The organism is Novosphingobium profundi, from assembly GCF_020524485.1.
GTDB classification, from domain to species: Bacteria; Pseudomonadota; Alphaproteobacteria; order Sphingomonadales; family Sphingomonadaceae; genus Novosphingobium; species Novosphingobium profundi_A.
The window spans coordinates 230,687-457,556 of the sequence record NZ_JAIVLF010000003.1 but is presented as its reverse complement, the minus strand read 5'-3'; the positions used below and the strand labels follow the sequence as shown (position 1 = coordinate 457,556).

General features: G+C 65.2%; 215 protein-coding genes, 2 tRNA genes and 2 pseudogenes (1 of these 219 only partly in view). 102 read left to right on the top strand and 117 right to left on the bottom strand.

Annotated features, from left to right (window positions below):
* Positions 1-293: 293 nt before the first annotated feature.
* Together LC060_RS08350 and LC060_RS08345 are read left to right on the top strand one after the other, a co-directional pair.
* Entirely contained in the window at positions 294-686 is a 393-nt protein-coding gene (locus LC060_RS08350; RefSeq protein WP_226634432.1) for a YybH family protein, read from the top strand.
* Positions 687-831: 145 nt separating this feature from the next.
* A complete protein-coding gene (locus tag LC060_RS08345; RefSeq protein ID WP_226634430.1) occupies positions 832-1,233 on the top strand; it encodes a hypothetical protein in 402 nt (133 codons plus the stop codon).
* Positions 1,234-1,264: 31 nt separating this feature from the next.
* Here LC060_RS08345 and LC060_RS08340 read toward each other — a convergent pair whose 3' ends face one another.
* Positions 1,265-1,711, bottom strand: coding sequence for a hypothetical protein (locus LC060_RS08340; RefSeq protein ID WP_226634428.1), 447 nt, complete (start codon positions 1,709-1,711; stop codon positions 1,265-1,267).
* A gap of 186 nt (positions 1,712-1,897) precedes the next feature.
* A complete protein-coding gene (locus LC060_RS08335) occupies positions 1,898-2,179 on the bottom strand; it encodes a hypothetical protein (RefSeq protein ID WP_226634426.1) in 282 nt (93 codons plus the stop codon).
* 316 nt (positions 2,180-2,495) lie between these two features.
* Between LC060_RS08335 and LC060_RS08330 the strand changes: the two genes are divergently transcribed.
* Positions 2,496-2,939 carry a COG3650 family protein gene (locus tag LC060_RS08330; RefSeq protein ID WP_226634424.1) on the top strand — a complete coding sequence of 148 codons (444 nt, stop codon included), beginning with the start codon at positions 2,496-2,498 and terminating at the stop codon, positions 2,937-2,939.
* Here the strand turns inward: LC060_RS08330 and LC060_RS08325 are convergent.
* Both LC060_RS08325 and LC060_RS08320 read right to left on the bottom strand, forming a co-directional pair.
* Positions 2,921-3,208, bottom strand: a complete 288-nt coding sequence (locus tag LC060_RS08325; protein WP_226634423.1) for a hypothetical protein — start codon at positions 3,206-3,208, stop codon at positions 2,921-2,923. The two genes, LC060_RS08330 and LC060_RS08325, sit on opposite strands and share 19 nt — an antisense overlap.
* Positions 3,209-3,952: 744 nt before the next feature.
* On the bottom strand, positions 3,953-4,405 hold the full coding sequence (locus tag LC060_RS08320; RefSeq protein WP_226634421.1) for a cupin domain-containing protein: 453 nt from the start codon (positions 4,403-4,405) through the stop codon (positions 3,953-3,955).
* Positions 4,406-4,615: 210 nt separating this feature from the next.
* Between LC060_RS08320 and LC060_RS08315 the strand changes: the two genes are divergently transcribed.
* Positions 4,616-5,884, top strand: coding sequence for a dipeptidase (locus LC060_RS08315; RefSeq protein ID WP_226634420.1), 1,269 nt, complete (start codon positions 4,616-4,618; stop codon positions 5,882-5,884).
* 71 nt (positions 5,885-5,955) lie between these two features.
* Here LC060_RS08315 and LC060_RS08310 read toward each other — a convergent pair whose 3' ends face one another.
* The 6 genes from LC060_RS08310 to LC060_RS08285 all read right to left on the bottom strand — a co-directional run bounded on the left by LC060_RS08310 (position 5,956) and on the right by LC060_RS08285 (position 9,335).
* Positions 5,956-6,174: a DUF2945 domain-containing protein gene (locus LC060_RS08310; RefSeq protein WP_226634418.1), complete on the bottom strand. Its 219-nt coding sequence runs from the start codon at positions 6,172-6,174 to the stop codon at positions 5,956-5,958.
* Positions 6,175-6,179: 5 nt separating this feature from the next.
* Entirely contained in the window at positions 6,180-6,404 is a 225-nt protein-coding gene (locus tag LC060_RS08305; protein ID WP_226634417.1) for a hypothetical protein, read from the bottom strand.
* A 91-nt stretch (positions 6,405-6,495) separates the two neighbouring features.
* Entirely contained in the window at positions 6,496-7,332 is an 837-nt protein-coding gene (gene dapD, locus LC060_RS08300) for a 2,3,4,5-tetrahydropyridine-2,6-dicarboxylate N-succinyltransferase (protein ID WP_226634415.1), read from the bottom strand.
* 141 nt (positions 7,333-7,473) lie between these two features.
* On the bottom strand, positions 7,474-8,160 hold the full coding sequence (gene gmk, locus LC060_RS08295) for a guanylate kinase (protein WP_226634414.1): 687 nt from the start codon (positions 8,158-8,160) through the stop codon (positions 7,474-7,476).
* A gap of 100 nt (positions 8,161-8,260) precedes the next feature.
* Entirely contained in the window at positions 8,261-8,761 is a 501-nt protein-coding gene (locus tag LC060_RS08290; protein WP_226634412.1) for a hypothetical protein, read from the bottom strand.
* Positions 8,762-8,831: 70 nt separating this feature from the next.
* Positions 8,832-9,335 (bottom strand): SspB family protein, encoded by a 504-nt coding sequence (locus LC060_RS08285; protein WP_226634410.1) that lies wholly within the window; start codon positions 9,333-9,335, stop codon positions 8,832-8,834.
* A gap of 199 nt (positions 9,336-9,534) precedes the next feature.
* On the opposite strand from LC060_RS08285, the gene hisB reads away from it, so the two are divergent.
* The 14 genes from hisB to LC060_RS08215 all read left to right on the top strand — a co-directional run bounded on the left by hisB (position 9,535) and on the right by LC060_RS08215 (position 18,942).
* Entirely contained in the window at positions 9,535-10,137 is a 603-nt protein-coding gene (gene hisB, locus LC060_RS08280; protein ID WP_148628873.1) for an imidazoleglycerol-phosphate dehydratase HisB, read from the top strand.
* A complete protein-coding gene (gene hisH, locus LC060_RS08275) occupies positions 10,137-10,766 on the top strand; it encodes an imidazole glycerol phosphate synthase subunit HisH (protein ID WP_226634408.1) in 630 nt (209 codons plus the stop codon). The genes hisB and hisH overlap by 1 nt, the downstream gene beginning before the upstream one ends.
* A 1-nt stretch (position 10,767) precedes the next feature.
* A complete protein-coding gene (gene hisA, locus LC060_RS08270) occupies positions 10,768-11,496 on the top strand; it encodes a 1-(5-phosphoribosyl)-5-[(5-phosphoribosylamino)methylideneamino]imidazole-4-carboxamide isomerase (RefSeq protein ID WP_226634407.1) in 729 nt (242 codons plus the stop codon).
* Positions 11,497-11,500: 4 nt separating this feature from the next.
* Positions 11,501-12,292, top strand: a complete 792-nt coding sequence (hisF, locus tag LC060_RS08265) for an imidazole glycerol phosphate synthase subunit HisF (protein ID WP_226634405.1) — start codon at positions 11,501-11,503, stop codon at positions 12,290-12,292.
* 100 nt (positions 12,293-12,392) lie between these two features.
* Complete coding sequence (locus LC060_RS08260) at positions 12,393-12,605, top strand: PEP-CTERM sorting domain-containing protein (RefSeq protein WP_226634403.1); 213 nt, start codon at positions 12,393-12,395, stop codon at positions 12,603-12,605.
* Positions 12,606-12,662: 57 nt separating this feature from the next.
* Complete coding sequence (locus tag LC060_RS08255; protein WP_226634402.1) at positions 12,663-13,001, top strand: phosphoribosyl-ATP diphosphatase; 339 nt, start codon at positions 12,663-12,665, stop codon at positions 12,999-13,001.
* Positions 13,002-13,042: 41 nt separating this feature from the next.
* The gene (locus tag LC060_RS08250; RefSeq protein ID WP_213503596.1) at positions 13,043-13,420 is read left to right on the top strand and encodes a histidine triad nucleotide-binding protein; all 378 of its coding nucleotides are present in this window, start codon (positions 13,043-13,045) and stop codon (positions 13,418-13,420) included.
* Positions 13,421-13,581: 161 nt separating this feature from the next.
* On the top strand, positions 13,582-14,103 hold the full coding sequence (locus tag LC060_RS08245; protein ID WP_264191825.1) for a YbgC/FadM family acyl-CoA thioesterase: 522 nt from the start codon (positions 13,582-13,584) through the stop codon (positions 14,101-14,103).
* Positions 14,100-14,810: a protein TolQ gene (gene tolQ, locus LC060_RS08240; protein ID WP_226634399.1), complete on the top strand. Its 711-nt coding sequence runs from the start codon at positions 14,100-14,102 to the stop codon at positions 14,808-14,810. Before LC060_RS08245 ends, tolQ begins: the two co-directional genes overlap by 4 nt.
* A 1-nt stretch (position 14,811) precedes the next feature.
* Positions 14,812-15,267: an ExbD/TolR family protein gene (locus tag LC060_RS08235; RefSeq protein WP_039390994.1), complete on the top strand. Its 456-nt coding sequence runs from the start codon at positions 14,812-14,814 to the stop codon at positions 15,265-15,267.
* 16 nt (positions 15,268-15,283) lie between these two features.
* Positions 15,284-16,189: a TonB C-terminal domain-containing protein gene (locus LC060_RS08230; protein WP_226634397.1), complete on the top strand. Its 906-nt coding sequence runs from the start codon at positions 15,284-15,286 to the stop codon at positions 16,187-16,189.
* 2 nt (positions 16,190-16,191) lie between these two features.
* A complete protein-coding gene (gene tolB / locus LC060_RS08225) occupies positions 16,192-17,589 on the top strand; it encodes a Tol-Pal system beta propeller repeat protein TolB (RefSeq protein ID WP_226634396.1) in 1,398 nt (465 codons plus the stop codon).
* Positions 17,590-17,714: 125 nt separating this feature from the next.
* Positions 17,715-18,257, top strand: a complete 543-nt coding sequence (pal, locus tag LC060_RS08220) for a peptidoglycan-associated lipoprotein Pal (protein ID WP_205466728.1) — start codon at positions 17,715-17,717, stop codon at positions 18,255-18,257.
* Positions 18,258-18,408: 151 nt separating this feature from the next.
* Entirely contained in the window at positions 18,409-18,942 is a 534-nt protein-coding gene (locus LC060_RS08215; RefSeq protein ID WP_226634394.1) for a J domain-containing protein, read from the top strand.
* A gap of 151 nt (positions 18,943-19,093) precedes the next feature.
* Here LC060_RS08215 and LC060_RS08210 read toward each other — a convergent pair whose 3' ends face one another.
* The 4 genes from LC060_RS08210 to LC060_RS08195 all read right to left on the bottom strand — a co-directional run bounded on the left by LC060_RS08210 (position 19,094) and on the right by LC060_RS08195 (position 24,369).
* Positions 19,094-19,804 (bottom strand): HAD family hydrolase, encoded by a 711-nt coding sequence (locus LC060_RS08210; RefSeq protein WP_226634392.1) that lies wholly within the window; start codon positions 19,802-19,804, stop codon positions 19,094-19,096.
* A 68-nt stretch (positions 19,805-19,872) separates the two neighbouring features.
* On the bottom strand, positions 19,873-21,285 hold the full coding sequence (locus LC060_RS08205) for an SLC13 family permease (protein WP_226634391.1): 1,413 nt from the start codon (positions 21,283-21,285) through the stop codon (positions 19,873-19,875).
* Positions 21,286-21,392: 107 nt separating this feature from the next.
* Positions 21,393-22,775, bottom strand: coding sequence for a class II fumarate hydratase (fumC, locus tag LC060_RS08200; protein ID WP_226634389.1), 1,383 nt, complete (start codon positions 22,773-22,775; stop codon positions 21,393-21,395).
* Between the two features lie 283 nt (positions 22,776-23,058).
* Positions 23,059-24,369, bottom strand: coding sequence for an MFS transporter (locus LC060_RS08195; RefSeq protein WP_226634387.1), 1,311 nt, complete (start codon positions 24,367-24,369; stop codon positions 23,059-23,061).
* A 199-nt stretch (positions 24,370-24,568) separates the two neighbouring features.
* Between LC060_RS08195 and LC060_RS08190 the strand changes: the two genes are divergently transcribed.
* The 4 genes from LC060_RS08190 to LC060_RS08175 all read left to right on the top strand — a co-directional run bounded on the left by LC060_RS08190 (position 24,569) and on the right by LC060_RS08175 (position 31,693).
* Entirely contained in the window at positions 24,569-26,281 is a 1,713-nt protein-coding gene (locus LC060_RS08190) for a thiamine pyrophosphate-binding protein (protein ID WP_226634385.1), read from the top strand.
* 68 nt (positions 26,282-26,349) lie between these two features.
* On the top strand, positions 26,350-28,515 hold the full coding sequence (locus tag LC060_RS08185) for a TonB-dependent receptor (RefSeq protein WP_226634384.1): 2,166 nt from the start codon (positions 26,350-26,352) through the stop codon (positions 28,513-28,515).
* A 10-nt stretch (positions 28,516-28,525) separates the two neighbouring features.
* Positions 28,526-29,092, top strand: a complete 567-nt coding sequence (locus tag LC060_RS08180; protein WP_226634382.1) for a cysteine hydrolase family protein — start codon at positions 28,526-28,528, stop codon at positions 29,090-29,092.
* Between the two features lie 273 nt (positions 29,093-29,365).
* Positions 29,366-31,693, top strand: a complete 2,328-nt coding sequence (locus tag LC060_RS08175; protein WP_226634380.1) for a TonB-dependent receptor — start codon at positions 29,366-29,368, stop codon at positions 31,691-31,693.
* Between the two features lie 115 nt (positions 31,694-31,808).
* Here LC060_RS08175 and LC060_RS21025 read toward each other — a convergent pair whose 3' ends face one another.
* Together LC060_RS21025 and LC060_RS08165 are read right to left on the bottom strand one after the other, a co-directional pair.
* Positions 31,809-33,116, bottom strand: a complete 1,308-nt coding sequence (locus LC060_RS21025; RefSeq protein WP_226634378.1) for an SDR family NAD(P)-dependent oxidoreductase — start codon at positions 33,114-33,116, stop codon at positions 31,809-31,811.
* A complete protein-coding gene (locus LC060_RS08165) occupies positions 33,113-33,856 on the bottom strand; it encodes a cupin domain-containing protein (RefSeq protein ID WP_226634376.1) in 744 nt (247 codons plus the stop codon). Before LC060_RS08165 ends, LC060_RS21025 begins: the two co-directional genes overlap by 4 nt.
* 176 nt (positions 33,857-34,032) lie before the next feature.
* Between LC060_RS08165 and LC060_RS08160 the strand changes: the two genes are divergently transcribed.
* On the top strand, positions 34,033-34,764 hold the full coding sequence (locus LC060_RS08160; RefSeq protein ID WP_226634374.1) for a cupin domain-containing protein: 732 nt from the start codon (positions 34,033-34,035) through the stop codon (positions 34,762-34,764).
* Between the two features lie 70 nt (positions 34,765-34,834).
* Here the strand turns inward: LC060_RS08160 and LC060_RS08155 are convergent, their stop codons facing one another.
* On the bottom strand, positions 34,835-35,695 hold the full coding sequence (locus tag LC060_RS08155) for an isocitrate lyase/PEP mutase family protein (protein ID WP_039391032.1): 861 nt from the start codon (positions 35,693-35,695) through the stop codon (positions 34,835-34,837).
* Between the two features lie 199 nt (positions 35,696-35,894).
* On the opposite strand from LC060_RS08155, the gene LC060_RS08150 reads away from it, so the two are divergent.
* Complete coding sequence (locus tag LC060_RS08150; RefSeq protein ID WP_226634372.1) at positions 35,895-37,211, top strand: MFS transporter; 1,317 nt, start codon at positions 35,895-35,897, stop codon at positions 37,209-37,211.
* On the opposite strand, the gene LC060_RS08145 is transcribed toward LC060_RS08150, so the two are convergent.
* Positions 37,140-38,015 carry a helix-turn-helix domain-containing protein gene (locus tag LC060_RS08145; protein ID WP_226634370.1) on the bottom strand — a complete coding sequence of 292 codons (876 nt, stop codon included), beginning with the start codon at positions 38,013-38,015 and terminating at the stop codon, positions 37,140-37,142. The genes LC060_RS08150 and LC060_RS08145 overlap by 72 nt on opposite strands.
* Positions 38,016-38,274: 259 nt before the next feature.
* Here LC060_RS08145 and LC060_RS08140 point away from each other — a divergent pair, with 259 nt between their 5' ends.
* From LC060_RS08140 to LC060_RS08115, 6 genes are all read left to right on the top strand, one after another.
* Positions 38,275-39,468: an FAD-dependent oxidoreductase gene (locus LC060_RS08140; protein ID WP_264191786.1), complete on the top strand. Its 1,194-nt coding sequence runs from the start codon at positions 38,275-38,277 to the stop codon at positions 39,466-39,468.
* A complete protein-coding gene (locus tag LC060_RS08135) occupies positions 39,465-40,232 on the top strand; it encodes a cupin domain-containing protein (RefSeq protein ID WP_226634366.1) in 768 nt (255 codons plus the stop codon). The genes LC060_RS08140 and LC060_RS08135 overlap by 4 nt, the downstream gene beginning before the upstream one ends.
* A complete protein-coding gene (locus LC060_RS08130) occupies positions 40,229-41,257 on the top strand; it encodes a zinc-dependent alcohol dehydrogenase (RefSeq protein ID WP_226634364.1) in 1,029 nt (342 codons plus the stop codon). The genes LC060_RS08135 and LC060_RS08130 overlap by 4 nt, the downstream gene beginning before the upstream one ends.
* Positions 41,254-42,705 (top strand): 3-isopropylmalate dehydratase large subunit, encoded by a 1,452-nt coding sequence (leuC, locus tag LC060_RS08125; RefSeq protein WP_226634362.1) that lies wholly within the window; start codon positions 41,254-41,256, stop codon positions 42,703-42,705. Before LC060_RS08130 ends, leuC begins: the two co-directional genes overlap by 4 nt.
* On the top strand, positions 42,702-43,313 hold the full coding sequence (gene leuD, locus LC060_RS08120) for a 3-isopropylmalate dehydratase small subunit (RefSeq protein WP_226634360.1): 612 nt from the start codon (positions 42,702-42,704) through the stop codon (positions 43,311-43,313). The genes leuC and leuD overlap by 4 nt, the downstream gene beginning before the upstream one ends.
* Positions 43,314-43,694: 381 nt before the next feature.
* A complete protein-coding gene (locus LC060_RS08115) occupies positions 43,695-48,455 on the top strand; it encodes an NAD-glutamate dehydrogenase (protein WP_226635282.1) in 4,761 nt (1,586 codons plus the stop codon).
* A gap of 21 nt (positions 48,456-48,476) precedes the next feature.
* Here LC060_RS08115 and LC060_RS08110 read toward each other — a convergent pair whose 3' ends face one another.
* Both LC060_RS08110 and LC060_RS08105 read right to left on the bottom strand, forming a co-directional pair.
* The gene (locus LC060_RS08110) at positions 48,477-49,568 is read right to left on the bottom strand and encodes an AbrB family transcriptional regulator (RefSeq protein WP_226634358.1); all 1,092 of its coding nucleotides are present in this window, start codon (positions 49,566-49,568) and stop codon (positions 48,477-48,479) included.
* Positions 49,569-49,687: 119 nt separating this feature from the next.
* Entirely contained in the window at positions 49,688-50,149 is a 462-nt protein-coding gene (locus tag LC060_RS08105) for an Lrp/AsnC family transcriptional regulator (protein WP_226634356.1), read from the bottom strand.
* A 107-nt stretch (positions 50,150-50,256) separates the two neighbouring features.
* Between LC060_RS08105 and phhA the strand changes: the two genes are divergently transcribed.
* The 3 genes from phhA to LC060_RS08090 all read left to right on the top strand — a co-directional run bounded on the left by phhA (position 50,257) and on the right by LC060_RS08090 (position 52,898).
* Entirely contained in the window at positions 50,257-51,120 is an 864-nt protein-coding gene (gene phhA, locus LC060_RS08100; protein ID WP_226634355.1) for a phenylalanine 4-monooxygenase, read from the top strand.
* Complete coding sequence (gene hppD / locus LC060_RS08095; protein ID WP_226634353.1) at positions 51,117-52,226, top strand: 4-hydroxyphenylpyruvate dioxygenase; 1,110 nt, start codon at positions 51,117-51,119, stop codon at positions 52,224-52,226. Before phhA ends, hppD begins: the two co-directional genes overlap by 4 nt.
* 117 nt (positions 52,227-52,343) lie before the next feature.
* Positions 52,344-52,898 (top strand): VOC family protein, encoded by a 555-nt coding sequence (locus LC060_RS08090; protein WP_226634352.1) that lies wholly within the window; start codon positions 52,344-52,346, stop codon positions 52,896-52,898.
* A 262-nt stretch (positions 52,899-53,160) separates the two neighbouring features.
* Here LC060_RS08090 and LC060_RS08085 read toward each other — a convergent pair whose 3' ends face one another.
* The 3 genes from LC060_RS08085 to hflK all read right to left on the bottom strand — a co-directional run bounded on the left by LC060_RS08085 (position 53,161) and on the right by hflK (position 56,898).
* A complete protein-coding gene (locus LC060_RS08085; RefSeq protein ID WP_226634350.1) occupies positions 53,161-54,690 on the bottom strand; it encodes a Do family serine endopeptidase in 1,530 nt (509 codons plus the stop codon).
* 145 nt (positions 54,691-54,835) lie between these two features.
* Positions 54,836-55,681, bottom strand: coding sequence for a protease modulator HflC (gene hflC / locus LC060_RS08080; protein ID WP_226634349.1), 846 nt, complete (start codon positions 55,679-55,681; stop codon positions 54,836-54,838).
* On the bottom strand, positions 55,681-56,898 hold the full coding sequence (gene hflK / locus LC060_RS08075) for a protease modulator HflK (RefSeq protein WP_413465096.1): 1,218 nt from the start codon (positions 56,896-56,898) through the stop codon (positions 55,681-55,683). Before hflK ends, hflC begins: the two co-directional genes overlap by 1 nt.
* Positions 56,899-57,033: 135 nt before the next feature.
* Between hflK and LC060_RS08070 the strand changes: the two genes are divergently transcribed.
* The 4 genes from LC060_RS08070 (at position 57,034) to LC060_RS08055 (ending at position 62,388) form a co-directional block, all read left to right on the top strand.
* On the top strand, positions 57,034-58,050 hold the full coding sequence (locus tag LC060_RS08070) for an Mrp/NBP35 family ATP-binding protein (protein WP_226634347.1): 1,017 nt from the start codon (positions 57,034-57,036) through the stop codon (positions 58,048-58,050).
* Positions 58,050-60,320 carry a molybdopterin cofactor-binding domain-containing protein gene (locus LC060_RS08065; protein ID WP_226634346.1) on the top strand — a complete coding sequence of 757 codons (2,271 nt, stop codon included), beginning with the start codon at positions 58,050-58,052 and terminating at the stop codon, positions 60,318-60,320. Before LC060_RS08070 ends, LC060_RS08065 begins: the two co-directional genes overlap by 1 nt.
* Positions 60,320-61,330 carry a ferrochelatase gene (gene hemH / locus LC060_RS08060; RefSeq protein WP_226634344.1) on the top strand — a complete coding sequence of 337 codons (1,011 nt, stop codon included), beginning with the start codon at positions 60,320-60,322 and terminating at the stop codon, positions 61,328-61,330. The genes LC060_RS08065 and hemH overlap by 1 nt, the downstream gene beginning before the upstream one ends.
* Before the next feature lie 83 nt (positions 61,331-61,413).
* Entirely contained in the window at positions 61,414-62,388 is a 975-nt protein-coding gene (locus tag LC060_RS08055) for a MarR family transcriptional regulator (protein ID WP_226634342.1), read from the top strand.
* Between the two features lie 167 nt (positions 62,389-62,555).
* On the opposite strand, the gene LC060_RS08050 is transcribed toward LC060_RS08055, so the two are convergent.
* The 8 genes from LC060_RS08050 to cyoA all read right to left on the bottom strand — a co-directional run bounded on the left by LC060_RS08050 (position 62,556) and on the right by cyoA (position 70,325).
* Positions 62,556-62,993, bottom strand: coding sequence for a PilZ domain-containing protein (locus LC060_RS08050; protein WP_226634341.1), 438 nt, complete (start codon positions 62,991-62,993; stop codon positions 62,556-62,558).
* 396 nt (positions 62,994-63,389) lie between these two features.
* Positions 63,390-63,956, bottom strand: a complete 567-nt coding sequence (locus tag LC060_RS08045; RefSeq protein WP_226634339.1) for a response regulator transcription factor — start codon at positions 63,954-63,956, stop codon at positions 63,390-63,392.
* Entirely contained in the window at positions 63,953-65,278 is a 1,326-nt protein-coding gene (locus tag LC060_RS08040) for an ATP-binding protein (RefSeq protein WP_413465095.1), read from the bottom strand. Before LC060_RS08040 ends, LC060_RS08045 begins: the two co-directional genes overlap by 4 nt.
* Positions 65,248-65,985, bottom strand: a complete 738-nt coding sequence (locus LC060_RS08035) for an SURF1 family protein (protein WP_226634337.1) — start codon at positions 65,983-65,985, stop codon at positions 65,248-65,250. The genes LC060_RS08040 and LC060_RS08035 overlap by 31 nt, the downstream gene beginning before the upstream one ends.
* A gap of 17 nt (positions 65,986-66,002) precedes the next feature.
* Positions 66,003-66,383, bottom strand: a complete 381-nt coding sequence (gene cyoD / locus LC060_RS08030; protein WP_039391053.1) for a cytochrome o ubiquinol oxidase subunit IV — start codon at positions 66,381-66,383, stop codon at positions 66,003-66,005.
* Positions 66,383-67,018 carry a cytochrome o ubiquinol oxidase subunit III gene (cyoC, locus tag LC060_RS08025; RefSeq protein ID WP_148628997.1) on the bottom strand — a complete coding sequence of 212 codons (636 nt, stop codon included), beginning with the start codon at positions 67,016-67,018 and terminating at the stop codon, positions 66,383-66,385. The genes cyoD and cyoC overlap by 1 nt, the downstream gene beginning before the upstream one ends.
* A gap of 27 nt (positions 67,019-67,045) precedes the next feature.
* The gene (cyoB, locus tag LC060_RS08020; protein ID WP_226634335.1) at positions 67,046-69,055 is read right to left on the bottom strand and encodes a cytochrome o ubiquinol oxidase subunit I; all 2,010 of its coding nucleotides are present in this window, start codon (positions 69,053-69,055) and stop codon (positions 67,046-67,048) included.
* A gap of 4 nt (positions 69,056-69,059) precedes the next feature.
* Positions 69,060-70,325: a ubiquinol oxidase subunit II gene (gene cyoA / locus LC060_RS08015; protein WP_226634333.1), complete on the bottom strand. Its 1,266-nt coding sequence runs from the start codon at positions 70,323-70,325 to the stop codon at positions 69,060-69,062.
* A 192-nt stretch (positions 70,326-70,517) separates the two neighbouring features.
* Between cyoA and LC060_RS08010 the strand changes: the two genes are divergently transcribed.
* Complete coding sequence (locus LC060_RS08010) at positions 70,518-71,831, top strand: MFS transporter (RefSeq protein ID WP_226634331.1); 1,314 nt, start codon at positions 70,518-70,520, stop codon at positions 71,829-71,831.
* Positions 71,832-71,946: 115 nt separating this feature from the next.
* Here LC060_RS08010 and LC060_RS08005 read toward each other — a convergent pair whose 3' ends face one another.
* The 6 genes from LC060_RS08005 to LC060_RS07980 all read right to left on the bottom strand — a co-directional run bounded on the left by LC060_RS08005 (position 71,947) and on the right by LC060_RS07980 (position 76,353).
* On the bottom strand, positions 71,947-72,792 hold the full coding sequence (locus LC060_RS08005; protein WP_226634329.1) for a class III extradiol dioxygenase subunit beta: 846 nt from the start codon (positions 72,790-72,792) through the stop codon (positions 71,947-71,949).
* 21 nt (positions 72,793-72,813) lie between these two features.
* The gene (ligA, locus tag LC060_RS08000; RefSeq protein ID WP_148628824.1) at positions 72,814-73,224 is read right to left on the bottom strand and encodes a protocatechuate 4,5-dioxygenase subunit alpha; all 411 of its coding nucleotides are present in this window, start codon (positions 73,222-73,224) and stop codon (positions 72,814-72,816) included.
* Entirely contained in the window at positions 73,221-73,646 is a 426-nt protein-coding gene (locus LC060_RS07995; protein ID WP_226634328.1) for a dihydroneopterin aldolase, read from the bottom strand. Before LC060_RS07995 ends, ligA begins: the two co-directional genes overlap by 4 nt.
* Positions 73,643-74,512: a bifunctional 5,10-methylenetetrahydrofolate dehydrogenase/5,10-methenyltetrahydrofolate cyclohydrolase gene (locus LC060_RS07990; protein WP_226634326.1), complete on the bottom strand. Its 870-nt coding sequence runs from the start codon at positions 74,510-74,512 to the stop codon at positions 73,643-73,645. The genes LC060_RS07995 and LC060_RS07990 overlap by 4 nt, the downstream gene beginning before the upstream one ends.
* Positions 74,513-74,517: 5 nt before the next feature.
* Positions 74,518-75,375, bottom strand: coding sequence for a formyltetrahydrofolate deformylase (gene purU / locus LC060_RS07985; protein WP_226634323.1), 858 nt, complete (start codon positions 75,373-75,375; stop codon positions 74,518-74,520).
* Positions 75,376-75,483: 108 nt separating this feature from the next.
* Positions 75,484-76,353, bottom strand: a complete 870-nt coding sequence (locus LC060_RS07980) for a methylenetetrahydrofolate reductase (RefSeq protein WP_226634321.1) — start codon at positions 76,351-76,353, stop codon at positions 75,484-75,486.
* A 75-nt stretch (positions 76,354-76,428) separates the two neighbouring features.
* Between LC060_RS07980 and LC060_RS07975 the strand changes: the two genes are divergently transcribed.
* A complete protein-coding gene (locus LC060_RS07975; RefSeq protein ID WP_226634319.1) occupies positions 76,429-77,187 on the top strand; it encodes an alpha/beta fold hydrolase in 759 nt (252 codons plus the stop codon).
* Positions 77,188-77,240: 53 nt separating this feature from the next.
* Positions 77,241-78,650 (top strand): syringate O-demethylase, encoded by a 1,410-nt coding sequence (gene desA, locus LC060_RS07970; protein ID WP_226634317.1) that lies wholly within the window; start codon positions 77,241-77,243, stop codon positions 78,648-78,650.
* Between the two features lie 196 nt (positions 78,651-78,846).
* On the opposite strand, the gene LC060_RS07965 is transcribed toward desA, so the two are convergent.
* From LC060_RS07965 to LC060_RS07950, 4 genes are all read right to left on the bottom strand, one after another.
* Positions 78,847-79,158, bottom strand: a complete 312-nt coding sequence (locus tag LC060_RS07965; protein WP_226634315.1) for a GIY-YIG nuclease family protein — start codon at positions 79,156-79,158, stop codon at positions 78,847-78,849.
* Positions 79,159-79,428: 270 nt separating this feature from the next.
* Positions 79,429-80,184 carry an IclR family transcriptional regulator gene (locus LC060_RS07960; protein ID WP_226634313.1) on the bottom strand — a complete coding sequence of 252 codons (756 nt, stop codon included), beginning with the start codon at positions 80,182-80,184 and terminating at the stop codon, positions 79,429-79,431.
* 28 nt (positions 80,185-80,212) lie between these two features.
* Positions 80,213-80,614 carry a nuclear transport factor 2 family protein gene (locus LC060_RS07955; RefSeq protein ID WP_226634311.1) on the bottom strand — a complete coding sequence of 134 codons (402 nt, stop codon included), beginning with the start codon at positions 80,612-80,614 and terminating at the stop codon, positions 80,213-80,215.
* Entirely contained in the window at positions 80,611-81,753 is a 1,143-nt protein-coding gene (locus tag LC060_RS07950) for a cobalamin-independent methionine synthase II family protein (protein ID WP_226634309.1), read from the bottom strand. The genes LC060_RS07955 and LC060_RS07950 overlap by 4 nt, the downstream gene beginning before the upstream one ends.
* Before the next feature lie 137 nt (positions 81,754-81,890).
* Here LC060_RS07950 and LC060_RS07945 point away from each other — a divergent pair, with 137 nt between their 5' ends.
* Positions 81,891-83,012: an NAD(P)-dependent alcohol dehydrogenase gene (locus LC060_RS07945; RefSeq protein ID WP_226634307.1), complete on the top strand. Its 1,122-nt coding sequence runs from the start codon at positions 81,891-81,893 to the stop codon at positions 83,010-83,012.
* Positions 83,013-83,221: 209 nt separating this feature from the next.
* Here LC060_RS07945 and LC060_RS07940 read toward each other — a convergent pair whose 3' ends face one another.
* Complete coding sequence (locus LC060_RS07940; RefSeq protein WP_226634305.1) at positions 83,222-84,646, bottom strand: aldehyde dehydrogenase family protein; 1,425 nt, start codon at positions 84,644-84,646, stop codon at positions 83,222-83,224.
* Between the two features lie 140 nt (positions 84,647-84,786).
* Between LC060_RS07940 and LC060_RS07935 the strand changes: the two genes are divergently transcribed.
* On the top strand, positions 84,787-85,215 hold the full coding sequence (locus LC060_RS07935; protein WP_226634303.1) for a MarR family winged helix-turn-helix transcriptional regulator: 429 nt from the start codon (positions 84,787-84,789) through the stop codon (positions 85,213-85,215).
* A 149-nt stretch (positions 85,216-85,364) separates the two neighbouring features.
* The gene (locus LC060_RS07930; RefSeq protein ID WP_226634301.1) at positions 85,365-87,494 is read left to right on the top strand and encodes an acetate--CoA ligase family protein; all 2,130 of its coding nucleotides are present in this window, start codon (positions 85,365-85,367) and stop codon (positions 87,492-87,494) included.
* Between the two features lie 204 nt (positions 87,495-87,698).
* Here LC060_RS07930 and LC060_RS07925 read toward each other — a convergent pair whose 3' ends face one another.
* The 4 genes from LC060_RS07925 to LC060_RS07910 form a co-directional block, all read right to left on the bottom strand.
* Positions 87,699-88,541, bottom strand: a complete 843-nt coding sequence (locus LC060_RS07925) for a p-hydroxycinnamoyl CoA hydratase/lyase (protein WP_226634299.1) — start codon at positions 88,539-88,541, stop codon at positions 87,699-87,701.
* Positions 88,542-88,658: 117 nt separating this feature from the next.
* Positions 88,659-89,045 carry a VOC family protein gene (locus LC060_RS07920; RefSeq protein WP_226634292.1) on the bottom strand — a complete coding sequence of 129 codons (387 nt, stop codon included), beginning with the start codon at positions 89,043-89,045 and terminating at the stop codon, positions 88,659-88,661.
* Between the two features lie 30 nt (positions 89,046-89,075).
* On the bottom strand, positions 89,076-90,311 hold the full coding sequence (locus LC060_RS07915) for a multidrug effflux MFS transporter (protein ID WP_226634291.1): 1,236 nt from the start codon (positions 90,309-90,311) through the stop codon (positions 89,076-89,078).
* Between the two features lie 192 nt (positions 90,312-90,503).
* Positions 90,504-91,055 carry a MarR family winged helix-turn-helix transcriptional regulator gene (locus LC060_RS07910; RefSeq protein ID WP_226634289.1) on the bottom strand — a complete coding sequence of 184 codons (552 nt, stop codon included), beginning with the start codon at positions 91,053-91,055 and terminating at the stop codon, positions 90,504-90,506.
* An 87-nt stretch (positions 91,056-91,142) separates the two neighbouring features.
* On the opposite strand from LC060_RS07910, the gene LC060_RS07905 reads away from it, so the two are divergent.
* Complete coding sequence (locus LC060_RS07905) at positions 91,143-92,702, top strand: FAD-binding oxidoreductase (protein WP_226634287.1); 1,560 nt, start codon at positions 91,143-91,145, stop codon at positions 92,700-92,702.
* Here LC060_RS07905 and LC060_RS07900 read toward each other — a convergent pair.
* Entirely contained in the window at positions 92,690-94,153 is a 1,464-nt protein-coding gene (locus LC060_RS07900; RefSeq protein WP_226634285.1) for a S41 family peptidase, read from the bottom strand. The genes LC060_RS07905 and LC060_RS07900 overlap by 13 nt on opposite strands.
* A gap of 75 nt (positions 94,154-94,228) precedes the next feature.
* Positions 94,229-94,624, bottom strand: coding sequence for a nuclear transport factor 2 family protein (locus LC060_RS07895; RefSeq protein ID WP_226634283.1), 396 nt, complete (start codon positions 94,622-94,624; stop codon positions 94,229-94,231).
* A 112-nt stretch (positions 94,625-94,736) separates the two neighbouring features.
* On the opposite strand from LC060_RS07895, the gene LC060_RS07890 reads away from it, so the two are divergent.
* The 5 genes from LC060_RS07890 to LC060_RS07870 are packed head-to-tail and all read left to right on the top strand — an operon-like array spanning position 94,737 to position 97,388.
* A complete protein-coding gene (locus LC060_RS07890; protein WP_226634281.1) occupies positions 94,737-95,153 on the top strand; it encodes a nuclear transport factor 2 family protein in 417 nt (138 codons plus the stop codon).
* Between the two features lies 1 nt (position 95,154).
* Positions 95,155-95,916 (top strand): SDR family NAD(P)-dependent oxidoreductase, encoded by a 762-nt coding sequence (locus LC060_RS07885; protein ID WP_226634279.1) that lies wholly within the window; start codon positions 95,155-95,157, stop codon positions 95,914-95,916.
* Between the two features lie 7 nt (positions 95,917-95,923).
* Complete coding sequence (locus LC060_RS07880; protein ID WP_226634277.1) at positions 95,924-96,451, top strand: DUF3237 domain-containing protein; 528 nt, start codon at positions 95,924-95,926, stop codon at positions 96,449-96,451.
* 8 nt (positions 96,452-96,459) lie between these two features.
* Positions 96,460-96,885: a nuclear transport factor 2 family protein gene (locus LC060_RS07875; protein WP_226634275.1), complete on the top strand. Its 426-nt coding sequence runs from the start codon at positions 96,460-96,462 to the stop codon at positions 96,883-96,885.
* Positions 96,882-97,388 (top strand): nuclear transport factor 2 family protein, encoded by a 507-nt coding sequence (locus LC060_RS07870; RefSeq protein WP_226634273.1) that lies wholly within the window; start codon positions 96,882-96,884, stop codon positions 97,386-97,388. The genes LC060_RS07875 and LC060_RS07870 overlap by 4 nt, the downstream gene beginning before the upstream one ends.
* On the opposite strand, the gene LC060_RS07865 is transcribed toward LC060_RS07870, so the two are convergent.
* The 4 genes from LC060_RS07865 to LC060_RS07850 all read right to left on the bottom strand — a co-directional run bounded on the left by LC060_RS07865 (position 97,354) and on the right by LC060_RS07850 (position 101,321).
* A complete protein-coding gene (locus LC060_RS07865; RefSeq protein WP_226634271.1) occupies positions 97,354-98,340 on the bottom strand; it encodes a GGDEF domain-containing protein in 987 nt (328 codons plus the stop codon). The two genes, LC060_RS07870 and LC060_RS07865, sit on opposite strands and share 35 nt — an antisense overlap.
* A 137-nt stretch (positions 98,341-98,477) precedes the next feature.
* A complete protein-coding gene (locus LC060_RS07860) occupies positions 98,478-99,257 on the bottom strand; it encodes an SDR family NAD(P)-dependent oxidoreductase (RefSeq protein ID WP_226634262.1) in 780 nt (259 codons plus the stop codon).
* Between the two features lie 157 nt (positions 99,258-99,414).
* Positions 99,415-99,852, bottom strand: a complete 438-nt coding sequence (locus tag LC060_RS07855; protein ID WP_226634260.1) for a nuclear transport factor 2 family protein — start codon at positions 99,850-99,852, stop codon at positions 99,415-99,417.
* On the bottom strand, positions 99,849-101,321 hold the full coding sequence (locus LC060_RS07850) for an aldehyde dehydrogenase (RefSeq protein ID WP_226634258.1): 1,473 nt from the start codon (positions 101,319-101,321) through the stop codon (positions 99,849-99,851). The genes LC060_RS07855 and LC060_RS07850 overlap by 4 nt, the downstream gene beginning before the upstream one ends.
* Before the next feature lie 182 nt (positions 101,322-101,503).
* Here LC060_RS07850 and LC060_RS07845 point away from each other — a divergent pair, with 182 nt between their 5' ends.
* Genes LC060_RS07845 through LC060_RS07835 form a run of 3 tightly spaced genes read left to right on the top strand, consistent with a single transcriptional unit; the run spans position 101,504 to position 104,312 of the window.
* Positions 101,504-102,121: a nuclear transport factor 2 family protein gene (locus tag LC060_RS07845; protein ID WP_226634256.1), complete on the top strand. Its 618-nt coding sequence runs from the start codon at positions 101,504-101,506 to the stop codon at positions 102,119-102,121.
* Positions 102,118-103,020: a hypothetical protein gene (locus tag LC060_RS07840; RefSeq protein WP_226634254.1), complete on the top strand. Its 903-nt coding sequence runs from the start codon at positions 102,118-102,120 to the stop codon at positions 103,018-103,020. The genes LC060_RS07845 and LC060_RS07840 overlap by 4 nt, the downstream gene beginning before the upstream one ends.
* On the top strand, positions 103,017-104,312 hold the full coding sequence (locus LC060_RS07835) for an MFS transporter (RefSeq protein ID WP_226634252.1): 1,296 nt from the start codon (positions 103,017-103,019) through the stop codon (positions 104,310-104,312). Before LC060_RS07840 ends, LC060_RS07835 begins: the two co-directional genes overlap by 4 nt.
* Here LC060_RS07835 and LC060_RS07830 read toward each other — a convergent pair.
* The 6 genes from LC060_RS07830 to LC060_RS07805 form a co-directional block, all read right to left on the bottom strand.
* A complete protein-coding gene (locus LC060_RS07830; RefSeq protein WP_226634251.1) occupies positions 104,252-104,668 on the bottom strand; it encodes a hypothetical protein in 417 nt (138 codons plus the stop codon). The genes LC060_RS07835 and LC060_RS07830 overlap by 61 nt on opposite strands.
* A 49-nt stretch (positions 104,669-104,717) precedes the next feature.
* Entirely contained in the window at positions 104,718-107,102 is a 2,385-nt protein-coding gene (locus tag LC060_RS07825; RefSeq protein WP_226634249.1) for a TonB-dependent receptor, read from the bottom strand.
* A gap of 330 nt (positions 107,103-107,432) precedes the next feature.
* Positions 107,433-108,920, bottom strand: coding sequence for a carotenoid oxygenase family protein (locus tag LC060_RS07820; protein WP_226634247.1), 1,488 nt, complete (start codon positions 108,918-108,920; stop codon positions 107,433-107,435).
* Positions 108,921-109,005: 85 nt separating this feature from the next.
* On the bottom strand, positions 109,006-110,616 hold the full coding sequence (locus LC060_RS07815) for a GMC family oxidoreductase (RefSeq protein ID WP_226634246.1): 1,611 nt from the start codon (positions 110,614-110,616) through the stop codon (positions 109,006-109,008).
* Positions 110,617-110,633: 17 nt separating this feature from the next.
* Positions 110,634-112,835 carry a PQQ-dependent dehydrogenase, methanol/ethanol family gene (locus LC060_RS07810; RefSeq protein ID WP_226634244.1) on the bottom strand — a complete coding sequence of 734 codons (2,202 nt, stop codon included), beginning with the start codon at positions 112,833-112,835 and terminating at the stop codon, positions 110,634-110,636.
* Entirely contained in the window at positions 112,832-113,746 is a 915-nt protein-coding gene (locus tag LC060_RS07805; RefSeq protein WP_226634242.1) for an NAD(P)H-binding protein, read from the bottom strand. Before LC060_RS07805 ends, LC060_RS07810 begins: the two co-directional genes overlap by 4 nt.
* Before the next feature lie 146 nt (positions 113,747-113,892).
* Between LC060_RS07805 and LC060_RS07800 the strand changes: the two genes are divergently transcribed.
* Positions 113,893-114,390 carry a nuclear transport factor 2 family protein gene (locus LC060_RS07800; protein WP_226634240.1) on the top strand — a complete coding sequence of 166 codons (498 nt, stop codon included), beginning with the start codon at positions 113,893-113,895 and terminating at the stop codon, positions 114,388-114,390.
* 210 nt (positions 114,391-114,600) lie between these two features.
* On the opposite strand, the gene LC060_RS07795 is transcribed toward LC060_RS07800, so the two are convergent.
* From LC060_RS07795 to LC060_RS07780, 4 genes are all read right to left on the bottom strand, one after another.
* Positions 114,601-115,140: a hypothetical protein gene (locus LC060_RS07795; RefSeq protein WP_226634238.1), complete on the bottom strand. Its 540-nt coding sequence runs from the start codon at positions 115,138-115,140 to the stop codon at positions 114,601-114,603.
* Positions 115,137-115,583, bottom strand: a complete 447-nt coding sequence (locus LC060_RS07790) for a c-type cytochrome (RefSeq protein WP_226634236.1) — start codon at positions 115,581-115,583, stop codon at positions 115,137-115,139. Before LC060_RS07790 ends, LC060_RS07795 begins: the two co-directional genes overlap by 4 nt.
* On the bottom strand, positions 115,580-117,136 hold the full coding sequence (locus LC060_RS07785; protein ID WP_226634234.1) for an FAD-binding oxidoreductase: 1,557 nt from the start codon (positions 117,134-117,136) through the stop codon (positions 115,580-115,582). Before LC060_RS07785 ends, LC060_RS07790 begins: the two co-directional genes overlap by 4 nt.
* A gap of 131 nt (positions 117,137-117,267) precedes the next feature.
* A complete protein-coding gene (locus LC060_RS07780; RefSeq protein WP_226634232.1) occupies positions 117,268-117,753 on the bottom strand; it encodes a MarR family winged helix-turn-helix transcriptional regulator in 486 nt (161 codons plus the stop codon).
* A 189-nt stretch (positions 117,754-117,942) separates the two neighbouring features.
* Between LC060_RS07780 and ligM the strand changes: the two genes are divergently transcribed.
* The gene (gene ligM, locus LC060_RS07775) at positions 117,943-119,349 is read left to right on the top strand and encodes a vanillate/3-O-methylgallate O-demethylase (RefSeq protein WP_226634230.1); all 1,407 of its coding nucleotides are present in this window, start codon (positions 117,943-117,945) and stop codon (positions 119,347-119,349) included.
* Between the two features lie 86 nt (positions 119,350-119,435).
* Here the strand turns inward: ligM and LC060_RS07770 are convergent, their stop codons facing one another.
* Positions 119,436-120,029: a cation diffusion facilitator family transporter gene (locus tag LC060_RS07770; RefSeq protein ID WP_226634228.1), complete on the bottom strand. Its 594-nt coding sequence runs from the start codon at positions 120,027-120,029 to the stop codon at positions 119,436-119,438.
* A gap of 37 nt (positions 120,030-120,066) precedes the next feature.
* Positions 120,067-120,855 (bottom strand): CmcJ/NvfI family oxidoreductase, encoded by a 789-nt coding sequence (locus tag LC060_RS07765; RefSeq protein WP_226634226.1) that lies wholly within the window; start codon positions 120,853-120,855, stop codon positions 120,067-120,069.
* A gap of 243 nt (positions 120,856-121,098) precedes the next feature.
* On the opposite strand from LC060_RS07765, the gene LC060_RS07760 reads away from it, so the two are divergent.
* From LC060_RS07760 to LC060_RS07735, 6 genes are all read left to right on the top strand, one after another.
* Positions 121,099-123,489 carry a TonB-dependent receptor gene (locus tag LC060_RS07760; protein ID WP_226634225.1) on the top strand — a complete coding sequence of 797 codons (2,391 nt, stop codon included), beginning with the start codon at positions 121,099-121,101 and terminating at the stop codon, positions 123,487-123,489.
* A gap of 88 nt (positions 123,490-123,577) precedes the next feature.
* Entirely contained in the window at positions 123,578-124,345 is a 768-nt protein-coding gene (locus LC060_RS07755; RefSeq protein ID WP_213503393.1) for a glutathione S-transferase family protein, read from the top strand.
* Positions 124,345-125,142 (top strand): glutathione S-transferase family protein, encoded by a 798-nt coding sequence (locus LC060_RS07750; RefSeq protein ID WP_226634223.1) that lies wholly within the window; start codon positions 124,345-124,347, stop codon positions 125,140-125,142. The genes LC060_RS07755 and LC060_RS07750 overlap by 1 nt, the downstream gene beginning before the upstream one ends.
* A 190-nt stretch (positions 125,143-125,332) precedes the next feature.
* A complete protein-coding gene (locus tag LC060_RS07745; protein WP_226635276.1) occupies positions 125,333-127,510 on the top strand; it encodes a PQQ-dependent dehydrogenase, methanol/ethanol family in 2,178 nt (725 codons plus the stop codon).
* Positions 127,507-128,382 (top strand): amidohydrolase family protein, encoded by an 876-nt coding sequence (locus LC060_RS07740; RefSeq protein WP_226634221.1) that lies wholly within the window; start codon positions 127,507-127,509, stop codon positions 128,380-128,382. The genes LC060_RS07745 and LC060_RS07740 overlap by 4 nt, the downstream gene beginning before the upstream one ends.
* Before the next feature lie 21 nt (positions 128,383-128,403).
* Entirely contained in the window at positions 128,404-129,150 is a 747-nt protein-coding gene (locus LC060_RS07735) for an SDR family NAD(P)-dependent oxidoreductase (protein ID WP_226634219.1), read from the top strand.
* Positions 129,151-129,299: 149 nt separating this feature from the next.
* On the opposite strand, the gene LC060_RS07730 is transcribed toward LC060_RS07735, so the two are convergent.
* The 3 genes from LC060_RS07730 to LC060_RS07720 are packed head-to-tail and all read right to left on the bottom strand — an operon-like array spanning position 129,300 to position 131,581.
* A complete protein-coding gene (locus LC060_RS07730; protein WP_226634217.1) occupies positions 129,300-129,737 on the bottom strand; it encodes a VOC family protein in 438 nt (145 codons plus the stop codon).
* Positions 129,734-130,645 carry an SDR family oxidoreductase gene (locus LC060_RS07725; protein WP_226634214.1) on the bottom strand — a complete coding sequence of 304 codons (912 nt, stop codon included), beginning with the start codon at positions 130,643-130,645 and terminating at the stop codon, positions 129,734-129,736. The genes LC060_RS07730 and LC060_RS07725 overlap by 4 nt, the downstream gene beginning before the upstream one ends.
* 48 nt (positions 130,646-130,693) lie before the next feature.
* The gene (locus tag LC060_RS07720) at positions 130,694-131,581 is read right to left on the bottom strand and encodes a 3-keto-5-aminohexanoate cleavage protein (protein WP_226634212.1); all 888 of its coding nucleotides are present in this window, start codon (positions 131,579-131,581) and stop codon (positions 130,694-130,696) included.
* A 156-nt stretch (positions 131,582-131,737) separates the two neighbouring features.
* Here LC060_RS07720 and LC060_RS07715 point away from each other — a divergent pair, with 156 nt between their 5' ends.
* Positions 131,738-132,574, top strand: a complete 837-nt coding sequence (locus tag LC060_RS07715; RefSeq protein ID WP_226634210.1) for a helix-turn-helix transcriptional regulator — start codon at positions 131,738-131,740, stop codon at positions 132,572-132,574.
* On the opposite strand, the gene LC060_RS07710 is transcribed toward LC060_RS07715, so the two are convergent.
* From LC060_RS07710 to LC060_RS07695, 4 genes are all read right to left on the bottom strand, one after another.
* Complete coding sequence (locus tag LC060_RS07710) at positions 132,549-134,012, bottom strand: MFS transporter (RefSeq protein WP_226634208.1); 1,464 nt, start codon at positions 134,010-134,012, stop codon at positions 132,549-132,551. The two genes, LC060_RS07715 and LC060_RS07710, sit on opposite strands and share 26 nt — an antisense overlap.
* 54 nt (positions 134,013-134,066) lie before the next feature.
* Positions 134,067-134,936 (bottom strand): CmcJ/NvfI family oxidoreductase, encoded by an 870-nt coding sequence (locus tag LC060_RS07705; protein WP_226634201.1) that lies wholly within the window; start codon positions 134,934-134,936, stop codon positions 134,067-134,069.
* Between the two features lie 98 nt (positions 134,937-135,034).
* Positions 135,035-135,472: an acyl-CoA thioesterase gene (locus LC060_RS07700; RefSeq protein ID WP_226634199.1), complete on the bottom strand. Its 438-nt coding sequence runs from the start codon at positions 135,470-135,472 to the stop codon at positions 135,035-135,037.
* A 3-nt stretch (positions 135,473-135,475) separates the two neighbouring features.
* Complete coding sequence (locus LC060_RS07695) at positions 135,476-136,156, bottom strand: glutathione S-transferase family protein (RefSeq protein ID WP_226634196.1); 681 nt, start codon at positions 136,154-136,156, stop codon at positions 135,476-135,478.
* A gap of 267 nt (positions 136,157-136,423) precedes the next feature.
* Here LC060_RS07695 and LC060_RS07690 point away from each other — a divergent pair, with 267 nt between their 5' ends.
* Genes LC060_RS07690 through LC060_RS07675 form a run of 4 tightly spaced genes read left to right on the top strand, consistent with a single transcriptional unit; the run spans position 136,424 to position 140,374 of the window.
* The gene (locus tag LC060_RS07690; RefSeq protein WP_226634194.1) at positions 136,424-137,194 is read left to right on the top strand and encodes a glutathione S-transferase family protein; all 771 of its coding nucleotides are present in this window, start codon (positions 136,424-136,426) and stop codon (positions 137,192-137,194) included.
* Positions 137,195-137,204: 10 nt separating this feature from the next.
* A complete protein-coding gene (locus LC060_RS07685; protein WP_226634192.1) occupies positions 137,205-138,023 on the top strand; it encodes a beta-etherase in 819 nt (272 codons plus the stop codon).
* 12 nt (positions 138,024-138,035) lie between these two features.
* A complete protein-coding gene (locus LC060_RS07680; RefSeq protein WP_226634189.1) occupies positions 138,036-138,887 on the top strand; it encodes a glutathione S-transferase family protein in 852 nt (283 codons plus the stop codon).
* A gap of 50 nt (positions 138,888-138,937) precedes the next feature.
* On the top strand, positions 138,938-140,374 hold the full coding sequence (locus tag LC060_RS07675) for an aldehyde dehydrogenase family protein (protein ID WP_226634187.1): 1,437 nt from the start codon (positions 138,938-138,940) through the stop codon (positions 140,372-140,374).
* Between the two features lie 91 nt (positions 140,375-140,465).
* Here LC060_RS07675 and LC060_RS07670 read toward each other — a convergent pair whose 3' ends face one another.
* Complete coding sequence (locus LC060_RS07670) at positions 140,466-141,395, bottom strand: SDR family oxidoreductase (protein ID WP_226634185.1); 930 nt, start codon at positions 141,393-141,395, stop codon at positions 140,466-140,468.
* Between the two features lie 88 nt (positions 141,396-141,483).
* Here LC060_RS07670 and LC060_RS07665 point away from each other — a divergent pair, with 88 nt between their 5' ends.
* From LC060_RS07665 to LC060_RS07655, 3 genes are all read left to right on the top strand, one after another.
* Positions 141,484-142,197: a nuclear transport factor 2 family protein gene (locus LC060_RS07665; protein WP_226634183.1), complete on the top strand. Its 714-nt coding sequence runs from the start codon at positions 141,484-141,486 to the stop codon at positions 142,195-142,197.
* Between the two features lie 177 nt (positions 142,198-142,374).
* Positions 142,375-143,640, top strand: coding sequence for an MFS transporter (locus LC060_RS07660; protein WP_226635274.1), 1,266 nt, complete (start codon positions 142,375-142,377; stop codon positions 143,638-143,640).
* Between the two features lie 90 nt (positions 143,641-143,730).
* The gene (locus LC060_RS07655) at positions 143,731-145,437 is read left to right on the top strand and encodes an acyl-CoA dehydrogenase (protein WP_226634181.1); all 1,707 of its coding nucleotides are present in this window, start codon (positions 143,731-143,733) and stop codon (positions 145,435-145,437) included.
* A gap of 33 nt (positions 145,438-145,470) precedes the next feature.
* Here the strand turns inward: LC060_RS07655 and LC060_RS07650 are convergent, their stop codons facing one another.
* Positions 145,471-145,884, bottom strand: a complete 414-nt coding sequence (locus LC060_RS07650; RefSeq protein WP_226634179.1) for a MarR family winged helix-turn-helix transcriptional regulator — start codon at positions 145,882-145,884, stop codon at positions 145,471-145,473.
* Positions 145,885-146,059: 175 nt separating this feature from the next.
* Here LC060_RS07650 and LC060_RS07645 point away from each other — a divergent pair, with 175 nt between their 5' ends.
* The 3 genes and pseudogenes from LC060_RS07645 to LC060_RS21120 form a co-directional block, all read left to right on the top strand.
* Positions 146,060-147,529, top strand: coding sequence for a carotenoid oxygenase family protein (locus LC060_RS07645; protein ID WP_226634177.1), 1,470 nt, complete (start codon positions 146,060-146,062; stop codon positions 147,527-147,529).
* 384 nt (positions 147,530-147,913) lie between these two features.
* Positions 147,914-148,414: a hypothetical protein gene (locus tag LC060_RS07640; RefSeq protein WP_226634175.1), complete on the top strand. Its 501-nt coding sequence runs from the start codon at positions 147,914-147,916 to the stop codon at positions 148,412-148,414.
* 88 nt (positions 148,415-148,502) lie between these two features.
* Positions 148,503-148,602: pseudogene (locus tag LC060_RS21120) on the top strand (IS5/IS1182 family transposase); the annotation flags it as partial.
* 273 nt (positions 148,603-148,875) lie between these two features.
* Here the strand turns inward: LC060_RS21120 and LC060_RS07635 are convergent.
* From LC060_RS07635 to LC060_RS07615, 5 genes are all read right to left on the bottom strand, one after another.
* Entirely contained in the window at positions 148,876-150,522 is a 1,647-nt protein-coding gene (locus tag LC060_RS07635) for an MFS transporter (protein WP_226634174.1), read from the bottom strand.
* Positions 150,507-151,562, bottom strand: coding sequence for an amidohydrolase family protein (locus LC060_RS07630; RefSeq protein WP_226634172.1), 1,056 nt, complete (start codon positions 151,560-151,562; stop codon positions 150,507-150,509). The genes LC060_RS07635 and LC060_RS07630 overlap by 16 nt, the downstream gene beginning before the upstream one ends.
* Before the next feature lie 7 nt (positions 151,563-151,569).
* Positions 151,570-153,000, bottom strand: coding sequence for an NAD-dependent succinate-semialdehyde dehydrogenase (locus tag LC060_RS07625; protein WP_226634170.1), 1,431 nt, complete (start codon positions 152,998-153,000; stop codon positions 151,570-151,572).
* 118 nt (positions 153,001-153,118) lie between these two features.
* Positions 153,119-153,883 carry a nuclear transport factor 2 family protein gene (locus LC060_RS07620; protein WP_226634168.1) on the bottom strand — a complete coding sequence of 255 codons (765 nt, stop codon included), beginning with the start codon at positions 153,881-153,883 and terminating at the stop codon, positions 153,119-153,121.
* A 48-nt stretch (positions 153,884-153,931) separates the two neighbouring features.
* The gene (locus LC060_RS07615; protein ID WP_226634166.1) at positions 153,932-155,359 is read right to left on the bottom strand and encodes an MFS transporter; all 1,428 of its coding nucleotides are present in this window, start codon (positions 155,357-155,359) and stop codon (positions 153,932-153,934) included.
* A 157-nt stretch (positions 155,360-155,516) separates the two neighbouring features.
* Here LC060_RS07615 and LC060_RS07610 point away from each other — a divergent pair, with 157 nt between their 5' ends.
* The 6 genes from LC060_RS07610 (at position 155,517) to LC060_RS07585 (ending at position 162,143) form a co-directional block, all read left to right on the top strand.
* Positions 155,517-156,452 (top strand): SDR family NAD(P)-dependent oxidoreductase, encoded by a 936-nt coding sequence (locus tag LC060_RS07610; RefSeq protein ID WP_226634164.1) that lies wholly within the window; start codon positions 155,517-155,519, stop codon positions 156,450-156,452.
* Positions 156,453-156,462: 10 nt separating this feature from the next.
* Positions 156,463-157,362 carry an SDR family NAD(P)-dependent oxidoreductase gene (locus LC060_RS07605; RefSeq protein WP_226634163.1) on the top strand — a complete coding sequence of 300 codons (900 nt, stop codon included), beginning with the start codon at positions 156,463-156,465 and terminating at the stop codon, positions 157,360-157,362.
* 203 nt (positions 157,363-157,565) lie between these two features.
* On the top strand, positions 157,566-158,756 hold the full coding sequence (locus LC060_RS07600) for an acyl-CoA dehydrogenase family protein (RefSeq protein ID WP_226635272.1): 1,191 nt from the start codon (positions 157,566-157,568) through the stop codon (positions 158,754-158,756).
* Positions 158,753-159,823: a phosphotransferase gene (locus LC060_RS07595; protein WP_226635270.1), complete on the top strand. Its 1,071-nt coding sequence runs from the start codon at positions 158,753-158,755 to the stop codon at positions 159,821-159,823. Before LC060_RS07600 ends, LC060_RS07595 begins: the two co-directional genes overlap by 4 nt.
* Before the next feature lie 765 nt (positions 159,824-160,588).
* Entirely contained in the window at positions 160,589-161,149 is a 561-nt protein-coding gene (locus tag LC060_RS07590) for a TetR/AcrR family transcriptional regulator (RefSeq protein WP_226634161.1), read from the top strand.
* 4 nt (positions 161,150-161,153) lie between these two features.
* Positions 161,154-162,143, top strand: a complete 990-nt coding sequence (locus tag LC060_RS07585; RefSeq protein ID WP_226634160.1) for an MDR family oxidoreductase — start codon at positions 161,154-161,156, stop codon at positions 162,141-162,143.
* A 474-nt stretch (positions 162,144-162,617) separates the two neighbouring features.
* Here the strand turns inward: LC060_RS07585 and LC060_RS07580 are convergent, their stop codons facing one another.
* Together LC060_RS07580 and LC060_RS07575 are read right to left on the bottom strand one after the other, a co-directional pair.
* Entirely contained in the window at positions 162,618-163,838 is a 1,221-nt protein-coding gene (locus LC060_RS07580) for a carbohydrate porin (RefSeq protein WP_226634158.1), read from the bottom strand.
* A 49-nt stretch (positions 163,839-163,887) separates the two neighbouring features.
* Positions 163,888-165,612, bottom strand: coding sequence for an amidohydrolase (locus tag LC060_RS07575; protein ID WP_226634156.1), 1,725 nt, complete (start codon positions 165,610-165,612; stop codon positions 163,888-163,890).
* A 470-nt stretch (positions 165,613-166,082) separates the two neighbouring features.
* Between LC060_RS07575 and LC060_RS07570 the strand changes: the two genes are divergently transcribed.
* Positions 166,083-167,984, top strand: a complete 1,902-nt coding sequence (locus LC060_RS07570; protein WP_226634154.1) for an amidohydrolase — start codon at positions 166,083-166,085, stop codon at positions 167,982-167,984.
* A gap of 203 nt (positions 167,985-168,187) precedes the next feature.
* Here the strand turns inward: LC060_RS07570 and LC060_RS07565 are convergent, their stop codons facing one another.
* The 5 genes from LC060_RS07565 to LC060_RS07545 form a co-directional block, all read right to left on the bottom strand.
* Positions 168,188-168,757 (bottom strand): YdeI/OmpD-associated family protein, encoded by a 570-nt coding sequence (locus LC060_RS07565; RefSeq protein WP_226634152.1) that lies wholly within the window; start codon positions 168,755-168,757, stop codon positions 168,188-168,190.
* A gap of 3 nt (positions 168,758-168,760) precedes the next feature.
* Positions 168,761-169,468: a helix-turn-helix transcriptional regulator gene (locus LC060_RS07560; protein WP_226634149.1), complete on the bottom strand. Its 708-nt coding sequence runs from the start codon at positions 169,466-169,468 to the stop codon at positions 168,761-168,763.
* 39 nt (positions 169,469-169,507) lie between these two features.
* A complete protein-coding gene (locus LC060_RS07555; protein WP_226634147.1) occupies positions 169,508-169,924 on the bottom strand; it encodes a DUF1761 domain-containing protein in 417 nt (138 codons plus the stop codon).
* Positions 169,925-170,479: 555 nt separating this feature from the next.
* Positions 170,480-174,097, bottom strand: a complete 3,618-nt coding sequence (locus LC060_RS07550) for a hypothetical protein (protein WP_226634146.1) — start codon at positions 174,095-174,097, stop codon at positions 170,480-170,482.
* A gap of 1,065 nt (positions 174,098-175,162) precedes the next feature.
* Entirely contained in the window at positions 175,163-176,419 is a 1,257-nt protein-coding gene (locus tag LC060_RS07545; protein ID WP_226634144.1) for an IS701 family transposase, read from the bottom strand.
* 161 nt (positions 176,420-176,580) lie between these two features.
* On the opposite strand from LC060_RS07545, the pseudogene LC060_RS07540 reads away from it, so the two are divergent.
* A pseudogene (locus LC060_RS07540) lies at positions 176,581-177,362 on the top strand (IS5 family transposase).
* Between the two features lie 191 nt (positions 177,363-177,553).
* Here the strand turns inward: LC060_RS07540 and LC060_RS07535 are convergent.
* Together LC060_RS07535 and traA are read right to left on the bottom strand one after the other, a co-directional pair.
* Positions 177,554-178,255 (bottom strand): DUF6118 family protein, encoded by a 702-nt coding sequence (locus LC060_RS07535; protein WP_226634142.1) that lies wholly within the window; start codon positions 178,253-178,255, stop codon positions 177,554-177,556.
* Positions 178,256-178,264: 9 nt separating this feature from the next.
* Positions 178,265-181,114, bottom strand: coding sequence for a Ti-type conjugative transfer relaxase TraA (gene traA / locus LC060_RS07530; RefSeq protein ID WP_226634140.1), 2,850 nt, complete (start codon positions 181,112-181,114; stop codon positions 178,265-178,267).
* Positions 181,115-181,285: 171 nt separating this feature from the next.
* On the opposite strand from traA, the gene LC060_RS07525 reads away from it, so the two are divergent.
* From LC060_RS07525 to LC060_RS07515, 3 genes are all read left to right on the top strand, one after another.
* Positions 181,286-181,615, top strand: a complete 330-nt coding sequence (locus tag LC060_RS07525; RefSeq protein ID WP_226634138.1) for a conjugal transfer protein TraD — start codon at positions 181,286-181,288, stop codon at positions 181,613-181,615.
* Positions 181,596-181,877, top strand: coding sequence for a conjugal transfer protein TraD (locus tag LC060_RS07520; protein WP_226634137.1), 282 nt, complete (start codon positions 181,596-181,598; stop codon positions 181,875-181,877). Before LC060_RS07525 ends, LC060_RS07520 begins: the two co-directional genes overlap by 20 nt.
* Before the next feature lie 283 nt (positions 181,878-182,160).
* The gene (locus LC060_RS07515) at positions 182,161-182,736 is read left to right on the top strand and encodes a hypothetical protein (protein ID WP_226634135.1); all 576 of its coding nucleotides are present in this window, start codon (positions 182,161-182,163) and stop codon (positions 182,734-182,736) included.
* Positions 182,737-182,869: 133 nt separating this feature from the next.
* On the opposite strand, the gene LC060_RS07510 is transcribed toward LC060_RS07515, so the two are convergent.
* From LC060_RS07510 to LC060_RS07495, 4 genes are all read right to left on the bottom strand, one after another.
* Positions 182,870-183,142 (bottom strand): hypothetical protein, encoded by a 273-nt coding sequence (locus tag LC060_RS07510; RefSeq protein WP_226634134.1) that lies wholly within the window; start codon positions 183,140-183,142, stop codon positions 182,870-182,872.
* Between the two features lie 371 nt (positions 183,143-183,513).
* On the bottom strand, positions 183,514-183,729 hold the full coding sequence (locus tag LC060_RS07505) for a hypothetical protein (protein ID WP_226634132.1): 216 nt from the start codon (positions 183,727-183,729) through the stop codon (positions 183,514-183,516).
* Positions 183,730-183,731: 2 nt separating this feature from the next.
* On the bottom strand, positions 183,732-184,736 hold the full coding sequence (locus LC060_RS07500; protein ID WP_226634130.1) for an SDH family Clp fold serine proteinase: 1,005 nt from the start codon (positions 184,734-184,736) through the stop codon (positions 183,732-183,734).
* A 181-nt stretch (positions 184,737-184,917) separates the two neighbouring features.
* A tRNA-OTHER gene (locus LC060_RS07495) sits at positions 184,918-184,996 on the bottom strand.
* Positions 184,997-185,442: 446 nt separating this feature from the next.
* On the opposite strand from LC060_RS07495, the gene LC060_RS07490 reads away from it, so the two are divergent.
* Positions 185,443-185,658, top strand: coding sequence for a helix-turn-helix transcriptional regulator (locus tag LC060_RS07490; protein ID WP_413465102.1), 216 nt, complete (start codon positions 185,443-185,445; stop codon positions 185,656-185,658).
* Positions 185,659-185,718: 60 nt separating this feature from the next.
* Here LC060_RS07490 and LC060_RS07485 read toward each other — a convergent pair whose 3' ends face one another.
* From LC060_RS07485 to LC060_RS07465, 5 genes are all read right to left on the bottom strand, one after another.
* Positions 185,719-186,003, bottom strand: coding sequence for an RNA polymerase sigma factor (locus LC060_RS07485; RefSeq protein ID WP_226634128.1), 285 nt, complete (start codon positions 186,001-186,003; stop codon positions 185,719-185,721).
* Complete coding sequence (locus LC060_RS07480; protein WP_226634126.1) at positions 186,000-186,881, bottom strand: ArdC family protein; 882 nt, start codon at positions 186,879-186,881, stop codon at positions 186,000-186,002. Before LC060_RS07480 ends, LC060_RS07485 begins: the two co-directional genes overlap by 4 nt.
* Positions 186,882-187,312: 431 nt before the next feature.
* Complete coding sequence (locus LC060_RS07475) at positions 187,313-187,828, bottom strand: hypothetical protein (protein WP_226634120.1); 516 nt, start codon at positions 187,826-187,828, stop codon at positions 187,313-187,315.
* Positions 187,829-187,856: 28 nt separating this feature from the next.
* A complete protein-coding gene (locus tag LC060_RS07470) occupies positions 187,857-189,107 on the bottom strand; it encodes a tyrosine-type recombinase/integrase (protein WP_226634118.1) in 1,251 nt (416 codons plus the stop codon).
* A gap of 162 nt (positions 189,108-189,269) precedes the next feature.
* Positions 189,270-189,343 (bottom strand) — tRNA-Cys (locus LC060_RS07465).
* 224 nt (positions 189,344-189,567) lie between these two features.
* On the opposite strand from LC060_RS07465, the gene LC060_RS07460 reads away from it, so the two are divergent.
* Positions 189,568-190,089 (top strand): molybdenum cofactor guanylyltransferase, encoded by a 522-nt coding sequence (locus tag LC060_RS07460; RefSeq protein WP_226634116.1) that lies wholly within the window; start codon positions 189,568-189,570, stop codon positions 190,087-190,089.
* 91 nt (positions 190,090-190,180) lie between these two features.
* Here LC060_RS07460 and LC060_RS07455 read toward each other — a convergent pair whose 3' ends face one another.
* Together LC060_RS07455 and LC060_RS07450 are read right to left on the bottom strand one after the other, a co-directional pair.
* On the bottom strand, positions 190,181-190,945 hold the full coding sequence (locus tag LC060_RS07455) for a winged helix-turn-helix domain-containing protein (protein ID WP_226634114.1): 765 nt from the start codon (positions 190,943-190,945) through the stop codon (positions 190,181-190,183).
* 126 nt (positions 190,946-191,071) lie between these two features.
* A complete protein-coding gene (locus LC060_RS07450) occupies positions 191,072-192,274 on the bottom strand; it encodes an LL-diaminopimelate aminotransferase (protein WP_226634112.1) in 1,203 nt (400 codons plus the stop codon).
* A gap of 234 nt (positions 192,275-192,508) precedes the next feature.
* On the opposite strand from LC060_RS07450, the gene LC060_RS07445 reads away from it, so the two are divergent.
* Entirely contained in the window at positions 192,509-194,386 is a 1,878-nt protein-coding gene (locus LC060_RS07445) for a PHA/PHB synthase family protein (RefSeq protein WP_226634110.1), read from the top strand.
* Positions 194,387-194,571: 185 nt separating this feature from the next.
* Here the strand turns inward: LC060_RS07445 and LC060_RS07440 are convergent, their stop codons facing one another.
* Complete coding sequence (locus tag LC060_RS07440; RefSeq protein ID WP_226634108.1) at positions 194,572-195,117, bottom strand: hypothetical protein; 546 nt, start codon at positions 195,115-195,117, stop codon at positions 194,572-194,574.
* Here LC060_RS07440 and LC060_RS07435 point away from each other — a divergent pair.
* The 4 genes from LC060_RS07435 (at position 195,116) to lptG (ending at position 198,658) form a co-directional block, all read left to right on the top strand.
* Positions 195,116-195,547 (top strand): phasin family protein, encoded by a 432-nt coding sequence (locus LC060_RS07435; protein ID WP_226634106.1) that lies wholly within the window; start codon positions 195,116-195,118, stop codon positions 195,545-195,547. The two genes, LC060_RS07440 and LC060_RS07435, sit on opposite strands and share 2 nt — an antisense overlap.
* Before the next feature lie 134 nt (positions 195,548-195,681).
* Positions 195,682-196,068 carry an ATP-dependent Clp protease adapter ClpS gene (gene clpS, locus LC060_RS07430; protein WP_213503289.1) on the top strand — a complete coding sequence of 129 codons (387 nt, stop codon included), beginning with the start codon at positions 195,682-195,684 and terminating at the stop codon, positions 196,066-196,068.
* Between the two features lie 252 nt (positions 196,069-196,320).
* A complete protein-coding gene (gene lptF, locus LC060_RS07425; protein ID WP_226634104.1) occupies positions 196,321-197,559 on the top strand; it encodes an LPS export ABC transporter permease LptF in 1,239 nt (412 codons plus the stop codon).
* A gap of 1 nt (position 197,560) precedes the next feature.
* The gene (gene lptG / locus LC060_RS07420) at positions 197,561-198,658 is read left to right on the top strand and encodes an LPS export ABC transporter permease LptG (protein ID WP_226634103.1); all 1,098 of its coding nucleotides are present in this window, start codon (positions 197,561-197,563) and stop codon (positions 198,656-198,658) included.
* 185 nt (positions 198,659-198,843) lie between these two features.
* Here lptG and LC060_RS07415 read toward each other — a convergent pair whose 3' ends face one another.
* Positions 198,844-199,980, bottom strand: a complete 1,137-nt coding sequence (locus tag LC060_RS07415; RefSeq protein WP_226634101.1) for a fatty acid desaturase family protein — start codon at positions 199,978-199,980, stop codon at positions 198,844-198,846.
* Positions 199,981-200,156: 176 nt separating this feature from the next.
* Here LC060_RS07415 and LC060_RS07410 point away from each other — a divergent pair, with 176 nt between their 5' ends.
* Positions 200,157-201,323, top strand: coding sequence for an N-acetyltransferase (locus tag LC060_RS07410; protein ID WP_226634099.1), 1,167 nt, complete (start codon positions 200,157-200,159; stop codon positions 201,321-201,323).
* Between the two features lie 191 nt (positions 201,324-201,514).
* Positions 201,515-202,453 carry an HpcH/HpaI aldolase/citrate lyase family protein gene (locus tag LC060_RS07405; protein WP_226634097.1) on the top strand — a complete coding sequence of 313 codons (939 nt, stop codon included), beginning with the start codon at positions 201,515-201,517 and terminating at the stop codon, positions 202,451-202,453.
* Here the strand turns inward: LC060_RS07405 and LC060_RS07400 are convergent.
* Complete coding sequence (locus LC060_RS07400; protein ID WP_226634095.1) at positions 202,450-202,785, bottom strand: hypothetical protein; 336 nt, start codon at positions 202,783-202,785, stop codon at positions 202,450-202,452. The two genes, LC060_RS07405 and LC060_RS07400, sit on opposite strands and share 4 nt — an antisense overlap.
* Positions 202,782-203,465 carry a lipoyl(octanoyl) transferase LipB gene (gene lipB / locus LC060_RS07395; protein ID WP_226634093.1) on the bottom strand — a complete coding sequence of 228 codons (684 nt, stop codon included), beginning with the start codon at positions 203,463-203,465 and terminating at the stop codon, positions 202,782-202,784. The genes LC060_RS07400 and lipB overlap by 4 nt, the downstream gene beginning before the upstream one ends.
* 122 nt (positions 203,466-203,587) lie before the next feature.
* On the opposite strand from lipB, the gene LC060_RS07390 reads away from it, so the two are divergent.
* A complete protein-coding gene (locus LC060_RS07390) occupies positions 203,588-204,436 on the top strand; it encodes a lipoyltransferase (protein ID WP_226634087.1) in 849 nt (282 codons plus the stop codon).
* Between the two features lie 93 nt (positions 204,437-204,529).
* Here LC060_RS07390 and LC060_RS07385 read toward each other — a convergent pair whose 3' ends face one another.
* From LC060_RS07385 to LC060_RS07370, 4 genes are all read right to left on the bottom strand, one after another.
* A complete protein-coding gene (locus LC060_RS07385) occupies positions 204,530-205,162 on the bottom strand; it encodes a class I SAM-dependent methyltransferase (RefSeq protein ID WP_226634085.1) in 633 nt (210 codons plus the stop codon).
* A gap of 113 nt (positions 205,163-205,275) precedes the next feature.
* On the bottom strand, positions 205,276-205,620 hold the full coding sequence (gene arsC / locus LC060_RS07380) for an arsenate reductase (glutaredoxin) (RefSeq protein WP_226634078.1): 345 nt from the start codon (positions 205,618-205,620) through the stop codon (positions 205,276-205,278).
* Between the two features lie 10 nt (positions 205,621-205,630).
* Positions 205,631-206,227, bottom strand: a complete 597-nt coding sequence (locus LC060_RS07375; RefSeq protein WP_226634076.1) for a (2Fe-2S)-binding protein — start codon at positions 206,225-206,227, stop codon at positions 205,631-205,633.
* 48 nt (positions 206,228-206,275) lie between these two features.
* Complete coding sequence (locus LC060_RS07370; protein ID WP_226634074.1) at positions 206,276-208,327, bottom strand: TonB-dependent receptor plug domain-containing protein; 2,052 nt, start codon at positions 208,325-208,327, stop codon at positions 206,276-206,278.
* Positions 208,328-208,457: 130 nt separating this feature from the next.
* Here LC060_RS07370 and LC060_RS07365 point away from each other — a divergent pair, with 130 nt between their 5' ends.
* Entirely contained in the window at positions 208,458-209,027 is a 570-nt protein-coding gene (locus LC060_RS07365; protein WP_226634073.1) for a YqgE/AlgH family protein, read from the top strand.
* A gap of 3 nt (positions 209,028-209,030) precedes the next feature.
* Here LC060_RS07365 and LC060_RS07360 read toward each other — a convergent pair whose 3' ends face one another.
* The 5 genes from LC060_RS07360 to LC060_RS07340 form a co-directional block, all read right to left on the bottom strand.
* Complete coding sequence (locus tag LC060_RS07360) at positions 209,031-209,591, bottom strand: NTP transferase domain-containing protein (protein WP_226635266.1); 561 nt, start codon at positions 209,589-209,591, stop codon at positions 209,031-209,033.
* A 38-nt stretch (positions 209,592-209,629) separates the two neighbouring features.
* Complete coding sequence (locus LC060_RS07355; protein WP_226634071.1) at positions 209,630-210,652, bottom strand: XdhC family protein; 1,023 nt, start codon at positions 210,650-210,652, stop codon at positions 209,630-209,632.
* Positions 210,653-210,693: 41 nt separating this feature from the next.
* On the bottom strand, positions 210,694-211,308 hold the full coding sequence (locus tag LC060_RS07350) for a TetR/AcrR family transcriptional regulator (protein WP_226634066.1): 615 nt from the start codon (positions 211,306-211,308) through the stop codon (positions 210,694-210,696).
* Between the two features lie 149 nt (positions 211,309-211,457).
* A complete protein-coding gene (locus LC060_RS07345) occupies positions 211,458-212,096 on the bottom strand; it encodes a murein L,D-transpeptidase catalytic domain-containing protein (protein WP_148627369.1) in 639 nt (212 codons plus the stop codon).
* Between the two features lie 121 nt (positions 212,097-212,217).
* Entirely contained in the window at positions 212,218-213,477 is a 1,260-nt protein-coding gene (locus tag LC060_RS07340) for a polyhydroxyalkanoate depolymerase (RefSeq protein ID WP_226634064.1), read from the bottom strand.
* Positions 213,478-213,725: 248 nt separating this feature from the next.
* On the opposite strand from LC060_RS07340, the gene LC060_RS07335 reads away from it, so the two are divergent.
* The 8 genes from LC060_RS07335 (at position 213,726) to ribA (ending at position 222,896) form a co-directional block, all read left to right on the top strand.
* Positions 213,726-215,582: an ABC transporter transmembrane domain-containing protein gene (locus LC060_RS07335; RefSeq protein WP_226634063.1), complete on the top strand. Its 1,857-nt coding sequence runs from the start codon at positions 213,726-213,728 to the stop codon at positions 215,580-215,582.
* 117 nt (positions 215,583-215,699) lie between these two features.
* Positions 215,700-217,847, top strand: coding sequence for a M13 family metallopeptidase (locus LC060_RS07330; RefSeq protein WP_226634061.1), 2,148 nt, complete (start codon positions 215,700-215,702; stop codon positions 217,845-217,847).
* 89 nt (positions 217,848-217,936) lie between these two features.
* On the top strand, positions 217,937-218,749 hold the full coding sequence (locus LC060_RS07325) for an undecaprenyl-diphosphate phosphatase (protein ID WP_226634059.1): 813 nt from the start codon (positions 217,937-217,939) through the stop codon (positions 218,747-218,749).
* Positions 218,746-219,534: a polyphosphate kinase 2 gene (gene ppk2, locus LC060_RS07320; protein WP_226635264.1), complete on the top strand. Its 789-nt coding sequence runs from the start codon at positions 218,746-218,748 to the stop codon at positions 219,532-219,534. The genes LC060_RS07325 and ppk2 overlap by 4 nt, the downstream gene beginning before the upstream one ends.
* Before the next feature lie 144 nt (positions 219,535-219,678).
* A complete protein-coding gene (rpmG, locus tag LC060_RS07315) occupies positions 219,679-219,846 on the top strand; it encodes a 50S ribosomal protein L33 (protein WP_086490179.1) in 168 nt (55 codons plus the stop codon).
* A 43-nt stretch (positions 219,847-219,889) separates the two neighbouring features.
* Positions 219,890-220,567, top strand: coding sequence for a LolA family protein (locus LC060_RS07310; protein ID WP_226634058.1), 678 nt, complete (start codon positions 219,890-219,892; stop codon positions 220,565-220,567).
* 443 nt (positions 220,568-221,010) lie between these two features.
* Positions 221,011-221,799 carry an exodeoxyribonuclease III gene (gene xth, locus LC060_RS07305; RefSeq protein WP_226634056.1) on the top strand — a complete coding sequence of 263 codons (789 nt, stop codon included), beginning with the start codon at positions 221,011-221,013 and terminating at the stop codon, positions 221,797-221,799.
* Positions 221,800-221,834: 35 nt separating this feature from the next.
* Entirely contained in the window at positions 221,835-222,896 is a 1,062-nt protein-coding gene (ribA, locus tag LC060_RS07300) for a GTP cyclohydrolase II (protein ID WP_226634054.1), read from the top strand.
* A gap of 129 nt (positions 222,897-223,025) precedes the next feature.
* Here the strand turns inward: ribA and LC060_RS07295 are convergent, their stop codons facing one another.
* The 6 genes from LC060_RS07295 to LC060_RS07270 all read right to left on the bottom strand — a co-directional run bounded on the left by LC060_RS07295 (position 223,026) and on the right by LC060_RS07270 (position 226,480).
* The gene (locus tag LC060_RS07295; RefSeq protein WP_226634052.1) at positions 223,026-223,331 is read right to left on the bottom strand and encodes a hypothetical protein; all 306 of its coding nucleotides are present in this window, start codon (positions 223,329-223,331) and stop codon (positions 223,026-223,028) included.
* A 62-nt stretch (positions 223,332-223,393) separates the two neighbouring features.
* Positions 223,394-223,750 (bottom strand): hypothetical protein, encoded by a 357-nt coding sequence (locus tag LC060_RS07290; RefSeq protein WP_226634051.1) that lies wholly within the window; start codon positions 223,748-223,750, stop codon positions 223,394-223,396.
* 246 nt (positions 223,751-223,996) lie between these two features.
* A complete protein-coding gene (locus LC060_RS07285) occupies positions 223,997-224,947 on the bottom strand; it encodes a right-handed parallel beta-helix repeat-containing protein (protein WP_226634049.1) in 951 nt (316 codons plus the stop codon).
* 75 nt (positions 224,948-225,022) lie between these two features.
* A complete protein-coding gene (locus LC060_RS07280) occupies positions 225,023-225,340 on the bottom strand; it encodes a hypothetical protein (RefSeq protein WP_226634047.1) in 318 nt (105 codons plus the stop codon).
* Positions 225,337-225,564, bottom strand: a complete 228-nt coding sequence (locus LC060_RS07275; protein ID WP_226634045.1) for a toxin-antitoxin system HicB family antitoxin — start codon at positions 225,562-225,564, stop codon at positions 225,337-225,339. Before LC060_RS07275 ends, LC060_RS07280 begins: the two co-directional genes overlap by 4 nt.
* A 22-nt stretch (positions 225,565-225,586) precedes the next feature.
* The gene (locus LC060_RS07270) at positions 225,587-226,480 is read right to left on the bottom strand and encodes an SPFH domain-containing protein (RefSeq protein WP_226634043.1); all 894 of its coding nucleotides are present in this window, start codon (positions 226,478-226,480) and stop codon (positions 225,587-225,589) included.
* Between the two features lie 349 nt (positions 226,481-226,829).
* On the opposite strand from LC060_RS07270, the gene LC060_RS07265 reads away from it, so the two are divergent.
* Positions 226,830-226,870, top strand: partial view of a hypothetical protein gene (locus LC060_RS07265; protein WP_226634042.1) — the 5' portion only. Its footprint extends 133 nt past the window's final position; 41 of the gene's 174 nt are visible here — the first part of the coding sequence; it begins with the start codon at positions 226,830-226,832; its stop codon lies beyond the right edge, outside the window.

Genomic DNA, 226,870 nt, shown 5'->3' with positions numbered 1-226,870 from the left:
CCTCGTCGCATCGACAAAAAACGCCCTTCACGGTGCCCGCCTGCTGGATAGGGATCCCGCTGGCTGCCGGGCCCCTCTAGCACTCATGCGTCGGCTCGCAAGGGAAGAGGTCGGCGCGTTGTTGCAAATTGTTCACATGGTCAAATAGAATTTGATTGCAGCTGTTTAGCCAGGCTTTCGCAGCACGTTTCGCCGTGTGCCTGCTCGCTCGCCTCGCCGGTTTGGTTCCGCGGCAAAAGGGGCTAGATGCGCACGCAGACAGTCCCGGCCTGTGCAAGGAGAAAAGCGCCCCGATGACCGACCATTCCACCGAACTGGCCATCCGGGCCCGCCGTGCGGCGTTCAACACCGCGATTCGCGAAGGCGATGCCACGGCGATCGGGCCGATTCTTGCGCGCGACTGCGTGATGCTCACAGGCACCGACAGCGCGATCATTGCCGGGCGCATGGCGCAGGTGAAGGTGTGGAAGCGCGACTTCGCGAGCCCGGGGCGGATGGTCTACGCGCGCCTTCCCGATCGGATCGAGGTGTCCGCAATCGAGCCTATCGCCATGGAGTACGGAGCCTGGAAAGGGACCGTGGCTGGCGCCGAGGGGCCGGCGGCCTCGGGGAGTTACGTGGCGAAGTGGCGCGAGGGGACGGGAGGCTGGGTGATCGAGGCGGAAATCTTCCTTACCCTCGCTTAACGCTGTGGCGTAACCATCGATCTCCACGACATGCACCACTTGCGCAATGCCTCTCGGGAGATTGCGTAGTGGGAGGTTTACGCCTCGCAGGCGTTTCGATCCTATCCTGGCACAGAGGGAATTTACGCAAGGAGGAGACGCCGAGATGCTGAGCCGAAGTGGGGCATCCCCGACACTGGCACCGTGCTGGTATACGCGTCGCCACGTTCCGGCCGGAGCGCGAAGCCGCGATGCCGATGGGGTCGTGACCTGCACCTGCCGTCACTGCGGCCGCCGCATCCGCTCGCGCGACCGGGGTCAATGGGACCTGGCCGAAGGTGTTGATCTCGATGCCCTGCAGGAGCAGTCCCGGACCGGGCACTTTTGCGTGGTCGACACGCTCGATGGCATAGTAATCGCGCGCTATCCTATTGCGATGGACGCCGATGAGGCGTGGATCCGCACGAAGATGCAGGAGATCAGTGCCGAGTACGATGTCGCCGCATCCGGGGGCGAACTGCAGATCCGGATCGTGCCGGGGCGCCGCGAGTCTCGCTTTAAGCACTGATCCCGGAGCGCGTGGCCGGGGATGGCCGCGATCAGTTCAGCGCATTCTCGGCATCGCGGACCGCCTGGGCGGCCTCCTGCGCGCGGCGTGCGGCGTCATCGAGCGTAGGATTTATCGCCACCGAGCGGCTCTCTGATTGTTCGGAGCGGGGAGCCTGCGCGTAGGGCGCCGTCGGGGCTGCAGAGCCGTCCGCGGGCGACGGGAACAGCCAGTCCGGCAATGCGTGCGGACCTGCGGCATTCATCTCGTCATCGGGGGCATCTCCAGGCAGGCCTTTGGGGGCTTGGTAGATTTCGTGGGGGGCTGGCTCTGCATCAGGCAAGTCGGCGAGCGGCTCGCGGAGGCCGGGGGCCTGGCCGATGGTGGCCGGTTCGCCTGCGCCGTAGCGTTGCAGCGAGTGGCCAAGGTCGCTGCTGGCCAGCACACCACCAAGAAAGGCGAGGCCGGCAATCGCCAGGAACCAGCTCAGTACGCGCATTGCCCATCCATCTCGTGTCGTCTTCTGTGCGCCCGCATCCCGAGGGCGCCTTCGCGCTTCGCCATAGCCGTTTGGAGCCGGACGCACAAAGGGCGCCTTCCGTGGGGAAGGCGCCCTTCACGCGCTGGCTCTGCAGCGAACGGGGTTGGGAGAGAGGAGGAAAGGTCCCGTTCGCGCGGCCTGCGATCAGTTCGCGGCAGCGAGGACGTTGTCGTGCAGGACTTCGTCCTTGGTGAAGCTGACGTAACGGTTGTTGTACATGCCGGTCACGCGGTCACCCTTGACGTAGAGACGGAAGGGAACGCGGCCTTCGGCCTTGCCTTCGATGACCGTGATCTTGCCCTTCTGCTGCGAGGTGTAGGCGTAGTCGACACCCTCGTGCGAGAAGTTGCGGGCTTCGCTGGCCTGGGCCGCGGCGGGAAGAGCAACGGCGGCAACGGCAGCGGCGGTGAAAATCGTCTTGAACATGGCAAAATCCTTATGTGGTTGGGGTTGCAGGACTTGCCCTGGCACCTCTTGTCTTTGTTGCGATGCAGCATCCGCAGAATCGCCCTTGCGTGCAATGCAGATTTCGGAACCAAATCATGCAAAAAGTGCAACATTGCCCCTAAATCCATGAGATTTAGCGCGAAACGACACTCGAGCTTTCATAACTCCGATGGCTATGGCGCATTGATATTCGCCTATCGGATAAAAAATCACCCTCGAACCTTTTTGCACTTCGTGGCCGGAGCAGGCAGAGGGGGGCGCACGAACCTGGGTTGGAGGATCATCTGGAATGCGAATGCGTCGTGCGTATGTCGAACCTGTCTTCGTGAGCGGTCTTGCGGCACTGATTCTTGCAGGATGCCAGTCGAATTCCGAGTCGGTGCCCGGCGATGCTGATGATTCGCGTCCCTGGAGCACCATCGCGCCCGATGAGACCGTGCAGGCCAGCGGAACCGAACCGTTCTGGAGTGTGCGGGTGGAAAGCGGGCAGATGATCTACACCGCGCCCGATCTGCCGGAAGGACGCGAGATCGCGGTCACGCGCTTTGCGGGGCGCGGAGGACTGTCCTTCAGCGGGGAGCGGGGCGGAGAGGTCTGGACGCTGGCCATCACGCAAGGGGCGTGCAGCGATGGCATGTCGGACCGCAGCTATCCCTTCACGGCGACCCTGGCGAACGGTGCCACCACACGCCAGGGCTGCGCCTGGAGCGCGGCAAATCCTTATCGGGATGCGAGCTGAGCTGTCTCCACCGGCTCTGCCGGAATATCCATGGCCACGGCAGGGGTGATGCCGATAGGCGCCTCAACCTCGGCCCGCGCCGGGGTGAGGTCCTGCGGCCCCGGTTCCACATAGAAACTGGGGCTGTCGACCTGAAGCGGGGCATTGTACTTGTCGCGCCAGTCGGGGCCGATCGGCGCTTTCATTCGTGTGGGCATCACCGCGCCGGTCAGGCCGCCAAGAAGGAACGACGCCGACACGGCCAGAACCAGTGGCTTGGTATACGGCACGAAGTTTCTCCTTTGCCCCTTTCCGCGAATTCAATGCCGCAGGGGCAAGATGGTTCCACCACAGATCGCCGGCCCGATGTGCCACGCGCCTTGTTTGTGCAGGAGAAATAGCAGTACTTCCCGGTTCGGAAATCCTATTGCATTGCAAAATATCTGTTTTTTAATCGAAAATTGCGCAAACTACTTTTCTTCAGCGGCCGATTCTGCTAGACGATGTCTACGGGAAAAGAAGATGATCTCGCGGCAAAGTCGGGACGTCTTCGGGAAGAGGATGCGTGTCATGAAGCAATTTCTGGCAATGCTTAACGCGGGCCTGATCGTATACGCCCTGTCGATGACGGGACGTTCGGAGTCGCTTCTGGATCTGTAGAGTTCGGGCGCACTGTTCACCCCCTGTGCGCCCACCCTGACCCCCGAGCGGACGATCTGGCGCTTTCGCCGATACGGACCGTCTGGCCCACGTTGAGAACACGCCAATAGAAAAGGCGTGGGGCAGATGATCCGGGAGGAAGAGGCAGATCGTCTCGGGGATGTGAAGCTGGAGGAGAAGCTGCACGGCCTTGGGCTGTGCAGGCCGGTACGGACCCGACCACGAAGTCGGACCGACCACAACGAATGGACCTCGCCTTGAACTGACGAATGGCGAAGGAACACACGAACGGACACCGAGGGAGGGGAGACCGTGCAGGGCGCAAGCAGGCCCAAGACCTGCAGTGCCCTGCTATTTTTTTTGCCCGACTTCCGTCAGTCGCCCGGAGTCCACCCCGGCGCGGCCAGTTCGAACACCGAAAAATCGAACCCGGGGGTGACGATACAACTGACCAGCGTCCAGCCCGGCGCGCCGCGTGCGAGCGGCCAGGCCGCCTGCCAGTAGCCTTTGGGCACGCGCAGTTGCGGCGCCTCGCCATTGAGGATGTCGCCGCCCAGGATCTGCTGTCGTACCGGTCCGGCGTCGGTCTCGGACTGGGCCAGGGCGAGCGGGCTGCCCGCATGCCACAGCCAGATCTCGTCCGCATCGAGCACCCGGTGCCAGTGGGAGCGCTGGTGCGCTTCGAGCAGGAAATGGATAGCCGTCGCGCCCGGGCGCTCTCCGTCCGGGGCAGGTGCGCGCCAGGTTTCCTTGTACCAGCCGCCCTCAGGATGCGGAATTAGGCCAAGGCGGTCGATCAGGGCCGCGGGGCTTGGAGGCGCGAGCATGCAGTGTCCTTCGGGTGGGTGGCAGGGGAGACAGCGAAGGATCGCCGATGTGGGCGCCAAGGGCAACCGGGCGCGTGACGGTGGGCAAACGGACCGGGGCGCTGCGACTTTTTCTCGGGAATACCTTGGGTTCCGGTGAATTGGCTCTTGCGTGGGGCGGGGCGGCTGCGCCACCTTGGCCCTCTCCCAATTCCCACAAGGTGTTCCTCTATGTCCCGCCCTTCGCTGCTCGCCCTTGTTCTTGCCACCGCCATGGCGTGGCCGGTGAGCGGGCAGGCGGCGTCATCGCCCGCCGATGTCGCGGCCGCCGCGCTGCGCAACGCGCCGGTCTGGGACGGCCACAACGACGTGCCCGAGCAACTGCGCGAGCGGCGTCAGGACATCCTTGCCGGCTTCGACTTTGCCGACACGATGGACACGGCCGATCCGGAAAACGGCAAGGGGCCGATGCAGACCGACCTGGCGCGCCTTCGCGCGGGCAAGGTCGGGGCCCAGTTCTGGTCGGTCTACGTCTCGGCCATGCTGAACGAGCAGCAGGCGGTGCAGGCAACGCTGGAGCAGATCGACGTCATGAAGCGGATCATCGCCGCGCACCCGGAGGAGATGATGTACGCGACCAGCTCGGCCGAGGTTGAAGCCGCGCGCAAGGCGGGCAAGATCGCCTCGCTGATCGGCATGGAGGGTGGGCATTCGATCGGTTCGTCGCTGGGCGTCGTACGCCAGATGTACGAACTGGGCGCGCGCTACCTCACGCTGACGCACTTCAAGAACACCCCTTGGGCCGATAGCGCCACCGACGCCCCCGAGCATGACGGGATGACCGATTTCGGCAAGGATCTCGTGCGCGAGATGCAGCGCATCGGCATGCTGGTCGATCTCAGCCATGTTTCGCCCAAGACCATGGCCGATGCGCTCGACGTCGCGCGCGCGCCGGTGATCTTCAGTCACTCGGGCGCGCAAGGCGTGGACGGGCATCCGCGCAACGTGCCCGACGCGATCCTTGATCGGATCAAGACCAACGGCGGGATCGTGATGGTGAACTTCTACCCCAGCTACGTCAGCGAGGACCTGCGCCAGTGGCAGGCGAGCCGTCTGGGTGAGGCCGCGCGATTGAAGTCGCTCTATCCCAACGCGCCCGAGACGGCTGAGGCGGGCATGGAAAGCTGGATCTCGGCGCATCCCAAGCCGGTCGCAACTGTGGCGCAGATCGCCGATCACGTCGAATACATCGCCAAGCGCATTGGCACCGACTACATCGGCCTTGGCGGCGATTTCGACGGGGGATCGGTGGGGGTTGAAGGCATGCCCGACGTCTCGGCCTATCCCGCGCTTTTCACCGAACTGGCGCGGCGCGGCTTTGCGCAAGACGACCTGGAGAAGATCTCCAGCCGCAACATGATGCGCGTGCTGAAGGCCGCGGAGGCTTATGCAAAGGCGCATGCGGACGATCCCGCCATCGAATCGCCGACGGCGTTCTGAGCGGGCGCCAAAGCGGCGCCGGTTTTCCCGCATCTTTAGTGTCCGCTGTGATGCGGAAGGCGGGAAGGGTTTCAGGCTTTTTCCAGTTCCGAGGCGCTCTTGAGGACCTGCGCTCCGTCCTCCTGTTCGATCAGGTAGGCGGGGTTGTCGGCGCTGGCGTTGCGCACGATCTCGCTGCCCTTGATGGTGCGGGTGACGCGGCTCTCAAAGCGCTCGGTGACCGTGCCGGTTGCCGAGCCTTCACCCCAGTTCCAGCGCACGCAGGTGCCCTTGTCAAAGTCGGTGGCCATGGGATTCAGGCGGCCTCGTCAGGGGCCTGCATCACGCTCTCGGCATTGGCGCCCGAGGCGGAGGTTTCTTCTTCCTCGCCGGAGAGCAGCGCGCCGGTCATCCAGGCGAGCGAGAGGCCGATGATGGCAAGGGCGAGGCTGATGCCAAGGACGTAGCGCACGATATGGGGCGTGCTGCCGCCGCGGGCGGCGTCCTCGTCGATGTGCGTTTCGGTAGGGGGGCGTTCCATGTCGCATCCTTTCCGCAGATATTGTGCTTATCCGGAAAGGAACGCGACATGGCGCCGATACGTTCCTGCGTGGCTCGCAGGATTTACGCGATCAGTCGCGCAGGAGGTCGTTGATGCCGGTCTTCGAGCGGGTCTGCGCGTCGACGGTCTTCACGATCACCGCGCAGTAGAGCGAGGGGCCGGGGGTGCCATCGGGGAGCGGCTTGCCGGGCAGGGTGCCGGGCACGACGACCGAGTAGGGCGGCACGTAGCCGACGTGGACTTCGCCGGTTGCGCGGTTCACGATCTTGGTCGAGGCGCCGAGGTAGACACCCATCGAGAGCACGGCGCCTTCACCCACGCGTACGCCTTCGGCCACTTCCGAACGCGCGCCGATGAAGCAGTTGTCCTCGATGATGACAGGGCCTGCCTGGAGCGGTTCGAGCACGCCGCCGATGCCCACGCCACCCGAGATGTGGACGTTCTTGCCGATCTGCGCGCACGAGCCGACGGTGGCCCAGGTGTCGACCATGGTGCCTTCGTCCACGAAAGCGCCCAGGTTCGTGAACGAGGGCATCAAGACCACGCCCTTGGCGATGTGCGCGCTGCGGCGCACGACCGCGCCCGGAACCACGCGGATGCCCGCGTCCTTGAAATCGGCTTCGGTCCAGCCGGTGAACTTCAGAGGCACCTTGTCGAACGCGGGCGCGCCGGCCGAGCCGTATTCCATCGGTGCGTTGTCGTTCAGGCGGAACGAGAGGAGCACCGCCTTCTTGAGCCACTGGTTGACCTTCCAGCCGCCTTCGCCGTCGGGTTCGGCCACGCGCGCCTTGCCCGAATCGAGCAGGCCGAGCGCCTCGTCGACGATCTTGCGCACGTCCTCGCTGGCAGGGGTCACGTTGGCGCGGTCTTCGAAGGCGGCTTCGATCGCGGTTTCGATATCGGACATCTGGGGTGTCTCCGGGAAAAAGAGGGGTTGCAGGTACGTTTCGGCGCTGCGCCTATCGCGGCGGGGCGCGTTGAACAAGAAAAAGGATTGCGGTGGGGCTAAGCGTGTTCGAATATTTCGCCCGCCTCCGCCGCCAAGGGATCAGCCCAGTTCGTCGTCGGGTTCCATGAGGCCGCGCACGAAGCCGATGAGGCCGGTCTGGCGCGCGCGGCGCAGGCGTTCGGAAGCCAGGATCTGCTTAACCTTGGCAAAGCAGGCGTCGATGTCATCGTTGACCACGACATAATCGTAGCCGTCCCAGTGGCTGATTTCCGAGCGGGCGCGCTCCATGCGCGCGGCGATGACTTGGGCGCTGTCGGTGCCGCGCCCGGTCAGGCGGCGGCGCAGCTCCTCGATGCTGGGGGGCAGCAGGAAGACGCGCACGACGTCGCGTTCCAGCTTCTGGTAAAGCTGCTGGGTGCCCTGCCAGTCGATGTCGAAGATGTAGTCCTGCCCGGCCTTGAGTCCGGCCTTTACCTGCGCCTTGGGCGTGCCGTAGCTCTTGCCGAAGACGTGGGCCCATTCGAGGAACTCGCCATCCTCGGCCATGCGGTCGAACTGATCCTGGCTGACGAAGTGGTAGTCCTTGCCGTCGACCTCTCCCGGGCGCGGCGCGCGGGTGGTGCACGAGACCGAGTTGCGGATGTGCGGATCGCGTTCGAGCAGCATGCGCGAGATCGTCGTCTTGCCCGCGCCCGAGGGCGAGGAGAGGATCAGCATCAGGCCGCGCCGGTCGAGCGCGTTGCCTTCATCATGGGCGGAACGTGTGGAGGAGATGTCGCTGGGCATGCCTCCCGATGCCGCCAGACCTTGCGCAAATCAAGCGGAACCGGCCCGTAAACGGCGAAACCTCCACGGTTCGGGAACGTGCAGGCGGCAGTAGGCAGGCTTACTCTTCCGCGCCGTCCTTGGCCATTTCCGCGAGCTTGCCTGCGCCCGAGGCCGCGGCCTTGTGTTCTTTATGCCGGTCATACAAGGTCTTGGCGATGAGGCTGCCGCCCACCACCAGGGCGCCGGGGATCGAGCGCATGGCGACCTTGGCGATCGAGCGGTGCAGGAGGACCTGCGCCATCGAGCGGCCACGAAGGATCTGGCGGGCCTTGCGCGGCGCATAGGCACGGCCGAGTAGCGCGCGCTCCACCGCCTGACGCGCAATCATCGATGTGGCGCGCAGGGCGATGTCGGCAATAGCGAGGTTGGTCGCGGGGTTGGGGCTGGGCCCCAGAACGCGCGCGGCGGGCAACTTGGTGTCCGCGCGCTTGACGTAACGCAGGCCCGGGCTGAGGCCCGGGGTAACCTGCGCTTGCTGCGCATCGACGGGGAGAGGTGATGGACGATCCACTTCCACTGTCAGCGGAGCGATCGGTTCTGCCTCTTTCCTGCCTGCCATCGTGCGCGTTTCCATCCTATCGCGGCGTCCGGCGCCGCTTCACGAAGCGCAGTCGGCCCCACAGAGCCGATTACGGCTTCTTGCCGAAATCCACAGAGACGACGTTCGAGCCGTCTTCGCTGGGGGTAACGCGCGAGGCAATGTCGCGTTCCATCGGATCGTTCTCGGCCGGCAGCGTGTCGTCGAAGTCCTCGTCGCCTTCCATGGCCTGGAACTGGAGGCCGAAATCGACCGCCGGATCGACGAACGCGGTGATCGCCGAGAAGGGAATGTCGAGCTTGGAGGGCACCTGGTTGAAGCTCAGGCTGACCGTAAAGCTGTCGTCGCTGACGGCAAGATCCCAGAACTTGTTCTGCAGAACGATGGTCATCTCGTCCGGGAAGCGGGCCTTGAGTTCCGGGGGAATGGAAACTCCCGGGGCGCCCGTCTTGAACGTGATGTAGAAATGGTGATTGCCGGGCAGGACGCCATTGGTGGCTTCGACCTGGCCCAGCACGCGCCCCACGACGGCGCGCAGGGCTTCCTGCACGATTTCATCGTAAGGGATCAGGCTATCGGGTGGCGTATCGTTCATCGCGCTCTAGGTGCGCATCGTTGGGCTTGGGGTCAAGCCACAACGGACTCATTTTTGCACCATTTCGTGCGCGCGCGCGTCCAATATGCATATGGTAACAGCCATCAGGCCGCCGCCGGCCATACGGATGCAATCGGAAAGTGGGCGCGAACAACGCATGCGATTGATTCCCGCTCGCACAGGTTTATAGGCCCATTTCATGCGTACAGCCTCGATCACCCGCAAGACTCACGAGACCGACATCCATGTGGAGGTCAATCTCGACGGCACCGGTCATTACGATGTCACGACCGGCATCGGTTTTCTCGATCACATGATCGAGCAGTTCTCGCGCCATTCGCTGATCGACATCACCTGTCGCATCAAGGGCGATCTGCACGTCGACCAGCACCACACGACCGAGGACAGCGCCATCGCCATCGGCCAGGCCATCTCCGAGGCGCTGGGCGACAAGGCGGGCATCGGCCGTTACGGGGACGTCAATTCGCCGATGGACGAGGCGCTCAGCCGGGTCTCGCTCGATATCTCGGGCCGCCCCTACCTTGTCTGGAAGGCGGGCTTCACGCAGGACAAGCTGGGTGAATTCGACACCGAGATGGTCGAGCACTGGTTCCACTCGATCGCGCAGGCGGTCGGCATCACGCTCCACATCGAACTGCTCTACGGCACCAACAACCACCACATCTGCGAAGGCATCTTCAAGGGTTTCGCGCGCGCCATGCGCACCGCGGTCGAGCTGGATCCGCGCAAGGGCGGGGCGGTCCCTTCGACCAAGGGGATCCTCGGGGCCAAGTCGCTCTGATGGCCGAGAAGCTGGCCCTCATCGATTACGGCGCGGGCAACCTGCAATCGGTCGCCAATGCGCTGAAAGCCGCAGGTGCCGAGAAGGTCACGATCACGGCCGACCCGATGTTCGTGCGCACGGCCGACCGCATCGTGCTGCCGGGCGTGGGCGCGTTCAAGTCCTGCGCCGATGCGCTCTGGGCGATTCCCGGCATGGTCGATGCCCTGCACGAGCGGGTGCAGATCGGCGGGGCGCCGTTCCTGGGCATTTGCGTGGGCATGCAGCTGCTCGCCTCGCGCGGGCTCGAGTTCGGCACGACGCTCGGGCTCGACTGGATCGCGGGCGAGGTGCGCCGGATCGAGCGTGACGACCCGGCCATCAAGGTCCCGCACATGGGCTGGAACGATGTCGGCGTAGGCCGCCACGATCCCGCCCACGGCCTGATCGCGCCCGGTGAAGCCTACTTCCTGCACTCCTACCACTTCGTGCCCGATGAAGGCCACGCGATTGCCGCGATGACCGACCATGGCGGCGGCCTGGTTGCGGCAGTCGCGCAGGACAACGTCGTGGGCGTGCAGTTCCATCCCGAAAAGAGCCAGGCCTACGGCCTTGCCCTCCTGACCCGATTCCTCGACTGGAAGCCCTGACATGATCGTTTTTCCCGCCATCGACCTCAAGCAAGGCCAGGTCGTGCGTCTCGCCGAAGGCGATATGGCGCGCGCCACCGTTTACGGGGACAACCCGGCGGCCCAGGCCGCGCTTTTCGCCGAGGCCGGTTCGCAGTTCCTGCACGTCGTTGATCTCGACGGCTCGTTCGCGGGCAAGGCCGAGAACCGTGAGGCGGTCGAGGCCATTCTCGAGACCTTCGAGGGGCATGTGCAGCTGGGCGGCGGCATCCGCACCCCCGAGGCGGTCGCGGGCTGGTTCAACCTGGGCGTCAGCCGCGTCGTGATGGGCACCGCCGCGCTCAAGGACCCGCAGTTCGTCAAGGACATGGCGCGCGAATACCCGGGCGGCATTGTCGTCGCCGTCGACGCGCGCGATGGCATGGTCGCGACCGAGGGCTGGGCCGATGTCTCCGACGTTTCGGTCGTGGACCTTGCGCGCCGTTTCGAGGATGCGGGCGTCGCCTCGCTGCTTTTCACCGATATTGGCCGCGACGGCATGCTCAAGGGCTGCAATGTGCAGGCGACCGTGGATCTCGCGCGCCAGACTGACATGCCGGTGATCGCGAGCGGTGGCGTGAAGGGCCTCGACGATATCCGCATGCTCAAGCTGCACGAGAACGACGGCATCGAGGGCGTGATCACCGGCCGTGCGCTTTACGATGGGCGCCTCGATCTCGCCGCGGCCCTGCAGATGGCCGAAAGGGACTGAGCCCATGACCGTACGCGTCCGTGTCATTCCCTGCCTCGACGTGGCTGAGGGCCGCGTGGTCAAGGGCGTCAACTTCGTCGACCTCAAGGACGCAGGCGATCCGGTCGAGCAGGCGCGCGCCTATGATGCCGCCGGAGCCGACGAGTTGTGCTTCCTCGACATTTCGGCGAGCCATGAGGGGCGCGGTACGCTCCTCGACATCGTGCGCCGTACCGCCGAAGTGTGCTTCATGCCGCTGACCGTGGGTGGGGGCGTTCGCACCGCCGAGGACGCGCGCGCGCTGCTGCTGGCGGGCGCCGACAAGGTGGCGGTGAATTCGGCCGCTGTCGCCCGGCCCGAAGTCGTTTCAGACATTGCCGCGCGCTTTGGCGCGCAGTGCATCGTCGCCTCGGTCGATGCGCGCCGGGTGGACGATGGCACCGGTCCCAAGCGCTGGGAAATCTTTACCCACGGCGGGCGCCGCCCAACCGGGATCGACGCGCTGGAGCACGCTGCGAAGCTGGCAAGCCTGGGCGCGGGCGAACTGCTCGTCACCTCGATGGACGGCGATGGTACCAAGAAGGGCTATGACCTCGACCTGACCCGGGCGATTGCCGACAATGTGTCCGTCCCGGTCGTCGCAAGCGGGGGCGTGGGCAATCTCGATCATCTCGTCGAGGGTGTCACCAAGGGGCATGCGAGCGCGGTTCTGGCTGCCTCGATCTTCCACTTCGGCTCCCATTCGATTGCCGAGGCTCACGCGGCGCTGCGCGCGGCCGGGCTCCCGGCGCGGGGGCAGTCGCTTCACCACGGCTAAGGCGGGGCAGGGCCGCACCGCGCTGCTCGGGTCTGAATCGGTGTGGCTCATTCCAGGACAATTACGTATTCAGCCCTTGCGACAGGCCTCGCTTACGGGAATGGCCAAAGTCACCATGTTCGCCATTGGGGAGAGGGCGATGCTGTTCCAGGTCGTGTGCGTTGCCTTTGTCGGAGCTTTGCTTGGTGCGCTTCCGGCGCATGCGGCGGACGGCGTCAGTCTGCCGGAACCGAGCGGGCTTCTTCTGCTGGGTCTGGGCATCGCCGGGGTGGCGCTGGGGCGTCGCTTCTCGCGAGGCCGCAAGGGGGAGTGAGCCAGGCCCAAGAGCGGGCTTGACCGGCGCGGCCGCGCACCGCATGGCAGGCGCACCATGAGCGCACCCGATACACCATCCGATACCCTGGCCCGCCTTGAAGCCACCATCGCGCAGCGTCGCCAGGCCGACCCTTCGTCGAGCTATGTCGCCAAGCTCAATGCCAAGGGCCTCAAGAAGATCGCCCAGAAGGTCGGCGAAGAGGGCACCGAGACGGTGATCGCCGCGCTCGCCGAGGACGAGCCTGCGCTGGTGGGCGAGGCCGCCGATCTGATCTTCCACCTCATGGTCCTGCTCAACGCCAAGGGCGTGCCGTTTGCCGATGTCCTCGCCGAACTTGACCGCCGCGAGGGCGTGTCGGGCATCGCCGAGAAGGCCGCGCGCCCCAAGGACTGAGCCCCTTCACGCTTCACGTTCGTTCCACGCCGGAGACGTCCATGCCCATCGATCCCAAGCAGCCCTACGACGACGCCAACATCTTCGCCAAGATCCTGCGCGGCGAACTGCCCTGCGACAAGGTCTACGAGGACGAGGTTGCGCTCGCTTTCAACGACATCCGCCCGCAGGCACCCGTCCACGTGCTGGTGATCCCCAAGGGCGCCTATGTCTCGTGGGACGACTTTACCGCGAAGGCGGACGACGCCGAGATCGCGGCCTTCATGCGCGCGGTCGGCAACGTGACGCGCCAGTTGGAACTCGACACGCCGGGCTACCGTCTCATGGTCAACATGGGGCAGGCCGGCCACCAGGAAGTCCCGCATCTGCACGTCCACATCTTCGGCGGGCGTCAGTTCTTCCAGATGATCGCGGACTGACGCGTTCCACAGGGCGTGTCGGCCCGGCACGCATCGTCGCAGCAAGGGGGCGCCTGGCCGGACGCCGGAGCCCCTTTCAACCACAATCTGCCCTCCAGGCCGCGTGTGACACGCAGCTTCTCTTTGCAGGGCATCATGTGAGCGCTATTGCTCCGCGCACGATGACCAGCCCTCCTCCCCTGACTTCGCTTGCGCCCGTCAACGGCACCATCGTTCCTTCCGGCAACGAGGATACCAGCGGCTCGCACCACTATCCCTTGCGCGTCTACTACGACGACACCGATGCGGGCGGCGTGGTCTACCACGCCAACTACGTCGCCTGGTTCGAGCGCGCGCGTTCGGACCTGCTCGAGGTTCTGGGGATCGACCAGAGCGCGGCCCTGGAAGATGGCTCAGGGCTCTACACCGTGGCCGAAGTCCATGTGCGCTATCTCGCGCCCGCGCGGCTGGGCGATACCGTCATCATCGTCACCACCGCGCAGCAGGTCGGCAAGGTGCGCTGCACCCTGCACCAGACCGCCTGGCGCGGGGAAACCAAGCTGGCCGAAGGGGTTGTAAAGGTCGGGTTCATCGGCCGTGATGGACGACCGCGCCGTCAACCCGAGGCCTGGCAGCAGGCTTTTGCCACCTTCTCACCCGTTCATCCCATTACGCCCGCATCCGCTCCGGAAGGACACGAATGATCCTCGACCTGCTCGCCCCCACGCTCGATTTTGCCGGTGACAGCGACCGGCTCAACCCGGTGACACTGTTTCTCGATGCCGATATCGTCGTGCAGGCAATCATGCTGGGCCTGATCCTGGCCAGCGTCTGGGTCTGGACGATCATCATCACCTTCACCTTGCGCATCGGCCGCGTGAACCGGACTTGCGACGAGTACGAGGACGGCTTCTGGAAGGCGCAGAACTTCGAGGCCTTCCAGAAGGAGCGCCGCCGCGCCGATGTGCCGATGGGCAAGGTCGCAGGTTCGGGCTTGGCCGAATGGCGCCGCAACGCGCAGGTCCCCACGCTCGATGCCGAGGGCGCGCGCCAGCGTATCGCGCTCGCGCTGACCTCGTCTGTGGGTGAGGAGGCCGAGAACCTCTCCAACCGTCTGAACTTCCTGGCAACGGTCGGCTCGGTCGCGCCGTTCGTGGGGCTGTTCGGCACGGTCTGGGGCATCATGAACAGCTTCTTCCAGATCGGCCAGCAGCAGAATTCCTCGCTCGCCGTCGTCGCACCGGGCATTTCCGAGGCGCTCTTTGCGACCGCCATCGGCCTCTTTGCCGCCATCCCCGCGGTGATCGCCTACAACCGCTTTTCGCACCGCGTGAACATGGTCGAATCGCGCCTCCAGCGCTTTGCCGACAAGCTTCACGCAGCCCTCACCCGCCAGCTGGAGTCGCGCTGAGATGGCGATGGGCCTCAACGGCGGCGGAGGACGGCGCGGCCGGGGTGGGCGGTCTCGCGCGCCCATGGCCGAGATCAACGTGACCCCGCTGGTCGACGTCATGCTGGTGCTGCTCATCATCTTCATGGTGGCAGCCCCGCTTCTGAAGGCCGCTGTGCCGATCGAACTGCCGCAGAGCCGCGCCAAGGCGATGGCCGAGGAAACCCAGCAGATCACCATTACCCTGCGCCGCGACGGGGCGATCTTCTACGAGGACCAGCAACTGGCCGCAGGCGAACTGGGCGAGCGCCTGGCCTCGGTGCAGCCAGGCGCGGACGGCAAGATGCCGCTCGTCTCGCTGCGCGGGGACAAGGCGCTCGACTACGGGCGGGTCATGGGGGTCATGGGTGAACTCAACCGTGCTGGCTTCACCTCGATCTCGCTGGTGACGGACGTCAGCGGCGGTTCAGGAAGCTGACGTAGGTTCACGCGCCATGGCATCGCTTGCACTGCGAAAGGATGAAGGCGTTGGTCTCGTCGTGGCGGTTGTCCTCCACGCGGGGCTGCTCGCCGTGCTTCTGCTGCGCCCGGCGCCCGAGGAAATCGTGCCGCGCCCCGAACGCATCGAGGTCTCGATCAGCGACGAGGTGGGGATGACCTCGACCTCGCCCGATCCCTTCAGCCAGGCGGCGCCCGACATGGCGCCGACGCTGGGGGAACCGGCGCCTGAAGCGCTGCCCGAACCCGAGACACCGGCCGAGACGGCACCGGCCCCCGAACCCGAGGCGCAGCGTCCGACGCCGCCCGCGCCTGAACCCAAGCCTGCGCCCAAGCCTGCTCCCAAGGCGAAGCCCAAGCCGAAGTCAGAGCCCAAGCCGGAACCCAAGCCCAAGGCATCTTCGAGCCGCAAATCGAGCGCGATCGACGACATCGTCTCCAAGCCGAGTTCGAAGTCATCTTCCGCCTCCAGCAGCAAGGCCACGTCCGAGCCCAAGAAGGCGGGCGGCAGCAGGGTCAGCTCGAATTTCCTCGACGGGATCTCGGGCGGCACCTCGGAATCGGGGAGCGGGGCGCCTGCCGCCGCGATCGGCCCCAAGCAGGTCTCGGCGCTCGGCGCGGCGATCCGTCGCCAGCTCAAACCCCATTGGCAGGCCCCGCAAGGCGCCGATGCCGAATTGCTCGTGACCAAGGTGCGCTTCCGCCTGAAGCCCGACGGTACGCTGGACGGCGAGCCGCAGATTGTCGCCACCAGCGGCAAGACCGCGTCGAACGCGGCGCAGGTCTCGCGCCACCAGGAGCAGGCCATTCGCGCGGTCAAGCTGGCCGCGCCTTTCAATCTTCCCGACGACCTGTACGAAGGGTGGAAGGTCGTCACCACCAATTTTGACAGAAGGCTCTAGCCATGAAGACCCTTTCCGCTCTTGCTCTTGGCCTCCTGCTCTGCGCCTCGGGGCCGGCCCTGGCCCAGTCCTCGGGGACGTTCACGCCGGAAATCACCGCGCCCACCCAGGAGGAGGCGCAGCAGAGTGACGGCTTGGAAGTGACGGTCTCGGACGACAGCGACTGGCAGGATCTTGGCATCGCGATCACGACCTTCGCGACCGACGCCGACGTGCCCACGCAGACCACGGCGGGCACGACCGGGCAACTGGGCCACGCGATCTCGCAGGTCGTGGCGGGCGACCTCAAGAACAACGGTCTGTTCAAGCCCTCCGGGCCGGACGGCCTGCCGCGCCCGGCCTTCGGCGAAGTGAGCGCGCCCAACTACCGCCTGTGGTCGGGCAATGGCGCGGACATGCTGGTGCAGGGCTATGTCCATGCAGGCAATGACGGCACGCTGACGGTGGGGTGTTACCTCTATGACGTGGCGCTTGGTCAGCAGTTGGAGAAGGGCGGCTGGAAGGTCGCTCCCTCGGACTGGCGCCGGGCCGGGCACAAGTGCGCGGACATGGTCTACTCGCGTCTCTCGGGGGAGAGCCCGTTCTTCGATTCGCGCATTGCCTACATCGCCGAGACCGGCTCCAAGGACCACCGCATGAAGCGCCTCGCGGTCATGGATTCGGACGGGGCGAACCACCGCTACCTCACCAGCGGCCAGGCCATGGCGCTGACCCCGCGCTATTCGCCCGACTATTCGAAGATCCTCTATCTTTCGTACCTGAACGGCCAGCCCAGCGTCTACGCCTATGACCTGACGACCAATTCGCAGAAGCTGATCTTCCGCACCACCAACCCGACGATGGCGCCGCGCTGGTCGCCCGACGGCAAGTGGGTGCTCTTCTCGATGTCGCAGGGTGGGCGCACCGACATCTACCGCATCACCTCGGCCGGTGGTGGCACGCCGGAGCGCCTGACCAATGGTCCGGGCATCAACATCGGCGGCAGCTACTCGCCCGATGGCAGCAAGATCGTGTTCGAAAGCGACCGTTCGGGCTCGCAGCAGGTCTACGTGATGAACGCGGACGGTACCAACCAGAAGCGCATCAGCTTCTTCGGCGGCCGCTCGGCAACGCCCGAGTGGAGCCCGCGCGGCGATCTCATCGCCTTCACCCACATCGCGGGCAATCTGCGCGTGGCGGTGATGAGCCCTGCGGGCCGCAACATGCGCTATCTCACCGATTCGTGGCAGGACGAGGCCCCGACCTGGTCGCCCAACGGGCGCATCGTCCAGTTCTTCCGCACCCAGCGCGGTTCGGGCGAGGCGACCATCTGGCAGGTCGATCTCACCGGCCGCAACGAGCGCAAGCTGCCCACCCCGGTCGGCGCGTCCGACCCGGCCTGGGGGCCGATCCGCCGCTGAACCCTTTCTGTTCCCAGGGCGTTGTCTCCTTGCAAACGCAATCCGGTTGACAGCGCCCGGGATAAGATCCCACCACCTTCGTTCGCCGCCCGCTCATGGGCTGAGCACCACAGGAGACTGCCTTAATGCCTTCTTCCCTCTCGATGTCGCGAAACCTGAAGAGCGGTTCGACCCTGCTTCTCGTGGCAGGTGCGCTGGCGCTGTCCGCCTGCGCTTCGAAGGCGCCCAAGGAACTGCCGCCCGAACCCGGCCCGGCCCGCACCACCACGCAGCCCGATTCGGGTGAGGCGCTGGGCCCGCGTCCCGGCAGCCAGGCCGATTTCGCCGCGCAGATGATGGGCGATGACACCATCTACTTCGACACCGACAAGTACGACATCGACGCGATGGACCAGCAGGCGCTCGCCAAGCAGGCGCAGTGGCTGATGACCTACCCGGAAAAGCGCGCGACGATTGAAGGCCATGCGGACGAACGCGGCACGCGCGAGTACAACCTCGCGCTGGGTGAGCGCCGCGCGAACTCGGCCAAGAACTATCTGATCAGCCTGGGCGTTGCGGCGAGCCGCCTCACCACGCTCAGCTACGGTAAGGAGCGCCCGGTGGCGCTGGGCTCGAATGAGCAGGCCTGGGCGCAGAACCGCCGCGCGGTGACCGTCACCATCGACTGATCTGCCCAGCTTCGCGCAGGCGTCTTGAGAAGAGGCCCGCCCGGCCTTCGGCTTACGCCGGGGCAGGGCGGGCCTTTTTCGTGTCCGCCGCCCGGTGGCAGGGCCGCAAGAGACTTGCATCGCGCCCGCGAGAAGGCGTAACGGCTGGGGAATGGCCCGTGCAAAACGATCCGACAACTGGGGTTTCCCGCGCTGGGGCGGCTACGGCAGCTCGCGCGAGGCGACGCAGGTGCGCATCTGCGACCGTCACGGCTGCACCGAACGCGGCGACTGCCCCGCGCCCAAGAGCCCCAACAGCCCGGATCGCTGGTATTTCTGCCAGAAGCACGCGGCCGAATACAATTCGGGCTGGGACTACTTTGCCGGGCTCGACAAGGAAGAGGCCGAAAAGCGCGAGTCCGAGGAATGGACCGAGACCGCTGGCTACAAGGAATCGGCGCACTACGGCTGGGGAGGTTCGGGCGACGGGACGCGCAGCCGCGACGAATTGCGCGCGCTCGAAGTCCTCGGCCTCGATCCCGACGCGGAGTTTCAGGAGGTGCGCAAGGCCTGGCGCACCAAGGCCAAGGAAGTCCACCCGGACGTGAAACCGGGCGATGAAGACGCCGCCAAGGCTTTCCAGACCTACCAGCTCGCCTACGAGGTCCTGCGCGCGGCGGAAGAGCGGCGCGAGTGGCAGGGGTGAAGAGGTAGAAAGTAGAAGGGATTCTCCGGGGGCCATTGCCTTCGGGCTCCCCAAATTGTCGAGCTCATCTTATGCGCGCCGCCCTGGCGGGGAAAGGTGAGGCAGACATTTTGGGGTCAAGGGGCGATGGCCCTTTGTATCCTGTGCGTCCTCAAACTGAGAGAGCACCCGCGATCCAGTCGCCAACGGCGTGCAGATCGGGCAGTACGGCGTGTGCCAAATCGCGCGTCTCGGGTGTCGGCGTGAGGAGATCCGGGACGAGCAGGACGGTCATGCCCGCGCTTGCGCCTGCGCGCAGGCCGTTGGGCGAATCTTCCACGACCACGCAGCGCTGCGGATCGACGCCCAGGTTGCGGGCGCTGAGCAAGTAGGGCTCGGCATGGGGCTTGGGCTGCTCGACATCGTTGAGGGTGACGATGGAGGCGAACAGATCAAGGAAGCCTGCGACTTCGAGCTTCTCTTGCGCCAGCGGGCTGCGCGTCGAGGTGCACAGGCCTAGCGGCAGGCCAGTCTCGGTGAGAGCCTCGAGGAGTTCGCGCGCGCCCGGGCGTAACGGCAGGTCGGCGCGCCACAGGTCCTCGAACAGTTCGTCGGCATAGGCGTTGAAGGCAGCGATGTCCGCGTCTTCGCCCCACAGGCGCTGGAGGTGCAGGTCATTCACCTCGCGGTGGACGCCCACAAATTGGCGGTGGAGCTCCTCGGGCAGATCATGGCCGAGCGCGCGCGCGGCTTCGCGCTGGGCGCGGCGGTGCAGGCTCTCGGTGTCGAGCAGGGTGCCATCCATGTCGAAGATGATCGCCTCGGGCCGGAAGGGAGCTTCGGCCACGCGCGCGGGCGCTTCGGTCGGCGCGGAAAATGTCACGAGGGGCGTTCCTGTCTGTCGGGAAAGGGGGAGGGATGCCGGTGACTTAGGTATTGCGCCTGTGCCTTTCAACGCAGCAGCGCATGGACCAGCCAGACCACGGCGACGATCATCGGAGCGCCCGCGAGGTCGAGCCAGAAGCCGGCCTTGACCATGCTGGGAAGCGCGATCCGTCCCGTCGCCCAGGCAATCGCGTTGGGCCCCGTGCCCGAGGGCAGCATGAAGCCCCAGCTGGCCGCAAGCGCGGCAGGCATCGCGAGGAGCAGCGGATCGGCGCCCAGCGCGACGGTGAGGCTGGCCACGACCGGCATGATGCCGCTTGCCGTTGCGACGTTGCTGGCAAATTCGGTGATCAGGATCACCATCGCGGTGATGGCGAGGGCCACGAGGGGAAGCGGGACGGCCGAAAGCGGGAGGAGCGAACGCCCCAGCCAGTCGTCGAGCCCGGAGGCGCCCATCCCGGCGGCGAGGGCGAGCCCCCCGCCAAACATCATGATGACATCCCAAGGCGCGCGGTTGGCTTCCTCCCAGCTCAGGAGCGCACGGCCGGTGCCGTCGGGCAGGAGGAAGAGAAGCAGGCTGACCCCGATGGCGATGGTGCCATCGGTCAGCGCGCCTGCGGGCAGGAAGGGGCGCAGCAGCGGGCTCGTCATCCACAGCGTGAAGGCGAGGGCGACAAGCGGGAGGAGGCGGCGCTCGGCGCTCGACCATCGGGGCTCCACGGCAATTGCGCGCCGAGCCGCGCCAATGCGAAAGGCGCCGGTCGAGGCCCCTTGCACGCGCGCGATGATCCAGGCGGCCATGGGGATGCCCAGGATCACGGCGGGCACGCCGATGAGGCTCCAGGTCGCAAAGCTGATCTTCACCCCGATCATCGAATCAAGGAGGCCCACGGCAATCGCGTTGGTCGGCGATCCCACCAAGGTGCCCAGCCCGCCGATGGAGGCGGCAAAGGCAATCCCCATGGGCAGCGCGCCCGACAGGCCGCGCGTGTCCTCGCTACGCATGCCGCCCGCTTCCAGCACGGCCACGGCCATCGGCATCATGATGAGTGTGGTCGAGGTGTTCGAGATCGCCATGGAAAGGAGCGCGGCGGCAATCATGAAGGCCAGCAGCAGGCGCTGCGCCCCGCCCCCACTGCCAAGGCGGTCCAGGAGGGCGAGCGCGAGGCGCCGGTGCAATCCGGTGCGCTCGATGGCAAGCGCCAGGAAGGCTCCGCCCAGAATCAGGAACAGCGTAGGCGAGTAATAGGCCGAGGCGGTTTCGCCCGCGCTCATGATCCCGGCGAAGGGCAGCACCAGGAAGGGCAGGAGCGCGGTGGCGGTGAGCGGAATGGCCTGGGTCATCCACCAGGTCGCCATCCAGACGACGAGCCCCGCCACGATCCAGGGGGCTTGCCCCATGCCGCTGGGCGGCGGCGCGATGAGGACCGCGCCGAACAGCAGCGGTCCTGTGATGCGTCCGATTGTCCGGCTGTTCACCCTCGCCGCTCCCCTCTAGCCCCGCGTGCGGCCCTTTGTAGGCCTGTCACATGAGGCAGCAGCCTAGCCCCGAAGGGCGCCTCAAGGCGAGAGGGAATGCAGCCGGATCAGACCATCGTTTCGGGGCGCACCACGCGGTCGAATGTTTCGGCATCCACAAGATCGAGTTCGAGCGCGGCGGCGCGCAGGGTGAGGCCCTGTTCGTGCGCGTGCTTGGCGATCTTGGCGGCCTTGTCATAGCCGATCTCGGGCGCCAGCGCGGTCACCAGCATGAGCGAGTTGGAGACCAGTTCGGCGATACGTTCGCGGTTGGGCTCGATACCCTCCACGCAGCGGGTGGTGAAGCTTTCCATGCCCACGCTCAGCAGGTGGAGCGAGCGCATCACCGCCGCCCCGATCATGGGCTTGAAGACATTGAGTTCGAACGCGCCCTGCAGACCGCCGACGGTAATCGCCTGGTGGTTGCCGATGACCTGCGCGGCGACCATCGTCAGCATCTCGCATTGGGTGGGATTGACCTTGCCGGGCATGATCGAGCTGCCCGGCTCGTTGGCGGGCAGTTCGATCTCGCCCAGCCCCGAACGCGGGCCCGAGCCCAGCCAGCGGATATCGTTGGCGATCTTGGTAAGCGCGACGGCGAGCGTGTTGAGGCGGCCTGAAAACTCGACGAGGGTGTCGTGGCTCGCCAGCGCCTCGAATGGGTTGGGCGCGGCGTGGAAGGGAAGGCCGGTCAGCTCTGCAAGCTCGGCGGCAACGTCCTTGCCAAAGCCTTCGGGTGCGTTGAGGCCGGTGCCGACCGCAGTGCCGCCGATGGCGAGGCGGCACAGCCCGTGCTCGATCATCGGCAGGGTGCGGGTGCGGGCTAGGCGCAGCTGGGTATAGTAGCCGGAAAATTCCTGGCCCAGCGTGACCGGCGTCGCGTCCTGGAGGTGGGTGCGGCCGATCTTGACGATATCCGACCAGCGCTCCGCCTTGGCGAGGAGGGCTCCCTCCAGTGTCTCGAGCGCGGGGATCAGCGTGTCGTGTGCGGCGCGTGCGGCGGCGACATGCATGGCGGTGGGGAAGCTGTCGTTCGAGGACTGCCCCTTGTTGACGTGGTCGTTGGGGTGGACCGGGCTCTTGCCCCCGCGCGTGCCGGTCAGGATTTCGTTGGCGCGGCCCGCGATCACCTCGTTGACGTTCATGTTGGTCTGGGTGCCGCTGCCCGTCTGCCAGATGACGAGGGGGAACTGGTCGTCGAGCTTGCCCGCGACAACCTCGGTGGCGGCCTGTTCGATGGCCTCGGCGAGGGCGTCGTCGAGGCCATGGCGGCGGTTGACCCGGGCGGCAGCCTGCTTGACCAGCGCCATGGCGTGGACGATCGCGATGGGCATGCGCTCGGTTTCGCCAAAGGGGAAATTGGCAATGCTGCGCTGGGTCTGGGCGCCCCAGTAGGCGTCCTGCGGCACGGCGATTTCGCCGAGGCTGTCGCTTTCCATGCGGGTTTTCATGGGGATAGGCTCCTTGGTGGTGGCGCGGGTGGGGTTCCCTCAAGGTAGGGAGCCTTGGCGCGATTGCACGGGGGCCAAAAAAAGCCCCCGCGGCGCAAAGGCGCTGCAGGGGCTGAAAAGGTCGTCAGAGTCTGAGGGAATTTCAGAAACTGATGGTGGCCTACCGGCGGGTGTGATCGCTAACCAGTATAGCGCTCCAAAAAATCCGCACAGCGAACAAAAATCCGCGCTAACCCTTAATCGGACAGGCACTCGGGGTGCATCCGAGGCGGGGCGAAGCGGCTCAGGCTGTCCGGGGTTCTCCCGCCGGGTGGGCCGAGGCTTGGGACTGCGCAGCCTCGGGAGCCGAGCTGAACGAGGTCGGGTAGCGGCCGAGCGCGAAGGTGATCGCGACCGAGAACAGGAGCAGCGCGATCGAGAGGATGATCTCGGGCTGGTAGCTGCCAAACCGGTCGTACATTGCGCCGTAGAAGGCGGGCGCGAAGCCCGCGCCAAGCCCGAAGGCGGCGTACTGGATGCCGTAGAGCTCGCTGAAGTGCTTCTGGCCGAAATAGCGGGCGGTCATGTAGGCGACGAGATCGAACTCGGCACCGGCCACCAGGCCCAGCGTGACGACCGAGGCGACCATGACCGGCACGGTAAGTCCTGGATTGGCCAGCAGGACGAGCGCGAAGGTCGCCGGGATGACGAGCAGGGCGCAGACCAGCGGCGCCCAGATCCGGTCGAGCAGGAAGCCCGAGAGAATGCGGCCCGCCGTCACGCTGATCGCCAGCGCGGCAAGGGCGGAAGCGGCGGTGGAATTGTCCACGCCGCGGTCGAGCAGCAGCGGGAAGAGATTGGGCAGAAGGCCGCTGACGCCGAAGGCAAGGGCCATCGAGCCGACAGCCAGAACCCAGAAGCGATAGCCGCGCAGAGCCTGGCGAACGGGAATGCCGGTCTGGGGAAGGGCTTCGCTGGCGGTGCGGGCCCGCGCTTCGGGCAGGCGCAGCCAGGCAAAGAGGACCGGCAGTGCGATCACCAGCGGCAGGGCGGCCAGGAGCACGTACCCCCCGCGCCAGCCGAGAGCCTCGAGTGCGGCGTTGAGGAGGAAGGGGATCGCCGCACCCGTGGCGCCGGTCGAGGCGAGCGCAAGGCCCAGCGCCAGGCCACGCGACTGGGTGAACCAGGCGTTGATGACCTTGGCGTAGGTCATCGGCAGGGTGCCCAGCGAAATGACGGCGAGCACCGCCCAGGCGGCATAGAACGTCAGGAGCTGGCCGCCGATGAGCGCGATGAGCAGCTGCGCGAGGCCGAGGCCTGCCGTGGAGACGAGCGCGACCTTGCGCGGCCCCAGCCTATCAACCAGGCGCCCGACATAGGCGCCCAGGAAGACGAGCGCGATGGGCGCGAGCATGAGCGTGCCCAGGATGTCGGCGCGCGACCACCCGAATTCACCTTCGAGCGCGGTCGCCATGATGCCCGAGGTGTAGGGCGCGATGGGGGAGAGGCCCAGGCCCAGGCCAAAGGCGCAGGCGACCAGAGGGCGCCACCCTGCGCGGAATTCGGCGAGGCTGCCTGGCTGTGCGTCGGAGCTTTGGTGTTCCGCACTATTCATCGTTCAACTTCACCCTTGTCGGCCGTGTGTGAGCGGGGTGTCTCCCCGGGGGGCAGAGGTGGCGAGGCCACCGTTCGGCAGTCAGGGAGGCTACCTGAGCCACCCTGCGGGACGAGCCTGACCGGGCAAAACATCCGCGATCCGAACAAAGGTCTGTCCGAGGTTCGATCATTCCCGGGCTTTGCGGTCTCATGGAAGCATGACCAAGGACCTCTCCTCCACACCCCAAACGGACCAGACCTGCGCCCAATACCTGGCCCAGGGTATCTGCGAATCCGGCACCGAAACGGTGTTTGCCCTTGCCGGGGCGACTCATGCTCCGCTTCTGTTCGCGCTTGAGGAACGGGGCGTTTCCATTGTCGGTGGACGCCACGAAAGCGGGACCGTGGGCGGAGCCGATGGCTATGCCCGCCGCTCCGGGCGCACCGGCGTTGCGTTGATCGTCGCCGAGCAGGGGCTGGCCAACGCGATGACCGCGCTGATGACCGCCGCGCAGGCCGAAAGCCCGCTGGTCGTGATTGCGACGCGCTTTCCCGACAGCTGGGTCGAACCCTCCGTGCCTTATGCCGTCGACCGTCACGAGATGACTGCACCTTATCTCAAGTTCAGCCGCACGGTACCCTCACCCGACCGGCTGGGCGAGTATTTCCACGCGGCGATGAAGGCGGCCAATGAAGGCGTGCCCGGCCCGGCCCTGCTCGTGCTGCCGCTCGATTTCCTGACCCGTGAGACCACGAGCGCGCCGCGCGCGCCGGTCATGGTGCCTACGCTGCCCGGCGCGCAGGACGAACAGGTCGCAGCGATGGCGCAGATGCTGGCCGAGGCGCGCCGTCCGATCATCGTGACGGACAACCGGGCGGCCCTTTCGCCTTGCGGGGAGGCCTTGCAGGAGCTGGCGGGCATGGGTGTGCCGGTCCTGGGCAATGGCCTTGGGCGCGGGCTAGTTCCTGAGGTTGCGCCCACCGGCTATCCCTGGCCCTACGCGCAGCGCGCGGCGTGCGAGGCGGACCTGGTGCTGGTGGTCGGTGCGCGGATGAACATGTGGTTCGGCTATGGTCTGGCGCCGCGCTTCGCACCCGAGGCCCGCTTCATCCACCTCGACACCAGCGCCGAGGCCATCGGGCGCAATGTCCCTGTCGAACTCGCCGTACTTGCCGATCCGGCGCGCACGCTGACAGCGCTTGGCGAAAGATTGCAGGCGCAGGATTTCCGCCGCGATCCGGCCTGGATCGCGCAGGCCCTGGAGCCCCGCGCCACGTGCGTGGAGGGCCTGCTCGCCGACTATGGCGAGGACCTCCATCCCGCTTCCATCGGCGCCGCGCTCGACCGAGCCCTGCCGCGCGAGCGGATACTGGTCTGCGATGGCGCGGATTCAATGAACTTCACCCACGCCTGCATGCGGGTCCACACCCCGCGTTCCTACGCCGACCTGCTGCCCTTCGGCGCGATGGGAGCGGCCTTTCCGCTGGCTATCGGCATGGCGGCGGCCGAGGCCGAAGCCGCGCGCCGCGAAGCGCGCGATCCGGTGCCCGTCGCGCTTGTGACAGGCGATGGGTCGCTGGGCTTCTTCCTGGCCGAACTGGACACCGCGGCGCGCTCGGGTCTGCCGCTCCTCGTCCTTGTCTCGAACGACGGCAAGTGGGGCACCGAATACCACGGCCAGAAGCTGGCCTATGGGCGCGCGATCAACACCGACCTTGGCCAGTCCGACTACGCCGCGATTGCGCGCGCCTTCGGCGGACATGGAGAACGCGTGGAGACGAAGGGTGAGCTCGATGCCGCGCTCGCCGCGGCGCTGGCGCGCATGGGCCCAAGCCTCATCGACGTGCGCGTCGATCCGGAAGGCGGGCGCATCCGCAAGACCGAACCACTGCTGGGGATGGTCCTGTTCGAGGACATTCCTGGTCATTGAGTGGCCGGGGCACTGAGGACCCCACTTTCAGCACCACTATCAAGATAATAACTTCGGGGAAGAAAGACATGACCAAGGCTTCCAGATGGCTGCTGGCCGGAACGGCGATGCTGGCCGCATCGCCCGCGCTGGCACAGGAACAGGCCGCGCCGGCTGAAACGAGCGCGTATGGCAATGACATCGTGGTCACGGCCCAGCGCCGCGAAAGCTCGCTCCAGGAAACGCCGATCTCGGTGACGGCGCTTGGCGAACAGGCGCTACAGGATCTCCAGATCCAGCGCACGGCCGACCTGCAGCGCGTGACGCCCAGCCTCAGCGTGACGCAGGGCACCGTCGATCCCACCACGCTCACCATCTTCATGCGCGGCGCCGGGCAGAACGCGGGCACCTGGGTAGGCTACGAATCCGCAGTCGGCCTCTATATCGACGATCTCTACTTCGCGAGCTTGACGGGCGCGAACCTGGATCTGGCCGACCTGGAGCGCATCGAGGTCCTGCGCGGCCCCCAGGGCACGCTCTATGGCCGCAACACGCTGACGGGCGCGATCAAGTACGTGACCAAGAAGCCGGACGGCACCACGTTCGGCTCGCTCCAGGCCGAAGCGGGCGCCTACGACATGGTGCGCCTCAAGGGCACGGTCTCGACCGCGCTGTCGGACGACTGGGCCGTGCTTGCCAGCGGCAACTTCTACGACCGTGATGGTTATTTCAGCGCCCCGGCGCTGGATCGCGATGACTATGGCAAGGCGACCGAGTATGGCGGGCGCGTGGCGCTGGCCTATACGGGGGGCGGGCCCTTCGGGCTCAACGCCTCGGCCTTCTATTCGCGCGCGAAGAACGATGGATCGGTCGGCCTTGCCACCGACCCGGTGACGCTCGAGCCTGCGGCCTCCGATCCCTACACGTATGTCGGTCCGCTCGATGGCTACGGCGATGTCGAGACCTATGGCGGCGATCTCACGCTGAGCTACGATGTGGGTGGGGCGACGATCAAGTCGATCACCGGCGTCGTGCGCAACGAGCAGGACTTCCTGGCCGACACCACCGCCGGGCAGCCTACGAACACCGTCGATGGCCCCTATGCGCTGGGCTTCGACCGGCTGGAATCGGAAGCCGGGCGCACCCAGATCTCGCAGGAACTGCAGATCCTGGGCGATGCGATGGGCGACACGCTGCACTACATCGCCGGGCTCTACTACTTCCGCGAGAAGGGCCATCAGGGGCGGAGCGACTATCTCCTGAACCTCTATCAGCTGATGCCCCAGCTGGTCGACATGAAGACCACCAGCTACGCCGCCTATGGCCAGCTGACCTATGACCTGACGCCCACGCTCTCGGCGACGGCGGGCCTGCGCTATACGCACGAGACCAAGTCGGTCGAGGGATACCAGCAGAACAACCTGACGACCGTGCCCGAGGACCGGACCTACGGCGCCATCGACGCGACCCGCAAGGCCAAGTCCTGGACGCCCAAGTTCGGCCTCGACTGGCAGGCGACCCCGGATATCCTCGCCTATGCCAGCGTCTCGCGCGGCTTCCAGGCGGGCGGGTTCAACTACCTCGCGCTCGCCAATCCGACCAACTACGAGAACGGCTTCGACCCGCAGACCGTGTGGGCTTACGAAGTGGGTCTCAAGACCTCGTTCCTGGATGGGCGCGGACACCTCAACCTCGCCGCCTACCGCAACGATTTCAGCGATATCCAGACCAATGTGATCGTGGCGGGCTCCTCCCTGACGCAGAACGCGGGCACGGCGCGGGTGCAGGGCATCGAGGGTGAATTCTCCTATTCGCCGCTGCCGGGCTGGAACCTGTTTGCCTCGGGCTCCTACAACGACGACACGTACCGCGACATCGATCCCGCGAGTTCGGCTGCGTCGTCGGGCGCGACGCGCCTGCCCAACGTGCCGCACTGGCAGGGCAGTGCAGGCTTCTCGGGCCGGGTGCCCGACGAGAAGCTGGGCGACCTTCTGGTCGGGGCCGACTATTCCTATATGGGCGGCAAGTACCTTGGCGGCACCAACGCGCCGATCACCTATATGCCCGACTATGAACTCGTGAACGCCTACCTCGGCTGGGCACCGCCGGTTGACAGCGATATCGAGTTGCGCTTCTCGGTCGCCAACCTCCTCAAGGAAGACTACTACGTCTACGGCAACGTGCTGGGCGCCTACGGCATCCGCAGCCCCGGCGATCCGCGGACCTGGAAGGTTTCGGTGAGGTTCAGCTATTAAGGACGTCCACGTGAGCAAATATCTGATTCTGATCGACTTCATCAACGACCTGACCAGCCATGACCCGATGGCCGGTGAGCTGGCCCGCCGCAACGTGGTGGCCAATGCGGCCAGCGTTCTGGAGAAGGCGCGCAAGGCCGGTGTCGCGGTTGGGCACGTCAGGGTCGCGTTCAGCGCCCCCGACCTGCCCGAGGCGCCCGAGCGTTCGCCGCTCTTCGCCAACTTCAAGGGTTCGGGCGCGCTCCAGCTGGGTACGCCGGGTGTCGACTTCGTGCCCGCGCTTACCCCGGCCGAGGGCGAGGCGATCATCCTCAAGCACCAGATCAGCCCGTTCTGGAAGACGATCCTCGATGATGAACTGGAAAAGCACGGCGTGACCGAGCTTTACGTGACCGGCCTGTCGACCACGCTGGCGGTCAGCTCGACCGTGCGCGAGGCGCATGATCGTGGCCTTTCGGTCAAGGTCATCGCGGATGCCTGCTCGGCCGGGTCGCTTGAGGCGCACGAGGCTGAACTCCAGGCCTTCGGCGGTCTTTGCGAGATCACCGAGGCCGCGAAGGTCAGCTTCGCGGACTGAGGTTGCTGGCCCGCAAGGGCTTGATTGGTACCAGGAGAAGGGGGCGCAGCTTCAACGCAGGCCGCGCCCCTTTTTCGTGTCGAAGCGACGGGGCAGGACCCTCCGGATATCCGTAATACGAACAAGATCGTGGCGCTTCACCACGGTCAGATGCGACCTTGGCCCGATGTTCCATCCGCAATGCGGATGCTTTCACGCGCCGAAATTGTCCGACTGGCGACTGGGAACCTAGCTTTGCTGCCAACAAGAAAATCAGCCCAGGGGGTTCTCACGATGATCGGCAAGCTTCTCCAGACCTGTTCTCTTGGCTCGATGGCCGCGGCCGCACTGCTCGCGCCAGTCGCGCAGGCGCAGGAGCGCCCGGCAGCCGCCTCGGCGGGCGGAGATATCGTGGTGACCGCGCGCCGCCGCGAGGAATCGCTTCAGGACATTCCGGTCGCGATCAACGTCGTCTCGCAGGACACCATCGCGCGTAAGGGCGTGCGGGACATGGCAAGCGTGGCGGCGATGACCCCCGGGCTCCAGTTCGACACCGGGGCCTCGCCCGCCGACATCCGCCCCAGCCTTCGCGGCGTGGCCCTGATCGAGGGGCGCTCCAACGTTGCCATGATCGTCGATGGCATCGACACCACCGGCGTTTCGCTCAACACGACCGTGGGCGGCGGTGGCAACCAGAACGCGACCGCGCTCATGGATATCGCCCGCATCGAGGTGGTGAAGGGCCCGCAGACAGTCTACTTCGGGCGCAGCGCCTTTGCAGGCGCTATCAGCTTCGTGAGCAAGGACCCCGAGTTCACGCCGGGCGGCACCTTCAACTTCGGCCTGGGCGCCTATGGCCAACAGGAAGCCACCGCGCACGTCACCGGGCCCGTCATCGGCGATGTCGTCGCGGCCAAGCTTTCGGCGACGTACAGCAACTTTTCCGGTTTCTACAAAAATCCGGGCAACGGGCAGGGGCTCGACGCCAGCCGCAACTACGGCGTGGGCGGCACCGTGCTGATCGAGACCGGCGCTTTCACCGGCAAGATCCGGGGCAGCTATCTCAACAGCAACGCCGGGCCCGGCGCGGGCTACGTCATCCAGCGCGGGGATACCTCGCTCTACGGCGTGAACACGATCAGCGAGGAGACCTTCGATCCCGGCGAGGTCAACATGTCCTCGGATCACCGCTACGCTGGCAACAACTCCGAGACCTACCGCGGGGTGCTCGACCTGGAGTATGACTTTGGCAACGGCTTCGTGCTCAACTCGCTCTCGGGCTACAACCGCACCAAGGGACGCTTGGAGTTCGACTTCGACAAGGAGCCGCAGAACGAGCCGCAGGGCGTCGATCTGGGCGGCGGACTGGTCAACTGCCTCTCGATGGTGTGCGTGGGCATTTTCGACTTCGACAACGACCTGCAGCAGATCAGCTCGGACCTGCGCCTCAGCTACGATGGCGGGCCGATCCGCGCGATGCTGGGCGGCTACGTCTTTGACGAGAACTACGAGGAAGTGGACTATTCGCGCTTCCTGGGCGCGCGTCCTTTCATCACCAGCACCCGCGCCGACATTCCGGGCCGCGTGAACCGGCTGAACACCAACACCTATTCCGGTTTCGGCTCGGTCGAATTCGACCTGTCCCGCGCGCTGACGGTTACGGGCGAACTGCGCTACAACCACGAGGTCATCTCGGCCGCCGCGACGACCGGGGTCAACCTGCTGTTCCTCACCGGCGCGAACGAGATCGACTTCCGGGGCAAGACCAGCTTCGATGCCTGGCTGCCGCGTGTGAGCGCAGCCTGGAAGGTCTCGCCCGACCTCAATATCTATGCGAGCGCGGCCAAGGGCTCCAAGCCGGGCGGCTTCAATACGGGCCAGGTGCGCGATGACCTGCGCCCCTTCGGCCAGGAATCGATCTGGACGTACGAGCTGGGCGTGAAGGGAAGCCTTCTCAATGGCGATCTCAACTTCGAGGCCGATGTCTACTATTCCGACTGGTCGGACCTGCAGGTGACGACGGTGTGCTATGGTTCGCTCAGCGCGCAGGGCCCCGAGCCGGAATGCCCCAATTCCTCGGCGGTGACGCTCAACTACATCATCAATGCTAAGAAGGCCGAGGTGAAGGGGGCCGAACTGGGCGTCAACGCAACCCCGTTCCACTGGCTGACGCTGAGCGGCAGCTACGCCTACACCGATTCCACATTCAAGGACTTCGCCGCGCGCGACGTGTTCCCCTCGCCCGCCGGGGTGGATCGCCAGTTCGGGGGCAACCGCGTCCCCCTCGTGCCGCGCCATTCGGCAACGGGCATGGTCCACATCGAGGCGCCGCTTTCGGGCGAACTCGATGGCTTCATCGAGGGTACGGGCAACTACCGCAGTTCGCGTTTCGCGCGCTTCGACAACCGCGTGAAGCTGGACCAGAAGTTCACCGCCGACGCGCAGATTGGTCTCAAGGGCGGCAGCTGGACCGCGCTTGTCTACGTGAACAACATCTTCAACGATCTGACGCCGGACTTCAGCCGCTTCTGGGGTTCGTTCAACCCGTCCACCTCGAACGGCGAATACATCACCGCGCCCGCGCGCCGCACCGGGGGCATCCGCTTCATCAAGAATTTCTGAGCTTCTCTTTCCGGCCCGGGACCATGTCTCTCCCCGGGCCGGATCGGGATGTGCGAAGGGGCGCAGCGTTTGATGACGCTGCGCCCCTCTTTTCGTGCAGACAGGGTGGACCCGCTCAGGGGTGGACGAGTTCGAGCCCGCCCGAGACCGGCAGTGCCTGCCCGTGGATCCCGGCGGCGGCATCGGAGACGAGGAAGGCGACGAAGCGCCCGACCTCGTCGGGTGTGCCCACGCGCCCGATGGGGGTCTTGCCCTCGATCATCGTGCGGAACTGGCGCGCGCCGTCCTCGCCCAGGGAATCGGTGACGCTCTCGCTCCAGATAAGGCCGGGCTGGATGGCGTTGACGCGCACCTTGCGGGGGCCTGCTATGGCCTGGTCGTAGCTTTGGCTAAGGCCGATCATCGCGGCCTTCGAGGCGCCATAGGCCGATCCCCCGAACCCGGCGCGCATCCCGGCAACGCTCGCCACGTTGACGACCGCGCCGTGGCCTGCCTCCAGAAGGGGGAGCAGGGCATCCATACCCCTGCGGCACCCGCCGTAGTTGAGGTGGACAAGGAAGCGCGGCACGTCCTCGTCAAGGTCCTCGATGGGCAGGTTCTTGGCTTCCCCCGCATTGTTGACGAGGCCGTGGAGCGCACCTTGCGTCTCGCGAATGGCCGCGGCGGCGGCCTCCCAGGCCGAGGCGTCGGTCACGTCGAGGCGGATGAAGGCGCCGTCCCCCCCGGCTTCGCGCACGAGCGCCAGTGTCTCCTCGGCAAGGTCGGGCTTGCGCCCGCCCACGAAGACGAAACCGCCCTGGCGGCCGATCTCGATGGCGCTCGCCCGCCCGATCCCCGAAGTCGCCCCGGTGACGAGAATGGCCTTCCCGGCGAGCGAGGTCGTGGCCTGCGCATCGGGTGCGGGTTCCAGCGCGATGTCGGCGCCGGCAACGAAGCTGGCGCGCGCATCGGCCAGCATCTTGAGGGCTGCGACGACCTGCGCAGGCGCCGTCTCCGGCGAAACGGTCAGCCGGTTCGAGCGCAAGTGGACACCGCGCCTGGAGGCATCGAGCATCGCCGACCAGGTAGCGTAGCGGATGCCGTTTGCGGCCGCATCGGTATCGATGGCGGCGGGGCCGTCTGCACGGCGAAGGAGGGTGATGAGCGCAGGTTCGCCGGACGCGCAGATCCGGTTGGCAAACTTCGCACTCAGCCAGGCCGAGAGGATTTCCTCCTCGACTCTGTCCGGGCCTGCCCCGCCGCGCGGGCAATGAACGATGGTGTCGAAGCGCAGACCTTGTTCCTCGGCCTTCGCGGCAAAGTCCTCCCAGGCCGCCTGGTCGGGAAGGCCCGTGTCGAGGATGGTGAGGGCATGGTCGGCAAGCGCCGTGGCCGCGTGGGCGCCTTCCGGGCTCGCCGCGTTGAGAATGAGAGCCCTCTTCACAGGCCCACCGGTCCGCCGAAATTGACGTAGGCCAGCGTTGGTTCGGCGGCCTCCAGCGTGTTGATGCGATCCTGGGCCGGGTAGAAGAAGTAGGTGCGGCCGGGCGCGGCTGGTGCGCCGTCAACACCGATGCCCCCCGAAGTCGCGAAGATTTCCAGGTAGTGAGGCAGGGCCGTGGTTGTCGATTGCCAGCCTGCCGGAAGGCGGACGAAGGCACTGCCTTCACCGGTCTCGGGATCGACGCTGAGAACGCGTGCCTCCACGTCTGCCCCGAGGAACCGGCTGGGCGCAAACCCTTGCAATGCGGCGTCCTTCTCCAGCGCAACAGGCGCGCGCGGGGGCAGGGCGCCTTCGGCAAGGTAAAGGTCGTCCTGCTCAGGCTCGGGCACGAAGTTGAAGTCGAGCTGGCGCCCGACGCGCGAGAGGAAGGTCGATTCCTCGGGCACGGTACTGGCAAAGCCATGGACGGTGCGCGGCGGATGGAACAGGTAGGCGCCCGCCTCGACCCAGTTGCGTCCATCGAAGCTGAAGCGGCCCGAGACGCCCAGCAGTTCTTCATAGGTGTGGTGGTAGTGGGCGGTATCGGGCGCGGTGTAACCATCGGCCGGAACCATGCGCTGGAGCGCGGTGCGCGCACCCGTCTCCGGATCGCGGCTGAGCAGGCGGGAATAGAGCCCGGGCGGGCCGAGCGGCTCCCAGTCGAGTTCGTCCACCCTCAGATCGACTACGCGTGGCCTCATGACGGTCCCTTTTTGAAAAGCGTGTTCAAGGTGCGAGGGTTTCAGATCGTCGGCGCGCCCTCCAGCAAGGGGCGGGCGAGCCTCCGCATGGCGGATGTCCGCGGAGCAGGGGTTTTGTCCTGCGCCGTGCCGCGCGCAGTCTCGCGTGTCCCATCCGGTTGTGCAAGGATCGAGCCGTGAGCGCTGAAGACCCCCCCGAACTCGCCTACGATATCTCGCAGTGCGTCCACCGCGCGGACCTCGTGCCCGAGGCTCTGGCGCCTTGGGACGGTTCGGCGCTGCCGGGCCTGGTCCTGCGCCGCCTCGCCGACGGAGCCTTGCGCAGCGCACTGGCGACCCCGGCAAAGGGCTGGCAGGCGACAAGCGCGCGGGCCGATGGGGCCCTGACCCAGCTCTTCGTGCTCGAGGGGCAGGTGCGGATCGGTGAAACGGTGCTCGGCCCCTGCGGCTTCGCGGTGCTTCCCGGCGACCGGCCACTGGACGTCGAGGTGCTGGCCGACAGCGAATGGATCGTCATCGTCGATACCCCCGTGGAAGGTACCTCGCCCGGGCCAGTGCTGCACGCCGATTGCCGCGCGATCAATCCGTTTGTGCCCGTGATCGAGGGGCGCCGGCTCGACGGCTTCGAGCGCCGCGTCCTCTGGCTCGATCCGCGCAGCGGGGCGGATACGCGCCTCCTCAAGGTGCCGCCGCGCTTTGGCGGCGTGGGTGGGGGCAACTGGCACCCGGTGGAGGAGGAGATCTTCTGCATCGAGGGCGATATCCAGCCCGACGACACCCGGCCGATGAAAGCCGGTTCGTTCCTGTGGAACCCGGCCCGCTCGATCCACGGCTTCAATGAGCGGACCGAGGGCGGCTGCATGCTCCTGGAATGGCACGACGGCCCTTGGGACCTGCATCTGGCTTAAACGAAAACGCCCCGGCGGGATGGCCGGGGCGTTTCGTGTTCGGACATCGTCCGCAGCTATGGGCTAAGGCTTAGTCCTTCGCCCACTTGCGTTCGAATTCCCAGACCTTGTCGAAGCCGATCAGCTCGCAGAATTCCTTGAAGTCGAAGAGTTCAGGGCCTTCGAGGCTGGTGCCGGTCTCCTTGAGACGCTGCAGCGAAACCTCGACCGCGCGCGCGGCGACCAGCGAAGTCATGGCCGGGAAGATCGCCATCTTGAAGCCGAGTTCCTCCAGCTCGCTGACCGGACGGATCGGGGTGAGGCCGCCATCGGCCATGTTGGCAAGCATCGGCGTGTCGATGGTCTGGCAGATGCGACGCATGTCGTCGGTGTTGGTCAGCGCCTCGGGGAAGAGGATGTCCGCGCCCGCTTCGGCGAAGGCGCCCATGCGGTCTTCCACGGCGTTGTAGCCGCCGCTCTGCATTACGTCGGTGCGCGCGATGATGAGGAACTTTTCATCCTTGCGTGCGTCGCAGGCGACCTTGATCTTCTCGACCATGTCCTCGACCGGGATCACGCGCTTGAAGGGCGTGTGGCCGCACTTCTTGGGGAATTCCTGGTCCTCGATCTGCATCGCGGCAACGCCCGCCTTCTCATAGGCAAGGACGGTGTGGTGCACGTTGAGCAGGCCACCAAAGCCGGTGTCGGCATCGGCAATGACCGGGGTCTTGGCGCTCTCGACCAGCTTTTCCATGCGGTCGACCATCTGCGTGACCGAGGCGATGCCCGCATCGGGCAGGCCCAGGCCGCTGGCGGTCAGCCAGTAGCCACTGCCGTAGACGGCATCAAAGCCGACCTTGCGCGCGATGACCGCGGTGATCATGTCCTGAATGCCGGGGGCCGTGACGAACTGGCCGGACTTGACCATGTCGTAGAGGCGGGTGTCCTGCATCGTGTCTTCCTTTATCTTCGCTCTGCCCGGACACGACGCAAGGGCACGGCGCGAGGGCAGGAAACAGGGGCGTGGCTTTGCGCTTCGGCTGCGGTTTCGCAGGATGCGCCACAACCGGGATAGGGCAGTCTATCCGTATTGCGGATGAGGCGGGAGGCGCGCGATGGTCAAGGGCGGCCGTGCGCGGCACGCTCCGGGCATGACCCAGAAGCCCCTCCCTGTTGCGCGCGTTGCCCCCAATGGCGGCACGCACGCGCCACAAGTGCCGCCTGACGCCATGCCCGATGCCGGGGCCTGGGCCCTCATTGCCGGACTGCTCATGGTGATGACCGTGTGCCATGGCATCATCACCTCGGGCCTGCCCGCGCTCGACAGCGCGATTCTGGCGGACCTGGGGATCAGCCGCGGCGCGCTCAAGCTGCGCGAGACGATCTTCCTGCTTTCGGCCGGGGTGTCGGGGCTGGCCATCGGCTTTCTGACGACGCGCGTGCGGCCCTCGCGGATCGTGCTGGCGGGCCTCGTGCTTCTGGCGATTACGCTGACCGCCTACGGTCATGCGCGCAGCATCGGGCAGATCTATGCCCTCTATGGGCTGCTGGGGCTGTCCTTTGCCTCCTCGCACGTGGTGATCGTGGTGCTGATGGTGCGCGCGCGGTTCTCGGGCCTGCGCACGCTGGCGACCTCGATTGCGCTGTCGGGTACGAGCATCGGCGCGGCGATCTTCCCCTCGCTTGCGGTTTTCGCGCTGGAACAGGCGGACTGGCGCAGTGTTCTGCGCGCGGCGGCCATCATCCCGCTGGCGCTGTTGCCCGTGGCCGCCGTGCTGGTGCGCTCTCCGAGGCCGAACAGGCGTGAGGGGGCGGCGGAACCGGCGGCGAGGTCGGGGCCATTGCTTGGCGCGTTCGCGCAGGTGCCGCGCCATCGTCTCGCGCTGGCGCTGCTCTTGGCGGCGACGTTCGGGACATTCTTCGCCTCGACCGCGTTCCTGCTCAACCTCTTTCTCTACCTTCAGGATATTGGCCTCGGCGCGCGCATGGCGGCGCTCGGCATGACGCTGGTGTTCCTCACCGGCCTGTTCGGCAAGGTGCTGGTGGGCGCGGCGGCCGAGCGCTGGGGAACCAACCGGGTGTGGAACTCGCAGCAGATGCTGCTGCTCGCGGGCGCCCTGCTGCTGAGCCTTGGCGGGCCCATGATCGCGTTTGCAGGGCTGGTCCTGCTCGGTGCAGGGTGGGCCGGGTGTTACGTCCTCACTCAGGTGGTCATCGCCAATTCGTTTGCCGGGCCGCGACTGGGCCAGATGACGGGCGCCTTCATCGTCTTTGAATCGATCGCGTCGGGCTCGGGCGTGTTCGTGGCGGGGCGGCTGTTCGATCTGTTCGGCAGCTACCGCCCGGGGTTCCTGATCTGCGCCGCGCTCATTGCCGGCGCGGCGCTGGCGGCCTTCCTATTCCGCCGCCTCGTCGAAGGCGGGCATGCCGTTGCCCATCGCGAAGAGCCCGTCGGCGATCCGCGCTGATACGCCCAGCATCGGTTCCAGATAACGTTCGATGGCCTGGCTGAGCGGCATCGAATTGGCAAAGTAGACAAAGGCCAGCGCGCCCAGCAGATCGCCGTGACCATCGAAGATCGGCACCGCGATCGAGGATGTCTTGCCCGGCGTTGCCGAATAGGGCGTGCGCGCGACCGCTGCATAGCCGCATTCGCGGATGCGGACCTGCGCCTTGCCGCTCTGGAAGTCGCGCAGGATCACGGTGTCGAGCGGCTCGTGGATGCGCTGCGACTGGGAGAGCAGCTCGGCCTGTTCGGCCTCGTCCGAGAACGAGAAGAAGACCTGCCCCGAGGCCGACGCCAGCAGCGGCACCTGCCAGCCGGGATAGTAGTTGTTGAAGGTCAGCGTGGTCTGCGTGCTGGTCGAATCGCGCACCACCATCTTGCTTCCCACCCGGGTCACGACGCTCAGCGGCCAGTGGTGATCGCGCGTGAAGCCCTGGATCAGCGGCCTCGCCACGTTCACCAGGCGATCATGGTTCTGAAAACCGCACGAGAGCGTCTGGATGAGGGCGGTCGGGCGGTAGCGCTTGCGCGTGGGTTCACGCTCGATCAGGCCTTCCTCGATCAGCGTGTTCACGATGCGATAGGCGGTCGGATAGGGAATGCCCGCCGCGCTCGAGATTTCGGTCAGGCCCAGCGATCCATAGCGGTTGATGGCCTGGATGACGTTGATCGAGCGCGAGAGCGACTGGATCACGTCCTTGCCCCGAAAGGGCTCGGTTCCGGCGGAGGTAGCGGCGGGCGAAGCGACGAATTCAGGCACGGGCATCTCGCGGTTGCTGCATTGATCTGGATCAAAAAAGTTTGCCGAAAGCGACTTTGAGTCAAGCTGATCCACCGCCTGGCGAGAGAGAATGTCCATAGTGTGAACATTGTAGGGCGCCGCCAACCGGCAGGTCGGCAGGTCATGCCGCGATACGGATGGTGCGCTGGCCTGTCGTTTTACGCGTCTGCCCCGGGTGCAAGACCTTGCCTTCCGGCACCGACGCGGAAAGCCGGGAGAACGCACAACGGAGTACGTGGCAATCATGAATAGATGCGAAGTCCTGGTCGTGGGCGCGGGCCCTGTAGGCGCGACCTGCGCAGCGCGCCTTGCGGCAATGGGCATCTCGGTGACGCTGATCGAACAGGAGCCGGACTGCGCCCATGACCTGCGGGCTTCGACGATCCACGCCTCGACGCTCGAAATGCTCGACGAGATCGACGCGGCAGAGCCGCTGATCGGCATGGGCCTGAAGGCGCCGATCTACCAGATGCGCGACCGCCGCAGCGGCGAGGCCCTGCGCTTCGACCTGACCGAACTGTCCGATCTCACCCGCTTCCCCTTCCGCCTTCAGTGCGAGCAGCACTACCTGGCTAAGCACCTGGCTACCAAGGTGCAGGAAGCGGACGGCATGGATGTCCACTTCGGCTGCCGCCTGATCGATGCCCGCCAGAACGGCGAGGGCATTGTCGCCACGGTCGAACAGGACGGCGTCCAGCGCGAGATCGAGGCGAAGTTCCTCGTCGGCGCGGACGGTTCGCGTTCGGTCGTGCGCAAGGTCATCGGGGCGGAATTCGACGGCTTCACCTACGAAGAGAAGTTCGTCTCGATGTCGACCCGGCTCGAGATCGAGAAGGCGATCCCCGACCTCGACTACGTGAACTACATCAGCGATCCCGACGAGTGGCTGGTCCTGCTCAAGGTGCCGGGCATCTGGCGCGTGCTCGTGCCCGGCGATGGCGATGTCAGCGACGAGGATCTCATCAGCGACGCCAACGCCGACCAGATCTTCAACCGCATCGTGGGGCATGGCAATGTCGAGACCACGCACCGCACGATCTACCGCGTGCACCAGCGCGTCGCCAAGAAGTTCGTGGAGGGGCGCATGGCGATCATCGGCGATGCCGCGCATCTCAACAATCCGCTGGGCGGTTTTGGCATGAACAGCGGCATCCACGATGGCTGGAACCTCGCCGAGAAGCTCTGGATGATCCTGCGCAAGGACGCGGATTTCGAAGCTCTTGCCAAGTTTGAGCGCCAGCGCCAGGCTGTCACGCGCTCGTTCATCCAGGCACAGACCATCGAGAACATGGAGAACATGGGCGAAACCGACCAGACCGCGCTCGCCGCCAAGCGCGAGAAGATGCGCCGCGTTCAGGCCGATCCGGAAGCGCGCCGCGCCTACCTGTTGCGCCAGGCCATGTTCTCCAGCCTTGCACAGGAAAGGGAAATCGCATGACAGGCCCGATCACCGAGCCGGCGCTGCGCAAGGCGGCTGGCCCACTCGACCACGTGCGCGGGAACGCGCTCGACTGGGAGATGCTGGGCACCCACGGCCTCAAGCGGCGCAAGCTGGGTGAGGACCCGGAGACGGGGCACGTCACCAACCTCGTCTACATCCCCGAAGGCTGGCGTGGCGGGGGCGTTGCGCACTTCCACGACGCTTTCGAGGAAGTCTACATGCTCGAGGGTTCGGTGACGCTCGATGGCAACCACTACTTCCGCAAAGGGGTCTACTTCTATCGTCCGGGCCACATCGTGCATGGCCACGATGAACGCTCCGAGGAAGGCGCGCTGGCTCTCGTGCGCAGCGACGGGCTGCTCTCGCTCCAGCTGATCCATGAGCCCGAACAGCCCATCGAGTATCCGCTGCCCGCGGCCGATGATGCGCGTGGTCACGTCTTCGAACTGGCCATTGCCGATGTCGTGCCCCGGCCCGATCCCGCGCTGCCCGAGGGCTGGACGGTCAAGACGTTCAGCACCGATCCGCGCAGCGGTGCGCGCACGTTCGAGGTGCTCGTCCCGGCCGGTTGGCAGGGCGAGGCCGCGGCCCTTGGTGTGAGCTGGGAAGCCTATGTCCTGGACGGCGCGCTGGAAGGCGCGGGCGAAACCTGGGCTGCGGGCGACTACACGGTCGGCGCGTCCGACACCCCGCTGCTGGGGGCGACCGCCAGCGGTGAGGGGGCGCGTATCCTCGTCTGGACGTTCGGAGCCGCTTCGTGAAGGCCGCCCGGCTCCACGCCCCGGGCGACCTCCGCGTCGAGGACGTCGCCCGGCCGGAGCCGGGGCCCGGGCAGGTTCTCGTCCAGGTCATGGCCTATGCGCCTTACGGCACGGACGTGGGGACCTACCTCAACCGGGGTGGGCGCTACGTGAAAAGCTACCCGGTCGGGATCGGCGCGGACTTTTCCGGCATCGTTGCGCAGCTTGGCGCGGGCGTGGAGGGGCTGGCCCCTGGCGACAGGGTCAGCGCGCTCGCGCTTGACCACTGCGGGGCTTGCGCCAACTGCACCAAGGGCCGCCACAACCTGTGTCTTGATCCTGCGTTCCGGACCCCGGCGCGCCAGACCTGCTGCGAGGAATACACGCTCGTGTCCGCGCGCAAGCTCGCGGTCCTGCCCGACGGGGTCGGTTTCGAGGATGCCGCGATGCTGGCCGGGCCCGTCGATGCGCTCAACGCCTTTCGCCGGATGGGGCTAGAAGCGGGGCAGCGCGTCGGCATCGTGGGCGTGGGCGCCATGGGGCTGGGCGCGGTCGCGATGGCGCGCGCGCTGGGCCTTGAGGTCGTCGCAATCGGGGGGAGCGGACGCCGCTCCGATCTCGCCGGGGACCTCGGCGCGGCCCATCTTTTCCCGATTGCCGCCCATGGTGAAAGCGTGGCCGAGCGTGTGCTAGGCGCGTTCCCGGAAGGGCTGGACGCGGTGATGGAGACCACCGCATCGGCCTGGGGTATGGACGAGGCTTTCGCCGTCGCCGCGCCGGGCGCCCGTGTCGCGCTGACAGGCGGCGGAGACCTTCCCGTCAGCAACTGGCAGATCGTCGAGCGCGAGCTCGAGATCCTGGGCGTGCGGGCGGGCGCTGGACAAGCCGAGGTTCTGGAATTCATCGCCCGTGGGGACCTCTCCCTCCGCCCTACGATCACTCGGCGCTTCGCGCTGGATGACGTGGCCGAGGCCTTTACTCTGCTGGCCGGACCCCAAGCCCGCGATGTCGGGCGTGTCATAATCGAGATCGGAGAGACCGCGTGACAACCGCAAGTGCCCCGCGCACCTTGTATCGCAAGCTCTGGGACAGCCACGTCATCGAAGTCGTGCCCGGAGCGCAAGGAGAGGGTGAGGAAAGCCGCGCCGCTCTCATCCACGTCGACCGCCACCTGCTGCACGAATGCAGCACGCACCAGTCCTTCGAGGCGCTGCGCAGCAACGGACGCTCGGTCCACCGCCGGGAAACGCACCTGGCCGTGCCCGACCACGCCGTCTCGACCGCGCTTGATCGCCTCAGCATCGCGCAGGATGATGGTGCGGCAGGCGCGCAGGTTGCCCGGCTTGCCTCCAATGTCGCCGAGTTCGACATTCCCTACGTGCCGCTTGACGATGCGCGCCAGGGCATCGTCCACGTCATGGGCCCGGAGCTGGGCTTCACGCTGCCCGGCATCACGCTTGCCTGCGGCGACAGCCACACCTCGACCCACGGCGCCTTTGGCGCGCTCGCCTTCGGCATCGGGGCGAGCGACTGCGAGACCGTGCTCGCCACCAATGCCATCGTGCAGAGCCGTGCGAAGACCGTGAAGGTGGAACTGTCCGGCACGCTGGGCGCCCACGTCACGTCCAAGGACGTCGCGCTGGCGCTGATCGGGCGCTACGGCGCAGGCTTTGCCACCGGCTGCGCGGTCGAGTTCACCGGCGAGGCGGTGCGCGCCATGTCGATGGCCGCGCGCATGACCTTGTGCAACATGGCGATCGAGGCGGGCGCGCGCATCGGCCTCGTCGCGCCGGACGAGACCACCATCGACTACCTGCGCGGCCGTCCGCTCGCGCCGCAGGGCGAGATGTTCGAGCAGGCTGCCGCCTACTGGCGCACTCTCGCCAGCGATCCTGGCGCGGAATACGACCGCACCGTCGCGCTCGATCTTGACGCGCTCGCCCCGCAGATCACCTGGGGCACCAACCCGCAGGACGCCGCGCCTGTCGATGGCACGGTTCCAGCCGCACCCGAGGACGCCGAAGCTGCACGCCAGCACGCCAAGGCGCTCGCCTACATGGGAATCGAAGCGGGCATGCCCGTCACCGACATCGCGGTCGACGTGGTCTTCATCGGCAGCTGCACCAATGGCCGCATCGAGGACCTTCGCGCTGCCGCCGCCGTCGCCCGAGGCCGCAAGGTGGCCGAAGGCGTGCGCGCGCTTGTCGTGCCGGGCTCGATGGCCGTGCGCGCACAGGCCGAAGCGGAAGGGCTCGACACGATCTTCACCGAGGCCGGGTTCGACTGGCGCATGGCGGGCTGCTCGATGTGCGTGGCGATGAATGAGGACCGCCTCGCCGAAGGCGAGCGCAGCGCATCGACCTCCAACCGCAATTTCGAGGGCCGCCAGGGCCGCGGCGGACGCACCCACCTGATGAGCCCGGCGATGGCTGCGGCTGCGGCCGTGACGGGCCACATCGCCGATGTCCGCACGCTTGAGGAGATCGTGGCATGAAGCCCTTTGAAAGCCTGACCAGCCCGGTTCTGCTCCTGCGCGAGAACCGCATCGACACCGACATCATCTATCCGGCGCGCTTCCTGCTCATCATGCAGCGCGAAGGGCTGGGGCAGTACTTCTGCGCCGATCGCCGCGTCGATCCCGAAGGCAACGCGATTGCCAATCCGATCGACGAGGCCAAGGAACGCGGTGCGGGCATCCTCATCGCGGGCCGCGAATTCGGCTGCGGATCGAGCCGCGAACAGGCGGTCTGGACGATCAAGGACTTCGGCATCACCTGCGTGATCGCGGAAAGCTTTGGTGAGATCTTCCAGGCCAACTGCCTGCGCAACGGGGTCCTGCCCATCGTCTTCGATCCCGCGACGCTCGAGGAACTCGCCGCTTTCGGCAAGGACGGCGAACTGAGCGTCGACCTCGTCGCGCGTACGATCACGGCGGGCGAGAAGGTCATCGATTTCGAGATCTCCGACAACGCGCGGGAACGCCTGCTCAAGGGCTGGGATGAAACCGGCATGATCCAGAGCCGCTGGGGCACCGCGATCTCGACCTTCGAGGAGGGCCAGCGCGCCGCGCAGCCCTGGCTTTACGAGCCGCTCGCCATCTGAGGCGAAGGCCTGCACAGACAGTATCGGAAAGGGTGGCGAGACACGGGTTTCGCCGCCCTTTTTGCTGCGCGCGAAAAATGCAACTCAAGTCCGTTGCGCGTGATCGAACGAAAATTATAACAACGTCTACGTAAATTTCGCGTTGTGCGCTAATCTGCGTGCGGAGTCGGGCGTGGTGAAGCTCTTGGTTCGGCAGCGAACCGGCGTTACCACGGGGCACCGGACGGCCTCGCGCCGGGTATCTCGGACAAGTGCCGGGGCCCGTGCAAGTCGAACGGAAACAAACCCTTTGCAAGAAGGGAACCCGAAGCGCGCGCAGGCCTTGTTCCTCGGACAGGGGCAAGAGCCGAAGCAAGACGCGGCAATTGGGCGGAGACGATGATGAGTGAAGGCAAGACCACCTCGAAAGCCAAGGCGACCAAATCGGACAAGGCATCGCACGGCAGCGAAGACCTGGCGCAGATCCTGGCCGATCAGATTCGCGCCGGGCTCCTGCCCGGTGACGGCGCGGACGACGAGCCCTGGATCGAGGACGCCGCGGCGTTCCTGCTCGATGCGGCCAGGACGCGCGAGGATGGCGAGAGCGTGGTTGAAGTGGCCTCGGCGGGTGAGGAACGCCCGGTTCTGCGCGTGGCGCTCATCAACGAGGACATGCCCTTTCTGGTCGATTCGACCGCGGCCGCGCTGGCGGCGCTTGGGATCGTGATCGACCGGCTGGTCCACCCCATCGTCAATGTCGCGCGCGGGGCGGACGGGGCGCTCTCGCGCTTTGGCCCGGATGGCCATGATGAGGCCTTCACCCGCGAATCGATGATCTACATCGAGATGGCACGCGTCGATGCCCGCCAGCGCGGCGAATTGAAGCGCACCCTGGAAGCCATGCTGGCCGACGTGCGCAGTGCGGTCGCGGACTGGCCGCGCATGGTCGACGCCCTCCACGAAGACGCCTCCACCATCGAGGACCGCGAGGGTGCCGCCCTGCTGGAGTGGTTCGCTTCGGGCATGCTGACGATCCTGGGGCACGTCACGCGCGGGCGCGATGAAAGCCACTCCAAGCGCCTGGGCATCTGCCGCCGCGGGGTGAAGACACTTCTCTCCGATGCCAGCTACGAGCGCGCGTTCGCCACGTTCGATGCCCAGCTCGCCGAGGGCAAGCTGAGCGTGCCTATGGTCATCAAGGCCAACCGCGTGTCGAGCGTGCACCGCCGTGTCCCGCTCGACCTGTTCCTCGTGCCCGTCATCGAGGAGGGCAAGGTCACCGCGCTTTCGGTCCATGCGGGCACCTGGACCAGCGAGGCGCTGGCCTCGCCGCCCGACCGCGTGCCGCGCCTGCGCGGTGTGCTCGCGCGTATTGCCGCGAACATGAACTGCGATCCGCGCAGCCATACCGGCAAGGCGCTCGCCCACGCGCTGACCAGCCTGCCGCACGATCTGGTGCTTGGCCTCGAAGATGCTGACGTCGAACGGCTGGCGGGCACCATGACCGGCCTTGTTGACCGGCCCCGGCCCCGCCTGCTGCTGGCGACCGCGCCGCTCATGCGCCACCTCTTTGCCTTTATCTGGCTGCCACGCGACCTGGTCTCGACCAAGATGCGCCACCGTATCCAGGCGCTGGTCGAGGAAGCGGCCAACGCGCCCGCGCTCGATTGGACGCTGGTGGTGGAGTCGGGCAGCCTGGCCATGCTGCGCTACACCTTCGACATTCGCGAAGGTGCGCAGGAGCCCGACGAGGCGCAGCTTGATCACCGCCTCCAGGTGCTGCTGCGCGGCTGGACCGAGGCGGTTGCCGCCGTCCTTGCCCAGCAGCTTGAGCCCGCGCGCGCCAACGCCATCGCGGGCCGCTATGCGGAAAGTTTCCCGCTCGGCTACCGCAGCGAATATGGTCCGGCCGAAGCCGCCATCGACATCGCCCACATGCGCAAGATCGTGGTCGGCGAGGCGGGCGAGGCCGCGCGCGCCACGGGCCAGCGCGATGCGCGCCTCTACGCTCACGAACAGGACGAAGAGGGCAATCTGCGCCTGAAGATCTACCAGGCCGCAGGCCAGTTGCCGCTCTCCGATGCGGTTCCTGCGCTCGAGAATTTCGGCTTCCGCGTCCTGGCCGAAGTGCCGACGGTGCTCGACCAGGGGCGCATCGGCACGATCCACGACTTCACGCTCGAACTTCCCGCAGGCACCGAGCCCAATGCGGTCCTGGGCCTGGCGCCCATGATCGAGGATACCTTGTGCGCGGTCCTCAATGGCGAGGGCGAGAACGACGCGTTCAACCGCCTGGTGCCGGGACTTGGCCTCTCCAAGCGTGAGGCCAACTGGCTGCGCGCCTTCTACCGCTACCTGCGCCAGGGCGGCATGCACTTCGGCATTGCGACCGTGGTCGAGGCGCTGCTTGGCGCGCCCAAGGTGACGCTTGGCATTGTCGACCTCTTCCGCGCGCTCCACCAGCCTGACTTCAAGGGCGTCCGCAAGGCCGCGCAGGACAGTGCCGAAGAAGCCATCCGCGAGGGTCTGGCCGGGGTTGGCGCCATCAACGATGACCGTCTGCTGCGCGCCTACCGCGACCTCGTGCTCGCCATGCTGCGCACCAATGCCTTTGCCCCGCACGCGCAGGTGGCACTCGCTTTCAAGTTCGATTCCGCAGGCGTTCCCGGACTCCCCAAGCCGCTGCCCTGGCGCGAGATCTTCGTTTATTCGCGCCGGGTCGAGGGCATCCACTTGCGGGCCGGGCCGATCGCACGCGGGGGCCTTCGCTGGTCGGACCGGCGCGATGACTTTCGCACCGAGATCCTGGGTCTGATGAAGGCGCAGCGAGTCAAGAACGCGGTGATCGTGCCGACCGGCGCCAAGGGGGGCTTCTATCCCAAGCAGCTGCCCGATCCCACGCGCGACCGCGCGGGCTGGGCAGCCGAAGGGCAGGCAAGCTACGAAATCTTCATTGCAACGCTGCTCTCGGTCACCGACAACATTGTCGAAGGCAAGGTCGTCCATCCCGAATGCGTCGAGATACGCGATGGCGAGGACCCCTACTTCGTGGTCGCGGCGGACAAGGGCACGGCCAAGTTCTCCGACGTGGCCAATGGTATCGCGGAATCGAAGGACTTCTGGCTCGACGATGCCTTCGCCAGCGGCGGCTCGAACGGCTATGACCACAAGGCCATGGGCATCACCGCGCGGGGCGCCTGGGTCTCGGTGCAGCGCCACTTCCTCGAAATGGGGATCGACGTCCAGACCGACCCGGTCCGTGTCGTGGGCTGCGGGGACATGTCGGGCGACGTGTTCGGCAACGGCATGCTGCTTTCCAAGGCGATCAAGCTGGTGGCAGCCTTCGACCACCGCCATATCTTCATCGACCCCGATCCCGACCCGAAGACCGGCTGGGACGAGCGCAAACGCCTGTTCGAGCTCACCCATTCGAGCTGGGACGATTACGACAAGTCGCTCATCTCCAAGGGCGGCGGGGTCTTTCCGCGCTCGATGAAGTCGATCCCGCTCAGCCCGGAAATCCGCAAGGCGCTCGGCGTCGAGGTCGAGGCGCTCGACCCGGATTCGCTGATTTCCGCGATCCTGTGGGCCAAGGTCGACCTGCTCTGGTTCGGCGGCATCGGGACTTACGTGAAGGCTTCGAGCGAGAACAACGCGACCGTGGGCGATCCCGCCAACGATGCGCTGCGTGTCAGCGCCAACGAGGTGGGCGCGCGGGTTATCGGCGAGGGCGCAAACCTGGGCGTCACACAGGCCGGGCGCATCGAGTTTGCGCTCAAGGGCGATGAGGGGCGCGGTGGGCGTATCAACACCGACTTCATCGACAATTCGGCGGGCGTCGACTGCTCGGACAACGAGGTCAACATCAAGATCGCGCTCGCCGCGGCACGCCGGGCGGGCAAGCTCACCGAGAAAAAGCGCGTGGCGCTGCTGCGCGACATGACCGAGGAGGTCGCCGAGATCGTGCTGGAGGACAACCGCCTCCAGGCCCTTGCCCTATCCATCGCCGGGCGCGGCGGGGCGGACACGGTCCACTCGCACATCCGCCTCATCGAAATGCTGGAAGAAGGCGGCAACCTCGACCGCGTGACCGAAGGGCTGGCTGAGAATGAGACGCTGGTTCGGCGCGGGCAGGAGGGGCGCGGATTGGTCCGCCCCGAGCTTGCCGTTCTTCTCTCCAGCAGCAAGCTGGTCCTGCAAGACGCCATCGAGAACAGCTCGCTGCCCGATGGCGAGACCCTGGCCCCGATGCTGGTCGGGGCTTTCCCCGAGCCGATGCAGGCGAAGTACAAGCCCTTCATCCGCGAACACCGCCTTGCGCGTGAGATCATCGCGACCAAGCTTGCGAACCGCATCGTAAACCGCCTTGGCCTCGTCCATCCCTTCGAGGTGGCCGAGGAAGAGGGCGCGACGCTGGGGCAGATGGCCGCGGCCTTCGTTCTGGCCGAGGACATGTTCGATCTGGGCGACTTGTGGAGCCAGCTCGAGACTGCCGAGATGCCCGAGGAGGCACGCCTCGCCCTCTTTGACCGGACGGCCGGAGCGATGCGCTCGCACATGGCGGACCTCTTGCGGGCAGGGGCAGGCCGCGTGGCGCCGGGTGAATTGAAGGACCGCCTCAAGGGCGGCATGAAGATCCTCAAGGCCGACGTCTACGACCTTCTGGGCGAACACGCGCAGGGGCAATCGAAGCGCATCTTCGAGAGCCTGCGCGAGCTTGGCGCGCCCGAGGAGCAGGCCCGGGCGGTAACGCGCCTGTTCGACCTCGATGGCGCGGTCGGCATCTCCGATCTTGCCGCCGAAACGAAGATCGCGGCGCGCGAACTGGTGGAGGCCTTCACCTCGCTCGGCGCCGGGTTGGGGCTCGACTGGGCGCAGGCGAGCGCTGCCCTGATGACGCCGACCGATCCCTGGGAGCGCCTGCTGGTGGCGGGGCTCGCCCGCGATTTCCAGCAGATGCGGCTTGATTTCCTGAAGGCGCTGGTGCGCACCAAGGCGGGCAAGAACGACCTGGATGGCGCGACCGCACAGTGGACGCGTGAGAATTCGGCCGCGATCTCGGCTTTCCGCACGGTCGTGCGCCGGGCCGAGGAAGCAGGGACCCATACACCCGCGATGCTCGCACAGATCGCGGTGCAGGCGCGCAACCTGCTCAAGCGCTGAACGTCCCTCGCGCGGGGCGGATCAGTCTGCGGACTGGTCTGCCGCGCGCGGGTGGACGAAGCGCTTGGCGATGGTGCGCGCCAGCCAGGGGCCCAGCAGCAGGATCGCAGCCATGCGCGCGGTCTGCAGCGTCATCACGAAGCCCACGTCAACGGGCGAGGAGGCCGCGACGATGGCGATTGAATCCATGCCGCCCGGGCTCGTCGCGAGGTAGGCCGTGGCGATGCTGACGTTCGCGATATGCGAAAGGCCAAGGCCTAGCAGAAAACAGGTCCCCATCATGGCGGCTATCGCAACAAGGACGGCGGGAAAGACCGTGCGGGCGCGCTGGATCGTCTCGATCGTGAAGCGCGAGCCGATGCCCCAGCCCACCACCATGTAGGCGACGGCGAGGAGGGCGCGCGGGACCGCGAAGCTCTCGACGAGGCCGCTGGCGTGGAGAATGGTGCCCAGAACCAGGGGGCCCAGGATGTTGGGGGCAGGCAAGCGCACCAGGCGTCCGAGGAACAGGCCCGCAGCTGCCGTAGCGAGCGTCGCCAGCATGGGGATCGGCGCGACCGGCCAGAACCAGGGCTGCGAGGCGGTGGTGACCGCGTGGGCGGAGCTTTCCTCACCCAGCGTCATCGCCAGCGCCGAGGCGCCCAGCGTGACCATGACCACGCGCACGTAGGTCATGAAGGCGACCATGCGGAAGTCCTCCCCGCTGTCGCGCGCCATCAGCACCATGGCGGTCGCAAGGCCCGGCGCGGAGCCCCAGATCGCGACGGCGCCCGGCAGAATGCGAAAGGCGGCGAGCAGGATGCCCGTGCCGAAAGCGACGAAGAGCGTGGCAAGCGCGCCGCCGATGAAGATCGGCCAGTCGGCCGCAAAGCGTGCGACGACCTCAGGGCCCATCGAGGAGGCGATGAGACAGCCGACGATGGACTGCGCCGCTGCGAAAAGGCCCGGGTTCGCCTTCATCTCGTAGTCGCGCAAGGCGAAAGCGATGGCCGCGAACATGGGGCCGAGCATCAGGCTGGCCGGGATGTGAAGCAGGTTTCCGCCCGCGCCCAACACCACCGAGAGGGCAATGAGAGCAAGCCAGCGCTGCGGGTGCGAAGGAAGAAGGGTCACGCGGGTTCCGGCGCTGTTGTGCGGGAGAGGGCTGTTGTCACCGCTCTGCGCGCAGGTGCGGACAAATGCAATCCTTCGCACTTGCAGCAATCCGGCTGGCGGATGAAGTGGGCTCGTCCTCAGCCCAGCGGAAGCTTGAGCGGCGGCTTGATCGTTTCCAGAACGATGATCGATTTCACGTCCCGCACGCCGGGGATGCGCAGCAGGGACTTGAGCGTGATCTGCGAGAGATGCTCGACATCGCGCGCGATGACGTGGACCAGATAGTCCATGTCGCCGGTCACCGCATGGCAGGCGATGACATAGTCGTTGTCCTGGATCGCGCTTTCGAAGCGCTCGATGTTGACGTCCGAATGGGCATCAAGGTTGATGAGCACGTAGGCATTGAGTTCCAGCCCCAGTTTGCGCAGATCGAGCACGGGCTGGTAGCCCCGGATCACGCCGTCCTCCTCCAGCTTGCGGATACGGCGGCTGACCGGCGTCGCCGACAGCGCGGCGTGTTCGGCCACTTGCGCCACGGGCATGCGCGCATCTTCCTGAAGCGCGGCGAGGATCTTCCGGTCGAATTCGTCCAGCGGCATGAATCATCCAATCCCAGGTTGTTTCTTGGTGGAATACACCATGAAGGCCCTTCTGGGGAGCGTAGTGCGCACGAAACCGGCGCGGTCGCTGTGGTACTATAATTCCCATGAAGACACCGCAGACGACAACAAGCGAAAGTGGTCTTCGTGGAGAGTATGGCAAGGTGGGCGCGGACTACACCGCGGCGCAGGAGTGGGATGCCTATACGCCCGCGATGCACGACAGGTGGCGCCGCCTCTACCGGGCGCAGGCCGAACTGACGCGTCGGCACGGCTGCCGCGCGTTCGGGGAGGGATTGGCGCGGCTCGATTGCGCGCAGGCCATTCCGCGCTTTTCGGACGCGAACCGTGTGCTGGAGCCGGCCACCGGCTGGCGCCTCGTCGCCGTGCCCGGGTTCATTCCGGACGCGGTCTTCTTCGAGCACCTGGCGCACCGCCGCTTCCCGGTCACCCGCTGGCTGCGCGAGGAGCACGAGCTCGACTACCTCGTCGAACCCGACGTGTTTCACGACTTCTTTGGCCACGTGCCGATGCTGCTGGACCCGGCCATTGCCGATTTCCTGCAGGCCTATGGCACGGCGGGCGCGCGGGCGATGGAGCTGGGCGCGCTCGACATGCTGGCCCGGCTCTACTGGTACACCATCGAGTTTGGCCTCGTGCGCGAGGACGGCGCGCTCAAGGTGTTCGGGGCAGGGATCCTGTCTTCGGCGGGCGAGACGCGCTTCTCGGTGAGCGACCCGGACGTGCTGCGCCTGCCCTTCGATCCCTTGCGGATCATGCGCACGGGCTACCGCATTGACGCCTTCCAGGAGACGTACTTCGTTCTGGAGAGCCTGCCCGAGCTCGTCGAGCGGCTCGTCGCGCTCGACCTTACGCCTTTTTATGCGCGCTGGCGCCACGCGCCGCCGATTGCCCCGGGCACGTGCCTGCCGGGCGAAACGACATTCACTAATCTGGGAGAGACTGCATGACCGACCTTTTCGAGAACCCGATTGGCCTTGATGGCTTCGAGTTCGTCGAGTTTTCCGCGCCCGAGAAGGGCGTGCTCGAACCCGTGTTCACCGCGATGGGCTTTACCCGCGTGGCGCGCCACCGCTCCAAGGACGTGGAGCTGTGGCGCCAGGGCGGGATCAACTTCATCACGAACTACGAACCGCACAGTCCGGCCTGGTTCTTCGCGCGCGAGCATGGTCCTTCGGCCTGCGGCATGGGCTTTCGGGTCAAGGACGCGCGCGCGGCCTACGAGGAATTGCTGCGCCGCTCGGCCGAGCCGGTCCATGTCGAGACCGGCCCGATGGAGCTGCGCCTGCCCGGCATCCGGGGCATCGGCAACTCGATCATCTACCTCGTCGACCGCTACGAAAGCGCGTCCGATCCGGCGGCTCTCTCGATCTACGACATCGACTTCGCCTACCTGCCCGGCGTCGAGCGCCATCCGGCGGGCGCGGGGTTCAACATGATCGATCACCTGACGCACAACGTCTACGGCGGGCGCATGGCCTACTGGGCGGACTACTACGAGAAGCTCTTCAACTTCCGCGAGATCCGCTACTTCGACATCAAGGGCGAGTACACCGGCCTCACCTCCAAGGCGCTGACGGCCCCGGACGGGCGCATCCGTATCCCGCTCAACGAAGAGGGTGAGGGCGGGAAGGGCCAGATCGAGGAGTTCCTGCGCGCCTTCAACGGCGAGGGGATCCAGCACATTGCCCTTATCACCGATGACCTTGTCGCTGCGTGGGATCGTCTCAAGGACCTCGGCGTCCCCTTCATGAGCGCGCCGCCTGAAACCTACTACGAGATGCTGGCCGAGCGCCTGCCCGGCCATGGCCAGAACGTGGGCCAACTGCAGGCGCGCGGCATCCTCCTGGATGGAACGACCGAGGGAGGGCGTCCGCGTCTTCTTCTCCAGATCTTCGCCGAGGCGCAGGTGGGCCCTGTCTTCTTCGAATTCATCGAGCGCCAGGGCGACGACGGTTTCGGCGAAGGCAACTTCAAGGCGCTGTTCGAATCGATGGAGCGCGACCAGGTCCGCCGCGGCGTCCTCCACGTCGAGGAGAACGGCGCGAAGGACTGAGAAAGACGGGGGACGGTGGAGCGTTCAGGGAGCCACCGCCTCCGCCGCGTGCCGGACTTCCCTTCCTCCGGGTCGAGGTCCGGCACGCCCCCACACGAGACACCGGGAGAGAATGCCATGACCCAACTTCCTGCACCGTCGCTTGGCGGCATCCACCATGTCGCCTACCGCTGCCGCGATGCGAAGGAGACCGTGGACTTCTACCGGGACGTGCTGGGCATGGATTTCCAGCTCGCCATCGCGGAGGACAAGGTGCCCTCCACCGGCGCGCCCGATCCCTACATGCACGTCTTCCTCGATTGTGGGGGCGGCAATGTACTGGCCTTCTTCGAGCTGCCCAATTCGCCTGCGATGGACCGCGACCGCGCGACACCCGAATGGGTCCAGCACATCGCCTTCAAGGTCGACAGCGAGGACGATCTCCTCGCGGCGAAGGCGCGCCTGGAGGCGCGCGGGCTGGACGTGGTGGGACCGGTTCACCACGGGGTGTTCAAGTCGATCTATTTCTTCGACCCCAACGGCCACCGGCTGGAACTGGCCTGGCAGTTCGGCACGTCCGACCAGATGGGGCGCCTCAAGGCCGTGGCCGACGACATGCTGGAGGAATGGAGCCGCACCCGCCGTGCCCCGCGCCACGCGGCTTGGCTGCACGAGGAAGCGGCGCAGGGTTGAGGCTATCGGGACGATGCCATCATCCATCAAAGAAAGAACGTAAAAGGAAGAAGTCATTTCAAGGGGCCATCGCCCCTTGACCCCAGAACGGGCGACCTCACCTTTCTCAGCCAGCGCGGCGTGTCGGAGGTGAGGCTGACAGTTCGGGGAGCCCGAGGGCGATGGCCCTCGGAATTATCCTTCTTCCTACTGCACCTTTCTTCCAACGAAAAAGCCCGCCGGGATGACCGGCGGGCTTTTCATGTCATCGGGGGCGATGCGCTTAGCGCAGGCGCACCGGGATGAAGATCGGCGGGTTACCGCGCGGCTGGACGCGCAGCAGCATGGCCGAGCGCTTCTCCGACTTGGCGGCTTCGACGGCCTTGGCGAATTCGGCCTTCGAGTTCACTTCCTTGCCGTCGGCCAGCAGCACGATCATGCCACGGCGAAGGCCCTTCTGGGCCGCGTCCGAGGCCGCATCGACGCCGGCGATGACCACGCCCTTGGACGGATCGCTGACGCCCAACTGGCGCGCGATCTGCGGGCTCATGTCGATCACCGAGACGCCGAGGGTCTCCTCGATCACACCCTGGGTGTCTTCCTGGCCCCGATTGTCGAAGGGGTTGGTGTCGGAATCGTCGTCCGGGTTGAACGCCTGGCTCAGTTCGTCCTCGCCAGGGCGCTTGGCGACCGTGGCGTTGAGCGTGATCTTGCGGCCATCGCGCAGGACCACCAGCGGAATGCGGCTGCCCGGCTCGGTGTTGGCGACGAGGAAGGAGAGCGACTGCTCGCGGTTCACTTCCTTGCCGTCGACCGAGATCACGACGTCGCCCGCCTTCATCCCGGCCTTGGCCGCAGCGCCTTCGGGCTCGACCGCCTGGATGAATTCACCCTTGTTCTTTTCCACGCCCAGCGCTTCGGCAAGATCGTCGTTGAGCGGCTGGATGCGCACGCCCAGATAGCCGCGCTCGATCGCCTCACCCTTGATGAGCTTCTGGACGATGGGCGCTGCGGTCTCGGCGGGAATGGCAAAGCCGATGCCCACGCTGCCGCCGGTCGGCGAGAAGATCGCGTTGTTGATGCCGATGACGTTGCCGTTCATGTCGAACATCGGGCCGCCCGAGTTGCCCCGGTTGATCGCCGCGTCGGTCTGCAGGTAGCGGTCATAGGCGCCGCCGCCGCCGGTGTTGCGGTAGACCGCCGAGATGATGCCCGAGGTGACCGTGCCACCGAGGCCAAACGGGTTGCCGATGGCGATGATCCATTCGCCCACGCGCGACTTCGAGCTGTCGCCGAACTTCACGAAGGGGAAGGGCTTGTCGCGGCTGATCTTGAGCACGGCCAGGTCCGAGGCGGCGTCCTTGCCGACGAGCTTGGCCGGGTACTCGGTGCCGTCGGGCATGGTGACGGTGATCGATTCGACCTCGCCCTTGCCGTCTGCGGTGATCACGTGGTTGTTGGTGACGACATAGCCGTCCGCCGAGATCACGAAGCCCGAACCCAGCGACTGCGCCTCGCGCGTCTGGGGCGAGCCGCCGCGATTGCCGAACAGGCCCTCGAAGGGGGTGCCGGCAAACGGGTTGGCCTGCTGCTGGACCTGGATGCGCTGACGCGTCGAGATGTTGACGACGGCAGGGGCCAGCTGCTCGGTGAGATCGGCGAAGCTGGCCGGCGCGCCGGAGCGCGGCACGACATGCGTCATCTGGCTGGCTTCGTTCTGGGCGACTTGCGCCCCGGCGGGATATCCGGTCGCCAGCGAGAGGGTGGCGCCTCCCAGAAGGAGGGCGGTGGTCAATCCATAAGCGTATCGCACGGGCTTCACGTCCTTTGATTCCTCCGTTGCAACGGTGTCACGGCACCGTTTGTTCCGACCCCGCACCCCGGATGAAGCGGCGCAACTTAACCGGGTTTGAATGGTGCGGGGCTCGGGCTGGTATCTGTCCAAAAATCCGGGCCGTTCAGGGCTGGCGGAAGTGCTTGAGGTAGGCATTGTCCGGCGAAAGCAACAGGGTCTTCGATCCGGATTCGCCATCCTTGGCAAATGACACGTCGTAGCTCTGCATGGCGCGGTAGAAGTCGTAGAAGGCCGGGTCCTTGCCGAAGCTCTCGGCATAGATCCCCGCCGCTTCGGCTTCGGCCTCGGCGCGGATGATGCGAGCATCGCGCTGGCCGCGCGCCGTGATCGTCTTGGCCTCTTCCTGGCGCGAGGCGACCATGCGGTTGAAGGCGCTTTCCTGCGCGCCGTCGGGAAGGTCGGCCCGCTTGATGCGCACGTCGACGACGCGTGCGCCGTACTGCCGGGCCTCGCTGTCGAGCAGGTCGCGGATGTTCGCCATCGCCTGCCCGCGCTCGGCGGTCAGCAGCGAGGTGAAGGTCCGCTTGCCCAGTTCCTGGCGCACGTTCGAGGACAGGATCGGGATCAGCTGCTGCGTCACGTTCTCGGTGGTGCGCGCGGTTTCGATCATCTTGACAGGGTCCGTGATGCGGTAGCGGGCATAGGCATCGACATTGACGCGCTGCTGGTCGGTCGAGAGCACCTGTTCCTGGCTCATGTCGACGGACAGCAGACGCTTGTCGATGCGCTGGACGCGCTCGTAGCCGGGAATGTGGAAGTGGATGCCCGCATCGGTCGCGCCATAGGGCGCGCCCGCGACATAGGCGTTGTAGACGCGGTTGGGCTTACCACCGCGCACGATCACCACCTGCTGGTCTTCGGGCACGATGATCACGCTCATCCACAGGCCGACAAGGACGATGGCCGCGGCGACCAGGAGGCCGGTGTACTTCTGCATCGAGGCGCTCATCACTGGCCTCCCTTCGCGTTGGCATTCCCGTCCGCGCTGGCGGCCGGCGCGGCCCTGCGGGTCACTTCGGGCAGCGGGATATAGGGGGTCACGCCGTCGGCCTCGGCCACGACCGTGTCGTTGTTGCGCAGGACACGCTCCATCGTCTCGTAGTACATGCGCCGCTTGGTCACTTCGGGGGCCTGGCGGTATTCCTCGTAGACCTTGTCGAACTGCGAGGCGTTACCTTCGGCCTCGGCCAGCTTCTGCTGGGCCCAGGCGCGCGCTTCGGAACGGTCGCGCTCGGCGTCCTGCTGGGCCACCGTCACCTGCTCGAAGGCCGAGCGGGTCTTGGACGGGGGATCGGACTTCTTGATTTCCACGCCCTGGATGGCGATGCCCGACTTGTAGTAGTCGAGCAGCGTCTGCATGCGCTCGCGCACGTCCTGTTCGACGCGGGCGCGCCCATCACCCGAGATCGCATCGTTGAGTGAGATCTGCGCGATCGAGGCGCGCATCGCGGTCTCGGCGACCTCGCGCACGGTTTCCTGCGGATCGGCCAGGCGGAAGGTGTAGTTCTTCAGGTCCTTGATGTTCCAGCGCACGAGGTAGGTCAGGTCGACCAGGTTCTTGTCGCTGGTGAGCATCAGCTTCTCGCCGCTGCCTTCCGGGATGGTGTCGACGTTGAACGAACGCACGTCCTCCACCTTCACGCTTTCGACCGGCCAGGGGGCCGTCAGATTGATGCCCGAATCGATGACGCGCGAATAGCGCCCGAAGCGGGTAACGACGCCCTGTTCGCCCGGATCGAGCTGGTGAAAGCTCGACAGGAAGAGGAACAGCACCACCACGCCGCCGATGAGAAAGGGCATCCACGAGGAACCGTCGGGACGGCGCGGCATCTGCGGGAAGCCGCCGCCGGGGCCGCGCGGGCCACCGCCTCCGCCACCCTTGCGCGGATCGCGCGAACGGAAGATGTCCTCAATGCTGGCCGAACGGCGCGGCGGGGGATTGCCGCTGGGAAGCCAGGGATTGCGAGGACCCGCGCTGTCGCCCGAGCCACTCTTGTCGCCATCCCCGTCACCGGAACCGCTGCCCGAACCATCGTCCGCGCCGCTGCCGTCCTGGCCCGATCCGGTGCCATCCTCGCCCGATGAGCCGCCGCCAGAGCCCCAGGGGCTGTTGCGTCCGGCCATCTTCAGGCCTGCTCGCGTAATTGCATCGCCAATCGCTTTCATGGCGTTATCTATAGGAAGGCTTGTGCCAAAAAACACCCTTGCACCGAAAAACAGGGCCACTCTTGCCCTTTTTCCTTCGCTGGGCCACCTGAGCGCCATGAACCGCTCACAATTCCGCAAAGCGACGCCCCTGTCATGAGCACCCCCGACAGCACTCCCGATACCGAGGCGCTGCGCGCGCTTCTTCCCGCCCAGGCGCGTGAGCGTCTGCAATCGCTGCGCTGCGCCGAAGGCACGGCAACGCTGATCCTGGAGGCCTCCGGCCTTTCCCCAAGGGATCGCGCCTCGCTCGAGATCGCCTCGCGCAAGGCTTTGCTGCGCGAAGAGGATATCGCCGAAGTGCGCATCGCCTTCATGGCCGACAAGGACGCCGGTGCCGTCAAGGCGGCCCCGCGCATCCTTGCGGTCGGCTCGGGCAAGGGCGGGGTCGGCAAGTCGACGCTCTCGACCAACCTCGCCGTCGCGCTGGCGCGCCAGGGGCTCAAGGTCGGCCTGGTCGATGCCGATATCTACGGCCCCTCACAGGCGCGTCTGCTCGGCACCGAGGGGATAAAGCCTGTCGCCCATGACAAGCGGCTGGTCCCGGTGGCAAGCCCCTGGGGGGTGCCGGTGCTTTCGATGGCGCACCTTTCCGAACCCGGACAGGCGATTGCGTGGCGCGGGCCGATGGCGGCAGGGGCGCTGACCCAGCTGCTGGAAGCCCACTGGGAGGATGCCGATGTGCTCGTGGTCGACCTGCCGCCGGGCACGGGCGATGTGCAGTTGACCATGCTCCAGAAGTTCAAGCCGGCAGGGGCAGTAATCGTCTCGACCCCGCAGGACCTGGCGCTGATCGACGCGACCCGCGCAATCGAGCTTTTCACCAAGGGCGGTGTGCCCATCGTCGGGCTGGTCGAAAACATGGCGGGCTACATCTGCCCCCATTGCGGCGAGGAAAGCGATCCCTTCGGGTGCGGCGGGGCGCAGGCTTCGGCGGAAGAAGTGGGCGTGCCTTTCCTGGGGCGCATCCCGCTCGATATCGCGATCCGCACGCAGAGCGATGCCGGAACGCCGCCTGCGGCCGGTGAGGGCAAGCAGGCCGAGGCCTTCGCTGCGCTGGGTCAGCAGGTCGCCGCGTGGCTGGACAGCACGGCGGGCGCGGAGAGCAACTGATGCGCGTCACGCGTCGGGGCATTCTGGTGGGTGGACTTGTCGGCGGCGGCCTGGCCGTGGGCTGGCTGCTGCGCCCGCGCAGCTTTCCGCTGCCGCTCCAGCCCGGCCCCGACGAGCAGGCGTTCGATGCCTGGATCAAGATATCGCGCCAGGGCGTCGTCACCGTCGCCGTCCCGCAGGTGGAGATGGGGCAGGGGATTACCACTATCCTGCCGCAGATCGTCGCGATGGAACTGGGCGCGGACTGGCGCCAGGTCGCGGTCGAGCCCGCGCCGGTCAGCGCGCACTATGCCAACACTGTCCTCGCCGCCCGCTGGGGCGAGATGTGGCTGCCCGCCGCCCCGCGCCTGGTCGAGCAGCCCGAGGATCTCGTCACCCGCCGCTGGGCCGAGGACAACCGTTTCAACGTCACTGCCGATGGCACCGCGCTCGCTGCCTACGAAGCGCCCGCGCGCGCCGCGGCGGCATCCACCCGCGCGCTCCTGATGCAGGCCGCCGCCGAGCGTTGGGGCGTGGCCTGGGAGGAATGCACCGTCGCCGATGGTCTCGTCCGTCACGGGGAGCAGACCTTGCCCTTCGGCGCGCTGGCCGAGGCGGCGAGCCGTCTCGACCCGCCCGATGTACCCCCGCTCCAGCCCGTGGCACCTGCCGAGGACCCGAGCGACTTTCCTCCCGGCGCCGAGCTTGCTTTCCCGCGTTTGGATCTCCCCTCCAAGGTCGATGGCTCGTGGACCTTTGCAGGCGATGTGCGTTTGCCCGGCATGCTTCACGCCGCGATCCGGCATGGCCCCATCGCGGCGTCGAGCCGTCTCGAAACGATCGACGAGGCCCACGGCAAGGAGGTGCGCGGGTTCGAGCGGATCGTGAAGGGCGAAACGCAAGGTGTTGCCTGGGTGGCCGCGCTCGCCAGCAACGGCTGGGCGGCCGAGACTGCGCTGGAACGCATGCAGCCGCTGTTCCGCTTTGCCGGCGGCGTCGACAGCGCGGAGGTCGAGACCGCGCTCGATACGGCCCTTCGCGATGGCCATGCCCGCCGTGTCTTCGGACAGGGGGAGATGGATCTCACAGGCGGCGCCCTGCCGCTTCAGCTGCGCTACGAGGTCGCGCCCGCGCTGCACGCCGGGATCGAGACGGCGGCGGCCACCGCGCGGCTCGAGGATGGCCTCCTCGAGCTGTGGATCGGGACGCAGGCGCCCGAGGCGGCGCGGCGCATGGCGGCCGAGGCCGCCGGGCTCTCGCCTTCGCAGGTCGTCCTCTACCCCATGGCGCTGGGCGGCAGTTTCGACCGGCGGCTCGAAGTCGCTCTTGCAGGCCAGGTGGCGCGCCTTGCGCGCGAGGCGGGACGGCCCGTCCAGCTCGTCTGGTCGCGCGCCGAGGAGCATCGCGCCGGTTTCCCGCGTACGCCCGCCGTCGCGGTCATGGCCGGGCGCCCGGACACCAATGGCGGCATTGGCGCCTGGCGGGCGCGCATCGCGGTTCCGGCCAGCGGGCGTGAGTTCGGCCGCCGCCTGATCGATGGCGATACACCGGCTCAGGCCATTGCGGCGGTCGACGGCGAAGAAGATGCGCTGGTCCTCGAGGGCGCGGTGCCGGTCTACGCCATCCCGCACGTCGAGATTGATCACGTGCCCGCGCGTATCGCGCTGCCCACCGGGCGCCTTCGCGGCAACGCGCATGGCTACACCGCCTTCTTTACCGAGTGCTTTTTCGACGAAATGGCCCATCGCCATCAGAGGGAGCCCCTGGCGCTGCGCATGGCGCTGCTCGGCCAGACGCCGCGCCTTGCCGAATGCCTGCAGCGCGTTGCCTCTCTGGCGCAGTGGGACGGGGGTGCGGACCAGAGCGGGCAGGGGCTCGCCTGCCATGCGCTGGGCGGCGGCTACATCGCGGCCATCGCCAGTGTCCGGCGCGAAGAAGGCGGGGTGAAGGTCGAACGGCTGAGCGCGGTGGCCGACATCGGGCGGATCGTGAACACCGACATTGCGCGCCAGCAGATCGAGGGCGGACTGCTGTTCGGGCTCGGCCTCGCTCTTGGCTGCAGCACGCGCTACGTGAAGGGCCGCCCGCAGACCGAGACCCTGGGCGAACTGGGCCTGCCGACCTTGCGCGACACACCCGAGATCGAGGTCGCCTTCGTCACCAGCGACGCTGAGCCGGTCGATCCGGGCGAACTGGGCGTGGCTGTCGCGGCGCCCGCGCTCGCCAATGCACTTTTCTCTGCAACCGGGCTCCGTTTCCGGCGTTTGCCGCTTTTTTCCGAGGAACTGTGATGCTGCGTCCCGACACTCATCCGGCAGCCCCTGTGGGGCGTATCGGCGTCTTGCTGGTCAACCTGGGCACGCCCGAGGCACCCACCGCGCCGGCCGTACGCCGCTATCTTGCCGAGTTCCTGTCCGACCCGCGCGTGATCGAGATCCCGCCGCTCGCCTGGAAGCCGATCCTGCACGGGATCATCCTGCGCACGCGCCCGGCCAAGTCCGCGCATGCCTATAGCCAGGTCTGGACCGAGAAGGGCTCGCCGCTGGCCGCCATCACCAGCGACCAGGCCGAGGCGCTCCAGGCGCGTCTGGGCGTCGATGTCCGGGTCGATTGGGCCATGCGCTATGGCAATCCCTCGATCCCCGACCGGCTCCAGGCCTTGAAGGACGAGGGGTGCGACCGTATCCTCATCGCCCCGCTCTACCCGCAGTATTCGGGCGCAACGACCGCCTCGGTGATGGACAAGCTGGGCGAGGCGCTGAAGGGGATGCGCTGGCAACCGGCGATCCGCACGCTGCCCCCCTACTACGACCATCCTGCCCATATCGCGGCGCTCGAAGAGGACCTGGCTGCACAAATCGAGGCGCTGGCGTTCGTGCCCGAGGTGCTGCTGCTCTCCTTCCACGGGATGCCCGAACGCACGCTGCATCTGGGCGATCCTTACCACTGCCAATGCCGCAAGACCGCGCGCCTGCTCTCTGAACGGCTGGCCCGGCGCCTGCCCGATCTGCGGGTCGAGACGAGCTTCCAGTCGCGTTTCGGGCGCGCCAAGTGGCTGGAGCCGGCGACCGACGTGGTGCTGGCGAAGGAAGCGGCGGCTGGCACGAAGCGGATCGCGGTGGCGGCTCCGGGCTTTTCGGCCGATTGCGTGGAGACACTCGAAGAATTGGCCCTGCGCGGGCGCGAACAGTTCGAGGAGGCAGGGGGGCAGGACTTCGCGACGCTGACCTGCCTCAATGCCAAGCCCATCGGCATCGAGATGCTGGAAATACTTGTCCGTCAGGAACTTGGAGGCTGGTGACAGGAATTTAACCGGGCCGCGCGATTGACGCCACTCTTCTTTGTTCTACTCCTGTTCTATCGGAGCTTTACGGAGTCGGGCAGATGCGAGGGACGGACGTTTCGCACGGGGATTTCGCTTACGGGGAGGCCGGGCAGGCGCGTACCCGGCTCTCAATCTACGCGGACAGGCCCAATCTGCGCGCGGGCGTACGCGAAGACGCGGTCGCCGCCGGGCTGGAGGTTACAGCGACGGGGAGCCTGGAGGATCTCGCGTTCGAGGATGTCCGGCCGCTGGGGGACATTGTCCTTGTCGATTGCCCACAGGTCGATGCGCGCGGCACCGCCATGCTGGCGCGCCTTGATCAGACGGCCCGGCGCTCGGGCACGCGCCTCATCGTTTCGACATCGGTGGAGGCGCTCGACTGTGTTTTTTCGTGCATGGATCAGTCCGATCCGATCCTGCTGGTCGATCCCGACCGGGCGGAACGCGTGCTCGCGCTTGGCCGGGTCATGGCAACCTTCGGCCAGACGCGCCTGCGCGAACTGTCCGAGGACGACCGCCTGATGCTGCTACGGCTGACCGAACAGGTCGGCCAGATCGCCGGGCAGATCCAGCGGCTGGGACCCGGATCGGGAGCCGGGGTACCGGGCAATGGTCCTGTTTTCGACTTCGGCCAAAGGGTCGAGACGAAGCCTGGAACGAGCGCCAAGGCCGATACGCCCCCTGAACTTCCTCCGGCCGCGCTCGTGCGCCGGATCCTGCGCCAGCGCCAGCAGCGCGGGCGCTTCTTCGAAGGCGATCTCTTTGCCGATCCGGCCTGGGACATGCTGCTCGATCTCACCGCCTCGCAAGGAGAAGGGAAGCGTGTTTCGGTGACGTCGCTGTGCATCGCCTCGGGCGTGCCCCCGACAACGGCGCTGCGCTGGATCGGCCAGATGGTGGAGGCCGGGCTGTTCGTGCGGGTCTGCGATGACAGCGACCGACGACGGGCCTTCATTGCACTTTCCCAATCCACGCAGGACGCCATGGCGCGCTATTTCGCACAGCTCGAACTGTCCGGGGCGATGCCGCTTTGAGGGTGGGGGAGTTGGGCCCCAAGGGCCATAAGATAATGAAGGGGGACTACTTTCAAGGGGCCATCGCCCCTTGACCCCGGAATCGGAAACCCCGGCCTTCTCGGCGAAGGCAGCGGGCGGGACGTGAGGGATCCAGTTGGAGGATCCCGGGGAGTTGGCAAGCCGAACTAGAGGCGGCGTACACCGCGCACCCATTGCGAAGCGATCTGCTTGAGCATGGCCCGATCGTCGGGCAGCTGGGCTGCATCGTTGAGGGCGCGGGTGTCGAGAAGGACGCGCCGATCGAGCGGTTCGACGAACGCAAGGCCACACTGGTTGTGGGCGCACCAGACGACCTCGCCGAAGGCTTCATGGCGGCCCCAGGCCAGCACGACCTCGCTGCCCCGGGTGAGCCGGGCGTCGGTCAGGAAGCGCGCGCCGTTACCGGAAAGATCGGCCAGAATGACTTGGAAATCCTCGGCCAGGGTCTCGATCCGGGCCGGTAACCGCACGCGCAGGCGGCTCTGGCTGCGCCGTCCGGAGGGTACTTCGGGGCGATGCTCCAGCGCGGCGCGGGTGATGGTCCGGCGGCGTACGTGGCAATCGGAAGGATCGGTTTCGCGCATGGGTCCGGTCTTGTCACGAAACGGGCTGCTGCGGCGTTAGGGCGGGACTCGCGAAATGCCCTATCCGCAATTGTGCGGAAGGGGGCAGCCTTGGGTGTTGCAGTCGGGACGCGCCAAGGCATGTGTCCTTACGGCGGCATATGAGCTGGCGGATCGCAAGCCGGACGAAGTGGAAGACGCACTGGTCCTTGCAAGGGGCCATCGCCCCTTGCCTCCCAAAGGGCGTCCCCACCGTTCTCGGGCAAGGTTGCGTGCGAAAAGTGACCTAGACAGTTTGGGGAGCCCGAGGGCGATGGCCCTCGGACTCATTTTCCTGCCTTGGCTTGGATGTTCTCCTCTCGCATCAAGAGCCGCGCAGCGAGACCCGGCTGCTCCCTCTCCTGCCTGATGCCTGCGCTACAGTCGGCGCTTTTCCAGCTTGCGGGCGAGCGTGCGGCGGTGGAGACCAAGGCGGCGGGCCGCTTCGGAGATGTTGAAGTCACACTCCACCAGGGTCTGGTGGATATATTCCCACTCCAGCGTCTTGATCGAGGTCTTGCGCCCCTCGACCGGTATCGTGGCGTCGCCCTGCTTGCTCGCGAAGGCGGCTTCGATGTCGTCGGAATTGCTGGGCTTGGCGAGGTAGTGCGAGGCGCCGAGCTTGATCGCCTCCACGGCAGTCGCGATGCTGGCAAAGCCGGTGAGGACGACGATGTGGGTGTCGGGATCGTGCTCGTGAAGGTCCTGCACCACGGTAAGGCCGGAATCGGTGCCCAGCTTCAGGTCCACGACCGCGTAGGCGAACTGGTCCGCGCGGGCGAGCTCGGAGGCTTCCTGCGCGCTGGCCGCGCAGGCCACGCGGTAGCCGCGCCGTTCGAACGAGCGGGCAAGCGTGCGCGAAAAGGCCGGATCGTCCTCGACGATGAGCAAGCTGGGGGCGGGGGGCTCGGTGGGGGCTGGCCCGTCTTCGGGCAAGGTGGTCATGGCGTGTCGTCCTTGGTGTAGGCAAGCGCGGCGAGGGGGAGGGTCAGGCGCACACGGGCGCCGCCCGCGTCCAGATTCGCGACCTGAACCTGTCCGCCAAGCTTGCGCACCACGTTTACGACAAGGAACAGCCCAAGGCCACCGCCCGGGCGCCCCTTGGTCGAGGAATAGGGCTGGCCGACCCGCGCCAGCATCTCGGGCGTGAAGCCGGGGCCGCGGTCGGTCACCGTGACGATGATGTCCTCGCCGCGGCGTTCGAGCGCCAGCACGACGAGCTGGGGCGAGACTTCCTGGGCGTTGTCGATGACATTGCCGATGACCTGGCGAAGCCCCGGGTCGGCCACGATCACGATGTCCTCGCCGATCTCGTCGAGGAAGCGCAGTTCGCCCTCGCTGCGGGCATCCCATTCGGCAAGAAGGTCCTCGAAGAAGGCCCGTACGGTGGTGACGGCCGGGTTCACCCCGCGCATCTCGCCCGCCGACATGAGGATCCCGCCGACGATGGTCTTGCAGCGCTCAAGCTCTGTGCGCATGGCGCCAAGGTCCTCGCTCAGCTCGGGATCGTCGGCGATGCGGGGGAGGCGCGCCCAGTCCCCGAGCACGACCGAGAGCAGCGAAAGGGGCGTGCCCAGTTCGTGCGCCGCGCCCGAGGCGAGCAGGCCCATGCGGATGATGTGGTCTTCCTCGGCCGCCTGTTGCTGGAGCTCGGCGAGCGCGCTCGTGCTGTCGCGACGGTTGCGATCAAGCCGGATCACGAAAACGACGAGCAGCACGGCGGTCAGGATGAAGCAGAACAGGCTGCCCAGGAGATAGAGGCCGAAGGGATTGTCGAGGTGCTCGGCGGGCAGTTCGAGCGGGATGTAGACGAAGGTGAGGGCAAAGACGGCAAGGCTGGCGATGGCCGCGATGGCCCAGCTCCACTGCTTCTCCAGGATCACCGCGCCGATCACGATCTGCAGCAGGAACAGGAAAGTGAAGGGGTTGGTCGCGCCGCCCGAATGGTAGAGCTGCCAGGTCAGAACGCCGACATCAATGAGGAGCGCGGAGAACAGCTCGGGCTGGGGGAAGCTGGTGCGCCGCGCGAGGACGCCTGCGATCGTGAAGTTGAGGACGATCAGGAACAGCGGCGCGAGCAGGAGGGGGCCGAGCGGCAGGCGCACCGCGAACAGTTGGGCCACCCCCACGATCGTCACGAGCTGGCCGATCACCGCGATCCAGCGCAGCTGCATCAGCAGGTAGACGTTGCGCCAGCTTTCCGAGCGGGTCGCGGGGGGCGGGGCCATGAGGTGCATCAGGCCAATGAGCGGCCTGTGCGCCTCCATGCAAGGAAAATTCCGAAAAGCGAGAGTGCGCAAAGCGCAAACCAGGTCAGCGCGTAGCCGAGGTGGTTGTCTGGAAAGTGGATGACGGTAAGGCCGGGAACGGGGGGCTCGCCCGTGGCGGGACGCTCAGCCTTCTCTTCCTGGACGTCGATGAATACGGGTTCACTGCGGCCTGTCCCGCGGGCTTCCGAAAGCGCTACGAGGTCGCGCGAGTACCAGCGCTCGTCGGCGGGCCGGTTCGATTGCAGGAGGCTGCCTTCGGGCTCGGAGAGGCGCACGAGGCCGATCACGCGGACGGGGCCTTCGGGCGCGCTGGCGCGGGCGGTGGCAAGATCGGTGCCCGAGGGCAGGTAGCCCCGGTTGATCCAGACCTTGCGACCCTCCCCGGTCTCGAGGAGGGTCATCGTCCAGTAACCGGTGCCAAGGGCCGTCGCTGCGCGCACGAGGGCGGTGGCGGCGGGGCGGTACTGCCCGGCGATCTCGACGCGCAGGTATTCGTAGGAATCCTTGTGCAGCTTGCTGAGCGCATCGGGCGTGGGGAGTGTGACGGGCGCGGCGGTGACACGTGCGTTCACGCGGGCGATCAGGTCATGCTTCCAGTGCATGCGCTGGACCTGCCAGATGCCCAGCGCAAGGAAGAGGACAGCGGCCAGAAGGAGAAACGCGGCGAGCCCCCAGGGCCGCCGCGCTTCTTTCTGCGTGTCCATGTCGGCCACAGGCCGGGTCAGGGCAGCTGTCCCATGTCGTGGGGCATCGGCATCATGTTGGTGTTCAGGTGATGCATGACCCACAGCGAGCCGGAGAGGGCAATGACCACGATGATGATCGTGAAGATCAGGGCCATGACCGTCCAGCCGTTGTTGGACTTGGTGTTCATGTGCAGGAAGTAGATCATGTGAACGACGATCTGCACGATCGCGAAAGCCATGATGACGATGGCGGTGGTCGCCTTGTCGGCAATCGCGTCGGTCATCACCAGCCAGAAGGGAATGGCGGTGAGGATGACCGAGAGCAGAAAGCCGATCACGTAGTCGCGCATGGTGCCGTGGCCGGCGCCGTGGTCGTCGTGGTGATCTTCCGCGTGGGGGTTGGAGTGGTCGCTCATCACAGCATTCCCATCAGGTAGACGAAGGTGAAGACGCCGATCCAGATGACGTCGAGGAAGTGCCAGAACAGCGAGAGGCACTGCAGACGGCGCTGGTTGGCCGGGGTCAGGCCCTTCTTCGAAAGCTGCACGACGAGCGTGAACAGCCAGATCAGGCCGAAGGTGACGTGCAGGCCGTGGGTGCCCACCAGCGAGAAGAACGCGGTGAGGAAGCCCGAACGCCAGGGGCCGGCGCCCTCATGGATCAGGTGCGAGAACTCGTAGAGCTCGATGGCAAGGAACGAAGCGCCGAAGACGGCGGTGACCAGCAGCCACCCCTGCGTCGCGCGGACCTTGCCCTTTTCCATCACCAGCATCGCAAAGCCATAGGTGATCGAGGAGAACAGCAGCATCGCGGTGTTCACCGCGATCAGCGGCAGCTCGAACAGGTCCTTGGGGCCGGGCCCGGCGGCAAAGTTGCCGCCGAGAACGCCGTAGGCCGCGAAGAGCATCGCGAAGATGAGGCAGTCGCTCATCAGGTAGATCCAGAAGCCCAGCATGGTGCTGGCGCCTTCGGGATGGTGGTGCGGCTCCAGCTCGTAGAAGGCGGCGGTGCGCGCTTCGGGGCTGGCCGCGGTCGCGGTCGAGTTGGTCATGGTGTCCCGTGTCGTGGCGGTCATGGTTCAGGCTCCTGCGGGCAGGGGCTGGCCATGGGCCGCCGCTTCGGTTTCCGCGACTTCATCGGCAGGGATGTAATAGTCGCGGTTGTAGTTGAAGGTATGGGCGATCGAGTAGCCGACCATGCCCACGAAGGTGATCGCGGCGAGCCACCAGATCTGCCAGATCATGGCAAAGCCGAAGACCGTGGCGATCCCGCCGAGGATGATGCCGGTGCCGGTGTTCCTGGGCATGTGGATGTCCAGGAAGCCCGACTTGGGCGCGGCCACGTCGCAGCGCTTCATGTCTTCCCAGGCGTCAATGTCGTGGACGACCGGGGTGAACGCGAAGTTGTAGTGCGGCGGGGGCGAGGTGGTCGACCATTCCAGCGTACGGCCGCCCCAGGGGTCGCCGTCGCAGGCCAGTTCCTTGCGCTTCCAGATCGAGAAGGCGACCTGGAGGACGAAGGCGCCGATGCCCGCTGCGATCACCGCGGCGCCAATGGCGGCAATGATGAACCAGATGTGCAGGCTCGGATCGTCGAAGACGCGCATGCGGCGGGTAACGCCCATGAGGCCCAGCACGTAGAGCGGCATGAAGGCAAGGTAGAAGCCCACCACCCAGCACCAGAACGAAATCTTGCCGAGACCTTCGTGGAGCTTGAAGCCGAAGGCCTTGGGCCACCAGAAGTTGATGCCGGCAAAGACACCGAAGACGACGCCGCCGATGATCACGTTGTGGAAGTGGGCGATCAGGAACAGCGAGTTGTGGAGGACGAAGTCCGCCGGGGGAACGGCGAGCAGCACGCCGGTCATGCCGCCGATGGTGAAGGTGACCATGAAGGCAACCGTCCACATCATGGGCAGTTCGAAGCGGATGCGGCCGCGGTACATGGTGAAGAGCCAGTTGAACAGCTTTGCACCGGTCGGGATCGAGATCACCATGGTGGTGATGCCGAAGAACGAGTTGACGCTCGCGCCCGAACCCATCGTGAAGAAGTGGTGCAGCCACACGATGTACGACAGGATGGTGATGACCATCGTGGCGTAGACCATCGAGGTGTAGCCGAAGAGGCGCTTGCCGCAGAAGGTGGCGGTGATTTCCGAGAACACGCCGAAGATCGGCAGGATCAGGATGTAGACCTCGGGGTGACCCCAGATCCAGATCAGGTTCACGTACATCATGGCGCTGCCGCCAAGATCGTTGGTGAAGAAGTTGAAGCCCAGGTAGCGGTCCATCGACAGCATGGTCAGCACCGCGGTCAGGACCGGGAAGGCCGCCACGATCAGGATGTTGGTGCAAAGGGCGGTCCAGGTGAAGATCGGCATCTTCATCATGTTCATGCCCGGAGCGCGCATCTTGACGATGGTGCAGATCAGGTTGACGCCCGAGAGCAGCGTACCGACACCAGCGATCTGGAGCGACCAGATCCAGTAGTCGACGCCCACGTAGGGGCTGTAGGCGATGCCCGAGAGCGGGGGATAGGCCAGCCAGCCGGTTTGCCCGAACTCACCGATGAACAGCGAGGCCATGATCAGCACCGCGCCCGAAGTCGTCATCCAGAAGCTGAAGTTGTTCAGGAACGGGAAGCTGACGTCGCGGGCGCCGATCTGAAGCGGAACCACGTAGTTCATGAAACCGGTCACGAACGGCATGGCCGCAAAGAAGATCATGATCACGCCGTGGGCGGTGAAGACCTGGTCGAAGTGGTGGGCGTTGAGGTAGCCCTCGCTGCCCCCGAAGGCGAGCGCCTGCTGGAGGCGCATCATGATCGCGTCGGCAAAGCCGCGGATGAACATGACAAGGCCCAGCACCATGTACATGATGCCGATCTTCTTGTGGTCCACGCTGGTGAACCACTCCTTCCAGAGATAGCCCCAGACCTTGAAGTAGGTGAGGGCGGCGACGAGGGCGATACCGCCCAGCATCACGCCCGCGAAGGTGGCCCACACGATCGGGTCGGGTGGGATCGCGTCCCACCACAGGCGGCCCAATAGCGGGCTCCAGTGCGAATGATCTACGGCTTCGATTGCCATGGTCTTAGTTCCGGGAAGTCTTGGAGGGGCGAGCCAGCGTGCTCTGGGAGTCGTTCTGGCCAGCCAGCGAGAGCGACTGCGGGGCCGAGAGGCCGAACCCGGTCAGCGAGTTCTTGTCCTCGGGCGCCTCGACGGTGTTGTCGATGACGGCACCGGCTTCCTGTTCACACAGGGCGCGCACCCAGGCCAGCTCGCGGGTGAGCGCGGCGTCGGGATTGCGGGTCGCATCGAGAGCGGCCTCGCGGCCGTGCTTGTCGTAAGTCAGCATCTCGACGTTGTGGATGCCAGCCTTGCCGAGGCCGCCACGCGCGTCGATCGCCATCATCTCGCTCATGCACATCTTGCCGGGCTCGACGCACATGTCGACGATGCGGCCGTAAAGCTTGGCGTCGACGTTCGCGAAGTGCATCGCAGGAACGTTCTCGCTGGGCTTTTCGAGGTCGAGGTACGTGGGCGCATCCAGCGTGCCAGCCGCCTTCTCGCCGCCGTCCTTCACGTCGGCAACCCAGCTGGCAAAGCCAGCATCGTCAACCGAACGGACGGGGAAGCGCATGCCGGAGAAGCCCGCGCCCGAGTAGTTGGCGGAGAAGCCGACGAAATCGTCACCGGTGCGGTTCATGACCGCGTTGAGGCGGGTCTCCATGCCGGGCATGGCATAGATCTGGCCGGCCATCGCGGGCACGTAGAACGAGTTCATCACGCTTGAGGCGGTAATGCGGAAGTGCAGCGGGCGGTTGGTGGGAACGACCAGCTCGTTGACCGTCGCCACGCCCTGCTCGGGGTAGATGAACAGCCACTTCCAGTCGAGCGCGACAACGTCGACCTCGAGAGGTTCGACCTGCGCGCTGATCGGGGTTTCGGGATCGATTCGCCCGATGGTGCGATAGGGGTCGAGAAGGTGCGTGCTCACCCAGGTGAGGGCGCCCAGGCAGATGATGATGAGCAGCGGCGCGGCCCAGATGACCAGTTCGAGCTGGGTCGAGTGATCCCAGTCGGGCTGGTAGTTCGCCTCCTTGTTCGACGCGCGGTACTTGAACGCGAAGAACAGCGTCAGCGCAATGACGGGGACGATGATGAGCAGCATCAGGAGGGTCGATATGACGACGAGGTCCCCCTGCTGCTGCGCAACGTCACCCGCCGGCTTGAGCACGACGGTGTTGCAGGCGGAAAGGGCACCCGTCAGCGCCAGTGCGGCGGCAATACGGGTGACTGGGGCTCGGGGCGGCGCTACAGGACGGCGCGGCATCGTTCGGGACTCTGGAGAGCGCATGGCGCTGCGCCTAGGACTATGCTGCGGGAGCGAACATAGGACATTTTGTCCAATCCACTTGATGCGTATCAATGACGATAGGGCCACAGGTATCGACCCGGGCGCTCCGCGTGGCGCCTGAAAAATGATTCGTGCCTGCCGGTCCGCGCCAGGGCCGAACCAGTCATGACAGATGAAGGCCGCAGTATTGCAATGAGCACACTTAGTCCGACCCGCGAAGCCCTGGGGCTCCCAGCCTTGAAGGGGCACCACGAACCCTCGCCCGGCGAGATCGCGATCGGCGTGATCATCGGCCGTACGTCCGAGTTCTTCGACTTCTTCGTCTATGGCATCGCCTCGGTGCTCGTGTTTCCGTCGCTGTTCTTTCCTTTCGTGGATGCGCTGACGGGCACGATCTACTCCTTCGCGATCTTCGCACTGGCCTTCGTCGCCCGCCCCTTTGGTTCGGTCTTCTTCATGGCCATCGACCGCGCCTACGGCCGTGGCACCAAGCTGACCATCGCGCTGTTCCTGCTGGGCGGATCGACCGCGGCCATCGCGTTCCTCCCTGCCTACGAGACCGTGGGTGCCAGCACGATCTGGGCGCTCGCGCTGCTGCGCCTGGGCCAGGGCTTTGCGCTTGGCGGCACCTGGGACGGCCTTGCCTCGCTCCTCGCGCTCAACGCGCCCGAGGAAAAGCGCGGCTGGTACGCCATGATCCCGCAGCTTGGCGCGCCCTTCGGCCTGATGGTCGCCAGCCTGCTGTTCGCCTACATGGTGACCGCGCTCCCGGCCGAGGACTTCCTCGCCTTTGGCTGGCGCTTCCCGTTCTTCGTGGCCTTCGCGATCAACGTCGTCGCGCTCTTTGCGCGTCTGCGCATCGTGGTCACCGAGGAATTCCAGCACCTGTTCGACACCCGCGACCTCCAGGCCACCAGCATCAGCTCGACCCTGAGCAAGGCTGGCAAGACCATCGTTCTGGGCGCTTTTGCCCCGCTTGCCAGCTTCGCGCTGTTCCACATGGTCACCGTCTTCCCGCTTTCGTGGGTGTTCCTGTTTACCTCGGACACGCCGGTCAGCTTCCTTCTGATCGAAGCGATGGCCGCGGCCTTCGGCGTCGTCGCCGTGCTCGCCTCGGGCTACCTTGCCGACAAGTTCGGCCGCCGCACGCTGCTCGGCTCGTGCGCGGTCGCGATCGCCGTGTTCTCGGGCTTCGCGCCGCTCCTCCTTGATGGCGGCGCGATGGGCGAGATCCTGTTCATGGTCATCGGCTTCATCATCCTGGGCCTCGCCTTCGGCCAGTCCTCGGGTGTCGTCTCCTCCGAGTTCCCGACCGAGTACCGCTACACCGGCTCGGCGCTCACCAGCGACCTTTCCTGGCTTTTCGGTGCCGGTTTCGCGCCGCTCGTCGCGCTGCTGCTTTCGGCCAACTTCGGTCTCATGGCTTCGGGCGCCTACCTCTTCTCGGGCGCGGTCGCGACGCTGCTCGCGCTGTGGTTCAACCGCAGCCTCGCCAGCCGCCGCTAAGAGGCTCACGGCCTCCCTTCCGGGGGAGGCCGGCCACGACCAAGCATGAAAAAAAAAAGGCCCGGTTACGCTACCTGCGTAACCGGGCCTTTTCGTATGTCGGGAGAGAGTGCCGTCAGCCGGTCGGCTCAAGCACGATGTGCCCCAGCGCGGTGTTGGAGACCGGCACGTGGTAGTGGCGGTGCAGTGCCTTGGTCGCCTTGCCCAGCGCGCCGCGCATGATCAGCCACATGACCATCTCGATGCCTTCCGAGCCGGTCTCGCGCAGATACTCGACGTGCTCGATCATGCGCAGCTCGTCGGTGTCGCCGGTGAGCTTGTCGAGGAAGCGGTTGTCCCACTCCGCGTTGATGAGGCCCGCGCGCGGACCCTGCAGCTGGTGGCTCATGCCACCCGTGCCCCAGACCTGGACGTTGAGGTCTTCGGGGAAGCTGGCAACGGCGCGCGCGATGGCCTCGCCCAGCGCCCAGCAGCGGTTGCCCGACGGCGGCGGGTAGGTCACGACGTTGACCGCGAGCGGGATCACCTTGACCGGCCACTCGGGTACATCGCCGTACATCATGGTGAGCGGGACGGTCAGGCCATGGTCGACGTCCATCTCGTTGACGATGGTCATGTCGAATTCATCGAGGATCAGGCTCTGGGCGATGTGCCAGGCCAGGTCCGGGCTGCCTTCGACATCGGGCACCGGACGGGGGCCGAAGCCTTCGTCGCAGATCCCGAAACGCTCGCCGCACCCGATCGCGAAGGTCGGGATGATCTTCATGTCGAAGAAGCTGGCGTGGTCGTTGTAGACGAGGATGACGACGTCGGGCTTGGCCTCTTCCTTCATCCACTTGCGGGTCCAGTCGAACCCGTCGAAGGCGGGCTTGAAGATCGGTTCCTGGGTCTTCTTGTGGTCATGGGCAAAGCCCAGGACGGGGACGTGGCTGCAGCCGATTCCGGCGGTGATGCGGGCCATCGGGATCTCTCCTTTGAAACTTCAGGTCTTGTCTTTGATCGAGCGCGCGCCTTCGGGCGAGCGGCCGCCGCCGACCATCATCGCCTGGTACTCCTCGACGCTCATGCCGGTCATGGTGGAGACCGCCTGGACGAAGGAGAGGCCGTCGGTCGAGAAGACCTTGGCGAGAAAGTAGACGTTGCCGCCAAGGTCGAGCAGGCGGTTGTAGTCGCGCGCGAGCAGGGCTTCCTTCTGCTCCTCGCTCATCGGCCACTCATCCAGATAGGCGCGCTCGTCAGCCTTGAAGCGTTCGCGGTTCTCCGGCTTCATCAGGCTCATCGCGAACTGATTGAGGTGGTATCCGGCGCGCGCGCGCTTGGCGATGAACACGCGGGTGCCGGGAATGTCGTCGAATTCGGCCAGGTAGGACGCGACGTCGGTGACGCGGGTCATGGGCGGGTCTCCTCTCCATTGGGCCCGGGGAAGCGGACCGGTCTTGTCATGATGACCTCGACGCCCGCCATCCCGCGGGTGAGGGCAAAGGGCTTGTCGATGCTGACGCGCGCCTGCTGGACGCAGGGCCAGCCGAGGCACTCTTCGGCAAGGCGCTGGCCGAAGGTCTCGATCAGCGGGATGTGGACGAGCGCGAGCGCTTCGGCCGCGGCCACCACGCGGCGGTAGTCGACGGTCTCGTCGATCGCGGTGATGCCCGTGCCGGTCAGCTCCAGCTCGACGGTGAGGACGAGCGGCTGGCGCCGGCCCACCTCGTCGGGGTTGATGCCGATGTCGGCCAGGAGTTCCAGGTCGCGCACCCGCACGGTGGTGAGCGCGTGGGTGGTGACGCCGGTAAAGCCTTGCGGTGCAATCTGGTTCATGCCGGTTCGCTTTCGAGAGTGGCGCGCGCCGCGCTTACCGTGTTGGCAAGGAGGCAGGCGATGGTCATGGGGCCCACGCCTCCGGGCACGGGGGTCACCGCGCGGGCGTGTTCCAGCTCGTGCGTGGCGCAGTCGCCGACGATCTTCGTGTGGCCGTCGTGGTCGGTGACGCGGGTGATGCCCACGTCGATGACGACGGCGCCTTCCTTGACCCAGTAGCCGCGGACCAGATGCGGGGCACCTGCGGCGGCGACGATGATGTCGGCCTTGCGGGCGATGTCGGGCAGGCCCTTGGTCTCGATGTGGGTGACGGTGACCGTCGCCTCGCGTTCGAGAAGGAGCATCGCCACAGGCTTGCCCACGATGTTCGACTTGCCGATGACCACGGCATCAAGGCCGCGGTAGTCCTCGATCACCGAGTCGAGCAGCTTCATGATGCCCAGCGGTGTGCACGGGACAAGGCCGCCCGTGCCGGTCGAGAGGCGCCCGACGTTGACCGGGTGGAAGCCGTCGACGTCCTTGCCCGGCGTGATCCGGTCGAGGACCCGGCTGGCGTTGATGTGGGCTGGCAGCGGCAGCTGGATGAGGATGCCGTGGATGGCGTCGTCCGCGTTCATCGCGTCGATGAGCGCGATCAGCGCCTCCTCGTCGGTGTCGGCGGCGAGGCGATGCTCGATCGAGCGGATGCCCGCCTTCTCGCACTCGCGCACCTTGCGCCCGACATAGACTTCGCTGGCCGGGTCCGCGCCGACGAGGACGACGGCGAGGGCGGGGGAGATCCCCCGCGCCTCAAGGTCGGCCACGGCGGCCGTGGTCTCGGCGAGCATGGCCCGGGCCATGGCCTTGCCGTCGATACGCTCCGCCATCTGGGTCAGTCCTTGAAGACGACGGTGCGGGCCCCGTTCATGAAGACGCGGTCATCCAGATGCAGGCGCACGGCTTCGGCGAGCACGCGGCGCTCGATGTCGCGGCCCTTGCGGACCAGTTCCTCGGGCATGTCGGCGTGGGTCACGCGCTCCACGTCCTGGTGGATGATCGGGCCTTCGTCGAGGTCGGCGGTGACGTAGTGCGCGGTCGCGCCGATCATCTTGACGCCGCGGTCGAAGGCCTGGTGGTAGGGCTTGGCGCCCTTGAAGCCGGGCAGGAACGAGTGGTGGATGTTGATGCAGCGGCCCGAAAGGAACGCGGCGAGATCGTCCGAGAGGATCTGCATGTAGCGCGCGAGCACGATCAGCTCGGCTCCGGTCTCGTTCACGACCTGCTTGATCTGCGCTTCCTGTTGGGGCTTGGTGTCCTTGGTGATCGGCAGGTGGTGGTAGGGCAGGCCGTTCATCAGGGAGGTGTGGAGCACTTCCTTGGGGTGGTTGGAGACAATGCCGACCACTTCCATGCCCAGTTCGCCGATGCGGTTGCGGTAGAGAAGGTCCCCCAGGCAGTGGTCCCACTTGGAGACCATGAGCAGCACCTTCTTGGGCACCGCGTTGTCGCGAAGGCCCCACTCCATGTCGTCGGTCGCAACAGTCTCGGCGAAGCCCTTGGTCAGGCCCTCGACGGTCTGGCCTTCGCCGGGAATGAACTCGATGCGCATGAAGAACCGGCCCGAAAGCTGGTCATGGAACTGCTGCGCGTCGACGATATTGCCGCCGCGTTCGGCCAGAAACACCGAAACGGCGGCCACGATGCCGGCCTTGTCCTGGCACTGCAGGCGCAACGAATAGGTCGTGCTCACGGGGTGGGACTCCTCTCTAGAGATATTGTTGTTCTGTTTGGCGCGCCAGCGCTGGTAGGGCGGCACGCGGATGCCCGTCCCCGCGCGCTGCGGGGGACGGGCGGAAGATCAGTGGGACTTGGCGTAGTCGTTGATCCAGGCCACCGTCTTGGTGAGGCCGCCGAAGGGATAGAAGTGCAGGCGCACCGCGCCGTGCTCTTCGGTGAGGCCCTTCTCGATCTGGTCGACCAGCTTGTCCGGGCCCGCGGTGCCGATCAGCTTGGTGATCGAGATGCCGTACTTGGTCAGGACCGAGGCCGAAGCCCCCACGCCGCAGCGTGCGGCAAAGCGCATCAGGGTCTTGATGCCCGCCGGCCCCGGAATGCCCAGACGCACAGGCGCTGTGAGGCCACGCTTGCGCAGTTCGGCCAGCCAGGACAGGACGGCACCGGCGTCGAAGGCGAACTGGGTGACGATCAGCGGGGCCATGCCGCGCTTCTCGATCTCGTCGCACTTGGTCTGGAGCACGCTCCAGCATTCCTCGTCCGACATGTTGGGGTGGCCTTCGGGGTGGCCGCCGATGCCGATCGCCGTGATCCCGGCGTCCTCGAAGGCGCCGGTCGCGATCAGGGCGGAGCTGTCCGCGAAGGGCCCTTCGGGCTCGGACGGGTCGCCCGCGATGACGAAGCAGCGCTTCACGCCCGCTTCCTTGGTCACCGCCTTCAGGTACTCACGGAATTCGTCTTCGGAGACAATCCGGCGTGCCGAGAAGTGGGGCATCGGCTCGAAGCCGAGCTCGCGCACGAGACGCGCTGCTGCAATGCGGGCCTCGAAGGCTTCACCGGGCAGGAAGGTCACGGCAATCGGGGTGTCGGGCGCAATGCCGGGGGCGGCCTCGCGCAGCGACTCGATGTCCTTGGCGGTCATTTCAAGCGAGTAGCCTTCCACCATGTTGATGGCCGGACGCGCCCAGTTCGGATGGATGATCGGAGTGCTCACCGATTCTCTCTCCCTTCTCAGTCTTGTTGCATTACCCTCTAGCGGAGCGCGCTCGCTTCGTATAGATGAAAATTCATGGATACGAAAAAATGGGATGAGGAGGGCGCCGAAGCGCTCGTGATTCTGCCGGGTCTGTTGTGCGACTCGGGGATGTTCGGCGCGCAGCTCGACGCGTTTCCCGAAGCGATGGTAATCGATGGCTTTTATGGCGGCGCGAGCAGCCTGGAAGCTATGGCCGATTACGTGCTCGACCGTATTGCTCCGCGCGTATCGCTGTTTGGCCATTCCATGGGCGCGCGCGTCGCGCTCGAGGTCTGCCGTATGGCCCCCACGCGCGTTGTGCGCCTGGCGCTGGCCGACACGGGCATCCATCCCGTGCGCGAGGGTGAGCCCGCCAAGCGCCACGCGCTGCGCGACATTGGCCGCACGCAAGGCTTCGGCGCGCTTGTCGACACCTGGCTTCCGCCGATGATCGGCCCTGAACGCCGCGAAGATGCCGATCTCTATCAGGCGCTGCGCACGATGTGCCTGCGCGCCGGGCAAGAGGTCTTCGAAGCGCAAATCGAGGCGCTTCTGCACCGTCCCGATGTCGAAGACGTGCTGACTTCGCTGACCTGCCCTGTCGCGCTGATGGTGGGCGAGGACGATGCCTGGGCGCCGCCCGCGCAGCACCAGGACATTGCCGATACCATCGCGCCCCACTGGGCCGATCCCTGTCCGCTGACGGTGATCCCCAAGGCCGGCCACATGGCCCCGGCCGAGGCACCCGAGGCTTTCAACGCGGCGCTGCGCCGCTGGCTCAAGGCCAGCGTCGACGCGCCGTCCGCCGCCTGAAGTTCACACACGAACCCAAACAACAACCAACCAACCTGAAAGGCATAGCTGACATGACCGGACAAACCCTTCAGCAGCTGCTCGACGAAAAGGGAGATATCGTCGAGTTCCTGCGTAACCAGCAGACTGGTCCCAACGTCTATCCGGGCGTTCCGGGCGAATACTCGAACTGGCGCGACGAACAGCGCGCCTGGGCCGAGACTGCGGTGCTCTTCAACCAGAGCTTCCACATGGTCGACCTTCTGGTCACCGGCCCCGACGCCTTCGAGATGCTTTCGTACCTCGCGCCCAACAGCTTCAAGGGCTTCAAGCCGAACCGCGCCAAGCAGTTCGCGCCGGTTACCCCGGAAGGCTACGTCATCGGCGACGTCATCCTGTTCTACCTCGAGGAAGAGACTTTCGAGCTCGTCGGCCGCGCGCCGACCATCGAATGGGTCGAATACTGGGCCCAGACCGGCAAGTGGAACGTCAAGATCGAGCGTGACGAGCGCACCGCCGCGCGTCCGGCCGACCAGCAGGGCTACCGCCGCAACTATCGCTTCCAGCTTCAGGGCCCCAACGCCATGAAGACGCTGGAAAAGGCGATGGGCCAGACCCCGCCCGACCTCAAGTTCTTCCACATGGCGCCAGTCATGATCGACGGTGTCGAAGTGCGCGCGCTGCGTCACGGCATGGCCGGCCAGCCGGGCTACGAACTGTTCGGTCCCTGGAAGGACTACGACAAGGTGCGCACCGCGCTCCTGGCGGCGGGTGAGGAATTCGGCATCCGTCCCTCGGGCGGCCGTACCTACAGCTCGAACACTCTGGAATCGGGCTGGATTCCCTCGCCGCTGCCCGCGCTCTACACCGGCGAAGGCTCCAAGGGCTTCCGCGAATGGGCCGGCGCCAAGTGCTATGAGGGCATGACCTCGCTGGGCGGCTCGTTCGTCTCGGACAACATCGAGGACTACTACCTCAACCCCTGGGAACTGGGCTACGGCATCATGGTCAAGTTCGACCACGATTTCATCGGCCGCGAAGCGCTTGAAAAGATGGTCGACCAGCCCAAGCGCAAGAAGGTCACGCTCGCGCTCGACAACGAAGACGTGATGCGCGTCCAGTCCTCGATGCTGACCAAGGGCGCGCCGCGCGCCAAGTACATGGACTACCCGAGCGCGGTCTACGCGATGCACCCCTACGACATGGTGCTCGATGCCGACGGCAAGATGGCCGGTATCTCGACCTGGATCGGTTACACCCAGAACGAGGGCCGCTTCCTCTCGCTCGCCATGGTCGATGAAAGCATCGCCGAGCCGGGCACCGAAGTGACGCTGGTCTGGGGCGAGCCCGATGGCGGCACCCGCAAGCCCACCGTCGAGCCGCACGAGCAGACCCAGATCAAGGCGGTCGTCGCCTCGGTTCCCTATTCGGAAGTCGCCCGCGACAACTACGCCGACGGCTGGCGCACCAAGGCCAAGGCCTGAACGAACACCCGAACACTCTGGCGAGTGTGAGAGAGGAGGGGCTGCCGGGACACCGGTGGCCCCTTTTTCGTGACGCTGCGTGGGCTGGCTAGTAAGGGTGGGAAGCGGAACGTCCGATCACGGTCTGGTAAAGTAGATTGTCGCCGCGTGCGTGAGCATCCAACTCTTCGTCATTCCCGCGAAGGCGGGAATCCAGTCAGCGCAGCGCTTCAAAACCCAGATCAGTGGCCAGATCGCGCCACTGCGCATTGCCTTCCTCGATCAGCCGGAGCTTCCAGCCCCGGTTCCATTTCTTGATCCGCTTCTCTCGCTTGATCGCATGTTCCATCGTGGCGTGCATTTCGAACCAAACCAGAAGCTTGGTTCCATAACGCGTGCTGAAGCCATCGAAATGATGGCTGCGGTGCTGGGCGACGCGGTGGATCAGATTCGACGTAACTCCGGTGTAGAGCGTGCCGTTTCGGCCCGAGGCAAGCATGTAGACTGAGGGCGCGAAGGTATCCTTCATGGCGAGGTTGCTACTGGATTCCCGCCTTCGCGGGAATGACGAAGGCGGTGAAAGGTTGGCAAGCCGCCTGTTCTGCCTGCTGTCCGTCCAACACGGGGCGCAAGCAGCAACTCGTATTGTAAGGCAGAACCTATTTCTCAGGCGGGCAGTCTGCCTTGCCCCAAGCACAAGCGAGCTAACACTTCGTACCCGAGGCCCGATGCGAAAGCCGAGCCAGACAGTTCCGGGAGCCCGAGGGCGATGGCCTTCGGAATCTCTCATCTGCCTACTTCACGCCGAAAAACTCTCCGCGATGGTCTTGAGCGTTTCGCCTGCGCTCGCTTCGACACTGGCGTCGCAGCGCACTACGGGGATGGCGACGGCGAGTGAGCCGACGACCTGGCCCGCGTCCCTGAGCACCCGTCCAATGCCGCAGATGCCCGGCGTATACTCGTTGCGGGTGACGGCAAAGCCCTGTTCGCGGGTGCGCGCCAGTTCCTCGCGCAGTTGGCCTTCGTCGATGATCGTGTTGGCCGAGAACTGCGCGCGCAGGGTTCCGGCGAAATAGGCGCTGAGTTCATCCTCGGAAAGCGTGGCGAGGATCGCCTTGCCCGCAGCCAGGCAATGCATCGGGGTCAGCGCGCCGACCGCAATGGAATAGCGCAGGGTGTGCTCGGCGGTCTCGGTGATGATCGCCTCGATCTGCCAGTCGCGCCGCACGAAGAACGAGGAGGTCTCGTCAAGCCGCATGCGCAAGGTGCGCACCAGTGGGCGCACGCGCTCGACCAGCGGCAGCCCTTGCGGGGCAAGGCGCAATCGGTCGAGCCCGCTGCCCGGCTGGTAGAGACGTCCTGCACGCACAAGGTACTGACGGTCGACGAGCGTGCCCAGGAGGTAGGACAGGCTGCTGACGGGGATCGACAGCGCCTGCGAGATTTCCTGGGCGACGACGCCGGTGGGATGGGCCACGACATATTCGATGATGTCGAGCGTGCGCATGGCCGACTTGACGGCGCCGCCCGAGCCCGTCCCCCCTGTGGTGGCCATTGTGGGTCTACCTTTCCTTCGCGTTATCTCAGAATGTCATCAGGCCGCGGCGCTCGGCGAACTTCCAGCCCTCGGACGTGCGCACGAAGCGATCCTCGAACGAGCCGACCTTGGGCACGCTCTCGCCGGTGAAGAGCAGCATCGCGCTCTCGCCGATGGCGGTGTCGGCATCAAGGACGGTAATCTCGACGTTGGAGCACACGTGGCGGGTGGTGCGCGCGGCGCGGGCGGTGAAGGCTGCGAGGATGGCCTCGCGCCCCTCGATCCAGTCGTCCGGGGCGGACGGGCGCGCCATGCGCCCGTCCTTTGCATAGAGCGCGACCACTGCCTCCCAGTCCGCCGCATCGTTGCGGTTGGCGTAGCGGGCAACCAGCTTGGCGCAATCGTGCTCGATCGCGCGCACGGTTTCGGGCGTGAGGTCTGCGCTCATGCGGGGACCCCGGCGCGGGCTTCGGCGATGTCGGCGCCTTCGCGCAGCGCGCGCAGCTTCTTCCAGGTCACGTCCGGGTCGATCTTGCCATAGCCCGCGAAGGTGCCAAAGCCGCAGTCGGTGCTGGCCACCACGCGGTCCACGCCGACAATGCCGATGAAACGCTCAAGGCGCTGGGCGATCAGTTCGGGGTGCTCGACATAGTTCGAGCAGGTGTCGATGAGGCCGGGGGCGAGCAGTTTGTAGTCGGGCAGCTTGGCATCGCGCCAGACCTTCCATTCATGCTCGTGGCGCGGGTTCGCCGCCTCGAACAGGACGGTGGCGGGGCGCGCGGCGATCACCGTGTCGATGATCTTGGAAAGGTCGATGTCGCAGTCGTGCGGGCCCTCGTAGTTGCCCCAGCATACGTGCATGCGCAGGCGTTCGGGCGCGATGTCGGCGGTGGCCGCGTTGAGCGCCTCGACATTGGCCGCGGCGGTCTTGAGGAATTCGGCTTCCTCCTGGTCCTGGTAGCCGGTGTGGCGCGACATCGCGAGGTCGGGGCAGTCGAGCTGGATGTCGAAACCGGCCGCGACGATGGCCTCGTACTCGGGCTTCATCGCATCGACGAGGTCGGCGAGGTAGGCCTCGTGGCTGGGGTAGTGGCGGTTGACCTGGAAGGCAGTGACAAGCCCGGGCGAGGCCGCGTTGAGGAAGCCGCGCACGCCGGGCTTGCCGTACTTGTCGAGCGCGTTGCGGAAGCGGCGGATGTCCTCGTGCAGCGGCTCGAGCGTCTTGAGCCGGACCGGCCCGATGCACGAGGCGCGGGTGAACTCCTGGCTGCCCATCATCGCGGACAGCTTCTTGGAAAGATCCGGGTGTGCGGCGAGATCGGCGGCGGGCTTGCGGTCGATGTGTCCGCCAAAGCCGGTCAGGCGTTCGATCATGTAGGTCGAGTAGCCGACCTTGCCGAGCTCCCCGTCGCTGACGATGGTGACGCCGCATTCGACTTGCTTGCGGACGCCTTCGTCGACGGCGGCTTGCACCACGCGGTCGAATTCGGCAGCGTCATAGGCCTCGCCCTTGTCGCGGGCGAGCAGCAGCGGCGTCAGTTCGCTCCCGCGCGGCAGGCTGCCGACGTGGGTCGTGTCGATCGTCATCAGGGGCTCTCCTTGTTGGCTCCTCTCAGTCCTGTGAGGTCATGCCATTTTTTCACAAATGTGTATAGCTTCGCATCCATGAAATATACTATGCCCGCCGCAGTGAGGGCGGGAAACTGCGAGAGGATATTGAAATCATGACCGAAATGGCAAAGGCCGCGATCTGCACCGGCGAAGGTAGCGCGTTCGAATTCGCGGATGTGACCCTGGACGCGCTGCGCAGCGACGAAGTGCGCGTGCGCATCGTCGCCTGCGGGATCTGCCACACCGACCTTGCGGTGCGCGACCGCCAGTTGCCGGTGCCTTTGCCCATCGTGCTTGGTCACGAAGGCGCAGGGATCGTCGAGGCCGTGGGCGAGGGCGTGACCGTCGCCAAGCCGGGTGACCGGGTGGTGATGAGCTTCCACTCCTGCGGCGAATGCCCCAGCTGCGCGGTCGACGCGCCGACCTATTGCTACGACTTCTTCCCGCACAACTGGTCGGGCGCGCGCGCCGATGGCAGCCCCACGCTGTTTCGCGACGGCGAGCCGCTTCACGGCAACTTTTTCGGCCAGTCAAGCTTTGCCACCCACGCCATCGCGCACGAACGTAATGTGGTGAAGGTGCCCGAGACGATGGACGAGGTACCGCTCGACGTGCTCGCCCCCATCGGCTGCGGCCTGATGACGGGCGCGGGCGCGGTGCTGCGCTCGATGCAGGTGCGCAAAGGCCTGCCCATTGCCATCTGGGGCGCCGGGACCGTCGGAATGGCCGCGATCATGGCCGCGAAGATTGCAGGCGCAGACCCCATCATCGCCATTGATATCCACGATTCCCGGCTGGAGATCGCGCGGGAACTCGGCGCCACCCACACTATCAACGGGCGCGAGGACGTGGCCGCGAAGATCCGCGAGCTGTGCCCGCAGGGGCTGGGCTATGCGTTTGATACGACCGGCGTGAACACGCTGATCGAAGGGGCGTTCCACCTGCTCGCACCGATGGGTATCCTGGGCCTTGTCGGCGCGTCCGACCCGGCCGATACGCTCACGCTCAACGAGGCCGAACTGATGGGCGGTGGGCGCCGCGTCATGGGAATCCTTGGTGGCGACAGTGATATCGTGACCTTCCTGCCCGAGCTTATGGAGCACTACCGCGCCGGGCGTTTCCCCTTCGACCGTCTGATCGGCCACTTCGCGTTTGAGGATATCAACGCGGCTATCGCGGCGAGTGAAAGCGGCGAGGTAATCAAGCCGGTCTTAAGGATTTCCGAAGAACAGTAAGGAAGGGATGATTCAAGGGGCCATCGCCCCTTGGACCCCGGAATCGGCGACCTCACCAGTCTTCACTAACGTGGCGCGCGAGAGGTGAGGCAGACATTATGGGGAGCCCGAGGGCGATGGCCCTCGGAATCATCTTTTTCATAAACCCGAACGAAAAAGAGCCGCTCCTTCCGGGGCGGCCCTTTCTTCATGTCGGTGAAAAGGGTGGATCAGGCCGGTTCGGCTTCGAGGTTCACCGCATTGATGATGTGCGCCTGGGTGTATTCCATGAGGCCGGCCGTGCCGTGCTCGGAGCCCAGGCCCGACTGCTTGGAGCCACGGAACGGAATGTTCGGGTCGATGGCGAGGTGCTGGTTTACCCAGACCGTGCCCGAATTGATGCGGCGGGCAACGTCCATGGCGCGCAGCTGGTCCATGCCCCAGACGGTACCGCCGAGGCCAAACGGGCTGTCGTTCGCGCGCTGGATGACGTCCTCGATGTCGTCATAGGTGAGGACGGGGAGGACCGGACCGAACTGTTCCTCGGCCACAAGCGGGGCGTCGTCGGAAAGGCCGCCGATGACGGTCGGCGCGATGAAGTAGCCGGCCTTGTCGGGCTTCGCGGCCTCGGCGATGAGCGTGCCGCTCGCCTTGGCGTCCTCGATCATGGCGAGGACCTTGTCGTACTGCATCTTGTTCTGGACCGGGCCCACGGTCGCGCCCTGCTTGGAGCCGTCGTCGACGACGGCGGCCTTGGTCAGCTTGGCGATTTCGGCGCAGAATTCGTCGTACATCGCGGTCGGCACGTAGGCACGCTTGATCGCGACGCAGATCTGGCCCGCGTTCGCCATGGCGCCGTTGTAGACCTTTTCTGCGGCGACCTTGGCGGGGACGTCATCGAGGACGATTGCGGCGTCGTTGCCGCCCAGTTCCAGCGTCACGCGCTTTACGCCTTCGGCGGCGGACGCCATGACCTTCTTGCCGGTCGCGGTCGAACCGGTGAAGGAGACCTTGGCGATGTCCGGGTGGCCGGTGAGCTTGGGGCCGAGCTCGTTCTGGTCGCACACGACGTTGAAGACGCCCGCGGGCAGGATGTCGGCGGCCAGTTCGGCGAGGAGCAGCGTGGTGAGCGGGGTCGTCGGCGCGGGCTTGGCGACCATCGTGTTGCCGGTGATGAGGCAGGGCGCCATCTTGCCCACGAGCAGGATCACCGGGAAGTTCCAGGGGGTGATTGCGGCGCACACGCCCAGCGGCGTGCGGTGTTCGATGATGGTGTTGCCGCCTTCATCGCGCATGGTCTGGTCAGGCAGGCGCATCGCGGCGATGGCGCGGATGGTGTAGATGCTGCCGCCGATCTCGTACATCGCCTGGTCGAGCGGCTTGCCCTGTTCGGCGGTGAGGAGACGGCCGAATTCCTCGTGACGCGCTTCCATCGCGTCGGCCAGCTTGTTGAGATAGGCCTGACGCTCGTCGGCGCTCAGCGCGGCCCAGGCCGGCTGGGCCGCCTTCGCTGCGGCCACGGCTTCGTCGAGCATGGCTTCGCTGGCGCGCGGGCACTGGGCGAAGGACTCTTCGGTCGCCGGGTTGACGACGTCGAAGGTGGACACGCCGTCGACGAGTTTGCCGTCGATCAGCAGCTTGAAATCGGTTTTCACGATCGCTCTCCTTGTTTAGCGTCGATGCTACAGGGAATCTTTCCCGCTGTCAGGCGCATTGACGCGAAGTCCCTTTCTCTCGGGCGCGGCTTTATGTACGCCTGGGATACAAAGATGGCAAGGTGTGGGGTGAACGGGAAATGAAGGTGGGAGGCGATCTTGCCGGGCAGTTGGGTTACCAGGTTCAACTGGTCCATCCGATGGCGCACGAAGCCGCGCGTGCGGCGCTCGAGCACCTTGATATCACGCCCGCGCGCGCGACCGCGCTTCTGCTCATTCGTGCCAATCCGGGATGCTCGCAGTCGGCGCTCGGCGGCGCCCTCAACGTCAACCGGTCGAGCGCGATGAAGATCGTCGACCTGCTCGAGGGGCGGGGCCTGATCCGGCGTGCGCCGAGTGCGGACCCGCGTGCCCATGCGCTGGAACTGACCGCCAAGGGGGAGCAGTTCGCGGCCGATGTCGACGTGGCGCTGGCGGAGAACGAGCGGCGCTTCTTTGGCGTACTAAGCGCGGCCGAACGCAAGTCGCTTCTGGAAATGCTGCAGCGGCTGCACCATCGCGAGCCATAATTCGTTACGCGCACGAGGGTGTTGGCGGCGCGCAATCGGCTTGCGTGCTATGTATCCCTAGGATACAAAGATGGCGCTTGCCGGAAAAGACCGGAAGCCTTGCGCCGTGCCCGTGGGGAGGCGCGCGAACCAGATGGGAGAGCACTGAAGTGTCCGTGCAGGAAGCCGCCGTACAGGATCGTGTCGCCAGAGCCGCGATCGACCGCCTTCTCAACCCGCGCAGCGTCGCCATTGTTGGAGCCTCGGACCGTCCGGGCTCGCTGGGGGCGTCTGTCCTCAAGAATCTGGTCGAGGCGGACTTCCCGGGTGACATTCATCTCGTCAATCCCAAGCGCGAGGAGATCGGCGGGCGTCCGTGCGTTCCCGATGTGTCCGCGCTGCCCGACGGGATCGATGCGGCCGTGCTCGCGATCCCGCAGGGCGCGGTGCTCGATGCGGTGAAGGCGCTGGCGCAGCGTGGCTGCGGCTCGGCGGTGATCTTCTCGGCCGGATTTGCCGAGGACGGCGCCGAAGGGCTGGCCCGGCAGGAAGAACTGGCGCGCGTGGCGCGCGAGGCGGGGATGGTCATCGAAGGGCCCAACTGCCTTGGCCTCGTCAATTTCGACGCTAACGTCGCGCTGACGTTCGTCGAACTGCCGCCCGCCCGCGCCAAGGGCGCGAAGAAGGTGGGCGTGGTCTCGCAATCGGGCGCGATGGCCGCCGTGCTGGCCACCACCATGATCGCGCGCGATGTACCACTGTCCTGCTATATCTCGACCGGCAACGAGGCCGCGAGCGGGGTCGAGGACTATCTCGACTATCTCGCCGGCGACGAGGACACCTCGGTCATTGCCATGATCGTCGAGCATTTCCGCAAGCCCATGGAGTACCTGGAAGCCGTTGAACGTGCGCGGGCCAAGGGCAAGACCGTTGTCCTGCTGCACCCGGGGTCGAGTGAGGCTGGGCGCGAGAGTGCGGCCACCCACACCGGCGCCATGGCGGGCGACCATGCGGTGATGGAGACCCTCGTCACCCATGCGGGCGTCATCATGGTCGAGGGGTTGGAGGAACTGGGCGACGTGGCCGAGATCGCGCTGCGGTGTCCTACGCTTCCGGGCCCCGACCTGGCCGTGGTCTCGGAATCGGGCGCGCTCAAGGCGATGATGCTCGATGGGGCGGAGAAGCTTAGCCTGCCGCTGCCCAAGCTGACGGACGCGGACAGTCCGGCGCTGCGCGAGGCGCTTCCCGTCTTCGTGCCGGTCAGCAATCCGCTCGACATCACGGCGCAGGGGCTTGTCGATTCCACGCTCTACAACCGTACGCTGGCCGCGCTCGGCAGCGATGATCGGATCGACACGATCCTCGTGCCGCTGATCCAGACCGATACCCACACCAGCCACATCAAGTTCGCCGCCGTGGCGCAGGCCGTGGGCGAGCTTGGCGGGGCCAAGCCGGTCGTGGTGGCGGGCGTCGACGAGGGTGGGGGCGTCCTTGACGACGATATCGCGGCGCTGCGCAAGCTCGGTGTGCCCTATTTCCCGACCCCCGAACGCGCGCTCAAGGCGCTCGCGCGTTTGGCCCACAGTCGCACCGGCGAGCGTGCTGGAACCGCACCTGCGCCAATTCGCATCGACGGTCCGGCGCCGGGCGAGGTGATCCCGGAATACCGGGCCAAGGCGCTTCTCGCGCCCCACGGCGTGCTCTTCTCGCCCGGCGAACTGGCGACCAGCGCCACCGAGGCGCGCGCCATTGCCGAGCGGATCGGCTACCCGGTCGTGCTGAAGGCACAGGCCGCTGCACTCAGCCACAAGAGCGATGCGGGCGGCGTCATCATCAACATCGCCGATGGCGATGCGCTGGAGGCGGCCTGGAGCAAGATGCAGGGCGATGTCGCCAAGGCACGTCCCGGCCTCGAACTCGATGGCCTGCTCGTCGAAGGAATGGGCCCGCGCGGGGTGGAGATGATCGTCGGGGCCAAGCGCGATCCCAGTTGGGGGCCGGTGCTCCTCGTCGGCTTTGGCGGCGTGGCGGCGGAATTGCTGCACGATGCCGTGCTGCTTGCTCCCGACCTCACGCGCGAGGAAATCAAGGCGAAGATCCGTACACTGCGCATGGCGCCGCTGCTGGAGGGCTTCCGCGGGGCGCCCAGGGCCGACCTCGACGCCCTTGCGGCCACAGTCGAGGCGCTGGGCGCTGTCGTGCGGGGGACCCCCGAGATTGGCGAGCTCGATCTCAACCCGGTCTTGGTGCTGCCCGAAGGGGAAGGTGCGCTGGCGCTCGATGCGCTGATTTCAGGCTAAGCAAAGTAGATTCCGAGGGCCATCGCCCTCGGGCTCCCCGAACTGTCGACCTCACCTTTCGCGCGCTGCGGTGGCTGCGACAGGTGAGGTTGCCCATTTGGGGGTCAAGGGGCGATGGCCCCTTGAATCTCTTCTTCTTGCCTACACACGAAAAAAGCCGCCTTCCCAATGGGAAAGCGGCTTTTCCTTTAATTCAGGAGAGCGTCAGCTGTCGGCCTTGGCGCGGTCCTTGTCGTAGGCGCCCAGGCCCGGCTTGTAGCTCTTTTCGTCGATGAACTGGCGGATGCCTTCCTTGCGGCCCTCGGTCTTGTCGTGGAAGTTGCAGGCTTCCTGCATGCGCACGAGGTAGTCCTCGGCCTCGTCGTAGGTCATCATGCCCACGCGGCGCACGGCGTCCTTGGCGAACTTGAGCGTGACCGGATTCTTCTCCAGCATCATGTTGGCGATCTCGGAGGTGCGGGCCTTGAGCTGGTCGGCGGGCACGCTCTCGTTGACGAGGCGCATCGCGCTTGCCTGCTTGCCGTCGATGAGGTCGCCGGTCAGCGTCAGCCACATGGCGTCACGCATCGGCAGCAGGTCGACCACGACCTTCGTCACGCCGCCGCCGGGCAGGATGCCCCAGTTGATCTCGGAGAGGCCGAACTTGGCATCGTCCGAACAGATCGCGAGGTCGCAGGCGAAGAGCGGACCAAAGCCGCCGCCAAAGCACCAGCCGTTGACCATCGCGATGGTGGGCTTCTGGTACCAGCGCAGGCGGCGGAACCAGCCGTAGCTTTCCGACTGCGACTTGCGCACGCCGCGAAGGCCGTTGGCCTCGGTCTCACGGAAGTATTCCTTGAGGTCCATGCCCGCCGACCAGGCCGTGCCTTCGCCGCCGAGCACGAGAGCGCCCACGTCGTCGCGGAACTCCAGTTCGTCGAGCACTTCCATCATGCGGCGGTTGAGCTTGGGGCTCATCGCGTTGCGCTTGGCCGGACGCGAGAAATAGACCCAGGCGACGCCGTTCTCGACCGTGTAGGTGACGGTATCGGCTTGCTCTTCACTCATCCTTGTCTTCCTTTCCTTGCAGGCTCTCCCGGCCTGACGTTTTATGTATCCTCAGGATACAATATCGGAAGCCACGATCAAGCGAAACCGTCACCGTGCGTCGTGGGACGCGTCCCGTCAGTCGCGCGGGCCCACATTGGGGGCGTAGGCGCAGATCTTGTTGCCATCCGGATCGCGCAGGTACGCGCCGTACATGTTGCCCGGCGAATTGGGGCGAAAGCCGGGGGCGCCCTCGCTGCTTCCCCCGGCCGCGATCCCGGCGGCGTGGAAGGCATCGACCGCGTCGTAGTTTGCGGCACCCAGGCCCAGCGTGTGGCCATTGGCAAAGGTGGCGGGCTGTCCGTCGGCGGGCGGGGCGATCACGAGCGCGCCGCCCTCGGAGGGGTAGACATAGCCGATGTCGCTGAAGGGCTGGGCCCCGTAGCCCAGCGCGCCCAGCGCCGCGTCATAGAACGCCTTGGACTTGGCAAGGTCGTTGCTGCCGAAATAGACGTGGGTGAACATGGAATTCCTCTTTTGTGTCGGGGTTTGGTGTCAGGCCTGCTCGGGGGCGGCGCTGCGCGAAATGGCAAGGACGATCACCAGCATCAGCGCGAATGCGGACCCGAGGACCACCGTCAGCGGCTGGAGCGATACCGGCGGCCAGAGGGTGACCGCCGCGCTGGCGAGGGCGGTGACGGCGAGCTGGATCGTACCCAGGAGCCCGGCCGCCGCGCCAATACCTTCGCGCACCGAATCGAGCGCGCTCGTCGCCGCCGGGGTCAGCACCAGGCCCGCGATCATGAAAAGCAGGACGGAGAAGATCTGGAACCCGGCGAGCGGCACGCTGCCAGGCAGAAGCGCCGAAGCAAGTCCAAGCGTGGCGGTGATGGCAAGAGCCCCCAAGGCGGCGCGCAGGGCCAGGCGGCTGGCCCCCAGGCGCTTGAGCAGATGCGGGGCAATCTGGGTTGCGACAATCGACATGCCCGCGTTCACCGCGAGCAGCACGCTGAACCAGACAGGAGCAAGGCCATAGACGCCCGAGTAGACAAAGGGAGCGGCCGTCACGAAGGCGAAGGGGACCGTGGTGGCAAGACCCGCGACCACGGCCCAGCCAACGAACCGCCCGTTGCCAAGCAGCGCGGCGAAGGCGCGGGGGAGCCCGCTCCAGTCGGGCGCGCGGTTTTCGGGCGCCAGTGTCTCGGGGAGGAACAGGACGACGCAGATCGCGGCCAGCAGGCCTGCGCCCGAGAGGATCACGAAGAGCCCGCGCCAGGACACGAACTGGAGGAGGCCGCTGCCCAGGAGCGGTGCCAGCATGGGCGAGATGCCTATGATGAGGAAGGTGAAGGCCATGAGCCGTGCCGCGTGGTGGCCCCGGTGCAGGTCACGGATGATCGCGCGCGCGCTGCTGGTGCCCGCACAGGCGCCCATGCCCTGTACGAAGCGCAGCGCCACGAGCTGGTCCAGGCTGGTCGCGAGGCTACAGGCGAACGAGGCGAGGATGAAGAGCGCAAGGCCGAAGATGAGAGGCGTGCGGCGCCCGAAGCGATCCGCCAGCGCGCCGATCGGTATTTGCGCGAAGGCAAGGCCGAAGAAGAAGGCCGAGAGCGTGCGCTGCACCGCGTTCTCATTGCCCTGCAGCGCGCCCGCCATCTCCGGCATGGCCGGCAGATAGAGGTCGATGGCGAAGGGGCCGAGGGCGGAGAGGAAGCCCAGCGCGATGCCGAAGCCGAGCGTGGGTTTGCCGCTCGCCGGGGCGGCTGGGCTCTGGGGGGTGGTGGAGGTCATGTGGCCATCGTCCTGGCCGGTCGGTGCATGCGCGCGTCGGTCATCATAATAACGAATGTTATAGTATGTGTAGCCAACGAGGCAAGGCGCACGTGCACCCTTCGCGGCCGCGATGGCGCGGAAACGAATGGTGTAGGGTGGTATGGAGGGGGCAAGCCGCCGGCCAGGAAGGGGCCTTGTGCGGCCCGGCGATCAGGCCTCGTCGGCGGGGCGGGTGCGTTCGAGGAAGAGCGATTGCCCTTGCGCGTCGGTGGCTTCCAGGGTCGTGATCAGCGTGCTCAGGATGTGGTCGAACATGGCCACTTCGTGGGGCTTGAGATCGGAGAGGAGATAGTCGGCCACGCGCTCGGTCTGCGGGCGCATGATCGTATAGAGGCGATGGCCTTCCTCGGTCAGTGTAAGCCGCTTGCGACGGCGATTCGTCTCGTCCCGCTCAACCTTGACGCGGCCATGTTTTTCCAGAGCAGAGACCGCGCGCGAGACGCTCATCGCGTTGACGCCGGTACGTTCGGCCAGTTCGTGGCTGGCCGAATGTGGGTAGCGCCCGATCAGCATCAGCATGCGGAACTCGTTGATGCTGATCTTGTACTGGTGCTCCAGATTGACCGAGAACGGGGTCATCAACCGGTTCGACAGCTTGAGCAGGCGGTGAAGGATCTCCGCGTGCGGGCTCGATGTTTCCATCGCCTCCAGCGCGGCGGCGTCAGTTCCATCTCCCAAGGATTCCTGATCGGTGTCAGCCATTGGCGGACATTTGGGCAGGAGCTTTGTCGGTTGTCAAGATAATCACGAATGTTACTTATCGCCGGAGGGATGAGGAGTGAAATTTCCGTGCAGTACAGCCGAGTGAATGTAAATAGGGACGACGTCGCTGCGTTCCTGAAAATGGTTGCGCAGGCCATCGGTTCCGATCGCGTCCATACGGGCGAGGACGACCGGCAGGCCTACAGCGATCAGATGGGCTTCGATCTTGCGCGCCATGAGCCTTCGGGCGCGGTGGCGCCGCGCTCGGTCGAGGAACTGCGCGAGGTGGTGCTGGCCGCCAACGCGCACAAGGTCCCGCTCTGGCCGATCTCGCGCGGCAAGAACTTCGGCTATGGCGGGGCCGCGCCGGTCCAGGCGGGCGCCGTGGTGGTGGACCTTTCCGGGCTTAGGCGCATTCACGAGATCGACGCGAAGCGCGGCGTCTGCGTGGTCGAGCCGGGGGTGGGCTTCTACGATCTCTACGATGAACTCGCCAGGCGCGGGCATCCGCTCTGGCTCTCGGTCCCGGGCAATGCCTGGGGAAGCGTAGCGGGCAATGCGCTCGAACGCGGCAAGGGGCCGCAGCCTTACGGCGATCACGGCGCGCAGATCTGCGGTCTGGAGGTAATGCTCCCCGACGGATCGCTGGTGCGCACGGGAACCGGCGCGATGGAAGGCTCGGCGACCTGGCACCTTTCGCGCGACACGTACGGCCCGGCTTGGGACCAGATGTTCTGCCAGTCGAACTTCGGGATCGTGACGCGCCTTGGCCTGTGGCTCATGCCCGCGCCCGAGGCGACACTGTCCGTGGACTATGCGCTGCCCGACGCCAGCGATCTCGCACGCGGAGTCGATGCGCTCTACCCGCTGCGTCAGCGCGGCCTGATCGATCACGACCCGGCCTGGGTGAGTTACGTGGGCATTGCCTCGTTCGTGGGGCCTCGCGCGCAGTGGTACGAGGGCGAGGGCCTTCTGCCCGAGGACGTGGGCGCAGGCATCCGCAGCCAGCTGGGCATCGGCTGGTGGAATTCGCAGCTCAATTTCTATGGTCCCGAAAAGGTGATCCGGGCCAAGTTCGAGGTCGTTGCCGATGCGCTTGCGGCGCAGCTTGGGCAGCGGCCCGAGCCCCGTATGTGGCGCCAGGGCGACGACTTCGGCGCGAGCCATGCCGGCATTCCCTCCACTCGCGACATGGCCATGATCGACTGGTATGGTGGGCGCGGCGGGCACCTGGGTTTCTCGCCGATCCTGCCCGCGGACGGTGCGCGCGCGCAGGCGCAGTTCGAAAGCACGCGAGCCCGCTTCGAGGCGGCGGGGATCGACTATTACGGTGCCTTCTCGGTAGGCGCGCGGGCGATTATCAACATCAACGAGATCCTCTACGACCGCGACAACGCGCAGATGGCGCGCGCCGTGCCCCAGCTGATGGACACGCTGATCGCGGACGCGGCGAAAGAGGGGTATGGCGAGTACCGCACCCATATCGATGCCATGGACACGGTGGCGGCCACGCAGAACTACGGCGCGGACGCCTCCGGGATGGGTGCGATGGGACGCCTCAACGGCGTTCTCAAGGATGCGCTTGATCCCCATGGCATTCTGGCGCCGGGCAAGCAGGGGATCTGGCCCGCGCGCTACCGGGGCTGAGTGCTGCGAGCCTCGGCGCGGGGCACCATCGCGGCAACCGTCTCGACCGCGTTCCAGTGGCCGGCAACGGGGGCGTCTCCGGGGTAGATCTCCAGTTCGATCTGCGGGGCAAGGCCGGTTTCCTCGTAGACCGTGCCATCGGGCGCGGCGAAGGTCTCGTTCGCGAGTTCGAGGAGCCAGCCGTTGGGAAGCGGCTTGGCAAGAGGTGTGGAGAACGCGCCGCGCGTGCGGGTGCCGACCTGCGTGACGCGCGGGTTCTGGCGAAAGGCGAGCGTGGCGAGCTCGCCGCCGCTCACTGTCACATCGCTCGTCATCACGTAGACGGGACCTGCAAAACGTGTACCCGTGGCGGGCGTGATGGTGTGGGGGAACGGGGCAAGCCCTGATCCGCGGGCGCGTGTGGTGAAGCCAGTCTGCGCCGTGTCGAGAAAGCGGGCAGGCAGGGCCTTTGCGATCTGGTCCCATCCGCCCCGGTTGTTGGAAAGATCGACGATAACCCCATCGAGCCCGGCAAAGTTGGCCATGGCTTGATCGAGTGCATCGTTGAACGCGGCCATTTCCGCCTCGGCCCACTGCGGCGTCGCAAAGTCGCTGCGCTCGGTGAAGCCGCCCATGACGAAGACCTGCAGATAACCCACGCGCCCGTCGATCACGCCCCATACGATGCGCCCGCCTCCGGCCGTGTGCGCGCTCTCCCCCAGCTTTGCCGTGGTCTGCTCGATGAGCGTGCCGAGCCAGGCGGGTTCGCCACCCTCGCGGGCACGGATGCGCGGGAGAGTCTCGCCCTGGCCGTCCTGCACGCGGCGGCGCTGCCCGTCGACTTCGCCCAGGAGCTTGGTGTGGCTGTCCGAAAGCCCCTCCATGAAGGCGGCGAGCGCGTCCCAAAGCTGGGCCTCGTCCATGCCAGGCTGCATCTTCGTACGCAGCGCCGCGCGGCGCGCCGCAAACCCGGGAGGGTGCCTATCGAAAAAGGCGTAGTGGCGTTCGAAATGGTCGAGAAAGGCCGTGGCTACGGCGCCGGGCGTGCGATCTGTCGGCGCGCTGCAGGCTGCGGGCAAGGCGGGGAGGCGGTCGAAGACGACGTTGGTGTCCCCCTCCAGCAGCTGGAAGATCGCCGCCTTGCTGCCGGAAAGCGCGCGGAAATAGCGGTAGCGCGCGCTGTCCATCTCGCTTTGCGCATTGCTGGCCGCTGGCGGGCGATAGCAGGTCGCGCCCTCCTGATAGCGGGTGACGCCAGCCGCGTCGATCTTGAGCACCCAGCCATAGCCGCGCGAGCGCCAGATACCGCGCACGGCCGGATCGGTGGAGCCGTCGCCGCGCACGATGCTCTGCACAGGACCTGCCGCCTCCCACGGGCGCGCCGCTTCGGATTGCGCCGCGTGGGCTTGGGCGGACAGGGGCGCGCTGAGGCAGGTGGCGGCGAGGAGCGCCGCAGCAGGAACACGGATCATGGGCGCCATGCTAGCGCGCGACTTGCCGGGCTCAAGCGTGCGCTCGATGGAGGGCCGACCGGGATCGACGGGGGCTCACTCCATCAGCGCGCAAGAGACGCCCGTGAACTGGCCATCCGTCACGTGGTAATGGATGTACTGGCGAAGTTCCTGGACCTCGCCCTTGCGGATCGGGAAGAACTGCTCGAGCCCCTGTGCGGCGAGCGCTTCTGCAGTCAGGTCCTTGCGCGCCTCGATGCGGATCACCCCTTCAAGGGCAACGAGTTCGTCGCTGGCGGCGAAGCGTTCGATGGTCAGCGTTTCCTCCACGTGGTCGTGCAGGAAGCCATAGAAATCACGGAACGCCTCGCGCGTGGCGAGGTCGACGCCGAAGAAGGTCAGGTGTGCGCCGGGCGCGTAGAAGTCATAGACGGCATCGTAGTCGCGCGCGTTGAAGGCCGCGGCATAACGGTCGTAGTCCTCGCGGGTCATCGGGCAGGTCCTCTCTCGTCGAAATGGCGTGTCGCTCCGCCTTGCGCATATTGATAACGAGCGTTACGGTTGCGCGCAACGACTGCCCCGATGCAGCGAAGGGAGAGAGAGCTTGAACCAGACGACAGAGCCCGAGACGCGCGTCTATACCGCACAGGAACAGGCGAACATCGACCACGTACGCACGATGATCCGCGAGGTACTCGACGCGCTCGATCCCGATGCGGTCGACCGGTTCATCGTGCCCGACTACATTCAGCACAATCAGATGGTGGGGCAGGGCACCGAACCGCTCAAGCAGTTCCTGCGCGAGGCCAAGGTCCATTCGCCCGAGCCGTGCCATGACATCAAGCGCATCTTTGCCGATGGCGATCACGTCATCGCGCATTACCATCTGCGCCGCTGGCCGGGTGATACGGGCTACGCGATCATGGATATCTTCCGGCTCGAGAACACGATGGTGGTCGAGCACTGGGACGTGATGATGGAAGTCCCCAGTGAGAGCCCCAACCCGATCGGACCGTTCTGAGATGGCGCGCGCGGATCGCTTCACCGGCAAGCGGGTGGTTGTCCTGGGTGGTAACAGCGGCATCGGGCTGGCCTGCGCACAGGGGTTTGCCGAGGAAGGTGCAGGCGTGCGCCTCACCGGCCGGGACCCGCAGACCATCGCCAGCGCCGTCGCCTCGATCCCCGGGGCAAAAGGCAACTCGGTCGATATCTCCGATCTGGCCGCGATGGACGCCTTTTACGAGACCGTGGCGGCCGAGGAGGGCGGGATCGACGTCCTCATGGTCAACGCCGGGATGGGCGGATTTTCGCTGATCGAGGACATGACGAGCGAATACTGGGACCAGGTCCACGCGATCAACCTGAGGGGCTGTGTCTTTGCCATGCAGAAGGCAGTGCGGCTGATGGGCGAAGGGGGCGCGATTGTCGTCACCGGCTCGATCGGCGGCCATGCCTTCGTGCCCGGCAACGCGGCCTATGGCGCGGCCAAGGCAGGCCTTGCGCTCGCCATGCGCCAATTCGCGGGCGAGTATGTCGCGCGCGGGATCCGGGTCAACATGGTGAGCCCGGGCCCCATCGAGACGCCGCTCCTCTACCGCAATCCCGGCATGGACGAGGCGGCGGTCGAGGCGATGCGCGAGCAGATGATCGCGGCCGTGCCGATGAAGCGCATGGGCGCGGCAAAGGAAGTGGCCGATGCGGTGCTCTTCCTCGCCTCCAACGAGGCAAGTTTCGTGACTGCCGCGAACCTGATGGTCGATGGCGGCGCGCTGGAAATCGGATAAGGATGGCATGACCCACAACGACACCACGCCCTTTGCCGGGCCTTTCTCGACGCTCGACAACCCGCGCCTCGAATTCGCGATGGAAGTGCGCCTGACCTTTCCGCGCGTGCAGATGATCGCCAACACCCCGATGGGGGGCAACCGCAGCGCGGTCTATGTCGATGGCGGGACCTTTGAGGGGCCTCACCTGAAGGGCAAGGCGGTGCCGGGATCGGGCGGTGACTATGCGACCTTCCGCCCCGACGACGTCGCCGTGTTCGACGCGCGCTACATGCTGGAGGAGGACGATGGGACGCTGATCCTGCTCAACAACCGGGGCTTCCTGTGGGGGCGCAAGCCCGGCACGATGGAGCGCCTGCGCGACTGGGCCTTCAAGGGGGGGGAGCCGGTTGAGCAGCAGGAATATTATCTGCGCGGCAACCCCAGTTTCGAATGCCCGGTGGGTAAGCACGACTGGCTGACCAAGCACGTCTTCATCGGCGTGGGCGAGCGGCGCGCGGATGGCAACTTGCTGCGCTACTACGCGTTGATCTGAGGCGCGTGATGGCCGAAGCTGAGACGCTCCAGCAGCGCAACGCGCGCATTGTCCTAGAGATGTGGCAGGGCGTGATCCGCGAGGGGAGCCGCGAGGCCGTGCTGCGCTATATCCACCCGGACTACGTCCAGCATGCGGTGAACCTGCCCTCGGGGCGCGAGCAACTGCTGCACCTCACCGACCTTATCCGCAATCCGCCCGAGGGCTTCGTGCCGCCGGCCACCAAGCACCTGGTGCGCACGGTGGCGCAGGACGACACGGTCGTGGTGATCTGGCACCAGGACCAGCCCGATCCGGGGCGTCCCGGGGAAACCTACCCCGGGCACGCGTTCGACATGTACCGGCTGGAAGATGGCCTCATCGTCGAGCACTGGGACGACACCCGTAAGTGGGCGCGCTCCTGGGCCGAGGAACAGCCGGGAGAGCCCACATGAGCACGGCCACGCAGCTGGTTCCCGGTGCCACCGTGCCCGAGGGAAAGACCCCGCCGATGGTGGCGGCCGACCATGCGCAGTTGCTTGCCAGTGCGGACCCTGTCCTCGCGGCGAACAAGCGGCTTTGCTATGACATGTACCGTATCGTGCTGCAGGGCGGCCATGCCGAGCGCGCGCACGAATTCATTGCCGAGGGCTATATCCAACATAATCCCAACGTCGTCAGTGGGCGCGAGGCGCTGGAAAGCTTCATTCGCGGCTCCCGCCCGGCGCGCGAGGTCCGGCCCACCATCGAACTGCCGCTGGTCTCCATCGTGGCGGAGCGGGACATGGTGACGATGGCCTTCGTGCGCACCGAAACGGGCGAGGACGGAGAGACCTACCACACCAGCTGGTTCGACCTGTTTCGTATCGAGGATGGCCGGATAGCCGAGCACTGGGATCCGGCCATCAAGAGCGCGGCGATGCTCAGGACCGATCCCAACTCGCAGCGTCTGGACTAGACGCGCGCGGCGTGCGGCGCTCCTTCGAGCGGTAGAGGTCGGCATCGGCCCGGCGGAAGAGCTCGCTCGGCGAGGATGGCTCGCAAGGCCGGGGCATGGCGAGACCGAACGAGGCGCGGATCGAGAGGGGCGTTCCTTCCCAGTCGAACGGTGTGGCGAGCGACTGCAGGGCGGCGTTCAGGCGCTGCTGCAACTGGTCCTCGTCCTGATCCTGGGCAAGCACCATGGCGAACTCGTCGCCCCCGATGCGGGCGAGCAGCAGGGCTTCGGGAAAGGCGCTGCGCAAGTGCGCACCGAAGCGGGCAAGGCAGGCATCCCCTGCGATGTGGCCGAAGGCGTCGTTGACGGCCTTGAAGTGGTCGAAGTCGAACAGCACCAGCGCGCCAGCCGAGATCATCTCGCGCGAAGCCGGCGAGGAAGGCGCGTGGGGCGCATGGAGAAAGGCGGCGTGGAACAGCGCGCGGTTGCCCAGCCCCGAGACCGGATCGGTGAAGGCGAGTTCCTCCAGCTTGCGCAGGTGTCGGCGCTCGTGGGTTATGTCCTGCTTGGTGCCGTGCAGCCGAAGGGCCTGGCCGTTACGCGATTCGACATGGGCATGGATGCGCAGCCAGCGCTCCTCGCCGTCGGCGGTATGAATCTGCGCCTCCAGAGAGAAGGCCCCGAGCACTTCGATGGCCTGCGCGCGCCGCGCCTCGAGGAGACGGCGCGATTCGGGGGCATACATGTCGAGCACCACGCGCCGGTCGACCTGCTCGCCGGGGGCGAACCCGAAAAGTTCGAAGGTCGCTTCGTTCCAGCGCAGGCTCTGATCGCCCAGATCGCACGAAAAGGCTCCGATCGCCACGGGCGTGCCGCCACTCTGCGCGTCGGCCTCGGACGTGTACGAATCCCTGGGGGTGATCGCCTCGAAGACGGCCCGCGAGATGGAAAAGGGAGGGACAGCCTGAGCCAATGGGAGGTCGGATACCGTAGGAGTGGTGGAGGCGCGTTAAGTATCCTGAAATACTTAAGAACGGGCTAAGATCGTGGCTTTGCGAAGTGTCTAGATCAGCCCTATAAGCGCCTCGCGTTAACTAGAAAAGGGGGCTGTCATGGTCGCGACGCAGCGGTGGGCATGGCGACGCCCGATAGTGCGGCAAAGCGCGTGAGGACGGCGTCCTGGACCTTCGTGTCCTGTGTCTTGGGATCGGGCTCGCGGCGCTCCATGTGGTGCCAGTAGCCCCCGCTCGCGCCAGCTTCGTCTTTCGAGCAGGTCGCAAGCCAGCACTGGGTGAGGTGGGCCTCGTCGAGGGGATCGCTGGCCGATTCGCCGCCCATGCGGGTCGGCACCCAACCCGGATCGACAGTGTGGCACGGGGTGTCGGGAAGGTGGCGGGCAAGTCCATTGGCCATGGCGGTCAGCAGCATCTTGCTCTCGCCATAGGCGCTTGCGCCCGACCAGCGGCGTTCGCGCCAGTCCATGTCGTCGAGCGCTTCCTCATGGCCATGGTGCATCGAGCTGCCGGTGAAGATCAGGCGCGCAGGGCGCTCAGCGAGCAGACTGAGCATGTAAGGGGCAATCGCGTTCACCATGAGGACGCGCAGAATGCCCTCACGAGTCACCTCGCGCGTCGTGTCGATGATCCCGGCGTTGTGAATGATCGCGTCGACAGGGCCCGTTTCGTTGAGCGCTCGGGCAAGGGCGCGAACCTCCTCGAGGCTGGCAAGATCGCCGGTCAGGACCGTATTGACGTTGGCCAGCGCGCCAAAGGCGTTGATGCGCTCTTTCGAGCGGGCGTGGAGGATGACATCGTGTCCGTTGCCGATCAGCGTCTGGATGGCGTTGCGCCCGATCCCCTGCGTTGATCCGGTGACGAAAATGCGGGCCATGTCGCGCTCCTTTCCCGCTCCTTCGGGGTGGTCGTGACGGCCCTGCCGTGCGGGAAAAACAAAGCCGCGCCAGGCCCCTGGATGGAGCCTGCCGCGGCGGGATGTGGTCATGAAGCGCCCGCCCTGCAAGGCACAGGCGCGGGGCGCCCGTCTCGGCTCAGGGGCGTTCCGGCTCCCAGACCGCGCCCTTGATGTGGTGGATGAGGCCGGCCGCGTTGACCTTGTAGAGGATCAGGAATTCGACCTCGACCCGCGCGCCTTTCGGCACGAGTGACATGCCGGAAAATCCACGCGCCTCCAGCACCTCCTGGGAGAGGTCCTTCAGCCCCTCGAACGTGATGATCACATGGCCGACGAAGCCCTCGGTCCCGGGATAGAACCCGCGAAAGTCCACGGTTTCGCGGCAGTATTCGTGGAAGAAGGCGTAGAATTCGCGGAACGCGGGCTTGCCGCGCACCGCGAAGCCTGCGTTCTCCAGCACGAAGTCGTCGGTGAAGAAGGTCTCCAACGCGGCGTAATCGCGCGCGTTGAAGGCCTTAATGTAGCGAAGGTAGTCTGCTTCGCACAGCGGCATCGGCGCGGCAGACGCGCTCACAGCTGCGAGGGCATGCCGTCGAGCAGCATCGTCTTGCTCTCGAGGAAGGAGTAGAGCCCTTCCACGCCGCCCTCACGGCCGATGCCCGACTGCTTGAAACCGCCGAAAGGCAGGCCGAATTCGAGACGCATGCCGTTCTGGCCGAAACCGCCCGCACGCACCTTGCGCCCGATGCGGTAGGCCGCTTCGTGGTCGTTGGTCAGGACCGAGCCGTTGAGGCCGAAGGCGCTTTCATTGGCGATGCGGATCGCGTCCTCTTCGTCCTCGGCCGGGATGAGGCTGAGGACCGGGCCGAAGATCTCTTCCTGGGCGATGCGGCTGGTGTTGTCGACGTTGGCAAAGAGGGTGGGCTCCAGGAAGTAGCCCTTGTTCATCGTGGTCGGCCGGTTGCCGCCGGTGACGAGATCCGCGCCTTCCTGCTTGCCGATGGCGATGTAGTCCTCGACGCGTTCGAGCTGGCGCTTCATGGCAAGGGGGCCAAGCTGCGTGTCAGGCGCGGTGCTGGCCCCGATCTTCACGCCCTGCATGACCTTGGCAATGGCCTCGGCCAGTTCGTCGTGGCGCGACTTGGTGACGATCGCGCGGCTCAGCATGGCGCAGACCTGCCCGCTCATCACGGTGATCGTGTTGCCCAGGATCGCGGCGGCGGCCTCGATCGGGAAGTCGTCGCGCACGATGGCGGCCGACTTGCCGCCCAGTTCCAGCGTGCAGCGCGCGACGCGGCCCGCGCAGACCTCGCCGATGCGCTTGCCCGCGATGGTGGAACCTGTGAAGCTGACCTTGTCGATGCCGGGGTTGTTGACGAGGTGATCGGAGGCATCGCGCCCGCCGCACACCAGGTTGACGACGCCCGCCGGGATGCCGGCCGCTTCCGCCGCCTCGGCCATGATATAGGCTTCGAGCGGGGTCTCGGGCGAGGGCTTCATGATGACCGTGCAGCCGGCAACCAGCGCGTAGGCGACCTTGCTGGAGAGAATGCCGTAAGGTGCGTTCCAGGGCGCGATGCAGGCGGCAACGCCGACCGGCTCGTAGGCGACGAGCGCGGTGTCGACCATCTGGCTGGGGCGGCGCACGACGAACTCGAAATCCTTGCCGAGCGAGGCAATGAACTTGATTGTCGCGGTCGCGCCGCCGTGCATCTGCGGGGCAAAGCTGGACAGGCCGCCGACCTGAGCGGTCCAGCAGGCGCACAGTTCCGCTTCGCGCTTTTCCAGTTCCTCGGCCCAGCGCAGGACGGCGGCCCCGCGTTCGGCCGGGCTCATCTGCGGCCAGGGGCCGGTGTCAAAAGCCTCGCGCGCCGCGGCAACGGCCTTGTCCATGTCGGCACTTGTCGCGTCGGCGACCACGCCGATCACCTCCTCGCTGTTGGGCGAGACGAGTTCGAAGCGTTGGGTGCCGGTTGATTCGATCCAGCTGCCACCGATGTAGAGTTTCTCGGGGTTGCGGATATCCACGCCTTCAGGGGTCATTGCAGGTGTCCTCTTCCATTTGCGCACGGCTTGCGATCCGGCAATGATGCCGGAGGGTGCGCGTCTCTTGCCAAAACGATAACGAACGTTACGATGAGGCGCAACGCCCAAAACGCGTTTTGGGGAAGCCGATCTGGTTTCTCCGGGCGCGGGAAGAGGGCTCGGGAGAGGAGAGAGGCTGCATGGATCAGGATCCGGCAATTGCCCAGTTGCGGGCCGAAGTGGCGCAGCTGCGCGAAGAAGCACGCGCGGCGCGTGACTGGACCGAGATCGCCAACCTCCAGGCGATGTACGGATACTATGTCGACAAGGGGCTGTGGGACAAGGCGGCGGACCTGTTCGCCCGCGAGGGCACGCTCGAGATTGCAGGGCGCGGCGTCTATGTCGGGCGGGAGCGGGTGCGCGCCTATCTCCATGCCCTGCCGCCTTACGAGCGCGGCGCGCTGTTCAACCACATGCAGCTCCAGCCCGTGATCCATGTCGAGGGAGATACGGCGAAGGCGCGCTGGCGCACTTTCATCCAGATCGCCTGGCTGGGCGGGGTCGCGCGTTGGGGGGAGGCGACGTACGAGAACAGCTATGTGCGCGAGGACGGGACCTGGTGCATCGCCTCGCTCCATGGCTTCATCACCTTCTACTGCGAGTACGACAGGGGCCTGAACGAGGGGGGCATTCCGCTTCTGCGCAAGATCGACGGGCTCAAACCGGACCTTCCCCCCACGGTCGAATACGAGGCGTTTCCCGAGGTCTTCGTGCCGCCCTTCCATTACGGTGAACAGGCGGCGGAGCAGGGGGCGTGAGGGCGCTGTCGACAGGGCTTGATCGCGCCGCGCTCTACGCTGTGCTCGACCGCTATCTCGCGGCCCTTGACGCGCGCGACCCGGCGCAGGTGGCTTGGGCGGGGACTGGCGCGGGTGATGTCTTCCACACCGAGAACAACGTCGCGCTGGTTCCGGGCGATGGCTTGTGGGCGACGATCACCGGCCGGGGGACCTACGACTTTCGCTTCTGCGATCCCGAGACCGGGCAGATCGGCCTGTTTACGACGGTGATCGAGAGCGGCGACGAATCGGCCGCCGCGCTGCGCCTTGGCGTGAGTGCCGGGGGCGAGGTCTGCGGGGCCGAACTGATCGTCGTGCGTCAGCGCGATGAGGCCCTGCATTTCCCCGATCCCAGGTTTGAGCCCAAGTCGGTCATGGAGGCATTCGTGCCCGAGGCGGAGCGGATGAGCCGCGAACGGCTGCTGACACTGGCGAACGGCTATTTCGCGACGCTGGAGCAGAACGACGGGCAGCTCTTCACCGCCTTTCACCCCGATTGCCAGCGGGTCGAGAACGGCACGCAGACGACCAACAACCCCGCCTTCATGCTGCCCATCGCCAAGCTTGGCTGTGAGGCGCAGTTTCGCCTCGGCTGGTACCGCTACGATGATCGCCTGCGCGCGCGCCGCTTCCCGCTTGTCGACGTGGAACGCGGGCTGGTCATGGCGCATGGCTTCATCGACCATCGCGGCGTGCTGGAGCGCTATACCCTGACTGACGGGACCGAGGTGGAATCGCATATCCGCCGCCCGCACACGTTCTATCTTTCGGAAGTCTTCAAGATCGAGGCCGGAGCGATCCGGCAGGTCGAGGCGAACTTCATCACCGTGCCCTACCACATGCCCTCGCCCTGGGACTCGCAGGGGCAGAGGCGGTGAGCGCGGCCGTCCTGACTGGCGATGCCCCCGCGCTTTCCACGCGTTCGCGCTGGACTTCACTGATCCTGTGCGGGGCGGTCATGCTGCTCGACGGCTATGACCTCACTGCAATGCCGCTGGCCGTCCCGCATCTGGTCCAGGCCTATGGCCATGCGCCCGAAACCTTCGGTCTTGCGCTTTCCGCCGTCTTGCTGGGCTTGGGGCTTGGCGCGGTGGGGCTCGCGCCACTGGGCGATCGCTTCGGACGGCGGCGTGTGATCCTCATCGCGATGCCGGTGCTGGCCCTGGCGACCTTCGGCACGGCTGCGGGGCAGAGTGTCGAGGCGTTTACCGCCTGGCGGCTCCTGACTGGACTTGCGCTCGGCGCGTGCCTGCCCAATGTCACCGCGCTCAGCGCCGAGCTGGCGCTGCCCGGACGGCGGGCGAGCACGATGACGATTGTCTCGATGGCGATACCGCTTGGCGCGGCCGGATCGGGACTGGTGGTCTCACCGCTCGTCGCCGCCTTTGGGTGGCAGGCGATCTTCATCCTTCCGGGACTGGTGACTTTGCTGCTGCTGGGGCTGCTCTGGATGGCCTTGTCCGAATCCCCTGCGGTCGCAGGCGACGTCGAGGAGGGGAAAGGATCAGGAGCGCCACTGGTGCAACTGCTGCACCGGCCCATCTTCTATGTCACCGCGCTCATCTGCGTGCTCTATGGCGTCAACGCCGCCGCGCTCTATTACATCAATTCCTGGGTGCCCACGGTCCTGCCGGACGCCGGTTTCACGCTGGAGACGGCGGCCCATGCGGTCTCGCTCCTGCAATTTGGAGGCATGGTCATCGGGCTTCTGCTCGCCCGCATGCTTGACGGGGGGCGGGTGACGGTGGTGTTGGCGACAAGCTACGGGGCGATTGCGCTGGCGTTGCTGGGCTTCGGTCTCGTGCCGCCCACGCGCCTTGGCTGGGGTATCCTGCTGCTGATTGCGGGCGGCGGCATCTCGGGCGTGCACGTCGCGATCCTGGCGGTCGCTTCGGGCCTCGTCCCGCCGCGATTGCTCTCCAGCCTGATTGGCCTTGCCGTGGCGGTGGCCCGGATTGGCGCCATTGGCGGCCCCTTGCTGGGCGCTGCGGTCATCGAGGGCAATGTCGGGGCTGCGTTGTTCTTCGCCTTTGCCGCGCTTCCCGTGGCCTTGTGCCTGGGGCTTACGATGCTGCTGCCCGTTGTGCGACGGGCCGCGCGTCCGGCCGCTCAGTCGAGTGAGAGCGAGAAGTCCCTCTCTCCGCGCCAGGCGGTGAGCATCGGTCGGTAATAGGCCCGGTAGGGCCACAGCAGGACCGTGTTGAAGAAGATCGTCAGCGCGCCGAAGACGACTTCGACGACGCCCCATTCCAGCGCGAAGTTCCAGTAGGCGATGACCACGGTCAGGGGCACGGCTGCGGCCGCGACGAGCGGCATCATGCGGTCGGCGAGGACGAAGACGGCAATCGCGATCTCGGCCACCTTGATCCAGGCGAAGAGCCCGGAATGGATGAGCGCCAGCGTGAACTCCTGGCCGAGCGGCGTGTTGCCGAGCGGCTGGAGTTCGAAGGGGGTGAAATACTCCACCCCCGAGAACAGGTACCACAATCCGAAGATCCAGCGGCTGGCGTGATAGAGCGCGCGCATCGTCTCGTCCTCTCTTCTCTTCTGTGAAGCGTGCCGGAAAGGTCCGCGCTCAGAACGAGCGACGGACCGAGAGGAACCATTCGCGCGGACGGCCGACCGATCCGGTGTTCACGCCATAGTTCTGCACGTTCTCGCTGACGCCGGTGTAGTAGAACTTGTCGAACAGGTTGGTGATGCCGGTGCTGACCTGCCAGGTCTCGTCGTCCGATGCGTAAGTCAGGCGCAGGTTGAAGAGGCTGCGCGAGCCGATCAGGTTGTCCGGGTTGTTGACCGAGTTGAAGTAGAAGGAGGACTGGTAGGTCCAGTCGACGCGCGGGGTGAGCGTGCCGATGCCATCGCCCAGCTCCGCCCTGTACTGCATGCCGGCGCTCAGCTGCCAGCTCGGGTTGAAGGGGGCGACCATGTCCTCCTCGACAAAAGTCGTGGGATCGACGCGGGTGTAGTCGAAGTTGAGGTAGCCCATCGCGCCATCGATGGTGAGATTGTCGATGGGTTCCGCAAAGAGCTCGGCCTCCAGGCCCCAGACGTCCGCATCGCCCGCATTGGCCGGCTGCGAGCAGGTCGGGCTCACGCTCTCCGGGCAGAAGTAGCGGTTGATCTGGAGATCCTTGTAGCGGTTGAAGAAGAACGTGCCGTTGAAGCGGATGCGGTTGTTCCACAGGTCCGACTTGAAGCCGGCCTCGTAGGTGGTCAGCGTCTCGGGATCGAAAGGCACGATCTGGTCAGGCGTGTAGGGGCGCGGGTTGATGCCGCCGCCCTTGTAGCCGGTTGCGATCTGCGCATAGACCATCAGCTCGGGCATGAAGCGGTAGTTGACGCCCAGGCGGTAGTCGGTGCGCGTGCCCTCGAATAGGCCCACTTCCCCATCCAGCCCTGCGACCAGGAAGTTGGTCGTCAGCGGAATGCCCGAGGGCAGGGTGCCGTCCGGATTGCGCCGGGTGAACTGGTAGGTCTTCTTGTCGTCGGTGTAGCGGATGCCCGCGATCACATTGAGGTCGGGCGTCAGGTGGAATTCGGAGTGCGCGAAGGCCGAAACCGAGCGGTTCGTGATCGGATCGTCCTGCACGAAGTCGAACATCGCGGTCGGGATGAGCGAGCGTCCGGCGATGTTGTCGTCGGCATCGTAGTAATAACCGCCCACAGTGAAGTCGATGAGCGTGCCGACCTGCCCGGAGAGGCGCAGTTCCTGAGTGAACTGGGCGTGGTTGTAGTCGAACTCCTGGACCAGCACCGAGAGGGGCGAGCCGTCAAGATCGATGCCCGAGGTGCCGCTTGCCTCACGGTAGGCGGTGATCGACTTGACGGCGAGGAAGTCGGTCAGCTCGAAGTCGACCGTACCGGCCACGCCCCAGCTCTTGGCAGTGCTTTGCGGGCTGGTGTCGAAGGTGCCGGGCGCGACCTGCAGCGGCGTGCCGAAGATCGTCGTGTAATTGCCGCCCGAGGCGTAGTTGGCGTAGCTGGAATAGGACTTGGGCCCGGTCAGGAAGCGGCTGTCGAAAGGCACGCCGCCCATGGGATCGGCTGCGTCGTAGGAGCGGGTGTCGTTGCTGTTCGCATAGATCAGTTTGGTGGCGACCTGCTCGGACTTGTTCATCGCATAGTCGCCGATGAGGTTGATCTCGAGGCTCGAGCCGGCAGGGGCATAGCGCAGCGCGAGGCGTCCGCCCTGTACGTCGACACCGCCCTCGGTGCCGGTCTGGCAGTCTCCGCCGCCCACAGTCTGGGCAATGCCGGAATCGGGGTTGAGGCAGCCGTAATCGTAGAGCTTGAAGAAGCCGTCGGTGTGCTTCGAAACGCCCGAAATGCGCGCGTAGAGCCCATCGGCAATGGTGAAGCCGGCGCTTGCGCGCAAGTCGATGCGGCCGTAGCTGCCCGTGGTAGCCTCGACGAAGCCGTCGCTGACCTCGTCGGGCTTGCGGCTGAACAGCTTGATTGAGCCGCCGATCGAGTTCTTGCCCGAGAGCGTGCCCTGCGGCCCGCGCAGGACTTCGACGCGGTCAAGGTCGTTGAGGTCGAGGATCGCGCCGAAAGTGGTGCCGTAATAGACATCGTCGATGTAGATGCCCACGCCCGGTTCGAGCGCGAAGCTGGAATCGTTCTGACCGATGCCGCGGATATAGGCCTGGACCGCGCTGCCGTTGAGGCCGGTCGCTTCGGACAGGTTCACGTTGGGCGCGATGGCGGTGAGGTCGGTGACGCTGTCGACGCTCTTGGCGGCCAGTTGGTCGCCGCTCGTCGCGGTGATGGCGATGGGGGTGTCCTGCAGGCGCTGTTCGCGAAACTGCGCGGTCACGATGATCTCCGGAGCGTGGACTTCGCCTGTGTCCTGCGCGCCGTCCTGCGCATGGGCGTTGCCAAGGCCCAGAGTCAGGCCGGTGGCCAGGGCGATCACGGCGCTGGCCGTGCGACGACAGGTGAATGGGGCTCGTGCCATGAAATTTCCTCTCCCTCGACCGCGGGGGCCGGGCAGGCGGAATGGAGGACGCTGGCTGTCCTTTCTCATCCCTCGTGGCGGCGCGAAAAGCCCTTTCGGGCGTTCCTTGCGGCCACCTGTCTCCCTGCCCCAACGGTCCTTCGTTGGTGACTTCGTCATTGCGCAAAATGGCAGTCCTGACCCGGGCAGCAACGCCCCTGTCAGCCGGACTACCAGCTTGGGTAAATTAGTAACGATCGTTATTAAGGTGTCAATCGATTTCGTCGTCCGAAAGGAGCCTCCTCTCTCCTTCCGGACGGCGTTCCCGCAGCGCGCCTCAGCGCGGGCGCATCAGGCGGCGGCGGCCTGTGCCTTGCGGGCCTTGGCCTTGTCGAGCTGGTCGCGCGAAACCCACCAGCCGTGGACCTGGGCGCGCATGGGCAGGGGCATCGGCACGCGGGCGATGGGCCCCTTGGCCACGGCGTCGGCCTCGACCACCCAGAGCTCGGAATCGAAGCTGTTCTCCCCGGTCTGGCGGTCGACCACCATCAGCAGCCAGCCGTCCTTGTCCGGATCGGAGGAGGGCACATGGACCGGCTCGTTGATGGCCATGCCCGGTTCGAGCGGCATCGCCTCGATGCGCCCGTTGCCCGGCTCGATCTGAACCAGCATGTTGAACGAGACTCCGACCGGACCGCCGGGGACGGGCGGGCCCCCTTCGGGGTTGATGGTGAGGTACCAGCCCTTGCGGTGCATGCGGCCCTGGCTGGCGTCGGGAATGCGCGGCATGTCGCCCGGAGGGCCGATGACGCGCGATTCAAATTCCTCGCCGGGCTTGGACATATCGAAGGTCCAGCGGGTCATGCCGCCCTGGATGCTCTGCTGCGCGCGTTCGACGCCGCCCGCCTCGCGCATGAAGCCAAAGGCGCAGGTGTCGGACAGGCACACGTCGAGATGGACCAGGTCGCCATCGTCATAGGCGTTGAGGAAGTGGAAGGCCGAGACGCCCTTGGGCCCCTTGAACCAGCGCATGTCCTCGACCTTGCCATAGCGCGGCATGATCCCGACCCAGGATTCCAGATCCTGCTGGTGCGCCCAGTGCGCGCCGCCCGCCTTCAGGCGGTCGAGATCGGCGGTGGTCGGGAAGATCGGGAAGACGGCGTACTTCTCGGTGATCGTGAAGTCGTGGATGGTCGAGCAGTAGGGCTGCTTGAACCACTGCTCCGAGATCAAGTTGCCGTCCTTGTCGGCAATGCCATAGGCTACGTCGAGGCTGGCAAGGCCGCCGGCTTCATAGCCGAAGAAGAACATCTCGCCCGTCTCGGGATCGATGCGCGGGTGGGCGGTGAAGGTCTCGGACTTGAGCGCACCATAGTAATCGAAGCGGCCGATGGTCTCGAGCGTCTCGGGATCGACCTCGTAGCCAAGCCCGTCCTCCTTGGTCATCAGCAGGCGTCCGCCGTGCCAGACAGGCGTCGTGTTGGCGACGGTGCGGTCCTTGCCCGCAACGCTGGGATCGTCGGTGTAGGGGTTACGGTAGCGCCCGAAGAGCGCGGTGCGCGCTTCCTTCTCGAGCAGGTAGCGCTCGGTCTCGACGTACTTGATTGCGTAGTCGACGGTGCCGCCGCGAATGTCGAACTTGGCGACCATGCCGTCGGCCGAAAGCGCGACTTCGTCCTCGAACATGGGAGCCATGGCCGGGTCGGGCACGGCGCGGAAGAAGGCGCCATCGATCTCCTCGGGGATGGTGCCGATGACATCGAGGTTGCGGGCCGACCACTCGACCCCGATGGGGGTGTTGGTGCCGGTGAAATGAATGGTTTGCGGGAACTGTGTCACAGTGACGTCCTCTCCAGAATGTATCCAGAACCTGTTTTGGGTGGTGTCTCCCCGGGGACCCCGGTTTGTTGTGTCACGCGTTCCATCAGCGGTTCGCGCGCAGGGCCTTGAGTACGTGGTCCGAGCCCTTGTCGCCGACCATGATCGCGGTCGCGTTGGTGTTGCCAGCAGGCAGGCTCGGGAAGATCGAAGCGTCGGCGACCCACAGGCCCGGAACGCCGTGGACGGCCAGATCGGGATCGACCACTGCCATCAGGTCCTCGGCCGGGCCCATCTTCGCAGTGCCGACCGGATGATAGAGCGGGATCGAGGCAAGCTTGACGTATTCGCGCAGGGCCTCGGGGGCATCGAGCGCGGCGCCCGGGCGGACCTCGCCGGTGATCTGGGCGGCCATGGGGGCGGCCTCCATGATCTTGCGCGCAATGGCGATGCCCTCGACGATCTGTTCGATGTCGTCCTCGCTGCCCAGTTGCTGGTGCGTGATCACCGGCGGCGCCAGCGGATCGGCGGAGCGCAGGGTGATGCGCCCGCGTGCCGAGGGGCGCATGAGACCGATCAGCGTGGAAACAGCGGCGTCCTTGCGCAGCATGAGGCGGCCCTGCTCGTCGAAATCGAAGGCGAAGGCGGCAAACGAGATCTGCAGGTTGGGCGCAGGCAGGCCCGGACGTCCGTGGACGAAGGCCTGGGCATGGCCGATCCCGGTGGTGAGGGCGCCCGTGCGCAAGGCGGCGAACTTGAGCAGTTGCAGCGCGCCGCGAAGCCCTTGCGCATCGGTGTTGAGCGTGGTGCCCGAGACGGTGTTGACGAGGTGCGTACCGACATGGTCCTGCAGGTTGCGCCCGACGCCGGGCAGGTCGCGCACGAGGGGGATGCCCATGTCCTGCAGATGCTCGGCCGGGCCAATCCCTGAGAGCATGAGCAGGCGGGGCGTGTTCATCGAACCGGCGCTCAGCACCACTCCGCGCGTGCTGCGCCAGGTGCGTTCCTCGCCGCCTTGCCGCACGACCACGCCGCAGGCACGCCCGTCCTCGACGAGGATGCGCAGGACCTGGCATTCCAGCTCCACCTTGAGCCGTCCGTCGTAGTCGCGCCCCTCCAGATAGCCGCGTGCGGTCGAACAGCGCAGGCCGCCGCGCTGCGAAACCTGGACATAGTCGACGCCTTCGGCGCTCTTGCCGTTGAGATCGTCCGAACGCGGGATCCCGGCAGCTTCGGCCGCCGCGATCCAGTCGTCGGTGATGGCGTAGCGCGAGCGGACCTCGGAGACCCCGATAGGGCCGCCCGTCCCGCGCCAGGCGTCAGGGCCGCGCTCGTTGTCCTCCATCCGGCGGAAGTAGGGGAGCACGCTCTGGTAGTCCCAGCCTGATGCGCCGAGGTCAGACCAGTGGTCGTAGTCCCACTTGTGCCCGCGGATGAACATCATGCCGTTGAGCGAACTGCCCCCACCCAGGAGCTTGCCCGCGGGCCACACATCGGCGCGGCCGCCGAGCGAGGGGTCAGGCTCGACCTTGTAGCACCAGTCGTAGTCCGGGTTCTGGACGACCGAGCTGGTAAGGGCGGGGACGCGCGATTTCAGCGTCTTGTCGGAGCGTCCGGCCTCGACGAGGAGCACGCGGGTGCCGCCTTCGGCGAGCCGTCCGGCCATCGCCGCGCCGGCCGAACCGCCGCCGATGACGATGATGTCAGGGGTATCCATGGCCTGTCTCTCCTTCGTCAGTAGCTGGACAGGATGGTGAGGCTGGGCGCGTCGAGCGGCTTGCCCGCGGCCTTCAGCTTGAGTTCGCGTTCGCGCACCTTGGCCTGCTCGTCGATCAGCCAGGCGTGGATCGCGTGGGCGTCCTCCTTGCTGATGAGATCGTCCCAGCGCGGCATGCCCATCGGCAGGAACGCGCCTTCCAGCACGATCTGGTCGAAGGCCTCGTGGATCTCGGGCTGCATGCGGCGCAGGTCCGGAACGCCCGAGATGATCTGGTTCGAGTGGCAGATCGCGCAGTTGCCGAAGAACACCGCCTGGCCGCGCGCGATGGTCGCCGGGGTTACGCCGGGCAACTGTGCGGGCGGTTCGGGAGCGACTTGCGGAGCGGGAAGCGGATCGGGCTTGGGTACTTCGCCGCCGTCGATCTTGAAGACGAGCAGGCGGTTGGCGTTGCCGTACGTGTAAGGCGCGGAATAGCGCGGGACGAATCCCCAGCCCCCGCCGCCAAAGCCCGCCTGGACCGCGACATACTGCACCCCATCGACGCGGTAGGTCATGGGCGCGGCCATGATCGCGGTGCCGGTGTCGATCTCGGTCAGGATGCTGCCGGTCTCGGCGTCGCGGGCGATGAAGCGCCCGTCGATGCTGCCGTGAAAGACGATGCCGGTCTTCGTCGCCATGACACCGGGACGGTCCTGCCAACCTTCCGTGTCGACGGCCCATTTCGCCTTGCCGGTCATCGGGTCGATGGCGCGGATCTGCGAGGAATAGGGCTTGTCCTTGACCCACTGCCATTCGGGCAGGGCCTTGACCATGTCCTGCAGCGGCGGGGGCAGGGTGGCGATCGACTTGTCGAGATCGGCGGTGAAGAGCAGCGCGGTCTGGATATTGAGCGCCTTCTTGCGGTGCGGATCGGCCGGGTCGAGCGGGGGCGTGGTGAACATGAGATTGCCCATGTCGAGCACCGAGGCGAAGTAGAGCTCGCGGTCCGGGTCATAAGCGGGCGGGTACCAGTTGCGCGCACCGGGCGAGGCAGGGAAGATGATCTTCGGCCCCTTCCAGTAGTAGGCGCTGTCGGGCTTTTCCTTGGGGCGCCCGGTCTCCATGTCGTAGCCGTCGGCCCAGCTGGTGCGCACGATGGCGTTGATCGCGATGGGTTTTCCGGTCTCGCGGTCGAGCACGAACATGTAGCCGTTCTTGGGCGCGTGGATGAGCACGGGGCGCATCTCACCCTCGACCTCCATGTCGGCAAAGACGATGGGCTGGGTCGAGGTGAAGTCCCAGGCGTCGCCAGGCGTTTCCTGGTAATGCCACTTCACGCGGCCCGTCCTGGCATCGAGCGCGACAAGCGAGGCGACGAAGAGGTTGTCACCCCCGCCCGGCGAGCGGCGCTCCAGGTTGTAGGGCCCTGCGTTGCCGACGCCGATGATGACCGTGCCGAAGCGTTCGTCGTAGTTGATCGCGTCCCACACGGTGCCGCCGCCGCCAATGTCCCAGCGGCTTTCGGGCGACCAGGTCTTGACCGCCTCTTCCAGCTCCGGGTTTTCCTGGGGGCCTTGTGCGGGATCGTGGGGTACGGTGTAGAAGCGCCAGGCCTGCTCGCCGGTGGCGACGTCGTAGGCGGTCACATAGCCACGCGCGTCGTATTCCGCGCCCGCATTGCCGATGAGAACGAGGTTCCCGGCCACTTCGGGCGCGCCGGTGATGGTGTAGCCGCGCGAATGGTCGGTGATCGTGTCGGCCTTCCAGGCGACCTTGCCGGTCTTGGCGTCGAGCGCGTAGAGCCAGCCATCGAGCGCGGCGACCATGACCTTGCCGTTCGCGACGGCAACGCCGCGGTTGCCCTGGTCGCAGCACGCGCCGCGGTTGGCCTGCATGTCGACCTCGGGCTCGAAGGTCCACAACTCCTCGCCGGTCGCGGCGTTGAGCGCATACGTCCGCCCCAGGTTACCCGAGGTGTACATCACCCCGTCGAGGACGACCGGAGTTGCCTCCTGTACGCGCGAGGAGCCCAGGTCATAGCTCCAGGCAAGGCCCAGGCGCCCGATATTGCCGGGGTTGATGTCGGTAAGGCCCGAGAAATGTGCGGCGTTCGCGCCGCCCTTGGGGGTGGTCCAGTCATCGCCCATCGCGGCGTTGTCGGACGATCCCGTCGTGCCGGAGCAGGCGCTCAGCAGCAGCGCGGCGGCGGCGGTCAGGCTTGCGGAAAAGAGCTTCATTTCGGCCAGCTTTCGCAGTGCTGCAACATGATTTCGCGCAAGGAGCGGGGGGGCTTTCCGGTCAGCTTCTCGACGTGGTCGGTCGCAAGGTCGAAGAAGCCCTCGCGGATCGACTGGCCGAAAGTTACCATGTCGTCGCTCGACCAGGGGATCGGCCCGTCGGGCACGATGTCCGAGGCGTGGCGCGGCACGCCCAGCGAATCGAAGTAGGCGAACATGGCCTCGTCATCGACATGTTCCACCTCGATCGGCTTGCCCGCGATTTCGCTTGCCATCGCAAGCGCTTCGGGGATCGAGATGAGCTCGGGGCCGGTGAGGGTGTAGGCGGTGTTCGCGTGCCCGTCCTGGGTGAGTACGCCAACCGCCGAAGCCACGCAGTCGTCGCGGCTGACGAAGGCGACCTTGCCGTCTGCGCAGTTGTCGGGCTTGTGTCCTGTCATCAGGGCCGGGATGACCATGGCGCCCGCGATGGCTTCGGAATACTGGCTGTCGCGAAGGTGTGTCCAGGCCGCGCCCGAGGCTTCGATGATCTCCTCGGTCGCGCGGTGGTCGAGCTTGACGATGGCCGGGTTGTCGGGCGCATCGGCGGCGATGAGCGAGGTGTAGACGATATGGTTCACGCCTGCAGCCACAGCCGCCTCGACCGCATTGCGGTGCTGGCCAACGCGGGTGCCGACGCGCGCGGTGCTGATAAGCAGCATGCGCTCCCCGCCCTCCATCGCGGCGGGCAGGCTTGCGGGATCGTCGAAGTCGGCTGCGCGTACGTGCGCGCCAGCCTCGGAAAAGTGCTTCAACTTGTCCGGGGTCCGTGTCAGGAACACGAGGTCGTCCGCGGCGCATTTCTCCAGAAGAAGCTGCGCTGCGCTGTGGCCGAAGGCGCCCGATGCGCCGGTGACAATGATCTTGCCCAAGGGTCCTCTCTCTTCCCGATTTCGCTCCGAGTCAGCCCGGAGTTCTTGTGGAAGAAAGTAACGAGTGTTACGGTTGCGTCAAGGCACCTCGTACCGGCCTGCAAACGCGATGCGGGCGGCGAGGGCGAACATGGGAGAGACATACCTTGCCGAAATTGCCGATCGAAGACCGTCTTGCGCTGCAGGATCTGATTGCGGACTACAGCTGGGCGCTGGACACGGGCGACGTGGAGGCGCTTGTCGCCTGCTTTACACCCACTGCACGTATGGTCGAGGAGGTGTTCGAAGACCCGGATATCTGGGAAGGCCACGAGGGCATTCGCGGTATTGCCGAACATTACCGCAACGCGCCGGGCTTTCCGGGACGCCAGCACCACGTCACGCAGACCCAGTTCCGCCCGCAGGACGATGGCAGCGTCAAGATGCGCAGCTTTGCCTTCGTGACCGAGTGCGAGGACGAGCCGCCCTACCTCCTGCGCTTCACCGGCTGGTATGACGATCACGCGGTGCGCTGCGAGGACGGGAACTGGCGCTTCCACCGCCGCACTGTACGCCTTTGGGACGGTGAAGTTCTCAGCAAGTTTCCCGGACGCGGCCAGTGGGTGCCGCGCAAGCGGCCGGAATCGCTCATCATTCGTAAGTGACGAAGAAATTGAGGAATCAAGGGGCCATCGCCCCTTGGACCCCAGATTCGGCGACCTTTGGTCGTGCCGCCAGCGTGGCGCACGGGACGTGAGGTCGCCGGTTCGGGGAGCCCGAGGGCGATGGCCCTCGGAATATCTTCTTGTATCTTCTGAAATAAAAAAAAGCCCTTCCGGAGCCGCCGTTCCGGAAGGGCTTTTTTGTGGGCAAGATCACCCCTTTCGACGTAGCACCCAGCTGAAGCTGGTCGGCGCATCCGCTCCCTGTATCTCCAGGGCGTCCGTTAGCGGCGCGGCCCCCAGAGCCAGTTCGGCGAAGGCGCGCGGCCAGTTGGGGCCACTCGCGCGGGCGAGGGCCGCGAAGGCTTCGGCGCCACTCCGGCAGCGGCTCTCATGGATACATCCGGCGCGCTGGGCAATCTGGACAAGTTCCTCGTAGCCGGCCTCGCGCGCGACCTCTGTAAAGAGCAGGCGGTCGCTTGCCCGGCTAACTCCGAACACGACCTGGGGACGGCGTGCAAAGAGCGCCTGGGCTTGGCGTACGGGGTCTCCGGCGAGGGCTTGCGAGGTCTGGCCAAGCTGGGCGGCGCGGGCGGCAAAGCGCCGCGCGTCGGGAAGTGTCGCGTCATGCAAGAGGGCGGTGGGCGCGGTGGCTGCGCTTGCTCCGGAGGCGAGAAGCGTGGAGCCAAGGGCTGCCAGCGGCACGCCCGCAGCGGTGAGGGCGAGCAGTTCGCGCCGGGCCAGCGTCGTCATCGTGCCGCTCCTCCCATCGTGCCGCCCATGTCCTTGGGCGTCTTGCTCGCGAGGTAGTCAGCGATCTGCTGCAAATCGGCATCGCTCACTTCGCCGCGCGGGATCGCGGGCATGTTGCCGATGCCCATGCGCGCGGCCTGGATGACGTAGTCGGCGGGAAGGTCCTCGCGCTCTTCGAGCAGGGCCACGTCCATGCGGCGCGCAAGAAGGCCGGTACCCATCCCGTTGGGGCCGTGGCACATCACGCACTTCTCGATGAAGAGCTTTTCGCCCGGCCCCGCGTCGGGGCGCGAGGAGAGCGTAACGGGCGCGGGCATCGGCGGCGGGCCGCCTTGTGGCGCGTCCTTGGCGTCCTGGGCCGGGGCTCCGGTGCCACATGCCGCGACAGCGATGAGAACGGCCGTGCAGGCACCTGTCAGCGCCGACTTGGAAAGCGTACTCATGCGCAGGTTCCTCCCTTGGCGCCGGGCCAGATACCGCTCTTGCCGGGCGCGATGACCCCCGCGGGATCAAGCGCGTTCTTCACGCGCTCGTTGAGCTTCAGCAGGGCGTTGTCATTGAAATCGTACGTCGAGGCGACGAGGTCCATGTAGTCGAGATGGGTGCGGTACTCGCCATAACCTTGCGCCTTCGCGTCGGCGACGAGCTGGCGCAGGAAGGGATCCACCCGGCCCATCATGGCAGGATCGTCCTTGTCGAGGAGGACCGCGTTGACGTTGATGAGATGGCGCTCGCCGAAGGCGAAGCTGGCCTGGTAGTCCATGCCGTATTCGCGGTAGCGGTCATAGGTCCGCTTGAACTGCGCCATGGCGGCCGTGCCCGACTGGGGCAGCACCGGCGAGAAGCCGATATGTCCGCCGCGCCCGCCGTGCCAGTTGGCGTTCTGCATCGGAAAACTGATCGGCGTGCCGGTCCACCCTGAATTCTCCAGCGGCTCGCCGCGCTTCCATTGCGCCGGGCGCATGGAGAGCGGCTTCAGGTCGTTCATGGCCTTCTCCAGGATCGGATAGGCGGCCTTGTTCACCTCCTCGCGGCCATAGAGGCGCAGGCTCACGCCCCACCAGCCCACGCGATACTTCTTGCGGATTGCCGAGATCACCTCGTCGCTCAGCGCGCCGGGCTGGTCTGTCCATTCCGAGCGCGTGGTGAGGACGGCTGCCGCGCGCAGCCAGTTGCCGATGGTGGGCGACTGCTGGAGCAGGCCCTCACGGCGCAAGGGGGCGAGCGTGTCGATGAGAGGCCGCAGGTCCTCGGGATTGTCGAACTCGACATCCATGCCCATCAGCGATTCGGGTTCGGGCATGAGCCAAAGACCCATCTTGGTGACGACCCCGAAGTTCGACTGTACGAAGAGCTGGTCCCAAGCCGGGCCGAAGCCGTAGCGGTAGAGCTGCCAGGTAGGCGAGCCTTCGAGCGCGCCCATCCCGGTGCGCACCAGCGAACCGTCCGCCAGCGCCACTTCCATCCCGCAGATCTTGCTCGTGTTCTCGCCGTAGGGGGTATAGCCCACGCCCCGGTCGAGGGCGTTGCCGACGACCGAGCCCCACGAGTTTCCGGGTGTTGAAAGCCAATGCTTCATGCCCCGGGCCTTGAGGAAGTCGTAGAGGTCGTAGAAGCCCACACCAGGCTCGAGCAGGACGGTGCCGTTCTCCTCGTCGTACTCGATTCTCTTCATGCGGGAGAGATCGAGGATGACCGAGCCGGCGAGGACTGGCGCGCTGCCGCCGTAGCCCAGGTTCTTGCCACGGCTGATCGGCCAGAGCGGGATGCCGACCTCAGACGCGATGCGCAGCGCGGCCTGGACTTCCTCCGCGCTCCCCGGCGCGATGGCGCCTGAAGGGTGGTGGAGCGTGTCGTCCACCGCGAACTTGTCGTTGTAGGCGGCCGCATCCTCTTCACCGAAAAAGACATTGTCGGCGCCCAGCGCCGCCTGGAAGGCGGCCCGCGCCTGCCGGATGCGGGCCGGGTCGGGCCCCTGCGCACGTTTCGAAACCATCGCTCTCCACCTTGTCGCAAGCCAGGTCCTGCGCCTGGGAGGCGCAAGGGGTGGCTGCCACCTTATTAGTAACGTTCGTTACTTTGCAGGAGGCGCGTGCGCCTGTCAACGCGGCGCAGGTGCAAGGAGGCTCAGTCGGTCGGAGGCAGGCTGTGGATGCGGGTGAGCAGACCGATCAGCGTCGCCACTTCGGCGTCGCTGAAGCGCTCCTTGAGCCAGGTCTCATGCGCGAGAATGGATGTGCGCGCCTCTTCGAGTACGCGCTCGCCCTCTGGCTGGAGGTGGAGCGAGCTCTTGCGGCGGTCGAGCGGGGAGGGCTCGCGGCGCAGGAGATCGCGCGCGGCCAGGCGGTTGATGATCTCGGTCGTGGTCGCGCGGTCCATCTGAAGTTGTTGGCCCAGATCCGCCTGGAACAGGCCGGGCTGCTCGGCCACGGTCCAGAGCACCGAGACCTGCTTCTGGGTCAGGCCCAGGTCGGTGAAGGTCTCGGTGAAATGGCGATAGACCGCGCCGTGGGCCAACCGGATATGGAAGCCCAGGATCGAGTCGAGATCGCCGCGTCCTTCCGCCTGTGCGGAGGCGTCGGGAGTGTCGGATTTTGGTTCGTTCGTGCCCACGCGCTCATGCTTAGCCCGTCGCACAGATCGCGCAAGTCATCGCATGAAAACAAAAAATAGATCTATATATCAATAACATGAAAGATATTAGTTCGTTCCACGAACCTTTTCTCTTGTGCGGGTTCAGGGCGCGCGATACTCTCTTCCGGCACGCAGCGAGGCTGTGGCTGAATTTTTTGGAGAGGTGAGATGGCTGACAATCTCGAGCAGGTCCTGCAGGGGACCGGCAATATCGTTGAGATGCTGCGCAATTCGCAGCTTGGCGCCTACGTGTACCCCGTTGTGGCGCCCGAATTTTCCAACTGGCGTTCGGAGCAGTGGGCTTGGCAGCACAGCGCCGTCCTGTTCGACCAGTCGCACCACATGGTCAATCTCTACATCCGCGGCAAGGACGCGCTCAAGCTCCTGACCGACACGATGATCAACAGCCCCAAGGGCTGGACCGTGAACAAGGCCAAGCAGTACGTCCCGACCACGCCTTACGGCCACGTCATCGGTGACGGCATCATCTTCTGGGAAGAAGAGGAAAGCTTCACGTACGTCGGACGCGCGCCCGCGTCGAACTGGCTGCGTTACCAGGCCGAGACCGGCGGCTACGATTGCGAGATCGAGCTTGACGACCGCTCGCCGATGCGCCCGATGGGCAAGCCGGTGCAGCGCAAGGAATGGCGCTTCCAGATTCAGGGTCCCAAGGCCTGGGACGTGATCGAGAAGCTGCACGGCGGCCCGCTCGAGAAGCTCAAGTTCTTCAACATGAGCACCATGAACATTGCCGGCAAGACCGTGCGCACGCTGCGTCACGGCATGTCGGGCGCGCCGGGTCTCGAAATCTGGGGCCCCTATGAAGAGCAGGAAGAAATCCGCGCCGCCATTCTGGAAGCGGGCAAGGAATTCGGCCTGATCCCGTGCGGCAGCCGTGCGTACCCCTCGAACACGCTGGAATCGGGCTGGATCCCCTCGCCGCTGCCCGCCATCTACACCGGCGAGAAGCTCAAGGGCTTCCGCGAGTGGCTCGGCGCGAACAGCTACGAGGCGACCGGTTCGATCGGCGGTTCGTTCGTGTCGGACGACATCGAGGACTACTACCTGAACCCCTGGGAACTGGGCTACGGCAACTTCGTGAAGTTCGACCACGACTTCATTGGCCGTGAAGCGCTCGAAGCTCTCGACCCGGCCAAGCAGCGCAAGAAGGTCACGCTGGCCTGGCATCCGGAAGACATGGCCAAGATCATGGCCTCGATGTTCGATCCGGACGGCGAAGCCTACAAGTTCTTCGACGTGCCGCTCGCGAACTACGCTTCGTCCAACTACGACGCGGTGCGCGACGCTTCGGGCAAGACCATCGGCTACTCGATGTTCACCGGCTTCTCCTACAACGAGAAGCAGGCGCTGAGCCTGGCGACTGTCGACCCCGAAACGCAGATCGGCGACGAAGTCACCGTGCTGTGGGGCGAAGAGAACGGTGGCACCAAGAAGTCGACCGTCGAGCCGCACAAGCAGCTTGCCGTGCGCGCCATCGTCTCGCCGGTTCCCTACTCGCGCGTTGCGCGTGAAAGCTACCAGGAAGGCTGGCGCACCGTGAAGGCCGACGCCTGATCCTTTCGCTCTCCCGATGAAGAAGGGCCGCCCGGATTTCGATCCGGGCGGCCTTTTCTTTTGGGTGCAGCAGGAGGGCGCTGGGACTATGCGTCGCGTGCTTCGCGCAGGATCTCGAAGGCTTCCTTGATGACGTAGACACCGATGGCAAGGCCGACAGCAAGGTCGAAGGCGATGATGCCGGTAGCCCAGACCAGGGCGCCCGAGACAAGGACGGCGGCGTTGGCGATGACGTCGGCGCGGGTGAAGATCCAGGCGGCGCGCATGTGGACTTCGGCGCTGCGCTGGCGCGCGAGCAGGCGCAGGACATAAGCGTTCACCGCCAGTGCGAGGAGACCGACCGCCATCATCCACAGGCCGCCGGGCTCCGCGCCCGCAAAGGCCCGGCGCACGGTTTCGAGCACCACGCCCACGCCGACGAGAAAGAGGAGGGCGCCGCTCCACGTTGCCGCGCCCTTCTTGAAGCGGGCGCTGCGGGTGAGGGCGAGGAGCGCGACGGCATAGACCGAGGCGTCGGTGGCCATGTCGAGGCCGTCGGCGAGCAGGCTCGCCGAATCGGCGTGGAGGCCTGCGGCGGTCTCGACCACGAACATGACCGCGTTGAGCCCCAGCGCCACGACGAGGGCGCGGCGCTGGGAGGTGGTTTCGAGGCCCGTCGGGCGGCATCCGCAATCGCTCATGCGGGCAGAATAGCGGGCCGGCTACGCGTGGCCAAGCTCAGGCCCAGTAGGCGATGAAGCGCAGTTCCACCGAGCTGCGCGGCGGCGTGCCGGGCGGGGCGAGCGGGTTGTCGAAGGCGACATGGGGCACGCAGGTTGCCGCGTCGGCATCGCTGTCGAAGGTCTTGAAGAGAAGCGCTTCGCCCGGCTGCATGTCGGGGAACCAGACCCATTCGTGCCGGGGCGCGTAAGCCAGGACGAAGCTTTCCATGGTCCACAGATCCTCGCCGTCCCGGTCGAATACGGCGTCCGCGAGGATCAGGTCCTCGCGCGCGAACGAGCGGGCATCGCACAGCGCCAGCGGCACGTCCTGCGGCGGCGGCGAGGTGACGCACCACAGGTTGTAATGCGCGCTGCGGCGGTAGTGGTCCAGGTCGTCCGGGCAGGAGCGTGTGGAGAAGGCGAGGGCGGTGGTGTCCGAGACGTCGACGTGGGCAAAGCGCGCGGGCCGGGAATTGTCGAGCTGGCCCGAAAGGTCCGAGCGTTCCCCGAAGCGGTGGACCGGAGGGGCGGTCGCCACCACGCGGTCAGCGCCGCACAGATCGCGGATCAGCGCACAGGCGGCGTCGGTCGCTGGCTCGAGATGGCCACTGGTGCCGGGTGACATAACAACCGAGACAATTTGGTACCCATTGCAATCCAGCGTGGATTCGCGCGCCCGTCCATCGTGGATCGGCATGGATTCGGGGGCGATACGAACGGTGTCGCGGGTGTGGTCGTTAGCCCGGTAGAGCATGCGCTCTGCGTTCCGTGCAGCATAGTTGATGGTGCCTACAAGTCTATTCATCCCTCTCAAGTCCTTATTTCATTGTTGTTTTATGCCAATTTTCGCGTGAGAGCGTGGCGCTCTCGCGGTTTCCCTATAGGTGATCCGGGCAACTGTACTTCTTCCAAAAAAGTCGCCTGCGGACCTCTCCGGGCTTGCCTTCCGCATATTGTATGCCATACAAACAACATGTCGCACAACGCGACGGCATGAAAGGCGCACGGAGACGCATAATCCCCGGCGCTGGTTCAGGAGAGGGCCAATATGCAGATCAATTCCAGATCAGGGCTGCGCTATGCGTTGCTCGCAACCGCTTCGGCGGCCACGCTTTTCACAGCTACCGGCGCGCGGGCGCAGGATACCGCCGAGACGGCTTCGGAGCCGCAGCAGCAGACTACCAATGATGCCGCGATGCGCGAGATCATCGTGACCGCGCAGTTCCGCTCGCAGAAACTGCAGGACACACCGCTTTCGATCACCGCAGTCGATGCTGCGCTCCTCGAAGCGCGCAATCAGACCGATCTTTCGCAGGTCGCAGGCCAGGCGCCGAACGTGCAGCTGACTGAAATGGGCGGCGCGTTCGGCTCCTCAATGGCCGTCTACATCCGCGGCATCGGCCAGTACGACTTCAACCCCGCCTACGAGCCGGGCGTCGGCATGTACATCGACGATGTCTACTACGCGACGCTGACCGGCAACATCATGGACCTGCTCGACCTGGAGCGTGTCGAGATCCTGCGCGGACCGCAGGGCACCCTGACCGGCCGCAACTCGATCGGCGGCGCGATCAAGATGTTCTCGGTCAAGCCCGAGCCCGGAAGCAGCGGCAAGGTGGATGTGGTCTATGGTGCGCGTGAACGCATCGACCTTCGCGCCAGCATGAACTTTGCGCTGACCGACAATCTCTATGCGCGTGTCGCAGGTGTCTACAAGCACCAGAACGGCTATGTCGACCAGCTCGACTATGGCTGCGTGAACCCGGACAATGAACTGGGCATCACCGGCAATCCCTCGACCCCGGCCAACTGCGTCGTCGACAAGCTGGGCGAGCGCAACTACGCAGGCGTGCGCGGATCGCTGCGCTTCAATCCGACCGACAGCTTCGACTGGATCGTGACCGGTGACTACACCTGGGAGAACCGCACGGCGGCCGCCGGTGTCATCACCGAGAACAACACTGACCTCACCGGCGCGGACTTCCGTTGCGGCAAGTTCTGCACCTACGCCAGCTGGTACCTGCCCGCGGGCGGCCAGGCGGGCCAGGCCTACTACATGCCCAACTCGGTCAAGTTCTGGGGCTGGGGCGTGTCGAGCGACATGTCGGTGAACCTTTCGGACTCGATCAACGTCAAGTCGATCACGGCCTACCGCGAATACCAGCAGACCTATGGCACGGACGACGATTACACGCCCAACCCGAACATCGGCGGCGGCGGTTTCAACGATCTGACCTTCCGCTTCTTCAGCCAGGAACTGCGCGTCAACGCGGAACTGGGTGACTTCGCCGATCTTACAGTGGGTGGCTACTACAGCGATCAGAAGTCGGTCTACTTCACCCGCCAGGACATCCGCTACATCGGCATGGGCAATCCGGCGCTGTTCCTCCAGTTCCAGGGCGATGACCCGGTCCGCGCCGACAGCAAGGCGCTGTTCGGTACCGTTATCCTGCACCCCACGCCCAACCTCAACGTCACGGGCGGCCTTCGCTACACCAAGGAGCACAAGGACTACACCTTCGTGCGCAAGGCTTGGGACGGCGGCCCGCTGGTCGATATCTTCGGTGTCGGCGCGCTCGATGGCAGTGTGGCGGAATACGACGGCGACCGCGTCGACTACCGTATCTCGGTCGACTACCGCTTCAGCGACGAAGTTCTGGCCTACGCCACGATCAGCACGGGCTTCAAGGGTGGCGGCGTGACCGCACGTCCCTTTACCCAGGCCCAGGCCGTCAACGGCACGTTCGACCCTGAAACGCTGACCGCTTACGAAGTGGGTGTGAAGACCGACCTCCTTGGCCGTACGCTGCGCATGAACCTGTCGGGCTTCTACAACGACTACAAGAACATGCAGCTTCCCATCGCGGACTGCGCCATCCTCGACGGTTTCCCGCCGGGTGAGGATCCGTTTCCCTGCGCCGCGATCAGCAACGCGGGCGACGGCGAGATGTACGGTGTCGAGTTCGAGCTCCAGGCGAGCCCGATCTACGGCCTCGATATCGACGCGACTGTCAGCTGGATCGAGGGCAACTGGAAGCGCATCGGCCCCATGGTCGGCAACAACATCCGTCTCGAGGATCCGCTCACCACGCCCAACTGGCGCGGCAGCTTCGGCATCCAGTACCGCGGCGAACTGGGCGACAACGCAGGCACGGTCACGCCGCGCTTCGACATCGCCTACACCGGCAAGCAGGGCATGGGCCGTCTTCCGGGCAGCAGCGAGCTGGACTTCAACCCGGCCCGGGCCATCGCCAATGCGCGTGTGACCTGGCGCAACGCGGACGAGGATCTGGCGATCTCCTTCGAGGTCCAGAACCTCTTCGACAAGTACTACTACCTGCCGATCCGCTTCGCCGCGCTCTACGCGAGCGCGGGCACGACCTACTCCAACGTGGGCCGTCCGCGCGAGTGGGCCTTCACCGTGCAGAAGAAGTTCTGACGATCCGAACCCCTCGCGGCGGGGCAGGTCCCCGGGCCTGTCCCGCCGCATCCATTTCGATACGATAGACGCACGGGGGAGAGACGCGATGGCCGAGGTCACGCTTTACCACTGGGAGCCCAACGCCAACTCGGGCAAGCCGATGCTGGCGCTGATGGAAAAGGGCGTTCCCTTCGACAGCCACTACATCGACATGCTGAACTTCGATCAGCACCGTCCGGAATACCTGGCGATCAACCCGCAAGGAACGATCCCGGCGATGACCCATGGCGACAAGGTTCTCGTCGAGAGCACCGCGATCATGGAATACGTGAACGAGTGCTTCGAGGGCCCGGACCTGATGCCCGCCGACGCGCGTGATCGCTGGCGCGTGCGCTGGTGGATGAAGTTCATGGACCAGTGGCTCGCCCCCAGCTTCTCGATGATCGGCTGGTCGGTCTTCATCGGTCCCGTCGTGCGTCAGCGTGACCCGGCCGAACTCGAAGCTGCGATCGAGCGCATTCCCATGCCCGAACGCCGCGTCTCCTGGCGCAAGGCCATCTACGGGACTTTTTCTGAGGCGGAGATCGCCGAGAGCCAGCGCCGCGTGGCGATGGGCATTGCGATGCTGGAGAAGGAACTGGGCAAGCGCGAATGGCTCGGCAGCGACAGCTACTCGCTCGCCGATATCAACGGTTTCAATCTGGCCTACGCCATTCCGCTGAGCCAGCCCGAGCTTTCCAACGACGAACTTACCCCCAATCTCCTGCGCTGGCTGCGCGCGATCTACGCACGCAAGGCCGTCAAGGACTGCTGGGCGCTGGGCCGCACCGACATGGTGAAGCGCGTGACCATTCTCGAACAGGAGCGCATCTGATGGCGACGATCCTCTATCACGGTGAGCCCAACGGGCCCTCGCTGGCGGTGCTCGCCGCCATGGCCGAGACCGGCGCTGATGTGGCGCTCGATATCGAGTGTCACGCCATGGATCTTCTGGGCGGCAAGCGGCACACACTGCCCGGCGTTACCGAGCCGCTCGCCCGCGACATGGGCGTGGAAGGCGAGGGACCTGTCCTGGTGATTGAGGGAGAGGCGATGACCGAATCCGTCTTTCTCGCCCAGTTCTTCGACGAGGTCGGGGACGGCACCTCGCTCCAGCCCGAAGATGCCTATGCGCACTGGGAAATGATGATGTGGTGCCGCCAGATCACCGAGCGTCTGTCCCCCGCAGCCTCCCTGCTGGGCAATCTGGCCACCTCGCACCAGCGTCTCGAGGCGCTGAGCGAGGATGCCTTCGCCGCCCAGGTGGAGCCCATCGTGAGCGCCGACCTCAAGGTGCGCTGGGATCTGGTGCGCGACGGCGAAGCCGACGATGCGCAGCTCAAGGACTGCGAGGCCAAGGTCATGCAGGCCGTCGAACGCTGCGAGAAGCAGCTTGCCGATGGCCGGGAATGGCTGATGGGCGCGCTGACCATTGCCGACTTCGAGACCTTCGCCTGGCTGGTCGGCATGGAGCCGATCGTGCCCGAGGCCTTCAAGGGTAAGAGCGAGACCCAGGCCTGGATGAAGCGCGTGAAGGCGCGCCCGAGCGTTCAGGCGGCACTGGCAAGGGCCACGAGTGAGGCGCCGGAGCGCAGCTGGGCGCCTGGGCCGGAAATCAATCGCTGGGGCTGAGCCCGGGCACGAAACGAAGACACGATGAGAGAGGGTTCCTGGTCCCACCTGCCGGCACAAGGCGCGGGGGACACAGGAACGCACGAGAGGATTGGGTTTACACATGATCAGGCTGACGGGCGCGCAGGGCAATTCGCAGGCAAGGCAAGGTCGCGTGCGGGCCCGGCGCGGCTGGCTGGCCGGGCTTGCGATGTCCGGCGCCCTGATTCTTGCCGGCTGCACGGCAAGTGCGGACGGTAGCGGCAAAGACGGTGTCGATGGCCAGCTCATCGCACAGGGCGTGGACAGCGAGTGGCTGAGTTACGGGCGCACTTACGACGAGCAGCGCTACTCCCCGCTCGACCAGATCAATCGGGAAACCGTGGGCAAGCTGGGGCTGGCCTGGTCGCAGGACCTCGACACCTCGCGCGGGCAGGAATCGACCCCGCTCGTCATCGACGGGGTGATCTACATTACCACCGCCTGGTCCAAGGTGCGCGCCTACGATGCGAAGACGGGCAAGCAACTGTGGGACTACGATCCCGAGGTGCCCGGCTCGGCGGGCGTGAAGGGATGCTGCGACGTCGTCAACCGCGGCCTCGCGGCCTGGGGCAACAAGCTGTACCTGGGCACTTTCGACGGGCGTCTCGTCGCGCTTGACCGCAAGACCGGCAAGCCGCTGTGGATCAAGGAGACGGTCGATCCCACCAAGCCTTACACCATCACTGGCGCGCCGCGCGTGGTGAAGGGCAAGGTGGTGATCGGCAATGGCGGGGCCGAAATGGGCGTGCGCGGCTACGTGACGGCCTATGATGCCGAGACCGGCGAGCAGGCCTGGCGCTTCTACACGGTGCCCGATGCGCCGGGGAAGAACGAGGCCAAGTACCTCAAGGACGCGGAAAAGACCTGGCACGGTGAATACTGGGCCGAGGGTGGTGGCGGCACGGCCTGGGACTCGATGGCCTACGATCCCGAGCTCGACCTGCTTTACATCGGTGTGGGCAACGGCTCCCCCTGGAACCAGGGGATTCGCTCGGAAGGCAAGGGGGACAACCTCTACCTCTCCTCGATTGTGGCGGTTCGGCCCGAAACCGGCGAATATGTCTGGCACTTCCAGACGACGCCGGGCGAAACCTGGGACTTCACCGCGACGCAGAGCATCATCTTGGCCGACCTCGAAATCGAGGGCAATCCGCGCAAGGTGCTGATGCAGGCGCCCAAGAACGGCTTCTTCTACGTGATTGACCGTGAGACGGGCCAGTTCATCTCGGGCAAGAACTTCGTGCCGGTGAACTGGGCCACGGGGCTTGATCCCGTGACGGGTCGTCCGATCGAGAACCCCGAGGCGCGCTACTACAAGACGGGCAAGATGTTCATCGGATCGCCGGGCGCTGGCGGCGCGCACTCGTGGCACCCGATGGCCTATAGCCCCAAGGACAAGCTGGTCTACATTCCCGCCCAGCTCGCCTCCTTGCCCTATTTCCCCGACAAGGACTGGAAGTCCAAGCCCAAGGGCTTCAACACCGGCGTCGACATGTCGGCAGGTGCGATGCCGGCGGATCCGGCGGTGCGCAAGGCCGCAGCCGATGCGACCAAGGGCGAACTGATTGCCTGGGACCCGGTCGCGCAGAAGGCGCGCTGGAAGGTCACGTTGCCCAGCGTCAACAACGGCGGTGTGCTGGCAACGGGCGGGGGTCTCGTCTTCCAGGGCAACATGAAAAGCAATCTCGTCGCCTATGCGTCGGACACGGGCAAGGAGCTGTGGTCCTATCCGGTCCAGACCGGGGTCGTCGCGCCCCCGATCACCTACGAGATCGACGGTACGCAGTACGTGGCTCTGGTCGCGGGCTGGGGTGGGATCTGGGCGCTGGCGCCGGGCATCCTTTCGCAGGATGGCGGACCGGTGCGCAATGTCAGCCGCCTTCTCGTCTTCAAGCTTGATGGCAAGGCCAAGCTGTCTGAGCCGCTGACGCTCGATGAACTCCCGCTCGACCCGCCGCCGTTTGCCGGGACGAAGGAACAGGCCGCGCGCGGCGCCTATCGCTTCGGACGCTTCTGCTCCACCTGCCACGGCGATGCGGCGATCGGTGGCGGTGTGCTGCCCGACCTTCGCCGCTCGGGCTTCATCCAGGACCACGACGCCTTCCAGCAGGTCGTCCACGACGGCGCGCTCGAGGATCTCGGCATGGTCAGCTTCGCCGACACTCTGAAACCGGAGGAAGTGGAGGACGTGCGCCAGTACATCATCCACCGTGCGAACGAGGACAAGGCGCTCGAGGCCAAGTCGGGCAAGGCGCCCAAGGCCACCCCCAGTGTCCCAGCCAGCGAGGCAACCAAGGCCGCCGCGCAGATCGTGAAGGACCAGCAGGCGACGGGCCGCCGTCCGTGACCCTCGATCTCGCGCGGCTTGCCGCCATCGATGTCCACGTGCACGCCGAAGTCTCCTGCCACGATCCCGAAGACCCGGTGATGGCGCAGTTCTTCGATGCGGCATCAGCCTATTTCAAGGCGCCGCGCGAACGCCCGAAGATGCCCGAGATCGCGCAGATCTACCGGGAGCAGAACATCGCCTTCTGCCTCTTCACGGTCGATTGCGAGAGCGGTGTGGGGGCCAAGCGTGTCTCGAACTACGAAGTGGCCGAGTTTGCCGCGGCGAATTCCGACGTGTGCATTCCCTTCGCCTCGATCGACCCGCGCAAGGGGAGGATGGGCGCGCGCGAGGCCCGCGACCTTATCGAGAACCATGGCGTGCGCGGCTTCAAGTTCCACGCCATCATGCAGGACTGCCACCCGGCCGACCGGGTCGGCTACCCCATCTACGAAGTCATCGCCGAGTACGGCCTGCCCGCCATCTTCCACACCGGCCATTCGGGCATGGGCACCGGCATGCGCGGCGGCGGGGGGCTACGCCTGAAATACGGGCGCCCTATGCTGGTCGACGATGTCGCGGTGGACTTCCCGGACATGAAGATCATCCTTGCGCATCCCAGCTGGCCCTGGGTGGATGAGAGCCTGTCGATGGCGCTCCACAAGGAGAACGTCTTCATCGATCTTTCCGGCTGGAGCCCGAAATATTTTCCGCCGCAGATCGTGCGCTACGCGAACGGGCAGCTCAGACACAAGATGATGTTCGGCTCCGACTTTCCGCTGATCCGCCCAGACAAGTGGATCGAGGCGGCCAGGGGAATCGGCTTCAAGGACGAGGTCATGCCGGGCATCATGAAGGACAACGCCGCGCGGGTTCTGGGGCTCGCGGGCTGAGAGGGCAAGAAGGCAAGGCTCATGGATTTCACTGGCAAGCACATCATCGTCACCGGCGCGTCGAGCGGGATCGGGGCAGCCACCGCGAAGGCCATCGCGGCGCGTGGCGGGGCGGTTACGCTGATGGCCCGCCGGGCCGAACGGCTTGAGGCTCTGGCTGCCGAACTGGGCGAGGGTGCGCGCTGGTTCGCGGTCGACGTCAGCGATGGAGCTGCGCAGGCGGCTGCACTGGACGCGGCCGTGGAGGCGGGCGGGCCGATTGACGGCCTCTTCCTCAACGCCGGGACAGGCGGCTCCTTCGCAGCCGTGGAGGACTATGGCGAGGAGGCTTTCGCGCAGGTTCTCAACGTCAACCTGACGGCCCCCTATCGCGCCATCGCGCAGGTGCTGCCGGCGATGAAAGCACGCGGAAGCGGCGCGATCCTGGTGACAGGGAGCCTCGCGAGCGAGCGCGGCATGGCCAACAACGTCGCGTACGTGGCTTCCAAGCACGCGGTGCTGGGGCTTGCGCGCGCGGTCGCGCTGGAAGCGGCGCCCCATGGCGTTCGCTGCAATTGCGTGGTGCCCGGTTTCATCGACACCGAGATGTTCGCCGCGCTCCCGTCCGACGCGCTCGAGCAGATCGCCGCGCGCGTGCCGCAGAGGCGCACCGGAAGTGCCGATGAACTGGGCGCGGTGGCCGCGTTCCTGCTTTCGGATGCGGCCTCGCACGTGACCGGGCAGAGCCTTGCGGTCGATGGCGGGGTGCTGGGTACGCTTTCTGTTTAAGGAAGGCAGAAGAACGATTCCGAGGGCCATCGCCCTCGGGCTCCCAAAACTGTCAACCTCACCTCTGACAAGCATCCCTGGCCGAGAATGGTGAGGTTGCCCATTCCGGGGTCAAGGGGCGATGGCCCCTTCGAACAATCCTTCCTTCTTCAATCCTCGAAGAAGTTGAGCTCCAGCAGCACCCCGTCGGGATCGTGCACGAAGATCTGCCGCAGGCCAATCGACTGGATCACGTTGCTCTCATAGGTGAGGCCGCGGTCTTCCAGACGATCGCGGATGTCGTCGAAGCCCTCGCAACGCAGCGCAATGTGGTGCAGCGCGCCGGTCGGGCCCTTCTTCATATCGCGGTCCATCGCGCGCGGCGCGGACTTCGCGTTGAGGTGGATGATCGGACGCTCCTCGTGATCGTAGATCCAGCGCGCGGTCTCGCGGGTAAGCGGGGCGGGCGCAGGGCACGATTCCAGCGACAGCACATCGCGGTAGAAGGCTTCCGAACGGTCGAGGTCCGAGGCGACCACGCAGAAGTGGTCGAGGGCGACGACGCGGGCTCGCACCCGCGTCTCGAACTGGAGGAAGGGGCTGTTCATGCCGTCTTTTCCTCCTCCTTGGCCTCGCCGCCCGGCACGCCGTGCGCCACGCGCCGGTCGTAGTCGGGATCGTCCTCGGGCTTGGCGAGAGCCGCCATGACGCGCGCATGGATGTCTTCCAGGGGCTTTCGGAATTCCGGGTAGGCGAGGACGTAGAGCTGGTTCTCTTCCACGGCCTTCAGGACGTGGTTCGCCAGCGTCTCGGGCTCCATGCCGCATTCGATCACGTTCTTGAGGTGCGCGAACATCTCCGGCCCGGCCTGGTAGTAGCCGGTGTCCGCCAGGTGCTTGGGGCGGGTCAGCAGCGCCTCGTGAATGTTCGTGTTGACCGCGCCCGGGCACAGCAGCGACACGCCGATGCCATGCTCTTCCAGATCGAGGGCCAGGGTCTCGGTGAGGCCGCGCACCGCCATCTTGGTGGTGCAGTAGATGCCCGTGCCCTTGAGCGCCACGAAGGCCGACATCGAGGCGGTGTTGATCACGTGGCCGCCGTTGCCGCGCTCGATCATGCGCGGCACGAACGTGCGCACGCCATTGATCACGCCGCGCAGGTTGACGTCGATCTGCCAGTCCCAGTCGTCGTAAGTGGCGTCCTGGATCGCGCCGAAGTGCGAGACCCCGGCGGTGTTGAACAGCAGTTCGACGGGCCCCAGCTTCGCTTCCACCTCGTCGGCGACTTTTGCGTAGGCCTCGCGGTCGGTGATATCGAGCTTGACCGCCATTACCTCGTAGTTCGCGCCCTTGGCGTTCTCGGCCTCGAACCAGGCCATGGCCTCGTCGAGGTGATCCTGGCGGATGTCGGCAATGGCGACCTTGCAGCCGGCCTTGGCGAAAACCTTGGCCTGGCCGAGCGCCACGCCCGAACCGCCGCCGGTGATGAACGCGGTGCGTCCCTTTACCTGTGTCATGTCCTCTCCACTCCCTCTTTATGCTCTCTCAGATGGTGACGGACGCGCTCAGGCGTAGGCGTGGTTCGCCAGGCCCAGAAGGTCGCGCGTTTCGCCTGCGCTCGATACCTCGGCGCCCATGCGGTTGATGAGGTCGACGGCCCAGCGCACGTGGGCGGCGTTGTCGGGGGCAAGCTGGCCCTTGCGCAGCCAGATCGTGTCCTCGAAGCCGACGCGCACGTGCCCGCCCAGAAGCACCGACTGCGCGGCCATCGGGTAGGAATGACGGCTGACGCCAAAGCCGGTGAAGGCCGCGCCGCGCGGGATCTGATTGGCCGCGTACATCATCGCTTCGGGGGTAGCGGGCAGGCCGTACTTGGTGCCCAGCACGAAAGAGAAAGGGACGTTCTTGGGGATCGCGCCCTTAGCCATGAGGTCGTCGGCAAAGACGAAGTCACCAGCTTCGAAGCATTCGATCTCGGGCATGACGCCCGCGTCCTGGATCATGTGGCCCATGCGCGTGATCATCGGGTCGAGGTTGATCGCGACGCCGCCCCACAACTGCATGGTGCAGATGTCGAGGGTGCACATGTCGGGCTTGAGATCGAGGATGTGTTCGAGGCGCCGCTCGGCGGTGAACATCAGTGTGCCTTCGCCGCACACCTTGGGATCTTCCTCGCTCTGCATCCAGGTGCAGCCCGGTCCTGTGGTCACGTTGAGGATGACCTCGCGGTTTTTCTCGCGAATCAGACCCACGACCTCGCGGTAGTCGTCGAGCGCCTGCGAAGGCTCGCCGGTCTTCCCGTCACGCACGTGGACGTGGATGATCGAGGCGCCTGCCTCTGCGGCGGCGAGGGCTTCGGCGGCGACATGGTCGGGACGGAACGGGAAGTTGGGGTGGTCCGGCATGGGCGAACTGCCGGTAACCGCACACGTAATGTAGACCTTCTTGGCCAATTTGGATCTCCTCTCACCTTGCATGCCCGTTTGATTTCGGGTTCACTCTGGCAAAACTACAAGATCGAGGCTGGCGGAATAGTTCAGCACATATCCTATCACGCCCTGTAACAGGTACCGGGAGTGACAGGTCGGAGAGAGAGAAGGGGAAGAGAGATGTCCCATCGCGAGGAACTTTCGCGATTCCTGAAAGCGGCCCGGGCACGGCTGACACCGTCCGAAGTGGGCCTTCCCGAAGGCGAGCGACGCCGCGCAAAGGGGCTGCGGCGTGAGGAAGTGGCCGCGCTCGCGGGCATGAGCGTTACCTGGTACACCTGGTTCGAACAGGGCCGCGAGATCCAGCTGTCCGCCCCCATGATCGAGCGGCTGGGACGCACCTTGCGGCTTTCCGACACCGAGCGTGACTACCTATTCGGACTTGCGCAGCATCGCCCGCCGCCGCTCGCCTCCAAGCTGGACGAGGACATTCGTCCAGCGACGCGCCACTTGCTCGATACCCTGGGCATGCCCGCGCTGGTGATTGTCGCGGACTGGACCGTGGTTGGCTGGAACCGGATGGTGACGGCGGCCTTTCGTGACTACGCCAACATGCCGCGCAGCGAGCGCAATCTGTTCAAGATCCTGATGCTGGGCGAACGCTACCAGCGCAATCCGGAGAGCTTCCGCGCGATGGCCTCGCGTCTGGTTGCGCGTTTGAAATGGGACTACAGCCAGGCCGGCACGCCCGAGGCCTTTGACGAGCTGATCGAGGAAATGACGGAGAAGTCCGAACATTTTCGCGAGTTCTGGGAGTGCAGCGCGATCCAGGCCCACTTCGGCGGGGAGAACAACGCGCGCGTACCTGAAGTGGGCAAGATCTCCTTCACGCACAGCTCCTATGGCATCGAGGAAGCACCCGGTCAGCGCCTCATCCTCTTTGCCCCCAAGGGTGAGGAAGACGCCCGCAAGCTGGAAAAGCTGCGCGAACTCAGGCCCGAACTGGTGGCTCTGTAGCAGCGGGTGCGTTGCCGGTGACCTTGGCTCCGGCATCGGCGGGAAGGCGCAGGAACAGGAACACCGACAGCGTCCCGATTCCCGACAGCGCAAGCAGTGCAACGCGGTAGGGCAGGGGGTCGGAGGCAAGCCCGTCGCCCAGCGGAAGGTTGAGGAACAGTGCGCCGAGCGAAATGCCTGCGGCGGCCGAAAGCGCGTTGCCAATGGCGTTGAGGACGTTGGCACCGGGCAATTCGTCGGCCTCTACATCCGCAAAGGCGAGGCTGACCATGCCGGTGAAGGGCACCGAACGGGCCATTCCGATCAGGAACATGGCCAGTGCCATCAGCCAGACCGGCATTGCGGCCGTGAAGGCGGCGACCGAGGCGCTGGCGGCCATCATCATCGCGGTGCCCACGACAAGGCCGCTGCGAAAGCCGACTCGGCGCAGGATGCGGCTGATGAAGGGTTTGACGGCAAGGTCGCCCAGGTTGTTGGCGAGCAGCAAGACACCCGCCATTCCCGGTGACAGCCCGAAAGCCAGCTGGAAATAGAGCGGCAGGACCAGCGCGAGGCCCATGTGGGGAATGCGCATGAGCATCCCCGCTCCATAGGAAATTGCGCGGAAGGTCTGGTGGCGCAGCGCGTCGAGAGGGACCAGCCCGTGGCGCATCCGGCGCAGCCAGCGGTAGGCCATCACCGCAAGCACACTGCCTACGCCCATCAGCATGAGCGGCACCATTGGGGCATCGGGGTGGGCACCAAGACGATCCAGCCCGTATATGAGAAGCGAGAGCGCGGAGGCGATGAGCACGAAGCCCACCGCATCGAAACGCAGGCGCTGGGGCGCGAGACGCGGGAGCAGGCGCCGGGCCAGCAGCGCGCCGACCAGCGTAAGCGGAAGGTTGATCAGGAAGATCGAAGGCCACCCGAAAGCCTCGGTCAGGAACCCACCGAGCGGCGGTCCGATGACCGGCGCGATGAGTGCGGGCGTGGTGCTGATCGCCAGCATCTCGACAAGGCGGTGCTTGGGCGTGATGCGCAGCAGGACGAGGTTGCCGACCGGAGTCATGAGGCTGGAGCACAGCGCCTGGAAGGCGCGCGCGGCGACGAAGAAGCCCAGTGTCGGGCTCTGCGAGCACAAGAGTGAGGCGACACCGAAGCCGAGCACCGAGACGGTAAGGACGCGCCGGGGCCCGAGGCGCAGCGCGACCCAACTGCTCAGTGGCAGGAACGCGGTCGAGACCATGAGATAGGCGGTGATGCCGATGCCCAGTTCGCTCGCCGCAACGCCAAAGTCGCGCGCCATGTCGGGAAGCGCGGTCGCAATGACCGTCGCCTCGAGGATCGAGAGGAACATGACGAAGGCGACAAGGATGGCGGCCGCACGCGGATCGGCGTGCTGCGCATCCCTGCTAGGCGCTTCGGTTTCGCGGGGGCTGTCCGCTGGCTCGCTCATATCTGGCTCCGAAGGCGATTTTGCCCCGGCAGGTGGTCGGCTCGCGTCAGGGGATCAGCCCTTCTTCTCGAAATAGGCGATGGCCCGAAATTCGTAGCTGCGCCGCACATTTGCGTCGGGGCGCGTGGTGTCGTGAAAGGCCGTGTGCGGGCTACGCCAGGCGCGCGAGTGGTCCGAATCGTGGAACTTGATGAAGATGACCTCATCGCGGGTCATGTCCGGATAGTACCACCAGCGGTGCCCGGGGCTGTACTTGAAGATCGTCGCGGCGAGCAGTTTCTCCTCGTCCGGGATCGGTGCGAAGAGGTCGGCGCCGGTCGGGATCTCGTCAACATCGACCTTGTAGTTGGAGATGCTGTCTTCCTCGCCGATCGAGGGGCCCTCGCACAGCGCGAGCGGCCAGTCCTGGGGCGGCGGCGAGAAGGTGCGCCAGAGGCTGAAGCATAAGAAGCGGTCATAGCCCGGACCATCAGGGCGCATCTGGTCATAGAAGACCTTGGCGATGGCGTTCGCGGTCGGCGTGTTGAAATCGACGTGGGCTTCGGCTGCGGGGGGCTGTACGCCCGCGGCGCCGACGACGGGCGAGCGCAGCTGGCCACCCATGGGGTGAATGAAGTCGCAGCCCGTCAACCGCTTGGCGACCTCTTCGACTTCGGCCGGGTAGATCGCCTTCAGCGTATCGGCATCGGCGAAGTCGGTCACCTTGGTGGGGTGCTCGGCGAGGCAGAAGCCGTGTTCGTCAAGAGTGGGCGGCGTATCGCGCAGGCGCGCGTTGCGGATCGTTGCGGGGTAGAAGTCGTAGACTCCGGTGTTGTATTCCGCGCCCGGCGCCCAGAAGCGACGGTTGATGCGCGAGGTCGGCACCAGGTACTTGATCTCGGTGTCGATGGCCGCGCCGGGGCGCGACAGGGTGTCACTGTCCATGGTTGTCCTCTCCTCCATGCAATATGGGGCACCTGCCGGATCTTGTTGTCGTGTCCTGTGCAGGCGCCACTGTGCGGCCCTCGGGCTTGCTGGCGGTTCTACCCGGACGCGAAGCGCGCGCGCACGTCGTCGGGCACGCGAGCGGCCTTGAGGGGGCCGCTGCCGTCCTTCTCACGCACGGTCCACACGCGTTTTTCGGTGCCCTCGACGCAGAGCGCGTCGCCAAGGCGGATGCGGTGCGCAATGGTGAAACTGGAGTTGCCGAAGACGGGGGCATCGGCCTCGATGGTGACCACGTCGCCGTAGCTGGCAGGCTTCAGGAAGCGGGCCGACAGGTCCACCAGCGGGAAACCGGCAACGCCCATTTCGCGCAGCATGTCGCGCTTCTTCGGGAGGCCCGCCGCTTCGAACAGCAGCACCGAACTCTCGGCAAACATGTCCATGTAGCGCGGGGCAAAGACGATACCGGCCGGATCGCACTGGCCCCACTCGATGCGGTACTCGCGGGTCAGGAAGGGGGTGGTGGGTGTGCTCATCGCTCAGGCCAGGATGTTCTTGCCCTGACGGGTCGTCTTTTCGGCCATCTCGTCCGCCTTGGGCGGTTCGGGCAGGAGCAGGCCGCGCTGGACGGCCGGCCGCTCACCGATGGTCTCGAACCAGCGCTGCAGGTGGGGCAGCCCCTCCATGTCGATGCAGGCCCAGTCGTGCCCGCGCACCCACGGGAAGCAGGCGATGTCGGCAATCGAATAGTCGCTCGCGAGAAATTCGTTGTCCGCGAGGTGCGTGTCCATGACCTCGAAGAGGCGGCGGCTTTCGCGCGTGTAGCGGTCGATGACCTCGGGCAGCTTGGGCTCGAAGTAGCGGTTGAAGACGGTGGCCTGCCCCATCATGGGGCCGAGGCCCGACATCTGCCACATCACCCACTGGATCGCGCGGCTGCGACCCATCGTGTCGGTCGGCAGGAAGCGGCCGAACTTCTCGGCAAGGTAGATCAGGATCGCACCCGATTCGAACACCGCAAAACCGCCATTCTCGGCATCGACCTCATGGTCGATCAGCGTGGGGATACGCCCGTTGGGATTGCGGGCCAGGTACCAGTCTTCCTTCTGCTCGCGGTTGGTCAGCGAGATCGGACGCAACGTGTAGTTCGCGTCCAGCTCTTCGAGCATGATGGTGGTTTTCCAGCCATTCGGTGTTTCCGAAGTCCACAGTTCCAGCACGTCTCTCTCCCATGGCGCCGTGTGCGTGATTCGCCTTCAGGGTGCGCCATTCGTGTCACGAACGAAAGCAGAGGCGATGCTCGCGGGCAAGAAGAGTGCAAACAGTAGTATTGGAAGTGACAGTTAGGCCCTGCGCATCGGCCTGTGGCTGCAAACAGTTGGCTATTGTAATAGTATCGCTGCTGGGCTTCCCCCCGGCCGCGCGGCGACGCACTCTGCCATTCGAGAGATCCGCAAGGACACAAATGGAGAGGATACGCCCACGCGATGTTGACGCTGTACAGCTTTGGCCCCGGAGCCAATTCGCTTAAGCCCCTGCTGGCCCTTTACGAGAAAGGCCTCGAATTTACGCCGCGCTTCGTCGATCCGACCAAGTTCGAGCATCACGAGGAATGGTTCAAGAAGATCAACCCGCGGGGTCAGGTTCCCGCGCTCGATCACGATGGCAACGTCATCACCGAATCGACCGTGATCTGCGAATACCTCGAAGACGCCTTCCCCGATGCGCCCCGGCTGCGTCCCACCGACCCTGTGCAGATCGCCGAGATGCGCGTGTGGACCAAGTGGGTGGACGAATACTTCTGCTGGTGCGTTTCCACCATCGGCTGGGAACGCGGCATCGGCCCGATGGCTCGCGCGCTTTCGGACGAGGAGTTCGAGGAAAAGGTCAAGCGCATCCCGATCCCCGAGCAGCAGGCCAAGTGGCGCAGCGCCCGTGCGGGCTTCCCCAAGGAGGTTCTGGACGAGGAAATGCGCAAGATCCGCGTTTCGATCGACCGTCTCGAAAAGCGCCTTTCCGAAAGCACCTGGCTGGCGGGTGAGGACTACACGCTCGCCGACATCTGCAACTTCGCCATCGCCAACGGCATGGAGAAGGGTTTTGATGACATCGTCAACAAGACCGCCACGCCCAACCTCGTGGCCTGGATCGAACGCATCAACGCGCGTCCCGCCTGCATCGAAATGTTCGCCAAGTCCAAGAGCGAGTTCGCCGCGCGCAAGCCCTTCGCCAAGAGCGAAGAGCAGGCTCAGGCCTGAGGAGCGCGCCATGGCCAAGGACAACCGCATAACGCTTTACGATCTGCAGCTCGCCTCGGGCTGCACGATCAGTCCCTTCGTGTGGCGCAACAAGTACGCGCTGGCGCACAAGGGCTTCGACATGGATATCGTGCCGGGCGGCTTTACCGGTATCGCCGAGCGCACCGGGGGGCGTTCCGAACGGGCGCCGGTGATCGTCGACGATGGCAAGTGGGTGCTCGACAGCTGGAAGATCGCTGAATATCTCGACGAGACCTATCCGGATCGCCCGATGCTGTTCGAGGGCCCTTCGATGAAGGTGCTCACCAAGTTTCTCGACGCCTGGCTCTGGAAGACGATCATTGCGCCGTGGTTCCGCTGCTACATCCTCGACTACCATGACCTGTCGCTGCCGCAGGACCATGCCTACGTGCGCGAATCGCGCGAGACGATGTTCCTGGGCGGGCAGAAGCTGGAGGATGTACAGGCTGGTCGCGAGGATCGGCTGCCGCTCGTGCCGCCGCTGCTGGAGCCGCTGCGCCAGCTTCTGCGCGATACGCCCTGGCTGGGCGGTGAGACGCCGAACTACGCGGACTACACTGCGCTCGCCATCTTCCTGTGGACCGGCTCTGTGTGCACCACGCCGCCGCTCACCGAGGATGACCCCTTGCGTGACTGGCTCGACCGCGGCTTCGACCTGTACGGTGGGCTGGGGCGTCATCCGGGCATGCACACGCTGTTTGGCCTGAAGCTGCGCGAGGGCGACCCCGAGCCCTTCGATCGCACGGGCCTTGGCATCGAGCCAGCGCCGGTGAATCAGGGCTCGGCCGAGCCGGCCACGGCGAGCTGAGGGGAGGCGCAGATGGCATGGGACGATGAACCCGAAGGCGGCGCCTTGCGCATGTACCAGATCCCGGGCTGCCCGTTTTCCGAACGGGTGGAGCTGCTGCTCGATCTCAAGGGGCTGGGCGATGTCCTCGTCGACCACGAGATCGACATTTCCAAGCCGCGCCCGGACTGGCTCCTGAAGAAGACGCGGGGGACGACCTCGCTTCCCGCGCTGGAGCTGGAGAACGGGGAGACCTTGAAGGAGAGCATGGTCATCATGCGCTACATCGAGGACCGTTTTCCCGAAGTTCCGGTCGCGCGCCAGGATCCCTACGAGCACGCTGTCGAGGCGATGCTGTGCGCAACCGACGGTGCCTATACCGGGGCGGGCTATCGCATGATCCTGAACCGGGACAAGGCCAAGCGCGAGGAATTGAAAGCCGAGGTCGATGCGCAGTATGCGCGGCTCGACGATTTCCTGAGGCACTACAGCCCGGATGGGGTGTATCTGTTCGATCGCTTTGGCTGGGCCGAAGTTGCCTTCGCGCCGATGTTCAAGCGGCTGTGGTTCCTCGAATACTACGAGGACTACGAGGTGCCGCAGCACCTGACGCGGGTGCTCCTGTGGCGCGAGGCGACACTGGCCGAACCCGTGGTGCAGGCGCGCCACGGCCACCGCGAGCTGATGACGCTCTACTACGACTACACCCAGGGCGGCGGAAACGGACGTCTGCCCGAAGGGCGCAGCGTCTCCAGCTTCACTCTCGACCCGCCGTGGCGCGCGCGGCCGATGCCGCCGCGTGACAAGTGGGGGCAGGGCGCCAGCGATGCCGAGCTCGGGCTGATCCCGGGCATTACCGTCCGTTCGGACACAGTGCCCGCCTGAGCGCACTGGCCGGACACCGAACACCTATTTGTGAGAGCAGGAAGCCGACAATGAAGAGCTATCTCCAGAACTACATCGATGGAAAGTGGGTCGACAGCACCGGGGGCGTGAAGCACACCGTCATCAACCCGGCGACCGAAGGCCCGGCGAGCGAGATCGTGCTGGGTACCAGTGCGGATGTCGATGCGGCGGTCACGGCCGCGCGCACGGCTTTTGAAACCTTCAGCCAGACCACGCGCGAGGAGCGCATGGAACTGCTGGGCAAGGTGATCGAGGCCTACAAGGCCCGCATCCCCGACATTGCCGAAGCCATTGCAGTGGAAATGGGCTGCCCGATCTCGACCGCCTCGACCGCGCAGGCCGGCTCGGGTCTCGGGCACCTTGCCCAGGCCCTCGCCGCGCTTGAGAAGTTCGAGTTCTCCGAAGAGGTGGGCGACAATGTCGTGGTGCGTGAGCCTATCGGCGTGGTGGGTCTCATCACGCCTTGGAACTGGCCGATGAACCAGATCGTCGCCAAGGTCGGCCCGTGCCTCGCCGCAGGCTGCACGATGATCCTCAAACCTTCCGAGGAAGCGCCGAGCTCGGCCGCGATCTTCGCCGAGGTGCTGGAAGCCGCTGGCGTTCCTGCCGGTGTCTTCAACCTCGTTCAGGGCGATGGTCCGGGCGTTGGGACCGCTCTTGCCGCGCATCCGGGCATCGACATGATCAGCTTCACCGGCTCCACCCGGGCGGGCATCATGGTCGCCAAGAACGCGGCCGACACGGTCAAGCGCGTGGCGCAGGAACTGGGCGGCAAGTCGCCCAACATCATCCTGGAAGGCACTCCGCTCGACAAGGCACTGCCTGGCGGCGTGGGCGGCGTGCTCCTGAACTCGGGCCAGTCGTGTGTGGCTCCGACCCGCATGCTCGTCCATGTCTCGCAGCATGACGAGGCCGCAGCGGAAGTGGGCAAGATGTTCGCGGACAAGCCCGTGGGCGATCCCATGAGCGAAGGTCCGCACATTGGCCCGGTCGTCAACAAGGCGCAGTGGGAGAAGATCCAGGGGCTGATCCAGAAGGGCATCGACGAAGGTGCGACGCTGGTCACCGGTGGTACCGGCCGTCCCGAGGGCTTCGAGCATGGCTTCTACGTGAAGCCCACGGTGTTCTCGAACGTGACGCCCGACATGGCCATCGCGCAGGAAGAGATCTTCGGGCCGGTCCTGGTGATCATGCCCTACAAGGACGAGGACGATGCGGTGCGCATCGCCAACGACACGCCCTACGGCCTTGGCGCCTACATCGCGGGCGATCCGGCCAAGGCGAGCAAGCTGGTCGGCAAGCTGCGCGCAGGCGCGGTCTTCGTCAACGCAGGCGGCCTGGTCATGGACATGCCCTTCGGCGGCTACAAGCAGTCCGGTAATGGCCGTGAATTCGGCAAGTTCGGACTTGAGGAATTTCTTGAGGTGAAGGCGGTGATCGGCACCTACGTGCCCGAGAACGCCTGATCCAATCTGATCTTCGACACCTCCCGAAGGTGACTTTGCCCCCGGATGCTTCGCGCATCCGGGGGATTTTTCGTGGGGCCTTCGGGCCCGCTCAGGTAAGGTCGGCGAGCGAGATCGCCTGCCCGGAGGCCGAGGCGCGGTTGGCCTCGCGGCGCAGCCGTTCGATCTCGAGACGCTCGGGCGGGGCCTCCTCGTCGGGAAGCGCGGCGAGCGAGGTGCGGTAGATCTCCTCGAAGTCCTCGGCGTACTCGGGGTGGGAGAAGATCAGCCCGCGGTTCTCCTCGATACCCTTCAAGGTCTTTTCGCCCACTTCGAGTGGGTCCATGCCAAGCTCGAAGGCCTTGCCGAATTCTGTCAGCGCCTCGGGATCGATGTCTTCGAACCCGCTTTGCGCAAAGGCGTCCGGGCGGCGAAACGCGCTGTCCCAGGCGTTGGTGCGGGTGAGCCCCGGGCACAGCAGCGAGACCCCGATGCCTTCGGGCGCGAGGTTGTAGCGCAGGCTTTCGGTCAGGCCGCGTACGGCGAACTTGCTCGCGGTGTAGATGCCCGCCTGCGGACCGGAGAGATAAGCCGCCATCGAGGCGACATTGACGACGTGGCCGCCCTTGCCGGTGCGCTTCAGAAGCGGAAGCAGGGCGACCAGACCATTTGCCACACCTCCGAAATTTACCCCCATGATCCAGTCGTAGTCGGCGTGGGTGGCGGTGTCGGTCGGCCCGAACACCGAGACGCCTGCGTTGTTGACCAGTACGTCGAGCCGACCGAAGGTAGCCTCGATCTCCTCGGCGACTTCGGCAAAGCGGGCTCGGTCGGTGACATCGAGCTTCAGGAATAGCGGTATTTCCCGCTTTTCCTGGCGAAACCAATCTTCCGCCTGCGCACGGTAGTCTTCGTTGCGGTAGCTGAGGGCGAGCCGAAAGCCCGCGTTGGACAGCGCACGCGCGATCCCGAAGCCGAGCCCTGATACCCCGCCGGTAATGAAGGCCACCCGGCCTTCGTGGCGTTTTGTCGTCTCTCCCATGGTGCGAAGTTCTCCTCTCGCCTTGATTTCAAATATTGTTGGTGTAGCAAACTATAACGAACAATAGCGTGCAATGGGAGAGATTCGCATGACCGACGTGCTCGACAAGGCGGCCACCGCGCGCCTAGATGCGCTGGAACACCGCGTGGGCGAACTGGAGGACATCAACGCCATCCGCCGCCTGCACTGGGCCTACGGCTACTACATCGACTTCAACCAGCCCGAGGAAGTGGCGCAGCTCTTTTCCGAGGACGGTGTCGTTGTTTTCCTTTCCGGCGAGTATGTCGGCCATGCCGGTGTGAAGCGCCTCTACGGCGACTGGATCGCAGGTCGCTTTACTGGCGGACGCCCCGGGCCGGTGGACGGTCTGCTCCTCGACCACTTCCAGATGCAGGACATCATCACCGTTGCGCCTGATCGCCAGACCGCGAAGGGGCGTTTCCGGGGCATGCTGTTCGGCGGCTGGCACGACGATTTCCAGGACACGCGCGAGGAAATGATGCCTCAGCAGTTCATGGAGGCAGGCATCTACGAGAACGACTACGTGCGCGAGAACGGCGTGTGGAAGATCAAGCGCCTCGACTACATGATGCAGTGGCAGTCCAATTACGAGGACGGCTGGGCGCACACCACTTCGCACCTGCAGCCCGCCGCCAAGACCTTCCCCGAAGATCCGCTGGGCCCCGACCGCCTGCTTCCTGAAAGCGAGCATCGCCCGACCTGGCCGTTCCGCCGCGATGTGCCGATGCACTTCGCGCACCCGCGTTTCGGCGCCGTGCTGGCAGGCCAGAAGGCCTCCTGATCCTTCGTGCGATTTTCGCGTTGGTTCCGCCTCTTATTGTATGCTAACGAAACAATGAGAGGCGGAGCGGAGCCGTAAGAGGCGGCCCGTTCTTCCGCAAGCCTTGGGAGAGACGGCGCCGTGAACTCGGTCGATGCCAGCCTGCGCGATCCGCGCGATATCATTTCCGACGCCCCCATGTCGCGGGGGCAGATCATTGCCGTGGCCATCATGGTCGGCCTCAACGCGCTCGACGGGTTCGATGTGCTTTCGATCAGCTTTGCCTCGCCGGGCATCGCGACCGAGTGGGGGATCGACCGGGTGGCGCTGGGCGCCGTGCTCTCGATGGAGCTCATCGGCATGGCCGTGGGCTCGGTGGTGCTGGGCGGCGTCGCGGACCGGATCGGTCGGCGCCGCACGATCCTGGGGTGCCTGGTCGTCATGGCGCTGGGCATGGCCATGGTGACGCAGACCACCAGCGTGACCGTACTTTCGATCTGGCGGGTCCTCACGGGGCTCGGCATCGGCGGGATGCTCGCCTCGATCAACGCGGTCACGGCCGAATTTGCCAGCACCCGGCGCCGCACGCTGGCCATGGGCATCATGGTCATCGGCTACCCGATGGGTGCGGTTATCGGCGGGCTTATCTCGGCCCAGCTCCTCGTAATGTTCGATTGGCGCGCGATCTTCTGGTTCGGCGCGATCCTCACCGCTGTCTTTATCCCGCTGGTCTGGATCTTCGTGCCCGAGAGCGTCCACTATACGCTCGTGCACCGAAACCCCGATACGCTGGCGCGGATCAATGCCCTGCTCGCCCGCTTTGGGCACGGTGCGGTCTCGGTTCTCCCGCCGGTGCGTGAAGAGGAGGAAAAAGCCTCTATCGCCGACATCCTGCGCCCGGGGCTGATGGCGACGACGCTCCTCGTGACCTTCGCCTACTTCGCCCACATCGTCAGTTTTTATTTCATCCTGAAGTGGACGCCCAAGATTGTGGTCGATCTCGGCTTTCCGCCGCCCGAGGCCGCGAGCGTGCTTGTCTGGGCCAACATGGGCGGCGTGCTGGGCGGCGCGATCTTCGGCTTTGCCGTTCAGCGCCTGCCGCTGAAGGGCGCGACCGTCACCATGCTGTTCGGCGCTTCGATCATGGTCGCGCTGTTCGGTGCGGCGGGGGCGAACACGCTGGTCGGCCTTTCCGCTTTGGCTTTCGCTTCGGGGCTCTTCACCAATAGCGCGGTCTCGGGTCTCTACACGCTTTTCGCGCGGGTCTTCCCGACCCATGTGCGCGCGACCGGCACCGGCTTTGCCATCGGTATCGGACGCGGCGGGGCGGCGCTTTCGCCAATCCTCGCCGGTGCGCTGTTCGAGTGGGGGCTCTCGCTCGCCCTGGTTGCGACCACGATCGCGCTGGGCTCTCTCACGGCGGCCTTCGCACTTCTGGCCTTGCGTTTTCAGCCGCGCGACTGAGTGGAGAGGGTGCCTCTACTTTTGCTCTCGAAATAGCAATCAAACATAGCTATCTCGATTCCAAGAGAACGATACGTTTGGAGAGCGAACTTGGATTACCAGCCGCATTGCGATGCCCTTGCCCGTCACCTGGAGGTGGCGCCGTTTCTGGAGGAACTGGCCGCCACGGGTGTCGAGGTCGATCAGGAGACATGGCAGCAGATCCTCCTGGAGGCTGCGAAGCTGGCCGAAGGCGTGATCGCGCCGGTGGATCGGGTGATGGACGAGGTCGGCGCCAAGCTCGTCGACGGACGGGTAAAGACGGTGCCCGGCCACAAGGAAGCCTGGGACGAGTTCGCGCAAGGCGGCTGGATCGGCCTTCCACTGCCCGAGGAACTGGGCGGCATGGCGCTGCCACTCGTGCTGCAGAACGCGTGCGAGGAACTGTTCAACCGGGCCTCTCCTGCCTTCTCGATGCTGGGAACGCCGGGGCGCACGGCGGCCGAAATGCTGGTGGCCAGTGCACCTTCGGAGATCGCGGGCGAATGGGTGCCGCGTCTCGTCAGCGGCGAATGGGGCGCGACGATCTGCATTTCCGAGCCCGATGCGGGCTCTGACGTTGGGCGTATCCGGACCCGGGCGGTTTGTGATGGCGCGGGCGGATGGCGGATCACCGGGGAAAAGTGCTGGATCTCCTTTGGCGACCATGACCTGACCCAGCGTATCGGCCACTGCATGCTCGCGCGTTCGAACGACCAGCCTGGCGTGCGCGGTCTCAGCCTCTTTCTCGTGCCCGACAGGTTGGAGGACGGCACGCGCAACGGTGCCTTCGTGCGCCGGATCGAGGAAAAGCTGGGCCTGCACGGCTCGCCGACCTGCGTGATGGGCTACGAGGATGCGCAAGGCACGCTCATCGGACCGGAGGGGCGCGGGCTCCAGACCTTGTTCCGCATGATGCTGCGCATGCGCCTCTCGTGCGGTCCGCAGGGCATAGGTGTTGCCGCCAACGCCTTCGACCGCGCGCTGCGCTATGCCGGGGAGCGCCGGCAGGGCGGGGCGCCGACCGACAAGCCGGTGCTGATCCGTGAGCATGCCGACGTCCAGCGCATGCTGCTGGGCATGGCCGGTCGCATCGAGGCTGCGCGCGGTGTTTCGCTCGCCTGCGGCAACATCCTGCAGTTGAGTGAACGCGCCGAGGGTCCCGCCGAAAAGGCGCGTTGGGCTTCGCTTGCCCAGTTCCTCTTGCCGATTGCCAAGGACATGTCGGCCAGGCTTGCCTTCGATTGCGCGAGCGAGGCGGTGCAGGTCTTCGGCGGGGCGGGCTACACCCGCGAATGGCCGGTCGAGCAGACCTTGCGCGATGCGCGCGTGTTTGCCGTCTTCGAAGGCACCAGCGGCATCCAGGCCATCGACATGGTCCACCGCCGCCTCTGGCGCGAGAAGGGGGAGGGGCTGGGCAACTTCCTGGCGATCGCGCGCGGTGAGGGCGACTTGGGCGATACGGAAGCGGCCGCGCAACTGGGCGCAGGGCTCGACACGCTTGAGGCTGTCGCGGCACAGATGACGCAGATGGAAGGTTCGGGGCGCGACGGCGATGCCGGGGCGCTGGCCTTCCTCGACTTGTGCGGCGCCTGTGTCGGTGGCTGGATTGCGGGACGTCTGGTGCGCGACGCTGGCGAGGATCCGGCAGGCGCGCGGCTCAAGGCCGCAGCGCGTTTCTATTTGGCCGAACTTCCGGCCCGTACAGAGGCGCTGGGCCGACTTGCAACGCTGGGCGAACGTCGCCTGGAAGGCTTTGCGGCATTCGTCGAAGAGTGAGGTAGGGCAGGCGCGCGGGACCAGCCGCGCGCCTCAGAAGGCCTTGATGTCGACCTCGTGGATGCGCTTCAGCAGCGCGGCGAGCATGTGGAACTCGGCATCGGAAAAGCGCTCCTTGAGCCAGTTGCCAAGTTCGGTGCTGCGTTCGCGCGCGATAGAGAGCATGGCCGCGCCCGCTTCGGTGATGGCGAGCGTCTGGCGGCGCTTGTCGGTCGGCGACTGGCCGCGCTGGATAAGTCCACGCCCTTCGAGGCGGTTGATGATACCCATCACCGTGGCGCGGTCCATCTGCAGCGTGCGGCCGATATCGCTCTGCGAGGTGCCTGCATTCTCCTGGATCAGGATCATCGTGGTAAGCTGGGTCTGGGTGATCCCCAGATCGCTGAAAATGTCGGAAAACCGCCGTTGCACCGCGCCTTGCGCCAGGCGAAGATGTAGGTCAAGCACATGATCGATGCTCGCCGAAGTGGGCACTTCAGTCAGAGGGAGAGGGGCGTTCATAGGCCCTAGTTGCGATCATTTCTGCATTGCGTCAAGCGGCGACTTGGATAAATTTGTGAGCGAGGCATACAATATCGCAAGGGCGAATCCACCCACGAGATTCGCCGATCCAGGAGAGGATATGTCCCATTTCCCCGACAGCCCGAGTTTCACCGGGTTCAACACGCCGTCGCGCATCGAGGCCGACATCGCCGACCTTGCCCACGAAGGGACGATACCCCAAGCCCTGAGCGGCGCATTCTACCGCGTCCAGCCCGATCCGCAGTTCCCACCTCGGCTCGGCGATGACATCGCGTTCAACGGCGATGGCATGATCACCCGCTTCCACATCCACGACGGCCAGTGCGATTTTCGCCAGCGCTGGGCAAAGACCGACAAGTGGAACCTGGAACACGAAGCGGGCAAGGCCCTCTTTGGTGCCTACCGCAATCCCCTCACCGACGACCCGTCCGTCAAAGGCGAGTACCGCTCCACCGCCAACACCAACGCGTGGATCTACGCGGGCAAGCTCTGGGCGATGAAGGAGGACAGCCCTGCGCTCCTGATGGACCCGGTGACGATGGAGACTACGGGTTTTGAGACCTTCGGCGGCACGATGAAGGGCCAGACCTTCACCGCCCACCCCAAGATCGATCCCGTCACCGGCAACATGGTCGCCATCGGCTACGCCGCCTCGGGGCTGTGCACCGACGATGTCGCCTACTACGAAGTCAATCCGCAGGGCGAGCTGATCCGCGAGGTCTGGTTCAAGGTCCCCTACTACTGCATGATGCACGACTTCGCGATCACCGAGGACTACCTCGTCATCCATATCGTGCCCTCGATCGGCAGCTGGGAGCGGCTCGAGAAGGGCCTGCCGCACTTCGGCTTCGACACGACGAAGCCCGTGCATCTGGGCGTTCTCCCGCGCCGCGAAGGCGTCTCGGGCGACGAGATCCGCTGGTTCACCCGCGACAACTGCTTTGCCAGCCACGTGCTCAACGCCTGGCAGGAGGGATCGAAGATCCACTTCCTGACCTGCGAGGCGAAGAACAACATGTTCCCCTTCTTTCCCGACATCCACGGCGAGCCCTTCAACGGCATGGAGGCGATGAGCTACCCGACCGACTGGACGGTGGACATGGCCAGCAACGAGGACGCCTTCGAGGCGGTCACGAAGCTGAGTGAGACGGCCTGCGAATTTCCGCGCATCGACGACCGCTTTACCGGCCAGCAGACCCGCTACGGCTGGTTCCTCGAAATGGACATGAAGCGCCCCGTCGAGCTGCGCGGTGGCAGCGCGGGCGGGCTCCTGATGAACTGCCTCTTCCTCAAGGACTTCCAAACCGGCGAGGAGCAGCACTGGTGGTGCGGCCCGGTCTCCAGCCTCCAGGAACCCTGCTTCGTGCCCCGCAGCGCCGAGGGCGAGGAAGGCGACGGTTGGATCGTTCAGGTCTGCAACCGCCTGGAAGAGCACACCAGCGACCTCCTGATCTTCGACGCGCTCGACATCGCCAAGGGCCCCGTCGCGACCGTCCACATCCCGATCCGCCTGCGCTTCGGCCTCCACGGCAACTGGGTCGATGCTGAGGACATCGGCCTCGCAGCCTAGCCGCACCGGGGGCGGGTGACAGCCAGGTTGACACAGGTGACACTGTTCAGGGGGTGTCACCTGTCCCCCGTGTCACCTTCCCGGGGTGTCTGGTTTCGAGGACGTGGCGAGAACGGGCATTCCCTCGGTTTCGCACGAGGGGGCACCTGTAGGAAAGGGAAAACTCCTGGCGGCGAGGGCTAAGAAAAGGCCGATGCGAGGGCCATCGCCCTCGCGCTCCCGGAATCGGAGAGGGTGGGTGCTTGTGCCAAGGCGGCGTCCTTCCGCCAGCTTCGCTTTCCTTTGTCGACCAGATCGACCGGCGCCGAGGGGAGGGGAGGGTGGCGGGCGTTGCCATTTTCATGGCAAAAGCTCAAAAACTGGAACTTGCAGAAGGGCCTGAGCATGACCAAAATTCAGATCAACTCAGCCGCATTTTTCGCGATGGCGACAATCTTAATGCCTACGGGCATCTATGCGCAAGCTAGTGCCCCCTCGAATAGCCCTGCAGCTAGAGAAAAATTGCTCCGCAAAAAAATTGACGACAGAAATAGGGCTTATCAAAAATACTTTCTTTCAGGTAAGGTTCTGCACGAAGAGCAGATAAGGAGAAAGATTAAAGAAGCGCCAATGCGCGTCAAGCCGGGGCGCAATTTTGGGTTATTTTTTCCACCATATATGAGATTTAGTAAGGATGGTAAAGTCTATATTTATAATCCGGGTGGATTATTTAGATCAAGTCCAAACTATCAAATAAATGGATCGGATGTGTGTTTCACAAACGACATGGAAAATAGAATGGCATTTGAATGCTTCAAAATTTCATTGAACCCCAGGGAGGGCTACATCGTAAAATACAAAATGAGCGGAAAAGTATGGTTTGTTCCAGTCTTTTTTGAAAAATGATGTCATATTTGAATGAAGCAACAAGAATGAGCTTTTCCGAAAAATTCAAGTGATCTTGCTCGTGTATCCAGTCGGTTCGTGGGGGGTGATGAGCAAACCGCCTTGCGCCCCGCTGCCGCACGACGAACTGGAAGTCCTATAACGCAGCGCTCGCGCACAGAGGGGCGCTGCAGGTCTGGTTGGATCCCGCGATCTTGGTTTGAACCGCCGAAGCCTTCGACCTTGGATGAACCTTGAAAGACAAGGCTGCGTTCGACCAGTTTGGGGAGCCCGAGGGCGATGGCCCTCGGAATTCACTTCTTCTGCCTTCTTTCGCTTTCTGTCTGCCCAGATGGGCTACCTTGCGGATCTGACGCGGTCCCGGCTGCGCGAGGTGCGGTTGCCGGGTATGGGGTCAAGGGGTGATGACCCCTTGAATTTCCCCTATCTTCTGCACTTCGCAGCCGCCACAAGGCCGCGTGTCAGACCGGCTCCCCGGCGGCGCGGCAGCGGGGGACGAGGCTGTTTTCGTCGCGTTTTACAAAGAGCATGGCGAGGATGAGGCAGACCACGATAACCGGGGCAACGAGGTTCACCGAGAGGATCGCCGAGCCCAGGTTCCCGCCGTTGGCGTCGCTGATCATGCCCACCGCATAGGGGCCAATGCCAAGGCCGCTCAGCGTCGAGATCATCACGAAGGCCGAGCTGGTCACGCCGCGCATGCGGGGCAGGACGAGGTCGTACATCATCGCGTAGAGCGGGGGCATCCACATCGTCAGCACCAGCGAGTAGAGCGTGAAGCGCAGGTAGAAGCTGCTCGCCTCGGGTGCGGTGTAGACCCAGATCGCCAGCAGCGGCGAGAGGCCGAGCGAGGCGAGGGTGAGGCCGATGCGGCCCGCGCCCGGGAGGTAGCGGTTGGCCTTGTCGGCAAGCGGGCCTGCGACCAGCGGGCCGAGCATGCCAAGGCCCGCCGAGAGGAGGCCGAAGTTGAGCCCGGTCTCGCGCGCGGAGAGGCCGTAGCTGCGCATGAGGAACGAGGGCGTGAAGCCCATGACCCCGTAGTTGATCGCGTATTGCAGCGCGCCCGCGCCCATCAGGAGCAGCAGCGTGGGCGAGGCTATGGCCGCGTGGGCGGGGCGGTCGGAGAGCTTCAGCGACTGGAACAGGTTGAGGATCACGAAGGCCCCGAAGCCGACCACAGTCCATTGCAGGACGTGGGGGTTGATAGCGAGGACGCCGAAATCGATGGCGGGGCGCGGCGAGAAATGCTGGGCCAGCTGTGCGATCGTGGTACAGGCGGCCACGATCAGGGCAAGGCCCACGACGTTGGCGACCCAGCTGCGCGCCGGTGCCCCGCGCCTGTGCAGCATGGCCCAGTTGGTGATGGGGGCAACGGCGGCAAAGAGGGCGAGGCTGGCCTTGAAGGGCGCCGGGTCCTTCTTCGTGGCGATGCCGTCGCTCTTGCCGCGTTCGGGTTCCGGCTCGCGCAGGAGCAGGAGCACGAGGATGAAGCCGGGCAGCGCCGCCACCACGAAGGCGAACTGCCAGCCCGAGAGGCCGAGCGGCGCGCCGGTGGTAAAGGCGTGGTTCCACCAGTCGGCGGCAATGCCCCCCAGCATCATCGAGGCGCCAAGGCCGAGCGCAATGGCAATGGCGACGGCCGCCATGGCAAAGCTGCGCCGTCCCTTGGGGATGACATCGAAGATGAGGCTGTTGCCGGTCGGCTGGGCGGCGGCCTCGCCGATCCCGACGCCCAGGCGCGAGAGAGCCAGGAGCGCAAAGCCCGAGGCAAAGGCCGCCATCAGCGTCGAGACCGACCAGATCGCAATGCAGATCGCGAGCAGTTTCGTGCGGATCCAGCCATCGGCGAGCCGTCCCAGCGGGAGCGAGAAGAGCGCGTAGAAGAGCGCAAAGACGGTGCCGTAGAGAAGGCCCAGTTCGGCATCGCCGATGTTCAGATCGGCGCGGATGTCGCTGGCAAGGATCGAGAGGATCTGGCGGTCGAGCAGGCTCATCGCCTGGGCCGCGCAGATCAGCGTCAGGATGCGCCAGCCGGTCTTGCCGATCCTGTCGTCGCTGGTGGGCGGCGGGGCACTTGGGGTGACGTCGGCCTTCACAGGTTGAACCATTTTTCAGCGTTGGTCTGGAAGAACTGGCGCTTGGTGTCGAAGGGCATGTCCATTGCGTCCATGGCGTGGACCTCTTGCGCGACGACTTCATAGGGGTAGTCCATGGCGTACATCACCCGGTCGCTCCCCATGACCTGCTGTGCGAACTTCACGGCAGGCTCCCAGGCCATGCCCGAATTGGTGACGAGGACATTGCTGCGGAAATACTCGGCAATCGTCTTCTTCAGGGGCTTCATGCATTCGTAGCGGTTCGAGCGCACGCCCGCCTGGTGCATGTAGTCGAGCCGGTAGAGCCAGTAGGGCAGCGCCTCGCCCATGTGCCCGACCATGATCTGAAGGTCGGGATAGCGGTCGAAGATGCCGCTGGTGATGAGGCGCAGGAGGTGCATCCCCGTCTCCACCCCGAAGCCGAAGATCGCGCCGTCGAGCCCGGCCTCGAGCATGGGGCCGATCATCGCATCGGGCGGGGTCGAGGGGTGGATGTAGAGCGGCTGGCCGACATCGGCGAGGGCGCGGAAGATCGGATCGAACTTGGCCGCATCCAGGTATTCGCCCTGGGTGTGGCTGTTGATCTGCACGCCCTTGAAGCCCAGCTCCTTCGCGCCGCGCCGGATTTCCGCAGCGGACCACTCCGGGTCCTGCGGGGCGACGGCGGTCATGCCGATGAAGCGCTCGGGGTGGGCCTGGCAGCGCTCGGCGAGGTAATCGTTGGCGCTGAGCGCGATGCCTTTGGCCTCGTTCAGGTCGAGGAGCGGCTGCACGCCGGGCGAGGTGAGCGCGAGGATCGCCTTGTCGATGCCGTAGGCGTCCATGTCGGCGAGGCGCCGCTCGCCCAGATCCAGCAGGCGCTCGATGATGGTCATTGCTCGCTCGCTCGGGCTCTGGGCGTAGAAGCCCCAGAGCGAGACCATGCCCTTGTCGGCGCTGCCGTCCTTGACCATGCGCAGGTAGATGTCGATCTGCTCGCGCGTGGCGAAGGCCTCTTCGGTGGCGATGCGAAGGTAGCCCTTGTCACCGCCGGTCTTGAGCTCTCCCGTCATATTTTTCTTATCCTTCGTGTACAGCCTTGGTGACGAGGCAGGCCATGATGCCTTCGGGCCCGTCCTCGTGCCCGTGGCCTGACCATTTGACCCCGCCGAAGGGGCTGTCCGCGCCCCCGATCATGGGTGTGTTGATGCCGACCATGCCCGCCTCGATGGCGCTCGACAGGCGCTTCTGGCGCGCGGCGTTCGATGTCCAGGCGTAGGCGGCAAGGCCGTAGGGCAGGCGGTTGGCCTCGGCGATCATCGCCTCCTCGCTCTCGAAACGGTTGAGGAGCGCGACCGGGCCGAACGGTTCCTCGTTCATGATGCGCGCGGTCTGCGGCACGTCGGAGAGGACCGTGGGCTGGTAGAAGAAACCCTGGTTGCCCAGCCGCTCGCCGCCGGTGTGGAGGCGCGCGCCCGCGTCCACCGCCTCGTGGATGAGCGCGTCGATGGCCTCCACCCGGCGCGGGTTGGCAAGCGGGCCCATCTGGCTTTCCGGGGCGAGCCCGGGGCCGATCCGCAAGGCCGCCGCGCGGCTTGCAAAGCCTTCGCGGAAGGCCTCGTAGACCGGCGCTTCGACAATGAAGCGGGTGGGGCTGACGCAGACCTGCCCGCCGTTGCGGAACTTCTGCGGGACGGCGGTGTCGAGCACGCGCTCGATGTCGGCATCGGCAAAGACGAGCACGGGGCCGTGACCGCCCAGTTCCATCGTCGTGCGCTTGAAATCCTCCGCCGCGAGCTTGGCGAGCTGGCGCCCGACCACGGTGGAGCCGGTGAACGAGAGCTTGCGGATGACGGGGCTGGCCAGCAGGTGGCGCGAGACCTCGTCGGGCACGCCGAAGACGGCCTGCGCGACGTCGGTCGGGAGCCCGGCGTCATGGAGACACTGCAGCACGGCAAGCGCGCTTGCCGGGGTTTCCTCGGCCGCCTTCATGATCACCGAACAGCCCGCTGCGACCGGCGCGCCCAGCTTGCGGCCCGGATTGCCGATGGGGAAGTTCCAGGGCGCAAAGGCGGCAACCGGACCGACGGGCTCGTGCACCACGGTTGAGCGCATGCCTTCGGGGCGCACCAGCGTACGGCCGTAGATGCGAAAGACCTCGCCTGCATAGAACTCGAAAAGGCCTATGTTCATGCCGACCTCGATGCGCGCTTCGGTAAGGGTCTTGCCCTGTTCGAGGACGGCGATGCGCGCGATGTCCTCCATGCGCTCGCGCATCAGGCGCGCCGCGCCGTTGAGCACGTTCGCGCGTTCCTGGGGCGTCGACTTGCGCCAGGTGGCAAAGCCGCGCGCCGCCGCGTCCAAGGCGCGGTCGAGGTCCGCGCTGGTCGCGAGCGGCAGCTTGCCGATGGTCTCGCCGGTCGCCGGGTTCAGGACATCGTGGGTCATGCGGTCGGCGCCGGAGAGGCGCTCACCGTCGATCATCAGGTACAGTTCAGGGTATTCGCTCATGCCTCACCGCGCGGCTGGAGGGATCGGGGACGTGGAAGATGCCATCAGGCAGGGCCCTCTCGCGCCAGAGGGGTTCGAAGCGGCGCGAGGGAGCCCTGCCGTCAGGGCGCAGGCGGGCCTATTCGGCCGCCTGGGCGTCTGCCTTGGCCTTGGCGCGGTCGATGTCGCCCTGCCAGCGCTCGGCTACCATTTCCTTGCCGGTCACAGGGTGGGGCATGTGGAAGGGCAGCAGCTTGTGGGTGGGCCAGAGCCAGTGGTCCTCGATCAGCGCGTCGGGGCCGCTCGGGTCCTCGGGGTAGAGCACCTTGGGGAAGGGCACGTATTCGGCCTCGGTATAGGCCCAGCCCTTGTCGAAATCGGCGTGCCAGTGCGGGAAGTAGTTGAGCACGTGGATGCGCCAGACCCCGTCCACCTTCTTGTAGGTGTTCTCGTAAATGCCGCCTTCCCACCACTGGCGCGGGTTGGCCATCATCGGGTTGTCGGGGGTGAGGTAATCCTTGTGGCGCCCGGCCTGCATCATCGAGCGCGCGCGGGCATGCGCGGTGACGCCGTCGGGCTCGATGGTGATGATGTCCTGGAGCTGCGGATGGTCGAGCAGGAAGCCGTCGATCGGACCGTTGTTGCCGTGGGTGAAGCGCTTCTGGAAACGCTCGACGTAAAGGCGGCGCGCGCCTTCCTTGCCCTTCCACACGCCGCCAAAGAAGCGCACTTCGGCATCGTCGGTGAACAGGTCGACGGTCTCGTTGTACATGCACTTGTCGATGAGATAGCCGTAAAGGTGCTGCAGCTTGCGCACGTCCAGCTCGTCCTCGCGCACGGTCAGACGGCGGGCGAGATCCGCGACCTGGTTTTCCAGGGCCTCGATGCGGGCGGTGTCGGTCATATGGGGTTCCTCTCTCCTGGGATTATTGTTGTCGGGTTGGGGGCAGGCTCACAGGCCCAGCGCTTCGAGACGCTCGATCTCCTCGCGGTAGGGGCGGATTGCCCGGTAGATGCAGAAAGTGGCGAGCGGCAGCAGGGCGAGCGCGGTGATCTCCAGCGCCAGCCACAGCTTGGCCGGGTCGGCGACGACGTATTGGGCGACAAGGCCGATCACGAAGCTGCCCATCGCGCCAAAGAAGGTGAACATGAACAGGTAGATCGCGGTGACCTGCCCGCGCATGGCGTTGGGCGCAACGCGCTGGATCGCCGCGTTCTGCGGCACGGCGCCCGCAATCCCGAACATCGCGCCGAACGAGGCGACGCCCAGCGCCGCATAGCCGTTGGGCATGAGCGGCGAGAGGATCGAGCACACGGTGACGACCGCAAAGCAGATCGTGGCGGCAAAGACGTTGGCGTCCTTGCGGCGCTTGGCCAGCCACTCGACGAAGGTGCCGCCCAGAACCAGGCCCAGCAGCGAGGCGACGAGCGTCATGCCGCCGATGACCGCGCCGATCTGCGCCTCGCTCCAGCCGTAGGTGCGGATCATGAAGGGCACGCGCCAGAAGGAAAGGCCAAAGGTCTCGATCGCGCTCAGCGCGAGGCCGAAGAACAGGGGGTAGTAAACCTTGCGGTTGGCGTGGATCGCCTTGGCCGCGTCGAGGCCGGTAAAGGTGAGGATGCGGCGCGAGAGCGAGGCGTTTTCCGGCACGGTGTTCATCATGCCCGGAATGATCAGGCGCCCCGGCTCCTTCACGGTCAGGAACAGCAGCGCGAAGAGGAAGGCGGGAAGGCCGGTCCAGATCAGGATCCACTGCCAGGAATAGATACGGAACGAGCCCCAGACGGTCGGCTCCCAGTGCGAAGTCATCGCGATCAGCTGGCCGCCGAGCAGGGGCCCGAGCGTCGATCCGCCAATGAAGCCCAGTTGCAGGATGGCAAAGGCGCGGGTGATCTTCTTGGGCGGGAACATGTCCGCGAGCAGCGAATAGGAGGCAGGCGCGTGCGCCGAGCCCCCTGCGGCGAGGAACACGCGGCTGCCCACGAACTGGATGAAGTTCTGCGCGATGCCGCCCGCGATGGTGACAAGGCCGATCACCGCGACGCCGCCGGAAAGCACGTACTTGCGCGGCCAGATGTCGGCGAGGCGGGCGAGCGGGATGCCGACGAAGAGGTAGCAGATGATGCTGGCGGGCCCCGCGAGGAAGCCCAGCTGCGAATCGGTCAGCCCGAAGTCGGCCTTGATCCGCTCGGCCATCATCCCGAACACGACCTGGTCAAAGAAGGTGAGAAAGGTCGCCAGGACAATCACGGCCAGCGCCCAGTAGGCGCTGGAGGGCTTGGGCCATTCGCGCGATTCGGCGCCATCCTGACCGGCGGCCCCTTGCGCTTCGCTGCCCGCAGGCTCGAACGGCTCGATACCGGCACTCGCTACTGCCATCGCGTCTCTCTTCCCATCTCTCTCAGGACGCCTTGTCAGGTCGTTCCCATTCGTTATTGTTGGCCTTGCATACAATCTCTTGTTCGTGAAAAAAAGACAGGAGATTCGGTTCAAGGCCGAAAAAGTTTGAAAAATCGACGGAGAGGAGTGAGGAACTATGCAGGATCTACCGGGGAAGACCGCCTTTGTGACGGGCGGCGCCAGCGGGATTGGCCTGGGTATCGCCAAGGCCCTGCTGGGGGCGGGCATGAACGTTGCCATTGCCGACATTCGCCAGGACCATCTCGATGAAGCCGCGGCCGAACTGGACGGCGGCGACAAGGTGCTCGCGCTCCAGCTCGACGTGACCGACCGCGACGCCTTTGCCGCGGCTGCCGATGCCACCGAAGCCAAGTTCGGCAAGATCCATATCCTGTGCAACAACGCAGGGGTCGCGGTTGTCGGCCCCACCGACATGGCGACGTTTGCCGACTGGGACTGGGTCATGGGCGTGAACGTGGGCGGCACCATCAATGGCATCGTCACCATGCTGCCGCGTATGCTCAAGCACGGTGAGGGCGGGCACATCGTCAACACCGCCTCGATGTCCGCGCTCGTACCGGCGCCCGGCACCACGATCTATTCCTCGGGCAAGGCGGCTGTCACCTCGATGATGGAATGCATGCGCCCCGAACTGGAATCGCGCGGCATCGTGTGCTCGGCCTTCTGCCCGGGCGCGGTGCAGTCGAACATTGCCGAAGCCGGGCGCACCCGTCCCGACGAGCTGTCCGAGACCGGCTACGCCGAGGCCGACAAGGGCCGCCAGGCGGGCGGCAGCTTCTTCCACCTCTACCAGACCAAGGAAGAGGTCGGTGAGCGCGTGCTGACGGGCATCCTCAACGATGAACTCTACATCCTCACCCACGCCGAATTCCTGATCGGCGTGCAGGAGCGCGGCGAGGCGACCACCGCGGCGGTGCAGGTCCAGCTCCCTGAGAACGAGGAGTACAAGAACACCTTTGGCGTGCTCTTCCGCAACTCGGCGATCACCCAGGAGATCGACCGGCAGAAGGCCCTGCGCGCGGCGCAGATGTCCGAAACCGGCGTCGCGTAAGGGGGCGGGCATGACACAGCTTGCGGGCCGCACGGCCTTCGTGACGGGCGGGGCGAACGGGGTGGGCCTGGGCCTTGCCCGCGCCCTCCTCGCCGAAGGGTGCAAGGTGGCCATCGCCGACGTGCGCGAGGACTCGATCGAGGCTGCGCTCAAGCTGCTGGAGAACCAGCACGTGATAGGCGTGCCGCTCGATGTCGCCTCGCGCGAAAGTTTTGCGCAGGCGGCCGACCGGGTAGAGGCCGAACTTGGCCCGGTCAGCCTCCTCTTCAACAACGCCGGCGTGAACCTTTTTCAGACCATCGACGACAGTTCGTACGATGACTGGGACTGGCTCCTGGGCGTCAACCTGCACGGCGTCATCAACGGGGTGACGACCTTCGTTCCGCGCATGAAGGAGCGGGGCCTGGGCGGACACGTGTGCAACACCGCCTCGATGGCCGCGTTCCTGTGCAACGGCGCGCCGGGCATCTACAACACGACCAAGTTCGCGGTCCGGGGCCTTAGCGAATCCCTGCGCTACAGCCTTGCCGCGCATGGGATCGGTGTCTCGATGCTCTGCCCGGGACTGGTGAAGAGCCAGATCTACGCCAGTGACGCGATCCGGCCCGAAGCGCTCAAGGCGGGCGCGAAAGAGGTGAACACCGAATTCGTGAGCAACCTGGAAAAGCTGCACGAGGCGGGGATGGAACCCGAGGTGATCGCCGCGCGCACGCTGGAAGCGATCCAGGAGAACCGGTTCTACATCTTCTCCCACCCCGAGTTCAAAGACGAGCTGGCCGAAGTCTTCGACGAAGTCCTCGCCGATTTCCGCGAGTACCCCGAAGACCCGGGCCTCGCCGACCGTCTCCAGATCGAGGCGGGCCGGCGCGCCAGCTACAAGAAGGCGCGCGAGGCCGCCAACGCGCTCTGAGCCTTCGGCACCCTTGCGAGAAACGAAACGCGGGCCGCGCAGGGCAATCTGCGCGGCCCGTTTGCGTATGGGGCGACGGCGACGGCGACGGCGACGACACGGCCAGACCCTATCCGATCTGACAGTGGAACCCTGTCCGGCCCTGACGGTACAGCTCACAGGAGCAACCGGGCGTAAAGGCCAGGCGGATGGGGATGCGGATGATGGCAAGCACGGTGGGCGATAGGGCCCTGGACATCGGCGCGAGGGTGGAGGCCTTCGTGCGCGAAGAGGTGATCCCCTACGAGCGCGACCCGCGCCGCGACCACCATGGCGCGCCGAGCGAGGAACTGGTCGCCGAGCTGCGCGATCTTGCCCGCGCGCAGGGGCTGATGACCCCGCACATCCTTCCCGATGGCCGCCACCTCTCGCAGGTGGATACCGCGCACGTCCTGATCCGCTCCGGGCTTTCGCCGCTCGGACCCATTGCGCTCAACACGATGGCCCCGGACGAGGGCAACATGTACCTCCTTGGCCATGTCGCCGCGCCGCATCTCAAGGAACGCTTCCTTGCTCCCCTCCTGACCGGCGCGGTGCGCAGCGCCTTCTTCATGACCGAGCCGGCCGACTGGGGCGGCGCGGGCTCGGACCCGATGATGATGAAGACGACCTGCCGCAAGGAGGGCGAAGACTGGATCATCGAGGGGCGCAAGGCCTTCATCACGGGCGCCGTGGGCGCGCGCGTGGGCATCGTTATGGCCCGCTCGCAGGATCCGCAGAGCGCGGGCGGGGCTTGCATGTTCCTTGTCGACCTGCCCGATCCGGCGATCCGCATTCTCGATGTCCCCAACACCCTCGACACCTCGATGCCCGGCGGGCACGCCACGGTCGAAATCACGAACCTGCGCGTGCCCGCCGACCAGATGCTGGGCGAGGCGGGGGAGGGCTTTCGCTACGCACAGGTGCGCCTCGCGCCTGCGCGTCTCTCGCACTGCATGCGCTGGCTGGGCGCCTGCATCCGCGCGCAGGAGATCGCGACCGATTACGCCTGCCGCCGCGAGGCCTTCGGCAAGACCCTGATCGACCACGAGGGCGTGGGATTCCTCCTCGCGCAGAACCGCATCGAGCTTACACAGGCGCAGCTGATGATCGAATGGTGCGCGCGCGTTCTCGACGAGGGCGGGCAGGGCACCGAGGAAAGCTCGATGACCAAGGTCGCGGTGTCCGAGGCGCTCATGCGCATTGCCGACAATTGCGTCCAGGTCATGGGCGGGAGCGGCGTTGCGGGCACGAGCGTGGTGGAACAGATTTTCCGCGAGGTGCGCGCCTTTCGCATCTACGATGGCCCGACCGAGGTCCACAAGTGGTCGCTTGCCCGAAGGATCAAGCGCGCGTGGCACGAGGCGCAGGCATGAGCGGGAGCGAGACGATCGCCGCGGCCAACAGCGGGACCACCCCGGTGCGCGAGGGCTACGAGATCGACCTCGACCGGCTCGATGCCTGGATGCGCGGGCATGTCGCGGGCTATGCCGGACCTCTGTCGGCCGTGCAGTTTCGCGGCGGACAGTCCAATCCGACCTACCTGCTGACGACGCCGGGCGCGCGCTATGTGCTGCGTCGCAAGCCTCCCGGACAGCTGCTGAAGGGCGCTCATGCCATCGAGCGCGAGGCGCGCGTGATGGCCGCGCTCGGGTCTACCGGCTTTCCGGTTCCACAGGTTCACGCCATCTGCACCGACGATGCGGTCATCGGCACCTGGTTCTTCGTGATGGACATGGTCGAGGGGCGCATCTTCTGGGACGCGACGTTCCCCGATGTGCCGCGCGCCGAGCGGGCTGCCTATTTCGATGCGATGAACCAGGTCCTCGCCGGACTGCACCAGCTCGATTACGCGCGGCTGGGGCTCTGCGACTACGGCAAGCCCGGCAATTACTTCGCACGCCAGATAGGGCGCTGGTCGAAACAGTATCGCGCCGATACGGCCGCGGGGCGCAACGCGGACATGGACCGGCTGGCCCAGTGGCTGCCTGCGAACATCCCCGAGGACGACGAAACGCGCCTCGTCCACGGCGATTTCCGCTGCGACAACCTGATCTTCCATCCCACCGAGCCGCGCGTGATCGCGGTGCTCGACTGGGAGCTCTCGACGCTCGGCCATCCGCTGGCCGACTTCGCCTATGCCGCGATGATGTACCGCATGCCGCCCGACATCGTGGCGGGCCTCAAGGGCGCGGACCTTGCCGCACTCGGCATTCCTAACGAGGCGAGCTTCGTCGCGGCCTATTGCGCGCGCGTGGGGCGCGAGGCGATTCCCGACTGGGATTTCTACATGACCTTCCAGCTTTTCCGGCTCGCCGCGATCTTCCACGGCATCAAGGGCCGGGTGCTGCGCGGCACGGCCGCGAACGCGCAGGCGCTTTCCCGCGCAGAGGCCTTCCCGCGCCTGGCCCGCCTGGCGTGCGACGCGATGGAGCGCGCCTGACGCGCGGGCGAGAGCATCGGGCAATGCACCAGCGCTGATCATGCCGAAGATCTAGAGGGGGGCCACAGGACCGAAGTCGGTCGAACATTCGTACGACTGTAGTGGAGGCCGAGCCGGAATCGAATTGGTGTCGTAAGTGTCTTTCATGACTGCGTAAAACAGGCAGTCGGGTGAAGTCGTCCATCGTTCAAACCATCAAATTTTATTTTTATCCGGGTTCTATTCCGAAAGCCGGAATCGAACGATCTTGGAGGCGTGATTCGCGAATCACCAGTTCCAGTTACCGACCCATTTGAAATGGGAGCTCGCATCTTCCGTTGCGTCACCCACGTTGTGACAAGTTAGGGGTGCTTTTGCGCGGACGCGGCCTATAACTTTTGTGGCATTCAGGCCAAAATTCTACTTTGCGCTGCTGACGGTTCCGTCTCGGTATTTCCCGACCCTTCCAAGACGCTCAGCCGCTAATTTCGCGTTCCCAGGTGCCGTCCGTCCGCTAACCTTATTGGGAAGCGCAAGGCGGGGCCGGCTGTCGCGTTGGACGTCCAGATTAGGAAAACCTGACAAGCAAACCCCGGTGGCATCAGACTAGCCTCGGAGCGTTCGAAGAGGCCGTGAGGAAGCCGAGAAGCGCGTGCCGTTGATTTTTTAGACGAATCGGTCTATTAAATATCTATGGCTTCTAGAACTCCCGACAATGTCCCGCCGAAACGGCGCCGGGGCCGTCCACCGCGCGACCCCAATGCCTCCGAAGCGCGCCAGCGCTTGGTGCGTAGCGGACTCATCCATCTGACAGAGCGAGGGTACAGTTCGGTCGGCATCGACGAGATTCTTGCTCATGCCGATGTGCCCAAAGGCGGATTCTACCACTACTTCAGCGGTAAGGAGCAGTTTGGTCTCGCCTTGATAGAGGCCTACCATGCGTACTTCATCGAGATGTTGGACAGCGCGCTGGCCGACACGAGTATGAGCCCTCTCTCGCGCTTGAAGGCATTTACCCGCAACGCTGAAGCAGGGATGGCACGTCACGAGTTTCGCCGCGGGTGCCTGATTGGCAATCTGGGCCAGGAAATGGCCGCCTTGCCGGAGGTGTTCCGTGCCCGCTTGGTCGAGATTTTCCAGGACTGGCAGGAACGTACCGCCTCTTGCCTACGCAGCGCTCGTGACAGCGGAGAGATCGATCCCCGGCAAGCCCCCGACGCGCTTGCGGCCTTTTTCTGGATTGGCTGGGAGGGCGCCGTTCTACGCGCAAAATTGGAACGCCATGGGCAGCCTCTCAGGCTTTTTGCCGACACCTTCTTCAACCTCGTACAAGCACCGAAGGAATGATCTCATGTTCGACGCAATCCTGATCGAAAAGAACGATGACGGTCAAACCGCAGCGCTCTGCCAAGTCGATGAGAGCTCCTTGCCTGAGGGCGACGTGCTGGTCGACATCGCCTGGACGACTTTAAATTACAAGGATGCCTTGGCGATCACTGGAACCTCGCCGGTCGTCCGCTCGTACCCGATGGTTCCGGGCATTGATTTCACAGGCGTCGTCGCCGAGAGCGGGCATCCCGATTACCGTAGCGGTGATCGGGTCGTCCTGAACGGATGGGGTATCGGCGAGAAGCACTGGGGAGGACTGGCCGGCCGGGCACGCGTATCGGGAGACTGGCTGGTCCCTCTGCCCGAAGGCATTTCTCTGCGGCAGGCGGCTGCGATCGGCACGGCCGGGTATACAGCTATGCTTTGCGTCATGGCGCTTGAGAGGCAAGGTGTAACTCCAGCGATTGGTGAAGTGGCCGTGACCGGTGCGGCAGGAGGTGTCGGTAGCGTTGCCACCAGCCTTCTCGCTGCGAAGGGTTTTGGGGTGGCCGCTGTGACAGGACGGACCAGCGAGGAAGACTATCTTCGTTCCCTTGGAGCAACCTCGATAGTTGAGCGTGCCGAACTGACCGGCGAGGTCCGGCCGCTCGCGCGGGAACGCTGGGGAGCGGCTATCGACGTGGCAGGGGGAAGCGTGCTTGCCAATCTGCTTTCGGTGATGTCCTATCGCGGCGTCGTGGCGTGCTGCGGTCTTGCTGCGGGAATGGATCTCCCCGCAACCGTCGCGCCTTTCATTTTGCGCGGGGTGACATTGGCGGGAATCGATAGTGTCATGTGCCCCAAAACTGATCGCTTAGAGGCATGGCGCCAACTGACCGAGTATCTCGATCTCACACACTTGGATGCAATCACACAGGAAATTCCTTTCGAGGGCGTCCTAGACGTCGCGCCGAAGATGCTTTCCGGAAAGGTCCGTGGCCGCGTGGCGGTGCCGGTCAATAGCGAACTGTGATCAGGCATTGTCGCGATGCACGGCAAAATAGGGGATGCTGCCTTACGAACAGCCACTGGCATAGGAGAGCTGAAGGGCGGCGAACTTGGTTCGCCACCCCACGGCCTTACGGTCGCAAATGCGTGCCTGCCGGACCAACGACCTCCCTGGAGCCTTGACGCCGCGCTCACCCTTCCGCGCCCGACCCTTCTTGGTCATTCAGGCGCCGATTTCGCGCTCCCAGGAGCGGACGGGCAGCTTTCCCATCCCAGACGCGTAGGACGGGCCGGTAGGAGAATGTCCGGTCTGGAGAGCGAGTGCAAGGATAGTTGCCGTTCAAACGGCCTCGGCTGCCGACTCTTTGTCTCCATTCAGGCCTCGCTTTCCGTTCATGAAATGCGGAGCGGTAGCTTGCAGCACTCGTCTCGAGATAGCTGTCGTTCGGTAGCTGTTCGCTTTACCAGCTCGGGGGGCGAGCATGCCGCTGACCGTGTTTCAGAATGTGGCGCCCAGGCGCATGCCGATGATGAACGCGGTGTCGCGCTCACCGCTGGCCGGATCGATCAGTTGCATGTCCGCTCCCAATATGAAATTGCGATTGAGGGCGAAGTTGTACCAAGCCTCGAAACCCTTTTCGTCATCGATATCGATAAGCGATACCGTCGTGTCCTGCAGCACGTCGCTGAAGTTGTAATAGAACGCGCCGATACCGAAGCTGTCCGCTTCGCGTCCCGCGATCATCGCGTGACCGGCCAGGCCCACGATGAACGATGACTGGATGACGTTGGGGTTGCCATCGGCAATCGCGGCCTTGGCGTAAAGGCCAAGCCCCTTTGCGGGGTCGGCCTGGCTCTGCGCGAGCAGGTGGCTGACCTGAACGGCGATATTGAAGCTGCCATTCCGGGTCGAGCGCTCGAAGCCCGGCGGAAGCAGGATGTCCTTGAAGTCGCTGCCGCGCTTGGTGGAAACTGTGCCCGTCACGCCGATGCTGGAGGGGCGGCCGTCGATCCCTCCGCTCCATGTCCCGCCAAATGAGAGATTGACCCCCGTCGCAAAGAGACCATCGATCCAGTAATCATCGCTCCTGTCATTGGGATCAAAGACCATGGCCGTAAGGCCTACGTCGCCGACCTGATGCGTGAGTATACCGCCCATGAGGACCGGAGGGACCACCCCGGACGGCGGTGCGACAAAGACAATGCTCTTGAACCGCCTGTTCCCCATCCCACCAAAGAACGGGTCACTGTCGAGCAGGTCGACAGCATTGACCTTGCCGACGATGAGGTTGGTAGTTGGGCCCATCTTCTGGAGGACATAGAGCGAGGTCAGTTCCGGCCCCTTTCCACTGAGGGGCAAGAAGGCTCCCGTGTTCGTGGGCAACAGGGCGCCTCCACGACCAAGCCCCGCGCTGTCGCCTTCGCGCCATTCCAGATGTGTCCGCAACAGGGTGCCTCGCCAGAGCCCCAGCCCGTCGCTCGCAAAGTCGGTATAGAGATCGCCCCGGATCGTGAACTGCGCATCGCTGTCTCCGTCTCCGGCCGCGCGCGCTTCGACGAACCCGGTCAGGTCCAGGCGCGGATTGACACCCGCGATATCGAGGGCTGCGGCCAGGCTGGGCGCAGGATCCGCCGTGTCCTGACTTCGCGCAGGCTGCGCGAGAAGGGGCGATGATAGGGCCAAGGTGGCAAAGAGCCGTATCGTTACGCCCACAATCATTCCGCCTCCCGGGTCGTAGAGAATAAGGCCGGTCCGTTCGGCATGCCTGTCAATCGCGCTTCCAGATCGTTCGACCTTCCTTGATCGTTTCTTCGACCTGAATCTTGTCGAGGTCTTCCGGAGCGGTTTTCAGGGGATCGGCGGACAAAATGATGAAGTCGGCCAGTTTGCCGGTCTTGATCGATCCCTTCCGGTCTTCCTCGAAAATCTGGAACGCAGGCCAGATCGTCATGGCGCGCAGGGCGGTATAGGTATCGACCCGCTGCTCAGGGCCCAGCACCTTGCCGGATCGGGTGCGGCGATTGACCGTGGCCCAGAGCACGCGCATCGAATCGGGCAAGGCGACCGGTGCATCGTGATGCGTGGTGAAGATCATCCCGGCCTTGCGGTACCATTGGGTCGGCGAGATGTTCTGGGCCAACTCGGGTCCGACCGTATGTTCGGCATGCCAGTCGCCCCAATAGAACGTGTGCATCGGGAAGAGCGAAGGGATCACTCCCAGGGCCTTGTATCGGGCAATCTGGTCAAAACGTTCGAACTGCCCATGGATGAGAACCGGCCGACGATCTTTCTTGCCGTAGGCCTTTTCCGCTTCGGTCAGGGCGTCGATCAAGAGGTCTCCAGCCTTTTCGCCATTGGCATGCGCGATCACCGGAATGGTGTTGGCATAGGTCCAGGCGATAGTGTCCTTGAAGGTTTCGGGATCGACCGAGGCATAACCGGCGTAGCCTTCCGGATAGTCGCCGACAGGATCGTAGTAGGGCCGGTCCCGCCAAGCCGTGAAGCCCTGGGGAGACCCGTCGATCACCATCTTCCCGCCGGCGACCCGGAAATGATCGGTATAGTCGGGGCTGTAGTTCTTCTCAAGGTAGTCCTGACCAACGAGCAGGTCGACATAGGTGACAACATCGACCTTGAAGCCACCGTCCGCCGCAACCTTGCGCATCACGGCCGCTGTATCGGGTATGGAGCGCCCTTCCTGAACGGTCGTGTATCCGAACGCGGCCCAGGACTGCGCGCCTGCGCTTGCAAATGTTTCGACACCAGCGGAGCCAACGGCCTCAAGCAGTTTGGGCAGCAGGGTGAAGAAAGCAATCTCTTCGACGACACCGTTAGGGGTCTTGCCATCCGCTTCGCGCTGGATGACGCCGCCTTCGGGGTCCGGGGTCTCGGCGGTGTAACCCACCGCCTTGAGGCCTGCGGTGTTGAGAACGCCGATGTGCGTCGATTGATGCACCAGCAGAATGGGCACGTCAGCCGAGACCGCATCGAGATCCTGGCGCGTGGGGTGGCGCACTTCCTCAAGCTGGGAATTGTCGTAGCCAAAGCCCACGATCACGCCAACCTTGTCCACCGTCTCGGCGTTGGCCGCCATCCAGCCCCTGAGGGTCTTCTGCAGCGAGGAGATGTCACTGCCTTCGCCATCGGGAGGGGGTAGAAGATTGGCCGAAAGAGCCTGGATTCCGCCGAGGAAGATATGCCCGTGCGGGTCCACGAAGCCCGGCAGCATCGTCTTGCCTGCCAGGTCGAACGTCGCAGTGTCGGCATCCTGCAGGGACGTCACACCGCTTTTTTTACCAGCATATACGATCTTGCCATCTTCCACTGCGACCGCTTCGACATATCGGGGCCTGTCCCCCTCCATCGTCAGGATCGGCCCGCCCCAATACACGGCATCGGCTTGCGCAAAGGCGAGGTTCGACAAGAACATCGAAGCCACGACGGATGTCGTGAAGGCCGATCTCAGAGCCGCTCTGACATTGCCGATGGCCATGATTTCACTCCTCTCTTACGTGCCCCAAAAGATCTACTTACCGCCTGGCACATGCGAGCACCGTGGATTCCTACCTCGGCTCAGTCGTCAGCCACATCGGGGTTTCCCCGTAAGGACTTCGGCAAGTTGGATGAATTGACGCAATTCGGCACAAGGAACAGCCTGCTGGAGGCCGCCACGAGATGCCCGTTCAAAGCTGCTCGGCCATGCACTGGTATGACCCGTACTACTGACGCCGGTATCGGGGGCAGCAGTCGATCATGGGAAGCGACAAACACAGGCATTCACCTCCTTCGAACTAGTCTGCCGTCCGATCGTGACAAGTATTGATCCCAAGAACAAGGGTGTCCATCGCACAGATGCAGCCAATCGCTCTGCGGATGGCACGTCGACGATCATTATTTCGATTGACATAATGCCGCTTTTTCTCGCGTTATGATGTCAAATGCACATGAATATTGGAGTCTCAAATGGGCTTTCTTAAGGCCTTGCCTGCACTTGTATTGGCTCTCGCACCACTGCAGGGCGCAGCACAGTCGCCCGCTCTTCAAGATGCCTTTGATCGCTTCCCTCAACTTTCGAACACGACGGTCTATGTCGGCCGAGAAGTTCTGACATTGAACCCGGATGCGCCCTCGGCCGAAGCCGTGGCGGTTGCGCATGGCCGGATCATCGACGTCGGGACTTTGGAGGGTATCGAGGGTCGCCTGCCCGAAGGCAGCTACACAGTCGATCGCAGTTTTGAAGACAAGGTCATTGTTCCGGGCTTTGTCGAGCAGCACCTGCACCCCCTCCTGGGGGCGCTGGCGATGATGTCCGACGCGATTATCTCGATCGAAGACTGGCAGTCACCGACGGGGTTGGCCCCGATGGCCAACAGTGAGGAAGAGTTCCGTGCGCGACTGATAGAGGCAATCGGCGAATTTGACGCGGACAGCGGACGGCCGATGTTGGTTTGGGGCTATCATTCCGCATGGCACGGCGACATGAGCCGCGCGCTCCTGGACGAACTCGCGCCCGACCTCCCTGTGGCGATCTGGCAGCGCTCCACCCATGAGATGTATTTCAATTCAGCGGCTATCAAGCAGATGGAGATCACCGAGGCGTACATTGCGAGCTGGCCGAACGAGCTGGCCCGGTCTCAGGCCGATCTCAAGAATGGGCACTTTGTCGAGGCGGCCTTTTTCGAGCATATCTTCTTCGAGAAATTCGCACCGGCCCTGGTAACCATCGACAGGCTCATGGCAGCCTTGGAATTTACCGAGGATTCCTATCACCGTAGTGGCATCACGACGCTGGCCGAACCGGCCGGCCCCGTCGACCCCAAGGCCCAGGCACTGGTCGCAAAGGCATTCGGGGGCGACGATACTCCCTTCAACTTTTTCTTCATTCCCGATGGCCGCACCCTCGGCGTGATGTATCTGGAAAATGGAGGGCCGCAGAAGGTTCTGGCCGAGACCGAAGCCATGCTGGACTGGAGCGATGGCCGGACGCAGTTCCTGCCAAACCAGATCAAGCTCCTGCTGGACGGCGCGATCTACAGCGAGTTGATGGTCCTGCGCGAGGGCTATCGCGACGGGCATGATGGTGAATGGATCATGACCCCGGATTTCTTCAGGCAGGTTTTCGATCTCTACTGGGACGCGGGCTTCCAGATCCATGTTCACAACCTTGGCGATGGCGGGCTCGATATCCTGCTCGATACGCTGGAGGCGGCCATGCAGCGCAATCCACGCTTTGACCATCGCACCGTCGTCGTGCATTTCGGCTACGCCCAGCCCGACCAGATCGCGCGGATCAAGGATCTAGGCGCCATTGTGAGCGCCAATGCCTTCTACACGCCAACACTTGCGGACCGATATGCCCAAGGCAACGTCGGCGTTAAGCGTACCGAGCGCATGGTGCCTCTTGGCGATGTGATCCGGGCCCGCATTCCGTTCTCGATGCACTCCGACATGCCTATGGCACCGGCCGAGCCCCTGAAATACATGTGGGCTGCGGTGAACCGGATTTCCACGAGCGGTTCGGTCATTGGCCCGGAGCAGCGGATCACCGCAGAGGAAGCCTTGAAGGGCATTACGCTTGGCGCGGCCCATTCCATTCAGATGGAGGACGAGATCGGGTCCATCGAACGCGGCAAGCTGGCAAACTTCACGATCCTCGAAGAAAATCCGCTTACGGTGGACCCGATGACCCTCTCGGACATCAACGTCTGGGGAACCGTGCTCGAAGGCCGCGTGCAACCCGCGCCCCCCGCCCCTGGCAGCGTTGGTAATGAGACCACGGCTCGGCTCATCATCGACGACCCGGAGCGCATTTTGAAGGCGTCCCTTCTCCACGCTCGGAGCAAGGTGCATCACCACAATCATTAGATGTCACTGGCGGGTTGACATCCTCTGTCGCAATGCAAGAGCGTTGCACAAGTCTCTTTGGCGCGCGCGAAGATGAATATTGCTTCATCCCAGTCTCTTCCTTGTCAGGAGCTTGGGGTGGGCCACTGCCAATGTCCGCTTTCAAGCGCGATGTTGCAGCGGTCGAATGGCCAACTTGGGCGCCTACCGGCAGTGCGCCTTCGTCAGCGTAGTCTGGCGACCGTGTCGGAAATAGCTTTGGCTCGGCCTTTTGCGGTCTTGAGATTGTTGATGCGATGCAGGATGGCATAGCGGTCGCTGCGCCTGAGAGCATGAAACGCAGCTGCTGCTTCGGGTGAGGCGTCGAGCGCCGCCTGGAATTCGGCGCATGGCTCTGCCGTGCTGGCAGGCGCATAGGCCGCATCCCATCGTCCGTCAGCCTGTGCCGCCTGGATCTCGGCCAGCCCAGCGGGCCGCATCCGTTCGGCCGCGATCAACTCTCCAGCGCGTTGACGGTTGACCTGGGACCAGCGACTGGCTGGCCGCCGTGTTGTGAAGCGAGTGAGCCAGTAGCTCTCGTCATAAGGGTGCTGCTGTCCGTCGATCCAACCGTGACATAGCGCAGCATCGATCGCATCAGCCTTGGAGAGGCCCGTAACCGGGGCACCCTTCTTCCGCAGCTTGACCCAGATACTGGGTGATCGTCTCGGCTCGGCGGCAAGCCATCGCTCGAACGCGAAACGGTCCGCAAATGCTAGGATCGGCAGACCAAGGCGTTGCTCGTGATCCGCCATCGTTCAATTCTCCTCGCTGGCGCGCTGCGCATCGGCCATGGCTGTCAGCCAACGTCGCCGCAGCACGACCGCATGTTCGGGATATTTCTCATCAAGAAAATCTATCGCCATGATTCGATCTGTTCGGAAGATGCGGAAGTCCTGCCGCATCTCGCACCATGCCATCACGGACCGGATCGTGACGACGTAGCCGACCATGAAGGGCCATGCGATCCGCTCGCTCACGGCACCATTTTCATCGCGATAGTCGATCCTGATTTTTTGCCCCCGCCGACTCCATTCACGGAGGCGGGCGACATCGACCGTCGCGTCCGTAAGCTGTTCACGCGGAGGCGGCGTTCCCACTGCAGGATCGTCAAACAATGGTCGTAAATCGTCGGGCACGATCGCTGCCAGTTTAGCCAGAACCGCCATGGCGCCGCGCGCGAGATCCGTGTCCGCATGCGCGATCACCCATTGCGCCCCGAGCGTTACCGCCTCGACTTCATTCGAGGTCAACATCAGCGGCGGCAGATCGAAGCCCTTCTCCAGGACGTAGCCTACGCCCGGCTCTCCACGGATCGGCACTCGTTGGGCAATAAGCGTAGCAATGTCGCGATAGATGGTACGCCGGCTTGTCTCCAATGCAGCGGCAATGGCATCGCCGGACAGCGGCCTGCTCGCCTGCCGCAGCACCTGGATGATTTCAAAGAGACGATCTGCGCGGCGCATGTTTCAATATCTTCGCAAGGACAGGTGCCCGCTGCAAGTTCAGGACATGGCGACCAGGATCACACATGAGACAAGGCTGCCGATGACGAACAACGGCACATTGATCATGGCATAGTAGAAAGGGCGCGGAAACAGCGGATTGATCGCGATGTTGACTGTCATTGCACCGAGATAACCAACGCCAATAATCGCGCCGAGACCGAGCGCGTTACCGTAATCATCAATGCGCAGAGCCTGCAGCAGAAAAGCGGTCGTCACGATCGTGACCGCACCACACAGGAGTGGGCCGATCAGGAATATCGGCGCCGGCCTTAGAGGTGGCCGGTCTTCAATTCCGAGCGCACGGGCATACGGCTTGGCAAACAGCGCCGCGAACCAGATGCCACCGAGAAGAAAGTTAGCGACGGTCGCGGTCAGTACGGCCAGAAAATTGATCTGAGAGAAGGCGTCGATCACGCAGTTGGTCCCCTATATGGCGTTGAGGACGATCGGTAGCAGCGTGATGCTGCCACCGTGGTGGCAGGATTGATGTCACTGCCTCAGCACGAGTTCGTGGCACCGTCTGATAACTCTGGCCGTGATCGAACGGCCGGTTATGGGATCGCCATCTCGCCAACGGAATGACCGGCATGGGCGCTTAGTGACCGTTTCCGGGGGCGACCCTTCTTTGTCGCTCACGGGACGTTTCCAGAATCCAGACAGCGGACAGAACCAGATCCTTGCCTGGCCGCACCGCAATATCGGCTTCGTTGGACCTTGAAGACTGTCCGGAAACAAGGACCGAAATCCGGTAAGCTGCCGTACATGCAGGTCGCACAGTCCGGTGTTCCTATTGTCAGAAAATATTTCGTCGCGATCGTTAGGACGGCCGCCTCAATGCCCACAAAAACCATAGGGGTGGGCAATGCTAAGGACAGACCAGTGTTTTCGTGGATGTGAAGTTTTGACGAAGATCGAGCGGGCAGCGCAGCGCGCGACAGGCCGACGGCTCGGCGGCCCGAAGCATTCCAGTCATCGCCGCTTGAGGTTCACGCGTATCTCGTCATCTACAAACCAGCCCCCGCCCTCGCTCCACGACGAGATAATACCGCGCGAGTCGAGCCATTGGACCAACTCTCGATTCCGATCCGATTTCACCAATCGCGGAATATGATATCCGATTGAGATCTCTGAATAGGGTTTGGGCAGCGCTACAAGAATTTGGCACGCTTCATCGACGGTCAGGTTCAAATGAAGCTTGTTGAACAGGGAAATCTGCGTCTCGACTGGCTTTGAATGCAGGATCAGCGATCGTGACTTTGTCGCATCAAGGCCAGATATTCCTACATTGGTGCGGTCAAGAATCGGGCCAATGAGCGCAGCTCGTTCGGGCCGTTCTGCTAGCGTGGTCAAATCCATGAGATCAATGATCGCACGCTTGTTGCCGTCGTTTATCGTGCCGTTTAGAAGCTCCTCGCGGAGGTCATCGTCGACAGGAAAAGCTTCAGGTTTCGCGAGATAGGCCTGGATATTTTCCGAAACGAAAAGCACCAGCAAATCCGTTTCAGCATCGAGCGTGCCGAGGTTCTCCGCTGAGAATGTGATTTTGTGCTCCTCGATGAGGATACCGAGCTTCGCCGAATCGAGGTCCTTGGGAAATTCCCGGAATGCTTTGGGCAAGGCCCGGACATAGTCACGGTAACTACGATCGCTCAGCGCATCGGCATTCACAAGGAACCGGCGCAGCGGCAGCGTTTGAGGCTCGTTTGCCAGAGAGCGACTCGTTAGCGCCGTGCGCACATCGTCCCGGTCGAGGTAATCCACCAGGATTTCTGCGGCGAAGCCACCGCTGCACATGAACGCGATGCAATTCTCCCATGTCGCTGCGATCCGTCCGAACTCAACGACCATGGCGTGCCGGCTTTCCGGTATTCCGTCCAGCGACGCCAGGAGCGCCCCTTGGCGTCCGAGAAATTCGCGAAGATTGGTTTCGTTAATCTCCTCGCGACCAAGCAGGTCGATAATGGCTGCGGGATCTTCTTGCGAGTTGCCCTCAAGCTTCAGCAAGATCTTGCCGAGGTAGCGGTCGAAGTCACGCTCGACTCTTGCCATAACTGCAGGATCGGTGATCGAACGCAGCGTGGTGAAATTACGCGTGCGAAACCCAACGAGATCGGCTTCGCCCAGAACCTTGCTGTAAACGTGTTCCAGATTGGCAATCGAAATGTCGAAAAGACCCTTCTCCACCATGTAGCGCACGACGCCAGTGTGCCCCCCGATGGCGGAAAGATCTTGGATCTCGAAGCCAATTCGTTCGAGACGTTCAGGCGCCAAATCGGGAGCAAGCGTCAGGATTTCGGCAAGCTTGGCTGCGACGAATTCAGGCAGTTCGTCACGCTCGCGTGCCAACGTCTCAAGCGCACTTTCAGGCAGATTAGCTACTATATGCGTGACATGGGAAAGATTGCGCTTGCTGGAAATTGCCCTCGGCACAAACTGTTTCCAGTGGTCTGCCAGACCGGCGAGCAAGCATGCGACGGCACATCCGGTGGAATAGTAGGCCTCGAGGAAATCTTCGCTGCTATCGAAACGGGAAGCGATGAACTCGAAAAGCTTGGCCGTCTGATCGCGGTACAAGGCGGTCTCGCTCAGGAGGCAGTCGACAAGCTTGACGTTGAGGACATAGCTTTGTCCGAAATCCTCATCGCGCATCGCGGCGATGACCTCTTTGGGGTTGTCGATTTGAAAGCCCGGGTCCGGTGTAACAAAGGCCCGTATCTGGATCAGGAACTTGTTGTCGTTGGGCGACAGCCGGCCGGAATGGAAAAGCGAGGTATATTGATAATAGCTATCGTCGAGATGTCCTTCGAGGATCAGAAAGCGCGCTAGTTCTCCATTCTCATTGAAGCCATCGAAGAGGTCGGACACTCGCTCGGCGCTCGAACGCACCAGCTCATTGAATTTGCTGGTCCGAAGTGCCGCAATCTTGGCCCTGAGGTCGCGGATACGCCGTGCACTGGCGTTCTTGCTTGCCTCTGACTTGGTCTCAATTTGCGCCTTGCGCTCCAGGTAAGTTTTCTGGCTTTCGACGTCCCTCTGCAAGCTGGAGATATCGAACCGTTGTCGGTGATTATGCGCAGTCCGATAGGTAATATGCGACGCGGCGATCACTCGATCAAACGCGTCGGACCCCACCAGGTCGGTGACCATGATCCATGACTGCCCATCAAGGCTGACGCCAACGGTGCCTCCAGGCAGTTTCTGAATAAGCGCCATGGCGTAGATCAGGCGCAGTTCCTTCAGGTCCGAAGGCGTCTGCCGCTCTGCTATGTCAATCTGCTGTTCGAGCTCTGCGATCTCGGCCTTGCATAGTGCCTCCCCATGCGCCACCAGTTCGTCGTGGCGGCCCAGAATCTCGGCAAGATTGCCTTCGCCGCGATGCAGTTCTTCGAAATCCCGGGGGTACACGTTCTTGTAGATCAGAATCGCCAGCAGTTTGTTGGCGTCGAGAATATTCTCGTCATCGGTTTCCAGATTGGCGACGTAGATGGCATATTCGTTGAAGATGTTCTGGATAAGCCTCAGGTCATTCAAATATCGCGAGACTTCCCTCAGGAACTGCCGGTCAAGGCGCCCGTCGAGCGCGAGCCTCTTGCCCTGCTCGAGCACCATATCGATCGAGTTCGAGGCGTTGATGATCGGAATGACCGGGATGATGAATTCAAAGAACTTGGTCCTGTCAGTGTTATCAAATACGTCGTCGCGCAGCGCGTAAAGAAATCTGATGGTTCGATTGACGCCGGCGTTCTCGTTAACCAAGCTATTGATTTCACGCAAGGTTACGAAGATTTCGGGGTCCTGGAAACGATCGAGGTCTTCAATTATGACTAGATCATATTTCGTCGACTGGAAGAAGTAGATAATCTCATCCAAGTGGCGATTGAGGATCGATTCCTGACTGTCAGACGCTGGCCTGATTTCTATGTCTCTTAGAGAAATGCTCTTTAGCGACAGCCCAAAGCTGGCGACATAGAAATGATGCAGCGTGACCCACAAAAATAGTGCGGCAAATGCAATGATGGCGAACTTAGGCCAGCTGCTGAAAGCGAGAGGGGTAAAGAAGGCGCCGCTAACGACGGCATCCCGCACCGAGAAAACGTACCAAAGCGCAACCAAGCCGAGTACAATGTACAGCGACTTCAGAACCGAAAGAACGCCAGGAGACTGAATTCTCTTGAAGCGGGACAGGGGGAGCTTGTTGGCATCGGCGCCGTAAAGCATTTGCTGGAGAATACTTCTTTCAATCTCCTGTCGGCTTAGCCTTTCGGCTTCTGAGCCGGCATCATGAACGAACGCGGCCAGCGAAATATGAAGGGTCGGCCTTTGATAGTGCTTCAGGAAGGACCGGATAATGCTGCTTTTTCCTGACCCATAGGGCCCCGTCAGCGCTATATTGCTTATGTTCGGGTCGGTCGTCGCGAAACGGAGGGCTTCGGCATAAACTCCATCCTTGTCGGCCTGGTCGGTCGGCGCGAGATTGACGAACTTGGATTGCGTGGGTGCGAGACGCCCCAGGTTTTCCAGAGCGGTCGCCAATCGGATCAGGCGGCCAGCCAACCAGTTTGTCGAAGCTACAATGCGGCTATTCATGGGAAATCGAACTAGCACAGACCGGGTCGACAAAAATCAGCGATGGCCTGGCATTCACTGATTTTTCAACCGCGGAGGAAGGGGCAATCGGCTGCGGCATAAATTTTCCATTACAGACCAGCCATTCGTCACAAATAGGGTGGACGATAGGCATCTCGCCATTCGCCAAGCAAGTCGCGAGGATCCCACAAAGAAATGGCTTCGGTGACGAGGTGCGCGATGAACAGGTCGCCCCCCAGCCAACCCAGGATCTCGTCACGCTTGAAGCGCGGCCTGAAAGCCGACAATGGTCGATGTCTGGGCAACATGAACGATTGGCAGCTAACAGGGACCAGAATTTGGGCCTTAACTACAGTTTTTGAGCGGATGTGGCCATCACGTAGATGCGTTCCGAATGTCCGGCTTCCTGTTTTCACGCTCCGAAGCGGACCGAGCGCAAGGTCCCAGCGCAAGCCGTTGAGCCGACGTGGTGCAGCCCTGGAGCAAAGGTCGGCTTACCTTGGCTAGCCGCTCCAAAGGCGACTGTCGCCATAGTCCCAACAGGAGCCGCTTTGTGATCTCTGGAGAGGCAGGCACGCTGGCAGCATCCTGCTACTTGCAGGGCGGTAATTCATTCAGAACGCGCAGCAACAACTTGATCAGCTCATCTTCATCCTTTGGCCAAGGGAAGGGGCCCAGGCCGCTCAAGGCCTGATTGATCGCAGCGTGTGAAGGAAGGCCTGTTTGTGAGCTATTCTGCATCCGCCAAAGACCCTCTCAAAAACGTAGGAGATTGGCAGGCCCGGAGGCGTGTTCCGCCTCCAGGCCTGGTCTTTCCTGATAGGTCGACAGGCTTCCCCTTCAAGAGAGACATTTAATATCAGGCAATTCATCAGGGGGGCTGCCTGATACCAAGGGTACACAGACCGCCCATAGGACGATCGAGACCTGCATATGGCAGGCATTCTGCATCGTCTATATATTTATAAGATCATCTAGCACTACTTTGGCAGAAGTTTACTGGGACGTCTGATGAGGCAACATCCGCAGTGAGGGCAATGCCCCGGCGGTGAGCGAGACAGGCGGTCAAGGATGACCTGGCGCACTGCTGGCAAGGTGGGTTGGGGAGGCGGACCGAGGATTCTTTTTTTTCCGCCCCGCCTGAGCGAGCCTTTGGGATTGCAGGAAGGCGTAGGCCATCATCGACATCAAGGCGTGGCGGTGAAGCCCGGTCCAGGATCGTCCTTCGAAGTGATCGAGGCCGAGTTCCTCCTTGAGTTGCTGATGCGCTTGTTCGCAAACCCAGCGCGCCTTGATCGCACCGGCGAGAACCTTGATCGGGGTGTCGCCGGGCAGATTGGAGAGATAGTATTTGCGCTCGCCATTCGAGCGATGCTCACCAACCAGCCAGGCTTCCTCGCCCGGCATGTGCTGGGCCCCGGCAGAGCCGATCCGTTGAGGCGCACCATCGGCAATGCGCACGCGCATGGCGGCAAAGCGGGCCGTCAGCCGTCCCTTTGTTCCTTTGCGCCAACTGACCTGTCGCCACTTCGCGCTTTCGAGCATTGCGTGCGCGGCCATGGATTTGACGTCGGGCACATGTCGCACCCGTGGGCGACCGCGTCCTGCGACTGGGAAGATCAGTTGCACATCGGCCGGATAGACCTTCTGATGCCGGGGGATGCCAACCGCCCAGCAAAGGCTACGTGCACTCAGTGCCTGCCGGAACGGAGCCGACAGCCCGTAACCCGCATCGGCCAGCACGCAGCCAAAGCGCACCCCGGCCGCGATGACACGATCAATCTCCTCAATCGCGATCTCTGGCTTGGTGCGGTATTCCTGCAAGGGCGCAGGCACGCCAACCTTGTCCATGCGCGCAGCATCGCTCGTCCAGCTTTCCGGCAGGAACAGCCGCAAGCTTAACATGAGGGGAACTTCGCCCGAAGCCAATGTCACCGATACCATCGTCTGGCAGTTGGCATTCTTGCCCAGCGCCGTAGCGTATTGGGGCGCGACGCCAACCGAAGCCTTGCCCTTCTTGGGCAGGGCGGTGTCGTCGATGATCAACCAGGCTCCCTCACCGCCAACCAATTCATCCGCCTGGTTCCACAAGGTCGCTTCCAGTGGGGCGCTGTCCCATAAGCCAGCCCCGATGAAATGATGAAGCCGGTCGTAGGGTATCGCATCCGAACGGGCTGCCATGGGTTGGATGCTCTTGCGATCGCCGGGCCCGATCAGACCGGCGATATAGGCCGGGCACATTCTACGTCGAGTCTTGTTCCCCAAGGCTTTCAGATATGGCGCAAGCCACCGTTCAAGATCCGCCTGCCACGCCTCTTCCATCGCCAGCCTCCATCAAAGCTGGCTCCCCATGAATCACGCATTCAGTGCCATGGGAATCCCGAAAATCAAACTTCTGCCAAAGTAGTGCTAGGTCGTGTTGACAAAAGGGATTCCCAACTCGGTGAAGTTCTGATTCAAGCCTGCCTTTTGGAAGGGCAAGCATGGATCGCGGCGACCTGAGCGACGCAGAATGGGAATTGATCGGGCCGCTGCTTCCGCCCGAGCGAGGCAGGCATGCGCGCCCGGCCGGAGATAACCGGCTCTATCTCAATGGAATGCTGCACGTCCTGCGAGTTGGCTGCCCCTGGCGCGATATGCATGAGCGCTACGGGAAGTGGAACTCGGTCTACGTCCGGTTCCGGCGCTGGGCCGAACAAGGCGTCTGGGATGCCATGCTGCAGACCCTGGTCGATCTGGGCCTGACCGACGACTGGCAGCACATGATCGACAGCACCACGGTTCGCGGTCATGTCTCGGCCGTGGGCGGAAAAGGGGGGCTTGTGCGCAGGCTTTTGGTCGATCACGCGGCGGCTTTACGTGCAAGGTCCACGCCCGCTGCGACAATCAAGGCCTCCCTCTCGGCTTCCACCTGACGGGCGGCGAGGCGTCCGATTACGGCGGTGTCGATAGCCTCATGGCCATGCCGGTGCCAAAGCCCGCCGCCTTGCTTGCTGACAAAGGCTATGATGGCGACCGCTTCCGCGAGAACCTGCTCCTGAGCAACATTTTGCCGGTCATCCCGCCGCGTTCGAACCGCAAGGTACCAGAGCATCCGAACTATCAACGCTATCGAGATCGCAATCGCGTCGAGCGCATGTTCGGCTTCCTCAAGCACCAACGCCGCATTGCGACGCGCTTCGAGAAAACCGCGCTCTCCTACCTCAGCTTCCTTAACCTCGCCGCCGCAAGGCTATGGTTGAAGCATTTTGTCAACGCGACCTAGCTGTCTGTGTGTACAAGCTGCCGTTTCCACGGACACTCGGGTCCAATAAACTCTGCTGCCGCACTTCATGGCCAGCGGCCACGATCCTAGGGCGAGCCGTTGGCCGACGCAGTGCGGCCACGGAGCGAAGTTCGGCTTACTCTGGTAAGGCTTTCCGAACCCGACAGTTACGAATTTCCCACGGCCCGCCCTTATCTGCCGTCCGTCGAACTCATGTGGATAGGGCAGGTGGCCTTGCTCTCCGCCTCCTCCGCCTTTGTCGCGCAGTCGGCGAACTTGGCACGCTCCTCGTCCGGTAATCGCAGGAAGTGAGCCACTTCCTCCCAGCGCTTCTCATCGTAGACTTGCATAAGGCGCTCGCCAGCAGTCCAGCCATCGCGCTTCATGGCCGCCACAGCGGATTTTTCGCGCCAGTGCCAACTCTCCGGTACGATATCCAGGACGACAGTTGGGGCAGAGAACATCAGTAGTGCGCCCATCACGAAGCCACCACCCAAAACGTAGAGAAGCAACTTGTCCTGTTTGTATGCCTCCCGGGCTGAATAAACGACTTCACGGATCGAGTTTGCCTCGATGTTCAGCTCATTGCGGGCCCGGGTCCAGGCGACTTGCTCCGCCTGTCGCGCTTCTTGTGCAGCCGCTTTGATCTGGCTGTTTACACGTTCGGGCGTCAAGGTCATTGCGGGCTGACCTTTCAGGGATTGGACTTCCTTTCCGAGTTGATTGATCCGCTTATCGATTCCGGCAAGGTCCGCGCTGTAGTCGCGCTCCTGAAGGTGATCGAAGCGCGCGGCAAAGCCATCAATGGCCGCTGACATTCCGGCGAGACGGCGGTTCATTGCTTCAAATGCCTCGGCAGCATCGAGCTCTTCAGGTGGGGTGGTTTCAGTCATGCGCGAAGGCTACCGCTCAAGCCCGCGTGAGCGCGAGCGGCTGATCCAATCTTGCATGTCCCGAGACAGGGTACTGCCTTCGCGGGGCTTGAAACCGAGTTCGTGAGACCTCCCGCGAAGCCGGGATTCCAGTTCCGGGTCGCGATGGAAGCTCTTCGAGAGGTAATCGATTCGCTCGGCCGCGCGTTCGGCACCGAGGGGGTCGCCCATCTTCTGCATGCGCAGAAACTGGCGGGTGCGGGTCTGCCATTCTTCGATGAAGCGATCCGCCCGCTCATCAGCCGCAATGCGGATCTCACTTTCGAGGCGCATCGCCTGGATGGCTCGCGCACTTTTGCCCTGCGCGGCCTCGTCGATTAGCGACGGGTCCTTGCTCATGGCGGCGTACATGTCTTCCGCCGCGTGCGGCCGCTGGACATCGAGGCCTTTGGCTGCGCGATCGAGGGCGTGCACCTGGCTGATAATCGGATTGAGCCGCTGGCGCTGCATCCGGTCGATGTCGCGCAGTGCCCGCCCGTAGCGCGCGACGGCGGCGTCGAGCGGCTGGGCGTGTTGAATGGCTGGCTCCGGCTGCACCTTGAACCGCATCCCGGCGAAGGGATTGCGCCGAACCTCGGGTTCGCTCTTCGGCGTAGGCGCTGGTTCCGGCTTCGGCACGCGCTCGGGCGTGCGGGTGTAGTCGGAGACCATGTCCTTGCCGCGCTCACGGCTGAGCGCGCGGACAAGCCGGCTGCGCTCGACAAAGTCGTCCTTTCCATAATGCAGGTCGACCTGGGTCCGGTGGCGTGACAGCGCGACATAGGAGGCATGCCGATCGAGCCCCGGCGTTGCCAGCACATGGACCCGGTCCACAGTCATGCCCTGCGACTTGTGGATCGTTGCCGCGTAGCCGTGATCGACGTGGGCATAGTCCTTGATGTCGAAGGCAACCGAACGCCCGTCATCGGTGCGCACGCGCATGCTCGTGTTACTGACGTGTTCGACCGTGCCCAGCGTCCCGTTCTTCACGCCAAGGCTGCGCTCGTTCTTGAGAAACATCAGGCGGTCGCCCGAGGCAAATGCCCGTTCACCGCGCTCAACGGTCAGCCCCACGTCCTGCCCGAGCATCTGCGCGCCGCGCAGGCGATTGCGCGCGGCCTCGTTGAGTTCGCGCACCTCGTCGTTGGTATGGGTCAGGATGATCCGGCTGGCGTCGGGATGCGTTTGCCGATCCCTGTCCCAGCGCTCGATCAGATTGGTGCGCGCGTCCTCGCGCGTCTTGGCGGCATAGACATGGCCCGCTTCTTCATAGGCGGAGAGCGCTTCGCCGGTTCGCCCGGTGGCAAGCTGGCGCGTGGCCTCGCGCTGCCATTCTTCGGACTGCCGGCGAATGGCGGTAATTTCGACCCCGCCATGCCGCTCGGCGATACTGCGGAATGAAGCGCCGGCCTCGATCGCCTGGAGCTGCTCGGGATCGCCGACGAGCACGACCTTGGCGCCGCGCTTCTCGGCCTCGCGCATCACGCGCTCCATCTGGCGCGTGCCGATCATGCCCGCCTCGTCAATGACAAGAACGGACTTGCTGGTCAGCAACTCGCGTTCCTGGCCCCACTGGTGTTCGAGACTGGCGAGTGTGCGGCTGGCGATGCCCGAACCCTGTTCGAGGTTCTCAGCGGCGATGCCGGAGAGCGCCGCTCCGTGCACCGAGTAGCCCGCCGAGTGCCACGCCTCGCGCGCAACCCCGAGCATCGCGCTCTTGCCGGTCCCGGCATAGCCGATGACACTGCTGATCCCGCGCGCATCGGTGACATGCTCGAAGGCCCCGCGCTGCTCGGGGGAGAGCACCATGCCGCGCGCCTCGGCACGCGTGAGAGCGCGGTCGCGATGCCGATCGGACACGCTGTGATGACGCTCGGCATCGAGCCGGACGGTTCGCCGTTCAAGCCGCTGCTCGGTCTCCAGCATGGCGCGCGAGGTAAAGCGATCCTCGCCGCGCCCGTCCTTGCCCAGTTTCACCAGCTCAGGCGAGGCTTTTACCACCGCCATGACCTGATCGAACTGCTCCTTTCCCTCGCTGTGGCGGTGGACGAACATGGCAAGGTCACGGTTGGTGAACGTCGACTGCTGGTGGGTGATCGCGTCGAGCGCGATGTGCGGGGCCGCGAGCAGCTTCTCGCCATTGGCCCGTGCAATGGCGTGGTGCTCGTCGAGCCGTTCGCTTTCCAGGCCTTGGTCGACCATGCGCGAAGCGGCCGGGCCGATCTTGTTCTGCGGCTCCAGCTCGATGCCCTGCGCTTCCAACGAACGATGATCGACCCGCGCGTCGATATCGAGCTCGGCCAGCCGGGTGTTGACGTGCCCGGCCCAGGCCTCGCGCCAGTGGGTGAGCAACTCGGTGCGGTTCCAGTCGCGCACCTTCGCGCCAAAACCTTCTTCGGCCACTTCGCGCAAGCCCAGCATCACATGCGCGTGCGGTTTGGCGAGCCCATCGGCTCCCATATCCCAGTGCACATTGAGATCGGCAACCATGCCACGATCGACGAACTCGCGCTTCACGAAGTCGCGCGCCAGTTCGATGCCATCGGCCTGTTTCATCTCGCGCGGGATGGCGAACTCGACTTCACGCGAGAGCTGCGCGTCCTTGCGCTTCTCGGCCGCCTCGACGTCGTTCCACAGCCGTTCGCGGTCATGCCATTCGTCGGGTGCGTGCTCGGGAAGCAGGACTTCGGAATGGACGACGCCGGCCTTGTTGGTGAAGTCGTGGCTGCGCTCTAACCGCTGGTCGTGCAGCCGCGAGGCCGAGCGGTAGGCGGCGGCGGCCACGGCGGACGATCCGGCGGCGCGGGAAATGACTTTGGCTGAGAAGTGGTAGATCGCCATGACGACCTACCAATTACCCCTGAAAGCGCACGTCGGCACGACGTATAAGCGCGCCCTCGAACGATTTCATCGCACTCGGGAACACGAAATCCCATATGATTTCACGCTATTGAGGGGGGCTGAGACTCCCGATAGCGCAATGGTCCGACTTCCTCAACGAAAGGACGGACCATGCGCAAACCCAAAGACTACGATGCCGAGCTGAAGGCGCTGACCGACAAGGCGAAGCAACTCAAAAGCCGCAAGGTGACGCAGCTTGGTGAGCTGGTCACCGCGACCGGCGCCGATGCTCTCTCAGCAGAAGAACTCGCGGGCGTCCTGCTCGATGCCGCCAGCGCGACCGATGCAACAAAGAAGGAGGCGTGGCGCAAACGGGGCGCGGCATTCTTTTCGGGCGAAGGGAAGGCAAAGGCTCGCCAGCGAACTGAACGCGAGCCGCGCCGCGCTGCGCCGGAATCGGGCAGCGCGCAACCGCTGTTCGATGGGCCAGGCGCGGCATGACAAACGCGAATGGCAGGTGAAGCGGCGCGAACGCACCCGCCAGCTTATCGAACTGGGCGGGCTGGTCGTGAAAGCCGGGCTTGTCGAGCTGACCGACGACGACCGCGCAGTGATCCTTGGCCTGCTTGTCGAAGCGGCAGCGAGGCTGCGAAGCGAGGATCGCGAGCAGGCGCTGACGCTGTGGCGGCGCAGGGGCAAGCGCGTTTTCACCCAAGACGCCATCATGCCGCAAACAGACGCGCACCAAACGGCCCGTTCCTGAACCGGCCTTGGCGTAGAGATTCGCGTCTGGTAACGTGCAAGGGCGCTGCGCAAAGGGCAGCGCCGGGACTGGTAATCCCGCAGATCGATCAAGCTCGGAAGACACAGTTTTCCGGGGTGCCGTCGCGTATGTCCAAACCTTCGGGTGAAAGGCGGCGGCGCATGTGATCTGCATGTTACCAGCTCCGGCGGCTCCCGCGCCCAGTGTGCGGGAGTTCGGGACTGGTCCGCATGATGTCTCGCCTCTTCCGCTCCACCGCTCAGATGCGGACCCGGAGGTGCCGATGGACAGCTTTGTTTCTGTTGCTTCACCCGATGAGATCGCCGCTGTTTCCGCAGCGCTGCGTTCCTTGCCAAACGACAATTCCGCACTCGCTGCGCTCTGGAAGATTTACGGAGCCCAGCCCGTTCGATTGCTGCGAACCCAGGAAGGGCGCAGTCTCAGCCGGGCGCGTTACGAACGGGCGCTGGAATTCATGCACGGGCTCGAACCCAATGGCCGGAGCGACTGGCCGTATTTTCTCTACACCGCCGGGATCGTAACGCAGCTGGCGCTGTCCTCGCATCTGCTCGATGTGGGTTTTCCGGACAGCTGGTGCGCGCGGCATGTCGGCCTGCATGTCGACCGTTCGCTGGCTTACGCGAACGTCACGGCGTTCGGCTATGATTGCCCCGAGACGGAGCGGTTGATGCAGGTGCTCTCGCCGTACTGGAAATGGAACCAGCAGAATGTGGCTGGCGGGCAGTTGCCGGACGATGGCGGGTTTACGCCGGACACGGTTCGTGCGTTGGTCTGCCGGCTCGTCGATCATGTGTGTCATGTGACGGGGCATGCGCGATCGCGGGGTAGGCCTTCTTGATCCTGGGAGAACAAGGCGCGGAACCGTTCTGTTTCGCGCCCTTTCATGACCTTTGGTGGTCGCAATCGCGGCCCAGGATGCCGACCATCCGCTTTGCGCTACTGACCGAGCCGAGCAGTCAGCGGGTTTACCATCAATTCTGACGCTGGATTTCCAGCAGCCGTTTGGCGAGCATGAAAGGGAATAGGGTCACGACAGCCCAGATCGCAAGGATCAATGGAGTGAATGCCAGGTAAGCCCACCATGCCCCGAATTCCGAAGAAATGTCGGCAGAGTAGTTAGCGGTGAACCACAGCGCGAACCAAAGCGGTGCCAGCCATAGGACGAAGATCAAGACCATCCTAAGTGGGCCTGGGCGGAAGCAGCCCACGAACACCGATAACAAAATTGCGGTGACGGCGATCATGAATTCGTGTGGCACGCTGGCAGCTTACCAGCGCGAACGGTAACTGCAACGCCTGCGTTTGCCCTTGGCAGCTACGCGCCCCTTTAAGCCATTCTATCGCCGTTTGCACTGGCTCCGAACCGGACATTGGTTCGAGATAGCTATTAAGCCGACGCCATGGCTAGGCCCACCCTGACCCGCCGCAGAACGGCAAGGGCGTACGCCGGATCGGCGTCGATCCTATGCTGGCCTCATTTCCGACGTGTCCAAGGTGGCGGCCACTCCGATGCGTGCGGCCACGGGCAACGCCTTTACGGACAGTCAGGTGGAACGGTGTAGCAGCTTGTGCCGTTTCAGTCCTATGTGGGGATGCGGCAGGCGAGTGAGCAGAATCACCCCGCGCGACGATAATATCCGGTAACTTCTTCAACCGCGAAGGGAATGGAGATCGGTGTGTCAGCAGCGCGCACGACGATATGGCCACGCATTAACGACGCAAGGGAGTCCGGCGCAGCCGTCGTGGGATAGAACGGGTTGTCAGCAGCCGCAGTGCAATGACGAATATAGCTTACGTCCGTAGTGTTAAAGCTGCTCGCCTGATGCGTCATGGTCATGCCTCCTTGCGCCATCCCTCGAAACGCCTCATGTCTTGGATACCCACTTGGGGCGGTCCCATCGGATTGGGGACCTCAATTCGCGACACGGTGCCTTCCGAGACAAACTGGTGACTGCCGAATGCACTGCTTTCGATCAGTGCGCGCGGCGTCGCATAGTCCGCCTGCTGCTGACCCGCAAGTAGTGTATCCAGATTGAACGGCGTCCGCAGCGACAAAGATTCAACGTAGTCCTGCTGCAAAGCCTTTAAAATCTCGTAAAGTTCCTGACTGGGGTTCTCGACGGCCAAGCCGAGGCCGCGCGCTTCACGCCGATTGATTGTGTGATCGTGGCTCCCTGATTCGCTGCACAGGAACGACACTATCCGGTCAATCACATCGGCTTCCGTCTTCTGGAATTCCAACAGTCTCCGCGCAAGCGTTCTAATTTGCTGACGGGTTCGGAATATCTGGCCAAGCACCAACGGGTGAATTTTCTCTGAGAGATTAGTCCAGATTCCGGCGAGGGCCGCACCATCGGTGATTTTCAGTTCGTTGATCGCGACGTCAAGGTAGCCCTGCACGGCCTCCACGCTCACCGGCGCACGATGGTTCGGATTCCCGCCGGGAACGATCGGGCCAAGCGGACTGTTCAAGCTGGGGTCGATCGGGCCAAGGGTGGCCTGCTTTGTCATAACGATCTTATTTGCCCCAAGGCATATGAGCGTTCCTGCGCTCAACGCCTTAACGGGGACGATCACTTCCAACTCATCACAGAATGTGCGGATCAGATTGATAAGCCGCCATGCGGCCGCTGTATCACCGCCATTCGTGTATAGGATCAGTGAAATCCGCTTGGTCGGCCAGATCGCGTCGAGATGGTCGACGAACAAGTCTACAATCTCGGGAGAGACTTGCGTCTCTGCTCCGGGGCGATCGCCTGTGACATAAGCTAGAACTCGGCTCTCACGCGACGCTTCGATTTGCTCGTAGATTGATTTACGCGCGTCATAACCAGCCAAGCGCTGTCCCCCCTCGCTTTGTCAAACCGACATATAACGAGAGCTTCAAGTAGGAAAGCACAAATTCAGCCCGCGCAGGTAACACTTAGTGGCCCCATAGCCGCTGTCGGAAAATAATCTTCCGTCCGCTTCGTGATCCGCAATCTCAAATGCGGACTGTCGCCTACCGGCCCAGGCTAGATGCCAGCGGCAGGGGATCGAACCCGCACCCGCTTCCGGGATCGCTGTTGCGATACGTCTACCAATTCCGTCACGCTGGCAGGACCTTCTAACCAGGCTAGGCCGAAGCGGCAATGTCGCCTTTGGCGGACTGGCTCCTCCGAACCGGTCGGACGGCAACCGGCCCCAACACGCCATTCAAAGGTGGGCTTATGGCCTGGATCGAAATCACTTTTGCGGTGCGCGAATGCAGCCCTGCCGTCCATCCATCGTTGCCCTACGTTGAGTGATTCGGCCAGATATTCGGTATATCGGGTGGCTCCCGATGCCTGTTGAGACGGCTTGCGAGCAGAACGTCAAAATGGAAATTCTGGCGGAATATTTTTTCGTTCGTCCCCAACCGTCCTTAGACGTCCCGGATCGTTCACTTCGCCAGGTTCTGCGCTTCAGCCAGTGCCGCATACCCTTGATCCGGGCTCGTTTTGGCCCATTCTTGTTCGTGGCCGGCCAGTCCACCTCACCAAATCGGAGGACATGCCACATGAACATGATGACGCCCCCTGACCGCTTTCTTCGCCTCGGCGATGTGCTCGACCGTACGGGCCTTTCCCGCGCGACCCTCTACCGCAAGATTCAGAGCGGGACCTTTCCCAGGCAAGTGCGCCTCGCCGAACGATGCTGCGGGTGGCGCGAAAGCGCCGTCACCGAATGGATGCGCAATCCCATCTTCTACTCGGTCGAAGATTTCCCGCCCAAGGCATGAGCAGCCATCCCAATCCAGTAAGAACCAGGCGCGCCCGCCGCAGCGGGCGCGCCCGTTTGCTCACCAGCCCTTGCGCTTTTGCCGATCCAGCGACAGGCTAATCATGGCAATCGCGCGCCCCATCTCGATCTCCACCCTGCGCACGCTGATGTCGAAGCGCGCGGCGATCTCGTCGTAGGACCAGTTCTCGTAGCGCACGAGGCAGAACAGCTGACGGTGGAAGCGCGGCAGCGAATGAACGGCCCGCGCCACCCGCCGCAACTGCGGATCCTCGTACTCGGGGAAGGCATCGCGCAGGAACGCTTCGCGGATAGCCTGCTCCAGCTGGTAGAAACGCCGCATCATGCCACGTCCTCCCCGAAAGCAAGGAGGTAGTCGGCGCCCTTGCTGGCTGCACTTGCCGCCCGGAAGATCGCCTTCTCGTCAGCGCGCAGCACTTCAAGCCACGCCCCAATGTAATCGGAATGGCGAACCGTGGGCTCGATGCCCAGCGACGCGCAGGCAAACGCCGAGGTCATTTCCGCGACCAGTTCCTCCTTGGCGTACAAGGCTGAACCGAACTTGCCGCTCTGATTGCGCTCCAGCCGTCCCTTGCCGCCAGCCCAATGGCCAAGCTCGTGCAGCGCCGTGCGAAACCAGTTTACCGGATCATGGAAGGCGGCCTGCGGGGGCACCTGCACATAGTCTTGCTTGGGTGAATAGAACGCTTCGCTCCCACCGATCCGGAAGTCGGCACCGCTGGCGGTAACCAGCTTGTCCACTTCGGCTATCGTGATCACGGGATCAGGCACCACCGGTTCTTCCGTATACTGTTCGGGCAGCCCCTCGATCTGATCGAGATTGAACACCGTGAAGCGCTTCAGGAAGGCAATCGTGCGCGCCTCGCGGTCCTCGCCTGCAGCTTTTGCGGCCTCGTCCTTGGGGGTGAAGCGGTCGGCATAGCAAATGACAGTGCCTTTCTCGCCCCGCCGGACATGCCCGCCTGCCTTCTCGGCCTGCTTGTAGGTAAGCCAGCGCTGCGACGTGAACTGACGCTCCACCGCCTCGCACCACAAGATCAGCACATTAATTCCGGAGTACACCCGTCCTGACACCGCGTTGTGCGGCATCGTGCATGCACACCGGGCCTTGTCCCAAGGCTGTACCCACGGAAGGCGTCCTTCTTCCAGCTCGGCGATCACACGTGCGGTCACATCGCCATAAAGGCTCTGACGGTCGGCCATAACTCCTGCTCCTTTCCTCAACCGCCATTGACCGGCGCCAGGGTGGCGGGGGGCGGCAGGAGCAGACCAGAAGCTCCGCCGGCTAAAGGCGGGGCGCACCCGAAGGGGCGAAACAAAGAGGAGCACCCGGCAGCGCAGCGAACGGGTTGCGCGCCGTCGAGGCGGGGCTAGAGGGCCGCGACGCCCCCCCCCGCCACTACGGAGCCGTCAAGGCTCAACGCCGCCGCGCCTCACGCGCGGCGACCATTGGCGGGATGCGAAGAGCAGCCCGCCCGGCCCGTCCAAGGCGGGGCGAAACGCGTCATGCGATCGTGACGGCTATGCCGACGAGACGCCGCAAGGTGGCTCGGCTGGAGCGGCAGCGGAAGTAGAGCGCGGTCAGGCCGTCAGGGCTGGGACGCAGTTGTCCCTATAATCGCGTCGATCTGTGTTCAGAATTCGATCGTGCCTTCGTCCACCGAACCATCGAAATACACGTCCTTGATGTGGACGGAGGTTGGAGTGAGAGCGCTGAAGGTAGTCGTGGATCCACGCCCAGACCAAGCTCCGGGACCTGTTCCCGGGCCTCCTTCATCAATCATCCGCGTGCGAATGACATCGCCTCTGACCATGCAATCGTAGTCAAAATGTTTGCCGTCGTCGCGGGTATAGCTGAGACGGACGAGGCCATCTGTCGAGAGTGACGCTGCCATGCCTTCGGTCGCGCGTCCAACAGTGAAGGCCTGACCAGCCTTACAAACGCGCACAAGGTCATCGGCATTAAGTCGTGCCACGGGCGTTGGGGTATCGTCTGGCGCTGACGAGGAGTTGTTTTCTACAGGATTGTCGGCTTCCTGAGGCTGACAGCTAGAAGTGAGGCCGGCATCGCAATATGCATCTTTCTCATAACTGAGTTCTCGGTTCCGCGAGCGATTTAACATTTCTACTGTTAACTCGTGAACGTGCATGTAGCTAGGCCACATTCACGTCGGTCGTTCATGACCCGCTATGGCCAAACTTGGGTCGCAGAACCGTCGCCCCGTCGCGCAGCTGGTCGATATGGTCCGACCAGTGCTGCATCATGCGAACGCGCTCGTCCCAGTACTGGCCGCGCGCATAGGCGCGGCGAATGGAATTGCCATCGGCATGGGCGAGCTGGCGTTCGATCGCATCGGGATTCCAGCAGCCCATTTCGTTGAGCAGGGTTGCGGCCAGCGCCCGAAACCCGTGGCCGGTCATTTCGTCCTTGCCGTAGCCGAGCCGCCGGAGCGCGGCGTTGATCGTGTTGTCCGACATGGGGCGCTCGACGGAGCGCAGCGAAGGGAAAAGGAAGGGGCTGTAATCGGCGTCGTGCTCAATCTCGTTCAAGATGCCCAGCACCTGAAGCGACAGTGGAACGGCATGAGGGCGTCGCATCTTCATCTTGTGGGCCGGGATCGTCCAGACCCGCTTCTTGAGGTCGAACTCCTTCCATTCGGCCCAGCGCAGTTCGCCTGGACGGACGAAGACGTGCGCGAGCAAACGCAGCGCGGTTCGAGTGAGGGCATAGCCGTCGTAGGTGTCGATGGTGCGCAGGAGTGCACCGGCCTCGACCGGTGTGGTAATCGCAGCCCGGTGGGTCGTTTTCGGAGTGATAAGCGCGCCGCGCAGGTCCGTAGCGATATCGCGCTCGGCACGGGCGGTCGCGATCGCATAACGAAAGACCTGGCTGGCGGCAGTGCGCGCGCGATTGGCGGTGTCGTACCGCTTCGAGGCCTCGATCTTCTTGAGCGCGAGGAGCAGCTCATGCGGAGTGATTTCGGCAATCGGACGCTGGCCGAGCGCGGAATAGAGCTTGGCGAGAAGCCAGCGCGACTTCTTGATCGTCATCGCCGCTGCGCCCTCGGCACCGATCTTTTCCAGCCACTCGTTCCCAACGGCCTCAAACGTATGCGAGGCGGCGAGGGTCTTTGCGATCTTTTCCAGCTTGGCCTGCTCGATCGGGTCCGTTCCATCGGCGATGAGGCGCCTTGCGTCGAGCAGACGTGTCCGCGCTTCGCCCAGAGGCAGCTCAGGCCAACGGCCGAAGTTGATAGTTTTCTGTTTTCCGAGAATGCGGTAGTTCATTCTCCAGGACTTGGTGCCGCTCGGTTCGATCTGTAGATAGAGCCCGTCGCGGTCGCTGAGCTTGTAGGCCTTGTCCCTGGGTTTTGCACGCGACACACAGGCCGCATTTAGCCCGGATTTCTGCCGGTTTCCGTAGGACATGATGGTAGCTCCCGATTACTTTGGCGGGACAACCATCAAATCTACCATCATTTTGGTGAGATTTAGTGAAATGGCCCGAACCTGACGGAGCCATAATACCACTCAAAAACCGCAGAAAACAGCCAGTTTTGGGGTGCTTTCAGACCTGCTGAGAAGCAAAAATGGAGGCCCGAGCCGGAATCGAACCGGCGTATACGGATTTGCAGTCCGCTGCGTCACCACTCCGCCATCGGGCCTTCGGTGTGGAGGAAGCGCCAGTAACAACGGATGGCGGCTTGCGCAATGGCTTTTCGGCGCGAAAACGATGCTGGGTCGAATTCTTTCGCAGGTTCCTGTGCAAATGCCGGTTTTTCGGGCCATGTACCGCGCGTTGGTGGGGCGGGAGGCTTGCACGCGCGGGGGCGGCTGCGCCATCGTGACAGGGCACATAACGTGTGTGGGCGGCAAGGAGCGCGCAAGCATGATCCTGGGTGTGGTGCTGGCGGGAGGCCAGTCGCGGCGTTTCGGCACGGACAAGGCGCTGGCGCGCTTTGCGGGCGAAAGCCTGCTGGAAAGAGCGGTCGCGCAGTTGCAGGCGTGGTGTGACGAGGTTGTCGTCGTGGGCCGGGAGGATGCGCCCGTGGCGGTTCTTCCCGATTGGCCGCGCGCCGGGATGGGGCCTCTGGCGGGTCTTGCCGGGGCCTTGCGGCACGCGCAAGAGCAGGCGTTTGCCTCCGTTCTCAGCGCGCCGGTGGATTGTCCGCTTCTGCCCGACGACCTGCTGGCCCGGCTTTCGCCCGCGCCCGCCTTCCTCCTGGACCAACCGGTGATCGGGCATTGGCCCGTCGCGGCGTTCGCGGCGGCAGATGCGATCCTGATGGGAGAGGGGCGCCGCTCGATGCGGCGTCTGGCCGAGAGTATCGGGGCGCGCGCGGTCGCCTGCGAGGGGCCGTTGGCCAACGTCAATACGCCGGAGGACCTGGCCGCGCTCTTGCCGCGCTGAGCAGATGGGTTTGTATGTCTCGGGGCGAGGTAGGTGATGTGCTGTCCAGGGGGCCGGGGGAGCCCATGGACAGGGACATCACGGTCTGGTGTCAGTTCGTCAGGCTCGGGCTTGCCGACGACATGGCATGTGGCCTGGAGTACGTGCCTGCGCTCCGGCTCTCGTCGCGGGAAAGGCCATGCGTCTGCGGGTTGCGCAGCGAATAGCCGCCGCCCGGGATCGTCTCGATCAGGTCGCGGATGCCGACATGCGCAAGCTTGCGGCGCAGGCGCGACATATGCACCGCGATGCTGTTCGTCTCGGGCACAAACCCCATGCGCCACACATCGTGGATCAGCGATTGCTTGCTGACCGGTCGATCGATGTTCTCCGCCAGTCGCCAGATCAGGGCGAATTCCCGCGGATTGAGATTGAGCGGGGTGTCTTCGTGGTAGCCTTCGCGCGCGAGTAGGTCGAGGTGAAGGCGACCGATGCGGCGCACGCGCGGAAGGCTCTTGACCGCTTCCAGCAGCAGTCGCCCCCGCGCGTCGAGTTCCTCGAGGCAGACATCTGCCGGAATGGCATCGCCGATGCCGACGTGGAGCAGGTCGGCGCGCGCCCGGCTCGAATCGACATCGATCACCATGATCGATTTCCTGCAGGTCCAGCTCAACGCGGCGCCCGCTTCGCTCTCGCATAGGGCCTCGTAGGCAGCGAGATCCATGAGGCTGAGGGTGCCCTGACCGGGTTCGGCCGAACCGTCGCACGCCACGAGGTTCCAGCCCCGTATCCGCAGATCGTGGCTGGCTGGAAGCGGCTCCGCGCCCAACCAGCGGAATGTTCTACTGTTAACCTTCGTACTATGGGCCTGCGCCATGTGTGTCCCCCCAAACGCAAAGTTTCACTGCGGTCTCTCTCGAAGGCACAGTGGGTGCGATGGGGGGAAGCAACAACTGCAAAATATTACAGGTAGCAGTACCTATATCTTCGCAAGCGCATGATTCTACGAAGTTGTGGTGCTGTTGACGCCCTTGCTGTTCAGGAAGCGCTTGATGTTGCGCGCGGCCTGGCGCAGGCGTTGTTCATTCTCAACCATTGCGATGCGCACGAAACCTTCGCCGTCCTCGCCATAGCCGACGCCGGGGGCCACGGCGACTTCCGCCTCGGTCAGAAGTTGCTTGGAGAATTCGAGGCTGCCCATGTCCCTGAGCGCGGGGGGGAGCGGCGCCCAGGCGAACATCGAGGCCTTGGGGCTGGGGATCTCCCATCCGGCGCGGCCGAAGGCCTCGACCATCACGTCGCGGCGCTTCTGGTAGAGCTGGCGGTTCTTCTCGACGATGTCCTGCGGGCCGTTGAGCGCGGCGCAGGCCGCCGCCTGGATCGGGGTGAAGGCACCGTAGTCGAGGTAGGACTTCACGCGGCTCATCGCCGCGATCAGCTTGGCGTTGCCCACCGCAAAGCCCATGCGCCAGCCCGCCATCGAATAAGTCTTCGACATCGAGGTGAACTCCACCGCGACGTCCTTGGCGCCGGGCACCTCAAGGATCGAGCGGGTCGGATTGCCGTCGTAGTAGAGCTCGGAATAGGCAAGGTCGGACAGGATCCAGACCTTGTTCTCCTTCGCCCAGGCGACGAGGCGCTCGTAGAAGGCGAGGTCCACCGTCTCGGCGGTCGGGTTCGAGGGGTAGTTCACCACCAGGATCGAGGGGCGCGGGACGGTGAAGGCCATCGCGCGGTCGAGCTGCTCCCAGTAGTGCTCGTCGGGCGTGGTCGGCACCGAGCGGATGGTCGCGCCCGCGATGATGAAGCCGAAGGTGTGGATCGGGTAGCTGGGGTTGGGGGCCAGGACCACGTCGCCGGGCGCGGTAATCGCGGTGGCGAGGCTGGCGAGACCCTCCTTGGAGCCCATCGTGACGACGACTTCGGTCTCGGGATCGACGTCGACGCCGAAGCGGTTGCCATAGTAGTTGGCCTGGGCGCGGCGCAGGCCCGGAATGCCCTTGGACTGCGAATAGCCGTGCGCGTCGGGCTTGCGCGCCACTTCGCACAGCTTGTCGATGACGTGCTGCGGGGGCGGCAGGTCGGGGTTGCCCATGCCCAGGTCAATGATGTCCTGTCCCGCTCGCCGGGCCGCGTGACGCATCGCGTTGACTTCGGCGATAACGTAGGGCGGCAGGCGCTTGATGCGGTAGAACTCGTCTTCCATGACCTATCTTCTAAAATCCGTGTCTGTGGGCGGCGGGAATGCCTAGCGCCCCTCTAGTGGATAACGAAGCCCACGCAAATGGGTCTCTTGCGCAAATTTTGTTGCGCGCGCCGCAGGGGCGGTTTGCCGCAGCGCCCGTGCAAAGCCCCTCGACAGGTCCGCTGCAATGCCGCAGACAGACAGGACCCAGTGCCCGAGGGGCGCAGCGCGAGAGACGGGGAAGGAGCTGGCCGCATGGCGCACGACGCCACTGATTTTCTGAGCGAGATCCTGCAGAACCAGACGAAGGGGATGACCGAGCTGTTCGGGCTCCTGGCGCCCCAGGAGGGCAGCGCGCACGCCGAAAGCGTGGTGCATTGGGCCGAGATCGCCGAGCGTATGCAGACCATCTGGACCGACTACCAGGTCGAGCAGTTCCAGGGCGGCGGCAAGGGCAGTGCCGGGCATTTCAGCGATCCGCTCAAGTGGATCGGCACGCTCGAATCGGTCATGCGCCTCCTGCCCCTGTCGCAGCCCGAGGTGCAGCAGCGCCTGTGGACGCAGGGGCTCGAACTCGCGCAGGCGGTGCTCGCGCGCTACGGCATCGGCGAGCATGCCCACGTCGCCAGTGAGGCAGGCGCCGGGGATGCGCCCGAACTGCCGCTGAGCGATGCGCGCTTCGGGGCCGAGGAGTGGCGTTCCACCCCCTTCTTCGCGCTCATCCACCAGCTTTACCTCATGTTCCGGCAGGAGTTCATCGGTCTTGCCGAGGCGACCGAGGGGATGGAGCCTGCGCGCAAGGCGCAGCTTCTGTTCGCGACGCGCGCGCTCGTCGATGCGCTGAGCCCGGCCAATTTTCCGCTGACCAACCCGGTCGCCATGACCGAGGCCAGCCGCACCGGGGGCGAGAGCCTGGTGCGCGGTTTCCAGAACTTCGTGGAGGACCTGCGCAAGGGGCAGCTCACGCACACCTCGCCGGGCTTCTTCACGCTGGGCGAGAACATCGCGGTGACGCCGGGCAAGGTGGTCCACGAGACGCCGCTGTTCCAGTTGATCCAGTACACGCCGACCACCGACGAGGTCATGGAGACGCCGCTCGTCATCTTCCCTCCGTGGATCAACCGCTTCTACATCCTCGATCTCAACGCGCGAAAGAGCTTCGTGCGCTGGGCGGTCGAGCAGGGTATCACCGTGTTCATGGTGTCCTGGAAGTCGGCCGACGAGACGATGGCCGACGTCGTCTGGGACGATTATATCGCCGCGCAGATCGAGGCGATCGAATTGGTGCGCGCGCGCCTCAAGGTGCCGTCCGTCCACACCATCGGCTACTGCGTGGCCGGGACCACGCTGGCCGCGACGCTGGCGCTGCTGGCGCGGCGCGGCGAGGCGGACAAGGTGGCGAGCGCCACCTTCTTTACAGCCCAGGTCGATTTCGAGGAGGCGGGCGACCTCAAGAACTTCGTCGACAGCCAGCAGATCGACAATCTCGCGCTGCTCTCGCCCGAGGGCTATCTTGACGGGCGCTACCTGGCCGCGACCTTCAACCTGCTGCGCGGCAACGACCTCATCTGGAACTACGTCGAGAAGAACTACCTGAAGGGCGAGGCGCATCCCGCCTTCGATTTGCTCCACTGGAACGGGGATGTGACCAATCTGCCGGCGCGCTGGCATCAGGACTACCTGCGCGATCTCTATCGCGACAACCGGCTGGTCGTGCCGGATTCGCTCAAGGCGCTGGGCGAGCCGATCGACCTGCACCGCATCGTCACGCCCTGCTACATCCAGGCGGGCCGCGAGGATCACATCGCGCCGCCCGAAAGCGTGTGGAAGCTGACCCGCTACCTTGCCGGGGACTGGACCTTCCTGCTGGCCGGCTCCGGGCACATCGCGGGCGTGGTCAATCCGCCCTCGGCCAACAAGTACCAGTACTGGACCAATGGCAGCGATGTGCAGGACCTCTCCGAATTCATCGCCGGGGCCACGGAGACGAAGGGCAGCTGGTGGCCGCACTGGGCTGCATGGCTGCAGGCCCGCACGCCGGACGAAGTCCCCGCACGCGGCAAGCGCCGTCCGGGCGGGCGCGGGGATACGGTGCTCGAGGATGCGCCCGGTCGCTACGTGATGGCTCGCTGAGCGCACGCCCTTCAATTCACCGGGTGAAGGAACCAGAGGCGCCGGCTATGGGTTAACTTTCTGACACCTTCGCCAATCCATGCTGCAATGCGATGGATTGCATGCGAACTGGAGGCAGTCGACCTTGACGGCAGGGGGCTTGAAGCGTATTGTGCACTGCAACAAAGGATGTTCGGGCACGCTCTTCAAGGCAGCTTTTCGAATGCTTTGAGTATCTTCCGGACGTGACGCTGCACGAGAGGCTGGATTCGCGGGATGGCTGAAAACGAAGTTCCGAAAAGCGAAGATGCGCCCAAGGTCGATGTTTCGGCCAAGGCGGACGAAACCAAGGTGGCACCGGCTCCCGTAGCCGCCCCGGAACCTGCGGCAAAACCCGCTCCGGCCCCCAAGGTCGCAGCAAAGGCTCCGGCTCCGAAGGCTCCGGCACCCAAGGCTCCCGCGGCAAAGAAGCCCGTGGCCAGGAAGGCGGCGCCCAAGAAGACCGCAGCGACGAAAATTCCGGCGAAGGCTGCAGCTGCTCCTAAGACGAGCGCGCCCGCGCCCAAGAAACCGGCCGCTCCCAGCGCGCCGAAACCGACTGTCACCAAGGCTGAAGAGAAGCCGGCGAAGGCCGGGGCAAGCCCGAAGGTGGCGAAACCCAAGGCGGCGCCCAAGACCGCTCCTTCATCAACTGCTCCCGCGTTTGCCGGGCTACTCAACAACTTCATGCTCGAGGATACGACAATGGACATGAGCGCTAACTTCACCAGCTTCCAGGACGCGATGGCACAGGCCCAGAGCAAGGCCAAGGAAGCCTTTGAGAAGGGTACGTCGATGATGGGCGAAGCATCCGATTTCACCAAGGGTAACGTCGAAGCAATGATGGAATCGGGCAAGATCTTTGCCGAGGGCATGCAGAGCTTCGGTTCGGAAATGGTCACCGAAGGACGCTCGGCGTTCGAGACCATGTCGGGGGACATCAAGGAACTCGCCGCCGCCAAGTCGCCGACCGACTTCTTCAAGCTCCAGGGCGACATGGTCCGCAAGAACTTCGACACCGCCGTGGCGACCAGCTCGAAGAACAGCGAAGCCATGCTCAAGCTGATGAGCGATGCCTTCGCCCCGCTTTCGGGCCGCGTCAGCATGGCCATGGAAAAGGCGCGCAAGGCCACTTCGGCCTGATCACGCCTTTTACGCTAACGGCTTGACGGGGATGGGGTTTTGGCCGTGTCCCCCTCTCGCCGTGGCGCATATACTCGGACCCGGCCAAGGGAGCGTCTTGTAGAAAGAGGCTCCCTTTGCGATATTCAGGCTCTATGGCTTACCCCTTCGACGATTCCCTGTTGCACCGCGTATCCCCTCTTGTCGCCACCGGGGCGGGGGAGGACGGACCCGGTACAGGTGACGACGATCAGGTCGGCATCGCTACCAAGACGCGTGCCAAGCCCAAGAAGCCGAGCCAGTTCAAGGTCCTGATGCTGAATGACGACTACACGCCGATGGAGTTCGTCGTGATGGTCCTCAAACGCTTCTTCCACATGGACCTCGAGCAGGCCACCCGCGTGATGCTTCACGTCCACCAGAAGGGTGTCGGCGTCTGCGGGATCTTCCCCTATGAAATCGCGGAAACCAAGGTGAACCAGGTGATGGATTTCGCCCGGCAGAACCAGCATCCGCTCCAGTGCACGCTGGAAAAGGCCTGAGCGGCCAGGTTTCCCAGTTCTCGTGCGGTTTGGCCTCGCTGGGTATGGCCGCACGCGTGGGGCAGGGAACGCGCGCGGCGCACGTTCGTTGGACATGTCCTTTCCCTTTCGGGGTTCTCGACATGCCTCCCGTGTACATCCCTTTTGCCTGGAACGCATCGCGGCGCGCGCAGCGGGCTCGACAATTCGCTTTTCCCGAGGCGAACGAGCCGTTAAGGCCCATGGCGAACCCGGCGCTGTGATGACGACTACGTGAAATTTCTGAACGCCATAGACCGCTATATCCTGCGCCTCGTGCTCATGCCGATGCTGGGCATCTTCGTGCTCGCCGCCTCGCTGCTGGTGCTCGACAAGATGCTGCGCCTGTTCGACTTCGTGGCAACCGAAGGCGGTCCGGTGGGCGTTGTCTTCAAGCTTCTCGTCAACATGCTGCCCGAGTATGCGAGCCTGGCGATCCCGCTCGGCCTCATGCTCGGCATCCTGCTCGCCTTCCGCAAGCTCGCGACTTCGAGCGAACTCGACGTGATGCGTGCGGTGGGCCTCAGCTACACCCGCATGCTGCGTGTGCCCTACATGATCACGCTGGTGCTGGTGGGGGTGAACTTCGCCATCGTCGGCTACCTCCAGCCGCTCTCGCGCTACTACTACGAAGAGCTCAACTACGAGCTGCAGTCGGGCGCGCTCGGCGCCTCGATCAAGGTCGGTGAGTTCACCACGCTGGAGGACCGCATTGCCCTGCGCATCGATGCCAGCGAGGATGAGGGACGCCGCCTCATGGGTATCTTCGCGCGCGTTGCCAACTCCAAGGGCCAGGTGCTTTCAATCTCGGCGCGCGAGGGCCGCTTCATGGCGCTCCAGGGCTCGCCCGACACGATCATCCTGCGTCTTGAAAACGGTCAGATCATCCAGGACATGCCCGGCGATGCGCCGCGCGTCCTCTCCTTTACCCGGCACGACCTGCCGATCGACCTGCCCGCGATCGAGAACTTCCGCCAGCGCGGCGGTCAGAGCCGCGAGTACCTGCTGCCCGAACTGATGCAGCTGGGCTGGAACAAGGACAGTCCGCAGACCGCCGAGGAGCGCGCCTCCAGCAAGGCCAACTTCAACTACCGCATGGTCGAGGTGGTGATGATGCTGCTGCTGCCGCTGCTGGCCGTGGCGCTCGCGATCCCGCCCAAGCGCTCGACCTCCTCGCTCGGCCTGTTCGTGTCGATCGTGATCATCGTCGCCTACCACAAGGTCAACCAGTACGCGAGCGACGTCGCCGCGCTCGGCCGGATCGATCCGGTGATCGGTCTTTGGGGACCGTTCCTCGTGCTCGCCGGGCTGATCCTGTGGATGTATTACCGCGTGGCCTACGTACCCGGCGGCCAGGCCATCGGCTGGCTGGAGAAGGGCTTCGAGATGCTCACAAAGCGCCTGAAGTCGCTTCTGCGCCGCCGTCGTCGCAGCCACGGCCCGGTCCTGCCCGAGCCGCAGGACCAGAATTGAGATGCAGTTGGAATTCTTCCCCTCGCGCACGCTGACGCTCTATCTTGCGCGCCTCTTCGTGACCCGCATCGCGGCCATGCTGGTGATGCTGGTCCTGGTGCTCCAGGTGCTCGACCTCCTGGGGGAGAGCGGCGACATCCTGGCCTATCCCAGCAATGGCGAATCGCAGCTTCTCTACTACGTCTCGCTGCGCGTGCCGCAGCTGATCGCGCGCTTCCTGCCCTATTCGGTGCTGCTGGCGACGATCATCACGCTGGCCACGCTCAACCAGAACAGCGAAGTCATCTCGATGAAGGCGGCGGGGCTCTCCGCGCACCAGATCCTGGCGCCGCTCCTGATGAGCGCGACGGTGATCGCCGGGATCAGTTTTGTCTTCAACGAGCGGGTGGTGACCCGTGCGACGGCCACGCTCGATGCCTGGAGCTCGGTCGACTATGGCCCGGTGCCCGAGGATTCGGGCGTGCGCAGCAACATCTACCTCGCCGATGGGCAGGACCTGATGACCGCGCGCACGATGACGGGCGAGGGGGCGGGCCTGATCCTCAACGGCGTCACCTTCTACGCGCGCGATGAGAATGACATGATCGTCCAGCAGGTGCGCGCGGATCGCGCGACTTACGCCAATCCGGGCTGGAAGATGACGAACGCGACCGTCTTCGAGGTGGAGACCACCACGACCACGCAGGTCCCCGCGGTGATCGTCGCCAAGGACGTGTCGCCGGGCAAGGTGACGCTGTCCAAGGTCGATGCCAATTCGCAGGACATCTTCACGCTCAGCACCTCGATCGAGGCGCTGCGCGTCGCCGGGCGCCGGACAAGCTCGCTCGAAGCGGCCTGGTGGCACAAGATTTCCGGGCCCATGGCCTCGATCCTGATGCCGCTTCTGGGCGCGGTGGCAGGCTTTGGCCTGGCCCGTTCGGGGCAACTCCTGATCCGCTCGATCGCGGGCATGGCACTTGGCTTTGCCTACTTCGTACTCGACAACGCGGCGCTCGCGATGGGCAACTTCGGTGGCTACCCCCCGCTAGTTGCGGCCTGGGCGCCGTTCGTCCTCTTCGCTCTTATCGGCGAGGCGGTGCTGGTGCGGACCGAAGAATAGAACCAGTACAGATTCAAGGGGCCATCGCCCCTTGACCCCAAAATGGGCGACCTCACCTTTCTCGCCTGCCGTTGGCGTGGGCAAGGTGAGCTAGACAGTTTTGGGAGCCCGAGGGCGATGGCCCTCGGATCATTCCATTCCTTAAAGCCACAAAAAAGCCGGCGGTGCGCCGGCTTTTTCGTATCTCAGCGCCGCGACATCGTCCCGCGCACGAGCCGCCCGAGGAGCGGCAGGAGGCCGGGGTAGCTCGCCTTCTCGTAAGTCGATCCCAAACCCAGGTGGGCGCTCAGGCGCCGGTGGCACTCGGTCAGCGAGTGGTAGGGCATCGAGGGCAGCAGGTGGTGCAGCGCGTGGAAGCGCAGGCCGACGGGCGCCCAGAGCGGCGAGAGGAAGCCGGGCGGGGGCACGTTCACCGAATCGAGGTACTGTGCGGTCAGAGTCATCTCCTCGCCCTCGTTCTCCCACAGGTGCGCGACCAGCGTGCGGACCTGGTTGAGGAAGGCGGTGAGCGAGACCACCGAAAGGGCGATGAGGAGCGGGCGCCAGCCGTAGGTGTAGCTGGCGGCAAGGACGGCGATGGCCCAGAGAGAGCAGCCCAGCTCCTGCCAGAAGACCATGCGCGCAAAGTCGCCCTTGGGCTTCTCGCGGCGGTAGCGGGGGTTGATAGCGAGCGCGGAGGCGCGCTCCCACACCAGCGTACGCAGCGGCGGGATGATGACGCCGAGCGGCACCAGGATGGCCGAGCGGATGAGCAGGGCCGGCGGCAGCAGGATCGCCGTCAGGGCAAAGACCGGCAGGCTCCAGGGCTTCATCAGCGCCAGTGGCAGGTACTCGGGATCGGCGATGGTGCCGTAGCGCTTGCGCGAATGGTGCTGCGCGTGGACGCCCTCGTACATGAACGAGGGGATCAGCATCGGGATGCCCACCAGGAGGTTCCAGCCAAAGCGGAAACCCGGCAGGGCATCGCGGTGCATGTGAGTGATCTCGTGGATGAAGAGGAGCGCGCGGTAGAGCGCGATCGCGGCGAACAGGCCCAGCGCCACGGCAAGAATGGTGTTCTCCACCAGGATCGCGCCCGCCAGCGCGGCGTAACCCAGCGCGGCCGAGCCGAGCATGTCGGGCCAGTAGATTTCGGGCCGGGCCTTGGCGATGTCGCGCGTCAGCTGGGCAGCGGCGCGCAGCATCGCGCGGTCCTCGGGAATCTGGGCATGCCAGCTCCCGACTGTTCCCGGCGCGACGGCACGCACGTGCGCCTGTGCGGGCGCGGCGGCGGCGCCTTCACAAGGCTGCGGGTTCACTTCAAGGGCTTCCTGGGCACTCATTTCATCAATTCCACTTGTGACCTTCGCGAGGTCGGGGCGATCCGGGGGCGGAAACGGGCGCCTTTCGCCTTTGGCGTGCACAGCCTCACCGTGTACGCCGCTTGACAAGAGACCGGTTCCGGTCGCAGTTCGCCTCAATTCATTCCCATTTCCTACACGCAAACAAAGGCAGGATCGTGGCCAAAGCCGAACTAGTCATCACTCCGGTTTCGAGCAAGGCCGACCGGGCTGCCTTTGTCGATTGCAGTTATCGACTCAATGCGTCAGATCAAAACTGGGTCGCGAACCTGCGCTCGGAGGAGATCGCCAAGTTCACGCCCGGCAAGAACCCGTTTTTCGAGCATGCCCGCCACCAGCTCTTCCTGGCGCGCCGCGAGGGCCGCGTCGTGGGGCGCATATCGGCGCAGGTCGATGAACTGGCGCTGAAACAGCCGGTCGAGCAGGGCATGGGACCGGGCACCGGCAACTGGGGCGCGATCGAGGCCGAGGACGCCGAGGTCGCCAAGGCGCTGATCGACACGGCCGAGGGCTGGCTGCGCCGCGAGGGCATGACCCGCGTGCTGGCGCCGATGAACCTCTCGGTCTGGGAAGAGCCGGGCCTTCTGGTCAAGGGGCACGATCATTCGCCGATGGTGATGATGGGCCACCACAACGCGGCCTACCAGGGCTGGATCGAGGGCGAGGGCTATACCCGCGCCAAGACGCTCTATACCTATGACCTGGACGTGACCAAGGAGTTTCCGCGGCTCGTCCAGCGCATCGTCGCCTCGGGCGAGAAGAACGCCAAGATCACGATCCGCAACGCCGATCTCAAGAATTTCGACCGCGATGCGGGGATCATCTGCGAGATCCTCAACGATGCCTGGTCGGACAACTGGGGCTTCGTGCCCTTTACCGAAGAAGAGATCGCGCACACCGGCAAGGCTCTGAAGCCGCTGGTCCATCCCGAGCTCATCCGCATCGCCGAGTACGAGGGCGAGCCGGTGGCCTTCATGATGACCCTGCCCGACCTCAACGGCATCCAGAAGCGGGTGAATGGGGCGAAGGGCAAGCCCGGCGTGCTGGGCCTCATCAAACTGCTGCTGTGGCTGCGCCGCCCCTATCCGGCGGACATGCGTGTGCCGCTGATGGGCGTGCGCAAGAAGCTGCAGTCCTCGCGCCTCGCCAGCCAGCTCGCTTTCATGATGATCGAATTCATCCGCCGCTCGGCCACCGCCAAATTCGGGGCGAAGCGGGCCGAGATCGGCTGGATCCTCGATGACAACCAGGGCATGGTTGCGATTGCCGACGCCATCGACAGCCAGATCAACCGCGAATACGCGATCTACGAAAAGGCGCTCTGATCGCGGCGATTTCGGGCAGGGCGAGGGCGATGGCTCTCCCAGCCGCCTTGCCGATGCCCTTCGTCGCGCGGCCGAGGCTCAATTGCAGGAAATGTTAACTGTGCTCACGCTAGACTGCGGCCCGAAGTGCGTAAGGGGCGCGCTTCGGGCATAGTGGCAAGGGCATGAATGGGCATGGGGCACCAATGGGCATGAAATCGAGGTCCTGGCTCCTCGTTCCGGGCAACAGTGAAGAACGCCTCGGCACGGCAATCGGGACGGGGGCGGACATCGTCGTGATCGACCTGGAGGACACCGTACCGGTGAGCGAGAAGGCGCGCGCGCGCGACCTGGCCGCAGGCTGGCTCTCGGCGCATCGCCAGCACGTCATCGAGCAGCAGCGCATGGGCCGCTGGGTGCGGCTCAACAGCATGGAATCGGGCTACGTGCGCGAGGATCTGGCCGCGGTGATGCCCTTTGCGCCCGACGGGGTGATCCTGCCCAAGGCCTCGGGGCCCGAAACGGTGCGCCAACTGGCCAGCGAAGTCTATGAGTTCGAGCAGGGGCTGGGGCTTGCGGCCAATTCCACGCGGATCATGCCGGTTGTCGGCGAGACGCCGGGTGCGGCGCTGCGGATTGCCGAATACGCCTCCTCGGCCCATCAGCGTGTCGTTGGCCTCACCTGGAATGCGGCGGGCCTGAGCGCGGCCATGGGCGGCCAGGCGGTGCGCACGCTCCAGGGCGGCTGGAGCGATACGGCTCGCTTCGTGCGCGTGCAGGCGCTGCTCAGCGCCCATGCCGGCGATGTCATGGCCATCGACGCGCCGTTTGATGATTTCGACAACGAGGCCGGTACCAATAGAGCGGCCGAGGGCGCGCGTGGGGACGGCTTCTCGGGGATGTTCGCGATCCACCCCGCGCAGATTCCCACGATCAATGCCGCCTTCACTCCCTCGGTGGAGGAACTGGTCGAGGCGCGCGATGTTGTCGCCGCCTTTGAAGGCAACCCGCATGTGGGTTCGCTGCCCTTGCGCGGACGGATGATCGACCGCTCGCACCTCGCCCTGGCGCGGCGCACGATTGCGATGTTCGAGCGCGATGGCCGGGGCGGGGAAGACCTGCGCCGCCAGCCGATCCTGCGCCCCGCTTAAGCGGCGTCCTCTTCAGGCGCGGAGGGCTCCTGCGGTGTGGGAGCCCCCTCCTCGGTAGTGTCTTCGGCGGTGTCCTCGCTATCCTGCGCGGGCCCAGCCGATGCCGACCTTGGGTTCGGTTCGGCCAGTTCCGGCTCGGCGAGCGGCGCCTTGGAGCGGCGCTGGTCGTAGGCGGGCATGGCATCGTCGACCGAGCGCTCCAGCAGCTGGGCACCTTGTGCGGCCTCGGCGGCGGGCGCCTCACGCGCATCGTCCTTGCAGGCGGCAAGCCCGGCGAGGAGCGGAAGGGCGAGCCCCAGCGCGGCGGCGCGGCGCATCGAAATGCAGATCATGCCGGGGTCTCCTTGGGGCAGCGGGTTTCGAGCGCGCCGAGGAAGGCGTCGGCCCGTGCGAGCAGCGCCTTGTCCCACACGTCGAATTCCGCGTCCTTGTTCAGCCGCTTGAGGCTGGTTACGCCAAATTCCTCGATCCCGCAGGGCACGATGCCGGTGAAGTGGGCGAGGTCGGGATGAATGTTGACCGCAAAGCCATGCATCGTCACCCACTTGCGGATGCGCACGCCGATGGCGCCGATCTTGGCCTCGCGCCCGTCGATGTCCTTTGTCCAGATGCCGATGCGCCCCTCGCTGCGGAACCCCTCGACGCCGAAGTCGGTGAGAGTGTCGATCACCCAGCCTTCGAGAGCGTGGACGAAGCCGCGGGCATCGCGCGCGCGCTTCCTGAGGTCGAGCAGGACATAGACCACGCGCTGGCCCGGGCCATGGTAGGTGTAGCGCCCGCCGCGTCCGGCCTCGACGACCTCGAAGCGGGGGTCGAGCAGGTCGGAGACGGCCGCGCTGGTGCCAGCGGTGTAGACAGGCGGATGTTCGAGAAACCAGATCAGTTCGCGCGCTTCGCCTGCCGCAATTGCGGCGTTGCGCTCGGTCATCTCGGCCAGCGCCTCACGGTAGGGGACAGGTTCGCGGCTGATGCGCAGCTCGATGTCCCCGGGCAGAGTCTGGATGGTGTTCATGCCTCGCTGCGTGGCCCTTCCGTGCGTTCATATCAAGTGGATTCACAAGGCAACTATCCCTAAGACCGCGATTGCGAGATGACGCCCGGCGCGAGAAGGCGAGGGGCGAGAAGGAGATGGCAATGCAGTTCGACAGCAACCTGGCCTGGAACGAGGCCGTGGCCAGAGTCCGCGCCAACCGCGATGTGCTGATGGCGCTCGCGGGCGTCTTCTTCCTGCTGCCCGCGCTGCTTTCCAGCGTGTTCCTGGCCGATATCCAGCAGCAGATGATGGCGCTGGCGCAGGACAGCGAGGGGCTGGAGGCACTGATTTCGGCGAACCTGGGCACGATCCTGGCTTTCGGGATCGGGGGCATGCTGGTCCAGTTCGTCGGCTATCTCGCCGTCGCGGTGATCCTGGGCGTGGGCGGACGGCCAAGCGTGGGCGAGGCGATCTCGGTGGCCCTTCGCGCTCTGCCCACGCTGATCGGCACGACGCTACTTTATATCGTGGGGATCACACTGGTCTCCTTCGTGCTGGGCCTTCTGGTCGCGCTCGGCTCGCTGGTGGCGGGGACGGCCGGGGCGTCGCTCGGCGGCGTGGTCATGCTGATCGGCGTGTTCGGCGTGTCGATCTGGTCGGCGGTGCGCCTTTCGCTGCTCGTCCCCGTGATCGTGCGCGAGGGCCTCTCGAACCCGGTGGCGGCCATGCGCCGGTCGTGGGAGCTGACAGGCGGGCACACGCCGCGTCTTCTGGGCTTCTACGCGCTGCTGATGCTGGGATACCTGGCGATCAGCTTCATGGTCTCGCTGCTGCTCATTACCCCGCTCTCGCTCGTCTTCGGGGCGGGCGCGGTGACGAACTTCCTGGCCGGCGTCGTTGCCGGGCTGATCGGAGCGGTCAGCAACGTGCTGCTGGTCGCGGTGCTGGTGCGCGTGCACGCCCAGCTTTCGCGCGCCACGCCCGACGGGCAGGCCAGCCTCTTCGACTGAGGCTTGCCGTGGCCTCCCTACGAAAAGGCCCGCCGGACCGGATGGTCGGGCGGGCCTTTTCGTATGTGGAGTGCCGTGCGGGAAGAAGAGAGCTCAGTCTTCGTCCTTCCAGCCCCAGTACATGCAGCACGGCGGCACGTTGATCATTTCAAGGCCGCTGTCGATGCGCGTGAAGTGGCGGGCCATGAAGTCGCGTGCGCGCGGCGTGAACTGGTAGACGAGGAACGCGCCGCCCTTGCGAATCACGCGGTGCGTGGCCGCTGCGATGGCCGGACCCACGCCATCGGGCAGGGTCGAGAAGGGCAGGCCGGAAAGCACGTAGTCGGCCTTCTCGTGGCCATGCGCCTTGACGATATCCTCGACGTCCGCAGCCGAGCCGAGCACCGCAACGAAGCGGCTGTCGGTGATCGTGCGGCGCAGATACTCGATGAAGTCCGGGTTGGTGTCGATGACCAGCAGCATGCCGTCGCGCGGCAGGCGGTCGAGCACGGGCTGGCAGAAGGTGCCCACGCCCGGGCCGTATTCGACGAAGAGCTTGCAGTTGTCCCAATCGACAGGTGCCAGCATCTTGCGGATCACGAACCGCGAAGAGGGAACGATCGAGCCGACCATGACCGGATGACGGACGAACCCTTCGAGGAAGACGCCCCAGGGGCCTAGGGCGTTCTTGACTTTACGCTTGATCCTTTGGGGCAGGGCCTCCCGGGCAAGCTCAGTGCTGGACATGCTGGCGCGTAACCTCGCGGTTCTTCTGTGTCATGGATGTGCCTTGCGGTGGCAGATTAGCCGTCGCATTGCAAGGCAGGGCGGGGTGAAGCGGGTTTATAACCGCTTCGTTCTTACAGGATTTCGGCGACCTTTTCCTGCGGACGGCACAGCCGCACGCCCTTGTCGGTCTCGACCAGCGGACGCTCGATGAGGATCGGTTCGGCACTCATCGCGGCAAGCACATCGGCGTCCGAGGCTTCGGGAAGACCGCGCTCGATGGCATCGGTGCCGCGCGTGCGCAGACCCGCCTGCGGGGTGATCCCGGCGTCCTTGTAGAGCTGCGCGAGCTTCTCGGCGCTCGGCGGGGTCTTGAGGTACTCGATGACCTCGACCTCGACGCCCGGCGTCTCTTCCAGAATGGCGAGGGTCTTGCGCGAGGTGCCGCACTTGGGGTTGTGCCAGATGGTGGCCTTCATGGATCTCTCCTCAGGTGGCTGGGCGGTCCGCCGTGGGGCGGGCCGCGGGATGGGAATTGGTCTGGGCTGCCTCGCCGGGCGTCAGCGCGGGTACGTTGCGCGCGGCAGCATCGGTCGGGATGCCCGGCGCGGGCGCGGCGCTGATCGTCTCCTCGCGGCGTTGGACGCGCGCGGCGCGCGAAATGGCGCGCACGAGGCGGGGTGTCACGCCGCAGCGGCACAGGTTCGGGATGGCGGCCGCGATCTCGGCCTCGCTCGGGTTGGCGTTGGCCTTGAGAAGCGCGGCGGCCGCCATGACGATGCCCGGCGTGCAGAAGCCGCACTGGATCGCCTGTTCGGCCACCAGCGCCTGCTGCACCGGGTGCGAGCGGTCGCGCGCAAGGCCCTCGATGGTGGTGACAAAGCGTCCCTCGCACTCGGCCAGGGTGATGAGGCAGGCGCGCAGCGCCGCCCCGTCGACATGGACGGTGCACGCGCCGCAGTCGCCATTGCCGCAGCCGTACTTGGTGCCGGTCAGGTTCGCGGCATCGCGCAGCGCCCACAGCAGCGGGGTCTGCGGGTCCATGTCGAATTCGACGGGACGTTCGTTGACGGTCAGGCGGGACATGGCCGGTGTATTTAGGGACCTCTCAGGACAAGTACCAGAGCCGGGGTGTCAAATCTCCACCCGAAAGCCCGCCCAGAGGGTGCGCGGGGTGCCCAGATCCATCGAGCCCGACTGGTTGCGCGTGACGATGGTCTCGTCGAACAGGTTCTCGCCGCGCAGGATCAGTGCGAGCGGGCCGGCCAGAGGCACCTGCGCGAAGGCATCGAGCGTGGTCGCGGCGCGAAGCGGCTGGCTTTCCTGGTCGTCCTCGTACTGTTTGCCGACATGGCGCAGCGTGGCGGCCAGATGCCAGCCCGCGCGCGGCTTCCAGCCCAGCGTGGCGCTCGCGGCGAGGCGCGGGACCTGCGAGGGGCGCATCCCGTCAAGCGCGGCCTGGATGCCCTGGGCCTCAACCTTGGCATCGGTCCAGGCGAGCGAGCCGTCGAAGCTGACGGTCCCCACGGTCAATGCCGCGGTGGCCTCGATCCCGCGCGCGCGGATGGCATCGACGTTCTGGCGCTGGCGCGTCGTTTCATCGAGCGTGACGTTGGCGATCGCGTTCTTCACCTTGTTGTCGAAGGCTGTGACGGCAAGGCGCAGGCCCTCGGCGGGCGTCAGCTCCACACCCGCTTCATAGCCGCGCAGCTTTTCAGGGGCGAGATCGGCGTTGGCGTTGGTGGTCACCGGGAAGACCACGAAGGGGCGGTAGAGTTCATTGAGCGTGGGCAGGCGCAGGCTGGTGTAGGCCGCTGCGCGCAGGCGGATCGCAGGGCTCACCGTCCACAGCGCGCCGCCTCGGAAACTGCCGTCCCAGCCCGAACGGTCGGGGTGGCGGGTGTCCTCGTTGAGCGAACCTGCGGCATCCAGTTCGCGGTAGAAGCCGTTGCGGATCGTCGAGCGGTCCGCGCGCGCGCCTGCGGTGAGGACGAGGTTGCCCAGCGTCCAGTCGTCCTCGATGAAGAGCCCGAGGTCCGACTGGTCGCCGCCCGCGCGGCGAAAGGCGGTCTGCTGGCCGGTGAAGGTGCTGTAGGGCGCCTCGGCGAGATGCCCGCCGACAAGGCGGATATCGGCGCCCAGGCGCAGCACGTGGTCGGCACCTACCGGCGGGCGCAGTTCGAACTTGCCGCCGGTTGCCAGCGTGGGCGTCTTGATCTGTTCCAGCGCACGCACGAAGCGGGTGGAGCTGATCACGCGGTTGGAAAAGTCCTGCGCCTGCACGTAGCCCAGCACGTCGAACTGCCATTCCCCCCGGCCCACGAGGCGAAGGCTCGCCTGCTGGCCCGAGGCCGAGCTGTCCGCATCCTCGAAGCGCAACGTGCGCTGGTCGTCGTAGACAAGCGCCGAGGCCTGGATCTCCAGCGTCTCGCCCAGCGGGGCGACTGCACGCAGCGAGCCGGACAGGCTCTCGTAGGCCGCGCGCGCGGAGGCGTCCACGCGCTGGTCCTTAGGGGTCGTCCAGAAGCCCTGGCCCCGGTCCCATTGCACGCCCGCCACGATGAAGCCCTTGCCCAGTTTCTGCGCGGTGCTGGCCGAGCCTTGCGTGCCGCCCCGGTCGTTGACGAGCGCGGTGCCCGAAAAGGCGCCAAGTGTCTCGGGGCCTGCGCTCATCAGCTCGATCGTGCCCGAGATCGCGCCGCTGCCAAAGGCGCCCGCGCCGCCGCCGCGCGTGACGCGCACCGAGGACAGGCGTTCGGGTGCAAGTGCGGTGAAGGGCACGTAGCCGAAGAAGGGGTTGGAGACGGGTACGCCGTCAAGGAGGACCAGCGCGCGGCTCGACGCATTGCCGCCCAGCGCGCGCAGCGTCGCGCCTTGTGCGGACGGGTTCGAGGAGCGGCTGTCGGAGCGGCGGAACTGCTGGAAGCCCGCGACCGAGGAGAGGACATCCTCGATCCGGCCCGAGGCGCTGGACACAAGCTCGTCGCGCGCGATGGTCTCGACATCATAGGCGACGGTCGCCGGGCTTTCGGCAAGGCCGTGGCCGGTGACGATGATGGGCCCTGCATCGGCGCTCTCCATCGCCGCGGGGGCCTCGGCGTCCGCGGCCAGCGCGTTGCTGCTTGCAACGAGGCCGAGAACGAGGGCGGTGGTGCCGAACAGGCTGTGCATTCTTGTCGTTTTCATGATCCGGGCAGGCTTAATTGCCGATGCGGCGCGAACAACCCCTTGTCGCGACTTTATTCACCCCGTGCGGGCGAAAAGGAGGACTTGCACCTTGTCGCGCGCGGGCAGACGGGTAGAGTCCAAAAGGGTGATGGAAGGACAGTATCTTGCCGGCCGCATGCTCCTGGCCATGCCGGGCATGTTCGATCCGCGTTTCGAGCGTTCGGTCAACGTGCTGTGCGTGCACGACGAACATGGCGCGCTGGGCATCAACGTGGGCGAGGCGCGCGAGGGCGTGACCTTCCACGCCATTCTCGACGATCTTGGCCTCGACACGGCACTTGCACCCGACTGCGCGGTGCTGAACGGCGGTCCGGTGGAGCCGGGGCGCGGGTTCGTGCTGCATTCGCTCGACTGGGGTGGCGGAGATTCGATCGAGGTTCACGCCCAAGATGGCCCCTTGTGCGCGCTCTCGGCCTCGATGGATATCCTGCGCGCGATTGCCCAGGGGCGCGGGCCCAGCCAGTGGGTCATGGCGCTGGGCTATGCGGGCTGGGCGCCGGGGCAGTTGGAAGAGGAAATGCGCCACCACGGCTGGTACGCCGCGCAAGGCAGCCGCGAGGTTCTCTTCGACACCTCCCCTGAAGCGCGCTGGGCCGGGGCCTGGAAGCACGAGGGCATCGATCCGGGGCTTCTCTCAAGCCAGACGGGCAACGCCTGAGCCTCAGTCTTCGGCCTCGTGCTTGAGGCGCGCAAGGTCTTCCGGGCGGTCGATGTCGAGCCGGACGGCGGGATCTTGCGTCTCGTGAAAGACGACATCGGCGCGCCCACGCAGGATCTGTCCGGCACCGGCATCGCCCGTGAGCGTGGGAACGTCGGCCAGCGCGCGCGCGGAGAGCAGGACCGGATGCCCGGGCTTGCCCCCATGGCGTGGCAAGGCGGCGAAGTTGTCAGCGAGGATCCGGGCCAGATGCGCGGCTTCTTCGCTGGGTACGCGCGGCATGTCGCCCAGGAACACGAAGAGCGCGTCCACATCGCCCAAGGCCGCGACGCCCGCCTTGAGCGTGGTGGACAGCGCTTGGCTTTCCACGCGCAGGATCGTGACGGGCGGGGCCCCTTCGGGCGCCTGCCATTGTGAAAGGTCGAGGTCGGGGCGCGCGGCGACGAGGACCTTGTCCACCGGCGCGGCGCAGGCTGTGCGGATGGCGTGGTGGACCAGCGGCTCGCCCTCGAAGGTTGCCGAAAGCTTGTCCGAGCCGAACCGCCGTGCCGAGCCCGCCGCCAGGACCAGCGCGGCGCGCGCGGGCGGGGTGGGAGGCGCGCTCAGGCGCGCTCTCCGGCCGGGTTCAGAGCCTGCATGATCTCGGCGATGATCCCGGTGGCGACTTCCCAGGGCGATTTACCCAGCCCCGTGATGCCCGGCGAGAGGCGCAGGCGCGCGAGTTCGTCCGGGTTCGCGCCAGCTGCTTCCAGCGCGGCAAGGCGGGCCGGGGCGCGCGAACGCGCGCCGATCATGGCCACGTAGCCTGCCTGCCCGCGAAGCGCGGCAAGACAGCCGCCAAGATCGTGGTGGTCCTCATGCGTGGCGCCAAGATAGGCAGTCCAGCGGTCGAGGCCGAGCTGCTCCAGCGCGCGGGCCGGGTCCTCGCGGCGGTACTGCGAAACCGGGAAGGGCGGCGGGCTGGCCGGGCCATCGGGGCGCACGAGAATGGTCTCGAACTGGCTGAGCGCGGCCAGTTGTGCTGCGGCAAGGGCGCCGGGATCCCCGCCCGAGACGATCAGGCGGCGCGGCGGATCGAAGCGGCGGGCAAGGCGCACCGCGTCGGCGTCTTCCAGGTCCAGGAGCGGGCCGCGGCCAGTTTCGACCTGGCGTGTGGTGCCATCGCTGATCCAGCGACACGAGGTGCGGGCGCGGGCATGGTCGAGCAGGGCCTTTGCGGCCGGGCAATCGGGCGCGATGCGCTCGACCAGGATGAAGAGCGCGCCGCCGCAGCGCAGGCGAATGTCGATCCAGGGGCTGCCGGTGCCGTAGTGGAGGCGGCGCGGCTGGCCATCGGCCAGGACGGCGGCGGCGTGGCTCGCCACATCGCCCTCGATGCAGTCGCCCGAGAAGTAGCCGCTTGCGGCAATGCGCGCCGCGTCGGTGTCCTGGGCGGTGAAGAGCATCTGCGAGCCGGGACCGCGCGGGGCGCTGCCTTCGACCTTGTAGAGCGTGGCCAGGGCGGCGGGGTGCCCGGCCTCGAGCGCGCGCGCAAGCGCGGGGCGAATATCATCGCTCCAGCCGAAAGTCGGCCAGTCGGCGTCGGCAATCTCGGCGAAGGGCGCCGCGATCTCGGTTTGTGTCATGCGTTGGTGGCGCCCGTGGTCTGTCCGGTGGTGTCCCGTTCTCAGGACAGCGTTGTCTCGACAGCTGCGTCCTGCGTGATCGGGGCAATTACCATGCGGTCGAGGATCATGGCAACCTGCTCAAGGCTGCCGTCCTCGCCCTGGCGCAGCCACCAGGTGAGCACGCCGATGACCGAGCTGACCCCGTGGACCAGCGCGAGGTCGGCGGGAAGCCAGGTGTCCTCGCGGTGGAGGCCATGGCCGGCTGCGGCACGTTCCCGGGCCTGGCGCAGGAATTCCGAACGCACGAGCCCGGCCGCGCCTCCGGTGAGGAGCGGGGCCCAGAACGTGCGGTCGCCCGCGACCCAGGCGCACAGTTCGCGCACGCTGGGTCCATCGCTGCTCCGCGGCCTGTCGAGCAGGGCGAGCGTGCGGGTGAGCAGTTCGTCGATGGGGTCGACGACGAGGTCGGAAAGCAGCGCTTCCTTGGTGCTGAAGTGCCGGAAAAACGTCGCGTAGCCGGTGCCCGCCCGCGCGGTGATCTCGCGAATGGTGAGCTCGTCGAAGGTGCGCTGGGCCAGCAGGTCGAGCAGGGCCGCGTTCAGCGCCTTGCGCGAACGGACCTGACGTGCGTCGGTGGGTGCCTCCTGCTTGAGGGCCGTGAGGTTTTTCTCCATGTCCGGGCGCGTATCACCGGGTCTGATGACTGTCTAACAAACGCGCCGGTTAATTGCGGGAATGGTCGCCAAGCGAATTTTCGAGGTGAAAAACGGCAATTTCGGGGCTTATGGTCCTTAACATGCGGGGCATTCAGCCCCCCGCCGCCTCAGTCCTCGCCGATGCGATCCGCATAGAGCAGGCGTCCGCCCGAGAGGTGCCAGAGCGCCTGCTTGAAATCGGCATCGCCCATCGCGAAGCAGCCTTCGCTGCGCCCCAGCTTGCCGTACTTGTCGAGCATCGCGGCATCGGCGTACCAGGCCGGGTGGACCACGATCAGGCGTTCGAGCGCGGCCGAGTTGTCGTCATCGAGGCCAACGAGGCGGATCGAGGTGCCGTACTTGCCCTTGTACCATTCGCAGGTGAGGAAGGCCCCGCGCGAGGTGGCGAGCGATCCCGGCTCGTTCGAGAAGGATTGCAGCCAGCCGCTGTGCTCCGGGTCCGAGCCGCGCCCGTGGGCGAGCAGGAACGAGCGGACCGTGCCGTTCTCCAGGTTGGCAAAGTGCAGGCGCGGCTTCCACGAGGGCAGGGCGAAATCGGCCATGCCCACGATGTCCTTGCGCCACACCGCATCGCCGACGCGCGCGGCCTGGGCGTGCGCGGCTTCGAGCACGCGGCGCTCATAAGGCGTGGTGGATGCAGCGGCCGCGGGCGCAGTTGCGGCCAGTGCCCGGCCCGGAAGGGTCAGGGCAAGCCCGGCGCCGAGGCTGCCGTGGAGGAAATGTCGTCGGCCAAGCAGTGGGTTCATGCTGGCGAAAATACCACGCCGGGCGTCCGTGCGCCAGCGGGGAGGCGTGCGGATCGGCGAGCCGGGAAGGCGTCCTGTCGCCTGCCCCGCCCCCTTGCGCCGATCCGCGAGGGCCTGTCGGTCAGGCCTTGGCCTTGCTCGCCTTCCTGGCGGGCTCGACCGTGGGGTGGGCGCGCATCCAGTCCTCGAGTACCGGGGCGATGCGCCCGCGCCACTTCGAACCGTTGAAGATGCCGTAGTGGCCGACCTTCTCGGCGAGGTAGTAGCGCTTCTTCGCCTCGGGCAGGTTGGGCGCAAGGTGCAGCGCCGCGCGGGTCTGGCCGATGCCGGAAATGTCGTCCTTCTCGCCCTCGACGGCAAGCAGCGCGGTGTCGCGGATCGCGCCCGGATCGATCACCTCGCCGCGGTGGACGAACTCGCCCTTGGGCAGCGAGTGCTTCTGGAAGACGTGCTCGACCGTTTGCAGGTAGAAGTCGGCGGTCATGTCACAGACCGAGCGGTATTCATCGTAGAAGGCCTTGGTCGCGCCCGCGCTTTCCCCGTCGCCTTCGACGAGGTGCTTGAACATGCCGTAGTGGCTCATCATGTGGTTGCCCAGGTTCATTGCCATGAAGCCGGCGAGCTGCAGAAAGCCGGGATAGACCTCGCGGCCCGCGCCCGGATAGGACAGCGGCACGGTGGCAATGACGTTGTGCTTGAACCACGACAGCGGCTGGTTCATCGCCACGTCGTTGACGCTGGTGGGCGCCTCGCGGGTGTCGATGGGGCCGCCCATCATGGTGAGTGTGGCCGGCCGGCACGGGTTCTTGTGCTTGCCCATGACGGCGGCCGCCGCAAAGGCGGGCACCGAGGGCTGGCACACGGCGAGCATGTGCGTGTTGGGGCCGATGAACTCCAGGAAGCCGATCAGGTAGTCGATATAGTCGTCGAGATCGAAGCGGCCTTCGCTTTCGGGCACCATCTTCGCGTCGGCCCAGTCGGTGATGTAGACGACGCAGCTCTCCACCATCCGCGCGACCGTGCCGCGCAGGAGCGTCGCGTAGTGGCCGCTCATGGGGGCCGCGATCAGGAGGCGCGGGGCGTCCTTGGGAAGCCCGGCGCGCTCGAAGCGCAGCAGGTTGCCGAAGGGGCGGTGCAGGACAATCGATTCGGTAACCGCGTGGAGCTTTCCATCCACTTCGACCGATTCGATGTCGAAGGCGGGCTTTCCACGCGGTGCGGTGGCGTGCGCGAAGACGTCGAGGGCCGAGGCCATGTAGTTGCCGAAGCCCATGTAACCCATGGGCAGGGAAGGATTCGTCAAGAGCTCGGCGCCGACCGAAGCCCAGGCCGCCGCGCCGCTGAGCATGGTGCGCTGCAATTCGTAGGCGTTGTAAAGCAAGTGGTATCTCCTGGCCGCCCGGGGGGAGGCGGCATGCCATTTCTAGGCGCTATCTGGTCTCTAAAGCGTGGCCGTGCAATGCGGCATTACCGAATAGTCCAAGGTGAAAAGACGATAAGCCTTGCGCAACTGCGCTAAGCGCTTCGTATCCTTTGGTATATTGGCGGGTGACCGTGAATGCAGCCTGAAAGCCGGGGCGCGCGACTTGCCCTTTCCCTTGCCGTTCGGACCTTGTAAGGCGCTGGATCATGCAAGCCCCAGACGGTCCGGCCGAGAGCATCGAGACACCCGCCTCCCGCAGGGAAGAGCCCGTCCCCCGCGAGGACGCGACGCCCAAACGCCCCCGGCGCTCGCTGCGCCCGCTCGCAATGGTCTGGCGCGAACTCTTCAAGTATCCCGGCCGGATGGCCGTGGCGGGCATCGCGCTCGTCGTCTCGGCGATGTCGACGCTGGCAATCCCCTATGGCTTTCGCAGCGTGATCGACCAGGGCTTCGCGCAAGGCGCCGATCACGACGTCATCCGCTCCTGGTTCCTGATGCTGCTGGGCGTGGTGGTGGTCCTTGCCATTGCGACCTCGATCCGTTTCTACTCGGTGTCCTGGCTGGGCGAGCGCGTGGTCGCCGACATCCGCCTGCGCGTCCAGCGCCACCTCCTCGCGCTTGCCCCCGGTTTCTTCGAGGAGAACAGCCCCAAGGAAATCGCCTCGCGCATGACCGCGGACACCGCGATCATCGAACAGGTGGTGGGCACCACCGTCTCGGTCGCGCTGCGCAACGCGATCATGGCGACAGGGGGCGTGCTCTTCCTCTTCGCGCTTGCGCCCAGTCTGACGGCGGGGCTCCTTGTCGCTATCCCTGTGGTGATCGTGCCGATCACCGTCTTCGGGCGGCGCCTGCGTGTCGTCGCGCGCAAGAGCCAGGACCGTGTCGCCGACATCGGCGCGATGACCGCCGAAGTGCTGGGCGCCTTGCGCGTGGTCCAGGCCTTCAACCAGCAGGAGCGCGAGGGCGGGCGTTTCAGCGCGGCGGTGGAGCGCACCTTCGATACCGGCCGCAAGCGTATCCTCATTCGCGCGGTGATGACCGCGGTGATGATGTTCCTCATCTTCGGCTCGATCACGATCATCATGTGGCGCGGCGCCATCGGCGTTGCCGAAGGCACGATCACGGGCGGCACCATCGCCGCCTTCGTCGTCACGGCGGGTATCGTGGCGGGCGCGTTCGGTTCGCTGACCGAAGTCTATGGCGACCTCGTGCGCGGGGCAGGCGCGGCCAGCCGCCTGGCCGAGCTGCTCTCCGAGGAGCCCGAGATCGCGGCGCCCGCGCGCCCGCAAACACTGCCCGTGCCGCCGCGCGGCAAGATTGCTTTCGAGAAGGTCACCTTCCGCTATCCCACCCGGCCCGACATGGCTGCGCTGGTCGACTTCAGCCTGACCGTCGAGCCGGGCGAGACGGTCGCCATCGTCGGCCCGTCCGGCGCGGGCAAGTCCACGCTGTTCCAGCTCGCCGAGCGTTTCTATGACCCGCAGGGGGGCGTGGTGAAGATCGACGGCGTGCCGCTTTCTTCGGCGGACCCGAGCGACGTGCGCGCGCGCATTGCGCTGGTCCCGCAGGAAGGCGTGCTGTTTGCCGCCAGCGCGCGCGAAAACCTGCGCTACGGCCAGCCCGACGCGGACGATGCGATGATCTGGGAGGCCGCGCGCGCGGCCAACGCCGAGGACTTCCTGGGCATGCTCCCGGACGGGCTCGACACGTTCCTGGGCGAGGACGGGGCGCGCCTGTCGGGTGGCCAGCGCCAGCGCATCGCGATTGCCCGCGCGCTCTTGCGCGACGCGCCGATCCTGCTCCTGGACGAGGCGACGAGCGCGCTCGATGCCGAAAGCGAGCGGCTGGTGCAGGACGCGCTCGACACGCTGATGCAGAGCCGCACCACGCTCGTCATCGCGCACCGCCTTTCTACCGTGCGCGAGGCGGACCGGATCGTGGTCATGGATGGCGGGCGAATCGTCGAGCAGGGGACCCACGCCGCGCTCACGCAGGCGGGCGGTCTCTATGCACGGCTCGCCTCGCTCCAGTTCGACGAACGGGCCACAGCGCTCGGCTAACGACATGGGTGGCCAGCTTGCGCGCTGGCGTTGCGCCAATTTGCAATTATCTTGCCGGGCTTTGATCGATCCGTAAGAGGTCGACGCTGATGCCCAACCCCCAAGCAAAGGTATTGCATGCGTAACTTCAAGGGGCGTGCCCTCGCTCTCGCGGCGAGCGGCCTCGCCATCGCTTTCTCTTCCCCCGTCCTCGCCGCGCCGGAACAGGCCAGCGCGCAGGAAGCCTCCCCGCTCACGCCCTCGGATGACTGGGGCGACTTCGGCATCCAGACCCAGTGGATGGACACGGCGACCCAGCCGGGCGACGATTTCGACCGCTACGTCAGCGGGGAATGGGTCGACAGCGTGGAGCTGCCCGCCGACCGCACCCGCTGGGGCTCGTTCCTCGAACTGAACGAACTTTCGCAGCAGCGCATGCACGCGATCATGAACGAGCTGCTCGCCTCCAACCCGGCGCCGGGCAGCGACGCGGCGCGCGTGGCTGCGGCCTACAAGGCCTACATGGACGTCGATGCGATCAACGCGAAGGGTCTGGCCCCGATCCAGCCCTATATGGAGCGCATCTTCGCCGCGAAGAGCGCGCAGGACCTCGCCAAGCTGTTCGCCTCGCCGGGTTACGCCTCGCCGATCGGCGTCTACGTCGGCGCGGACGCCAAGCAGAGCGATATCTACGCGCTTCACAGCTACGTTTCGGGTCTGGGCCTTCCCGACCGCAACTATTACCTCAAGACGGACGAGCGTTCGCGCAAGATCCGCAGTGCCTATCTTGAGTACCTGACCTTCCTTCTGGGCAAGGTCGGCTACCAGGATGCGGCAAGCGCGGCCAAGGCCGTGCTCTCGCTGGAAACGCGCATTGCCGAGGCCGACTGGGACCGCGTGGCCGCGCGCAACGATGACCTCACATATAACAAGCTGACCCGCGCGCAGTACGAGGCGTTGGGCTCCTCGGGCGTGCTGTCGACCTTCCTTGATACGCTCGGCGCCGACCAGGCCTCCTATGTCATTGCCAGCGAGATCCCGGCCACGGCCGAGGAACTGGACGCGGCCAAGCTGGACGCCGCGCAGGCGCAGGCGCTGATGGGCGGTGGTCTTCCCGCCGTCGCCCGGCTGATCGACGAGGTCCCGGTCTCCACCTGGCAGGCCTGGCTCGCCGCGCGCTTTGTCAGCGGCCACGCCTCGATGCTGCCCAGCGATATCGACGAGGCCTCCTTCGCCTTCTACGGCACCACGCTTTCGGGCCAGCCCGAACAGCGCCCGCGCTGGAAGCGCGGCGTCGGCGCGGTCGAGGGGCTGGCGGGCGAACTTGTCGGCAAGCTCTATGCCGAGCGCCACTATCCCCCTGAGCAGAAGGCGAAGATGGAGACCCTCGTCGCCAACTTGCGCAAGGCCATGGCGGTGAACCTCCAGGAGCTTGACTGGATGGGCCCGGAAACCCGCCGCGAGGCGCAGGCCAAGCTCGACGCCTTCACCCCCAAGATCGGCGCGCCCGACATCTTCAAGACTTATGAGGGACTGGAGTTCTCGGCCAACGATCCCATCGGCAACAGCCTGGCCGCCGGGGCCTGGGAAAACGACTTCGAGATGGGGCGCATCGGCCAGCCGGTCGACCGCAGCGAGTGGGCCATGCTGCCCGAGACGGTCAACGCCTACTACAACTCGACGATGAACGAGATCGTCTTCCCGGCCGCGATCCTGCAGCCTCCCTTCTTCAATCTCTCGGCCGATCCGGCGGTGAACTACGGCGCCATCGGCGCGGTGATCGGCCACGAGATGGGCCACGGCTTCGACGACCAGGGCGCCAAGTCCGATGGCACGGGCAACATGCGCGACTGGTGGACCCCGCAGGACAAGGCCAACTTCCAGGAACTGCAGGACAAGCTGGAAGCCCAGTACAACAGCTTCTGCCCCTTCGATGACGGCGAGACCTGCGTGAACGGCAAGCTCACCATGGGCGAGAACATCGGTGACCTGGGTGGTCTCAGCCTCGCCTATCGCGCCTACAAGATGGCGCTCGGCGGCAAGGAGGCCCCGGTCATCGACGGCTTCACCGGCGACCAGCGCTTCTTCATGGGCTGGGCGCAGGTCTGGCGCAGCAAGACCCGCGAGGCCCAGGCCCGCCAGATGCTGATGACCGATCCGCACGCCCCGCCGCACTACCGCGTCAACGGCATCGTTCGCAACTTCGATGAATGGTACAAGGCCTTCGACGTAAAGCCGGGCGATGACCTCTACCTGCCGCCTGAAGAACGCGTCCGTATCTGGTAACGCTTCAACGCCTTTTCGTGGCATTTTATTGCAGTGCAGCACGCAGCGGGTTGACTTGCCCCCTGCGTGCTGCATGAACCTTGTCCGCGATGGACCTTACACTGACAGCTATTCTCCTCGGCATCGTCGAGGGACTCACCGAGTTTCTGCCCGTCTCCTCGACGGGCCATCTCATCCTTGCCACCCAGATATTCGGTTATGATTCCGAGATATGGGCGACGTTCAACGTTGTCATCCAGCTGGGCGCGATCCTCGCTGTCATCGCCCACTTCTGGCGCACCTTCTGGGCGGTCGGCATGGGCCTTCTCGAACTCAACCCCACCTCGATCCGCTTCGTGCGCAACGTCGTCGTCGCGTTCATGCCCTCGGCGGTCCTGGGCCTCCTGCTCAACGACTGGATCGAGAGCCTGCTGGGCTCGCCCAGCGTCGTCGCCTGGGCGCTGATCGTGGGCGGCATTGCCATCCTCGCCATTGAGAAAGTCGCCAAGCCCGGTCCGTTGACGGGCGTTGCCGAACTGCCGATCTCCAAGTGCGTGGGCGTGGGCTTTGCCCAATGCCTCGCCATGGTGCCGGGCACCAGCCGTTCGGGCGCGACCATCATGGGCGCGCTGGCCATGGGCATCGAGCGCCGCACGGCGGCTGAATTCAGCTTCTTCCTCGCCGTCCCCACGATGGTGGGCGCCACCTTCCTCTCGGTCGTCAAGCACCGCGAGGAGCTGATGGCGGGCACCGGACCTGTCGGCTGGAGCGAGATTGCGATCGGCTTCGTCGTCTCCTTCGTCGTCGCGCTGGTCGTCATCAAGGCGTTCATGGCCTTCGTCAGCCGTTCGGGCTTCTCGCCGTTTGCCTGGTATCGCCTGGCTGCGGGCGCTCTCGCGCTGTTCCTGCTGGGCCGCGCCTGAGCGTGGCGGGGCGGCTGAAGAGGAAGGACTACGAGGCCGCCCTCGCGCCGCTGCAGGAAGAACTCGTCGCCATGGCCCGCTGGGCCAAGGCGACCGGCGCGCGCATCGTGGTCCTGTTCGAGGGGCGCGATACGGCGGGCAAGGGCGGGGCGATCCGCGCCGTCTCCTCCTATCTCAACCCGCGCCAGTGCCGCACCGTGGCGCTGGGACCGCCCAGCGCGCGCGAGCAGGGCGAATGGTACTTCCAGCGCTACGTCCAGCACCTGCCCAGCACCGGCGAGATCGTGCTGTTTGACCGCTCCTGGTACAACCGCGCGGGCGTCGAGAAGGTCATGGGCTATGCCACGAGCGCGCAGGTCGAGCAGTTCCTTGCCCAGGCCCCCGCGTTCGAGCGCATGCTGGTCGATGACGGCATTCTCCTCTTCAAGTACTGGCTGACCTGCGACCAGGAGCAGCAGGAGGAGCGCCTGCGCGAACGGCTGGAGGACCCGCTCAAGCGCTGGAAGCTCTCGCCCGTCGATCTGGCCGCGCGCGCCCAGTACGAGGCCTACAGCAAGGCGCGGGCCGCGATGCTCGAGGCAACCCACAGCCGCCACGCGCCCTGGACGCTGGTCGACTTCAACGACCAGAAGCGCGGGCGGCTCACCCTGATTCGCAACTTGCTCGATCGGCTCCCCGACACCCGAGTCGATCCCCCCGAAATTGTCATCGCGCCGCTCGAAAAGGCGCCCGCCGTGGAAGAATTCACGCTGATCGCGCCGATTCCGCCCTATGAAGTGCCTTGAGCGTCGTCGCTGCCTTGACTTTCGGGCACCCATGACGCAAGGGGCGCAACCTTGAAGGGCGGCGCTGCAAAGCCACCCGCTCCATTTTCAACGCAGATGCCGGCCTGCCAGGGCGGCTGAAACGAGAGATTACAGGAACCCGCCATGGCGAAGCCCGCAACCGTCAAGATCCGTCTGGTCTCGACCGCTGACACCGGTTTTTTCTACGTCACGAAGAAGAACCCCCGGAACACGACCGAGAAAATGACCTTCCGTAAGTACGATCCCGTCGTGCGCAAGCACGTCGAGTTCAAGGAAGCCAAGATCAAGTAAGGTTCACCGTCGGTTCAAGGCGCTGGGCCCAGGAGCCCTTGCCATGAAGACACTGACGAAGACCTTCCGCATGATTTCCGGCGCGGCGGCCCCCATTGCTTTGGGAGCGGCCGCGCTTGGCGTTTGTGCCACGCTTTCGCCCGCTCCGGTTCTGGCCGCGCCCGCCAGCAGCGATGCCGCCAAGCTTGACCAGGCGGTGAAGGCGCTGCGCGCGATCACGACGCTCAAGGCCGACTTCATCCAGCGCGACCGCAATGGCGGGCAGGTGAAGGGCACGCTGACGCTGAAGCGTCCGGGCCGCATCCGCTTCGAGTACGAGAAGAGCGTGCCGATGCTGATCGTGGGCGACGGCAAGGCGCTGACCATGATCGACTACGAGGTCAACCAGGTCCAGCGCTGGCCGATCAAGAACAGCCCGTTGGGTGCGCTGCTCGATCCCAGCCGCGATGTCGCCAAGTACGGAACCGTACGCGACACCGGCAATCCGGACGTCATCTCGGTCGAGGTGCGCGACAGCGAACATCCCGAGTACGGGATCATCACCCTGATCTTCACCCGCAAGGCGTCCGCGCCGGGCGGTCTTGAGCTGGCCTACTGGGTCGCGCTCGATGCGCAGAACACGCGCACCACGATCCAGCTTTCCAACCAGCGCTACGGCGTGGCCGTGGGCGAGGATGCCTTCCGCTGGAAGGACCCGCGCCCGCGCCGCAGGCCACATTGAACGCCGCGCGATTCGCACAGTCGCACGGGAGATTTCCCAAAGAGGGTCCGGATCGTTTCCGGGCCCTTTTTCGTGTGCGGTCTGAAAGCGTGGGTAGGGCTCACGTGCGCGGTTCGTCGATGGGAATCTGCGTCTGGTCGCGGGAGTGCACATTCTTGCGACAAACGGCGACATTTTCGCGCGAGCTGTTCACTTAACAGACAGCCAAATCGTCCTACATAGGGTGTGTCGGAACGGTCCGAGGCGGGTTTCCCCCCTGTTGCCCATGCCTCTCAAGAGACCGACCGGCAAGCGTGACGAACGCTGACAGGACCCTCGAGCCCTTGCCCCCGGCTCGAGGGTTTTTGTTTGCCCGCTCGCCGGGGTACCGCGCGCCGGAGAGGTGCGAAAAGGAGCGGCGCACCCTCTGGCCTTTCGGCGATGCGCTGCCTAAAGCGGCTCCCATGAAAATTGCCACGTGGAATATCAACTCCGTCCGTCTGCGCATCGACCAGGTCGAGCGCTTCCTGACCGAGCAGGCGCCCGATGTCCTGTGCCTTCAGGAGATCAAGGTCGCCGAGCATCTCTTCCCGCACGAGATGTTCGAGCGCCTGGGCTATACCCACCGCGCGATCTGCGGGCAGAAGGGCTACCATGGCGTCGCCACCGTCTCGAAGGTCCCCTTCGTGGAGTGCAGCCGCTACGACTGGCAGGACAACGGCGAGGCCCGCCACGTCGGTGTCGAGTTGCAGGGTGAAGGCAAGGGCCTCATCGTCGAGAACGTCTATATCCCGGCGGGCGGCGATGTCGCCGACCGCGAGGTCAATCCCAAGTTCGGCCAGAAGCTCGACTTCCTTGCGCGCATGACCGAGTGGGCCGCGAAGATCGACCGTCCGACCCTCATCGTGGGCGACTTCAACATCGCCCCGCTCGAAAGCGACGTCTACGACCACAAGGCGCTCCTGAAAGTCGTCAGCCACACGCCGATCGAGGTCGAGACGCTCTGGAAATTCCGCGATGCGCATGGCTGGGTGGACCTTGGCCGCCAGTTCATCCCCGCGCCCGAGCGCAACTACTCCTGGTGGTCCTACCGCAGCTACTGGCGCCAGAAGGACCAGGGCCGCCGTCTCGACCACATGTGGGCTTCGCCCGACCTCGCCGCGAAGGCGAGCGCGCACCACATCATCGAGGAAACCCGCAAGTGGGAGAAGCCCAGCGACCACGTGCCGCTGATCACGGAGTTCGCGCTCTGAGCACGGCGAGCGCCTTTTCCCTCCCGGCGCGCCGGGTGGCGCTGGCCATCGACGCGCTGCGCCATGGCTGGCCGATCCGCGTGGGGGCTAAGGTGGGGGAGGGCGAGATTCTCCTGCCCGCCGAGACTGGTTTTGCGCCAGGGACGGCCGCGCCGCGCATGTTGATCTCCTCGGCCCGGGCAGTGACGCTCAAGCTCGCCAACCAGCGCGAGGCGGCCGTACCCGAGGCCCCGGTGCTGATCCGCGCGGCCGAGCCCTTCACGCTGGAGACCGCGCGCGCAATCGCCGATCCCGCGCTCGATCTCGACTACCCGATGAAGGGGCCTTTCGCGGCGCTGCCGCTCGCCGAAGGCTTCGGCGATGGCGCGGCTGCGCGGGTGGCGATGGAACTGGCGCGCCTTGCCGGGATCCTGCCTGCCTTTCTTGTCGCGCCGGACATTGAGGCGGGGGCTGCGCAGGCACTTGCGATTCCCGACCTCGACGCCTGGAAAGACACCGCGCGCCTGGGCATCGCCTCGCGCGCGCGTCTGCCGGTCGAAGTCTGCGAGAACAGCGAGATCGTCGCCTTCCGTTCCGCCGACGACATGCGTGAGCACGTCGCCCTGGTCATCGGCACGCCGTCCAAGACGCGCGTGCCGCTGGTGCGGCTACATTCCGAATGCCTGACGGGCGATATCCTGGGCTCGCTCAAGTGCGACTGCGGGCCGCAACTCCAGGCTGCGCTGAGGGCCATGGCGTCGGAGGCAGAGGAAGGGGGCTGGGGCGTCCTTCTCTACATGCGCCAGGAAGGGCGCGGGATCGGGCTCATCAACAAGCTGCGGGCCTATCGCCTGCAGGACCAGGGGCTCGACACGGTCGATGCCAACAACCGCCTTGGCCTGCCCACCGAAGCGCGCGACTTTCCCGTCGCGGCGCGCATGCTCGATCTGCTCAAGGTCGGCGCGATCCGGCTGATGACGAACAACCCCTCCAAGGTCGAAGCGCTCAAGGGCGTGGGCGTCGATGTGGTGGAGCGCGTGGCGCACAAGCTGCCAGCGAACCCGCACAACGCCCGGTATCTCGATACCAAGCGGGATCGGACCGGGCACATCCTCTAAGCCGAAGAGGGAAGGGATTTTTTCAAGGGGCCATCGCCCTCGGAAATCATCTTTCACACTTCATTCGAAAATTTGGAAGCCGGGGCGCGCGCGGGATGCTTGGGGGGAAACGCGCCCCGGCTTCGGCCGTCAGGGCGCCATGAGGGATAGCGCGCCCGCGACGGCTGCGACCGTCCCAAGCACGACAAGCAGCCGGCCGATTCTTCTCGGTCCGGAAACTCCGTAATGGGCGGTGCGGAACGCGCGGTAGTGGGGGGCGATGGTCGGGTCCTGGGCCAGCGCGAGGACATCGGCCGGGGTGGCGACGCGGTCGAACCAGTTGGCGAGGTCCTCGGCCTCGCGCGGCGAGAGCTGGTCGGGATAGCGGGTCAGAAGATAGGCGACGTGAGCGCGCTCTTCGGCGGCAACGACGCCTGCGTTCTCGATGGGCAGCATGCAGAGTGTCCTGAAACGAAGCGGGGGGAGGGCGCGCGAAGGCGCACCCGGCCGGGGTCGGTTCAGGCGCGGGGTGGGGCGGTGCTGTCAGGTGGGCGTGCGGGATGGCGCTGGGCGGGCGGCGCCTGCGCGCGCGGGGCCAGCGAGAGCGCCGCGAGCACGGCCGGTGCGTTCGGGCTCAAGCGCCCGGTGCTGCGGTCGGGAAGCGGCTCGGGGGGCTGGGGCGCCACGTCCTGCGCGTTGTCCTCACCGCGCCGCGAGGGCGAGAGCGCAAGATCGCTCGTCGCCGAACTCCAGGCCGAACCCGGTGCGCGTTCGAGCGGGGCACGAATGGGCTCTGCCGCCTGGAGGCCAATCGCGGCCAGCAGCAGGAGGGCCCATATGCGCATGCGCAGGAGGAAGGTGAGGCCAAAGCTCATCGGCTCGCCGTGTATATGAGGATACATTATCACGCAACGCGCTTGCGGTGAGGCGTGTGGTCTCGGCTGGCGGGGCGACAGAACCAGACAGAGTCTTTTCAAGGGGCCATCGCCCCTTGACCCCAAAATAGGCGACCTCACCTTTCTCAGCCAGCGTGGCGCGAGAGCCCCGAGGTCGACAGTTCGGGGAGCCCGAGGGCGATGGCCCTCGGATATCTCTTTTCCCTTCTGGCCCCGTGGCGAACTTTAGCGCGCCTCAAGCCGGACGAGGCCTGCGCCTAGCGTATTGCCTTCGATGCTGATGGGTTCTTTCGTCCAGTCGGCGACAAAGGCGCTGCGCCGGTCGATCCCGGGCGCGAAGCGGGCGTTGTTGCCGTGGACCGACAGGCCCGCCGAGGGGTGGTTCCGGTGTTCGGCAGCAAGCGCGATGAAGGCGGAGTAGTTCTCCTTGTCGCGTCCTTGCACGAACCAGTTGTCGGCGATCTCGCCCGTGGCGCCATCGGGCAGGTCGATCATGTAATTGGTCGCGCGCCCTTGCGTGTCGTCGAAGCTGGAGTTGAGGATGGCGACGCGCGCGGCCCGGCTCTTCACGTAGTGGCCGCCCGTCCCCGCCTCGAAGCGGCTGCGCGTGACGGTGAGCGCGCCGTAGTCGCCGATGTAGAGCGAATGCGCGCAGCCCGGCCCCTCGCACGTGCCCAGACGCGTGAAGGTCGACTTGTCGATGGCGATGCGCCCTTGTGGGTCGTTGCCGGTGAGGATGCCCTGCTCGCTGTCGCGGAACCAGCTTTGCGAGACCGAGAGGTTCCCATGTTCGAGGCGGATGCCGGCGCCGTTCTTCTCGGGCACGCGGAAGTTGGCGAAGACGAGGCCTTCGATGCGCGCCGCGCGACCGCGCAGGACCAGCGCGGCCTTGCCCTCGCAGGTCACGCCATCAAGGACGGCCTGCCCGGGGACCTGCGCCTGGTAGGTGATGGAGCCTTGCGTCTGCACCGCGCAGTCGGCGTAGCGGCGCGGGGCAAAGCGGATCGTGCCTGTGTCATCGCCAATCGCGTCCACTGCTTCCTGCAGGCGGGCGTAGCTGCGCTGGCTCTCGAGCACCGTATAGGGCTCCTCCTGAGCTTGCGCGGAAGAGGCGGCGGGAAGGAGCGGGCTGGCCCCCAGCAGGGCGGCCGCAAGGGCGAGTCGGGTCGTGCGCATGACAAGGTCTTACGCCCGGTGCTGCGCGAAAGGGTAAACGCGAAAGGCGGCCGTCCCGCTTCGGTACAGGCCTCTCTAGTCGGTGCGGCCCCAACGCCAGCGCCAGCCACCCCGCGTGCGGCGCGCGCAGATCGGCAGGATAAGCGCGCTCACCGCGAGAAACAGGCCGATGGCGCCGGGCCGTGCGCCATAGGTGTCTTTCTGAAAGAGGATCACGCAGCCAGCGATGGCGGCAAAGTAGAGGGCGTAGAGCAGCCAGCCCTGCCAGCGGATCGGAAGGCCCGAGCCCAGGCCATAGCGCTTGGGGGCGAACCAGGCGCGGGCCTCGGCCTCTTTCCTCGCCTTCTCGGCGCGGGCGGCCTCGCGGGCCTTGCGCGTATTGCGGGTGCTCATGTCTCCTCACTCCCGTGCTTTGGCGTGGATGTCGCAGGGGGACGGCCGCGCCGTGAGGGCGGGCTGACCGGAACCTTGACCCCGCGCCGGGCCAGTGCCTCGCGCAGCAGGACCTCGATCTCGGCATTCACCGAGCGCAGGTCACCCGCCGCGGCCCGCTCCAGCGCGGCGTGAAGCTCGGGATCGAGCCGCAGGGGGAAGGCCTTCTTCGCGGGGCTGGGCATGACGGGCCGCCGGGATGCCTTACTACTGGTAGAGCGAGCCGGCGTTGACGACGGGCTGGGTGTCCCGCTCGCCGCACAGCACGACCATGAGGTTGGAGACCATCGCGGCGCGGCGTTCGTCGTCGAGTTCGACGACCTCCTTTTCCGAGAGCTGCGCCAGCGCCATCTCGACCATCGAGACTGCGCCTTCGACCAGCTTGCGGCGCGCGGCGATGACGGCTTCGGCCTGCTGGCGGCGCAGCATGGCGCCCGCGATCTCAGGGGCGTAGGCAAGGTGGGTGAGGCCGCATTCGTCGACGGTGACGCCCGCCACGCGCAGGCGCTCGTTCAGTTCTTCGCGCAGCTCGCGGTTGACGTCCTCGTGGCTGCCGCGCAGCGTCTTGTCCTCGTCCTCGCCATCGTAGGGATAGCGCGAACCGATGGTGCGCACCGCCGCCTCGATCTGCACGTCGACAAAGCTGTGGTAGTCGTCGACATCGTAGAGCGCCTGGGCGGTGTCGGAGACGCGCCAGACGACGTTGGCGGCGATCTCGATGGGGTTGCCGCGCAGGTCATTCACCTTGAGCTTTTCCGAGACGATGTTGTTGGTGCGCACCGAGACCTTGGACTTCATCATCCACGGCCAGGTCCAGCGCAGGCCCGTCGAGCGGTCGGTCCCGCGGTAGCTGCCGAACAGAACGATGGCCGCGCCCTGGTTGGGCTGCACCATGTAGAAGCCGGGCAGGACGAGCAGCGCGGCCAGCGCGCAAGGCACCAGCAGCAGCAGGAAGAGCGGCGAGCCCGCGCTCACTCCGCCGACCACGCTGAACAGGGCGAGCAGCACGAGGCCAGCGAGCACGAGCAGCATGAGGTAGCCGTTGAAGGCGGACGCGGGGCGCTCGCGGCTGGCGTTCATCGGCTGAAGGTTGGCGGACATCGATAGGCTCTCCCTGTTAAAGTGATATCATATTAATATCGTTTTGCGGTGCAGGTCAAGGTGCAGGAGGGCACCTGCGGGACGGCGCGGTTGTAACAAGAGCGTTTTGGTCTTATATACGAGGTGCGGGCCGGGCCCCTCTGGCGCGAGCGATTGAGCCTCTTCCATGCGGAGCGCTGATCGCCGCGTGATGTCGGACCGCATCGGGAAAGACCGATGCAACGATCCGGGTCGCGCATGTATTCACGGGTCCAAATTGCGGTTTCAGGGGCAAACTTACACCGCCCCATGCAACCAAGCGTCGTCTCGACCGATCGAACTATCACATGCGTTCGACAGGGAATGACCGATGACTGATAAGATGTATGCAATGCTCGAGACGCTGGCGCG

Coding starts and splice junctions, on each gene's coding strand:
- LC060_RS08350 (WP_226634432.1), top strand. CDS start 294: ATGACCGACCATTCCACCGAACTGGCCATCCGGGCCCGCCGTGCGGCG.
- LC060_RS08345 (WP_226634430.1), top strand. CDS start 832: ATGCTGAGCCGAAGTGGGGCATCCCCGACACTGGCACCGTGCTGGTAT.
- LC060_RS08340 (WP_226634428.1), bottom strand. CDS start 1,711: ATGCGCGTACTGAGCTGGTTCCTGGCGATTGCCGGCCTCGCCTTTCTT.
- LC060_RS08335 (WP_226634426.1), bottom strand. CDS start 2,179: ATGTTCAAGACGATTTTCACCGCCGCTGCCGTTGCCGCCGTTGCTCTT.
- LC060_RS08330 (WP_226634424.1), top strand. CDS start 2,496: ATGCGTCGTGCGTATGTCGAACCTGTCTTCGTGAGCGGTCTTGCGGCA.
- LC060_RS08320 (WP_226634421.1), bottom strand. CDS start 4,405: ATGCTCGCGCCTCCAAGCCCCGCGGCCCTGATCGACCGCCTTGGCCTA.
- LC060_RS08315 (WP_226634420.1), top strand. CDS start 4,616: ATGTCCCGCCCTTCGCTGCTCGCCCTTGTTCTTGCCACCGCCATGGCG.
- LC060_RS08310 (WP_226634418.1), bottom strand. CDS start 6,174: ATGGCCACCGACTTTGACAAGGGCACCTGCGTGCGCTGGAACTGGGGT.
- LC060_RS08305 (WP_226634417.1), bottom strand. CDS start 6,404: ATGGAACGCCCCCCTACCGAAACGCACATCGACGAGGACGCCGCCCGC.
- dapD (WP_226634415.1), bottom strand. CDS start 7,332: ATGTCCGATATCGAAACCGCGATCGAAGCCGCCTTCGAAGACCGCGCC.
- gmk (WP_226634414.1), bottom strand. CDS start 8,160: ATGCCCAGCGACATCTCCTCCACACGTTCCGCCCATGATGAAGGCAAC.
- LC060_RS08290 (WP_226634412.1), bottom strand. CDS start 8,761: ATGGCAGGCAGGAAAGAGGCAGAACCGATCGCTCCGCTGACAGTGGAA.
- LC060_RS08285 (WP_226634410.1), bottom strand. CDS start 9,335: ATGAACGATACGCCACCCGATAGCCTGATCCCTTACGATGAAATCGTG.
- hisB (WP_148628873.1), top strand. CDS start 9,535: ATGCGTACAGCCTCGATCACCCGCAAGACTCACGAGACCGACATCCAT.
- hisH (WP_226634408.1), top strand. CDS start 10,137: ATGGCCGAGAAGCTGGCCCTCATCGATTACGGCGCGGGCAACCTGCAA.
- hisA (WP_226634407.1), top strand. CDS start 10,768: ATGATCGTTTTTCCCGCCATCGACCTCAAGCAAGGCCAGGTCGTGCGT.
- hisF (WP_226634405.1), top strand. CDS start 11,501: ATGACCGTACGCGTCCGTGTCATTCCCTGCCTCGACGTGGCTGAGGGC.
- LC060_RS08260 (WP_226634403.1), top strand. CDS start 12,393: ATGGCCAAAGTCACCATGTTCGCCATTGGGGAGAGGGCGATGCTGTTC.
- LC060_RS08255 (WP_226634402.1), top strand. CDS start 12,663: ATGAGCGCACCCGATACACCATCCGATACCCTGGCCCGCCTTGAAGCC.
- LC060_RS08250 (WP_213503596.1), top strand. CDS start 13,043: ATGCCCATCGATCCCAAGCAGCCCTACGACGACGCCAACATCTTCGCC.
- LC060_RS08245 (WP_264191825.1), top strand. CDS start 13,582: ATGACCAGCCCTCCTCCCCTGACTTCGCTTGCGCCCGTCAACGGCACC.
- tolQ (WP_226634399.1), top strand. CDS start 14,100: ATGATCCTCGACCTGCTCGCCCCCACGCTCGATTTTGCCGGTGACAGC.
- LC060_RS08235 (WP_039390994.1), top strand. CDS start 14,812: ATGGCGATGGGCCTCAACGGCGGCGGAGGACGGCGCGGCCGGGGTGGG.
- LC060_RS08230 (WP_226634397.1), top strand. CDS start 15,284: ATGGCATCGCTTGCACTGCGAAAGGATGAAGGCGTTGGTCTCGTCGTG.
- tolB (WP_226634396.1), top strand. CDS start 16,192: ATGAAGACCCTTTCCGCTCTTGCTCTTGGCCTCCTGCTCTGCGCCTCG.
- pal (WP_205466728.1), top strand. CDS start 17,715: ATGCCTTCTTCCCTCTCGATGTCGCGAAACCTGAAGAGCGGTTCGACC.
- LC060_RS08215 (WP_226634394.1), top strand. CDS start 18,409: ATGGCCCGTGCAAAACGATCCGACAACTGGGGTTTCCCGCGCTGGGGC.
- fumC (WP_226634389.1), bottom strand. CDS start 22,775: ATGAAAACCCGCATGGAAAGCGACAGCCTCGGCGAAATCGCCGTGCCG.
- LC060_RS08195 (WP_226634387.1), bottom strand. CDS start 24,369: ATGAATAGTGCGGAACACCAAAGCTCCGACGCACAGCCAGGCAGCCTC.
- LC060_RS08190 (WP_226634385.1), top strand. CDS start 24,569: ATGACCAAGGACCTCTCCTCCACACCCCAAACGGACCAGACCTGCGCC.
- LC060_RS08185 (WP_226634384.1), top strand. CDS start 26,350: ATGACCAAGGCTTCCAGATGGCTGCTGGCCGGAACGGCGATGCTGGCC.
- LC060_RS08175 (WP_226634380.1), top strand. CDS start 29,366: ATGATCGGCAAGCTTCTCCAGACCTGTTCTCTTGGCTCGATGGCCGCG.
- LC060_RS08165 (WP_226634376.1), bottom strand. CDS start 33,856: ATGAGGCCACGCGTAGTCGATCTGAGGGTGGACGAACTCGACTGGGAG.
- LC060_RS08155 (WP_039391032.1), bottom strand. CDS start 35,695: ATGCAGGACACCCGCCTCTACGACATGGTCAAGTCCGGCCAGTTCGTC.
- LC060_RS08150 (WP_226634372.1), top strand. CDS start 35,895: ATGACCCAGAAGCCCCTCCCTGTTGCGCGCGTTGCCCCCAATGGCGGC.
- LC060_RS08145 (WP_226634370.1), bottom strand. CDS start 38,015: ATGCCCGTGCCTGAATTCGTCGCTTCGCCCGCCGCTACCTCCGCCGGA.
- LC060_RS08140 (WP_264191786.1), top strand. CDS start 38,275: ATGAATAGATGCGAAGTCCTGGTCGTGGGCGCGGGCCCTGTAGGCGCG.
- LC060_RS08135 (WP_226634366.1), top strand. CDS start 39,465: ATGACAGGCCCGATCACCGAGCCGGCGCTGCGCAAGGCGGCTGGCCCA.
- leuD (WP_226634360.1), top strand. CDS start 42,702: ATGAAGCCCTTTGAAAGCCTGACCAGCCCGGTTCTGCTCCTGCGCGAG.
- LC060_RS08115 (WP_226635282.1), top strand. CDS start 43,695: ATGAGTGAAGGCAAGACCACCTCGAAAGCCAAGGCGACCAAATCGGAC.
- LC060_RS08105 (WP_226634356.1), bottom strand. CDS start 50,149: ATGCCGCTGGACGAATTCGACCGGAAGATCCTCGCCGCGCTTCAGGAA.
- phhA (WP_226634355.1), top strand. CDS start 50,257: ATGAAGACACCGCAGACGACAACAAGCGAAAGTGGTCTTCGTGGAGAG.
- hppD (WP_226634353.1), top strand. CDS start 51,117: ATGACCGACCTTTTCGAGAACCCGATTGGCCTTGATGGCTTCGAGTTC.
- LC060_RS08090 (WP_226634352.1), top strand. CDS start 52,344: ATGACCCAACTTCCTGCACCGTCGCTTGGCGGCATCCACCATGTCGCC.
- hflC (WP_226634349.1), bottom strand. CDS start 55,681: ATGAGCGCCTCGATGCAGAAGTACACCGGCCTCCTGGTCGCCGCGGCC.
- hflK (WP_413465096.1), bottom strand. CDS start 56,898: ATGAAAGCGATTGGCGATGCAATTACGCGAGCAGGCCTGAAGATGGCC.
- LC060_RS08070 (WP_226634347.1), top strand. CDS start 57,034: ATGAGCACCCCCGACAGCACTCCCGATACCGAGGCGCTGCGCGCGCTT.
- LC060_RS08065 (WP_226634346.1), top strand. CDS start 58,050: ATGCGCGTCACGCGTCGGGGCATTCTGGTGGGTGGACTTGTCGGCGGC.
- hemH (WP_226634344.1), top strand. CDS start 60,320: ATGCTGCGTCCCGACACTCATCCGGCAGCCCCTGTGGGGCGTATCGGC.
- LC060_RS08055 (WP_226634342.1), top strand. CDS start 61,414: ATGCGAGGGACGGACGTTTCGCACGGGGATTTCGCTTACGGGGAGGCC.
- LC060_RS08050 (WP_226634341.1), bottom strand. CDS start 62,993: ATGCGCGAAACCGATCCTTCCGATTGCCACGTACGCCGCCGGACCATC.
- LC060_RS08045 (WP_226634339.1), bottom strand. CDS start 63,956: ATGACCACCTTGCCCGAAGACGGGCCAGCCCCCACCGAGCCCCCCGCC.
- LC060_RS08040 (WP_413465095.1), bottom strand. CDS start 65,278: ATGGAGGCGCACAGGCCGCTCATTGGCCTGATGCACCTCATGGCCCCG.
- LC060_RS08035 (WP_226634337.1), bottom strand. CDS start 65,985: ATGGACACGCAGAAAGAAGCGCGGCGGCCCTGGGGGCTCGCCGCGTTT.
- cyoD (WP_039391053.1), bottom strand. CDS start 66,383: ATGAGCGACCACTCCAACCCCCACGCGGAAGATCACCACGACGACCAC.
- cyoC (WP_148628997.1), bottom strand. CDS start 67,018: ATGACCAACTCGACCGCGACCGCGGCCAGCCCCGAAGCGCGCACCGCC.
- cyoB (WP_226634335.1), bottom strand. CDS start 69,055: ATGGCAATCGAAGCCGTAGATCATTCGCACTGGAGCCCGCTATTGGGC.
- cyoA (WP_226634333.1), bottom strand. CDS start 70,325: ATGCGCTCTCCAGAGTCCCGAACGATGCCGCGCCGTCCTGTAGCGCCG.
- LC060_RS08010 (WP_226634331.1), top strand. CDS start 70,518: ATGAGCACACTTAGTCCGACCCGCGAAGCCCTGGGGCTCCCAGCCTTG.
- LC060_RS08005 (WP_226634329.1), bottom strand. CDS start 72,792: ATGGCCCGCATCACCGCCGGAATCGGCTGCAGCCACGTCCCCGTCCTG.
- ligA (WP_148628824.1), bottom strand. CDS start 73,224: ATGACCCGCGTCACCGACGTCGCGTCCTACCTGGCCGAATTCGACGAC.
- LC060_RS07995 (WP_226634328.1), bottom strand. CDS start 73,646: ATGAACCAGATTGCACCGCAAGGCTTTACCGGCGTCACCACCCACGCG.
- LC060_RS07990 (WP_226634326.1), bottom strand. CDS start 74,512: ATGGCGGAGCGTATCGACGGCAAGGCCATGGCCCGGGCCATGCTCGCC.
- LC060_RS07975 (WP_226634319.1), top strand. CDS start 76,429: ATGGATACGAAAAAATGGGATGAGGAGGGCGCCGAAGCGCTCGTGATT.
- desA (WP_226634317.1), top strand. CDS start 77,241: ATGACCGGACAAACCCTTCAGCAGCTGCTCGACGAAAAGGGAGATATC.
- LC060_RS07965 (WP_226634315.1), bottom strand. CDS start 79,158: ATGAAGGATACCTTCGCGCCCTCAGTCTACATGCTTGCCTCGGGCCGA.
- LC060_RS07960 (WP_226634313.1), bottom strand. CDS start 80,184: ATGGCCACCACAGGGGGGACGGGCTCGGGCGGCGCCGTCAAGTCGGCC.
- LC060_RS07955 (WP_226634311.1), bottom strand. CDS start 80,614: ATGAGCGCAGACCTCACGCCCGAAACCGTGCGCGCGATCGAGCACGAT.
- LC060_RS07950 (WP_226634309.1), bottom strand. CDS start 81,753: ATGACGATCGACACGACCCACGTCGGCAGCCTGCCGCGCGGGAGCGAA.
- LC060_RS07945 (WP_226634307.1), top strand. CDS start 81,891: ATGACCGAAATGGCAAAGGCCGCGATCTGCACCGGCGAAGGTAGCGCG.
- LC060_RS07935 (WP_226634303.1), top strand. CDS start 84,787: ATGAAGGTGGGAGGCGATCTTGCCGGGCAGTTGGGTTACCAGGTTCAA.
- LC060_RS07925 (WP_226634299.1), bottom strand. CDS start 88,541: ATGAGTGAAGAGCAAGCCGATACCGTCACCTACACGGTCGAGAACGGC.
- LC060_RS07920 (WP_226634292.1), bottom strand. CDS start 89,045: ATGTTCACCCACGTCTATTTCGGCAGCAACGACCTTGCCAAGTCCAAG.
- LC060_RS07915 (WP_226634291.1), bottom strand. CDS start 90,311: ATGACCTCCACCACCCCCCAGAGCCCAGCCGCCCCGGCGAGCGGCAAA.
- LC060_RS07910 (WP_226634289.1), bottom strand. CDS start 91,055: ATGGCTGACACCGATCAGGAATCCTTGGGAGATGGAACTGACGCCGCC.
- LC060_RS07900 (WP_226634285.1), bottom strand. CDS start 94,153: ATGATCCGTGTTCCTGCTGCGGCGCTCCTCGCCGCCACCTGCCTCAGC.
- LC060_RS07895 (WP_226634283.1), bottom strand. CDS start 94,624: ATGACCCGCGAGGACTACGACCGTTATGCCGCGGCCTTCAACGCGCGC.
- LC060_RS07885 (WP_226634279.1), top strand. CDS start 95,155: ATGGCGCGCGCGGATCGCTTCACCGGCAAGCGGGTGGTTGTCCTGGGT.
- LC060_RS07880 (WP_226634277.1), top strand. CDS start 95,924: ATGACCCACAACGACACCACGCCCTTTGCCGGGCCTTTCTCGACGCTC.
- LC060_RS07875 (WP_226634275.1), top strand. CDS start 96,460: ATGGCCGAAGCTGAGACGCTCCAGCAGCGCAACGCGCGCATTGTCCTA.
- LC060_RS07870 (WP_226634273.1), top strand. CDS start 96,882: ATGAGCACGGCCACGCAGCTGGTTCCCGGTGCCACCGTGCCCGAGGGA.
- LC060_RS07860 (WP_226634262.1), bottom strand. CDS start 99,257: ATGGCCCGCATTTTCGTCACCGGATCAACGCAGGGGATCGGGCGCAAC.
- LC060_RS07850 (WP_226634258.1), bottom strand. CDS start 101,321: ATGACCCCTGAAGGCGTGGATATCCGCAACCCCGAGAAACTCTACATC.
- LC060_RS07845 (WP_226634256.1), top strand. CDS start 101,504: ATGGATCAGGATCCGGCAATTGCCCAGTTGCGGGCCGAAGTGGCGCAG.
- LC060_RS07830 (WP_226634251.1), bottom strand. CDS start 104,668: ATGCGCGCGCTCTATCACGCCAGCCGCTGGATCTTCGGATTGTGGTAC.
- LC060_RS07825 (WP_226634249.1), bottom strand. CDS start 107,102: ATGGCACGAGCCCCATTCACCTGTCGTCGCACGGCCAGCGCCGTGATC.
- LC060_RS07815 (WP_226634246.1), bottom strand. CDS start 110,616: ATGGATACCCCTGACATCATCGTCATCGGCGGCGGTTCGGCCGGCGCG.
- LC060_RS07810 (WP_226634244.1), bottom strand. CDS start 112,835: ATGAAGCTCTTTTCCGCAAGCCTGACCGCCGCCGCCGCGCTGCTGCTG.
- LC060_RS07795 (WP_226634238.1), bottom strand. CDS start 115,140: ATGACGACGCTGGCCCGGCGCGAACTGCTCGCCCTCACCGCTGCGGGC.
- LC060_RS07790 (WP_226634236.1), bottom strand. CDS start 115,583: ATGAGTACGCTTTCCAAGTCGGCGCTGACAGGTGCCTGCACGGCCGTT.
- LC060_RS07785 (WP_226634234.1), bottom strand. CDS start 117,136: ATGGTTTCGAAACGTGCGCAGGGGCCCGACCCGGCCCGCATCCGGCAG.
- ligM (WP_226634230.1), top strand. CDS start 117,943: ATGGCTGACAATCTCGAGCAGGTCCTGCAGGGGACCGGCAATATCGTT.
- LC060_RS07770 (WP_226634228.1), bottom strand. CDS start 120,029: ATGAGCGATTGCGGATGCCGCCCGACGGGCCTCGAAACCACCTCCCAG.
- LC060_RS07765 (WP_226634226.1), bottom strand. CDS start 120,855: ATGAATAGACTTGTAGGCACCATCAACTATGCTGCACGGAACGCAGAG.
- LC060_RS07760 (WP_226634225.1), top strand. CDS start 121,099: ATGCAGATCAATTCCAGATCAGGGCTGCGCTATGCGTTGCTCGCAACC.
- LC060_RS07755 (WP_213503393.1), top strand. CDS start 123,578: ATGGCCGAGGTCACGCTTTACCACTGGGAGCCCAACGCCAACTCGGGC.
- LC060_RS07750 (WP_226634223.1), top strand. CDS start 124,345: ATGGCGACGATCCTCTATCACGGTGAGCCCAACGGGCCCTCGCTGGCG.
- LC060_RS07745 (WP_226635276.1), top strand. CDS start 125,333: ATGTCCGGCGCCCTGATTCTTGCCGGCTGCACGGCAAGTGCGGACGGT.
- LC060_RS07735 (WP_226634219.1), top strand. CDS start 128,404: ATGGATTTCACTGGCAAGCACATCATCGTCACCGGCGCGTCGAGCGGG.
- LC060_RS07730 (WP_226634217.1), bottom strand. CDS start 129,737: ATGAACAGCCCCTTCCTCCAGTTCGAGACGCGGGTGCGAGCCCGCGTC.
- LC060_RS07725 (WP_226634214.1), bottom strand. CDS start 130,645: ATGACACAGGTAAAGGGACGCACCGCGTTCATCACCGGCGGCGGTTCG.
- LC060_RS07715 (WP_226634210.1), top strand. CDS start 131,738: ATGTCCCATCGCGAGGAACTTTCGCGATTCCTGAAAGCGGCCCGGGCA.
- LC060_RS07710 (WP_226634208.1), bottom strand. CDS start 134,012: ATGAGCGAGCCAGCGGACAGCCCCCGCGAAACCGAAGCGCCTAGCAGG.
- LC060_RS07705 (WP_226634201.1), bottom strand. CDS start 134,936: ATGGACAGTGACACCCTGTCGCGCCCCGGCGCGGCCATCGACACCGAG.
- LC060_RS07700 (WP_226634199.1), bottom strand. CDS start 135,472: ATGAGCACACCCACCACCCCCTTCCTGACCCGCGAGTACCGCATCGAG.
- LC060_RS07690 (WP_226634194.1), top strand. CDS start 136,424: ATGTTGACGCTGTACAGCTTTGGCCCCGGAGCCAATTCGCTTAAGCCC.
- LC060_RS07685 (WP_226634192.1), top strand. CDS start 137,205: ATGGCCAAGGACAACCGCATAACGCTTTACGATCTGCAGCTCGCCTCG.
- LC060_RS07680 (WP_226634189.1), top strand. CDS start 138,036: ATGGCATGGGACGATGAACCCGAAGGCGGCGCCTTGCGCATGTACCAG.
- LC060_RS07675 (WP_226634187.1), top strand. CDS start 138,938: ATGAAGAGCTATCTCCAGAACTACATCGATGGAAAGTGGGTCGACAGC.
- LC060_RS07670 (WP_226634185.1), bottom strand. CDS start 141,395: ATGGGAGAGACGACAAAACGCCACGAAGGCCGGGTGGCCTTCATTACC.
- LC060_RS07665 (WP_226634183.1), top strand. CDS start 141,484: ATGACCGACGTGCTCGACAAGGCGGCCACCGCGCGCCTAGATGCGCTG.
- LC060_RS07660 (WP_226635274.1), top strand. CDS start 142,375: ATGTCGCGGGGGCAGATCATTGCCGTGGCCATCATGGTCGGCCTCAAC.
- LC060_RS07645 (WP_226634177.1), top strand. CDS start 146,060: ATGTCCCATTTCCCCGACAGCCCGAGTTTCACCGGGTTCAACACGCCG.
- LC060_RS07640 (WP_226634175.1), top strand. CDS start 147,914: ATGACCAAAATTCAGATCAACTCAGCCGCATTTTTCGCGATGGCGACA.
- LC060_RS07635 (WP_226634174.1), bottom strand. CDS start 150,522: ATGGTTCAACCTGTGAAGGCCGACGTCACCCCAAGTGCCCCGCCGCCC.
- LC060_RS07630 (WP_226634172.1), bottom strand. CDS start 151,562: ATGACGGGAGAGCTCAAGACCGGCGGTGACAAGGGCTACCTTCGCATC.
- LC060_RS07625 (WP_226634170.1), bottom strand. CDS start 153,000: ATGAGCGAATACCCTGAACTGTACCTGATGATCGACGGTGAGCGCCTC.
- LC060_RS07620 (WP_226634168.1), bottom strand. CDS start 153,883: ATGACCGACACCGCCCGCATCGAGGCCCTGGAAAACCAGGTCGCGGAT.
- LC060_RS07615 (WP_226634166.1), bottom strand. CDS start 155,359: ATGGCAGTAGCGAGTGCCGGTATCGAGCCGTTCGAGCCTGCGGGCAGC.
- LC060_RS07610 (WP_226634164.1), top strand. CDS start 155,517: ATGCAGGATCTACCGGGGAAGACCGCCTTTGTGACGGGCGGCGCCAGC.
- LC060_RS07605 (WP_226634163.1), top strand. CDS start 156,463: ATGACACAGCTTGCGGGCCGCACGGCCTTCGTGACGGGCGGGGCGAAC.
- LC060_RS07600 (WP_226635272.1), top strand. CDS start 157,566: ATGGCAAGCACGGTGGGCGATAGGGCCCTGGACATCGGCGCGAGGGTG.
- LC060_RS07595 (WP_226635270.1), top strand. CDS start 158,753: ATGAGCGGGAGCGAGACGATCGCCGCGGCCAACAGCGGGACCACCCCG.
- LC060_RS07585 (WP_226634160.1), top strand. CDS start 161,154: ATGTTCGACGCAATCCTGATCGAAAAGAACGATGACGGTCAAACCGCA.
- LC060_RS07580 (WP_226634158.1), bottom strand. CDS start 163,838: ATGATTGTGGGCGTAACGATACGGCTCTTTGCCACCTTGGCCCTATCA.
- LC060_RS07575 (WP_226634156.1), bottom strand. CDS start 165,612: ATGGCCATCGGCAATGTCAGAGCGGCTCTGAGATCGGCCTTCACGACA.
- LC060_RS07570 (WP_226634154.1), top strand. CDS start 166,083: ATGGGCTTTCTTAAGGCCTTGCCTGCACTTGTATTGGCTCTCGCACCA.
- LC060_RS07565 (WP_226634152.1), bottom strand. CDS start 168,757: ATGGCGGATCACGAGCAACGCCTTGGTCTGCCGATCCTAGCATTTGCG.
- LC060_RS07560 (WP_226634149.1), bottom strand. CDS start 169,468: ATGCGCCGCGCAGATCGTCTCTTTGAAATCATCCAGGTGCTGCGGCAG.
- LC060_RS07550 (WP_226634146.1), bottom strand. CDS start 174,097: ATGAATAGCCGCATTGTAGCTTCGACAAACTGGTTGGCTGGCCGCCTG.
- LC060_RS07545 (WP_226634144.1), bottom strand. CDS start 176,419: ATGGAAGAGGCGTGGCAGGCGGATCTTGAACGGTGGCTTGCGCCATAT.
- LC060_RS07535 (WP_226634142.1), bottom strand. CDS start 178,255: ATGACTGAAACCACCCCACCTGAAGAGCTCGATGCTGCCGAGGCATTT.
- traA (WP_226634140.1), bottom strand. CDS start 181,114: ATGGCGATCTACCACTTCTCAGCCAAAGTCATTTCCCGCGCCGCCGGA.
- LC060_RS07525 (WP_226634138.1), top strand. CDS start 181,286: ATGCGCAAACCCAAAGACTACGATGCCGAGCTGAAGGCGCTGACCGAC.
- LC060_RS07520 (WP_226634137.1), top strand. CDS start 181,596: ATGGGCCAGGCGCGGCATGACAAACGCGAATGGCAGGTGAAGCGGCGC.
- LC060_RS07515 (WP_226634135.1), top strand. CDS start 182,161: ATGGACAGCTTTGTTTCTGTTGCTTCACCCGATGAGATCGCCGCTGTT.
- LC060_RS07510 (WP_226634134.1), bottom strand. CDS start 183,142: ATGATCGCCGTCACCGCAATTTTGTTATCGGTGTTCGTGGGCTGCTTC.
- LC060_RS07505 (WP_226634132.1), bottom strand. CDS start 183,729: ATGACGCATCAGGCGAGCAGCTTTAACACTACGGACGTAAGCTATATT.
- LC060_RS07490 (WP_413465102.1), top strand. CDS start 185,443: ATGATGACGCCCCCTGACCGCTTTCTTCGCCTCGGCGATGTGCTCGAC.
- LC060_RS07485 (WP_226634128.1), bottom strand. CDS start 186,003: ATGATGCGGCGTTTCTACCAGCTGGAGCAGGCTATCCGCGAAGCGTTC.
- LC060_RS07480 (WP_226634126.1), bottom strand. CDS start 186,881: ATGGCCGACCGTCAGAGCCTTTATGGCGATGTGACCGCACGTGTGATC.
- LC060_RS07475 (WP_226634120.1), bottom strand. CDS start 187,828: ATGCACGTTCACGAGTTAACAGTAGAAATGTTAAATCGCTCGCGGAAC.
- LC060_RS07470 (WP_226634118.1), bottom strand. CDS start 189,107: ATGTCCTACGGAAACCGGCAGAAATCCGGGCTAAATGCGGCCTGTGTG.
- LC060_RS07460 (WP_226634116.1), top strand. CDS start 189,568: ATGATCCTGGGTGTGGTGCTGGCGGGAGGCCAGTCGCGGCGTTTCGGC.
- LC060_RS07455 (WP_226634114.1), bottom strand. CDS start 190,945: ATGGCGCAGGCCCATAGTACGAAGGTTAACAGTAGAACATTCCGCTGG.
- LC060_RS07450 (WP_226634112.1), bottom strand. CDS start 192,274: ATGGAAGACGAGTTCTACCGCATCAAGCGCCTGCCGCCCTACGTTATC.
- LC060_RS07445 (WP_226634110.1), top strand. CDS start 192,509: ATGGCGCACGACGCCACTGATTTTCTGAGCGAGATCCTGCAGAACCAG.
- LC060_RS07435 (WP_226634106.1), top strand. CDS start 195,116: ATGAGCGCTAACTTCACCAGCTTCCAGGACGCGATGGCACAGGCCCAG.
- LC060_RS07440 (WP_226634108.1), bottom strand. CDS start 195,117: ATGTCCATTGTCGTATCCTCGAGCATGAAGTTGTTGAGTAGCCCGGCA.
- clpS (WP_213503289.1), top strand. CDS start 195,682: ATGGCTTACCCCTTCGACGATTCCCTGTTGCACCGCGTATCCCCTCTT.
- lptG (WP_226634103.1), top strand. CDS start 197,561: ATGCAGTTGGAATTCTTCCCCTCGCGCACGCTGACGCTCTATCTTGCG.
- LC060_RS07415 (WP_226634101.1), bottom strand. CDS start 199,980: ATGAGTGCCCAGGAAGCCCTTGAAGTGAACCCGCAGCCTTGTGAAGGC.
- LC060_RS07405 (WP_226634097.1), top strand. CDS start 201,515: ATGAAATCGAGGTCCTGGCTCCTCGTTCCGGGCAACAGTGAAGAACGC.
- LC060_RS07400 (WP_226634095.1), bottom strand. CDS start 202,785: ATGATCTGCATTTCGATGCGCCGCGCCGCCGCGCTGGGGCTCGCCCTT.
- lipB (WP_226634093.1), bottom strand. CDS start 203,465: ATGAACACCATCCAGACTCTGCCCGGGGACATCGAGCTGCGCATCAGC.
- LC060_RS07390 (WP_226634087.1), top strand. CDS start 203,588: ATGCAGTTCGACAGCAACCTGGCCTGGAACGAGGCCGTGGCCAGAGTC.
- LC060_RS07385 (WP_226634085.1), bottom strand. CDS start 205,162: ATGTCCAGCACTGAGCTTGCCCGGGAGGCCCTGCCCCAAAGGATCAAG.
- arsC (WP_226634078.1), bottom strand. CDS start 205,620: ATGAAGGCCACCATCTGGCACAACCCCAAGTGCGGCACCTCGCGCAAG.
- LC060_RS07375 (WP_226634076.1), bottom strand. CDS start 206,227: ATGTCCCGCCTGACCGTCAACGAACGTCCCGTCGAATTCGACATGGAC.
- LC060_RS07370 (WP_226634074.1), bottom strand. CDS start 208,327: ATGAAAACGACAAGAATGCACAGCCTGTTCGGCACCACCGCCCTCGTT.
- LC060_RS07365 (WP_226634073.1), top strand. CDS start 208,458: ATGGAAGGACAGTATCTTGCCGGCCGCATGCTCCTGGCCATGCCGGGC.
- LC060_RS07355 (WP_226634071.1), bottom strand. CDS start 210,652: ATGACACAAACCGAGATCGCGGCGCCCTTCGCCGAGATTGCCGACGCC.
- LC060_RS07350 (WP_226634066.1), bottom strand. CDS start 211,308: ATGGAGAAAAACCTCACGGCCCTCAAGCAGGAGGCACCCACCGACGCA.
- LC060_RS07345 (WP_148627369.1), bottom strand. CDS start 212,096: ATGAACCCACTGCTTGGCCGACGACATTTCCTCCACGGCAGCCTCGGC.
- LC060_RS07335 (WP_226634063.1), top strand. CDS start 213,726: ATGCAAGCCCCAGACGGTCCGGCCGAGAGCATCGAGACACCCGCCTCC.
- LC060_RS07330 (WP_226634061.1), top strand. CDS start 215,700: ATGCGTAACTTCAAGGGGCGTGCCCTCGCTCTCGCGGCGAGCGGCCTC.
- LC060_RS07325 (WP_226634059.1), top strand. CDS start 217,937: ATGGACCTTACACTGACAGCTATTCTCCTCGGCATCGTCGAGGGACTC.
- rpmG (WP_086490179.1), top strand. CDS start 219,679: ATGGCGAAGCCCGCAACCGTCAAGATCCGTCTGGTCTCGACCGCTGAC.
- LC060_RS07310 (WP_226634058.1), top strand. CDS start 219,890: ATGAAGACACTGACGAAGACCTTCCGCATGATTTCCGGCGCGGCGGCC.
- xth (WP_226634056.1), top strand. CDS start 221,011: ATGAAAATTGCCACGTGGAATATCAACTCCGTCCGTCTGCGCATCGAC.
- LC060_RS07295 (WP_226634052.1), bottom strand. CDS start 223,331: ATGCTGCCCATCGAGAACGCAGGCGTCGTTGCCGCCGAAGAGCGCGCT.
- LC060_RS07290 (WP_226634051.1), bottom strand. CDS start 223,750: ATGAGCTTTGGCCTCACCTTCCTCCTGCGCATGCGCATATGGGCCCTC.
- LC060_RS07285 (WP_226634049.1), bottom strand. CDS start 224,947: ATGCGCACGACCCGACTCGCCCTTGCGGCCGCCCTGCTGGGGGCCAGC.
- LC060_RS07280 (WP_226634047.1), bottom strand. CDS start 225,340: ATGAGCACCCGCAATACGCGCAAGGCCCGCGAGGCCGCCCGCGCCGAG.
- LC060_RS07275 (WP_226634045.1), bottom strand. CDS start 225,564: ATGCCCAGCCCCGCGAAGAAGGCCTTCCCCCTGCGGCTCGATCCCGAG.
- LC060_RS07270 (WP_226634043.1), bottom strand. CDS start 226,480: ATGTCCGCCAACCTTCAGCCGATGAACGCCAGCCGCGAGCGCCCCGCG.